The organism is Litoreibacter sp. GN1-5, from assembly GCF_055693805.1.
In genome coordinates this window covers 3,147,803-3,375,870 of record NZ_JBVFUP010000001.1, presented here as the reverse complement: position 1 = coordinate 3,375,870, position 228,068 = coordinate 3,147,803, and the positions used below count along the sequence as shown (strand labels likewise).

Below are 228,068 nucleotides of genomic sequence, written 5' to 3'. Positions count from 1 at the left end.
GGACGACCTTGGTCGTCAGGAAGAACCTCCACAGGCACTGATCAACCGTTGGATTGTTCCTATGGAAGCAGAATACGATATTCTGACTCTGCAATCGGGTGAGAAATTCGAAGTGCCATTTGACACGCTTGTTGTGTTCTCGACCAACTTCCACCCTAACGAGATGTTCGACGGCGCGGCCTTGCGGCGTATTTTCTTCAAAATCAAGATCGACGGTCCGACACAGGAAGAATTCCTAAAAGTCTTTGCCATGGTTGCGAAGAAGAAGAAGGTTCCACTGGACGAGAATACGTTGATTCACCTTTTGAAGGTGAAATACCCAACCATCGATAACCTTTACGCGAACTACCACGCCAACTTCCTGATTGATCAGATGATTGCCGTTTGCGAATATGAAGGCATTCCCTATCAGATGAACCCTGACTTGGTCGACCGCGCCTGGGCGAACATGTATGTCACGGACGAGGTCATCAAACACTAATGAAAATTGCACCGGTTGGCATCGCAGGATGTGGCCGTATGGGGGCGCCAATGTTGGGCGCCCTTTTGCATGGGGGCTTTGAGGCACGAGGTCTGGACATTCGGCCAGTCAGTGAGTTTGGCGAACTTGCCCCATCAATGACAAATGATCCTGCCACGTTCATACGCGGCCTAAAGACCCTGATCACAGTTGTACGTGATATTGATCAGACCGAAGATGTTTTGTTTGGTGCGCAAGACCTATTGGCACGGGCCGATAGCTTGCAAACGCTGATCATCAGCTCGACTCTTTCACCACGCTATGTGATTGATTTGCGTAGGCGTATCCCAGACCATATCAGCTTGATCGACGCGCCAATGTCCGGCGCACAGGTGGCCGCGGAAAATCGGGCCCTGTCTTTTATGCTGGGGGGTGACAGCGCTGCACTTGACGCGCACCAACCGCTATTTGCAGCTATGGGTCAGCATTTCCATCGCATGGGTCGGTACGGGGCAGGTATGCAAGCCAAGGTTCTGAACAACCTCTTAGCCGCATCCCATACGGTCATGACACGGCTGGTACTGGACTGGGCAGATATGGCCGGACTTGATGAGCAGCGCGTGTTGGACTTGATCCATACATCATCCGGTCAGAATTGGCTGGCGTCCGGTTTTAACCAGATCGAATTCGCACGGGACGGAATTTCGGACGACAACTCAATTGGTATTCTGTTCAAAGATGTCGCAAGCGCGTTAGATGCAGCGCCGGAGGATGCGGATACCAACCTGCCAGAGGCCATTCAGGCAGCAATATCAAAACTCAAACCACGCCCATAGCTTGATGAAATCAATCCAGCTTTGACCTATATCCCTTCGTATGAGCACGCTTCCCGCCCTCTTATCAAACTGGTTCACCACACGGGGCTGGTCTATCCATCCCCATCAGCAGGACATGCTGGATCACAGCAAGGCACCATCTGTGCTTTTGATTGCCCCCACCGGCGGCGGTAAAACAATGGCAGGGTTTCTGCCAACACTGGCTGAGTTGCATGAAACACCGCGAAAAGGGTCACACACGCTTTACATCTCGCCGCTCAAGGCGCTGGCGGCTGATATAAAACGCAACCTGCGCACCCCGGTCGAAGAGATAGGTTTACCGATCCGCATCGAGGACCGCACTGGCGACACAACCCAAACCCAGCGTCGCAAACAACGGGCAGACCCGCCTCATATCCTGTTAACGACACCTGAATCCCTTGCACTGTTGCTCAGCTATGAAGATGCGCCACGCATTTTTAATGGCCTGCAACGGGTGATCGTCGATGAGATTCATGCACTGGCTGAAAGCAAACGAGGCGATCAACTGATGTTGGGCCTGTCGCGGTTGCAAACCTTAGCACCTGATTTGCGTCGCGTTGGTTTGTCGGCAACTGTAGAAGACCCGAAAGCCATTGCTGATTTCCTATCTTGCCACCCTAAACCTGCAAAAATCCTTACCGCAGACCCAGGCCCTGACCCCGATATTTCTATGCTGGCAACGCAAGAGCCACCCCCTTGGTCCGGCGGCGGCGGAAAATATGCCATCCCTGCCGTATTGGATCAGGTCAGCCAACACAATACGACGCTAATCTTTCACAATACCCGCGCTCAGGCAGAGTTATTTTTCCACAACCTCTGGCTTGCTAACAAAGATCAACTTCCCATCGGCATTCATCATGGCTCTTTGGCCCGCGAACAGCGCACCAAGGTTGAACAGGCAATGGTCAATGGCGCGTTGAAGGCCATTGTTTGCACCGGCAGCCTTGATCTTGGCATCGATTGGGGGGACGTTGATCTGGTCATTCAAATCGGCGCCCCCAAAAACGTCAAACGGCTGGTCCAACGCATTGGCCGTGCAAATCATCGCTATAACGCCCCGTCCAAGGCCCTGCTCGTTCCGGCGAACAGGTTCGAAATTGTCGAATGCAAGGCTGCGCTTGATGCGGTTAAAGCGCATACGCTTGATGGTGATCCCCGCCCCCGCGGCCCCCGCGATGTACTCTGCCAACATATCCTGATCCGTGCCGCTTCCGGGCCATTTGACGCCAATCAGCTTTATACAGAGGTCAAGAGTGCAGGCCCCTATACCAATCTGACGCCAAAAGATTTTGAGACGTGCCTGGAATTCTGCACCACGGGCGGTTACGCTCTTCGCGCCTATGACCGCTATCAGCGCCTCATCCAAAGAGACGGATTATTGCAACTGCGCGACCCGCGCACCGCTTCGCAGATACGGATGAATATCGGCACCATCATCGATACGGAAACCCTCAAAGTGCGGCTGAAAGGCCGCATAGGCGGCACTCCACTGGGCGAGATCGAAGAAAGCTTTGCCGCCACCCTGACCCCTGGCGACACCTTTCTGATGGGGGGGCAGATCGTCCGCTATGAAGGGCTGAAAGAGATGATCGTCGAGGTCACCCGCAAAGCCTCTGACAGACCAAAGGTTGCTGCCTTCTTGGGCACGAAATTTGCCACATCCACTCAATTATCCGACCGGATTCTCGACATATTCCAGCAAGACAATTGGTCAAATCTGCCTGATCACACAGCGCAATGGCTGAGTTTGCAAAGAGAACGTTCTAAACTACCCCAGAAAGGTCGGTTGCTGATCGAAAGCTTTCCCCATGATGGACATGCGAACACTGTTGTCTATGGGTTTGCAGGCCATAATGCGCAACAAACCCTTGGCCTGCTTTTGACCCAACGGATGGAACAGCAAGGCCTCGACCCATTGGGCTTTGTTGCCACGGATTATGCGACACTGATCTGGGGACTAAAGCCGCTCACCGACCCTGCCCCATTGTTTCACCCAGAGAACCTACGCGAAGGGCTTGAGATCTGGCTGGCCGGGAACGCAGTTATGAAACGCACTTTCCGCGCATCTGCTATTATCAGTGGGCTAATTGACCGAATGACGGTTGGTAAGCGGAAATCCGGGCGACAAGCCACGTTCTCCAGCGATATTCTGTATGATACCTTGCGCAAATATGACCCGGATCACCTGATGCTCGACATCACGCAGGAGGAAGCCATGAAAGGCCTGATCGCTTTTGGCCGGATTGAGAAAATGGCCCGCCGGACAGCAGGATCAATCGACTTGCTTACACTCGACCGCATCACGCCCCTTGCAGCGCCCTTGTTTCTGGAGCCTAGCCGTGTCCCTGTCAAAGGCGCAGGCGAGGAGCGCCTTCTGGCGCAAGAGGCGCAACGCTTGATGGATATAGCAGGTCTTAAATAACTACTTGCGCTGGCTTGTAAAATCCGCAAGGAACAGATCATGAACGCCTATCAGTTTTCATTCTATAACGCTGAGCTGCACGCCCTGCCCTCCGGCGCGCTGTATTGGCCCGAGGCCGGGCTTCTGGTTGTCTCTGATCTGCATCTTGGTAAATCAGAACGCATCGCGCGCAGGTCTGGACAGATGCTGCCGCCTTATGAAGGGATCGACACGCTTAGCCGACTAGAGGATGACATTCGCACCACCAACCCACAGCGTGTGATCTGCCTTGGCGATAGTTTTGATGACCTGGCCGCAGCGAACAACCTACCACATGACCATTTATCCTGGCTGTCGCGCTTGATGGCAGGCAGGCAATGGATTTGGATCGAAGGCAATCATGATCCCGGACCCGTCGCACTTGGCGGCACCCATCTGGCAGAGTATCGCGAAGACCCGCTACAGTTTCGTCATATTGCAACGCCGGATGCCACAGGCGAAGTGTCAGGTCACTACCACCCGAAAATCCAGTTGCAGTTAAAGGGGCGTATGCTGTCCCGCCGCTGCTTTCTGATTGACGCTCATCGTATCATAATGCCTGCTTTTGGCACCTTCACCGGCGGGCTCTATTGCGACAAGCCACCGCTCAGCGACCTCATGGCACCCAAGGCGCAGGCAATCCTGATTGGGAAGGTGCCCCAACTGATCCCGATAGGGCGTTAGACTGTCAGCCCTTCCGGCTCATCCAGCCCATTGGCTCGGCTACAAGCGGTCAGCGTATTTGCCAGAAGGCACGCAATCGTCATCGGCCCAACACCGCCCGGAACGGGTGTAATTGCGCCAGCCACTTCAGTGCAAGAGTCGAAATGAACATCCCCCACCAGCCGTGTTTTCTCACCGTTTGGCACTCGATTGATACCCACATCAATCACCGTCGCACCCGGTTTGATCCAATCACCCGGCACCATTTCGGGGCGGCCAACAGCTGCAACAACAATATCCGCGCGCCGCACGACATCCGCCAAATCCTTTGTCCGGGAATGGGCAATCGTGACGGTGCAACTATCCCCAAGCAAAAGCTGAGCCATAGGTTTGCCGACAATATTCGAACGTCCAACCACGACCGCATCCAAGCCCGACAAAGACCCATGATGATCCCGAAGCATCATCAGGCAGCCCAGCGGCGTGCATGGCACCATGCTTTTCTGCCCGGTTCCCAAAAGTCCGACATTAGAGATATGAAAGCCATCCACATCCTTCGCCGGATCGATCGCATTGATGACTTCTTCCTCATCCAAATGATCAGGCAGCGGGAGTTGGCATAAAATACCATGTACAGCCGGGTCCGCATTCAGCGTCTCGACCACTTCCAGAAGCTCTGCCTGCGAACAGCCTGCATCCAGCTTGTGCTCAAAGGAATTCATCCCCGCAGCTAAGGTCTGCTTACCCTTGTTGCGCACATAGACCTCGCTGGCCGGATCCTCACCCACCAGAATAACAGCCAAACCCGGCACTATGCCATGATCCGCCTTCAAGCGTGTTACATGGGTGGCGACCTTCTCACGGACTTTGGCCGCAAAAGCTTTACCGTCAATAATTGTAGCGCTCACGTCAAACCCCCATCATCTCTTCAAAATATAGTCTGCAAGCAGTGCGTAGGTGTAACGCGGGCCAAGACGTTAGGCCCGCATCAGTTATCAGAACAAGCCTTCGATCTGCCCGGCATCATTCAACATAATTGCTTCAGCTGAAGGCACACGGGGTAGACCCGGCATTGTCATGATCTCACCGCAGACCACCACAACGAAACCCGCCCCAGCGGACAAGCGCACCTCACGGATTGGCAGCGAATGGCCTACCGGCGCGCCGCGTTCATTCGGGTCGATCGAAAAAGAATATTGCGTTTTAGCCATACAAACCGGCAAATTCCCGTATCCAGCCTCTTCCCACTGCGCCAGTTGATCCCGGATTTTCTTATCAGCAATCACAGCATCTGCGCGGTAGATTTTCGTGGCGATCGTCTCGATCTTCTCCATCAAACTCAGTTCATCACCATAAAGCGGGGCAAAATCAGATACGCCGCTATCGGCGATTTCGACAACACGCTCGGCCAGTTCCTTTGTTCCTTCCGAACCATGCGCCCAGTGCTTGCACAGGATCGCTTCCGATCCCTGCCCTTCCACATAAGCCTTCACAGCCGCCACTTCGGCATTCGTATCGCCCGAGAAATGGTTGATCGCAACGACCACCGGCACACCGAAACTTTTGACGTTTTCAATATGGCGTCCAAGGTTCGCGCAGCCTGCCTCGACGGCTGCTACGTTCTCTGCGCCCAAATCAGCCTTGGCTATACCGCCATTCATCTTCATCGCCCGCACAGTGGCCACCAGCACCACGCAATCTGGTGCCAGTCCGGCCTTGCGACATTTGATATTCATAAATTTTTCTGCGCCAAGATCGGCCCCAAACCCGGCTTCTGTCACGACATAATCGGCGAGTTTCAGAGCCGTTGTCGTTGCAACCACTGAGTTACACCCATGCGCAATATTCGCAAACGGCCCGCCATGTACAAAAGCGGGGTTGTTCTCAAGCGTCTGCACCAGATTGGGCTGAATAGCTTGTTGCAACAGGACCGTCATCGCGCCATCTGCTTTGATGTCACGCGCATAGATCGGCTTTCGGTCCCGTGTATAGGCAACGATAATATCGCCCAGACGCTTCTGAAGATCGTCCAGATCGTTCGCAAGGCACAGGATCGCCATAACTTCCGAAGCCACAGTGATGTCAAACCCGGTCTGGCGCGGAAAACCATTGGCCACGCCGCCCAGCGACGTCACACAATCCCTAAGGGCACGGTCATTCATATCCAGAACCCGCTTCCAGACCACCCGCCGTTGGTCGATCTCAAGCGCATTGCCCCAATAGATATGGTTGTCGATCATAGCACTTAGCAAATTATGCGCAGACGTGATTGCGTGGAAATCACCCGTGAAATGCAGGTTCATTTCTTCCATTGGCACGACCTGAGCGTAACCGCCGCCAGCAGCCCCGCCTTTCATCCCGAAACATGGACCAAGTGAAGCTTCTCGAATACAAATGGCCGCTTTTTTGCCAATCGCATTCAGCCCGTCACCAAGACCCACAGTCGTTGTAGTCTTGCCCTCACCCGCGGGCGTTGGATTAATTGCAGTAACAAGGATCAGCTTACCGTCCTTTTTGCCTTTCTGAGCTGCAATAAATTCAGCCGAGACTTTGGCTTTATCATGCCCGAAGGGCAGTAGGTCGTCAGACGGTATACCCAGCTTCGCGCCGATTTCCTGAATGGGGCGTTTCTTCGCCTCGCGGGCAATCTCGATATCGGTCTTGAAGCTCATAATAGTATCCATCCCTCATTTTGGCGCACGTAACACCGTGGTGTACCACCGCCTATATCGATCCAACCCTGCGCGGCAATGCGCGATTACGACATTTTCCGACCTAGAATCGCCGAAGCTGAACTCACATGTTTCAGATGGGAAACGAACAGCGCTTTAAAGCGACAGATTACAACGCATGCAGCCCCAAATCCGGCTGCCAGTTGCGTTGATCAGGGATGTGCAGTGTCACAGTATCGCCAACGCGCAGAACACCTTCACGTTCGACCCAAGCAGTCACGCCACGCCGATCCTTCGCTGCAGCCTTGAAGGCCCTGCCATGTCCTGGGGCGTCCGTATCAATGATGGCCGCAGGCAAATGGCAGGGACGGTTGACCATATCAACCGTCAGTGTTGTGCCATCTTGAGTCTGCAGCCGCGAGGAGGGCGGAATGTGCGTGAAATCAGGGATGCCTTCAATCACCATATTCGCACCGCACCACTCCGGGTCAAACTGATCTACATCGATTGCTGCGGCGACCTGCTTCATTTCATCGGCCGAGACAATGCAGATCTGGCGTGTATTACGGATCGTTGTGCCTTTTGGATATTGCGTCACAACGCGGGAACAAGAGGCCCGCGTCAACCCACCATGATCCTCGCTTTCTATCCCAGCAAAGTTTGCATAGGCTTCACCGATAGAGGTTGACCTTAATGCCGCATCACGATCAAGCACGCGACCCAGCCAGGAAATTGTTCCAACATAATCGGTCTTGATCAAAGCAGGCATACATGGGTCTCCGGAAACTACTTTGTCAAAATGATAAATAAAGGCACAAATATCCAATCAATATCTGTGTGTTAAAGTGTCAAAAAACAGAATGCCGCGACAAATAAAGCGCGGCATTCTCGATGTGTTTGCAGAAATCGCCTTTAGGCAGAAGGCTCAGGCTCCATCCCGCCATCAGATTTTGGCGGCTTGGCCTTTTTGGTCTTTGGTATAGATGCAACCGATGTTTTGCCACTATCAGGCTTATCGTCTTCGTCATCGTCCCGATTTAAAGGTTGACCTGCAACGACACGCGTAATCTCGCTGCCGGTCAGGGTCTCATATTCCAAAAGCCCTTGCGCCAGACGTTCCAGATCATCAGCCTTTTCGGTCAGGATACGCTTTGCAGTTTCATAACCCTCATCAACGATCATGCGGACTTTGTCATCAATCGTCTTCTGAGTAATACCCGAATGGTTCGAGCCACCACCATAGCTGCCAAGATAGCTTTGCTGCTCATTGGCGTAGTCAATATGACCAAGCTCATCATCAAAACCGAACTGCGTGACCATGGCACGCGCGATCTTGGTAACTTGCTGAATGTCAGAGGCAGCACCGGAGGTGACATTCTCTTTGCCAAAAATCAGCTCTTCCGCAACCTTGCCACCCATCGCCATAGCGATTTTCGATTTATACTTCGTAAAGCTGACCGAAAGCTGATCACGTTCCGGCAAGCTCATCACAAGCCCCAGCGCACGGCCCCGCGGAATGATCGTCGCCTTGTGGATCGGGTCATGCTGCGGAACATTCAGTCCCACAATCGCATGGCCCGCCTCATGATAGGCAGTCAGCTTTTTCTCATCCTCGGTCATCACCATGGACCGTCTCTCGGCCCCCATCATGACCTTGTCCTTGGCGTTCTCGAAATCTTCCATCGTCACAAAACGTCGCCCGAAGCGGGCGGCCATCAGGGCCGACTCATTGACCAGATCTCGCCAGATCAGCCCCAGAGAACCCCGGCGTACCACGGGCAATAATACGTAAGTCAACATCAGGTCCCAGTGGCACCTTGCGGGCATGGACGCGCAAGATTTTCTCACGTCCTTTGATATCGGGGTTTGGAACCTGCACCTGACGATCAAATCGACCAGGGCGCAGCAATGCAGGGTCCAGAACGTCAGGACGGTTGGTCGCCGCGACAATAATAATGCCTTCATTTGCTTCGAACCCGTCCATCTCAACCAGAAGCTGGTTCAGCGTCTGTTCCCGCTCATCATTGCCACCACCGTAACCGACGCCACGGGACCGGCCCACGGCATCAATCTCATCGATAAAGACAATGCATGGTGCATTCTTTTTGGCCTGTTCAAACATGTCGCGCACGCGGGATGCACCGACACCAACGAACATTTCTACGAAGTCAGAGCCGGAAATGGTGAAGAATGGCACACCAGCTTCACCCGCAATCGCACGCGCCAGAAGCGTCTTACCAGTCCCCGGAGGGCCTACCAACAAAGCGCCTTTAGGAATCTTTCCGCCGAGCCGCGAGAATTTCTGAGGATTTCGCAGGAATTCCACGATTTCTTCCAACTCATCCTTGGCTTCATCAATGCCGGCAACATCGTCAAATGTCACGCGACCATGTTTTTCCGTCAAGAGCTTTGCACGCGATTTGCCGAAGCCCATTGCACCGCCTTTGCCGCCACCTTGCATGCGATTCATGAAGAACAGCCAGATGCCAATAATGATAATAAAGGGCAGCAACGTGCCAAGATACGTCAGTAAACCACTTTGTTCCTGTGGCTTCGCCTCAACAGCGACTTTGTTGTCCAGAAGTATCGGCAGCAGAACTTCCTCAGCATTTCTTGGCTGAATCGTTACAACTTGCTCATCACCGACAGTGGCGGTGATCTTTTCACCATCCATAGTCACCTTAGACACATCGCCGCTCTGAACCTTTTCAACAAAGTCCGAATACGGAACTGTCCGTGATGCCATAGTGGCCTGACCACCATTGAACATATTGAACAGAGCGAGGATCAGCAGAAAAAGCACGACCCAGAAAGCGATAGTTCTCGCATTGCCCACGGGAATTCTCCTAAACAAGTTTGGCTGTAAAGCGTTTTACAGCCACTTCCCTAAAATAGAGAATAGTGCGCCAGTTTCAATGCGATAAAATAGACGAAAACAAGTGTTTTTCATCATTAACCAGTTCGGCATCCCACCCATTGGGTAAATTTGCCACCGGGGCGGCGACCAAATCAGGGCCATCCCATATGGAAGGTGACGCCAATAGGCTACATCTTGATAGATCCGACTCACGCCAGTCAGGGCATTTTAGCAAGCCTTTCTCGCCAAGAGCACGGACAAGAAAATCTGAGCCCCCCGGCCCTGAAATCTGCCAGCGGTTATCCCAGATTTCAGTTACTGGGACAGTGTGATCTTTCACAGCGTTATATTCGCGGGTAATGCGTATCGTCTTTTCACCGCCTTGCACCAGACACCCATGCAACGAACGCATTTTGCCTGAAAGGACATCGGCGCACAGGCCTAAAAGCGGGTCGCGGCGCGGTCCATATTCTGATGTGGATACCCATTTTAAGGAATGTGCCAAAATCCTGCGCTGGGTCTCATGACCTGCCAAGCAGAATTCTTGTCGGTCAATGACAACATCACCATGATCAACCCGAACGGATTTCCTTGCAAACGCATGGGCTACCCGAGACAATTCAATACTTGCAAAACGCAAGTTGCCGCTGACCGCTGAAAGTCTTTCGGCATCAAGGCCCAGCGGTTCCAAAGCCTTCAGAGCTTTGCGCGCCTTAACCCGATCATAGCGCTCATCCTCGTTGGATGGGTCGCTAATCCATTTGATATTGCGTTGTTTAAGAAAATCCTGAAGCGCAGCCCGTCTAATGCCCAATAAGGGGCGACCAAACGTGACGCTACCCTGCACAAAACTATCTTGCATTCTGGACAGACCATCAACACCTGCGCCGCGGATCAGGCGCATCAGAAATGTCTCGGCCACGTCGTCAATCGTGTGCCCAAGTACAATATGACAAATATCCTGCTGGTCAGCCCAGCCAGACATCAATTCGTACCGCGCCTTACGCGCATGGGCTTGCGTATTGCCTTGTCCGTCCCACCCTGACCATTGCAGCGTCTGGTGCGGAACGTCTAACCCTGCGCATACAGCCTTGACTTGCGCCGCCTCCAGCGCTGCTTCCGGGCGCAATCCATGATCAACCGTAACGGCAAAAACATTGCTAGCGCCCCAGTCTACCATAAGGTGCAGCAACGCCAGACTGTCGCTGCCACCTGAAACGGCGACTGCTATAGCAGATGGTGGATGTTCCCCAAAAAACCGATCAATTGCATCAATGAGTACGGCGCCGCCGTTCACGAGCATCCAAGCGTTTGTAAGGAATTTTGCGCTGCAGACACTTGATCCGACCCCGGATAGCGCGTGCCGACTTCCTGCAACATGATGCAAGCCTCTGAAGACTGGCCAAGCTCGTTCAAAGACAGACCCAGCTTGTATAGTGCTTTAGGTGCGCTGTCGCTTTCCGGTGAGCCTGAGAAGCTTTCCAGATAGGCGCGTGCCGCTGAATTCCAGTCCCCCAACTGAGACAATGCTTCGCCTCGCAGGAAATGGGCCTCTCCGCTCAGCGGTCCGCCGGGGTAATTCTGGGTAAAGGTCGCAAACTGGTCCGCGGCGCCGCGAAAGTCACTCTGCGCGAGCGCCTCCTGCGCTCGCTCAAAATCCTTTCGCTCCCCTATGGCAAGCTCTGCTTGCCCTGTATCCAAAGGCGCTACGCCATTTGGTTGAACGGCAGGTGCAACACCCGGCGTTACAGCGGCAGTGTCTGTACCGTTGCTACCCAGGGTAGAGGTTTCACCAAGCTTGCTGATATCGCCGCCTTCTAGTTCAACCAAACGAAACTCCAGATCACCAATCCGATTGGTGCCATCCGACACAATTCGGTTGATCCGGTTTTCCAGCTTTTCCGTCTTTGACGTAAGCTGGATTAACTGCTGCTCAATCGCATCAACTCGCTGAATCGTACCGCCTGCCACGGTGCCAGTCGTGCCGGAGGCGGCACCCGTGGTAGACAGTTCACGCCGCAGCCCCTGTATTTCCGCGTTCAACGCCGTCATTTCCTGCCGGATATCGGCAAGGGTCTGCTCACGGTCCTGTGCAAAGGCAGGCACCGCAAGGCATAGGCTGAAAGCGGTTGTATACAGAAGCTTACGCATGATCTTCACCTTCGGTTTTCTTAGCTACCAACACCGGCAGAAATAACTGTCACGGCGCGACGGTTCTTGGAATAGCAGGCTTCATTGGAGCAGACCTCAATCGGGCGTTCTTTCCCAAATGTAACTGTCCGCAAACGGGCATCCGCAACACCATTTGATACAAGGAAATCACGGGAGGCTGCCGCACGACGTGCGCCCAGCGCAAGGTTGTATTCCCGCGTACCCTGTTCATCCGCATGGCCTTCGATAATCGCTGTATAGCTTGGGTTTTGCTGCAACCATTGCGCCTGAGCCTGCAAAGTCGACTGCCCTTCAGCAGTCAATGTGCTTTGGTCAACGGCAAACAGGACCCGGTCACCGACTGTCTGGTTAAAGTAAGCAGGGCTTGTCGGGTCCAGAGCGCTGGACGAAATGCCATCGCCATTCAGACCGCCCGCGCCATCGCCATTCACCCCATCGGCGCCGTCAAAGTCATTCTGGGAACATGCGCTCAAGCCAATCACGGCAGAAAGCATGACAAGTGTAGAAGTGATTTTCATCGGTTTTATCCTTATTGATTATTATTGGCTCGATTGCATGGGAATGTAGCACCATTTTTGCGCGCATGGAATCCCGTCTTTACTTCAAAAGCGGTGACCAGGATGGGTCCGACGCGGAATTTTGCACAACTTTCAGGTTTCGTCCTGATATATCAACGGAATACATGGTCGACGACCCTTCGCCCCCTGCTGTTTCACGGGTGAACATAATAACGCGTCCATTTGGGGCCCATGTAGGACCCTCATCCAAGAAAGACGCTGTCAGCAGCCGCTCATCGGACCCATCTATGCGCATCACCCCGATATGGAACCGGCCCCGGTTTTGCTTGGTAAACGCGACCAGATCACCACGTGGCGACCACACTGGCGTACCATAGCGGCCCTGACCGAAGCTGATCCGCACGGGCTCGCCACCATTCGCGCTCATGACATAAAGCTGCTGCGTGCCGGACCTGTCCGATTCAAACACAATCTGTGATCCGTCCGGGGAAAAGCTAGGAGCTGTCTCAATCGCGGGGGAGTTTGTCAGCTGTTGTCGCTGACCTGTATTGATGTTGAGCTTGAATATATCGGTGTTGGACCCTTGCGTCAGGGAAAATACCACCTCCTGCCCATTGGGAGCAAAACGTGGTGCAAAGCTCATCGTGCCGGGTTGATCCTCTAGCGCGCGGCGGTTGACGGAGGCAATATCAAGCACGTTGATCCGGGGAAAGCCGCTTTCATAAGACGTGTAAAGCACCCGGTCTCCGCTAGGCGAAAAGCGTGGTGCCAAAACGATAGTGCTGGCATCCGTCAGGAATTGCTGATTTGCACCGTCATAATCCATAATACCGATGCGTTTTTGGCGCTGGTTCTTCGGCCCGGTCTCGGACACGAATACCACACGGCTGTCGAAATACCCGCCTTCGCCAGTGATCCGGGAATAAACCGCATCGGCCACCTTGTGAGCCATCCGCCGCCACCCGTTGGGCGAGCCGACAAATTGCAACCCTTCGCCCATCTCACTGTTTGAGAACACATCAAACAGGCGAAACTTCACCACAACCTGCCCGTCCCCGGCAGTTGTGACAGTCCCGGTGATCAACGCCTGAGCGTTGATGGCCTTCCAGTCGGCAAACTGCACCGGACTATCAAAACTGGTTACGCCGGAAATATAGGCTGATGCCGGAATTTCCCGGAAAAACCCGGTTCCCTGCAAATCTGCCGAAACTACCTGCGTAATATCCTTCGCAATCTGATCCGCCGCTGCGGTTTCTGCGATGAACTGGGGAATAGCATATGGAAGGGGTTCAATATTGGGGTCATCGATTCTTATGACCAAACGCTCCTGCGCAAAAGGAGCAGTGGTAGCACTCAATTGGACAACGCATGCCACCATTAAAGTACAGATATAGGTCATCAACTTGGTCATATCTTCATCCTTTCACGAACAAGGCGCATTGCAAGCGATGCATCTTGAAAAATATAGCGCTTTGGCATCTTTCAGCACATAATTCAGGTTCTGCGCAGGAAGTCATCTGATCCGGCCACTTGTTGCATCAAATACCACGGTAACATTTTTCCATTGCTCATATTTATCGGCTGGCAGGTCATACCCGTCTTTTTGGCATCTCAGAATGGCGCGCCGAGCCGCTTCAAACGCACGATCAACCGCAGCACCACTACCACCATCTGCTGACGCCATCCGCAAAGTATTACCTTGCACAGTTCCATCCGGCGCAAGTGAGAAATCAACTTCCAATACAACCTGCAACGCGTCTGTGCCCAGCGCACCCACATTCCAGCAATCCCGAATGGCCAGGCGGAAGCCGTCTTTCTCACCCCCGTGAGCGGTGGCCCGGAGGCTTGCGGGGCAGTCGCAGGGGCTGCGGCTGGCTCTTGCGGCTGCTCTTCCTCCAGACCAGCCAGCACGTCTGCGATTGCATCGCTATTATCGCTTGGAGTTTCTTCAACCGGGTCTTCGGTTGGCGCGGGGTCGTCTTCTGCCTCCGCCACTTGTGCTGGTTCCGGTTTTGGTCGGTTTGGACGGGCCGTCGGGCGCGAGGACTTTTCGGGGGCCGCAGTCACAACTTCTGCTTCTGTAATAATATCTGACGCAGACTGTTCCTGTTGGGTTTCTTCCTGTGCCTCTTCCACAACGTCCGCATCTGGATCAGGTGCGCTTTCCGCCTGATCAACGTCATCAATTTGTACGTCCGGATCAGGCGCAGGGGCCGGGTCATCACGAATGATATCCGCAGCCTCCGGCGTCGGCGTCGCGTTCTCGTCAATCGTTGGGGCTGCCGTCACCGTATCTTCTGGTGGCAAGGGCTGTTCCGGCTCTGGCGGTGGCGCAGGCTCAGGTGGTGTATCCGGTTCTGGCGGCTGCTCTGGTTGGGGCTGCGGCGGCGCAGGTTGCGCAAGGGCAGGCTCAGGTGCCTCGCTCGGTGGCTCCGGCACGGGTGGCGTTACCTCTTCTGCAATTTCCGGTTGCGGCAAAGCCTCTTGATCTTGTTGTACATCAGGCGAGGAAGGCTGCAGTGATGCGAACTCCTCCTCACTGATTGTTGTGACCTCTGCAACGGAAATACTGTCCAGCTCATCGCGAGACGCAAAAAGCCCTCCGATCACCAGCCAGAGAAACAGGGCCCCATGACCCGCCGCAGAGATATAAAAGCCAGTGCGCATCGCGTCGCGGACCTATCCGCCCTGACCGTCAAATTCAGGACCGTCCACATCTGTGACCAGACCAATGCTATTGAAGTTAGCACGGTTCAGTGCGCCCATGACCTGCACGACACGTTCATAGGAAATTGCCCCGTCGGCCCGCAGAAAGATTTTGTCATCCTCACGTTCCGCTGCAATCGCCTGCAAGCGCGGGATAAGGTCTGCGAATTCAACCTCGGTATTCATGATCGATATCTGGCCTTCCGCCGTGATCGTAATTGTCAGCGGCTCTTCCTGTTCGGTCGGTAATGCATTCGCCGCCGTTTTTGGCAGCTCTACCGGCACACCGACGGTCAGCAAGGGCGCTGCCACCATAAAGATGATCAACAGCACCAGCATAACATCCACAAAAGGCGTGACGTTGATTTCCGACATCGGCTTGGTGCTTGACTTACGCCGACGCCCTCGGCGTCCGCCACCTGAGCCGCCCTGCATGACACTTGCCCCCATGGCTCAAGCGTCCAGCTGGCGCGATAGGATGGTCGAGAATTCGTCTGCAAACGCTTCATACCCGCCCGAGATACGGTCCGCGTCCGATGACAACTTGTTGTAGAAGATCACCGCGGGGATCGCCGCCAGCAAACCTAGACCGGTTGCAACCAGCGCCTCGGCAATACCCGGAGCCACAACCGCAAGGTTGGTATTTTGCGCAATGGCAATTTCCTCAAAGGAATTCTTGATCCCCCAGACGGTTCCAAACAGACCAATAAAGGGGCAGTGGCCCCGACTGTCGCCAAAAACCCCAAACCATAGGTCAGCTTGCCATCTTCTTTTGCAATGGCGACATCCATAGATCGATCAATCCGTGCCGTGGCACCTGCAATCAATCGCCCATCCTCGCGATGAGACCTTCGCCATTCCGACATGCCCGCCGCAAATATCTTCTGCGCTGATCCTTTGGGGTCTGACCCAATGCGTTCATAAAGCTCATCCAACGGGTCGCCAGACCAGAATGCCCGGTCAAACGCCTCTGCCTCACGTCGCGCCACGCGATAGTTAATGAATTTCTGAATGATTATTGCCCAACCCCAGATCGACGCTGCGATCAGTATAAGCATAACCAATTTTACCGTGAATGTTGCACGCCAGAACAGCGCTGTGACCGAAAAATCGATCTCGCTGGCCAGCCCAATAGCCTCAGCTTCCATGTACCTGCTCGTCTTTTTACCGCCGATTTTTTCGACATTATTGGAATTATGTTAACGTGGTTCGTTTCAAAATGCCATCACAGTCATGCTTTGAGGCAAAATTATTTGGAAATACCCCCCATTAACTGGCAAATATCCGCCGGAACACGCGTTGGACGCCCCTGATCCGTCAGACAAACAAGCGTCACAAGGCTCGAAAACAACATATCGTGTCCCCGACTGACATCTTGCGTGAGCATGATACGTGCTGCTGTCAGACCTTTGAGGGCTGTGGAAACCGTCACGACATCGTCAAAACGCGCAGGTAACATGTAGTCCGCCTCTAATCGACGAACCGCAAATACAATCCCATGCTCCGCCTTGAGCACCGCTTGGTCCACGCCTATCGAACGCACCCACTCGCTGCGCGCCCGTTCGATGAATTTCAGGTAGTTCGCGTAATAAACAATGCCCGCAAGGTCGGTGTCTTCATAATAAACGCGGATATCAAAGCTATGCATGATGCGCCTCTTGTCGCTGAAGCTGTACGAAATCAGCCTTTCTGACGCGGCACAAGAGCCACCTCAGGATAGCCCGGCTTTTGCCTGCAATCGCGCAGCGAGGCGCAAGGCGTGCGATGCATCTGTGGCAGCTACCGGCATAACCGGATCATAAGCCACACGGATAATTTCGGCGATTTCAGGTTTCAGGATCATGCCCTCATTGCTTTGCGCTAAAGGCGAGCTTCCAAGAAACGCTTCATCCGACCACAATAAAATAGATTGCACGACCTGTCCCAGACATAGCGTATCGGCAGCGATATTGGTCATTACTGCATCCATCTTAAGGAAAACGAAAACAGCCTTGACCCCGCCATCTGGATCAAACCGAAATATCCTGTATTGATTGGCCTCGGCCTCTCTCAGCCGTCCAACAAGCCCTTCCAGTTCCGGGATCAGGCGATCCAGGTTGGGCGTATCAAGCAATTCCTGCCAGTTGCGCACAAAGAACACCATGAAGTTGACACCCAGCTCAGGGTCTGTCTCGGCCATCTGGTGCCCTGCCAGATGGAACACGGCCTCAACCGCGCCTTTTAGGACGCTGATCGTCTGGTCCTCGACCCCGAACACAACCGGCACAATTGGCCGGTTCCAACGTGCGAACAGATAGGTTCCATCAGAACGGGTAAAATACGGGGCGACCTCGGTGGTCTCCATCACTGTGTTTTCCTGTAAATTTGATCGCTGCCTATATGCTGCGCACAACACTCAATGTCAAAACCACAACGACATTATAGAGGCTTCTGCCGATCGGCCTTACCAACTATAGGAAACCTTTCAACCAAACCTGTTAGCACTAAGCCTGTGCAAAGAAACATTTGAGGGACGTTGCGCCAGCATATCAGCGATAAGTTCGCCTGTTTTCGGGGCCATCATGAGCCCATAGTGAGAATGACCGAAAGCAGCATATAGCCCCGTATGTCCATTTATCTGGCCCAGCGCTGGCAAGCTATCCGGAAAGGACGGGCGCCTTCCAAGCCAGAACTGCGTGTCATCCGTATTCAGGTCTGGCAACATCGCACGGGCCTGATGCGTCAGAAGCACTTTTTTGTGTGGATCAGGCGGGGCGTCGATCTCGCCAAACTCGGACGAGCCTGCAACGCGCAACCCATCGCTCATTGAACTTGCGACAATCTTAGCCTCTACATCCATCACGGAATTTGTCAGGCTTACGCCCGGCTGCGGAAAGACAACGTGATAGCCACGTTCAGCCACCAGCGGCACAGAGACCCCCAACGGTTTGAGCAACTCTGCCGACCATACGCCCGCAGCCAAAACGATGTGCTTTGCAGTTATTGCACCCGTAGCAGTCATCAGATGCCATGCCTCGTTTTCATGCCGTAGCGACTTGATCTCTTCCTGCAGGAATTCCGCCCCTTGGGCTCTGGCTTTCTCGGCAAGCACCTGACCAATGCGACCCGGTGATATTGCGCGCGCCTGTCCTTTGATCACGATGGCCGCTTTGAAATCGCGCGAAAGTGCCGGCTCCAATGATTGTAGCTCTGATGCATCAATCATCGTCAAGTCGGCTCCTTTTTCACGACGCATCTTATAGTCGAGATTGTCTAAACTGGGTCGATCCGCACGTCGAAACGCGTGAATATAATAGCTGTCTGCAACCAGATCTTCATGTCCTGTGCCAGCAAGATGCTTGCGATAAAGTTCGATACTTGGCGCGCAAAGAAGCTCCATAGTGTCTGACACATCCCGCGCCGTTTTCTCGCCGGACATTCCCAGAAAGCGCAGCCCCCACGGCACCATCTTTGGCCAAAAAGAGGGGCGTACACTCAGCGGCCCATTGCGGCTGAGCAGCATGCCAGGGATGTTTTTCCAGATACCCGGCATTGCTTGCGGGACGATTGACCAGGGCGAGATCACACCCGCATTGCCAAAAGACGTCTCTTGCCCCGGCGCACCGCGATCAATCAGCCGCACCGCAATGCCGCGCTCTTGCAAAGAGAGCGCACAACACAGGCCAACGATGCCAGCGCCAATGACCGTAACATCGTTTGGCGTGTCACCCATGTGTGGGCTCAGGATCACTACGAGTTCCGAAAACTTGTAGTGCGATGATCGGCAAACAGGCCAAAAGCGCCACAAGGTCAGCCGTCCAATTGGGCGAGATGAAGACCAAGCCAATCAGCGCGCACAGAATACGCTGGAACGCTCCCATAGGTTTTAGCAAATACCCTACCACAGCCGTGGATAACGCAAAGACGCCAAGGATAGCGGTACTGCCTGCAATGACAAAATCAAGCATATCGAAGCCTGTGGAGGACACGATCAGCAGGACTGGCGCATAGACAAAGGCCATTGGCGCGACAATCTTACCAAGCCCCAACGTGAAGGCCGATATGCCCGTTCGGAATGGGTTTGAGTTGGCAATCGCCGCCGCCGCATAGGCCGAAGTACACACAGGCGGCGTGATCTCGGCTACGACGCCGTAATAGAGCACGAACATGTGTGATGCGATGGGTGGCACGCCTAGCTGAGTCAATGCAGGCTGCGCGACCGAGACCAACAGGATATACAGCGCTGTTGTCGGGATACCCGCGCCCATCAGGATGCAGGCAATCGCAATCAGAACCAACGAGAAGAACAACGTGAGGTCCGGCAGCGTAAACAACTCCCAAAACGGCAGGTTGATCAGCGGATAGACGCCTTCAGCAATCGACGCGGCCCCGCTTGTCACCATAAAGCCGATGCGGAACCCGATACCCGTTGTGTTGATCACGCCGATCACAAGACCAACCGCAGCCCCTGCAGCCCCTACGGCCAGCGCATATTTCGCACCTGTCTCGATTGTCTCCATCAACGCGCGATAAGTGATGCGCTCATCCGGATTGAAAATTCCCACGGCAGCGCAAGTCGACAAAAGCAAGAGCATCGTTATGTCAAATCCGCCATTCATGTACTTCCATAGTGCAAAAGCAATGAACGCGACGGGGGCCAGCAGGCTGATCGGGTTGGATACACGTGTACAGCCAGTAATGACCGCCAGCGAAATTCCACAAAACGCGGCCATATAGGGTGTGTAACCCGAGAACAGCACATAAAGCAGCGCGATAAGGGGGATGATATTGGCCCACCCCTCGCTCCAGACCTTTTTGAAATGCGGCAGCGCGTCTTTGGAAAAGCCCACCAGACCCAGCTTCTTCGACGTCAGGTGAACGACTGTAAAAACGCCCACATAATGCAAAAGTGCTGGAAAAATCGCAGCTATGACAATTGTGGTGTAAGGCAGTTCCAGAAACTCGGCCATGATGAAGGCAGCTGCCCCCATGATCGGCGGGGTGATTTGTCCACCGGCAGAGGCTGCGGCTTCGACACCGCCTGCGAAATGCGATGGATAGCCCAGACGCTTCATATTGGGGATGGTCAGCGACCCTGTGGACACGGTGTTGGCCACCGAAGAGCCTGAGATCGTGCCAAAAAAGGCCGACGAAATAACCGACACTTTCGCAGGCCCACCTGTATAGCGACCGGCAAGTATCATCGCGTTATCAACGAAGAGTTTGCCAAGCCCCGTGCGCTGCGCGATCACGCCAAAAAGCACAAAGTGAAATACGGTTGTCGAGATAACCCAAAGCGTGACGCCAAAAATCCCTTCCGATGGGAAATACATATTGTTGACGAATTGCCGCCAATTGGTGCCCGGATGTTTCAGGATCTGTATCGGGATATGCGGTCCCAGAAGCGCATAGGCGATGAAGATCAATATAATTACCGGCAGAATCCAACCAAGAGTTCTGCGGGCGAGATCAAGCACAAGAACGATCAGCACCGTGCCAAAGAAAATGTCAAAATTGTTGGGATTGCCTTGCCGGAAGGTTTGTTCGGCAATGCCAAGCCATTCCACGCCACGCCAAGCAAAGCCGATATACATCGAGGCCATACAGCCGAGTATAATCGCGATCCAGTCAAAGATTGGAACATTGCCGATGCGCAGGAATGACGGTTTCATCTCCATCACAGAGCGGGTCTTGATGAAGGGAAAGAATGTATATGTCAGAATGAACAGACCACAGAGATGCAAGCCCATATGCACGTAGTCAACGGGCAAGCCAAACCCAGCCGTATAGTAGTGATAAATTGCAAAGGTCAGCGCGACCAGACGTAGAAAACTGTGCAGTAGCGGTGTGACAGGACGCATCCCACCAATGTCGTCATACTTGTCTTCGATGGCGGCAAGCTGCTCTTCGGACAGTTCAGCCTCGGTGGCGGGGACCTGTTGGCCCTCGGTCTCATTGGTGCTCATTGGCCCCATCCCCCTTATTGGAAAACGGCGGCCCAGACAGAGCCGCCGTTTGCTGTTTTACTTCAGAAGACCGGCTTCGCGGTAGAACTTCTCGGCACCCGGATGCAGCGGTACGCCAAGTGCATCGACACCAGCCAGTGCCGTATCTGGCGTGATCTGCTTGCCTTTGGCATGACCGTTATCAAGCAGCTTGCGAGTGTTATCATTCCACAACGCCTTGGTAATCTCGTAGATCAGTTCTTCCGGCTGATCGGCAGAGACAACAAACATCGCGCTAACTGCAGGGGTCGGCACGTCGTAGTCAATACCTTCATAAGCCCCAGACGGGATCATCGACGGGATGTAAGACGGCACGATTTCGTTGACCTTCTTCATCTCGTCATCGGTGAAACGGTAAAGCTCCATCCCTTTGGTCGTCGACAGTTGCACCATCGCCGCAACGGGCCAGCCAGCCGCGTAGAAATAAGCGTCTAGCTGACCGTCGGCAAGCTGTTCAGCGCTTTGGGAATTGTTCAGTTCCGCTTCTTCCATATTGTCGCGTGTGACACCGTAGGCTTCAAGGATTTGCAGCACAGCAACCTGCGTGCCTGACCCTGCTTGTGCAATCCCCACGCGCTTACCCGCCAGATCACCAAGGCCATCCAACGTGGCGCCTTTGGGCATAACAAGATGCAAATCTTCCGGGAAAAGGTTGGCGACAACACGCAGCTTCTCATGCGGCTGGCCGTCAAATTTGCCCTCGCCCAGATACATCGCGCGCAAACTTGCAGCCCCGGTCATCCCGGCTTCCAGCTCACCATTCTGCACAGCAGTGTTGTTTTGCACAGAAGCGTTTGTGGATTGCGCAATCGCAATCAGGCCGGGCACACCACATTGGCCGCCCTCGTCACAGGCGCGCGCGCCGGGAGGGGCGGAAATAGCGTTTGCAATCGCACCGCCGATGGGGAAATACGTGCCGCCTGCCCCACCAGTGCCAATGCGGAAAAATGTAGGTTCTTGCGCCATTGCCGGCATCGCAAGCGCGCCAGCCAGTGCAATACCCATCAAGGTCTTGGTGATCTTCATAATTGTCTCCCAGTTGATAAACACGAGATTCGGTTACGCCGAATTTCTGATCAGATTAGTTTAGAGAAAATTTACATAAATCCAAATTTAATATATTTCGCTAAACTAAATTTTTTCTTATGGTCAATTCATGAACCTAACCCAGCTCAGTGTTTTCAGGGAAATAATGGAGTCCGGCTCTGTTTCTCAGACCGCCAGAAAATTTGGCCGCACACAGCCCGCGATCAGCCTTGCCCTGAAAAATCTGGAACAGAGCCTTGGATTAAAACTTTTTGAGCGAACCGGCCATCAGCTTATCCCGGTTCCCGAGGCTCATTACCTGATGGTTGAGGCTACCGATATTCTGGAACGTCTGGCGACTGTGTCAGGGACAATGAAAAGCTTACGCAACGCACAGTCGGGCAATCTGAATATTGCAGCAATGCCGGGGCCGTCCACCTACCTTGTTCCGCGATTTGTCAGCGATGCAATCGGGGACAATTCTGAAATCCGAATTTCAATGTCATCACGCAGTTCACAGCAAATCCAAGAGCTCGCCGGCACGCAAAGCATTGATTTCGGCTTTGCCGACTTTGATCCACCAACCAACAAGCCACGCCAATACAGCTCGGAAATTATTAAGGCCGATTGCTTTTGCGCCCTGCACCGTGATCATCCGCTGGCAGAAAAGGAGGCTATCTCATTCAAGGATTTGGACAGTATCCCGATGGGCGTGCTCCAAAGCAATCATTCACTCTACAAACGCACGGCTGAGGCGTTTCGGCAGGCGGGTGCACAGTTCAACACAATGATCGACAGTCAAATTTTCCTGCCATTGATGCAATTTATCAGTGTCGGGCAATGTCTTGCCATTGTTGACCCGCTCACAGTGGTGACTGAGCGGGAAATGAACACAGCCGATGGGCGTGTGGTCTTCGTGCCATTGGCGACGCAGCTACAATATGATTACGCAATCCTTACGCCCAGCCACCGCCCACCTTCTCAATTGGCGCTTACGGTAAAAGCTGGTTGGACAGCAGAAGTTATCAGAATGCTGCAAAATATCGAAGCGAACCCGCAGGCCGAATTGACCGCGACCTGAACATTGGTTGCAGCGATAAATAAAAACGAACGAAGCTCTTGCCTGCCTACCCTTATGCGTGCAACATCTGTAAGTGATATTAAATCGATGTCGGGAGAACCAGATAAGCTGGTGCCGAAGGAGCAACCGCCCCGGAAACTCTCAGGCCAAAGGACCGACAAAGACATAGAACTCTGGAGAGAGGCTCGTAACGGGTCCGCCGAAGGGATAGCGATCTCAGGCAAAAGGACAGAGGGGGCATCACGCGCAAAGGTATAGCCTTTGTGTTTATGTGGTGCCGGAAGAGTCAACGATCTCATCGGCAGAAGACGAAAAGGACTGCCGATGTCTGAATTGCGACGCACACCCTTGCATGATCTGCACGTAAATTCTGGGGCGAAAATGGTGCCCTTCGCGGGCTACGAAATGCCGGTGCAGTATCCGCTTGGGGTGATGAAAGAGCATCTGCACACGCGGCAGAAAGCGGGGCTGTTTGACGTCAGCCATATGGGTCAGGTTCTGGTAAAGGGCCATAACTATGCCGAAGCCGCTGAAGCGTTAGAGCGCCTGATCCCGGTTGATATCCTTGATTTGGCCGAAAACCGACAACGCTACGGCTTTTTCACAAATGATGCAGGCGGCATACTGGATGACCTGATGCTGGCCAATCGCGGCGATCATATCTTCGTCGTGGTGAACGCGGCCTGCAAAGCGGCTGACATCGCCCATATGACAACCCATCTGAACGGTATGAATATTACCGAAGTGACCGACCGCGCTTTATTAGCCCTGCAAGGGCCTGCCGCCGAAGCTGTGTTGGCCACGCTAAACCCGGCAATTGCCGATATGGCATTCATGGATGTAGCCACGATCGACCTATTGGGGACCGAGTGCTGGGTCTCTCGGTCAGGATATACCGGCGAGGATGGGTTCGAGATTTCGGTGCCCGAAGATCACGCCATAACATTAGCAAAGGCATTGCTGGCACATGAAGATGTTGAAGCCATCGGTCTAGGCGCCCGAGACTCGCTGCGGCTAGAAGGCGGCCTGTGTCTCTATGGCCATGATATTGATACGACCACAACACCCGTAGAGGCCGGGCTATCATGGGCGGTGCAAAAGGTGCGTCGGTCTGGTGACGCGCGCGCTGGCGGGTTTCCAGGCGCGGATGTCATATTGGCAGAACTCAACAATGGCCCTCAACGCAAACGTGTGGGGCTGTTGCCCGATGGGCGCGCGCCCATGCGCGAAGGGGTGGCTCTATTCGCGCACCCCGATGATCCAAACGCCATCGGTCACATTACATCAGGCGGCTTCGGTCCGACCGTCGGTACCCCTGTCGCAATGGGCTATCTGCCAGCCGAACAGGCAATACCTAGCACACAGGTCTATGGCGAGTTGCGCGGAAAACGATTGCCACTGACCGTCACACCACTGCCCTTCACACCCGCCAATTTCAAACGCTAACCAAGGAAAAACGAATGAAATACACTGAAGAACATGAATGGCTCCGTAGCGAGGACGACTTAGTTATCATTGGCATCACCGAGCATGCCACGACACAACTTGGCGATATCGTCTTCGTAGAACTACCCGAGACGGGCATCACAGTGACAAAGGATGATGTAGTTGTCGTGATTGAAAGTGTCAAGGCTGCGTCTGATATCCTCGCGCCAATTGACGGTGAAATTGTCGAAGTCAACGACGCCTTAACTGACAACCCCGCACTCGCAAATGAGGATGCCATTGGGGATGGTTGGTTCTTCAAAATCAAACCATCCGATCCAGCCCAAATTGACGAGTATATGGACGAAGCCGCTTACAAAGCCCTGATCGCCTAAGTTCCGGAGACCATCATGACCTTCACCCCCACCGATTACCTACCTTATGATTTCGCCAATCGTCGCCATATCGGCCCATCACCTGCCGAAATGGAAGAGATGTTACAGGTCGTGGGGATCGAAAGTCTTGATGCGCTGATCGATGACACCCTTCCAGCTAAAATCCGGCAGGAGGCACCGCTCGATTTTGGTAAGCCCATGTCGGAGCGAGAATTGCTCCACTATATGAAAGTCACGGCGTCGAAGAATAAGGTGCTGACCTCGCTGATCGGTCAGGGCTATCACGGCAGTGTCACACCGCCCGCGATCCAGCGCAATATTCTTGAAAACCCTGCTTGGTACACGGCCTATACCCCCTATCAGCCCGAAATCTCGCAAGGCCGACTAGAAGCGTTACTGAATTTCCAGACAATGGTGTCAGATCTTACCGGACTTGAAATCGCCAATGCCTCCCTGCTGGATGAAGCCACAGCATGCGCCGAGGCAATGGCGATGGCCCAGCGTGTCGCCAAAACCAAAGCGACCGGCTTTTTCATCGATGAAAACTGTCACCCGCAAAACATAGCGGTGATGAAAACGCGCGCCGCACCTCTGGGGATCGAAATTACTGTTGGCAACCCCGACGATCTGGATGCCACAGCGGTCTTTGGCGCGATATTCCAGTTTCCCGGCACTCACGGCCATCTGCGTGACTTCACAGATGAGATCGCAAAACTGCATAAGACCAAAGCCATCGGTATTATCGCCGCCGATCCTCTATCGCTGACATTGCTAAAAGAACCCGGTGCCATGGGCAGCGATATTGCAGTGGGCAATACACAACGCTTCGGTGTTCCAATGGGTTATGGCGGTCCCCATGCGGCCTATATGGCGACCAAGAAGCAATATGCGCGGTCTATGCCCGGACGCATCGTCGGCGTGTCCATCGATAGCCACGGTAATCGCGCTTACCGGCTGTCCCTTCAAACTCGCGAACAACATATCCGACGCGAAAAAGCTACCTCCAATGTGTGTACAGCACAGGCCCTTCTGGCCGTGATGGCAGGTTTTTACGCCGTCTTCCACGGCCCCGAGGGACTAAAAGCCATCGCGCAGCGCATCCACCGCAAAACCGTGCGGCTGGTGCGTGGGTTGCAAGAGGCCGGGTTCACTGTCGAGCCAGAAGCTTTTTTCGACACAATCACCGTAGAAGTCGGCCCCTTACAGGAGGCCGTCCTGAAATCCGCAGTGGAAGAAGGCGTAAACCTGCGCCGTGTCGGCAAAACACTGGTCGGCATAACACTTGACGAACGCACCCGCCCTGAGACCTTGATCCAGATCTGGCGGGCTTTCGGCATCAATGACCGCAATCCCGGTTTGTCAGAAGAATATCGCATGCCTGACACGCTTCTGCGCAGGTCCGATTATCTGACCCATCAGGTATTCCACATGAATCGGGCCGAAACAGAGATGATGCGCTACATGCGCCGCCTTGCCGACCGCGATCTTGCGCTGGATCGCGCAATGATCCCGCTGGGATCCTGTACGATGAAGCTAAACTCTGCCGCCGAGATGATGCCCGTCAGCTGGGACGGTTTTTCGCTTCTGCATCCTTACGCCCCACGCGACCAAGCGACCGGTTATCTGGAAATGATAGACGATCTTTCGGCAAAACTCTGCACGATTACCGGCTATGACGCGATTTCCATGCAACCCAATTCCGGCGCGCAGGGCGAATATGCCGGGCTGTTGACCATTGCCGCCTATCACAGGGCCAATGGGCAAGGGCATCGCGATATCTGCCTGATCCCTATGTCCGCCCATGGCACCAACCCTGCGTCGGCCCAGATGGTTGGCTGGAAAGTCGTGGCGGTAGTGTCAGACGAAAATGGTGACATCGACTTAGATGATTTCCGCGCCAAAGCCAAAGAACACGCGGATAATCTGGCAGGCTGCATGATCACCTACCCCTCTACCCATGGGGTCTTTGAAGAAACCGTGATCGAGGTCTGCCAGATCGTTCATGACCACGGCGGGCAGGTCTATATCGACGGGGCGAATATGAACGCGATGGTTGGTCTATCGCGCCCCGGTGATCTGGGCGGTGATGTCAGCCACCTTAACCTGCACAAAACCTTCTGTATTCCGCATGGCGGCGGTGGTCCGGGCATGGGGCCTATTGGCGTCAAGGATCACCTGATCCCCCACCTGCCAAGTGACCCGACCTCGGGCGAGGCAGGTGCAGTTTCAGCTGCCGCTTTTGGTTCACCCTCTCTGCTACCAATCTCATGGGCTTATTGCCTGATGATGGGCGGCGACGGCCTGACGCAAGCCACACGCGTTGCGATCCTGAATGCGAATTACATTGCCAAACGGCTCGAAGGTGCGTTTGATGTACTCTACAAAGGTCCATCCGGTCGGGTGGCGCATGAATGCATCCTCGACACGCGTCCTTTTGCTGACAGCGCCCATATCACCGTTGATGACATCGCCAAGCGCCTGATGGATTGCGGCTTCCACGCCCCTACGATGAGCTGGCCGGTTGCCGGTACGCTGATGATTGAACCGACTGAATCCGAGACCAAAGCTGAGCTGGACCGCTTCTGCGATGCGATGCTCGCCATCCGAGGCGAAATTGCGCAGATCGAACGGGGCGAGATGGATGCGGAAAACAATCCTCTTAAAAATGCACCACATACGATGGAGGATTTGGTGAAGGGCTGGGACCGCCCTTATAGCCGTGAAACAGGTTGCTTCCCGCCGGGCGCTTTCCGTGTTGACAAATACTGGCCCCCCGTCAACCGGGTCGACAACGCCTGGGGCGATCGCAATCTGACATGTACCTGTCCACCGATGGAAAACTATGCGGAGGCGGCAGAATAGGTATCAGGTCTCGACATTGAGCTACTTTACTCGTGCGAAGCGCTGACGGCACAGTTGCTGACATAATCCATCCTCCCAAACAGGATAAAGCGCAATCAACGCCTAAAGCGTTTTGCATTTAATCTGAGGCGTATCCGGCGGCTTTGAGGAAGTTCCAGCATTCGTTTGGATTGAACATGTTGCAGATATCGCCAAGAGCCTCGAACAAGGCATCGAAAGTTCTTGCTCCGATGCGGCGAAGGTGCGCTTTGAGTTTGGAGAAGGCCATTTCGATCGGATTTAGGTCGGGGCTGTAGGCGGGCAGGAACAGGAACCAGCAGCCTCGCTTGCGCATGGCTTCGGCGGCGCGCGGGCTTTTGTGGGTGGACAGGTTGTCGAGGATGACGACTGTTCCGGGATCAAGCACTGGAGCCAGCTGTGTGTCGACGTAAGTGTCGAAGGTAGGTCCGTTCATCGGACCATTGATCACCCAAGGAGCGATCAGCCCGTCTTGCGTCAGACCGGCAATGAATGTCTGCGTCCCCCATCTGCCAAAGGGAGCGGTGCCGTAGAGCCTCTCCCCGACTGGAGCTCGCCCGCGCAGGCGTGTGAGGTTGGTCTTCACCGCCGTCTCGTCAATGAAGACCAGTCTGTGCGGCTCCTGGCGCATGCGGGGCTGACGGCGCGTGATCCAGTCACGGCGGGCTTGACGCACCACGGGCCGATCACGCTCTGCCGCGATCAGTCCTTTTTTATATGAAAGCCCGGCGCGATGGAGGGCGCGGTGCAACGACGATAGCTGAACGTCTACGCCATGTGTTTGCAGGAGGGCAGCAGCCAGTTCCTTGAGCGTGATATCCGGTTCGGCCTTCACGATCTCCAGCAGAAAATCCCGGTGCGGCGCAAGCTTGCCAAATTGACCAGACGGGCGGCCTTGAGGCTTGGGCGCTATCGCGCCGCGTTCACGATGCTCTGCCGCAAAACGGACCGCCGTCGCAGCGCTAACTCCAAAAGCCGCCCAGCCGAACGCGCTGAGTTTCCCTTGGCAATGTAAGCGCAAATCCGTTCCCGAAGGTCCAAAGAGTAGGGTTTGCCCATGATCCACCTCCCAGAGGAAGTGAAGCACACAAACAGCTCCGTGTGAATCCCCCTTCGATTCAGATCAAACGCAAACCGCTTTAATGGGAACCCTTGATTCAGGTTTCTCCCGAAACGCTTCAATTGTTACGCCATAGTTTGTAACAAGCACCTGTACCTTGCGGTCTACCCATCTGTGACACGATTTCGACACCGGTCGTTCGTAGTTAATGCCGCGGACTAACGGTTTGAGCCGATTATGTTGAAAAACTCCGATTTTCGTCAAAGTGGGTCAAATACTTGCCTATAGAAGTCCACTTCAAAAATTCGTTTAGGGGGTCGGCCTAAGATCAGCGTTGGCGACGTGCGAGGCTCTCAGAGCCTTCACTGGGCACTTGGTTTCAAGTTGGCCGCCGCAACGGAATCTGGCAGAAAAATGCAGCCGTCAGATTTTGGAGTTTTTCAACACAATCAGCCCTTTGTGACATATGCTGCGAAGCGTATGATTGACCGTCTGTGGATGGCTCCTGCATTGCAAGACATTTTTGACGTTTATTGCGGCGTTTAATCAGTACAGTCGTCTGTCCGGCCTGTTCATGTGGTGATCTGCCACTGGCCTTGATGATTTCCGCAAGCGAGGTTCCAATCGGCTTCACGGCCTTCGAGGGCCAACGTCATTCCCGGAGTGTCCTCGCTCTTGGTTGACTTAGTCCGCATCATCACGTCATGCGCCTTGCATCTCTGGCAGGTGTCCCGATCAGGTGACCGGCTGCCGGTAATTCTCCTGTCTCGTCAACATTGCCCAGATCACGCGCGCGGTTTTGTTTGCCATGGCAACTGTTGCAAGTCGAACCGGCTTTCCAGCGAGCATCCTCGCTGTCCAGATATCGACTTTCTCGGGATGGAGTTTTGCCATCAATGCGCGCGATGTCATGCCAACGATAAGAAGTTTCCTGAGGTAATGATCACCTTTCTTGGTAATCCGCCCAAGCCTCTCTTTGCCGCCACTGGACTTGTTGAGCGGGGTTAAGCCCAGCCAAGCGGCCAGATCTCGTCCGGTTTTGAACTGTTTGGCGTCGCCGACGGTCGCCACGATGGCCGACGCCGTAATTGGACCAATCCCAGGCACCTGCATCAGTCGGCGTGCGTTGGCATCTCGCCGAGCATGGCTCTCGATCAACTTGGAAAAGCCTTCAATTCGGGCGCTGAGCCCAAGGAGTTGATAACACAAGGTGCCGAGAACCCCGTTCGCCAGTTCGGGAATTTTAGGTTGATCACCGTCCAGGTGGCTTTTGGAAAAGCGGGCCACAGCCTCAACCCCGGTTGGGAGAACATAGCCAAACTCACGCAGCATCCCCCGTATCATGTTTGAGACCTGGGTTCTCTGGCGGACGATGAGTTCGCGCGTGCGGTGGGCGGTCAAAAGAGCTGGCTGGTCTTCGGTCTTGATCTCAACAAATCTCATCGTCGGGCGGCCAACCGCTTCGCAGATTGCCTCTGCATCCACTGCGTCGGTCTTTCCGCGTTTGACATATGGCTTGACGTAAGTTGCTGGCATCAAACGGACATCGTGCCCTAACTTGCGAAGTTCACGGCCCCAATGATGGGCCGAACCGCAGGCTTCCATACCGACCACACAAGGCGGTAGGCCCTCAAAGAACTCTAACAGTTTTGCGCGTTTGATCTTCTTGTTGAAGACCTTGTCGCCAGTCACAGAAACTCCGTGAACCTGAAAAACATTCTTGGCCAGATCCAGTCCTATGGTTTTTACTTGCATTGGGTGGCTCCTCTCAAAAGCAGATTTCGACACCTGCATTATGGCGCATTGCGACGCCGGGTGGAGCAGGAGCCATCCACTTCATCCGCTTCCTATCTCCGGTCAATACCCCAATGATAAATACGCTAAGCAGGATTTTTATCCCAAAGGCTACGTTCCTATTTCATCAGATGCCCCATCATTGTATCATATTGATATGCTGGATATCGTAAATCAAATTGCCACCGTTGCGGTCGTCGTATTGTTAATTGCAATCGTCGCCATTTTAGCCTTCGGGCTATTCAAAAGATTGCAGTCTCGCCAGCCACCGACTTTACCAAGCCCGCCGACAGACTTGGAACGAGAAGCAGCGGATTTCCTTGAAAAGCGGCTCACTGAAGCTTTCGCGAGGAAACTTAGCGATGTCCCCAAACCGCCCACGCGGACGTTAGTGCCTATCAAGGGATCTGACTTTGTGTTGCCATCGACGGCGTCAGAAATGCGGAAACTTATCAAAAAGTTCTCCAGAGACGTCATCTATTTCCCGCGTGTCTTTCCGCCTGTTCATCCGATGACATCCCTCAGCTTCTTTGGAGGATACCCAATAGGCCCTAAAGACTTTGATTGGCCCTGCGACAGCAAAACTGGTGAGCCAAGATTTTTTATGTGCCAGCTTGACCTCAGCACTTTGCCCCAAACAAATATATCTCAATGCCTGCCTAAAACAGGCGCATTATACTTTTTTAATCATGCTGGCGGAAATGCCGATGACAACCTAGTTGTCTTTCATGCTGGCCCAACTGATGACTGGGTTGAAATCAATCAACCTGATGGTATACCCTCAACATATTCGGCCAGCCATAGCTGGAACGATTACAAAGGTGGCCCCGGACCAACCTTTCCCAAATGGGAAGTCCGACCAACCAAGGCGCTTCACTATCCAACTTTTGATGATCTCTGCTGGGCTCACAATTTCGATGCCAGTGATGAAGTTAAGAACGCCCTCTACGAGGATGAACAGACGTATATGATGCGTCAACAAAGAGAACGGGTGTTTGGCCCTGCCACCATTTGGCCCGACGGAATACAGCAAGACTTCAAAGAGCGGGGCGCAAGGATGCTGGAAGCTTTACCACCAGTATGGCTGGGCGTCCAAATAGTTCTCGGGAGCAGACCTTACAACACGCGAGCAAGCAGAAATTCTGACGAAGAGAACGCCAAGCCGGAGGAAGTGCAAGCCCTTGAGGTTTATCAAAAACTCCGCGACCGGATGCGCATGCTTTCCAAACGCTTCAAACCAATGGAGATTATGTCGGCAGAATATCGAGCTGAATTTGCATCGTTCTTGGATCAATCATCGTTTCGTCAAACGCCGTGGAACGATGCTGTAGATTTCACAATTGAAAAATGTCTCAGCCATTCTGCTGAAACTGCTGCGCTGATCAGCCCGGATCAAATTGAACATGTGCGTCACCGGGTTAATCATGGGGCGCACCAATGCGGTGGTTTTCCGGGAAGCGTTCAGGGTCACAACATCGACAATGACTACAGCCATATGCTGCTGATGCAATCCTACCCAGACCGTGGTCAACATTGGGAGTTTGATCAGCTTTTTCAATACTGGGTGAAGGAGGATGATCTAAGAAATCAACGATGGGATATGGTATTCATTACCTGCGAAGGCAGTTAGACTCGTAATCCGGCCATTTTCGTAGACCTATCAACCCCAAATGAAACGAATTGCGGGGCAGAGCGGTCACGAGTACGGATAGCAGCCATTGGGAACCTGTGCAGCTAAGGACCGGTTTGTCCGCATCTTACCAGTTCGGGCACGGCGCAGTGAAGGGTCAATATACTATCAATCCGAGCTGAAAACCCTTACCGGCTGATATTGAACTCAGCTTGGGTCGACCCATACATGAGCCGTAGGCCGTGATCATATCATCTTCTGAGATCGGCAAAGAATCGCTGGTGGCCCTGACCGGTTTCTTGCATCGGAATAGTTTTACGGGCGACACTCCATGCCAACATAGTTACGAGAGGACTTTTTTATGCGTACACAACTAGTTTCCATGACAGCTTTGCTGTTTATGACTGCCACATCGGCCGTCGCTGACCTGACCATTTCGGCGGCATCTGACTGGAGCTATACGATTGATGGCGATATCTAGGAAATTGGTAGCATTGTCGGTGATAGCATCAACACAGCAACGAACTTTGGCCTTGCGATGGCAGAAGTTCATGGCGGGACAAGCGTTGATTTCAGTGAAGGCCATGTCATTAATCAATCAGTAACAATCAGCATTGCGCGCGTTGATGGTTCTGTTGCAGCATATGCTGCCAGCGGACCGGTCTTTGCCTATGACAGCCAGAATACATTTACAGAGACATCTCTCAATTTCAGCCTCACGGGCGTCATTGTGTTCAGAAATTCGGACGGTCGTCTTGTTTCGGATGCCGGAACGATTTCACTAGTGAAATAAATCAAAGGGCGCGAGCCTGAGCGTCATTCAATCACCCCCGTTGACCTGCTCTTACGGTTCTTATCGCTGGTTCTATATGTGCTCATCCTTAGTGATTTGAGAGGGTGAGCAACCTTGTTGCATTTCTCATCTGGGACATTTTAACATTGCGCTTACCACCAAAGTGCCAATGAATTGTGAGAAGCAGACCTTCGCGCAAGAGCGGCGAAAGCTCGGGTCACGATGCGCTGCGTGCGCAACGATCGCGGTGAGTAGAAACAGCGTGCCCCCTGCCAAGCCCACTCCCTCGCCATGTCGGGCATTACAGGCAGGGTCAGTATGGGGACAGCCAGCAGTTTTAAGCACCGCCAGTGGGAGGCGCAAATAGTCTGGCAACCCGAGAGCACGGACGCCTTGGATGGTTGGCTGATGAAACAGATAGCTCACAGCGCTCAATGCGAGGAAGATGCAAAGCACGCCTGTCGAGAGCCAAAAGATCATTTGTTATTCGACGACAGCAAAGGGCTCGATGGTCTCGACGCGGATCATTTCGACCCGTGCGAAGCGTTCGTTTGGCTCATCAGTCACAATCCATCTATGTTCCGTTTTGGCTGTCATGCGTTTGCCATCTGGTCGGATGCCTTGCCAGTCGAAGCCCACTTCAACCTCATATCGCCCCGGTTCTAGTGTGGTGTAGGATATTGGGCCAATCACATGGCGGGTCACGGGCAGGCTAGAGACGGGACCTGCGACCCAAGCAGCGATGCCGTCATAGCTTGTGATCGTATTTCCCTCGGCCGAGAACTTGATGTCCAACTCGGGGGCCAGGATCTCTTTGAACGGCTCGGGGTTTCGACCGGGATGCTCCACAAGGTGGATCCAATACGTGACCAGCGCAGATAGGCGGTTTTGGATATACGTGTCATCGAAGGCCTCTAGCTCGGAGGCACCTACTGGCGTAATCGTCATACTCGTGAACTTCGGCAGCGTATCGCCATCTTCATATTCCAGCGTCGCATCATACCCCATGCGCTGTGCGACAAGACTATCTGTCATCCCCAGGTTGGAATAGATGATTTCGGCGGTTAGGCTCAGTGTTCCGTCATCGTTGACGGTTACGGTCATAGTCTGAAGGTCATGCGCGTTTCGCCAGGTACTTGGGAATTGCGCGACAGCTGCTTGGTATTCTGCATGTCCGGTGGCTGTGCCCGACGGCGATGTGACGGAAAAGTTCTCGTCCAGAATATCAAGCTGATTGGCGATACCGATGTCAGCATTTTCATAGAACTGAAACCAGCGCAGGAGCTGGGTCAGTGCTGCTTTTTCATGGTAGGAGTTCTCGATCTCAAGGTCAGTCACCTCGGCTTGAACGATAGAGGCGGCCAAGACTGTTGCGCCAAAGGACAGGGTTTTCAGTGTGTAACGTATGTAAGTGTTCCCGCTGGACTGTCATGGAATTGCACGTTGTGAATTGGAAGCCGCCGCAGGTGGATTTCACCTGCGGCGATCTTGCCGAGCTTTGACCTAGTTCTGATGTGTCTCGGTTATGGCCTGATAGAGCGCCTGTTTTGAGATCATGCGCACGTCAGGATATTGTGGCTGGCCTGCAAATTGCTGAAGCATACCAACGAAGATGATGTCTTCGACCGGATCGATCCAGAACCAGGTTCCAGTGGCACCGCCCCAGTAGTATTCGCCTTTAGAATAGCCGCCTGCCGGATTGACGTTGGGATCTTCGACGATCCCCATGTTGATCCCAAAGTTAGCGCCCGGCTGTCCACCTAACTCAGCCTTGAGATTGTTCATCAGGTGATCGGGCAATTGATTTGTATGCATTAGGCGCACGGTCGTTGGCGACAAAATCCGAACGCCATCCAGGCTACCACCGTTCAGCAGCATCTGCGAGAACCGCATATAGTCCATTGCGGTCGAAACCATACCCCAGCCGCCAGCCTGTAAGGTCTGGTCCTCGGAATACCCGACGAGGCCGTCATAAAGCTCTTGCGCGATCAGCGCGCCGTTCTCGTCATAGTGGTACTGCTCGGCAAAACGATCGAGCTTGTCATCCGCCACAGAGAAACCCGTATCTTTCATACCTAGCGGTCCAAAGAGCCGCTCTTGCAGGAAGTCGCCAAAGCTCTGGCCGGAGAATTGCTCGACAAGGTAGCCCTGCACATCAACAGCAGCGCTGTAGCTGAATTCGGATCCAGGTTCGAACATCAGCGGAATCCCGGCCATCTTTGTGATCATGTCCTGCAGATTCGAGGACGGCTCCCAAACACCGGTTTCGTTGAACATCACATGGACCGGGTGTGGGCCCATCATCGTGCCGTAGCCAAGACCTGAGGTGTGCGTCAGCAAATGGCGCATGGTCATCTTGGCCTCAGCCGGTTCAGTGATCATGTTCCCGTCGTCATCGACGCCGACATAAACCTGCATGTCAGCAAATTCGGGGATGAACTTCGAAACGGGATCGTTCAGATGAAAGTGACCCTCTTCGTAAAGGATCATCAGCGCGACGCCCGTTATCGGCTTCGACATCGAAAACAGTCGGAAAATTGTGTCTTCTGCCATGGGTTCGCCGGTGGAGATATCCTGGACACCCAAGGTCTCGTAATGCACGATCTGCCCGTCCCGCGCGGCGATGGTGACCATGCCGGCCACGCGCTCTTCGTCTACCAGCGCCTGCAGCCCGTCGGTGACGCGCTCAATTCTAGCAGAATCCATGCCAACCTCTTCTGGCGCGGTTACCTGCAACTGGCCTTGGTCAGCGAAAGACGGGTTTGTCAGCAAGCCGAGTGAAAGCGCTGTAATTGACGCAAAGCTTAAACCTTTGATGGTTTGTAGTGATACCTTCATCATATTTTTCCTATTCCAACGGCCACAAAAGATGTTCGCCAATCACATGGTTGGGCGCAAAATGGCTGAAAACGCGCTAGGAAGCCCAACAGTCCATTATACCTCTAAATTAATGAGTAAAGACTCACTACCATCAAGCGACGGTTGCGTCAAATGACGAGCGCGCATGACTCGGGCGAGTTTCTACCCTTCGAACGATGTCTCAGTTTAAATTGTAAGATGTGAACCGAAACGCCAAAACACCGGGCCACAAAGACTACGAGACTTGCCCCTCAACCAAAATGCAAGGTGTCTCTCAACTCAGATAACGGATCGATCTCGGGCAATACCGCGCCAAATCAATCTAAAAACCTGCTCGACTTCTTCCTCACTTGTGCGTTTGCCGCTGATGTAAGCGTGGCGCGCAAGCGTAATCGTAGGGGAGGCGAGAACAGTTTCTATAGTTGACGCAGTTGTCTGAACAAACGTCCCATCGTCGATACCGCTCTGAATTTCGGTCGGAACAGCCGCGTTGATTATTCTCAACTCTTCGTTCTCAAGAAATGGAGGCTTCGTCTCGCTGCTCATCAACTCCACAAGGAGGAAATCCCCTGGCGCCTGAAATCCGTAGTCCACCAGTGCAAACCACATAGCCTTCAGCCGTGCCTCGGCACCTACCTTGTCGCCCGCCGCAGTCATCATGGTTGTGTGGAGGTCGCGTTTCACTTGCAGGAACACATCGAAGAGCAATTCATCTTTGGTTCGATAATACCGGTAAATCGTCCCAACACTGAAACCCGCGCGATCTGCAATCTTGTTGACCGACACGGCAGTGGAGCCGATGGCGCTGACCTCATCCACCGTCGCTTGCCGAATATCGCGTGGTTTGTCGCCTGTTTTCGGTCTCGCCATGATGCCTCCCGTGCCCCTTCTATAGAGCTTCTTGTCCGGCGGGAAGTTTCGATGCGCACAAGCGTTTTCGTGGACTACCACCGGGGCGAGCGCCTCTGACAACTGTCGAATGTGCGCACAGAGTCCCGTTTCCAATGCAGATAAGAGTATGGTGGAGAGCAAATCGGGTAAACGGTGTCATTCAATGACTATCCTCGTCATCGGCGGTTGGTTACAAGCAGTCATTGGTGCAACCGCAGCGAATTGGCGCTTTGTCCCGATTGTGTTGAAAAACTCCGATTTTCGTCAAAGTGGGTCAAATACTTGCCTATAGAAGTCCACTTCAAAAATTCGTTTAGGGGGTCGGCCTAAGATCAGCGTTGGCGACGTGCGAGGCTCTCAGAGCCTTCACTGGGCACTTGGCTTCAAGTTGGCCGCCGCAACGGAATCTGGCAGAAAAATGCAGCCGTCAGATTTTGGAGTTTTTCAACAAAATCTCCCGCGTCTTACCAGTTCGTGCATCACGCAGCGAACGGCGGTTAAACTTCATATTCAGTTAGTGTTCTTTAAGACGCCCAAATATACAGGCTTCGGGCCAGTTGGGCTTGATTGGTTAAAAAGAAACGCCCCGGCTTTCACCGGGGCGTCTGTTCTTCCTTAGGCCAATTTAAACCCGGCCTAAAGTTAATTTAACCACGCTCTTCGATAATTTCGACGAGGTGCGGGATGCTGTCGACCATACCGCGGACGGAAGGGGTATCTTCCAGCTCACGCGTGCGGTGCATCTTGTTTAAACCCAAGCCAATCAGCGTTGCGCGTTGCTTTTCTGGGCGGCGAATGGGAGAGCCGATTTGTTTTACGACGATGGTTTTCTTAGCCATTTGTCAGCTCCTTAAGCTTCAGCTGGTGCATCAGCGGCGGCTGGTGCATCTTGCTTGGGCAGGATATCAGCAACTTTCTTGCCACGACGTTGAGCGACCATACGCGGGCTTGCCTCTTTCGACAGGCCGTTCAGGGTCGCGCGGATCATGTTGTAAGGGTTTTGCGACCCGATAGACTTCGCAACAACGTCCTGCACGCCTAACATCTCGAACACGGCACGCATTGGACCACCAGCGATGATACCAGTACCCTGGGGGGCAGTGCGCATCACAACCTTGCCGGCACCGTGGCGCCCATTGACGTCATGGTGCAGCGTGCGACCTTCGCGCAGAGGCACACGAACCATCTGGCGCTTGGCTTGCTCGGTGGCTTTACGGATCGCCTCTGGCACCTCTTTTGCTTTGCCTTTGCCGAAACCGACACGGCCTTTTTGGTCGCCCACGACGACAAGCGCAGCGAAGCCGAAGCGCTTACCGCCTTTTACAGTTTTGGAGACGCGGTTGATTGCAACCAAGCGGTCTTGAAATTCGGGGGTCTCGTCGCGGTCGCGACGGCCTCTTCCTGGTTCTCTTGCCATGTGGCAGTCCTTTTTATCGTGGGCGCATGGCCCGTTAACTCAATCGCAGTGGGCATCAACATTTCAAGAAGCCCCCGATCATCGAAGGCGCGTGCCAGCACGCACCCTGCGCTTTAAATTTTCAAACCACCTTCACGGGCAGCTTCGGCCAGAGCCTTGACCTTTCCGTGAAAGAGGAAGCCACCCCGGTCAAAATAGGCCTCAGTCACACCGGCTTTCTTGGCGCGTTTAGCGATTTCGGCACCAACTTTTGCAGCGGCTTCGATGTTGTTCTTGCCAACGATCTTCAGCCCTTTTTCAAGCGAAGACGCCGACGCGAGCGTTTTGCCAGCAACATCATCGATCAGCTGCACGCTGATATTTTTGTTGGAGCGGTGAACCGACAGGCGTACGCGTCCGGCATTCACCTTGCGAAGTTTGTTCCGAACGCGCAGGCGGCGTTTGATGAACAGATCACGTTTGCTGTTAGCCATTATTTCTTCTTCCCTTCTTTGCGGAAGATATATTCGTCGACATATTTGATGCCTTTGCCTTTGTAAGGCTCTGGTTTACGCCAAGCACGAATATTTGCGGCGACTTGACCGACAAGTTGCTCGTCAATGCCTTCCACGATAACCGAAGTCTGCTTGGGTGCCGTTACCGTCACACCCTCTGGAACTTGGAAGATCACATCATGCGACAGCCCCAGGTTCAGCTTCAGGTTGTTGCCTTCCATTGCAGCACGGTAGCCAACGCCGTTGATCTCAAGTTCTTTCTTGAAGCCTTCGGTGACGCCGGTGACAAGGTTTGCGACCATCGTGCGGCTCATGCCCCACTGTTGACGGGCGCGTTTGGACTTGCCGCGTGGTTCGATGCTGACGGCACCGTCTGCGACTGTGATTGTCACATCATCCGTGGCTGTGAACTCACGCGTACCTTTTGGGCCTTTGACCGAAACGGTCTGCCCGGACACGGAAGCCTCAACACCGGAGGGAAGCGCGACTGGTTTTTTACCAATACGAGACATATGTCCCTCCTTAGAAGACTGTGCAGAGCACTTCGCCGCCGACATTGGCAGCGCGTGCATTTGCGTCCGACATCACACCTTTTGGTGTGCTGACAATCGACACGCCGAGGCCCTGACGGACAACGGGAATGTCTTTGGTGCCCATATAGACGCGGCGACCGGGCTTAGAGACCCGCTTCAGCTCACGAATAACAGGCGTACCTTCATAATACTTCAGCTCAATGCTCAAAGCGGGGTGGCCGTCTTTGCCCGTGGTTTTCTCATAGCCACGGATATAGCCTTCGTCTTTGAGCACATCGAGAACCCAAGCACGCAGTTTGGACGCTGGTGTTTCCACCGTGGCTTTGCCGCGCAATTGCGAGTTCCGGATACGGGTGAGCATATCTGCGATAGGATCGTTCATACTATACCCTCCTTACCAGCTTGACTTAACCATGCCGGGAATCTGGCCGTTCGAGCCAAGTTCCCGCAGCGCGATCCGGGACACCTTCAGCTTACGGTAGTAAGCGTGTGGGCGGCCGGTCAGCTGGCAGCGGTTGTGAAGACGGGTCGCGGATGAGTTCCGCGGCAGTTCAGCCAGTTTCAGACGCGCTTTGAAACGCTCTTCCATGGGCTTGTCCTTGTCATTCGCGATAGCCAACAGGGCAGCGCGTTTAGCAGCATATTTCTTTACGAGCCGCTGACGCTTCTTTTCGCGTTCGACCATTGCTTTTTTAGCCATGTCTGTATTCCTTTCCGCGGATCAGCTGTTGAAGGGCATGTTGAAAGCTTTCAACAGCGCCTTGGCTTCCGCGTCAGTCGGTGCGGTTGTGCAGATTACGATATCGAGGCCCCAGTTCTCATCGATTTTGTCGAAATCGATTTCAGGGAAAACCATATGTTCCTTCAGGCCCATGGCATAGTTGCCGCGACCATCAAAGCTTTTGCCGGACACGCCGCGGAAGTCACGGACGCGCGGCAATGCAATCGTGATCAGGCGGTCAAGGAATTCATACATACGGTCGCCGCGCAAGGTCACTTTGGCGCCAAGCGGCATGTCTTCACGTACCCGGAAACCCGCGATTGATTTCTTCGCACGTGTTACCATAGCCTTTTGACCCGCAATTGCGGTCAGATCGGCAGCAGCACCGGCAGCTTTCTTGCTGTCTTTGACGCTTTCAGCACCAGCACCGATGTTCAGAACAATTTTGTCCAGACCCGGGATCTGCATATCGTTTTTGTAACTGAACTCTTCCTTCATCGCCTTGCGGACAGATTCAGCATAAAGCGTTTTCAGGCGTGGGGTATAATTTGCATCGTCAAGCATCAGATCACATCCCCTGTTGTCTTGGCGTAACGAACCTTCTTGTCGCCATCCATTTTGAAACCAACGCGGGTGGCTTTGCCATTTGCATCCACCAGAGCCAGATTGCTCAGCTGGATCGGCATCGCCTTGGGTTGACGCCCACCCTGATCATTTTGGCTTTGTTTAACGTGGCGGATCGCAATGTTGATCCCGTCAACGACAGCTTTACCGGCCTGCGGCATGACTTGGGTGATTTCACCCTGCTTGCCTTTATCCTTGCCAGTCAGAACGACGACCTTGTCGCCTTTTTTCAGTTTAGCAGCCATCTTACAGCACCTCCGGGGCGAGCGAGATGATTTTCATGAAGCTCTTTGCGCGCAACTCACGAACCACTGGCCCAAAAATACGGGTGCCGATCGGCTCATTATTGTTGTTCAATATAACGGCAGCGTTGCGATCAAAGCGGATCGCTGTGCCGTCTTCGCGGCGAACTTCCTTAGCGGTGCGTACCACGACGGCTTTACGCACATCGCCTTTCTTTACGCGGCCGCGTGGGATGGCTTCTTTCACCGACACGACGATAACGTCGCCAACGGAAGCGTATTTACGCTTTGAACCACCCAAAACCTTGATGCACTGAACACGACGTGCGCCGCTATTGTCAGCTACATCCAGATTGGTCTGCATCTGGATCATGTGATGTCTCCCGACCTTTGGGGACGCCTTCGCGCCCCAGGGTTTCGTTAGACTGAGGGGTTATGCGTCTGCGACGATAACCTCCCAGCGTTTGGTTTTCGACTTGGGCGCGCATTCCTGAATGCGCACCTGATCGCCGACGTTAAATGTATTGTTCTCATCGTGAGCCCGGTATTTCTTGGACTTACGAACGGTTTTCTGAAGCAATGGATGCTTGAAGCGACGCTCGACAGAAACTGTCACAGTCTGGGCGTTCTGGTTGCTGGTAACGGTGCCTGTCAGGATACGTTTGGGCATCTATCAAGCCTCCGTTTTCGCGGCTTCAGCAGCCTTTTGGTTCAGAATGGTTTTCACACGTGCAGCATCCCGGCGGACCGAACGCATACGTGCAGTATTTTCAAGCTGGCCAGTAGCCTGCTGGAAGCGAAGGTTAAACGCCTCTTTTTTCAGGCTCGCCAGCTCTTCATTTAGCTGGTCCGCGGTCTTATCGCGCAGTTCGTTGGCATTCATAGCCAGTTCCTTTCAACATCATTGGAAGGCCGCCAGAAGCGTCACCCTGATTCCAGTGGAGTGTATGATAGAAGGGTCGTTTAGGCCCCTAGATAGTATAAAGCAAGAGGTTTCTTTCCCATTCCCATAGATACCATCCGAAGGACGCAATCCTCGTTGCATTGTCCACTCGCCCTTGCAGATTTGCTGCGTTATGATTGTAGCATGTCCAACATAAAATCGCTCTTCGTCACCCGCCTTTATCACGCCAAGCTCTCGGAGCATGGGCCGCTTGATCCGTCCGAACTTGACGCCGCCTGTCTGTCCATCGCTGAAGATGATGAAGCCGGGCAAATATGGTGTGAGAAAAACGGATACCCTGGCTATACCTCTTATGCGTCCCTCGCAGATTTGCCTTGGCGTTTCCCGATTTTTGCAGATCTGGTGAAGGTTCTGGACGCCCATGTGGCAAAGTTTGCTGAGGATTTGCAGTTTGATCTGGGCGAGAAGGCTTTGACGCTGGACAGTCTCTGGGTCAACATCCTGCCGGAAGGCGGCATCCATACCTCGCATATTCATCCGCACTCGGTGATCTCGGGGACAACTTATGTAGCAATGCCAGAGGGAGCGAGCGCAATCAAATTCGAAGATCCCCGTTCCGGGTTGATGATGGCCGCCCCGACCCGCCTACAGGACGCACGCGAGGAAATGCGGTCCTTTGTCTATGTAGCGCCTGAGGTTGGCGACGTGCTGCTTTGGGAAAGCTGGCTGCGGCATGAGGTGCCGATGAATATGAGTGAGGAGGAGAGAATTAGTGTCTCGTTTAACTACGGCTGGTCGTGAAATAATCAACCGCGAACTATCGCTTGGCAGTTCACACCAGGTTTTCATCAAACCAAACCCTCAGATCTTCAAAACCTAAGTCTCCTACTGCGACCTTCACAACAAGATCATCAATTGGCGCATTGTCAGGTACAGCCAATCTGTATCCACTACGTTCAATCAATAGTTCCACGAGAATCCATGCGGTGCGCTTATTTCCATCTACGAAACCATGGTTCCCAACCATACCGTGCAATAAAGCCGCCGATTTCGCAGCTATTCCGCGATGATAGCCGGAATACGGTCTAGCAATCGCAGATTGAATAAAGTGAGGCTGCTTGCCCACCAATAGCTAAAGCCGCGTCATGCGCCGTTATGGCATCAGCGAGCGCAAGCCTGTAATGTTTCTTACCGATCTGCCAGCCTCTTTAGGGCGTCGTTGCGTCGGGACGATACTTCCTTCACTATGGCAGCGGTTTGGGGACCACCCTTGTAAATTTTCTTGTTGGTCCCGACAGACACAAAACGCCCAGTTTTTGCACTGCGTGTGATCCAACCGCCTCTCACCGTTGTTTTCTTAGCCTGTGCCGACATTATTTACATCCCATTCGCCTGTGGAACGTCGCACAACTTTGACTCGATATAGAGGATTTTTGAATCCTATCGGTGGATCGCGTCATGCAATATTGACCTAAACGTCGAGCATTTTTGACCCAGACCGGACCTACATCGCGACCTAGGCCAATGTCGGCAGTGCGGGACTTTGCCGTCATTCGAATTCGAGCCTTCGCCAACGCAGCATAACTTCGCACTCGCAGCGCACATTCTATTGCGATGCAGCTCTTGTCGCCGTTGCGGATGAAGTGGATGGCTCCTGCTCCACCCGGCGTCGCAATGCGCCATAATGCAGGTGTCGAAATCTGCTTTTGAGAGGAGCCACCCAATGCAAGTAAAAACCATAGGACTGGATCTGGCCAAGAATGTTTTTCAGGTTCACGGAGTTTCTGTGACTGGCGACAAGGTCTTCAACAAGAAGATCAAACGCGCAAAACTGTTAGAGTTCTTTGAGGGCCTACCGCCTTGTGTGGTCGGTATGGAAGCCTGCGGTTCGGCCCATCATTGGGGCCGTGAACTTCGCAAGTTAGGGCACGATGTCCGTTTGATGCCAGCAACTTACGTCAAGCCATATGTCAAACGCGGAAAGACCGACGCAGTGGATGCAGAGGCAATCTGCGAAGCGGTTGGCCGCCCGACGATGAGATTTGTTGAGATCAAGACCGAAGACCAGCCAGCTCTTTTGACCGCCCACCGCACGCGCGAACTCATCGTCCGCCAGAGAACCCAGGTCTCAAACATGATACGGGGGATGCTGCGTGAGTTTGGCTATGTTCTCCCAACCGGGGTTGAGGCTGTGGCCCGCTTTTCCAAAAGCCACCTGGACGGTGATCAACCTAAAATTCCCGAACTGGCGAACGGGGTTCTCGGCACCTTGTGTTATCAACTCCTTGGGCTCAGCGCCCGAATTGAAGGCTTTTCCAAGTTGATCGAGAGCCATGCTCGGCGAGATGCCAACGCACGCCGACTGATGCAGGTGCCTGGGATTGGTCCAATTACGGCGTCGGCCATCGTGGCGACCGTCGGCGACGCCAAACAGTTCAAAACCGGACGAGATCTGGCCGCTTGGCTGGGCTTAACCCCGCTCAACAAGTCCAGTGGCGGCAAAGAGAGGCTTGGGCGGATTACCAAGAAAGGTGATCATTACCTCAGGAAACTTCTTATCGTTGGCATGACATCGCGCGCATTGATGGCAAAACTCCATCCCGAGAAAGTCGATATCTGGACAGCGAGGATGCTCGCTGGAAAGCCGGTTCGACTTGCAACAGTTGCCATGGCAAACAAAACCGCGCGCGTGATCTGGGCAATGTTGACGAGACAGGAGAATTACCGGCAGCCGGTCACCTGATCGGGACACCTGCCAGAGATGCAAGGCGCATGACGTGATGATGCGGACTAAGTCAACCAAGAGCGAGGACACTCCGGGAATGACGTTGGCCCTCGAAGGCCGTGAAGCCGATTGGAACCTCGCTTGCGGAAATCATCAAGGCCAGTGGCAGATCACCACATGAACAGGCCGGACAGACGACTGTACTGATTAAACGCCGCAATAAACGTCAAAAATGTCTTGCAATGCAGGAGCCATCCACAGAAGTCATTCACTGGGGGCGACTTGGCCCGAACCCAAACCGCGCTTTCAGGACAGCCAGTTTACCGGATAGGTCTGGATCATCACGCTGACCAACGCCGTAGTGCGTATCTCGATGGATGGACGGGGCCGACACTTGGACAACATCTTCACCGAACGTCTGTGTCGTAGCTTGGGCCACAGACTTAGGGTCAGGACCCATTGATTTCCGCTTGTCTGCGTGATTCACAGTTCGGAAAACGAGCGGTGAACATTTCTGATCTTTTCTGGCTGACGGATGCGCAGATGGCGCGTCTTGAGCTCTTCTTACCGAAGTCCCACGGCAAGCCTCGCGTCGATGATCGGCGTGTGTTGAGTGGGATTATCTTCATCAATCGCAATGGCTTACGCTGGCGCGATGCGCCCACTGCCTATGGGCCGCATAAGACGCTTTACAACCGTTGGAAGCGCTGGAGTGATAAAGGTATCTTTGCACAAATCATGGTGGGCCTAGCTGCTGACCACGGCGAGACGAAGACCGTGATGATTGACGCAACCTACCTAAAAGCACATCGGACAGCGACCAGCATGGGCGTGAAAAAGGGGGCGTGGACGTCTGATCGGTCGCACCAAGGGTGGCATGAACACCAAACTGCACGCCATCTGCGACAGTCAGGGCCGACCGCTGAACCTGTTCGTCACGGCTGGACAAGTCAGTGACTACATCGGCGCGCGGGCATTGCTGAGCAGTCTGCCGAAGGTCGATTGGCTGCTCGGCGACAGGGGCTATGACGCCGATTGGTTCAGAGAAGCGTTGCAAGACAAAGGGATACGGCCCTGCATCCCCGGTCGAAAGCAGCGCAAAACGACCGTGAGATACGATAGGCGGCGATACAAGCGACGTAACCGGATCGAGATCAGGTTCGGCAGACTGAAGGACTGGCGGCGCGTGGCAACGCGATACAACAGATGTCCAAGGGTCTTTCTGTCGGCCATCGGCCTCGCCGCCCTCGTCATCTACTGGCTATTGGTCCTGACCCTAGCGGTTTGATCCTGATACGATCAGTGACATTTAAAGAATGCTTTCCCGTTTGCACCGACTTTCTGTTTGTTAATCGGACAAAAGTAGAGCAGACGGGATATTCTGATAGCAGACCGGGCGCAGGAAGCGGCGGATGGACAGTGTTCCGACTGACGTTGCGCCAAAATTGGTTGAGGCCGGATAAGGGCCGCCGTGGACCATTGCATCGCTGACTTCTACGCCGGTGGGGAAGCCATTGGCCAGAAGGCGACCAGCCTTGCGTTCCAAAATGGGCAACAGCTCGGCGGCGATATCTTTATCCTCGTCACTCATATGCAAGGTGCAGGTCAGCTGTCCTTTCAGGTCTCTGGCAACGGCGACCATCTGGGCAAGGTCCGCAACCCGCACGATCAAGCCAAGCGGGCCAAAAACTTCTTCTGCCAGGTGCTCGTTGGCTAGAAACACATCGCCAGTTGTCTCTAACAAGGTAGCATTTGCGGCGCGTTCAGGGTTCGCCGTCGCATGGAGTTTCTTTACGCCTGATACATCGCCCATTGCGTTGCATCCTCGGGAGTAGGTGTCGGCAATTTGGCTGGTCAGCATCGTTTGGCTGTCCGTCGCCGCCAATGCTTTTCGGGTCGCATCAGTGAATATGTCTGCGTCTGCCCCGTCCAACATGACGACGATGCCGGGATTGGTGCAGAACTGCCCTGCCCCCATAGTAAGAGAGCCCGCCCACCCGGCGCCAATCTCTTTGGCACGGGCTGACATCGCATGGGGCAGCAAAAACATAGGATTAACCGAGCCTAGTTCACCAAAGAACGGGATTGGCTCGGGCCGTGCAGCACATAAATCGAACAGCGCGCGCCCACCGGCCAATGATCCGGTAAAGCCAACCGCCTTAATAAGCGGATGTTGAACCAATGCGGCGCCGGTTGCATTGGTGTTGCCGTGAATGATCGCGAAAATGCCGGACGGCATCGCCTTTTTGGTGATAGCGGTGTGAATGGCCTCACCCACAATCTCTGTCGTGCCGGGATGGGCCGCATGACCTTTGACAATAACCGGACACCCGGCGGCCAATGCGGCCGCGGTATCCCCGCCAGCGGTTGAAAACGCCAAAGGAAAGTTCGATGCGCCGAAGACGGCAACCGGACCTATAGGGCGTTGCACAAGCACAAGATCGGGCCGGGGTAGGGGCGCGCGGTCGGGTAGCGCTTCGTCATGCCGGCGGTCGAGGTAATCGCCCGCGCGAATATGATTCGCAAAGAGACGTAGCTGGCCTGTGGTGCGCGCCCGTTCGCCTTCAAGACGTGCCGCAGGTAGGCCGGTTTCAGAAACCCCGATCGAGGTAATCTGCGGGCCGCGTGCCTCGATTTCATCCGCAATGAGATCAAGGAGGTCTGCACGCGCCTCGCGGGTCGTGTATCCGAATTCGTCAAAAGCATCCTCGGCGGCGGCGCATGCCAAATCTACATGGTCATCTGATCCGACCGACACATCATGGGCGTCGCCCGTTGCTGGGTCAGAGCGGAACGTCTCTGTCCCGGCAATCCAGTCCCCTGCAATCAGATGCTTGCCATGCAGATCATATGCTGTATCGGTCATTGGTCTTTCCACTTCACACGTTTGATCTGAAGGATTTCGATCTTTTCCCATACGCCTTCGCGGGCGTAAATTTCGGTTTCAAGATAGGCGTCCAGTGCCTTTCGGTCTTCGAACTCGCACAGCACAACTGATCCGGTCATCGTGTCGTCGTCATCCAGTATCGCGCCACCGTCAATGATGCGCCCATCGGCCTTCATCACGTGGATGTTTGCCATGTGGGCGTCGCGGGTTGCCAGCCGTTTGGCCAATGCGTCGGGTGCGTCGCGGCAAATCAGGGCAAATTGCATCAGTCGCGCCCCGCAACCACAGGCGGCTTCATGTGAAAACCCCTGCTTTCGTAGTCAAAATCATGCAGCTTGTTGATAGGCGCTGACTTGTCGACCGGGCTGGCGTAATAGGCGCGAATTTCGCGGATACGGGTGATGTCGTCATTAAAGATATACCACTCGTCGCCCCGCAGAGCCTCATCAACCGCAGTTTTCCAGTGGGTCCACTCGATCACGCCCTCACGGCCATCAGCGGCACAAAGCACCTTCTCAATCGTCCATTTGGAACCCAAGTTCTCCACGCACCACACCCAGCCATCCGCAATCGCCTCTGCAGATCGCCAAGGTGCGCCCGGCAATCCCGGCGGGAAATAATGAACACCGTCTGGGGTGAAACAATCGATCAAGCCTTGTCGGTCAGCGGCATTGCACATGTCAAAATAGTGCCGGATCAACGCTTCGGCCTTTGCAGATGGGCTTGTCGTGGTGCTCATGCGCTTTTCCAGTCTTCGTATTCGGCTAATGTCGCTGCATCGGCAGGATAAGTGCCCCAAAGCGGTGCGCCGCCCTCGATTTTGGTGAGCAGGAAGGCTTCGCGCTGCTCTTGCTCCAATGCGTCATCGGCAACATCAGCGGCGATGGCGCGCGGGATCACTGTGACCCCATCTGCATCCCCCACAATGATGTCACCGGGGTAAACCGCGACCTCTGCACAGCCGATGGGTTCCTGCATCCCGATGGCGCGGTGATAGGCCGGGCGGGTCGAGGCGGTATTTGCGCGGGCATAGGCGGGAAACGGCATTTCGCCGATTTCGGTGCCGTCGCGCCACGCCCCATCCGTGATGGCCGCAACCACACCCTTTTTCATCATGCGGGTCATCAGCATGTTTCCCGCCGAGGCCGCGCGCGTATCGCCCCGGCTGTCAATCACCAGGACCTGCCCGGCGGCGATGGCTTCAACGGCTTCCCATTGCAGATTTTCTTCACCGCGTTTCTTCAGATCCCCAAGATCCCAGTCCTTATCTTCTCGCGATGGAATGAACCGCAAGGTGAAGGCCTCGCCCGCAAAACGGCCGGTTTCTTTGCTCATGGGGCTCAGGCCGACCAGAAATTGCTGGCGATAGCCACGCCGGAACAATTGCGTGGTCAACGTTCCCTGACCGCATCTTTTGAGCTTTTCCAGTGTCTCGGGGGTAATCTCGGTCATGTATTGTCCTCGGAAGTGTCAATCAAAGGGGTGTTTAGAGAGAGCCGCAGAATCCGGCCCGACAAAGGGGCCAGTGCGATTTCGGCGGCTGACAGGCCAATCCGGTCAGAGCCGACAAACAGCCCGTTATCAAAAGTGGCAAGTGCGGTGGGGTCAGGGACAGGCAGCAGGTGAGGTGTGATGTGTCCATCTTGCAAGATGTCCACGCGCCATGTGCCTGATCGCGCAACTGCCAGCGCACCGTTCGGAAGGGCGACTATTGCAGCAACAGGGCCGTGCAATTCGATCACCTTGCCGGACGCAATCAATGTCGTGCCCTTGATCCATGCAGGGGCGGCGTCATACAGGCATAATGGTGTTTCAGGTGACCTGTCTTCTGCCAGTGTCGTCCATTGCCCACCAATCAGATGAAAAACACTGGTGCCAGCACCGACAATGATGCTGCCATCAGGCAAGGCCAACAGCGCGTCTGCCCCATCAGGTAGGCCGGTTGCAACTGGCACAGGATCGCCGCCAGCCGTATCGGTGCGCAACAAGGTGCCGCCTGTCAGCAAGAATACTGTCCGCCCAGAGATTGCAGCTGCATCAATTGGGTCGACGAGCGTCAAAAGGGTTTGGGCATCACTGCCTTCGACACGCAAAATGCGGCCGCCGGGGCCATCAATGGCTGTGTAGCTGTGACCTGTGATGTCATCAGGAAATATCGCAGAGATTGCAAAAGCGCGCACCGGGTCCGCCTTGCCGTCCGTCGGCACATCGACGGTTTGGACAAATGAACTTGCGATATCGCGCGCGACACGGGCAATTTCGGCGGCAATTTCGGACCGGCGCGCTTGCGGCATGCGATGCGCAGGGCCAGAGACGGAAATGGCAGCAATCGCCATACCATCCGGACCGAGAACAGGCACGGAAACGCAAGCCACGTCGCCTATGATCTCTTCGTCATCAAGTGCAAAACCACGCATCGCACACAGATCGATATCGGCAACCAGCGTTTCTAACGTGGTGTGAGTCGCATCTGTAAAACGCTCCAGCGTAAGCCCGCGCAGAAGGTCGTCGCGGTCTTTGCTGGGCAACCCGGACAACAACGCTTTACCAAGCGCAGTGCAATGCAGCGGTTTCAATGCACCGACATTGCCTGTGATGGTGCCGTCATCGATGCCGGACCATCGGGCAATTGTTTGCTGGGCGGATCCAGAAAGAACACCTAGATTAACAACCTCACCAAAGATGTTTGCCACTTGGCGCAACGGGCGGTTTGCCACCGCGATCAGATCGGTATGACGCGCCACTGCTGCCGCCAGCTCAGTGAATCTTGGGCCAAGGGCGTAGGCGTGGTCCCGCGGGTCTTGCAAGATCATGCCGCGTGCCTGAAGTGCAGCCAAGATTCGATAAAGGGTTGGTCGTGGATACCCTGTGCCCTTCATGATGTCAGCGAATTTCGGGCGGCTGCGCCCGGCAGCAATGACATCAATGACATCCAACGCCTTTGTCAGAAGCGCCGTACCAGGAACGTTGCCGCTTTCCACTTCTTCCAGCTTAGATTTCAATGGAATACCCCTTCTGGCTGTGTCTCACAAAATGGACAATCTGCAATTTTGTCCACCCTCATTTCTCACATATTGAACTAACATACAAGATTTTGCTTGATAGACACAGAAAAATTCGAATTAATGGGCGTCACATGTTGATCAAGCGCTGCGTTGACAGTTTCTTGTATCATATTATGGACAGGGAGGAACACATGTCTATCATCTCATTTCTGCGCGGCGGTGCCATCGCGCTCGCACTGACAGCCGGGGCGGCACAGGCCGCCGACTACACACTTCGCATCGGATCGGTTCAGGCCGAAGGTGACCCCGTTATCCTTGGGTTCGAGAAATTTAAGGAACTGGTCGAGGCCGGAACAGGCGGCGTTGTTGAAGTACAAGTTTTCGCAAATGGGGCACTGGGCAACACGCAAGATCTGATGGATCAGGCGCAGGCGGGGGCCAATGTCGCCTCCTTTACCGATGCTGCGCGACTGGCCGCCTTCACCCCCCAAATGGGGATCATCGGCGCGCCTTACGTCTTTGCGGACTATGCCGAGGCCGACAAGTTCACCTCGTCCGAAGTCTTTGACGGTTGGGCCACACAGTTGCAGCAGGACAGCGGTTTTGTGACGCTGGCCTTTAACTGGTATCAAGGTCCACGCTACTTGCTGACCAAAAAGCCGATCAATTCGCGCGCTGACATGGAAGGGGTTCGTATCCGCACACCGGGCGCGCCTGCATGGGTCGCAGCGGGTGAAGCACTTGGTGGCACCGTAACGCCGCTTGCCTGGGCGGAAATATATTCATCGCTGCAACTGGGTGCCATTGACGCCGCAGAGGCGCATCCGGCAGGCATCGTAGGTATGAAATTCTATGAGGTCGTCGATCATCTGACAAAAACGGCTCATATCCAACTCATCACCGGCATCGTCGTAGGTGACAGCTGGTGGGCCGAAGTTCCCGAAGAGCATCAAGTAGTCTTGCGGGAAGCTGCGATAGAGGCAGGGCGTTACATGTCTGGTCTGGTGAATGATCAGATCGAGGCGGACCTGAAAGTGATCGCGGACGGGGGCGTCGAAATCCATGAGATCGACACAACTGAATTCCGCGCCGCCGCCGCCGAGAAGATGGAAGGTCTTGGTCTGACTGATGCTTACAAACAAGTTCAGGCTGTTCTGGCCAAGTAAAACGACGTGCTATCAATGGGGGCGGCTTTTCGCCCCCTTTTGGGTTTGAGGGCATCAACATGGCGCTATACAAGGCGTTTCGCGCGGCAGAAGTATGGATAACCCTGGCGGTACTTTGTGCCGTATTATTGCTGATTTGCTGGGCCACTATCACACGTTACCTGGGCGTTCCCAACGTGTGGTCTATTGAGGTGACGCAAGCATTGTTCGCATGGCTTTGCCTGCTGAGCGCATCGGTTGCCTTCCGCAGCAACAGCCATTTCTCGGTGGATGTAATGGCCGGTTGGGTTGGACCAGAATACGAACGGCACCTGAATGTGTTTCGCTATGCGATTATTCTGGTGCTCCTCGCAGGCTTGTTCTGGGTGGCGCTGGACTATGTCGAACTGGCCAACCGCCGAAAGCTTCCTTTATCTGGTATCCGGTTTAGCTGGGTTGCTGCATCCTTTCCTGCGGCCTGCTTTCTGATGGGGCTGACCTGTCTGGAACGCATCTCTTCGGCACTTGGCAGGGACCCCAACACATGATCTTGCTTGGTGTTGCCCTGTTTTGTGTTGCCCTTTTGATCGGGCTGCCAATTTCATTCGCGCTTCTTCTTGCCAGTGTGCCGACCTTTCTGACGGGTGAATACCTGCCGGCCTCCATTGCTGTGCAAAAGATGGTGGGGTCCACGCAATCCTTCCCGCTTATGGCGATCCCGTTTTTTGTCGTCGCGGGCAACGTGATGACGGCGTCCGGTATCGCCGGACGGTTGGTTGAGTTCAGCCGTGTGCTGGTCGGCTGGCTTGCTGGAGGGCTTGCGCAGATTTCCATTGTGCTGAGCCTTCTGATGGGCGGTATCTCTGGTTCTGCGGTGGCAGACACTGCGATGCAGTCACGCCTGCTGGGCGGGCCGATGATTGCGCGTGGCTATGCGCCGGGTTACGCAGCAGCAGTTATTGCCTATTCATCCATCATAACGGCCACCATCCCCCCGTCTATTGGGCTCATCGTGTTTGGTTTCATTGCCAATGTCTCAATCGGACGGCTCTTGCTGGCGGGCATCATCCCGGGCGTAATCCTGACAGTCGCGTTGATGGCATGGACAGGCTATTCTGCGCGCCGTCGTGGCTACGTTGCAGAAGGTGAGCATCCCCCGAAACTACGAGAGGTCCTGCACGCAGGGCGTAAGGCAATCTGGGCCTTGCTGTTTCCACTGATCCTTGTGATCGGGTTCCGTTTTGGCTTTTTCACGGCCACGGAAGCCGGGGCCTTTGTCATCTTCTATGCCATAGTGGTTGGGTTTGTTTTTCATAAGGATTTAACGCTCGACGGGCTGAGAAAGGCGCTGGAACAATCGCTGTCGGATATCGGGATGATCATGCTTATCATCATCATGGCCGCAGTGCTGGGCCATGTCATTGTGCTGGAACAGGCACCGACCGCCGTGGCAAACGCGCTGGCCCATCTTACCGAGAGTCCGACCGGAACACTGTTGCTGGTTCTGGGCTTTCTGGTCATCGCCGGGGCCGTGATGGAGGCGACGGTGAATGTTTTATTGCTGACGCCGCTTTTTCTTCCGGTGTTGGCTGGGCAGGGTCATGACCCGATCCATTTCGGCGTTCTGATGGTCACGATCATCACCATGGGCGGAAATACACCGCCGATTGGCGTGGGGATGTTCACCGTTTGCGGGATGTTGAACGTGCCGCTGCGCGATTACGTGCGCGAGAGCCTTCCATTTTTTCTTGTCATGCTGGCCGTGTTCTTTCTTCTGGCGTTGCTGCCGGAGGTGATCCTGTGGCTGCCTAATATGGTGATGGGCTGATGCGGATTGTTGTTACAGGCGCGAATGGCGAAGTCGGGACCGGTCTTCGGCCATATCTGCGCGGAAATCACGAACTGGTGTTGGTGGCCCGTCAAGATCCGTCAGACCCGGCGCCGGGTGAAACCTGGCTGCGCGCAGATATCAATGATGCCCACAGCATGGCCCAAGCGATGAAGGGGGCAGACGCAGTTCTGCATCTGGCTGCGGCACATGGCTATGACATCTCGTTTGAGGACACGATCCAAGCGAATTACCGAGGCACCATTGCGGTCTATGATGCGGCCATTGCGGCTGGCGCAAAGCATTTGATCTTCGCCAGTACAAACCATGGCTGGGGCTTTCGCAAAGCGGCGGAGGCCCCTCTGAATGAGGTCGCCCAACCGGCGGCTGACGGGTGGTACGGCATTTCAAAGCTGTGGGGCGAAGCTGTTACAGGTTACTACGCCGAAGCCTACGGCGTGCACGGAACCTCGCTTCGGATTGGTCATATGAATGATCACGTCCCCTCGGTTCGGCAGGGTCGGATGTGGGTATCGTTTCGCGATTTTGCCAGCCTTCTTGATCTGCTCTTGGCCAAGCCCGCGCACGGCCATAGGGTTTTGTGGACGACCGCCAGTTGCGATGACCCGCTATTCGACAATTCCGCGGCACTTGCATTGGGATGGCAGCCGCAGGATGCACCGGCAGACAATATGCCATCGGATATTGTCCAAAATAACCCCGGTCCGCGCGATGATCTGGGGGGGCCGTTTGCCTCGACCAACCGCAAGGCAGGATCATGAAGATTACATCTATCGAGACCATTTTGCTGTCGATTCCCTTTGATGACGGTGGCGCTGCAGGGACTGGCATCACACCAACGGCCTGGGACAAGCTGGAAATGGCGCTGATCCGCATCGACACTGATGTAGGTTTGACGGGCTGGGGCGAAGGCTTTGGCTACTTTGTGACACCCGCAACAAAGGCGGTCATCGACCGTCTGATCGCCCCGGTGCTGGTCGGCTCTGAATTGGATAATCCGCAGGCCACGTGCGATATGTTACAACGCAAGCTGGCGCTGTTCGGGCGGCACGGCATCACCATGTTCGCCATTTCCGGTGTAGACATTGCACTGTGGGATTTGCACGCCAAAGCAGTCGGCAAGCCACTTAGTGAAATGCTGGGCGGTGCGGGGCGGCAGGCAATTCCGGCCTACGCAAGCCTTGTTCGATATGGTGCGCCCGATCTTGCCGCGCGTATGGCGATCAAAGCCGCAAGTGAAGGCTGGGACATCCTGAAACTGCATGAAATCGACATGCCCGCGATTGAGACCTGCTGTGATGCTGTACCAAACGCCCGCCTCATCGTTGACGTGAACTGCGCATGGTCACTTGAACAGGCTCGCGTCAACCTGCACCGGCTGGCCGAACGTGATGTCATGTGGCTTGAAGAACCAATTTTCCCGCCAGAGGATGCGACTGCCCTTGCGACGTTGAAGGGAACAGTGCCGATTGCGGCTGGCGAAAACCTGTGTACGGCATTTGGATTTAGCCCGCATCTGGCCGCCGGATCGATTGACCATCCCCAACCCTCCGTTACCAAAGTTGGTGGCATCACCGAGTTTCTGCGTGTGGCCAAGGCAGCCCGCGCCAGTGGTCTGACTCTTATGCCCCATTCGCCCTATTTCGGACCGGGCTGGCATGCCACGCTACACCTCGCGGCAGCTGATCCCGGCATCGCGCTTGTGGAGCAGCTTTGGGTCAAGCCCGAGGCGCTACCGGACCCTGCAACACCTCTCGGAAAAGATGGCGTTATCAAAGTGCCAAACAGTCTAGGCTTGGGGTTTGAGCCAGATATGGACATCATAGCCCGATACCGGATCTGAGCGTCATTATAGCGCTACGCTTGAACGCTGGGCACGAAACGGCCTTTCCTCATCATCTATCGAAAGCGGGCGTTCAAGCAATGTGTCTAAAGGTCGGTTTTGTCCGCGACCTGTGAGTTGCCCTGACAAACCTCGCTACGCGATGTTCGAATGGCCGAGTTTGAAGCCGCGCTGCGGCACGCCAGACTGAGCACTTGCGGAAATTTCCGCGCTGCGAGCGCATGCAGCAAAGAATAAAGACTTCCGTTGTGGGCTCTTTTGAGTCCTTCGCAGCGATCTGCGCGAATGACCGATGTTTAGTTTTTTTGATTTTGGGTCACTCCAGTGACGTGAAGGTCAAAGTCATCTGACGTTCGACATCACCAAACGCAAAACCCCCGCCGATCTCTCCGCGGGGGTTCTTAATTCTTATGTGGGCACTGCTCTCGCCGCATACGCGTCGCGTTAAAGCGCGACGTTTACCAATCTTCCCGAACTACAACCCGTGTTTTCACAGGTAGTTTCATCGCAGCCAGACGCAGGGCCTCGCGGGCGACGCTATCGGCAACGCCATCGATCTCGAACATCATGCGGCCCGGCTTCACTTTGCAGGCCCAGAAATCGACGGAACCTTTACCTTTACCCATCCGAACTTCGACAGGTTTCGAGGTCACCGGGGTGTCTGGGAAAATCCGGATCCAAACCCGGCCCTGACGTTTCATGTGACGGGTCATGGCACGACGTGCAGCCTCGATCTGGCGTGCAGTGACGCGCTCAGGCTCTGTCGCTTTCAGACCGTAGGAGCCGAAGTTCAGGGTAGAGCCACCTTTGGCCTCGCCCTTGATACGACCCTTATGGATCTTGCGAAATTTTGTACGCTTTGGTTGAAGCATTTGTCTTCTCCCTTAACGACGGCCGCCAGCGCCGCGCGGCGTTGGTCCGTCCTGGAGTTCCTGCGCACGACGATCCCGCGCGGCTGGATCATGTTCCATGATCTCGCCCTTGAAGATCCACGTCTTGATGCCAATGATGCCATAGGCAGTCATCGCTTCTGCATGCGCGTAATCAATATCGGCCCGCAACGTGTGCAGCGGCACACGGCCTTCGCGATACCACTCTGTCCGTGCAATCTCGGCACCGCCCAGACGACCCGCAACATTCACACGAATGCCCAAGGCCCCCATGCGCATGGCGTTTTGCACAGCGCGCTTCATAGCACGGCGGAAGGACACACGACGTTCCAGCTGTTGCGCGATACTTTCCCCCACAAGGGCTGCATCAAGCTCTGGCTTGCGAACTTCAACGATGTTCAAGTGCAATTCACTATCGGTGAAGTTTGCAACTTTACGACGCAGAGTTTCGATATCAGCGCCTTTTTTGCCGATGATTACACCCGGACGTGCCGTGTGGATCGTAACGCGGCACTTCTTGTGTGGACGCTCGATAATAACGCGGCTGATGCCTGCTTGCTTGCACTCATCTTTGATGAATTCACGGATTTTGATATCTTCCAGAAGAAGATCGCCGAAATCTTTGCTATCTGCATACCAGCGGCTGTCCCAGGTGCGATTGACCTGCAGGCGCATGCCGATTGGATTAACCTTCTGACCCATTAGGCTTGCTCCTCAACTTGGCGGACTTTGATCGTCAGTTCCGAGAATGGCTTGACGATTTTGCCGAACCGTCCACGAGCCCGCGGGCGACCGCGTTTCATTGTCAGGTTCTTGCCGACATAGGCCTCAGCCACAATCAGCTCATCCACATCAAGGTTATGGTTGTTTTCTGCATTGGCAATTGCGGATTGAAGACATTTCTTCACATCATCCGAGATCCGTTTTTTCGAGAAGGTGAGGTCGGCCAAAGCCTTGTCCACTTTCTTTCCACGGATCAGTTGCGCAACCAGATTCAGTTTCTGCGGGGAAGTGCGAAGCATACGCAGTTTTGCCATAGCTTCGTTATCTGCCACGCGGCGGGGATTCTTGTCCTTGCCCATGACTTACTTCCTTTTCGCTTTTTTATCAGCCGCATGACCGTAATAAGTCCGCGTTGGGCTGTATTCACCGAATTTCTGACCGATCATATCTTCGGACACATTTACCGGGATATGTTTACGGCCATTGTAGACGCCAAAAGTAAGACCTACGAATTGCGGCAAGATTGTAGAGCGGCGCGACCAGATCTTGATAACCTCGTTACGTCCGGATTCCTTGGAGGCTTCGGCCTTCTTGAGCACATAGGCGTCAACGAACGGGCCTTTCCATACTGAGCGAGACATAATCTAGCGCCCCTTCTTCTTAGCGTGACGCGAGCGGATGATCAGCTTCTGCGACGCTTTGTTCTTGTTCCGGGTGCGGGCACCCTTGGTGGGCTTGCCCCAAGGCGAAACCGGGTGACGACCACCAGATGTCCGGCCTTCACCACCACCATGGGGGTGATCTACCGGGTTCATAACCACACCACGTACAGAGGGGCGGATGCCCTTGTGGCGGTTGCGACCGGCTTTCCCGAAATTCTGGTTCGAATTGTCTGGGTTCGACACGGCACCCACGGTGCACATGCATTCCTGACGGACCAGCCGCAGCTCGCCCGAGGACAGGCGGATCTGAGCGTAGCCACCGTCACGACCAACGAACTGGGCGTATGTGCCAGCGGCGCGTGCGATCTGACCGCCTTTGCCGGGCTTGAGTTCGATGTTGTGAACGATTGTCCCGATGGGCAGGCCCGAGAACGGCATCGCATTGCCTGGCTTCACGTCAGCCTTGGCAGATGCCACAACCTTGTCACCAACGCCAAGGCGTTGAGGCGCGAGGATATAGGCCTGCTCACCATCTTCATATTTCACCAGTGCGATAAACGCAGTCCGGTTCGGGTCATATTCAATACGCTCGACGGTCGCTGTGACGTCCATCTTGGTGCGCTTGAAATCAACGATACGGTAAAGACGCTTCGCGCCCCCACCTTTGCGACGCATCGTGATCCGTCCGGTGTTGTTCCGTCCGCCATTCTTCGTAAGACCTTCCGTGAGGGCCTTAACAGGGCGACCTTTCCAAAGCTCCGAACGGTCGATCAGAACCAACCCACGTTGGCCTGGCGTCGTCGGCTTATACGACTTGAGTGCCATGCTTTCTGTCTTCCGTTAGCTATGCGGCGAGACGTTGCCCGCCTATGTAGAGTATAGGGCCCCAAAGGTCCCCGGTTTGATGTTCCTGAGAACAACAGCGAAGCCCCGGACGAATCCGGGGCCTATACCGATGAGGGTGTTTAGGAGAGGTGGCGGTGAGGGTCAAGGGGGTGCCCCAAACTGAAAAGCCTACTTAACCTGAAAAATCGACAGACAGGCTGCCGATTGATATTATTCCAGTGGGGACAGCATATACCCCACAAATATTAATTAATTTTTTGAGAGGCACTTATGGGTTGGAGAGGGACAATGCGCTCCGTTGCAGCAGCGGCACGGCGCATGGAAAAAGAGGCCGAAAGGCGACATAAACAGACCGTGAAACAGCAGATCGCAGCAGACGCAGCAGACGCCGTCGCAAATTGGGAAAACTACATAGAAGAATTATTATCTGTGCACGTCAGTCAAACCGCCAGAATCGATTGGCATCAAATACTCGTGGAACAGAAACCAAAAAAACCAACGAAACAAAGTCATAACTATTACGCCGCCCTTGCTAAGTTAAGTGCGTTCAAGCCCAATCTGTTTGATAAACTGCTCGGCAACTCAGTGCAGAAAATGGCCCGGTTGGAGAACGAATTGGAGACAGCCAAAGCTAAGGACGAGCGAAAATATCAAAAGGCGTTAGACGCATATGATATCACGTTAACTGAATACGACTCAGATCGCGCGCTGGCAGAACGACTAATCGCCGGTGATCACAACGCGATTCAAGAAGTCGTCAAAGAGATGCAAACACTTTCCAAAACTGATCTAATCGGGTCGACAGTCGAATTCATGATTGCCGACAATTATGTTCATGCGCGTCCGATGGTGCACTCGGATGAAATCATCCCGAATTTCCGCCGGAAACAACTTGCAAGTGGGAAATTATCTGAGTCGAAGATGCCTGTAGGTCAGTTCAACAAGCTATATCAAGATTATGTGTCGAGCGTAGCGCTAAAAGTGGCTGGGGATCTTTTTCAAATCCTTCCAATGGATGAGGTTTATGTGACATGCATGTCCAAAATGCTTAATTCCGCAACAGGCCACAAAGAGGCTACTGCAATACTATCGACACAATTCGTCAGGAGTACGTTTTCCCATCTTAACTTGGCTAACGTCGATCCTTCAAACTCCCTAAAAAATTTCAATCATGCAATGAAGTTCAATCGCACAAAGGGTTTCTCGCCAATCGAACCACTAGGACGAGATGCTGAAATAGATACTCGAACTTGAATTAACAACGAAATGCAGCCAGACCCGGGGGGCGATCTAACGGGCATTCATATCTCCTTTATGCCCGCCATTCACATCTTGCATACAAGCAACTCACCAAACCCAACCTGATCGCCAACCCGTCAAACCGTAGGTTTGCCTCCGGCAAAACGGGCAGTCTGGCGATGCGCGGCGCCTGGCCTGCGGCTTGATTTCGCGCCGGGGCTTCAAAACCACCCGTTAACCTTTCCCCACCGCACGCACCGTTAACCCCGTCAATTGGCATACAGGTGTCATACGGAAGTCCGACAAATGTCCGACGCAAATCCGACCGCGATTTTCCCAGCAAAATAAGCGTTAACCCCTGAGCCGCAGCCGAATTGAGATTTCCCGCCTTTTGACACCGCACGCACCGTTAACCCTTCCAAAGAAAAACCCCGACCGCTTACGCCGCCGGGGTTTCCAAATGTTGTACCGTGCAGGTCTCCCCGCACCCGGGGGATCACAGACCAGTAGACACGTCGATCGTATTGCCCTCTTCGAGGGTCACATATGCCTTCTTAACATCCTTGCGCTTGCCGAGTTGACCCCGGAACCGCTTGGACTTGCCTTTGGTGATCGTCGTGTTGACCGCTTTCACCTTCACACCAAAGAGGTTCTCAACCGCCTCTTTGATCATCGGTTTATTCGCATCGATTGCCACCTCGAACACAACTGCATTGGCTTCAGACGCCATAGTTGCTTTCTCGGTAATGATCGGCTTGCGGATCACGTCGTAATGTTCAGCCTTCGTGCTCATTTCAGACGAGCCTCCAGTGCTTCGAGACCAGCTTTGGTGATTACCAAAGTGTCGCGTTTCAGGATGTCATAGACGTTCGCGCCCTGACTTGGCAGAATGTCCAGACCAGCGATATTGCGTGCGGCTTGAGCGAAGTCAGTATTCACCTCAACCCCATCAATGATCAAAGCGCGCTTCCAGCCCAATTCTTTGACCTGCGCGGCCAGAGCTTTGGTTTTCACGTCTTTGATCGCGATGTCGTCCAGAATGACCAACTCACCCGCTGTTGCTTTCGCAGAAAGCGCGTGCATCAGGCCCAGCTTGCGGACCTTCTTGGGCAGGTCATGGCCGTGGCTGCGCGGGGTCGGGCCTTTGTATACACCACCACCGCGGAAGATCGGCGCAGACCGTGCGCCGTGACGTGCGCCGCCGGTGCCCTTCTGACGATAGATCTTCTTGGTCGAATAGCTCACCTCAGAACGTGTCTTGACCTTGTGGGTGCCAGCTTGCGCGTTGTTACGCTGCCAGCGGACCACCCGGTGCAGAATGTCCGCACGTGGCTCCAGGCCGAAGATGGCGTCAGGCAGCTCAACCGAGCCAGCTTTCTTGCCATCAAGTTTGATTGCATCAGCTTTCATCGGACGCATCTCCTTCTGGGGCGGCATCTTCCGCCGGTGCCTCATTTGCAGCTTCAGCTTCTGCAGCTTCAAGCGCTGCTTGTTCTGCCTCGGCAGCAGCTTGTGCAGCGGCTTCGGCTTCCGCAGCGGCAGCAGCAGCAGCTTCTTCAGCGGCTTTCGCAGCTTCCTTGGCAGCAGACGCCAGACCAGCAGGGTAGATTACATTTTCGGACAATGGTTTTTTCACCGCGTCCTTCACCGTAACCCAACCACCTTTGGAACCGGGAACCGCGCCTTTGATCATGATCAAGCCGCGTTCCACATCAGTTTTCACAACCTGAAGGTTTTGCGTGGTAACACGGGCAGCGCCCATATGACCGGCCATCTTCTTGCCTTTAAACACCTTGCCCGGATCCTGACACTGGCCTGTGGAACCGTGCGAACGGTGGCTGATCGAGACACCATGCGTCGCGCGCAACCCGCCAAAGTTGTGCCGCTTCATGGCGCCGGCAAAACCTTTACCAATTGACGTGCCAGCAACATCCACGAACTGACCTTCAAAATAATGGGCCGCGATGATTTCTTCGCCAACAGGGATAAGATTTTCCTCAGCAACGCGGAATTCCGCAATCTTGCGTTTGGGTTCAACCTTTGCTGTCGCAAAATGACCGCGCATCGCTTTTGATGTGCGTTTCGCTTTCGCCGTGCCTGCGCCAAGCTGAACGGCGGTATAACCGTCCTTCTCTTGCGTGCGTTGAGCCACGACTTCAAGTTTATCCAGTTGAAGAACCGTCACAGGAACCTGCTTACCGTCTTCCATAAAAAGGCGGGTCATACCGACCTTTTTTGCAATTACACCAGAGCGCAACATTGTCAGCCGCCCTCCTTAAACAGAAATCTGGACGTCAACACCGGCCGCCAGGTCGAGCTTCATCAGCGCGTCCACAGTTTGGGGTGTTGGGTCGATGATGTCCAAAAGACGCTTATGTGTGCGAATCTCGAACTGATCACGGGATTTCTTGTCCACGTGGGGACCACGTAGAACAGTGAATTTCTCGATCTTGTTTGGCAGAGGGATCGGTCCACGCACATCAGCGCCTGTGCGCTTTGCGGTATTCACGATTTCCTGTGTGCTTGCATCCAAGACACGGTAATCAAACGCCTTGAGGCGAATGCGAATATTTTGGCTTTGTGCCATCTCAGTGTTCCCTTGTTTCGGGATTTGAACGGAGAGGAGGAGCGTCGCTTATCGACCCCCCTCATCGCGTCTATATTTGTTGTTTGGACGGGGACACGATTTTTCGCAGAAAAATCACCCATCCAAGGCAGTCCCAGGAACCACTAATGGTCCCTGAGTTTCGTAGGGCGTGTTTCAAATTACTCCGTAATCTTGGAAACAACCCCTGCGCCCACGGTGCGGCCGCCTTCACGGATCGCGAAGCGCAGGCCTTGCTCCATCGCAATCGGCGCGATCAGCTCGACATTGAACTTCAGGTTGTCGCCAGGCATCACCATCTCGGTGCCGCTTGGCAGCTCAACCGTGCCCGTCACATCCGTGGTCCGGAAGTAGAATTGAGGGCGGTAGTTGGCAAAGAACGGCGTATGACGGCCACCTTCTTCTTTCGTCAGGATGTAGGCCTCGGCCTCAAACTTCGTGTGCGGCTTCACAGAGCCCGGCTTACACAGAACCTGCCCACGCTCAACGCCCTCACGGTCAATACCACGAAGAAGCGCGCCGATATTATCGCCGGCTTCACCACGGTCCAACAGCTTGCGGAACATCTCAACACCTGTGCAGGTCGTCTTCGACGTGTCGCGGATACCCACGATCTCGATCTCGTCGCCCACATTGATCACGCCACGCTCGACGCGGCCCGTCACAACAGTCCCACGACCGGAAATCGAGAACACGTCCTCGATCGGCATCAGGAACGGCTGGTCCACAGCGCGCTCGGGCGTGTCGATATACTCATCCACAGCGGCCATCAGCTCTTTGATCTTCTCTTCACCAATCTCAGGCTTGTTGCCTTCCATCGCCGCCAAAGCGGAGCCCGCAATGATCGGGATATCGTCGCCTGGATAATCGTAGCTGGACAGCAGCTCGCGGATTTCCATTTCCACCAGCTCCAGAAGCTCTTCGTCGTCAACCTGGTCCACCTTGTTCATGAACACGACCATCTTCGGGATGCCAACCTGGCGGCCCAGCAAGATGTGCTCACGAGTCTGAGGCATCGGGCCATCAGCGGCATTCACCACGAGGATCGCGCCATCCATCTGAGCCGCACCGGTGATCATGTTTTTCACATAGTCGGCGTGGCCGGGGCAGTCCACATGCGCATAGTGACGCGCGTCGGTCTCGTATTCCACATGCGCCGTCGAGATCGTGATCCCGCGCGCTTTCTCTTCAGGCGCACCGTCAATCTGGTCATAGGCCTTGAAGTCGCCAAAATACTTCGTAATCGCAGCCGTCAGAGTCGTCTTGCCATGGTCAACATGACCAATCGTGCCAATGTTAACATGCGGTTTATTACGTTCAAACTTTTCCTTAGCCATGATGGCCTCCTTGCTATTGGGTGCCGGGCTGAAGTCCGGCTTACGGGTTGGGGCGGGCGGTGAAATCCGCCCCGCCGTTTATGCGAACTTTGCTTGGATCTCATCCGATATGTTGCTTGGTACCGGTTCGTAATGGTCGAACTGCATCGTAAAGTTTGCGCGACCAGATGACATGGACCGCAAAGTGTTGATGTAGCCGAACATATTGGCCAGAGGCACAAAGGCGTCGATGGCAATTGCATTGCCGCGCGAGTCCTGACCCTGAACCTGACCACGACGGGATGTCAGATCGCCAATGATACCGCCAGTATATTCATCCGGCGTAATGACCTCGACCTTCATGATCGGCTCAAGCAACTTGGCACCAGCTTTGCGCATACCTTCGCGCATCGCCATACGGGCCGCGATCTCAAACGCCAGAACGCTGGAGTCCACATCGTGGAACTTGCCGTCGATCAGAGCAACCTTGAAGTCAATCACCGGGAAGCCAGCCAGCGGGCCGCTGTCCATCACCGAATTGATACCCTTTTCAACACCAGGAATATATTCCTTCGGCACGGACCCACCGACAATGCGAGATTCAAACGAATACCCTTCGCCGGGTTCTGTTGGGCTGATGATCATCTTCACTTCAGCAAACTGACCAGAACCACCTGATTGCTTCTTATGCGTATAAGTGTGCTCGACCTCATGACCGATAGTTTCACGATAAGCCACTTGTGGCGCACCGATATTGGCTTCCACTTTAAACTCACGCTTCAGACGATCCACGAGGATGTCGAGGTGAAGTTCGCCCATACCCTTCATGATAGTCTGGCCGCTTTCTAGGTCAGTTTCCACACGGAAGGACGGGTCTTCGGCAGCCAAACGCTGCAAGCCTTGCGACATTTTCTCTTGGTCATTCTTTGTCTTTGGCTCTACCGCAATCTCGATCACAGGATCAGGGAAGGTCATCGTTTCAAGTACGACGGGGTCTTTCTCATCACACAGTGTATCACCAGTTGTGGTGTCTTTCAGACCTGCAAGCGCGATAATATCGCCCGCAAATGCCTCTTCGATTTCTTCGCGGTTGATGGAGTGCATCATCATCATCCGACCAACACGCTCTTTCTTGCCCTTGGTCGAGTTCAGCATGGAGCCGCCCTTGTTCAAGGTGCCAGAATAAATGCGCGTAAAGGTCAGAGACCCAACAAATGGGTCATTCATGATTTTGAACGCCAGACCAGAAAACGCCATATTGTCGTCGGCACGACGTGGAATATCGCGTGTTTCTGTCTCGTCGCCAGGCTTGAAGCCCATGTAGTCGACCACGTCCAGCGGGCTGGGCAGATAGTCGATCACGGCGTTGAGCAGTGGCTGAACACCTTTGTTCTTGAACGCGGAGCCTCCCAGAACGGGCACAAACGCCATCTCAAGTGTACCCTTGCGGAGCAATTTGCGCAGGGTTGCAACGTCAGGTTCATTACCTTCAAGATATTCCATCATTGCGTCGTCGTCCATTTCGACGGCCGCTTCGATCATCTTGCCGCGCCATTCTTCAGCCATATCTTTCAGGCTGTCGCGGATCGGCGCTTTGACCCAAGATGCGCCAAGGTCTTCACCCTGCCATAGCCATTCTTCCATGGTCACAAGGTCAATCAGACCTTCCAGCTCGGTCTCTGCGCCAATTGGAATACCCACAGGCACAGCAGTCGCACCGGTGCGATCTTCGATCATATTGACGCAGTTAAAGAAGTCCGCGCCGATCTTGTCCATTTTGTTGACGAAAACAATGCGTGGAACTTTGTAGCGGTCAGCCTGACGCCATACGGTTTCAGTTTGCGGCTCAACACCGGCATTGGCATCAAGAACACAAACAGCCCCATCAAGAACCGCCAGAGAACGCTCAACTTCAATGGTGAAGTCCACGTGGCCGGGGGTGTCGATGATGTTCAGGCGGTGCTTTGGCGTGTCAGCGGTCTGGCCATCTTCGGTGCGTTCCCAGAAGGTGGTGGTCGCAGCCGAGGTGATAGTGATCCCGCGTTCCTGTTCCTGCTCCATCCAGTCCATGGTGGCCGCGCCATCATGCACTTCGCCAATATTGTGGGATTTACCCGTGTAATACAGAATCCGCTCCGAGCAGGTTGTCTTGCCTGCGTCGATGTGAGCCATGATCCCAAAGTTGCGATACAGGTCGAGGGGATATTCGCGTGCCATTGGTCTGCTCTTTCCTCAGAATTACCAGCGGTAATGGCTGAACGCTTTGTTCGCGTCGGCCATTTTGTGAGTGTCTTCGCGCTTTTTGACGGCTGCGCCACGGGAATTAACCGCGTCCATCAGCTCACCAGCCAGGCGTTCTTCCATTGTATTTTCGTTGCGCGAACGGGCCGCTTTGATCAACCAGCGGATCGCCAGTGCTTCGCGACGCTCAGGGCGCACTTCAACAGGCACCTGGTAAGTCGCACCACCAACACGGCGCGAGCGCACTTCGACAGATGGTTTGATCAACTCAAGCGCTTCGTGGAACACCTCCACAGGTGCTTTCTTCAGCTTGTCTTCAACGCGATCAAAAGCGTTGTATACGATGCGTTCGGCGGCGGATTTCTTGCCATCGATCATAAGGTTGTTCATGAATTTTGTCAGGACCTTATCGCCAAATTTGGCGTCGGGCAGGACTTCGCGTTTTTCTGCGGCGTGACGACGTGACATCTATGCTTTCCCTTACTTCGGACGCTTCGCGCCGTATTTCGAACGACGCTGCTTACGGTCTTTGACGCCCTGCGTATCCAGGACACCGCGCAGGATATGATACCGCACACCGGGAAGGTCTTTTACGCGGCCGCCACGGATCAGAACAACAGAGTGTTCCTGAAGATTGTGGCTTTCACCGGGAATGTAGCTGATCACCTCAAAGCCATTGGTCAGCCGCACCTTGGCAACCTTCCGCATGGCCGAGTTCGGCTTCTTCGGTGTCGTTGTATAAACACGGGTGCATACGCCACGCTTTTGCGGGCACTGTTCCAAGTGCTGCGACTTGGAAACTTTACGTTTTGGCTGACGCGGTTTGCGTATCAGCTGTTGGATCGTCGGCATTGAGGACTTTCCCCTTCGTTGCAACTTCATATGGGGCGCGCGTCCCCGTTTCATTTTTCTTGCGTCTCACGCGTCCGCAAAACACAAAGACCCGCAACGGTTTACCCTACCTGGGATCCGCGCGGTGGAATTTCAGAGGATCGGGGCGATATTGGCCCGGATCGTGACCACTTCAAATTTTGAACATCAAGGTAAGATAACCTACCTGAGTGCGCGCGTAATAGGAGGAGTCGCAGGAGGTGTCAACAGCCGTTGCGGTCAAGACATCATTAGATTGAGATACAAACGTCGAAGGCGCTTCCTGCGATACATCTCGTTTGTATTACACCAGCCAAGGCAATGCTGTGAGTGGATTATCATAACGTCCTAGAAAACGGAGGCTGTTATGGTGAAGCACTATATGCTAAAAGCGCCTCCTAATCTCATGGATAAGACTGAACTTCGCAGCAGATGTTGATATGGTACTAAGAACTTTCCAGGCGCTGAGTAACAGTGCGTTTGAAATCGCGGCAGACTCACCCTCGGGCACGCCGGGCGGTCCAATACTTAACAACGCCAATAATGCCGACGGTACAATTTTTGTCTTTCAAGGCGGCGGGCGCCAAAACGTAACGCTTGATGATACAGCTGGTGATCCCGATATTTTCGAGGATGGCCAAGCTGCGGGGCATACTATCACCGATGGGGCTGGGTTAGTTGCAAATGGAAATTCTGTCGAATCCGAGTCTGTCATATTCATCCGCGAACTTGATGATGCTGGGAATGAAATCGGCGATCCAATCCGGCTTACGATATTTTCGCAAAATGGTGATTTCACCGATGTCTGGGGCTTTGCAGCGGATGATTTTCTAAAACCTGGTGTCAGATACGTAAAAACAAGTGGGTCGAATGCGGGCGGCTCGAGCTACGACGATTTCGTACCATGCTTTGCTGCGGGTACATCCATCCGAACGGTCGGTGGCTTCACTGTCGTTGAGGATATTAAAGTCGGTGATGAAATTTGGACGAGAGACGGCGGCATGGCTGTTGTCCGCTGGGTTGGATCAAAGTCTGTTGCCGCAGAGGGAAATCTTGCCCCGATTGAATTTGCTACAGGTATTCTAGGGAACTCCGCACCTTTGACGGTTTCGCCACAGCACCGAATGCTGGTTGGCGGCGCAGGGTCAGAGCTTTTGTTCTCTGCTGAAAGCGTTCTGATCCCAGCCAAACATCTTGTGGGGCTTGAAGGCGTTACACGCAAAACCGGCGGCAACGTCGAATATTACCATATTATGTTTGACCGGCATGAGATCATCGAAGCAAATGGAGCCCTAAGTGAAAGCTTCTTTGCAGGAGATATGGCGATCAGTGCGCTTGATGGTGCCACCCGCAAGGAACTTATGGAATTATTTCCCGATATCAGCACAACGGATCACCAGACAGCTCTGCCATGTTTAACGGCCTCAGATGCATCGGTCATGCGGGATTACATGGCGAAAACCAGTTAAGCAGATAGAATATCAATGGGGCTGGTCCGGCTTTGCCGCGCCAGCCCTTCGTTCGCGGTAGAGCGTGAATGCGCCGGTTCCCACAACGATTGCCGACCCAACTAAAGTCAAGGCTTCCGGCCATTCTTTGAAGATGGCCACCCCAAGGATCAGCGCAACCAACAAGCTGGAATAGCGAAACGGAGCGACAAACCCGATCTCGCCAACACGCATGGCTGCTACGCTGAAGATATACCCGCCAATTACGAAGACAGTTGCCCCGCCAAGTTGTAGCGCAGCTGGCAAGCTGATCGGCTGCCAGTCCACGATAAACAAGCCAATACCAGACAATAAAGTCACCCCAATTCCCGCTGACATAGCGACAAGGATCGTCGGCACATCCTGCGACATACGCCGCGCAGCAAGGTCGCGCACTGTCACACAGGCTACTGCGGCAAGCGCATAAAGCGAGTAAACCGTAAAACCCTCACCTCCCGGTCGTATGATCAACATAACACCCACAAAGCCGATGAAGATCGCTATAAGCCTACGCCAACCAACAATCTCACCTAGAAATAGGGCAGCAGCCAACGTAACGGTCAGAGGCAGTGCCTGAATAATGGCTGTTACATTCGCCAATGGCATATTGAACAAAGCTGTTATGAAAAAATACGCTGCGCCAACTTCAACCGCTGTACGCAACAGGACAAGTTTCTTGTCCCGGCTGGAAATGCGTATCCGGAACAACCCTTGTAACAAGGCCAACGCAAAAAGGAACAAAACAACCCCGACAGAGCGGATGAATAACGCCTGAAACAGCGGCAATTCGTCGGACAGAGCCTTCATACAGGCATCATTGACCGTAAAGGCCGTCATCGATCCCAACATGAAGATCGCGCCGCGTGCATTATCTGTCAAAAGCTTCATACGCCTTCGCAATATCAGCCAGTTTACAGACAAACCAGTGCCATAAAATTATCGGGCCCAGATCACAGTTCTGACGCTGTTTCGTGGAAACTTCAGATCATGGAATAAACGGATGGTGATGAGTATGCTGGACAAGTTGTCGATAGATCAAACCATGGATCAGGTGTCCGGTTTCGTTTCCGGAACGAAGGTTATCACCAATCACGGTCAGGTTGCAGTTGAAGACCTTCAACCGAATGACGCGATCCTAACTCGTGATCGCGGGTTTCAAGCTTTACGCGCCATCCGGAAAACGCAAGTTGCAGCAGAAGAATCTGCAAATGGATGCAAACAAAAGACCGGTCGTATTCCCGGCAGATAGCCTGACAAATTTTGCCCCTCTAACAGTCTCTCCCTTGCATGGGGTCATGTTGAAAAACCCAAAAGCAAGTGAGGTCGCTGGTAGAAATGAGGTTTTAGTGCCCGCCCAAAGCGCTGTAGGACACAAGGGGATACATCTTGGAACTAATGATCAGGATGTCACCTATATCGACCTGCTTTTCGATCATCATGAGATTATTCACGCTCAAGGGTGTTGGGTCGCCAGCATGTATAGTGAACATTACCTAACCAATGACACAGCGCAGTGGTTCATCACGGATGAGATGGAGCTTGACGATCTGCGCCACACCGGTCCGGTTCGGCCGATTTTGCCCGCCAGCGATGCCCATGCATTACTGGGCGGCTCTGCCATGTCCACGCGATATGTCGCGTGATCACACACCCATAAGATCATCGTAGGATTGCACAAACCCTTGTGACAGTGCGTCCGAGATCTCATTGTGATCCATACGGTGCGTTATACCCTGAATATAAGGCGTACTGTCATTGTCCGAATGAATGGTGCGAATATAGGTAGGGGATGTTGCATCCGAGAACGTATCGATGAACTGCGGTATTAAGCGATGATTTCTTCGGTAGATGTTCTGAGAACTTTCAATCGGCGTGACCAAAGCCGTCCCAACGCTTGGCGGTGTTCTTTCGCACGCATCGAATACTTCATTTCCCTCGGCTGATCTACGGAGGTAAAAACCCCTGTTAAATGAAAGTGCGACAGGTTTTCCCATGGAAAGATCATGGGTCTGCTCGGCGCGTATTCTAAGCCGTTCGATATAATAGCGGTCCACCGCATCATCATCCAACCGAAATGTTGTGCGGTGCGTCCAGCCATCTTTATCAACCTTGTTGAAAGCCGATCTCATGGCCGCATAATGCCGTTTTTGTGGTTGGGTCAGAAGGCGACCATCCTTAAGCTGGCCAAGATGATCCCGCAGCCTGTCTTTGGCCCACTTAGGAAGGGAATTGCCTGTCAGAATCAAGCAGGTGAAGTTCGGGTCTTTCTGCCCTTTCAAAGCAGGCATACACATAGTCTCGAACAGGTGAAACCGCCTCTCTAGCCGGTCTGTGTCACAGAGAAATTCTTCGGTCTCGGCAGCCGTAGCAAACGCCTTGGCGAACCCATCTTCCGAAGCGTAGGAAAACCGGATCAGTCCGGTTATTTGATTTCTAAAACCCTGCTGCATCTTCGCCTTCTACGTTGTGCGTCTGTTTGCAAGTAGACTACCCTGAAATGCAAAAAGCCCCACCTTTTCAGGCAGGGCTTTTAATTTTTGTTCAATCAAGTTTATTCGTCGTTGGATTCTGGCGTTTCGACCATCAGGTCAGCATCCATACCCGCCGGTTCTTCCGCCGGCGCGGCCAAGGCAAGGGCGGCTTCTGCCTCCGCCTTGCGTGCTTCAATAACGACATTATCCCGCTCAGCGGCAATGCGGCGCATTTTCTGCGTTGCCCCACCTGTACCAGCCGGGATCAGACGACCAACAATGACGTTCTCTTTCAGGCCAATCAGCTTGTCACGTTTGCCCATGGTAGAGGCTTCGGTAAGTACGCGGGTTGTTTCCTGGAAAGACGCAGCCGAAATAAACGAACGAGTTTGCAGCGAAGCCTTGGTGATGCCCAGTAGGATAGGCTCACCCGTTGCGGGATCACCACCTTTGGAAATCGCTTTCTCATTCGCGGCATCAAACTCGGCCTTATCTACATGTTCACCTTTGAGCAAAGTGGTCGTTCCAGAAGACTGGATTTCCCACTTTTGCAGCATCTGCCGCACGATCACTTCGATATGCTTATCGTTGATCTTCACACCTTGCAGACGGTAGACGTCCTGAACCTCGTCGATCATGTAATCGGCTAGGGCTTCAACACCCATAATGGCAAGAATATCATGGGGTGCAGGGTTGCCGTCCATGATGTAATCACCCTTCTGAACAAAGTCGCCTTCGGCCACGGGGATGTGTTTCCCCTTTGGCACCATATATTCGACCTTCTCCATCGACTCATCGGCAGGCTCAATCGCGATCCGACGCTTGTTCTTGTAGTCCTTGCCGAAGCGCACATAGCCATCGATTTCCGCAATGATTGCGTGATCTTTGGGACGACGTGCCTCAAAGAGTTCGGCCACACGCGGTAGACCCCCGGTAATGTCCTTTGTCTTCGCACCTTCCCGTGGGATACGTGCAACTACATCACCCGCTTTGATCTCTTGACCATCTTCGATCGACAAAATCGCGTCCACGGACATAGGATAAGTCGCAGGGTTGCCATTCTCCAAGCGCACCGGTTCGCCATCCGTACCCTCGATGATAATCTCGGGCTTAAGGTCATTGCCTTTCGGAGCTGCGCGCCAGTCGACCACGATCTTCTGGGTCATGCCGGTTGCATCATCCGTCTCGTCACGTACAGCAATCCCGCTGATCAGATCGACGAACTTCGCTTTACCGTCCTTCTCGGCGATGATCGGCAGAGTATAGGGGTCCCACTCAAACAGCTTATCGCCACGGGCGACTTTCGCCTTGTCCTTGACATGCAGCTTGGAGCCATAGCCGATCTTGTGCCGTGCCCGTTCCACACCGTTTTCGTCGGTGATGGTCAGTTGCATATTACGTCCCATGACGACCTGTTCGCCCATCTGGTTTTCCAGAATATTGGCGTTTTCGAAGATAACTTTACCTTCTTGGCTGGCTTCAAGGAACGATTGTTGGCCACCTTGCGCAACACCGCCGATGTGGAAGGTCCGCATCGTCAGCTGCGTGCCGGGTTCACCGATGGATTGTGCGGCAATGATACCGACCGCTTCACCGGTATTAACCAACGTACCACGGGCAAGATCGCGACCGTAACACATTGCGCAGACACCTTCTTCAGCCTCACAGGTCAGCGGACTACGCATCTTGGCGGTTGGAATATCTGCCTCATCAATGGCATCTGCAGTCCGCTCATCAATCAACTCACCACGGGCGACCAGAACCTCATCCGTGCCAGGGATCAGAATGTCCTCAGCCGCTGTGCGACCTAGAAGGCGTTCACCGATGGAAGCGACTACCTCACCATCATTCACCGCAGCCGAGGCGTTGATGAAATTGTCGGTCCCACAATCGTGCATCCGCACGATGCAATCCTGTGCAACATCAACAAGACGGCGAGTCAGATAACCGGAGTTTGCCGTTTTCAGCGCCGTATCCGACAGACCTTTGCGGGCCCCGTGGGTGGAGTTGAAGTATTCGAGAACGGTCAGACCTTCCTTGAAGTTTGAGATGATCGGCGTCTCGATGATCTCGCCGTTTGGCTTGGCCATCAGACCGCGCATGCCCCCCAACTGCTTCATCTGTGTGACCGAGCCACGCGCACCGGAATGGGCCATCATATAGACCGAGTTTGGTTCTTTCTCGGACCCGTCCTCATCGCGACCGGTTGACGAAATATTCGCCATCATCGCATCGGTGACTTGATCATTACATTTCGACCAGGCGTCGATGACCTTGTTATACTTCTCGCCCTGAGTGATCAGGCCATCCATATATTGCTGCTCGAACTCTTTAACCTGTTCGCGCGTGCCATCAACGATGGGCCATTTGGTGTCAGGGATCAGCATGTCATCCTTGCCAAAGCTGATGCCAGCCTTGAACGCTTCACGGAAACCCATGGTCATGATCTGGTCGCAGAAAATGACGGATTCTTTCTGACCACAATAACGGTAAACAGTATCAATGACCTGCTGCACTTCCTTTTTGCGCAGCAGTCGGTTGACCAGGCTAAACGGAGCTTTTGTATTCAGAGGCAAAAGTGCCCCAAGACGCACGCGACCTGGCGTGGTCTCGAAACGCTGATAAACTTCATTGCCTTCCTCATCAATCTGCTTCATCCGCGCAATGATTTTGGCGTGCAGATGCACTTCGCCTGCATCAAGCGCGTGCTGAACCTCTTCCTCGTTGGCGAAGATCATACCTTCGCCTTGCATGCCTTCGCGTTCGAGAGAGATATAGTAGAGGCCAAGGATCATATCCTGCGACGGCACGATAATTGGCGCGCCGTTCGCGGGCGAAAGCACGTTATTCGTGGACATCATCAGGACACGCGCTTCCAATTGCGCCTCAAGGCTCAGCGGAACGTGGACAGCCATCTGGTCGCCGTCAAAGTCAGCGTTAAAGGCCGAACAGACCAGTGGGTGCAGCTGGATGGCCTTGCCTTCGATCAGAACCGGCTCAAACGCCTGAATGCCAAGACGGTGCAGCGTCGGTGCACGGTTCAGCATAACAGGGTGTTCACGGATCACCTCATCAAGGATATCCCAAACCTCTGGACGCTCTTTTTCGACAAGCTTCTTCGCCTGCTTCACGGTAGAAGACAGCCCCTTCGCCTCAAGTCGCGAGTAGATGAACGGTTTGAACAGCTCCAACGCCATCTTTTTGGGCAGGCCACATTGATGTAGCTTCAACTCAGGACCCGTCACGATGACTGAACGGCCAGAGAAGTCGACGCGTTTCCCCAGAAGGTTCTGACGGAAGCGGCCTTGCTTACCTTTGAGCATGTCCGACAGGGATTTCAGAGGGCGCTTGTTGGCGCCAGTAATGGTCCGACCACGGCGACCGTTATCGAACAGCGCATCAACAGATTCCTGCAACATCCGTTTTTCGTTACGTACAATAATGTCGGGCGCACGCAGCTCAATCAGCCGTTTCAGGCGATTGTTCCGGTTGATTACACGGCGGTAGAGGTCGTTCAGGTCGGATGTCGCAAAGCGACCGCCATCCAGCGGCACCAGCGGGCGCAATTCTGGCGGGATCACAGGGATCACGGTCAGCACCATCCATTCCGGGCGGTTGCCGGACTCAAGGAAGTTCTCGACCAGTTTCAAGCGCTTGATGATCTTCTTGGGTTTAAGTTCACCCGTCGCTTCTTTCAGATCTTCACGGAGCTGGTCAGCCTCGGATTCCAGATCAATCGCCGCCAACATTTCGCGGATCGCTTCTGCACCGATATTGGCCGTGAACGCATCCATGCCGTAGGCGTCCTGCGCGTCGAGATATTCTTCTTCGCTCATCAACTGGCCGTAAACCAGATCAGTCAAGCCGGGCTCGATTACCACGTAATTCTCAAAGTAGAGAATGCGTTCGAGATCGCGCAACGTCATGTCCAGCATCAAGCCGATGCGGCTTGGCAACGACTTAAGGAACCAGATATGCGCCACGGGCGAGGCCAGTTCGATATGCCCCATACGCTCACGACGGACCTTTTGCAGCGTGACTTCGACACCGCATTTTTCGCAGACAACGCCGCGATATTTCATCCGCTTATATTTGCCGCACAGACATTCATAATCTTTGATCGGGCCAAAGATACGCGCGCAGAACAGACCGTCACGCTCGGGTTTGAAGGTCCGGTAGTTGATGGTCTCGGGCTTTTTGATTTCACCGTAAGACCACGAGAGAATCCGCTCCGGCGAGGCCAAGGAAACCTTGATCTCATCAAAGGTCTTTGGCGCTTGAAGCGGGTTAAATGGGTTTGTTGTTAGTTCCTGGTTCATTTTGCGTCCTTACATTTCAGGGGATGGGATGGGAGTGAGCCTGTAAGGCTCATTCACCCTCCTCCGCATCCAGGAGTTCCATGTTGAGGCCGAGACCCCGGACTTCTTTCACAAGCACGTTGAACGATTCTGGCACGCCAGCCTCGAAATTGTCCTCGCCTTTGACGATCGACTCGTAGACTTTCGTCCGGCCCGCAACATCGTCTGACTTTACAGTCAGCATCTCTTGCAGCGTGTAAGCCGCGCCGTAGGCTTCCAGTGCCCAGACCTCCATCTCGCCGAAACGCTGGCCGCCGAATTGGGCTTTACCACCCAGAGGTTGCTGCGTGACAAGGCTGTAAGGCCCGGTGGAACGTGCGTGGATTTTGTCGTCCACAAGGTGGTGCAGCTTCAGCAAGTACTTCACACCGACCGTCACAGGACGCGCGAATTGCTCACCTGTGCGGCCATCGTAAAGGGTCGACTGACCAGATGTGTCAAAGCCCGCTTTCTGAAGCGCCTCATTCACATCGGCTTCTTTCGCACCATCGAAGACAGGCGTTGCGATCGGCACACCGCGACGCACGGCCTCGGCGCTTTCGATCATGTCGTCCTCACGCATATTGGCGAAAGCTTCCTTATAAGTATCTGCACCGTAGGCATGTTCCAGTGCATCGCGCACTGGTTGACTGTCGCCAGAACGGCGGAACTCATCCAGAGCATCGTCGATTTTCAGACCAAGACCGCGCGCGGCCCAACCCATATGAGTTTCCAAGATCTGACCCACGTTCATGCGCGACGGCACACCAAGCGGGTTCAGACAGAAATCGACAGGCGTTCCGTCCTCAAGGAAGGGCATGTCCTCCATCGGAACAACTTTGGAGATAACCCCTTTGTTGCCGTGACGGCCCGCCATTTTGTCGCCCGGTTGCAGTTTGCGCTTCACCGCGACAAAGACTTTGACCATCTTCATCACGCCCGGGGGCAGGTCGTCGCCGCGGCGGACTTTTTCGACCTTATCCTCGAACCGCGCCTCAAGGACACGTTTCTGCGCCTCATATTGTGCGTTCAATGCTTCGACAGCAGCAGCTTCGGTTTCTTCAGCAAGGGCAAGTTGCCACCACTGACCTCGGCTGAGCGTTTCCAGAAGCTCTGGCGTGATCTCGGCATTGGAAGGGACGCCCTTTGGACCTTTGACCGCTTTCTTGCCAATGATCATGCCTTGCAGACGCGCATAGATGTTGCGGTCCAGAATGGCCATCTCATCATCACGGTCACGGGCCAGACGTTCAACTTCTTCGCGTTCGATTTGCAGCGAACGCTCGTCCTTCTCAACGCCATGCCGGTTGAAAAGGCGAACCTCAACGACTGTACCGAAATCACCCGGCTTCACCCGCAACGAGGTATCACGCACGTCAGACGCTTTCTCACCAAAGATGGCGCGCAGAAGCTTTTCCTCCGGTGTCATCGGGCTTTCGCCTTTTGGCGTGATCTTACCAACCAGAATGTCACCCGGTTCTACGTCTGCACCGATATAAACGATGCCCGCCTCATCAAGGTTGCGCAGCGCTTCTTCCCCGACATTCGGGATGTCACGGGTGATTTCCTCGGGCCCAAGCTTCGTATCACGGGCGGCGACTTCGAATTCCTCAATATGGATCGAGGTGAAGACGTCGTCACGTGCGATGCGTTCAGAAATCAGGATCGAGTCTTCATAGTTGTAGCCGTTCCAAGGCATGAACGCGACGAGCACGTTTTTACCCAATGCCAGTTCGCCCATATCCGTCGAAGGACCATCAGCGATCACCTGACCAGCCGTCACGACGTCACCTACTTTCACCAAAGGCTTCTGGTTAATACAGGTATTCTGGTTGGACCGCTGGAACTTGCGCAGGCCATAGATGTCCACGCCCGGATCGCCCGGCTCAAGATCATCTGTCACGCGCACAACGATACGGGTGGCATCAACCTGGTCGATGATACCACCGCGCGCGGCTTGGATTGCAGCACCAGAGTCGGTGGCAACGACACCCTCGATCCCTGTGCCCACATAAGGCGCGTCAGCTTGAAGAAGCGGCACAGCTTGACGTTGCATGTTAGAGCCCATCAATGCGCGGTTCGCATCGTCATTCTCAAGGAACGGAATAAGCGAGGCTGCAACCGAGACGAGCTGCTTGGGCGATACGTCGATTAGATCGACATTTGCGTTAGATTGCAGCATGTATTCGCCGGATTGACGTGTTGAGACGAGATCGTTCTTGAACCGCCCCTTGTCATCCAGTTGCGCGTTGGCCTGAGCTACCGTGTGACGCATCTCTTCCGTAGCGGACATATAGTGGACCTCATCAGTCACTTGGCCGTCAACCACTTTACGATATGGTGTCTCGATGAAGCCGTATTTGTTTACGCGGGCGAACGTGGCCAGCGAGTTTATCAGACCAATGTTTGGTCCTTCCGGTGTCTCAATCGGACACATGCGACCGTAATGGGTCGGATGCACGTCGCGCACTTCAAAGCCCGCACGCTCACGTGTAAGACCACCCGGTCCAAGCGCCGACAAACGGCGTTTATGCGTGACTTCCGACAGAGGGTTGGTCTGATCCATGAACTGCGACAACTGCGAGGAGCCGAAGAACTCACGAACAGCCGCAGCGGCCGGTTTCGCGTTGATCAGGTCTTGCGGCATCACTGTGTCGATCTCGACACTGGACATACGCTCCTTGATCGCACGTTCCATCCGAAGAAGACCAACACGGTATTGGTTTTCCATCAATTCACCAACGGAACGGACCCGGCGGTTGCCGAGGTGGTCGATATCGTCAATATCACCACGGCCATCGCGCAGTTCCACTAGCGCCTTGATGCAGGAAACTATATCTTCCTTACGCAGCGTGCGCACCGTGTCTTCGGCATCCAGGTCAAGACGCATATTCATCTTCACGCGACCGACCGCAGACAAGTCATAGCGTTCCGCGTCAAAGAAAAGCGTATCAAACAAGGCAGATGCACTTTCGACTGTGGGCGGCTCACCCGGACGCATGACCCGGTAGATATCCATCAGTGCGGTGTCGCGGCCAAAGTTCTTGTCAACTGCGACAGTGTTACGGATGTAAGGGCCGACATTAATATTATCGATGTCAAGCACCGGAATATCCGTCACACCATTGTCAAGAAGCGTCTTCAGAGTGCCGCCAACAACCTCTTCATTCTTATCCAGTTCCCAAGTCAGCTCATCCCCAGCTTCGACCCAGATTTCACCAGTTTCTTCGTTGATAATATCCTTAGCAACGAAGCGACCTATAATGCCGTCGAACGGCAAGAGAATTTCCTGGACTTTGCCTTCATCAATTAGTTTTTTGACAGCACGTGGCGTGACCTTCTTACCAGCCTCAGCAATTACTTTGCCGGTTTTGGCGTCGATTATATCCGCTACAGGCTTGGTACCTTTGATCCGCTCCGGGAAGAACTTTGTAGACCAACCGCCCTTTTTGACTTGCTTGAAATCAACAGTATCGTAATAGGCATCCATGATGCCTTCCTGATCAAGACCCAACGCATAAAGCAAAGTCGAGACAGGCAGTTTGCGACGGCGGTCAATGCGCGCGAATACAATATCCTTAGCGTCGAATTCAAAATCCAGCCAGCTCCCGCGATAGGGAATGATGCGGCAGGCAAAAAGAAGTTTGCCCGAAGAATGCGTTTTACCTTTGTCATGGTCAAAGAACACACCCGGGGAGCGGTGCATCTGGGATACGATCACGCGCTCGGTGCCGTTCACGATGAACGTCCCGTTCGGGGTCATCAGGGGCATATCACCCATGAAGACGTCTTGCTCTTTTATGTCTTTGACCGACTTTGCACCGGTATCTTCATCAATATCAAATACGATGAGTCGCAGCGTCACTTTCAGCGGCGCGCTGTAGGTCATGTCGCGTTGCTGACATTCCTCAACATCGTATTTTGGTTCCTCCAGCTCGTATTTCACGAACTCCAGAATGGCGGTTTCGTTGAAATCCTTAATCGGAAATACGGATTGGAACACGCCTTTGATGCCCTCTCCGTCCAACGGTTGCAGTTGGTCACCCGATTTCAGGAAAAGATCGTAAGAAGACTTCTGGACCTCAATAAGATTTGGCATCTCCAGCACTTCGCGGATTTTGCCGAAATATTTGCGAATGCGTTTCTGACCTACAAATGTCTGAGCCATGCTCGGTGTCGCCTTTCAGTTTCCTTGGACGCAGCACCCCGGGGCCGGGTGCCGCACCACTTGGATCAAAGGGTAGTTGGTTCAATACCTGCACACCGTCCCACGAGTATGCTCCCGAACCATTTACCACACCTTAGAGAACGCCCTATTCGGGAAGGCCCTCTCTGAGACGCGGAAGGCCGGACCCGAAATATCTCGGGTCCAGCCAGTTTGCGAGGGTCGCAGGCAAGCCTGCGCCCGAATTACTTGAGTTCGACTTCAGCGCCAGCTGCTTCCAGCTTGGCTTTCAGGTCTTCTGCTTCAGCCTTGTCGACGCCTTCTTTGACAGCTTTGCCGCCAGCTTCGACCAGATCTTTTGCTTCTTTGAGGCCCAGGCCAGTGATGCCGCGGACTTCTTTGATGACGTTGATTTTCTGAGCGCCAGCAGCAACCAGGATCACGTCAAATTCAGTTTTCTCTTCAGCAGCTTCGCCACCGTCGCCACCACCAGGACCAGCCATCATCACCGCGCCGCCAGCTGCGGGCTCGATGCCATACTCGTCTTTGAGGATGGTTTTCAGTTCTTGTGCTTCGAGAAGGGTCAGACCAACAATCTCTTCTGCAAGTTTTTTCAGATCAGCCATTATACTGTTTCCGTTCTATTAAGATGTGTTCCAACGCGAGGTTTTGTAACCCACGGAGGTCTCATAAGGTTTACGCTGCGCGCTCCTCGATGGTGCTAAGAATGCTTGCCACGTTCGAAGCAGGGGCGCCAATCGCGCCGGCGATGTTCGAAGCAGGGGCCCCAATACAACCCGCGATAGAAGCAATGAGCTCCTCGCGGCTTGGCATGGCAGCCACGGCTTTAACACCAGCGACGTCTAACGCGTTGTCGCCCATGGCCCCACCAAGGATCTGCAACTTGTCGTTGCCCTTGGCATAGTCGTTCACCACTTTCGCGGCGGCGACAGGGTCCTCGGAATAGGCGAGAACGGTCATACCCGAGAGGTAATCAGCGATGCTTGCGCAGGGCTTTCCCTCAAGAGCGATTTTGGCGAGCCTGTTCTTGGCGACGCGTACAGACCCGCCCGCTTCACGCATTTGCGCGCGCAGGTCCTGCATCTCAGCAACCGTGAGACCTTCGTAATGGCTTACAACCACAACGCCAGAGCTTTCAAAGATTTGACCGAGTTCCTCGACCACTTTCTCTTTCTGGGCTCTATCCACAGTTTCACTCCAATTATGGAGGGTTTCCCCTCCGGCTCAGTTTAACCCCGAATTTTCTGCGAAAATTCGAAGCATCGGGTCCAATTCAGGGTCCCGAGGCCAAAATCACCCGAAGAAAATCCTCGGAAGTCTGTCTCGTTTCCCATCTCAGGAAGGACTTAGCGGTGTTGCCACCTGCCCTCCGTCTCGGACAGAACGAGGCCTTGCAGCCTCGCTAGATGCACCGGATCGCTCCGACACAAATTCTTAATTGCCCGTGGCATTATCCACGGAGATTGAAATGCCAGGTCCCATTGTCGAACTGACAACGATCTTCTTCATGTAGCTGCCTTTCGAGCCGGATGGCTTCGCCTTGGACACAGCACCCACAAACGCACGCACATTCTCAACCAGCTTGGCTTCGTCAAAAGATGCTTTGCCAATGCCGGCATGAACAACGCCGGCTTTTTCGACCTTGAACTGCACTTCGCCACCTTTAGCCGCTTCAACAGCCGCTTTGACATCCATAGTCACCGTACCAACCTTCGGGTTCGGCATCAGGTTGCGCGGGCCAAGCACTTTACCCAGACGACCAACAATCGGCATCATGTCAGGTGTGGCAATGCAGCGGTCAAAGTCAATTTTGCCGCTTTGTACAATTTCCATCAGGTCTTCTGCACCTACAACATCTGCACCAGCAGCTTTGGCTTCTTCGGCTTTCGCGTCACGTGCAAAAACAGCCACACGCATGGTTTTACCCGTACCGTTAGGTAGTGCCACCACGCCCCGGACCATCTGATCCGCGTGCCGTGGGTCAACCCCAAGGTTCATCGCGATCTCGACCGTTTCGTCAAACTTGGCCTTTGCATTGTTTTTGACCAGCGCAACAGCTTCTTCAACTGTGACGTCTTTTTTGCCAGCGAATTGCTCACGCGCGGCGGTTGTGCGTTTTCCGTATTTAGCCATTACTTCACCTCGATGCCCATAGAGCGGGCAGAGCCCAAGATGATCTGCATTGCGCCTTCGATGTTATTTGCATTCAGATCCTTCATCTTCGCCTCAGCAATTTCACGGACTTGTGCTGCTGTCACGTGACCCACAACTTCGCGGGACGGCGTTTGTGCACCGGACTTCAGCTTGGCCGCTTTCTTCAAGAAGTAAGACGCAGGCGGCGTCTTGATATCCATCGAGAACGATTTGTCCTGATAGTAGGTGATCACCGTTGGGCAAGGGGCGCCGGGCTCCATGTCCGCAGTCTTGGCATTGAATGCCTTGCAGAATTCCATGATGTTTATCCCGCGCTGACCCAATGCAGGGCCGACTGGGGGCGATGGGTTGGCTTGACCTGCAGGAACCTGCAGCTTCATCGTACCAGCGATTTTCTTGGCCATGTGGCCTCTCCTTTTTTCAACTCCCCCGACAACGCGTCATCAGGGCTTTGGTTGTGTGGTCCGGTCCACCGCACGCGTGCGGCTTGCCTCCCACATGATCATCAGGTCTGTTTTGAAACCTGAGTGTATTCCAGTTCAACCGGGGTCGCCCGGCCAAAGATTGAGACCGTTACCTTCAGGCGCTGGTTCTCATCGTCCACTTCCTCAACCATGCCAGAGAAGCCCTCAAACGGCCCATCCGTCACAGAAACATTCTCGCCAATGTCGAAAATGATTGTCGAACGTGGCGCTTCCTGCCCTTCTTCGACGCGGTTCAAAATCGCATTCACTTCTGCATCGCGCATCGGCATTGGCTTGCCTTGCGGACCTAGAAAGCCGGTCACGCGGTTGATGGAATTGATCAAGTGATACCCCTGATCCGACATCTCCATCCGCACCAGAACATATCCAGGCATGAAGCGGCGTTCTGCAGTTACTTTCTTGTTTCGGCGCACCTCAATAACCTCTTCGGTCGGCACCAATACTTCCTCGATCTCATCCTCGAGACCATTTTCCACGACGGCTTGGCGAATCTGTTCCGCAATGCGTTTTTCGAAATTTGAAAGCACGCTGACCGAATACCACCGTTTTGCCATCTTATCTCGACCTTTGCCTTGCCCGACCCATGCGGTCGAAATTACCAATTATTCCAATGAGTTATAGAAAACCCACCGAAACGAAAACAGCGCGCACCCCGAATCGATACGCGCCATTTCATGTGTTGCTGCGTGCTTTACTCGCCAAACTCCATGAATTCAAGAGGTTCAGCGTAAAAATCACGCCCATCACGGAATAAATCAGAACAGCCCGAATATACCGTTCAGCCCGGACCTGATCCCTAAATCAACCATTGAGAAGAAGAACGCAGCAACAGCTGCCATGATGAAAACCATAATGGTTGTCAGCACAACTTCACGCCGGGTTGGCCAGACGACCTTACTCACCTCGGCACGAACCTGCTGAATAAACTGAACCGGGTTGGTTTTTGCCATGATCATAACCTTGGGTAGACGATTGCACTTTCAGATACGGATAGGGCAAGGGCTTTGCAAGGCTTTTGGTGTTTATTCTTCCTTCAGATATTCAAATTGCTCCAGAACCATGGCCCAATAAGTTCGTCCCTGCTCATCCGCACCATCCAAAACCGCATCGACCTGTGTCCCATGGCCGGGGATGCCTGTATCGACCAAACTAACTGGCGCTTTTTTGCGGGCAGCCCGTGCTAGTCCAATTTCTACAGAAACCCTATCAACAATATCATCTTTTGTTCCGTTAAACATCAAACAAGGAGGTGCATCAGAAGTAACCCGCCATGGCTGAACAATAGCAGACGCTATGGCAACAACAGCATCAGGGCGTGAAGTTTTCATATGCAAATTATACGGTGGAAAAGCTGATCCCAGAGCTGCAATACCCCCCGCAGACACCCCAATCATACCAACATTGCGTGTTAAAAGATTGAACCGATCACTTTCGACCCAAATATATTCGACAGCATTGCTTAGATCTTTAACAGCCGCTGCATACTCAAATCCATAAAGGCTTACAGGCAAATTCACCTTAAGATTTTTTGTGCGCAGAATATACTCGTTAATACATTGCTGATCCTCAGAACTAAACAGCTCTGGTCCCACACCTAGGCGATAACTGACAGATGCCATGGCAAAACCCGCATCAGTGAAACGCTGGGCAAATCGTACTGCATCCTCATCCGAGCGAGAACCGCTTTTGAAACCACCCGAATGCACATAGATGATACAAGCATAAGGTTGCTCTGCGTCAGGGAGATACATATCCAGCGCTAGGTCTTGCGCTTTATCGTACACAATATCAGGGATACATTTCATAGGTCTTAGATAGGACCTTAGGCTTAAGAAGCTGTCAATGGCAGGGGCTGAGGGACTCGAACCCACGACCCTCGGTTTTGGAGACCGATGCTCTACCAACTGAGCTAAGCCCCTGCAATTATCCAACGCTGCTTACGAAAGCCTTGGGCGCTTTGCAAGAGAACATATCGTCTTCAGTTCGAGATTGAGCCCCTCAACCAATCTTCATGGCTTTTATTGGCGCGGTAAACCCGATAGAATTGAACTTAGTGCATCAATTTGTTCATCAGACAATATTGAGGTATCAGCGCCAATGCCATTCGCACCTGTTTGCGCGTAAATTGGTGTGGCCAAAATCCCAAAAGAAATAGTCAGCGATACTATTATAGTTTTCATCTTACTTTCCTTAGTCATGACCTCGACACCTATGGGTCAGGGTCGGACGTGTTATGCAACAGAACTGTAATTGGCCCATCAACACAAAAGTTAAAGGCACGTTAACATCACTCTCGGTCACGTGAATTTGCGCTTCATAAACCAAGAAGCAACTAGCATATTATTTTGAAAATTTTTTGTAACAATAATAAAGGCATAGACACCATTATTTGACTTCACACCATCACTAGATATGTGAGGTCTAAAACTGCACAAGCGTTGTGCATATTTGTCAAAGAACCTTAAATTAAAGGGCTGCCAACAGGCAGCCCCTCATCGCGTCTATATTTGTTGTTTGGACGGGGACACGATTTTTCGCAGAAAAATCACCCATCCAAGGCAGTCCCAGGAACCACTAATGGTCCCTGAGTTTCGTAGGGCGTGTTTCAAATTACTCCGTAATCTTGGAAACAACCCCTGCGCCCACGGTGCGGCCGCCTTCACGGATCGCGAAGCGCAGGCCTTGCTCCATCGCAATCGGCGCGATCAGCTCGACATTGAACTTCAGGTTGTCGCCAGGCATCACCATCTCGGTGCCGCTTGGCAGCTCAACCGTGCCCGTCACATCCGTGGTCCGGAAGTAGAATTGAGGGCGGTAGTTGGCAAAGAACGGCGTATGACGGCCACCTTCTTCTTTCGTCAGGATGTAGGCCTCGGCCTCAAACTTCGTGTGCGGCTTCACAGAGCCCGGCTTACACAGAACCTGCCCACGCTCAACGCCCTCACGGTCAATACCACGAAGAAGCGCGCCGATATTATCGCCGGCTTCACCACGGTCCAACAGCTTGCGGAACATCTCAACACCTGTGCAGGTCGTCTTCGACGTGTCGCGGATACCCACGATCTCGATCTCGTCGCCCACATTGATCACGCCACGCTCGACGCGGCCCGTCACAACAGTCCCACGACCGGAAATCGAGAACACGTCCTCGATCGGCATCAGGAACGGCTGGTCCACAGCGCGCTCGGGCGTGTCGATATACTCATCCACAGCGGCCATCAGCTCTTTGATCTTCTCTTCACCAATCTCAGGCTTGTTGCCTTCCATCGCCGCCAAAGCGGAGCCCGCAATGATCGGGATATCGTCGCCTGGATAATCGTAGCTGGACAGCAGCTCGCGGATTTCCATTTCCACCAGCTCCAGAAGCTCTTCGTCGTCAACCTGGTCCACCTTGTTCATGAACACGACCATCTTCGGGATGCCAACCTGGCGGCCCAGCAAGATGTGCTCACGAGTCTGAGGCATCGGGCCATCAGCGGCATTCACCACGAGGATCGCGCCATCCATCTGAGCCGCACCGGTGATCATGTTTTTCACATAGTCGGCGTGGCCGGGGCAGTCCACATGCGCATAGTGACGCGCGTCGGTCTCGTATTCCACATGCGCCGTCGAGATCGTGATCCCGCGCGCTTTCTCTTCAGGCGCACCGTCAATCTGGTCATAGGCCTTGAAGTCGCCAAAATACTTCGTAATCGCAGCCGTCAGAGTCGTCTTGCCATGGTCAACATGACCAATCGTGCCAATGTTAACATGCGGTTTATTACGTTCAAACTTTTCCTTAGCCATTTCCTGGGCGCCTTATGATTATGGGGACATCACAGCCCCGATTTCACATCGCGGGCTTCCTATGCAGGAATGACAGGAAAATCAAGCGCCAGTTGGGGCTTGCACTGTCCAAAACGGGTTTCTTTGAATGTACGACTCTGGTTTTATGAATGCCTAGTCAAATCTGTTATTGCGCGGAAAACCATACGGAGGGCGTTTCCCAACGCCAGCTCGCTTGCCAAGCCAGTCAGACATATCGGGTTCATGACGCGTTTTTCCACCGCCCATCGACCAAGACAGCCCCTCATCCCAGCTGAATGTCGTAATATCTGACAACCCACCATCCAGTTCGAGCGCACCTTGTTTGCCTCGAGCTTTATTATATTTCTGAATACGTACACCTTTGCCACGGGTCATCTCGGGCAATTCCGCAGCTGGGAAGACAAGAAGTTTCCCGTTCTGACTAACAACAGCCACATGATCGCCTGTCACAGGGCGACATACTGCAGCGCGAACATCATCCTTTACATTCAGGACCTGCTTGCCACTGCGAGTCTGCGCAACGGTATCAGCTTCCGGAACGATAAACCCGTCACCAGCGGTCGAGGCGACCAGCAGCTTACGCTCTGGGTCATGCATGAACAGGTCGACGATTTCGGCTTCATTTGGCAAATCAACCATCAGACGCAGCGGTTCGCCCATACCGCGCCCACCCGGCAAGTTGGCAGCGGACAAAGTGTAGAATCGGCCATTTGAGCCAAAGACCAGAATACGATCGGTTGTCTCGGCATGGAAAATGAAACGACCTTCATCGCCGTCCTTGAATTTCAATGCGGAATCTAGTGCGATATGCCCCTTCATCGCCCGGATCCAACCCATTTTGGAACAGACAACCGTGATCGGTTCACGGTCAATCATGGCCTCCATCGGGACGTCTTCTATCTCGACCGCTTCAGCAAACATTGTACGTCGGGCGCCGCCTTCCGCATCTTTTCCAAAGATTTTGCGAACCTCGCGCAGCTGCTCGGCAATACGTTTCCATTGCAGGTCTTCATTTTCCAAAAGGTCTTCCAGCTCTGCCCGTTCAAGCATCAGATCATCGCGTTCACGGCGCAGTTCCATCTCTTCAAGGCGACGCAGAGACCGCAAGCGCATGTTAAGGATCGCATCAACCTGCACATCAGTCAAAGACGTATCATCCCCTGCTTTGGCGGGCGGAATGTAATCTGCCTCAGAAGTAGCGCGACGATGATCTTTCCCCCAATCCTCGAACATAAGTGCGGATTTTGGATCATCGTCGTACCGGATAATATCAATCACACGGTCAAGATTCAGGAATGCAATGATAAACCCTTCCAGAACCTCCAGCCGGTGATCAATCTTGTCGAGCCGGTATTTCGACCTGCGCTGTAAAACGTCCCGGCGATGATCAAGAAAAGCGCTCAAAACTTCTTTGAGCGAACAGACTTTCGGAGTCCGTCCGTCAATCAATACGTTCATATTAAGTGAGAACCGCACTTCCAGGTCAGAGCTGCGGAACATCATGCCCATCAAAACCTCTGGCGCAACATTGCGAGACCGAGGCTCCAGCACCACGCGCACATCATCAGCTGACTCGTCACGAATATCCGCAAGAATAGGGATTTTCTTGGTCTGGATAAGCTCTGCGATCTTCTCGATGAGCTTGGATTTCTGTACCTGGTACGGAATTTCGCTCACAACGATCTGCCATTGGCCCCGCCCCAGGTCTTCGACCTCGTATTTGGACCGTAGGCGGAAAGATCCACGTCCAGTGCGATACGCCTCGGCGATGTTTTCACGCGGCTCGACTATAATGCCGCCAGTGGGAAAATCCGGGCCGGGAACATGGTCAAGCAAAGTCTCGTCGCGGGCATTTGGCGCTTTGATCAGATGCAAACAAGCGTTGCAAAGTTCTTCAATATTATGAGGCGGGATGTTGGTCGCCATACCGACCGCGATGCCGGAAGCACCGTTAGCTAAGAGATTTGGGAAGGTCGCTGGAAGAACAACCGGTTCGGTTAGGCGGCCGTCGTAATTGTCACGGAAGTCGACCGCATTCTCATTGAGACCTTCCAAAAGCGCCTCAGCGGCAGCGGTCATACGCGCTTCGGTGTAGCGGCTGGCAGCGGGGTTGTCGCCATCGACATTCCCAAAGTTGCCCTGACCGTTCACAAGCGGATAGCGGACATTAAAATCCTGCGCCAGACGCGCCATCGCATCATAGATCGCGGCATCGCCATGGGGATGGAAATCCCCCATTGTGTCGCCAGAAATCTTAGCCGATTTCAGGAATTTACCATCAGCCGACAGGCCCAACCTACTCATCGCATAAAGGATACGCCGGTGTACCGGCTTCAACCCATCCCGCGCATCCGGCAAGGCCCTGTGCATGATCGTGCTAAGCGCATAGGTCAAATACCGCTCGCCAATTGCGCGGCGCAACGGTTCCGCCACATCAGCAGGCTTCATATTGGGGTCATCAGTCAAATCGGACATAGATCATGTGTAGCCAAGCTAGCTGACAGCGTAAAGCGCTCAACGGGGACAAGTTACGATTCTTTCCCCCTGAACCACCGGGTCGCGCACCCTAATTTATAGATGTGTGAAATCTTGGGGCAGATTATGAAGGAAAAACTAATCTTTGCGCTTTGTTCCATAGCGTATGTGCTATTTTTATTATTCAAGGTTGAAGAGGTGGGCCAGAAACCTGTGCCGCTCTCTCAAGTTATGAGCGCGGCCCCTGTAGAACTGGTTGAGGTGATCATAAAACCAATGCCTCCAATAGAACGCCCAACCGACCTTATTCCTGTAAATGCGAAACCCCCGAAAATGTCTCGGTTATGACATTGGATGGCGCGCCTATTGCATCTGTTGCGCCCAAGGTGACAGTTGCCCTGCATCCTGATGTTTCGGATCGCGTGGAAGTCTTTTGGAAGGTAACAGGTGCGCGTGTCAATCTGCGGGCGGGTGCGTCCACTTCGGATGAAGTCGTGGCGCAACTGGATGCGACTGATAGTGTGAAACTTTTGGAAAAAATGTCAGAAAGCTGGGCCTATGTTATGGTGCCGCAAACGGGAATCAAAGGCTACATCCACACAGATTTCATTGCCCCGCTTGATGATTGAACATCTTTGGCCAAGCTGTTTGCATCCAAACCATAGTTCCAATAGCCAGTGGGCATGGCTCAGAAATCAATCCTCATCACCGGATGTTCGTCCGGTATCGGTTATGACGCGGCACATGCGTTAAAAGCGCGTGGCTGGCGAGTATTTGCAACGTGCCGATCTGAAGCAGACTGCGAAAGACTGCGGGATGAGGGGCTGGAAAGCTTTGTTCTGGATTACGAGGACACCGCATCTATCACAACCGCTGTTCAGGAATGCTTGTTGCGCACTGGTGGCACGCTGCATGCGGTTTTCAATAATGGGGCCTACGGCATCCCCGGCGCGGTCGAAGATTTGCCCACAGATGCGTTGCGCGCCATTTTTGAAACGAACCTGTTCGGCTACCATGAACTGACCCGACAGGTAATCCCGGTCATGCGGGCGCAAGGGCATGGGCGTATCCTAAACTGCTCTTCCGTTCTTGGGCTGGCTGTCCTGCGGTGGCGCGGGGCCTATAACGCGACCAAATTCGCCATGGAAGGGCTGACCGACACGCTTAGGCTGGAGATGCGTGAAACGCCTATCAAAGTGATATTGATAGAACCCGGCCCCATTACCAGCAAAATTCGTGAGAACTCGATCCCGCATTTTGAGAAATGGATTGACTGGAAAGCTTCGCCCCGTGCCGCTGATTATAAAAAAAGTCTGTTGAAGCGTCTTTATGAAAGCGGTGGACCGGACAAATTTGAACTGCCGGCCAGTGCTGTTAGCAAGAAACTGATACACGCGTTGGAACATAATAATCCAAAGCCGCGCTATTATGTGACCACACCAACCTATATCATGGGGGCGCTACGCCGTATCCTGCCGACCCGCGCTATGGATTGGGTACTATCACGCATATAAAAGGTCGCATTTCGCTGCAATCCTTCTAGATGCAGTCCTGACAGTGGAAACAAGGATCAGACCATGGCCAACGACCCGCTCTTTATCGTCGCAGCACTTGCCTGTTTCGCGGTTCTGGTGATCTTGATGATCGGCATAGGTGGTTTCGCAAAAGGCGGCGATTTCAATCGCAAACATGCCAACAAGATCATGCGCTACCGCATTATTGGACAGGGAGTCGCCATCGCGCTGATTCTGATCTTCGTATTTTTCCGCCGTATGGGAGGGGCATAATATGGTTGTTCTAAGCAAAATCTATACCAAAACCGGCGATGCCGGCGAAACCGCGCTTGGCAATGGCGCGCGAATTGCAAAACATTCCATGCGTGTCACCGCATATGGAACTGTAGATGAGGCGAACGCAACTGTGGGCCTTGCCCGCCTGCATGCATCAGGGGGTATGGACGCCCGGCTTGCCAGTATTCAGAATGATCTTTTCGACCTTGGCGCTGACCTCTGCCGCCCCGAGATGGAAAAGGACGCTGAAGCCGAATATCCGCCTCTGCGAATGGCACCGTCTCAAGTTGAACGCCTTGAGGCTGAAATCGATGAGATGAATGATGCATTGGAGCCATTACGTTCATTTATCCTGCCGGGCGGATCTGCGCTGGCGGCCAATCTGCATCTGTGTCGCACTGTGTCACGGCGCGCTGAGCGGTTAACTGTTGAGCTGGCAACAATGGAAGAGGTCAACACATCAGCCGTAAAATATCTCAACCGCCTGTCCGACTGGTTCTTCGTGGCTGCGCGCATTGCGAATAACGATGGCAATGACGATGTTCTATGGGTGCCGGGGGCAAACCGTTAGAAACCACTTGATATGCTGAGATGTTTCGTACATCAAAACTTTAAAAATGAAAAAATGGGCGAAAATTTCAAGAACACGACGTCATAATGCAACCGGGTGTCGATTTTATCCTGTTTTCCATGTAAGGGCTCCGCTAAGTGGAAGGCCACTATATTCAGTGCGCTGGTATCAGCGCTAAAGAACAAGGGAGATACCGCCGATGAAGGTCCTCGTACCAGTCAAGCGCGTGATCGATTATAATGTGAAAGTTCGCGTCAAAGCGGATGGCAGCGGTGTCGATCTTGCAAATGTCAAAATGTCCATGAACCCTTTTGACGAAATTGCCGTGGAAGAGGCGATCCGCCTGAAAGAATCTGGTAAAGCAGAAGAAGTGGTTGCGGTTTCCATCGGCGTAAAGCAAGCGCAGGAAACCTTGCGCACAGCGTTGGCCATGGGCGCAGACAGAGCTATTCTTATTGTGGCAACAGAAGATGTTCACAATGATATCGAACCACTAACCGTTGCCAAACTGCTCAAAGCTGTGGTTGATGAAGAACAACCCGGTCTTGTTCTGTGCGGCAAGCAGGCGATCGACAATGACATGAACGCGACGGGTCAGATGCTGGCCGCCTTAATGGGGTGGAGCCAGGCAACCTTTGCCTCAGAGTTGGATATTGACGGCGACAAGGCAGTTGTGACGCGTGAGGTCGATGGTGGATTGCAGAAAATCAGTGTGGCCATGCCAACGGTTGTGACCGTTGATCTACGCCTGAATGAGCCACGCTATGCATCGCTTCCAAATATCATGAAAGCCAAGAAAAAGCCGTTGGATGAGAAAACACCGGCAGACTACGGCGTGGATGCGACTGCTCGGCTGCAAATTGTGAAGACAGAAGAGCCGGAGGCCCGCAAAGCTGGTATCAAAGTTGGCTCGGTAGAAGAACTTGTGACAAAACTCAAAGATGAAGCGGGGGTAATCTGATGGCTGTTCTTCTTCTGGCAGAAGTCACCGATGGTGAGCTGAATATGGATGCAACGGCCAAGGCGGTCACTGCGGCCAGAATTTTGGGCGATGTAACTGTCCTGTGTACGGGCGCATCCTGCAGCGCGGCAGCTCAGACGACGACCAAAATTGACGGCGTATCGAAGGTGCTATGCGCTGAAGACCCATTGTATGGGCATCGGCTGGCCGAGCCTGTGGCGGATCTGGTTGTATCTTTGGCAGGTGAATATTCGCATATTGTCGCTCCGGCGACGACTGACGCGAAAAACATTTTGCCCCGCATCGCCGCTCTTTTAGATGTTATGGTGATCTCTGATGTCTCCGGAATTGTTGATGCAGACACGTTTGAGCGACCGATCTATGCAGGCAACGCCATCCAGACGGTTAAATCATCTGACACCAAAAAAGTCGTCTCTGTCCGCACATCTACATTTGATGCGGCGGGGAACGGCGGCAGCGCTTCGGTTGAAAATATCGCTGCAGCAACCAACCCCGGCCTGAGCGAATGGGTCGAGGACAAAGTTGCGGAAAATGATCGGCCAGAGCTGACATCGGCAGGTATCGTCGTGTCAGGTGGGCGTGGTGTCGGATCGGAAGATGACTTCGCGATGATCGAGAAACTGGCTGACAAGCTAGGCGCGGCTGTAGGCGCGTCCCGTGCGGCGGTTGATTCAGGCTATGCACCGAATGATTGGCAAGTGGGCCAAACCGGCAAAGTGGTTGCACCGGATCTTTATATTGCTGTTGGGATTTCAGGAGCCATTCAGCACTTGGCCGGAATGAAAGACTCCAAGATCATCGTTGCAATCAACAAAGATGAAGAAGCACCTATCTTTCAGGTTGCCGATTACGGTCTTGTTGCAGACCTTTTTACAGCTGTACCGGAACTTATTGAAAAACTCTGACAAGAGCTGTTACGTTTAATTTTAAAGGCCCGCTATGATGCGGGCCTTTTTCATCTGCATGTTTTCGCAATTATATCCGAAACCTAGCTACTGCTTTTCGGCCTGCCCCTACAGAACGCTTTCCAGTTTTTCGGCAATCAACATATGAACATCCGGCCCATACAGCTCCTTGGCTGATCCGGCCTCAAGAGCTGGAAAAAGCATGCCATCTGTCCCCTGAACCAGCAATTCAGGCGGGACATTGACCTCCACCACTTCGGTTACGAGTGGGCGCATATACTCGATCATATCCCGTTCGATAAATAACGGGTTCGCCCCCGTAGATATATCATCTGTCTGATCCCCGTCATCCGTCACCCATAGCAGCGCGGTGCGCCCATCGATCTTTTTCAACATCTGCTCCATACGGCAGGCCCAAGCACATTTTAGCTCTGCCTCAACAACAGCAAACCGTTCCGGCGAGAGATCCTTCAAGGCCTTCAGCATATGCCGCGTGAAGGAAAACTCGGAAAAATCCACGTCTCGATATATTGTTTGCAATAGGCCGGAAGCTTTCAGAAACCTGTCATTGCGCCGTGGATGGACCGAGTAGAAACGGTTTGACATATTTTGCGCGCCTAAGACCTGAATAACCGTGGTTCTGGCTTTCCCACATAATTCCAGAATACTGGGTTCATTCATGAAAGCATCAACACCGGCATTCACAGCGCCAAAATTTGCACAAGGGATGCCCAAACGCGTTTCTAGTAAAAAAGGAAAAGGCGTCTCGACATATTTTCCATATGTTTCAGTCCCGCCAAGAAATGCGTGATAGTAGCCCTTCAGCGATCGCTTTGGTCCGCGGAACAGAAGTTTTGACGCGCCGTAGCGACACTGATGATAGTCAATTGGGCTTTCACCCGGTCTTTCATAGGCCATTATCCCACCTTTCTGCGACTTACCCGAAGCCACGATACCGGCAAGCCCTTGCCAAAAAGCTAAACGCGGTATTTGCATAAATTTTTATGGGTTTCGCCCCCTTGCGCCTTGCGTTTGGCGCGGCATATCCTCTGCATGATTTCAGCACAAAGGCAGAGATAATGGAGATCGCAAAAGTCGGCGTTGTTGGCGCAGGACAGATGGGAAACGGGATCGCTCATGTATTGGCTTTGGCCAAGTATGATGTAATTCTGAATGATGTCTCTCAGGACGCGCTTTCTGCAGCGCTCAGTCAGATTGAACAGAATCTCGACCGGCAATTATCGCGAGGCAAGATTTCAGAAGACGAAAAAGCGCAAGCGCTTGGAAAAATATCCACCACGTTGAAGTTGCCAGAGCTTGGGGCAACAGACCTTATCATTGAGGCGGCAACTGAACGTGAGACCGTGAAAACGGCAATTTTCGAGGATTTGCTGCCGCATCTTCAGCCCCACACGATCCTGACGTCGAACACATCTTCGATCTCTATAACGCGCTTGGCCTCGCGCACCGACAGACCGGAAAAATTCATGGGATTTCATTTTATGAACCCGGTGCCGATCATGCAGTTGGTCGAACTGATCCGGGGAATTGCAACAGATGAACCGACCTATAATAGCTGCCTTGGTGTGGTGGAAAAGTTAGGCAAAACCGCCGCCTCTGCCGAGGATTTTCCCGCTTTCATAGTAAACCGCATCCTCATGCCCATGATTAACGAGGCGGTTTATACGCTGTATGAAGGGGTCGGGTCGGTTGCCTCGATTGATAGCTCCATGAAACTTGGGGCAAATCACCCTATGGGGCCGCTTGAGTTGGCAGATTTTATCGGACTTGATACCTGTCTGGCGATCATGAATGTGCTGCATGACGGGCTGGCCGATACAAAATACCGCCCCTGCCCGCTGCTGACAAAATATGTTGAGGCTGGTTGGCTCGGACGTAAGACAGATCGCGGTTTCTATGACTACCGACAAGACCCCCCAGTACCAACGCGGTAAATAGCATTTTTGGGTGCAGGTTAAGCCTGATCTTTCAAGGCTAACGTCCGCTCGCGCAACCAAGCGACAAAGCCACGCGGATTGCTGGCCCATGATTTGATCTCTTCCGCCGTGAAAGGATGACCAACGATGGGTGCTTGCGGCTTATTGAGCGCATGGCGCACTTCGTAGATCAGCAGGCTTTGCCGTAAGGTGGGGGAAATCTGATTTGCCATCTGATACCAGCGTGAATTCTGGCCCTGAAAGAAGATGGGAACCACAGTCGCATCAGATCGTTGGATCATTTTCGCCGTAAACGGGTTCCAATCAGCCTCAATCGCAGACCCGAAATATGTTTCTGATGCAGCCACAACCCCGGATGGGAAAAGAACAATCACCCCATCATTTCCCAGATGTTCCATCGCCTTTCGGCGCATCTCAAGGTTTTGCTTTAAAGCGTCTTCTTCATGAAGAAACGGAACAGGTATCATAAATTGATCAATGGCGTTGACGCCGGTTAGCAGAGACCTGGTCAGGATCTTGTAATCCGTGCGCACGCGACCAATCAGTTCAGCCAGAACCATACCATCTACAAGCCCATGCGGATGGTTTGCGACTATAATCACAGGTCCAGTTTTCGGGATACGGTCCAGTTGTTCCTGTGGGGTCAGCAGGTCTATGCCCATAACCGTCAGAGCATCTTCCCAAAACCCCTGACCAAATCGCACGCCACCCTTTTCGAATTTGCGGATCAGGCGAAGCAATACATACTTACCGGTCAACCATTCAATCACCCGGATCGTGTTAGCTTTCCATGGATTGGTGAACGTGTTGGCATAGGACAAGTTGCGCTTGTCATAGGGTACATATTCCGGGTGCCCCTCTTCCACATCAGCGGCAGAGGTCATCTCGGCGGCTTTGACCGTATCGCGGCTCAAACCGGCTCACCAAAGCGGTCGGAGATCAGATCGTTCAAAGCTCTTATCAACGCGTCGGCATCATCACCATCAGTTGTGACCTTGATTGACGATCCACGCGATGCGGCAAGCATCAATAGACCCATAATACTGTCACCGGACACATCCATTCCATCTTTCGACACTGTTGCCTTAGCCTGGAACTGTTCAACCACTTCTACAAACTTCGCCGAGGCGCGGGCATGCAGCCCTTTTTCATTGATAATCTCGAATTGACCTTCAGCCATTTCCGGCCAATCCGTTAAAGCTATTTATGTATTTTCGACCGGCTTGCATGGCAGAGTCAACGGCTTGTCCAACCTCCAGGCTGCGACATTTGGCAAGTTTGATCAGCATCGGAAGGTTTGCTCCGTAAAGGATGCGGCGATTGTCCGGATTACAGGCGCGCAAGGACAGATTGGACGGAGATCCGCCAAACATATCCGTCACCACAACCACCCCCTGCCCTTCATCTACAGCATCAGCGGCGGCGCAAATCTCGTCCTGCTTGATTGTGCGGTCATGATCTTCTTCAATAGTGATCGCACGAATACCCGATTGCTTGCCAACCACATGTTCAATGGCGGCAAGGTATTCCTTTGCCAGCCCACCATGTGCCACGATTACAATCCCAATCACCGTTTATGCACCCTGCGTCACAGCGGTCTCACCCAATCCCCGCCGCTCAAGTTCCCGATGTCTTATAGATACCTGCCAGCCCTTGTTTGCAAGGGCCTTGCCCAACATTTCCGCAACGGCAACCGACCTGTGTTGCCCCCCAGTACAGCCAAACCCGATTGCAAGATAGGATTTGCCTTCCTCCTTATAGGCGGGCAGTAGAAATTCCGACAAATCCTGAACCCGAGCGAAAAAAGCGTCAAATCTTGAGTCAGAAGTCACGAAGTCCACAACTTCTGCCTTACGTCCATCAAAACCGCGTAAATCATGCTGCCAATGGGGATTATTCAGGAAGCGGCAGTCAAACACCATATCCACCCCACGAGGCATACCCCGTTTATAGGAAAACGACTGAACCGATACAGCCATTTGGACCGGCTGAGATTCCGAAAACCACGTTTCAAGCTCTGCTCTAAGATCATGAGGGCTTAGAGCAGACGTATCGATTAGAAAATCCGCCCGCGTGCGGATTGCAGCCAGCACGTCTTTCTCGCGCAAAATACCATCCAAAGGGGTATCATCGCGCGCCATAGGATGTTTGCGGCGTGTCTCGGAATACCGCCGGATCAGAACCTCATCGCGCGCGTCCAAATACAAAACCTGGCTCTGGACCATGTCATTTGCCACTAAGCTATCCAAAAGTTCAGTCAGGGCAGAGGTGCTGAAGTCCCTATTACGCACATCTACCCCTAGCGCCAAAGGGCTGCTGAGGGGTGGGCCATCCAGAACGCGCGGAATTAGGGATAGCGGCAGGTTATCAATCGTTTCAAACCCCATATCTTCCAAGGCATGAAACGCAGTGGACCGCCCTGCCCCGGACGGGCCACTTACCAACACCAGCCTGTGCAATGGATTTACTGGATGGACCAAAGCGCGTTCCTTCGATTTACTCACCACATGTTCCTTTAAGGTAGTGAAAAATTGCCGAAGGGAAATGCGAAGCCTCAACTTTGTGAAGTAGCGGTAACTTGTGCCCCGAAACATTACCATAGCGCTGCTGCGGCAAACGCTCTGTTTCGGTCTGCCCCATATCGATCAGTAGGACCAAAGGGGCCGGATCGCCCATTAGAACATTCAGCAACCCAATACCTCGCGCTTCAATTTGGGCTGGAAGCGTTTCAGGCCTTCGAGCCCAAAGAGCGCCGTTCTTGTCAAACAAGACAACCTGATCATCAGAAATCAACCTTGCGCCCAAGGCCATAACTTGCAGTGCTAGCGCAGACTTCCCGCTACCAGATGGCCCGGTAATCAGCGCAGCCCTTCCTTTAAAAGCTATGGCTGTCCCATGATATGCGGTTGCCACGGTAAAGTTACCTGTTAGGTGGGCAAGCCAACAACAAACCGTGCCCCCAAAGGTTCCGATGTGATATCCGCGTTGGTCGGACGGATGTTTTCGGCCCAGATCACACCATCATGGGCTTCGATAATCTGCTTTGAAATCGCAAGACCTAGCCCTGAATGGTTTCCAAACTGCTGCTCTGGTCGTTCAGAATAGAATCGGTTGAACACTTTACCCAATGCCTGATCCGGAATACCCGGCCCTGTATCTTCGACGACGACAAGAACGCGGTTGTTACGACGCCGCGCCCAGATTCGCACAGCATCTCCATCCTCACAAAAAGACGTCGCGTTGGTGATCAGATTGACAAAAACCTGCGCGAGACGGGCTTCTAGCCCATGTATGACAATAGGCTCATTCGGGATGTCCTTGACGAACTCCACACCTTTTTCTGAAGCCTGCTGCCCCAGATACTCACTTAGGTTATGGAGCATCTTCATAAGGTCGAAAGGTTCTTCTTCTTCCTTAACCAATTCACTATCAAGCCGGGAGGCATTCGAGATGTCGCTGACCAGACGGTCAAGACGTCGCACATCATGTTCTATCACCTCCAGAAGACGGCTCCGCTGCTCAGCTGTTTTGGCGACATGCATAGTACCCACCGCCGATCTGAGCGAGGCCAGCGGATTCTTGATCTCATGCGCAACATCCGCAGCAAATTGTTCGTTTGATTCAATCCGCTCATACAGAGCTGACACCATACCGCGCATAGCACCGGATAGACGTCCGATCTCATCCGGGCGCGCTGTCAGGTCCGGGATACGCACGCGGCCTGTACTGATACGTCCGGAATGCTTCTCGCGCCCAAGCTCAGCTGCTGCGGCCAAATCGGACAAGGGATTGGCAATCGTACTGGCCAGCACCAGTGATAACCCGATAGAAACCAGCATGGCGATTACGAACATCTGCAGAACCTGCTCACGCTCATAGCGTACAAGCTGGTCAATCTGCCCTGCGATGGTCGTCAACGCAATGACGCCAACGGTTGAGCCACTGTGTTGAATGGGCGTTACAACCGAGAAGATACTGCGCCCGGTTTCATCCAAGCCGGTCTGGACCCGGGTTTCGCCTGCAAGCGCTGCCTGTAAAAGTTTTCTGGCATCCTGCTCTCCCGAGGTCGCTGCATCTGGTAGGTCGCCAGACCCCACCGCGCCAGCCAGCGACTCCCAAACCGAGTTTAGAAAGCTGGTAATCAATGTCGTGCGGCCCTCGGGCTGCAACGCTTCAGCCCCTTCCAAAACGGGTCTTTCCTGACCTTCGGTGGTCGCAACAAGCGCTTCGGACGAGGAAAAAATATAAAGATCTATGCCGGGTGCTATATCCAGCTTTGACAAGGTTGTCGCCAGATCAATACTGAAACCGTTATTATCGAGATCAACAGGAACACCGTCTGGCAGCCTTGCCTCAAAAACGTCAGCTATCAATTCAGCTTCGGCAACAAGACCGGCTTCGCGCTGCGTAACCAGACTGTCCCGAAATGGATTTAAGAACAGAACACCTGCAACCAGAACAATCAGAGCCATCAGGTTGAATGTGATGATCTTGCGAGCCAAAGGAGAACTGTTCAGCGAAATATAACTTCGCTGTGCTCGCTTGGTCCTCAGCTCCGTTTCGACTGCATCTTCGGACGCGGTCCAGTCTTCGCCCATAACCAAGTCTGCAGTGTTTGCCGGTTTCCCGTCTGCCACGGCTATCCTCGACGCTATGGTCCTACGACCCAAATTTGTTTCAACTGATGTTGGCCAGTTACAGCGCTCAATTTACTCTTCGTTATATCTGTAGCCAATACCATATAGTGTCTCAATCGCCGAAAAGTTATCATCGGCTGTGCGCATCTTCTTCCGCAGACGCTTGATATGACTGTCGATAGTGCGATCATCCACATAAACCTGATCATCATAGGCTACATCCATCAGCTGATCGCGGCTTTTTACAAACCCCGGTCTCTGCGCAAGAGCCTGAAGCAGCAGAAACTCTGTTACGGTCAGCGATACATCCCTACCCTTCCAGACAACGGTGTGGCGCAGCGGATCCATTGTTAGATCACCCCGAACCATAACCTGACTGACATCAGGCTCTGCGCCTGCGTCATCCTTTGCGACAGCTTCCTTGCGCCGCAGAAGCGCGCGGATACGTTCCACAAGAAGGCGCTGCGAAAAAGGTTTACGCACGTAATCATCTGCACCCATACGAAGACCCAGAACTTCGTCAATCTCATCATCCTTTGAAGTCAGGAAAATGACAGGTATCTCACTTTTTTGACGCAAACGCTGTAACAGATCCATGCCGTCCATGCGTGGCATCTTGATATCCAGCACAGCCATATCGGGCATCTTGCGCGTAAAAGCATCAAGCGCGGATTGACCGTCATTATAGGTTTCCACTTCAAAACCTTCGGCTTCAAGTGTCATCTGAACCGAAGTCAAAATGTTTCTGTCGTCATCCACCAATGCAATTCTGGACATAGGTATTCCCTCATACTGCACGTTATTTATTTTACCCACACTCTCAGGCTTCGGATGCCGAGAATCAATGAAATTGTTCCGAATCGCCCCCTAATAACGGTTTATTTCAACACTTCACCATGAGAGTTTGACTAAATTGCCGCAGTTCGCGCCCATGATAACGCTAACTGCCTGTACTCTGCCGGTTCCCACTCAAATCTCACATTGGTATATATAGTGTAACTTCTCCGTCGGAGTAGTGCGCACGACCCAGATCTTTCGTGCGGTTCAGGACCAGCGGGATCAGACCACCGCACTGGAGCTTTGCAAATGACACACGGACGCGTAAATCCAACACATACGTTGGAAACTCAGGGGATTCATGGGTTGGGGGACGTGTTTTACAACTATCTGGAACCTGCTCTTATTGAACAGGCACTGATCCGCTCCGAGGGGACACTTGGAAAAGGTGGTACATTCCTTGTGACAACCGGAAAGCACACCGGGCGATCACCGAACGACAAATTCGTCGTGCGCACCCCCGATACTGAAGAAAACATCTGGTGGGAAAACAACGCCGCGATGGCCCCGGATGCGTTTGATCAGCTACACGACGATATGCTCGCCCATATGAAAGGCCGCGATTTCTTTGTGCAGGATTTATTCGGCGGTGCTGATCCGGCTCATCGCCTCAATGTGCGTGTTGTGACCGAACTTGCATGGCATGGCCTTTTTATCCGCCATCTTCTACGTCGTCCCGACGACAGTGAGCTGGCCACCTTCGTACCTGACTTCACGATTATCAACTGTCCCAGCTTCAAAGCCGATCCGAACCGTCACGGCTGCCGCTCAGACACTGTCGTTGCTCTGAACCTTCACAAGAAAATGGTTCTGATTGGTGGCACAGCTTATGCGGGCGAGAACAAGAAATCCGTCTTCACCCTGCTGAACTATCTGCTGCCCGAAAAAGGTATCATGCCGATGCACTGCTCTGCCAACCATGCGCCTGGCAATCCTGCGGATACAGCCATCTTCTTCGGCCTATCAGGAACAGGTAAAACGACTTTGTCGGCTGAGCCATCACGCACCCTGATCGGCGATGATGAGCATGGTTGGTCTGATCGAGGTGCATTCAATTTTGAAGGTGGCTGCTACGCGAAGACAATCAATCTGAGTGCCGAGGCAGAACCCGAAATCTACGCGACCACTGAAAAATTCGGTACAGTCATCGAAAACATGGTATTTGATCAGGACACCAAAGAGCTCGACTTCAAAGATGATAGCCTGACCGCTAATATGCGCTGCGCATATCCGCTACACTACATTTCAAATGCGTCTGACACAGCACTTGGTGGCCATCCGAAAAACATCATAATGTTGACCTGTGATGCGTTTGGCGTGCTGCCCCCCATTGCGCGACTGACGCCTGCGCAGGCGATGTATCATTTCCTATCAGGCTTCACGTCCAAAGTGGCTGGTACAGAACGTGGCGTGACCGAACCTGAGCCGACATTCTCGACCTGCTTCGGTGCGCCCTTCATGCCACGCAGACCCGAGGTCTACGGTAAGCTGTTGCAACAGAAGATTGCCAAGCATGGCTCAACCTGCTGGTTGGTCAATACAGGCTGGACCGGCGGGGCCTATGGCACCGGATCGCGGATGCCGATTAGGGCGACACGTGCATTGCTATCCGCAGCGCTTGACGGATCCCTGAAAGATGCTTCGTTCCGCAAAGACCCTAATTTCGGATTTGAAGTTCCAACATCCGTAGAAGGTGTCGCCGATATCCTGCTTGACCCGCGCCGCACATGGGAAGAGCCCCTGACCTATGATACGCAAGCCGCAAAACTGGTGCAGATGTTTGCGGACAACTTTGCACAATACGTGCCTTATATTGACAATGATGTGAAAGACGCAGCGATTGGCTAATCATCTGGTGCGGTTTTGGCCATTTGTCTTTCTTACAGCGGCTTGCGTCGTTGCGGGAACGCTTTGGGCAAAAACGTCGGAACCTTACTTCGATCCTGATGTAATGATAGATCTGGAGTACGGCCTGATATGTCCGGATAGTGCGCACCGCAAAGTCCCGGCACCGGATACGGTTCTGGGCTACATCAAACAACGGGATCAACCGCAGCACATCGTTGTAAACACCCAGATCGTTCCGATGATCCGGGGCATAGGGTTTGGCATTAGAATACGCACAACTGGACCCGTGTTCGAGGATGCAACCGTAATCATCCAACATCCCGCCTTTCCAGACAGCAATGCAACACGCGAAAGCTGGAACTCGGGTTTTGGGCCGGAAAACGCCTCGCTCAACTTCTTTACCTTCGAATTCCCATTCGAAGAAGTCACAGGCACGTGGACGCTTGAGGCAAAAGCAGAAGGCAAAACGCTCTATCGAGTGTCCTTTGAAGTTGTCGAACCTGCAACTGTGCCGCATCTGGCCAATATATGTGCGGGCACCGTGATCAGTTAGGTCCCGATCAAACCGCGCCGGATCAGATTTGCCCCAGCCAGCAACAACACAACCAAAGTCATACGTTTGAAGAGCTTCTGATCAATCCGGTCCTGCAATTTAAACCCAAGCCAGATGCCCAGAACAGCGGGCGGCAACATCGCAAATGATAGTGGCAATGTCTCCCACCGCAAAACACCCGATTGCAGATGTGCAAAGAAAAGCACGAGCGCGCCCAGCCCATAAATCGTCCCCTGCACCCGCATCTGATCCACTTTTGGCGTATTGATTGCTGTCAGATAGGTCACGGTCGGTGGGCCCCATACCCCTGATACGCCGCCAATACTTCCTGCGAAAGCACCAACCCCAGCCTCCAGCAGACGTGAGTTGTGATCGAATTTCGGCTGCCATCCACTCAGCAAGATAAATGAGAAGAAGATTACCGGCACCCCGATGATTAGGAACAGCGCATTAATCGAAACCAGCGGCACCAATTGCGCCGAGATCACCAAAAACACCGCGCCAACACCCAGAAACAAGCTAAATTTCTTGATTGAACCTATGGCTTCCCGCGGACCTTGCCGCAGCGCCTGCATTCCATTGGTAACAACAGTCGGGATGATCAACCCTGCCAAAGCCAACTCTGGCGACATGAATGTGCTAAGGCCTGAAATCAGGATCATAGGCATGGCAAAACCGACAAGCCCTTTCACAACACCAGCGAATACTGCAATCAGTATTGCGAACGCGAAGGTCAGAGGGGTCAGGATCGAGAATATAAACTCCATCTTTTCCTCTTATCTCGTACTGCGCCCGTCTGCATTTGGAAAATCGCTGCGACACTTTTGTTCAATTACATTATCTCAAAAGAATTATTATTGCGCTGCACTTGCGAAAGGATTATTTCCTAGGGAAACCTGTTATAGAGGAGAGGATTCGACCGATGGCCCATGACGGACAAGAAATGCCTTTTGAAACCGCTGACGCCCCGATCATTCCCGAGCTTTTGAATTTGACTGCGCAGGCAATTGCACCTGTCGAAGCTGTACTTGCACGTGCAACTGATATTTTACGCGAAAAAGTTATCCATAATGGCCGTGTTTCAGGTAATTTGATCGAAAAGCATCAAACCGCTGCCCATGGTCTTGCATGGCTTGCCACGTACACCGAGGCGCTGCGCCAGATGCAAAATTGGGCCGAAGGTCTGCAATCCAATGGCAAATTTGGTGAGATCGAACAGCTGCTCCATCAGATCGCTTTTGGTGAATATCTCTGGCAGCTTTATGGTGGTATCCCCATGTCCCAAGGCGAAATGCTGCGCTTGCAAGATATTGGGCTGACCCAAGACGACCAGCGCGGGATGATGAGCCCTGCCATCATGACGCTTACACAATCCGGTAATACCCAAGCCGCCCGCACACGCCTTGTCGCGCTGATGCAAGAGCAGTCGGCCAACATCACTGTCGGCGTCTCCGGCCTTGATGACGAGCTGGAGATGATCCGCGAACAATTCCGCCGGTTTGCGATCGAAAAAGTGGAACCTTACGCTCATGACTGGCACTTAAACGATGATTTGATCCCGATGGAGATCATCGAAGAGCTTGCAGAAATGGGTGTATTCGGCCTGACCATCCCCGAGGAATATGATGGCTTTGGTCTGTCCAAAGCATCAATGGTCGTTGTGTCAGAAGAGCTGTCGCGTGGTTATATTGGCGTGGGTTCCCTTGGCACGCGCTCGGAAATCGCTGCCGAACTGATCCTGTGCGGCGGCACCGATGCGCAAAAGGCAAAATGGCTGCCAAAGCTCGCATCTGCCGAAACTCTGCCCACTGCTGTCTTTACGGAACCCAATACTGGTTCTGACCTCGGGGCTTTGCGGACGCGCGCGGTAAAAGATGGCGACGATTACAAAGTGACTGGCAACAAAACCTGGATCACACACGCCGCGCGCACTCAGATCATGACCCTTCTGGCCCGCACCGACCCGTCGACAGACAACTACAAAGGTTTGTCCATGTTCATCGCCGAAAAGACCCCCGGTGACGACGCCAACCCTTTCCCCACTGACGGCATGACCGGCGGTGAGATTGAGGTACTGGGTTATCGCGGAATGAAAGAGTACGAGCTGGCCTTCGATAATTTTCACGTCAAGGGCGAGAACCTCTTGGGTGGCGCGGAAGGTCAGGGCTTCAAGCAACTGATGCAAACCTTCGAATCTGCCCGCATCCAAACCGCCGCGCGTGCAGTGGGTGTCGCCCAATCTGCGCTAGACATGGGTATGCAATACGCACAGGACCGCAAGCAGTTCGGCAAATCACTGATCAACTTCCCTCGCGTCTCGGGCAAACTGGCTATGATGGCAGTAGAAATCATGGTGGCCCGTCAGCTGACCTATTTCTCGGCCAATGAGAAAGACAATGACCGTCGCTGTGATCTGGAGGCTGGAATGGCCAAGCTATTGGGCGCACGTGTGGCATGGGCCTGTGCCGACAATGCGCTGCAAATTCATGGCGGCAACGGTTTTGCGCTGGAATATAAAATCAGCCGCGTCCTATGTGACGCACGCATCCTGAATATCTTCGAGGGGGCCGCCGAAATACAAGCCCAAGTGATAGCACGGCGGCTTTTGGGCTAAGGTTTTCATGTATTCAGGCGCGGGAAATGTGCCTTGTCTGTGCTTCTGGACCGCAGCTACGCTAAACGCGTTAATCCGGTACGGACAGCGCCAAGGTTCGGCTGATCTGAGCCTGCGTCTCGCCACTTTCCTCGACCCAAGTGTTAAAGGCTGCCTGCACCTTCTTTTGTACGGTTTTGGACGTTGCAGCGCCGTCAATCACGCCCGCCATATTTAGCGCCGCGACAACTGAGTTCGACAGAATGAATGTATCATAGCCAAGCATCCGTAGCCCATATTGCCCGGTCATCCCACCCAAACGCGCGCCTCTTCTCTTTAGAAGATCGAACAGGCCTACCGTATCGCTGACCGGCCAATTGCCAAGATATGTCGCAGCAGAACCATGTTCTCGCGCCAGATCACTCAGAAAAATCGCATTGTCACGCACGGACAATATCTTGGCGCCGTTGCGCACAATAGCTTTATTGGACAAGTGGCTATCAAGGTCTTCCTCGTTCATGAAAGCATTGCGTGCAATGTCGAAGCCATGAAAGGCCGCCTCGAAACCGGACCATTTATTCTCGATCACTGTCCAGTTGAAGCCGGCAGAAAACACGCGTTTGGTGAATTGCGACAGAATGCGATCATCGGTTTGTTCGGCCAGTTTGACAGCGAGCGTTTGCGGCAATTGCGCATCAAGATCACCATGGCGCGATAGGGCAATTTCCCGAATTTCTGCAAATGTCTTCATGTCGTCTTCCGTATTGCTTCGACCAGTCTTTGTCGCGCTGCAGGTAGGGGCCTGTCACCAAATTGAGAGGCCATCCGGTTTGCCAGAAAGAACCCGGTCGTTGTCAGCGCCTCATTCAAGCCATCCTGAGAGCCGTCTCCAACCCCGCGCAGACAACCCGGCAATGGCAGAAGCTTATCGGCCCATTCCCCGGCCCCTTGCCTTGAGACAGCCCGGCCCGATTTAGGCGAGACGTAAATCAGGTCCTGGGTGGCCCCAGTCACAGCGCAGGAGCTAAAATCCAGCCCGAACCCCATATCTTCCAGCAGCGCCAGTTCCCATTCCAGATACGAAAGCGGCCATGCAGGATCGGCCCCAAGGCGATCAAACAGATCCAGAGAGCGAATGTAAAGTTCCGGGTGTGGATCGCGTTCAGGCAAGGCAAAGCTAAGCAACCCACAGATCGCGTTCAGCCCGGCCAGCGCCGTGCGGTCATTCATCACTTGCGCAGCGCAGGATTTTAAAGGCTCCACCGTGAATGCACCCAGATGATCCTCCAGCCGCGCGCGCCAGGTTACGTCAAGCTGCGCGCCGGGCTGCAATATGGGCGCCAGTTTACGCGAAGCCCCGCCCCGCACCACACCCGCATGGCGACCACGGTCTTGCGTGAACACTTCGATGATCGCTGCATTTTCTCCATGGCGACGCACAGCCAGAAGAACGCCTTCAGATCGCCATTCCATTACGTCAGCCCCGGCTCATCCAACAGATGACGACCCGCCTTATCTTCAACCTCGATCACCCAGAGATCCGGATCAAAGGACCGCTGCCGTGCCAGGGCATCATCCACTTCAGCCTCCGGTCCATCTGCCAGAACGACCCAAGCCCGTTCCCCGGACATCAGGTCGAACGACCGCTGATAGGCCACGGCTTGCCCATCCAGAGTATTCACCTTGATCAAAACGGCGCCCGCGGTGACATCCCCTTTCGATACAACAAAAGCCGGAATTTCCAACAGCCGCAAGCGCGCCAGATAGGCCTGCGTCCAAAATTCTGATGTCAACCTTGGCATCATGGTCCCCTTTTTAAGGGGGAGGAATTTGAGAAAGGGGTAAGTCCCAAAACCCTCAATTCCCGTCCTTAAAATCGAGCCCCATCTCCGAATATCGCTCACTTTCCTCCAGCCAATTTGGCCGTACTTTCACCTGCAGGAACAAATGAACCTTTCGGCCGAGAAACTCGGTCAGCTCCTCGCGTGCAGCCTTGCCCACTGCTTTGATCGTCTCCCCCTTGTTGCCCAATACAATGCCTTTATGGCCGTCGCGCACCACATAGATAATTTGCTCAATCCGAGCCGAGCCATCAGATTTTTCCTCCCAGGTCTCGGTCTCGACGGTCATCTGGTAGGGCAGTTCCTGATGCAATCGCAACGTCAGTTTTTCCCGAGTCATTTCCCCAGCAATCATGCGCATTGGTAAGTCCGCAATCTGGTCCTCCGGGTAGAGCCACGGACCAAGGGGCATTTGCGAGGCGAGCCAAGCGCGTAATGTATCCACCCCGTACCCCTTTTCCGCCGAGATCATGAAGGTCTCGACAAAAGGAAACCGCTCGTTCAACTGCTCAGTAAGCCCGAGCAACACATCGGATTTCACGCGGTCAATCTTGTTGATCGCCAGTGCCACCTTGGCATTGCCAACCCGTTCGCTCAGCCCGTCAAGAATGGCTGCCACGCCATCGGTGATCCCGCGATGCGCCTCGACCAGCAACACAACCACATCCGCATCAGACGCCCCCGACCAAGCGGCCGCCACCATGGCACGGTCCAGGCGACGACGCGGTTTGAACAAACCCGGTGTATCCACAAACACCAGCTGTGCCTGCCCTTCCATTGCAACGCCACGAATGCGCGCGCGCGTGGTCTGCACCTTATGGGTTACGATGGATACTTTAGCGCCAACCATCCTGTTGAGAAGCGTTGACTTGCCCGCATTCGGCTCCCCAATCAGGGCGATGAACCCCGCGCGTTTTTGCTCTGTCATATCCCTAACCTTCGCAACAAAAGCTTCGCTGCCCCTTGTTCTGCCTGCCGTTTTGACCCCGCGCACGCCTCTGCGCTTTCGCCGGACTGCAACCGCACCACCACAGTGAATTGAGGGGCATGGTCAGGGCCTTCTCGGCTAATGATCTCGTATGTAGGCGGGTCTTGTCGTTTGGATTGAGCAAATTCCTGAAGCGATGTCTTGGAATCTCTTGCATCTGTTTCGACATCCCGGATGCGGTCCCCCCAAAGCCTAAGGATCAAGCCCCGCGCCTGATCAAACCCGCCGTCCATATAAACCGCCGCAATGACCGCCTCCATGGCATCGCCTAGCAAAGCTTCCTTTCGGCGCCCACCAGAAACCATTTCCGATTTTCCCAACCTCAGAACATCGCCCACACCAATAGTGCGAGCAATCTCGGCGCATGTTTCTTTCCGAACCAATGCGTTGAACCGCGGAGCCAGAACACCTTCGCTTGCGTCAGCGTCATGCGACAATAAAGCCTCTGCCATCACAAGGCCCAGTATCCTGTCACCCAGGAACTCCAGCCGTTGATTGTCGGGGCGTATGGCGGATGAAATGGACGCATGGGTGAGCGCCCGTATTAAAAGCTCGGTATCAGAAAAATCATAGCCTATACGCTTACAGAACGCCCTAAGCTCAGCGGATAGTTTCATCTGACCCACCGTAAAAACCGGCCTTTTTCGCCGACAAGGGATAGAACGATCAGATCAATCCTGCCGATAAGGTTTTCCATCGGGATCATACCGGGACCACCAACACCATGTGAGAAACGGCTGTCTAACGAATTGTCGCGATTATCACCAAGCACAAAGAAATATCCTTCCGGTATCTCAAAAACAGGGGTGTTATCACCCGCCTGCCCATCAAGGATATTCAGTACATGATAGGCCCGCGCATCAGGCAGGGTTTCAATCATACGAGGTTTTTCACAAATATCGCCAAGCCCCACCGGACCATTGGAACACGCCAGATAGCCGTTTTCCAGAATATAGGTTTCTGTAAAAAGACCATCGGGCGTTTGCACGACAGCCCTGTCATTGAGGTGTAGAGTGCCATCTTTCATTTGCACCCGGTCCCCTGGCAAACCGATCACCCGTTTGGCAAAGAAATGGAGTTCTTCGGGGGTGCGGAAAATCACGACATCACCACGTTGAGGCAAATCCCCAAAAGGGCCAGTATCCCCATCGCAAAACCCCAACCCGCACATCAACGCGGGGAAGCCATAAACCGCACGGTTGACGAACAGGTAGTCCCCAACCAGAAGGGTTGGCTTCATAGACCCGTCAGGAATCCAGAATGGCCTGTATATGACAATCGACAGAAAGGTCATCACCGCAATCGGGGCAAACAGCGCCAGTAACAACTTTTCACCAAGCGGCGTCATCGAAAACCTTATCTAATCGTCTTGAGAAAACGGTTATCACGCCATTTTCCGAATTGCAGCAGAGTTTTGCCCGCCGATGACATCAGGATGAGATCCACCCTGCCTAGAATACTTTCGGGCCTTACATATCCAATTCCGTCGACATTCCGGCGAAATCGGGAGTCCAATGCAACGTCACGGTTGTCGCCCATAACAAAGTAAAATCCGTTTGGCACTAAAAATTCGTCCGTATCATCACCTTCTGAACCCTCGATCAAATCCAGAGTAATATGCCCTCTGCGATCACCAAGACTCTCTATAAACTGAGTTTGTTCGCATCTTTCTTCAGCATTTACAGGCGCGTTTGAGCAAACAGGCAATATCTCATCAGGGCCCTGCGGTTCATATTTATCAAGCCGATAGGAAAACTCATTCTTTGGCTGAGCTGTGCCATTTATATGCAGGATACCATCCTTCATCTGTACCCGGTCGCCCGGCAAACCCACAATACGCATGGCGGAAAGCTGATCCGTAACAGGATGAGGAAACAGGACACTATCCCCCAGCGCCGGTGCCACGCCGAGCCAGCTTTTCAGCCCATCACAAAAACCAGATGTACAGGATGCCTCGTCTATGCTGTAGGCCAACCTGTTCACAATTGTCAGATCTCCGGGCATCAATGTCGGGGTCATTGCCGGTGATCGGATAACAACCGGCTTATAGATAAAAGCAAGCGCGGCGATTGCCAAAAGGCTTAGTGAAAATACTGTCGTTAGTATCGCCTTCAACAGCTTTTTCATTCAACTGCCTTAAAGAAGCGATCACCCCGCCAAGTCCAAAAATACAGCATACGTCGTCCAGCCGAGGAAAATACGATCCGATCTGCCCGACCCAGCAAGTTCTCAAAAGGAACAAAGCCAACGCCTCCCGCTGATTGCGCAAAGCGCGAGTCCGTAGAATTGTCACGGTTATCGCCCATAAAGAAGAAATTACCTTCGGGCACAGTGAAAATAGGGGTGTTATCCCCCGGTCCACTATTTCGAACATTCAGAATGGAATGCCCTTCGGCGCCTTCAAGTGCTTCAGTACGGCGTGTTTTCACACATTCCGCGCCAATGGCAACCGCGCCGTTGGAGCATTGTGGAAACCCACCAACGGGTCCCTGTGGTTCGTAAACCTCGATAAAATCAGAGACTTCTATCTGCTTTTGCGCCTCGCCATTCAGAAATAACACACCGTTCTTCATCTGCACTTTATCACCCGGCAGACCAATCAGACGTTTGATATAGTCCTGACCACTGGTCGGATGCCGAAAGACAATCACGTCACCGCGTTCAGGCTCAGTTCCCAAGATGCGGCCAGAGACCGGGCAGATGCCAAACGGACAGGAATATTTCGAATACCCATAAGCCATCTTGTTGACGAACAGGAAATCGCCCACCAGCAGCGTATCCTTCATTGATCCGGACGGTATCCAGAAAGGTTGGAAGAACAGCGTGCGAAAGACACCCGCGATCAGCAGCGCATAGACCACTGTTTTGACGGTTTCCATAATACTGTTCGGGCTTTCTTCGCTGCTGCTCGCCATTTTGGCCTCTTTTCTGAAATATGGATGCTAAATGCGGATTGGTATGGGCGGTGTCAAGCTGAGAGGTTACTCAATTGGTCGCGCTTCGATCACAACAAAGGCCTGCGCCCATGGGTGATCATCTGTCAGGGTAACATGGATAATGGCCTCATGGCCTTCGGGGGTCATCTCGACAAGGCGTTCTGCGGCCCAGCCTGTCACGGCCATAACAGGTTGGCCGCTGCGCAGGTTACTGACGGCCATGTCTTTCCATGAAATCCCCATGCGCAGGCCCGTTCCCAATGCCTTTGAGCACGCTTCCTTCGCCGCCCAGCGCTTGGCGTAGGTGCCTGCTGTATCTTTGCGACGTTCCGCTTTGCGCTGTTCGACCTCGGTGAACACCCTGTTGCGGAAACGATCACCAAAACGGTCGAGCGTGCCTTGGATACGCTCTATATTAGCGAGATCCGTGCCTATGCCGAGGATCAAGGGGGTAGCCTTGCTGTCAAAATCTTCAGCCCAGCGGCACCGAACAGACCCGCGAAGGTGATGCCAATCCAGCGATACCATCGACGATAGAACGCCATAGCGCGCGGCACTGAGAACAGTATCGCATATCCCGCATAGATCGCGACACCCAATGCGCCGCAAAGTGCGACAACCACCATAACCAGCGGGTCGGAAGCATCACCGGGAAGGCCGATGGAAATCACAGCAAGCCATGCAAAGACTGCTTTGGGGTTGGACAGGTTCAAAGCGATCCCGCGCAGAAATGAGCGGCGCATTGAAGAGCGCGCATGCGATTGCGATGCGCCCGTCGGACCAGAAAATGCACCACGCGCCGAGAGATAGGCAAGCCATAGCAGGTACAGCCCCCCAACGATTTTCAACGCAACCATTGCCGGGGCGAAGCCGATGATCAACATGCCGACCCCAAGCCCCGCCAATATGCCCCAAAAGATAAGCCAAGGCCAAAGGCCAAACCTGACCTGCGGCCCTTTGACAAAGACACATGCGCCACGCCAAGTGTCGCAGGGCCGGGCGACGCTGCCGCAATCAGGAATGCCACCAGCGAGGTGGCTATTGGCAAAACAAGCTCACTCATCCGCAGGCCTCATCCATCAGACGGCGCATCTCTGTGATGGCCGGGGTGAGGCCGCGGAAAATGGCCTCACCGATTAGAAAGTGACCGATATTCAATTCAATCACCTCGGGAAAAGCAGCAACTGGCTGAACGGTGTCATAGGTCAAACCGTGACCCGCATGAACTTCAAGTCCCAAAGAATGTGCGAAAACGGCCATATCGCGCAGCTTTTCAAGTTCGACATCGCGAACGTCAAAACGTCCTTCGGCATAGGCATCACAATACGCGCCTGTATGCAGTTCGACCACTTGCGCGCCGATACGGGCGGCGGCCTCAATCTGCTTTTGATCCGCTGCAATAAAAATGGACACCCGGCACCCGGCATCCCGCAAGGGCGCGATATAATGGGCAAGGCTGTTTTCCTCGCGTGCGACCTCAAGCCCGCCTTCGGTTGTCCTTTCCTCACGTCGTTCGGGCACGATGCACACAGCATGGGGTTTATGACGCAAAGCGATTTGCTGCATTTCAGGCGTTGCGGCCATCTCGAAATTCAGAGGTACAGACAGCGTCTGCATCAGCGCATCAATGTCTGTATCTGTAATATGGCGACGATCCTCGCGCAGGTGGGCCGTAATGCCATCGGCCCCTGCGTCTTCCGCCAGTTTTGCAGCACGCACCGGGTCCGGTACGGCCCCACCCCGCGCGTTCCGAACGGTGGCAACGTGGTCGATATTCACCCCAAGTCGCAGTTTCTGCACTTCAGACATTGCACCCTCTCTTTACTCATCCCGGTCAAGGGCATCGTTTCGTAACTGCGACGACACTGCAAGCTGTCTTCATTCGCTGGGTGTACTGCGATTGGCTTTTTTCAGAGCTTTCTTTTCTTTGATCTCAACCAGCTTGGCTTTCAGACGACCTTTGCGGCGTTTCTGATAAGCCGTAATCAGGGGTAGGCTAAGGTAATAACAAATAATGCCACAGATAATTCCGGGAATGATACCGCCAATCATATAGGGAAAGAAAATCTCGTCATAAAATCTGGACAGACGCATCCAATCTGACTTGTCGTCAGTAAACAAGGCCATGAAGTTATCGCGCAGGTCACGACCAGCACCAGAGAAACGATGGCCCAGAGAGGGGATGATGTCATCATCCAACTTGGTGCCCAGCATGAAATGTCCTGTTTTCAGGGACACGATACCGATCGGCAAATATGTCAATGGGTTGCCAAAAAACGTCGCCATTAATGAGGCAAGAATATTGCCACGTGTCAGTTTTGACAAAATCGCAGCAATAACAAAATGCATCCCGTAAAAGGGCGTGAACGTAGTAAATACACCGATGAATATGCCCCGGGCAATCCGTTCGGGACTGTCGGGCAAACGATTTAACCTATGTCCGACATAATACGCCGCACGCGTCCAACCGCCTTGCGGCCAGATCAAATGCCAAAGCCATAAAGCCCAAGATTTTGGTGTGCGGCGTTTAAACACCAATAGTCTTCCCTAATCCTTGTGGCCGTGAACACGCAGGCCATACTCATTACGGTTTACAGCTTATATCCCTATGCCGATCAATCGAGGCAACATCACTATCTGCTTCGATTGCTGTTGTCACAGCGTGAAGGTGTTCCGCGTCTCTTACATCCACATCAATCAAAATACGGAAATAGTCCGGTTTGCGATCAATGAAATGCATGTCCGAGATATTGGCCTTCTGCTCGCCGATCAATGTGCAAATGCGTCCGAGCACCCCAAAATTATTTCCGATGGTGACATTGAGTGTCACTGCGTTGTTCGCGGCATGTCTGCCTGCGTTCCAGTGCAGGTCAACCCAGCGATCAGGTTGATCGTCAAGTTCCACCAAAGCCTCGCAGGCAATCGCATGGACGAAAACACCTGCTCCTTTGTATTTGATGCCAACAATGCGTTCACCCGGCACGGGCTGACAACATGGCGCGCGTTTGACGCTGAACCCATCGGGAAGGCCAATCACGGATTTCTGCGCGTCAACCTCGTCCTCGTCATGGCGATCCGCCAAATCCGGGTAGAGCACGCCCACAACTTCGCGTGCCGACAGCTCGGTTGAGCCTACGAACTCCAGAAGCTGCGCAATATTTTCAAGGCGAAGTTCCTTGGCTGCTGTCTTCAGGGCCTTGTCGGTGGCCTTCTTGCCCACATGTTCAAAGGCCACGCGGGTCAGTTCGCGACCCAGCTTGATGAACCGGTCGCGGTCTTCTTCGCGCAGAGATTTGCGGATCGCGGACCTGGCACGGCCGGTAATGGCGATATCCATCCATGTAGGTTGTGGGCGCTGACCTTCGGCCGTGATGATTTCCACCGACTGCCCATTGCGCAACCGAGTCCACAGCGGAACGCGCATACCGTCCACCTTGGCCCCGACGCAGGAATGTCCGATGCGGGTGTGGATAATATAGGCAAAATCCAGAGGCGTTGCCCCGCGCGGCAACTTCACCACCTCACCCTTCGGGGTAAAGCAGAAGACCTGATCGGAATACATCTCAAGCTTCACGTGCTCTAGAAATTCATCATGATCCTCGGCCTGCTCAAAGCGTTCGGTCATGTTGGAAATCCACGTTGCCGGGTCCACAGCAAACGGGTTTTCAACCCGTACCCCGTCACGGTAAGACCAGTGAGCGGCGACACCGGCCTCGGCCACCTCGTTCATCTGGCGCGTTCTGATCTGCACCTCAACGCGCTTGCCATCACGACCCGAGACCGTTGTGTGGATCGAGCGATAGCCGTTTGATTTTGGCTGGCTGATATAATCCTTGAAACGCCCGGGAACAGATCGCCACCGCTGATGGATCGCCCCTAACACGCGGTAACAATCTTCCTCGGACTTCGTGATCACACGAAACCCGTAGATATCGGACAGGCGTGAAAAACCCTGCTTCTTTTCTTCCATTTTGCGCCAGATCGAATAGGGCTTCTTCGCACGCCCGAAAACATCAGCCTCAACAGCTGCCTGAGCGAGTTCGGCTTGAATATCCTCGGTAATTTTTGGAACCAGATTGCCTGTCTCTTTCTGCAGAGTGATGAACCGGCGAATAATCGACGCGCGCGCTTCGGGGTTCAGCACACGGAAGGACAAATCCTCCAGTTCTTCGCGCATCCAATGCATACCCATCCGGCCTGCCAGCGGAGCGTAGATATCCATCGTCTCGCGCGATTTCTGAACCTGCTTTTCCGGGCGCATGTGTTTGATCGTGCGCATATTGTGCAGACGGTCTGCAAGTTTGACCAGAATGACCCGCAAATCCTTTGACATGGCCATGAAAAGCTTGCGGAAATTCTCGGCCTGCTTGGTTTCAGTCGAGCTGAGTTGCAGGTTGGTCAGCTTGGTCACGCCATCTACCAGTTCGGCGATTTCCTTGCCAAAGCGCTTTTCGATCTCGGCATAGGTGGATTTGGTGTCTTCAATCGTGTCGTGCAAAAGCGCTGTGATGATCGTTGCATCATCCAACCGCTGTTCTGTCAAAAGCGCGGCCACTTCGGCCGGGTGCGTGAAATAGGGCTTCCCAGAATGGCGCTTTTGCCCCTTGTGCATAAGCGCGCCATAATCATAGGCCTTCCGGATCAGGTCTTCGTTGGTTTTCGGATTGTAGGTGCGGACCAGCGAAATCAGATCATCAACATCAATCATATTCGATGGTCCATCGCCGTGGCGGCTTTACCTCGGTTCTTGCGCTTCCATCAGCGCACGAAGGAGCTTTTCTTCCGACATATCATCGTCTGCAGGTTTGTCTTGCTCAACCCCCATAAGAAGCGCCATTGCGTCTTCTTCTGGCTCATCAACTTCAATCTGGGTCTGGTTGCTTTCAATCATCCGCTCACACAGATCATCAGCAGCTTGCGTTTCGTCCGCAATTTCACGCAAGGACACAACAGGGTTTTTGTCGTTATCGCGATCAACGGTCACGGCAGAGCCCGCAGAAATTTCGCGCGCGCGGTGCGCAGCGAGCATAACAAGCTCAAAACGGTTCGGAACTTTGTCAACGCAATCTTCAACCGTCACACGGGCCATCAGGAGACTCCAGTCATCATCAGGGAATATCAGACGCTTTACCTAAGACTTCGCAAAGCGCTTGACAACAGGAAAATGATACGAAAACGACGCTTACAAAGGCCGAATTTCACTTTTCTCGGCCTTTGGACGAGCATTCAACATGTCACGGACACTCAAACCCAAGATCGGGTGGCGCCAATCCGGGGCGATGTCATGCAACGGCACCAGAACAAAGGAACGATCCTGCAATCGTGGATGCGGCAGGATCAGCTGGTCCGGGGTCTCCTGCATCTGATCCTTAAGGGGCAGGTTCATCCAGTAAGACAGGCTGGCGTGATCCGGCAGAACCAGATCGTCATAGGCGATCAGATCAATATCTAATGTACGCGGCCCCCAACGCGTATCGCGCTTACGTTCGAATTGTTGTTCGATCTCGTGCAAAAATGACAACAAGCCTGTCGGTGACAGACAGGTTTCAACACGCAAAGCAGCGTTCACATAGTCGTGACCGCTGCCCGCTGGAAACGCAGGTGTCTTATAAAATAGACTAATTGAGGCGACATGAACCGAATCACTTGATATCGCCTTACATGTGCTTTGGATTATGTCATATGGCGTATAATTGCGTAACGTAGCGTTACTTCCAAGCGCAACATAGCCTATTGCGGACAGTTCGAGGCATTCTCTGGGTTGCGGCACCAGCGTTTTCCCTTATCTTCCCTATGTGGCCTTGCACCCCCCACTCACACTCACGGTACACTCGACGCAAGGCTCATACCGGAAGGAAATTTTATGTTCTATAAAGACGAACGGTTGGCGCTGTTCATTGATGGGTCAAACCTTTACGCCGCCGCCAAGTCTTTGGGGTTTGATATTGACTACAAGCTCCTCAGGCACGAATTTATGCGGCGTGGCAAGATGCTTCGCGCATTTTACTATACGGCACTTCTTGAAAATGACGACTATTCCCCAATTCGTCCGCTGGTTGATTGGTTGCATTATAACGGCTTCACCATGGTCACAAAGCCCGCCAAGGAATACACCGACCGCGATGGACGCCGGAAAGTGAAAGGCAATATGGATATCGAACTGACGGTTGACGCTATGGAACTTGCGCCATTCGTTGATCATATTGTCCTGTTTTCGGGCGATGGTGATTTCCGTCCTCTGATTGAGTCGATTCAACGAAAGGGCGTTCGGGTCTCAGTGGTTTCGACTATTAGGTCAAATCCACCGATGATTTCAGATGAATTACGCAGACAAGCAGATAATTTCATTGAACTTGATGAACTGCGTGATGTTATTGGCCGCCCCCCACGCGAAGGCGAGCCCGGACAAGCCGACATGGCCGAGCATGTCGACTGACACTAATTGCCCCGATGAGATAATCACCGGGGCACCCTAACCCTTACTCTACAGCCGCTCTGGACGTTGCCCGTTCAAATGATTACCTGTTGGGCAATCTCGGAGCGTTTCATGACCAAACCAGCCTTGACCATTTATCTTGCTGCCCCGCGTGGGTTTTGTGCAGGCGTAGACCGTGCGATCAAGATCGTTGAAATGGCATTGGAAAAATGGGGCGCGCCCGTCTATGTGCGTCATGAAATCGTTCATAACAAATTCGTCGTGGATTCCTTACGGGATAAAGGGGCTACCTTTGTCGAAGAACTGGAAGAATGCCCCGATGATCGTCCCGTCATTTTTTCGGCCCACGGTGTTCCAAAAGCTGTTCCGGCAGAGGCGGCAAAGCGCGAGATGATCTATGTCGATGCCACCTGCCCGCTTGTCTCCAAGGTGCATATCGAAGCTGAACGGCATCACCAGAACGGCTTGCAGATGGTGATGATCGGCCATGATGGCCATCCGGAAACCGTTGGGACGATGGGCCAGCTGCCAGAAGGCGAAGTGCTGTTGGTTGAAACCGTGGATGATGTTGCAAAGATCACCCCACGCGACCCTGCAAAACTGGCCTTCATTACACAGACGACCCTGTCGGTGGATGACACAGCAGATATCGTCGCAGCACTACAGGCACGGTTCCCTGCGATCATTGGGCCGCATAAGGAAGACATCTGTTACGCAACCACCAACCGTCAGGAAGCCGTGAAAGCCATGGCTGCGCGCACCTCGGCCATGTTGGTCATTGGTGCGCCTAATTCATCGAACTCCAAACGCCTGGTCGAAGTTGGGACCAAAGCGGGATGCAGCTATGCGCAACTGGTACAACGCGCAAAAGACATAGACTGGCGCGCGTTGGAAGGGATCGACAGTATTGGCATCACTGCTGGCGCCTCGGCCCCCGAAGTGCTGATCAACGAAGTCATCGATGCCTTCCGTGCCCGTTTTGAAACTACGGTTGAGATTGTGGAAACGGCTGTCGAGAACGTGGAATTCAAAGTTCCCCGCGTGCTGCGAGAGACTGCATGAGCGACCCCGAGACCATTGCCATCTATGACGCACGAAGCGAGGATTATCTCAAACTTGGTTCTGACACGCCTGATCAGGATATGTCCGCCTTTCTGAACGCCCTGCCGCAGCAGTCCCACGTTCTTGATCTTGGTTGCGGGCCGGGACGGTCCGCCGCGCAATTGGCTAAAGCAGGCCACAAAGTGGATGCATGGGACGCCTCTGGCGAAATGGTCACTCTGGCGGAGCGGCACCCAGGTGTAAAGGTGACGCAAGCGCAGTTTGATACTCTGACTGTCACCGGCTTTTATGATGGCATCTGGGCCAATTTCAGCCTGTTACATGCGCCGAAATCAGAATTCCCGCGCCACCTTGATGCAATCCACAATGCGCTGAAGACAGATGGTATTTTTCATATCGGTATGAAGACTGGCACTGACGAGGCGCGTGATAAAATTGGCCGCTTTTATGCGTATTACACGGAAGACGAGTTACGAACCTTGCTAAGCGCTGCAGGCTTTCGTGTTGCGACATCACGCACCGGAATTGATGCCGGTCTAAGCGGTGAGGACGCACCTTGGGTAACGATGTTAGCCTATGCCTGAGTTATTCGCCTATACGGATGGAGCGTGTTCAGGCAATCCGGGACCAGGCGGCTGGGGCGCGTTGCTGATTGCGTGGGACGGTGACACCGTGTTGAAAGAACGCGCGTTGAAAGGCGGCGCGGCAGAGACGACGAATAACCGTATGGAGCTTCTGGCCGCAATAAATGCGCTTGAAGCACTTGACCGTGCCTCACAACTGACTGTGGTTACAGACAGCGCCTATGTGAAGGACGGGATCACAAAATGGATTCACGGCTGGAAGGCCAAGGGTTGGAAGAAAAAGGGCGGGAAATCAAGAACCTCGACTTGTGGAAACGGCTTGATCAGGCCCGCGCACGTCATGATGTGACTTGGGAATGGGTCAAAGGTCACGCGGGCCATCCCGAAAATGAGCGGGCCGATGAATTGGCCCGCGCCGGGATGGCCCCATTTAAAGGATAGACCGTAACCCCTTATCTCAGATCAATGGCTGTAGCTCTTGATCTCACCACTTTCCAGACGCGCTTTGTAGGATAACATTTCTGCCTTCACGATCGGTGCAAGGAAATACAGACCCAAGATGTTCGGAACACAGATCAGGAAGACCAGCGCATCTGAAATGTCGAGGATCGGGCCAAGCTGAACCATGCAGCCGATAGCCACGAATGCGCAAAACACCAGCTTGTAGATCATCTGGCCTGTCTGACCCTCGCCGAACAGGTAAGTCCAGCCTTTGAGCCCATAATATGACCATGAGATCATCGTGGAGAATGCAAACAGCAATGCCCCCAATGCCAAAGGTATCGGGAACCAGCTGATTTGGCGCTCAAAAGCGGCAGAGGTCATCGCAACCCCTGTTGCCTCCCCAGCGAAAGTTGGGTCCGCGACCTGACTGGTACCAATCACAAGCGCAGTGATGGTACATATCACGATTGTATCAATGAACGGCTCCAGCAGGGACACGTAGCCTTCGGTCACGGGATGAGGCGTGCGAACCGCCGCATGCGCGATAGACGCAGAACCAATACCCGCCTCGTTTGAGAAAACTGCACGCTGGAAGCCAATAATCAACGCACCAATCGCGCCACCTTGAACACCTGCACCGGTAAAGGCACCTTCAAAAATATTCCCAATGGCTTGCGGGATAGACGCATAGTTCATCAGAATGACGATTATCGCAAACACGCAGTAGAAGATCGCCATGAAGGGCACGATTTTCTCGGTGACGCGAGCAATAGACTTAATTCCGCCAATGATGACGGCAAAGACAACCGCGGCCAGAATAAGGCCTACTAACCAACCCAAACCGTCCAAACCACCGCCTGCAACTGTATTAAGCTGCACATATGCCTGATTAGACTGGAACATATTACCAATACCTAATGCACCAATGAAGATACCGACGGCATAGAATGTCCCCATATATTTACCGAACGTCGCCATACCACGTTCTTCGAAGCCCTTTCGCATATAATACATGGGCCCACCAGAAACGGAGCTATCTGGGTTCTCATTGCGGTACTTCACGCCCAATGTGCATTCCACGAATTTTGTCGACATACCAAGAAATCCGGCCACGATGAGCCAGAAAGTGGCACCCGCACCGCCAATCGTGACAGCGACAGCCACACCACCGATATTCCCGATGCCAACTGTACCCGATACAGCCGTTGCCAGAGCCTGAAAATGGGACACCTCACCAGGGCTATCCGGATCTGCATAGTCACCTCGAACAAGTCGGATGGCATGTCCAAAACCAGTGATATTCACAAATTTCATGTAGAATGTGAAGAAGATCGCGCCGATTACCAGCCAGAGAACAACAAGGGGAAGCTGTGCCCCGAACACTGGTATCTTGAAGAAAACGATACTGCCAATCAGCGAGGCGACCGGCTCTGTTAAATCGTTGATCGTTTCATCAATATTTGCATATGCGGGTAAGCTAAGCGCAAAGAGCGACAAGATGGCTGTCAAAACGTGTTTCATATCTGGCCCCTACTGATGCTGTTTTATTGATCTTAGTTTTGAATTTATGGAACGACGACGACCGGCACTGGCGAGGTCTGGATCAGGCTTCCAGCTACGCTGCCAAAGATTAGAGTTTTGATTCCGGATTGGCCACGGCGCCCGATTACAATCTGTGCGACATCATGCTTCTTGGCGAGTTTTATCAGGATTTCCGCTGGCGGACCATGTTGAACGATGGTCTCACACTCTACTCCATCTGCTTTTAGCGCAGCTGAGGCAGGTTGCACGATACTGGACGTCGCTTTTTCAATCTCTTGCTCGCGGCGCATGTGCCGTTCTGCATTTTCTTCAGGCGTATTGAAAGAGTAAGGGGACCATTCGATAACATAGGCCACGATCAGCTTCGCCCCGCCTAATTTTGCCCGTTCTCTAGCGTAGTTCATGGCGCGTTCTCCGCCGGGGCTACCATCGATTGCGACCAGTACGGAATTTGACATCGGGTTCCTTTCTGTCTTTTACGACACTATGTGCGAACGGCATGGACTAGAAGAAAGCAAGTCTCTGATGAAGAGCTCACAAGCATTGTTGCTGTATTAGCCTGTTTCATTGCCTACATTTTACCACTTTGTCTATTTTAGCAACAAATTTAGAACAGGCATGCTTTGACATCCCTTGATCGTAGATTTGAAGTGCTGGCATATCAGTGTTTCAAAACGACCAGATACTTACGCGTAATTATCTATTTTCGATAATGAGTCAGGTAGAGTAATACGAACGCCAATCGCGTTAATAATCACATCTGCGCACGGTGAGCCAAAGCTGATACCCAGTATTGAACGAAGTATGAAGAACGCAACAATATCGCCGATATAAATGGTGATTAAAATAATATAACCGTTGTGAGTGAACACAGATTTTTCAGAAATTTACCCTACGACTTCGGCTATCCACGATGAGCCAAATAAGGCGAAAAGGCCATTCTCACCCCCCTATTACTGCGCCAACCGGCAGCGGTGTGCCTCGTATGAAGTCATCTGCATCCTGTGCCGATTTACCGGCCCGCTGCGCGCGCAGTATTTTCACACCACCTTCGCCGCAGGCAATCTGAAACCCGTCGATGACTTGCCCCGGAGTACCGGATACATCAACTACCTTACTGCTGAGCAGCTTGATCCGATCAGTCCCCAGCATGGTCCACGCGCCCGGAAAAGGCGACAACCCGCGGATCAGACGATCAACCTCAACCGCGGGGCGTGACCAGTCGATGCGTGCCTCAGCCTTGTCTATCTTTTCTGCGTATGTGACCCCTTCGTTCGGTTGAGGAACTGGCGTGAGAACATCCAGTTTCTGCAAAGCCTCAATGATCGCTTCTGCGCCAAGGCCTGACAGGCGATCATGCAAAACACCGGTTGTATCGCTGCTATGGATTGGGGTGCATTTTTCCAGCAAAACGGGGCCAGTATCTAACCCGGCTTCCATTTGCATAATGCAGATACCAGTTTGCGTATCCCCGGCCATGATTGCGCGGTGGATCGGCGCAGCACCCCGCCAGCGTGGCAGTAACGAAGCATGAATATTCAGGCACCCATACTTTGGTGCATCCAGAACTGCTTGTGGCAAAATCAGACCATAAGCCACGACCATCGCGATGTCTGCATCCAGAGCAGTGAACTCTGCTTGGGCCTCGGCAGTCTTGAGTGAAATCGGATAGCGTACCGGCAGACCTAACGCCTGGGCCCGCGCCTGCACCGGGGATGGACGATCCTTTTTGCCGCGACCCGCAGGACGCGGAGGTTGAGAATATACCGCCACGATCTCATGATGTTTAGCCAGTGCATCTAGTACGGGTACTGAAAATTCTGGCGTCCCCATGAAGACTACTCGCATCTATATGCCTCCGATATGTAGGTCATCGCGCAATCTTTCTTGCTTTTTTCAAAAGCATATCCCGCTTCACACGGCCCAAATGATCGAAATACATCTTGCCGGCCAAATGATCGATCTGATGCTGTACCGAGGTCGCCCAGAGGCCCACGAAGTCCCGTTCCTCGGTTTCGTCTTCCACGTTCAAAAACCGGACTGTCACCGCGCGCGGGCGTTCTATCTTCGCAGATACACCTGGCAAACAGGGCGAAGCTTCCTCATGGGCGCGCATGTGCGCCGAGGCATGTAGTATTTCAGGGTTTGCCATGCGTATGACTTGGCCACGCTCAGTGGAGGCATCAACCACAGCAAGGCGTTGCATCACACCAAGCTGTGTTGCGGCAAGGCCCACGCCGGGCATGGCTTCCATGACAGCGATCATGTTATCCCAAACGGCGTGTTCAACCTCGGTAATTGCGGTCACATTCGTTGCGGTCTGTCGCAGGCGCTTGTCAGGCCAAAGCAGAACCTTACGCATCAGTCTGCAACCGCGTGATCAAGGATCAAACGCCCGTCAAGGTGATCCATTTCATGACAGATACAGGCGGCGGCGAAGCCTTCGAACCGACCCGATTGTTTTGCGCCGCCAATGCCCTGCCACGCCACCTCGACCCATTCGGGTCGTGCAATACGACGCGACACATCGGCAATCGACAGGCATGCTTCGTCATTCGCCTGTTGGCCACCAGAGGATAAAATCACCGGGTTGAATATGACCTGTGGAGTCATCTGGCCTTCTTTCCATGTGGTATCCATCACGAAAAGCTGCTCCAACAGCCCAACTTGCGGTGCCGCCAATCCACGGCCCGGAGCCCCATACATCGTTTCGAACATTGCCTCGACGAAAGACCCAATACCGCTATGAAATTCAGTGAACGGAGCGCAAATCTCGCGCAGGCGCAGATCCGGGTGTTGGAGAATTTCCAGCGTCAAGACCGCGCCCGTTCCCGTTTCAACTTGACCATCTTGCGGGTGATCATTTGTCGTTTCAACGGACGCAGGTAATCGATGAACAGCTTACCGTTCAGGTGGTCGATCTCGTGCTGCACACAGGTCGCCCAAAGCCCGTCGAAATCCTGTTCCTTAAGATTGCCGTCCCTGTCCAGCCAGCGCACACTGACCTCGGCCGGGCGCTCAACATCGGCATATTGGTCGGGTATCGACAGACAGCCTTCTTCATAGGTGTTCGTCTCGTCTGACGCGGCAATAACTTCCGGGTTGAACATGATTGTAGGTTGAGGCGCGGCACCTTCTTCCTTGATGCAATCCAGAACAATCAACCGGTTCAGCACACCAATCTGAGGTGCGGCCAACCCAATGCCCGGCGCATCATACATTGTTGCCAGCATATCGTCAGCCAGCGCCCGCAGCTCGTCCGAGATGTCGGCAACGGGGTCTGCAACTTTTTTAAGGCGCGGGTCGGGATGGATCAGGATCGGACGTATCATGGGCTTTAGATAGCCTTTCTTGTATCGCCTCACAAGATTATCAAAAAGTAACCTTGGCGTTGTATTCTCGATCTGCCTAAGTGTTGGAGTGGTCCCAGTTATTCAGACAATTTTGCAGCGTCTCTAAGGTATATCCGGTTAAGGTTTCGTGCTGCGCATCGTTGCTCTAAGCCCGCTGAGTACGCGTCGTCTGACGTTAACTGATCAAGCGGTGAATCATGGCGTTTAGTTTTGTAGAAGGCAATCCATTCCTTGATGACACGGCGAGCTTCGAAGCCGTCGCTGATCTCCGAGTAGCGGCGTATGCTAGGTACGGGCCGCTTCGAACGCCGCCCAGGCAATTTCAAATGCTTCAAAATCGAACCCATCTTTGCGCGCTGGATTCAATATCAGCTTTTCAGTGGCAAGCAGGTGGTGAATAGCGGTTTCCAGATCTGGAATCACCTCGGGCGGAATAACTAGTGCGCCGTGGCGATCAGCATGCACCAGATCTCCGTTATCAATTTGCAGACCAAACACTGTTACCAGCGTGCCGATCTCTTTCACATGTACAAACCCGTGGCTGGGGCCGATGGAACCGGCCACAACCGCGAATCCATCCGGAAGATCACCAAGGTCGCGCATCACGCCGTTGGTCAGTGCGCCAGACAGGCCAAAGCCTTTGTGAACCGTTGTGTTTATCTCGCCCCAGTAGGCACCAATGCAATTGGGAAAGTCGATATCTTCCACCACTGCAAGGGCCGGACGTGGACCCTCGGCCATGTGGCGGTAGTAGTCCATACGTCGGGATTTGATCACCTCGGCTGACTCATCTGGTGGCAAGACAGCCGCAATCTTTGCCGTGCGGGCATACCCGACCATAGCGGGCGCATCAGGATGCGACGCAAGCATTGTGCCACGCGTAAAGGCATTGAAACCACGCTTGCCCTGCGCCACTTCAATGGCATTACAAACAGTTGGCGTGTCGACCTGTTTCAGCAGGGTCAGCAGAGTATCATTCATTTAAGTCTCCAACCGCTGGGCAAGCGTTGCGTTGATGATGCTGGGAATACGAGCCAGCGACGTCATTTGACCAGCGCCGCGCCTTCAGACAAGGCAGCAAGCTTGGCATAGGCGATATCAGGATCGATCGCGCCAAAACCCGCAAAGGTTCCAAAGCCGCAATCGGACCCAGCGATGACACGATCCGCACCGGCGATGCTGACAAAGCGTTCTATACGTTGGGCGACCAGTTCAGGGTGCTCTACGAAATTGGTTGTGGTATCGACCACGCCGGGCACCAGAACCTTGTCATCAGGGATGTCGTCTTTGCGGTCGCGGAAGGTGGCCCATTCGTGACCATGACGCGGGTTTGAGGTCTCAAACAGCACATAGCGCGCCTTGGTTGCCATCAGCGTGTCGAACATCTTGGACATAGGGATATCGCAGCAATGCGGCCCTTCGTAATTGCCCCAGCAAATATGCACCCGCACCTTATCAGCAGGCACATCTGACAGCGCGTGGTTCAGCGCTTCGACATGCATGTTTGCGACCTTCACAAACTCATCATCCGAGAGATCCGTAAAAAGCATGTGCCGCGACAGGGCAAGGTCGGGGCAGTCCAGTTGCAAATCCAGTCCCGAGGCGACGATGGTTTCATATTCCGCCTTCATCGCATCCGCTAAAGCGGCCAGATAAGCTGCGCGCGATTTGTAATAATCGTTCTGCAAGAAAAGAGAGATCACACCGGGGCTGGCTGCGTTCATAAAGCCACGTTTTGCCCCATGTTCAGCCATTGCCGCTTTGAGGTTAGCGATATCTTTTTCCAGCTCTCCCTGCCCTTTTGAGCGCACTTCGTCCACACACATAGGGCGCGCGTATTGCGGGGTTCCGCCATCATTGGCAAGACGCTGAAGAAACCCCGGAAACATCTTGAGGTCCGCGGGTGCATTACGTGGGCTATCGCCGCCAAACCCAGTGTATCGGTCTTTGACATAGGTGGCATAAGATATCTTGGACGTCTCGCCGTCCGAGACGATATCAACACCTGCCTCGATTTGTTTGCGCACAGCGTCCGATACTGCCGCAGTCATACAGGCATCAAATTCTGCCGGGTCGTAGGGGTTTCATTTTCGCGAGCAAAGATGAAATCCACCACGTCCTGACCGCGTGGTAAGGAGCCCGCATGGGTTGTTTTGATAAGCGCCATTAGGGGGATCCTTCCAAGATTTAATTGCCGGCCCAGGTCAGCCCTGCCGGATCGTTGGTTGTGGTGACACGGTACAGGCTTGCCTCACCGGTCATCGATGGCGCAAGCGCGTGGGCCTCACCGGGGTTGATCAGGCAGGTATCACCGGGATTTAATATGGTTTCGCCACCTTGCCAACGCAGTTTCCAATGGCCGCGCATGGGCATCAGAACTGTCGGCTTGTCGTGTGCATACATTTCGTCAGGGATTGAGCCACGGGTCAGCAGCTCGACCTCAAACCCCGGCTTGTCACGCAACAGGGCAGTCTCGCCGATTACTTTGGCAGGTTTGTTGCGCGCGAGCGCCATCAAATCCCAATAGCGGGCGACATAACCTCGAACCACGTTCTCGACCGGCACTTCGGGATATGCTTTCAATTCATCTTCGGACAAAGCTGGCATCGGGCCCACGCCATCCGGCAGGGTTTCGCCCTTCTTGTTGTCGTAAAGCGTGCCATTTTCACCAAGCACCAGCCCATGGTCCCGGGCTTCTTCGATGACCTGCGGCACCCATGTCACGCCGCCCCCTGCGTCATCGCCGCCCAGAATAGCCATGATCATCCCGTAATCGGTGCCGATATTCTCAAAGCCGCGGAAAATCCCTGTTGGGATGTTGAAAATATCGCCTTCCTCAGCGACGAATTCGCCCGCTGTTCCATAACGGCCCCAGAAAAACCTCCAGCGGCCTTTCAGAACAAAAAACACCTCTGCTGTAGTGTGGGAATGCAGCGAGTTGCGGCATTTCGGCGGTTGCCCCGCCGCCCCGATGTTAAACCCGATCTGGTCTGTGATATGCACATGCTGGTCAGGGCTTTCGCTGACACCGCCGCCAATGATAGTGAAGTTTTCCTTCTGGTCCGACCCCGGCGTATGGGCATCGATGAAAGCAGTTTTGCAGGGTTTTAGATCGCCATAGCGAACGATGCGGTCTTGGATATTGCTCATCTTGTGTCTCCTTTGAATTGGGTCTGTCTGGTTCAAACCCATCCACCCGGAGGACGGTTGTTTAGCCGCCGCGCACGCAAAGAGGCACGGTAGGCATGAAACATCCGCGTTGACTGACTTGCGTCAAGATATGTGGCCTGTGTCGTCACTAATCATTCACCTGTATGCATGAAGATCTGTTTCCAGATCGAAACATGATCAAACAGCGTCCATTCGCGGCGCAGCCCATAGGGGCCAAATTCGGCATGGGTAAAGCCCATCACATAGACATCGGCCCCGGTTGGCTGGCCAAACATACCCCAGCCATCATGCTTGCCGTGCAGGCTCCACCGGATCGCAGCGCGGGGCGACAGCATCGAATCTTCGCGGCCAATCTGGTGTTCGATGCTAAATTTCGCGTTGGGCAGAGATGCGCGCAGGCCCATCCACAATTTCTCTGTATCGGCCCAGGAATGTACAGTTGTGGACGCCGGGTGTTCGGTCTGGACCGCACGATCATATTCGGCGCGGATCACGGCGAAATCCTTGTCCATTATCCGGGTCAGAATATCGGCCAAATGGACACCCCAGTCATTGTCATTACCGTGGCCTTTATACGGGCCTTCCACATCAACCGCAGGGCTGAACGGTTTCACACAGGTACCCGGCCCACCTTCGCGGCGGATCAGGTCATGGGCAAATTCTTTCGGGTCCATCCCCAGCTGTTTCACAATCCCAGCCGTGTCGCGGATCAGCCATTCGTCATTGATCTGATCATTGATCACCGCGCAATCAGCAATCGCGCGAACTATAAACCGTTTGCCTGTCGGTGGGCCGAAATACCCCCCACCGGTATGCGTACCCATGGTCAGCAGGCGGTGCGACGACAAAAACCCGTCATTTTCATTGCCGGACCAGATCACATCCTCGCCGGTCAGCTCCCGATCCGGAAATTCGGCCAATGTTGCCAATGTACCATTTATGGTGCGCTGATTGCCGATCGAGACACCTTCGGGAAATCGCACCGGAATATCAGGCGCATAATAATGGTTCAGCGTAGCGACGCCACGATCTTCCCATATCTCGCGGGTTATTTTCAGAATATAATCCGGAATGTCGGTGAATTTTGGGTTGAAGCCCTTCATGTGTTCCATCCTTCTGGAATACGCGAGGATCCGCGTAGGATCAGTGGCCCATCAATAGCGATACGACGCGGCTGTGATTGGTTATCTTCGATCTGGTTCATTAAAATATCCACGGTCTCGGCCACCATGCGATTGGCCGGTTGTCGCACGGTCGTCAGATTATAGGCGGGCCAGCTTGCGGCCGGTACGTCATCAAAACCAACCACAGACACATCACCGGGAACATTTAGGCCAAGCTCAAAGCGCATCGTATCCATGACCGCCAAAGCCATGTGATCATTGGCGACAAACACCGCGTCAGGCGGGTCAGCAGCAAACATGACGCGTGTGGCCTCAGCGGCCTTTTCCATAATGAAATCCCCTTGGCCACGGGCATGCAATGTAACACCGGCCTCTGCTAGTGCCGCAATAAACCCCGCCTCGCGGTCGCGCTGTGTCGAAGCACCTTCCCACCCGGCAATATGCGCGATCTTGCGGTGCCCGGCGGCCAAAAGCAACTCAGCCACCTTGCGTCCGCCTGCATAATTGTCCGAGGTGACTGTAGACATGTTCGGATCGTCCTGACTCCGGTTGAATAGCACCATCCGCACACCTGCGGCACGGCAGCGTTCTGACAGGTTAGACGACATGGAAACCGAAGCTGCGATAATACCATCCACCTGATAATCAAGGATTTCCTCGACCACCACATCGATATTTTCGGCGTTCTGTTCAGCCAAGAAAATCAGCACATGATAGCCGCGTTTCTGCAATGCGTTTGACAACTTCTCCAGCGCTTCAGGATAGAACTGGTTTTCCAGATAACCTACAACCAACCCGATGATACGACTTTTGCCCGACACCATGGCTCGGGCCAAGACATTGGGCCGGTAGCCCAGCTCTTCTGCCGCTTCGCGCACTTTTTTGACAGTCTTTTTCGAGGCTGATGCCCCCGGCGTAAATACCCTGCTGACCGCCGATTGGCTGACACCGGCGCGCTCGGCGACTTGTTGGGATGTGACTTTGATTAAGTTCATTACCTGGCCCACACGCCATGAATTCGCGCGCGTTCCCCGTTCAACCGGCACGCATGGTTTGCAGGCAAGGTCATTCTGCGGCTCCTACAGGAAATGGAACGCGACCCGGAACGCGAGATTGGTTAGCCTCTCGCAATCGGGCAAACACATCTACGCCCAACTGTGCATAAACATGCAGCAGGTCAACCAAGACCCAGTTTTCACGGATACGCGGGCCCTCAACACGCCAAAAATCAAGACTGCGCATGGTGATCTTTTGTCCCGCAGGCGCAATGCCAAGCCAACCGTCACCGGTTACAGTCATCTGCATATTGGGCCAACCGGTCACGGCAACGTAATTCCCTTCTGCAAAGAAATGCGAGCTTGCTGTGCTGCTGGTGTCGTTTTTGCGATCCGGCAGTGCGTTCAAAAACGGAATTTGGTGCCAGGTGCGAAATCCTGCAATGCCGCGCGCAGTGCCGATGCCTGCCGGGCCATACCAGTTCATGCGCGGATGCCAGAAGCGCTCTGCCTGCATAATCTCGGGCCCGCCTTCCGATGGGTGGCGCGACAGATGCGTGAGCATATCGATCACGAGGTCATGACTGGCTTGACTGGTGGTCGTATCATGATCTGACAAACCATCCTGTGTCATAGGTCCTGGCACACAGAACTCGCGTCCAAGACTGGGCGACATAGGCCATGCTCCGGCCTGCATCATCAGCTCTGGCAAATCCCAGATCGCCTGCATGTCGACCACTTTATCGCCATCAAAATGGAAAAATTCGTGAAACCGGATATGCGCCAGATGCCCGGTTGGGGGGATGTCAAGAAAAGGGGCAACAAACGTGCCCATATAATGCCCCATGCAGCCGACCCATTGCGCACCTGTCCCATCATCGCCTGACAATATGATCAGATCGCGACGCTCCAGATCAGGCATCGCCTCAAAAAGCGGCGCATATGCACGGTCGTATAGGGCCGCACCCGGCATATCGCCGAACGGATGCCCAAGATGCACATTTGCGTCTTCAGACAAAAGTTCTGCCATTGCCCAGCGCACGCCGGCTTCGGAAAACTCCGCCATTGCGGCCCTCAGAGGGGCCAATTGTTGTTTCACTTGGGCGGACGCTGACATCACTCGGCAGCCTCGCCATAGGGGACGTTTTGTCTGCCATAACGACGCACGCGCAGATTACATTGTTCGGCATGACCTACGAACCCTTCAAGCAGGCAAAGGCGTGACCCGTAAGCGCCGACCTTTGCAGCGGCCTCATCCGTTGTGATCTTTTGGTAGCTGTGTGTTTTTAGATACTTGCCAACCCAAAGCCCGCCCGTATAGCGACCGGCCTTTTTCGTGGGCAACGTATGGTTGGTGCCAATCACTTTGTCACCGTTAGATACGTTGGTGCGGGGCCCAAGGAAAAGCGCGCCATAACAGGTCATGTTTTCAAGGAACCAATCATCGCGATCAGTCATCACCTGCACGTGTTCGGACGCGATGTCATCGGCCACGGCCAACATCTCTTCATATGTATCACATACGATAACCTCGCCATAATCTTCCCAACTCACACGGGCGGTGCCAGCGGTGGGCAAGATATCAAGAATACGGTCAACTTCCGTAAGTGTGTTCTCGGCCAGTTTGCGCGAATTGGTTACCAGCACAGCGGGTGAGTTATAGCCATGTTCGGCCTGTCCAAGCAGGTCGGTGGCACACATTTCGGCATCGACGGTTTCGTCTGCAATGACCATAGTTTCGGTGGGACCCGCAAAGAGATCAATGCCGACGCGGCCAAAGAGCTGCCGCTTGGCTTCGGCCACGAAGGCATTCCCGGGGCCAACCAGCAGGTGAACGGGTTTAATGGTATCTGTGCCTAATGCCATGGCTCCGACGGCCTGAATACCGCCAAGGACGTAAATCTCATGCGCACCACCCAGATGCATCGCGGCGATTACGGCAGGGTTGGGTTCGCCGTTAAAGGGTGGAGTGCAGGCGATGATGCGTGGCACACCCGCGACCTTAGCCGTAGCAACCGACATATGGGCCGAGGCGACCATGGGGAACTTGCCGCCAGGCACATAGCAACCAACGGATTGTACGGGGATATTCTTGTGACCAAGGATCACACCGGGCAAGGTCTCGACCTCGATATCCAGCATGCTGTCACGCTGGGCTTGCGCAAAATTGACCACCTGTTTCTGCGCAAACTTGATGTCTTCAAGGTCACGCGGACTAACCTTGGCAATCAGCGCGTCGATCTCACCTTGTGTGAGCCGATAGCTGTCGCGATCATAGCCGTCGAACTTGTTTGCCAGCTCTCGCACGGCGGCATCACCACGGGTTTCAATATCCTTGAGGGTCGCGGCCACAACCGATGCAGCTTTTTCATCGTCCTCGGCACGATCTGCGTCGGGTTTGCCACGTTTGAGGTGTGTGATTGCCATGTGCCTGTCCTCATTTATTGCGGTCGTAAGGTGTCGTCGTAAAGTGTCTCTGTCGCGCTGGTCATTGTTTCTCAGCCCATCTCGTCGAAAAGATGGGCACTAAGCTGAGGTGCTGCATATGCGCACATCTCCAACTCCCTTTGGGTCATCCTTTGACCGCACCGGCAGTCAGGCCGCCTACAATCTGGCGCTGAAAGAACATGACCAGAATGAACAGGGGCGCAGTGGCAGATACAACGGCTGCTACAGCGAACATCACATTGCCCTCGGTCTGGGTGGTGCCTAGGAAGCTGGCGATTTTGGGCACCATTGTGTGGTTCTCTTTCGTCAGAAGCATCGAGGTCACAGCAAAATCATTATAGGCCAGAAGGAAGCTGAAGAGCCCCGTAGTGATGACACCTGGCCACATCACCGGAATAATCACGTTGCGAAAAGCCTGAAACTGGGTGCAACCATCAACCTTTGCGCTTTCATCCAGCTCTTTCGGGATGTTTTGGAAAAACGAATGCAGCATCCAAAGCGTAAAGGGCTGGTTGATCGCCACCAGAACGATGATCGTGGTGGGAAGGATACCCCAGAGGTTCCATTCGAAGAAAGGCAGCAAATACCCTGCGACCAGTGTGATCGGCGGCATGGCGCGAAAGATCAACGCGATGATCAACAGCCAGAACGTATAGCGATACGCAGAGCGTGACAGGGCGTACCCTCCGAGTGTCCCGAAGGTCAGCGATATCGTCACAACAAAGAAGCAGACAATCATGGTGTTGATCGCAGCGCGCCAGAATTCTTCTTGTATCCACGCGCCCTCATATCCTGCATCGGTAAAGGGAGATCCATAAATGGCGTTGGTACGTTCGCCCGTCAGGGCATTGGTCCAATCGGCGATCGAGAAGAAGTCGATCTCGACCTTGAACGACCCCCAAAGCGTCCAAAGGAACGGGAACGCCGCCATGATCAGCCAGATCACCACAAAGGTTGTCGATGTTGCGCGCAGCCCAAAGGGCATCTTTTGTGCTTTGCTGGCCATGTCAGGTCTTTCCTTTGAAGTCATGCCAAGTGCGCACCAGAACCGGTGACAGCAGGATGGCCACGCCAATGATGGTCAAAACCGAGGTGGCAGAGGCCGCCGACAATTGCCGGGTCTCGCCACCGAGGTCGTTAAAGATGATCCAACTGAGCGAGGTCGCATGCGCCTCGGCGCTAAAGCCTACAACAGGTTCAAAGACACGGAAGTTATCCATCAACTGTATAAGCGCCACAAACGTCACCAATGGCATAAGATGCGGTACAACGACATATCGCACCTGCTGCCAACGGGCTGCACCGTCGATCTGAGCGCTCTCCAACTGATCTTTCGGCAAGGTTTGCAGACCTGCATAAAAGACGACAAAGGCAAACGGCGCGGAGTGCCAAACCCCGTAAACAATCAGCATGATCCATGTCAGCCCGGTAGACGCCTTAAGCGACAGGCCGGGGTCATTGGCCAGCCATTGCAAAGTGGACCCCAGAATGCCGCGACTGTCCACCATCCAAAAGAGGATAAGAGACCCGATAAGCGGCGTCACGATCATTGGCAGAAGGGAAAAGAAGATCACCAGCCCCTTGAGGTGACGGTGAAGCGAATTTACGGCTAGCGCGATCATCAGGCCAAGTATGATTAGAAGCGGAGTAACCGTGAACGTATAAGTCAGCGTGAACGCCATCGCCCGGTAAAAGGGCAGATTGCCAAGGCGATTGAAAAATGCCCCCAGACTGTCCGAATTACGCCATGCTTGCGCAACCTCCGTCACGGCCAGATGGCCGCGATCAAGATAGATATCAAGTCCCACAAATTTACCAACAGGCTTGGCTGAGCGCAGAGCCTCGGTCGCCTCCTGATCAACTGCCGTTTCTTCTGTGCAGCCAAAGGGGCCACAATTTTCAGTCACCACGAGCACCGCATCATGGGGTGTGTGCATGGATTGGGTAATCACTGACACAATCGGGAAGGCGATGAACAGCAGCATCGCCAACCCTGTGGGAAGAAAGAACCAGAAGAAAGTGCGATGTTTCATGGATCAAGTTCGCAATTCGTTGAAAGAAAAGGCATCTGGCCTTGGTTTAATCGACCAGACTGCGATGACTTACTGCAAAAAGCCCTTTTCTTTGGCTGCGGCAGTATAGGCCGCTTCGACGTCAGCCAGCGCTTGCTCGGCGCTTTCTTTGCCTTGCATGAAATCAACAATTTCCGCACCGAGAGCTGTGTGAAGCAACCCAATGTAGGGCAGCATCGGATAGGGCTTGGCTTTCATGGTTACGGCTTCGAATACACCAGCGGCCGCCGGGGTTGGTTCGTACCCCTCCACTAACCATACGGCGAGGCTAGCCTTTTCATCATCCAGCTCAGCAGGGGAAATACCATTCGACATGGCCAGGAAGGTCGCTGCCGCATCTTCATCCGAGATGTTCTTGGCCACGGTCCAGCCATCCCACCACAGCGTTGTGGCCGGAATACTGCCGCCGCCAACAGTCATTGGGCCAGCCAATGTTGTATTTTTCACCACTGCTTCGGTTGATTGCTCGGGGTCTGTCAATGGCCCCATCCGCGAACCCCACATGTTCATCATCGCGACATTGCCGGCTTTCCATTCTGCTGACGTCGCGTTGGAGTCATGGGTCAAATAATCCGGGTTCATATACTCCGAAAGCGCCTTCATCATTTCTAGTGCAGCAACACCGGCTTCATTATTAATCGAAACCTCCGCTGTACCTGATTTGAAAAACTCACCACCATAGCCCAGATACATGTTGTTGAATTCCTGAGCGAGGTTCCAGCCAGCTTGATATGCGCCGCCAAGCGGATATTCCAATATGCCCTTCTCACGGATCACTTCCGCCCCGGCCAACATATCTTCGTAGGTTTTCGGCGGTTCAAGCCCTGCCTCAGCCAACACATCGGCACGATAAACCAGATGCTGTGCATTCGCCATGAAAGCCACAGCCATCACTTTCCCGCCAACCGTGATTAGCTGATTGGCTTGCAAATCCGCACCATGTTCAGCGATAAGATCATCCAGAGGACGAATAACATCTTCGTTCATCAGCGCTGCGATCGAGCTGTTGGCAATAATCGCAGTGGTGTATTCTGCCGGATTGCCTGTCATACCGGCCACGTTGATCTTCTGGTGGTCGGCGGTCAGGTTGGCGCTCACTTCACCACCTGTACATTCTTTTGCACCATCTGCGACGGAATGGATTGCAGGAAACTCATTTCCCACAATGCTGACGCGGCCCGAGATCTGACAATCTGCCAGAGCCGATCCCGCCATCATAACCAGCCCACTGGCCAAAGCTACATGTTTTAGAAACATATCGTCTCTCTCCCTGTTTGGTTGGATGCGCCTTCGAAGCTTGCACCCTGTTGACCCGCAAGGCGGGAAATTGCAGAGGCGTCAGCCCCCAATGCGTGCCCCTGTTTCGGTATCGAAAAGGTGGCAATGATCTTTGTGAACGCGGATCGACACCGTCTCGTCGATCTCTGCGCGAAAAGTCTTGTCGGCTTTGACGCTGACCAATGCGCCACTAATACGGACCGACACCATGGTAGCATCACCCAATAATTCCATTGTGTAGATCGGAGCGTTGATTTCACCGCCGTCTCCCACCACGCTTACATCTTCTGCGCGAAACCCCAGTGTGGCCTTACCATCAGCGCCGTTGAGGCCAGAAATTTCAGTGTTCTTTGCCCGGAAAACCCCATCTTTCAGCTCACCATCGATAAGGTTCATCGCCGGGCTTCCGATAAAGCTTGCAACGAAGGCGTTGGCGGGCGTGTCGTAAATCTCGGTCGGGCTACCGACCTGTTGCACCACACCTTGTTTCATCACCACAACGCGGTCAGCCAGTGTCATCGCCTCGATCTGGTCATGGGTCACGTAGATTGTGGTCACAGCAAGCTCGTGGCTAAGGTTTTTGATCTGCGCACGGGTCGAGACACGAAGCTTGGCATCAAGGTTTGACAGCGGCTCATCCATCAAAAACACATTGGGCTCACGCACAATCGCACGCGCCAAAGCCACACGCTGACGCTGACCACCTGATAATTCAGCAGGCTTGCGATGCAGGAAGTCATCCAGTTCGACCATTGCACTGGCGCGCCGCACTTTTGCGTCATGGGTGCTTGGGTCAATGCCGCGCACTTTTAGAGGAAAGCGGATATTTTCATAGACATTCATGTTTGGGTAAAGAGCATAGCTTTGGAAGACCATGGCCACATCACGGTCTTTCGGCTCAAGGTCATTGACCCGCGCGCCATCCACCAGAATGTCCCCTTCGGTTGCGTCTTCAAGCCCCGCAATCATGCGCATCGTGGTTGTCTTGCCGCAGCCAGACGGCCCCAGAAGAACCAGAAATTCCTTGTCAGCAATGGTTAGATCGAAATTGTCGACGCCGACAAATGTTCCCCAGCGCTTTGAGAGATTGCGCAGTTGAATTTCGGCCATAGGTCCCCCAGACGCAATTACTTGCATACGCTTGCAAAATACTAGACGCGGCTCTGTCGTTTTGGCAAGGTAATTTTGCAAACTTATGCAAGGGCTTCCATAAGGTGGGCGAATAGATGAACAGGAACGAGCAGGATTTTCAGGCAGAAAAACAACTGGTTCGGGAGTATTTTAGCCAGCTTATCGCTTCACCTGCAAGTGAGTTGGAGCACGTACAAAACCGCTTCATAGCATCTGATTATCTGTGGCGTGGCTTTCATCCGTTTCATGAGATTCGCTGCGCCCATAAGGTGGCAACGCAGTTCTGGCAGCCGCTTAAAACCTCCCTTAGTCACCTACAGCGGCGTATGGATGTCTTTATGGCCGGGGCGAACACAATCGAGGATCAAGGGGGCATTTGGGTCGTGTCCATGGGGCATCTTATGGGCCTGTTTGATGAGCCTTGGTTGGGCATTCCACCCACCGGAAAGATCGCCATGCTGCCCTATTGTGACTTTCATCGGGTCGAGAACGGTAAAATCACCGAAACAGCGGTGTATTTCGATATCCCGCATCTGATGATGCAGGCAGGGCTACACCCCTTTCCGCCGCAAACTGCAGCGCATTTGGTACAACCCGGGCCAATGACGCATGGGGGCTTGATGTTTGACACTCAAGATCCTGCAGAGGGACGTAAAACATTGGCTGCAATTGACCACATGGTCGAGGACATCAAAACATGGCGCGGCGGGGTCAAGGAACCTCTGGTCGATGAGTTGCGACGCAGTTGGAACGAGGACATGATCTGGTGGGGACCTGCCGGGATCGGCGCAACCTACACAATCGAACGGTATGCCAAGCAACATTCAAGCCCGTTCCGCGCAGGTATGACCAACCGGACTTTCAATGGCCATATCTGCCGAATTGCCGAGGGGCATTTCGGCGGTTTCTTCGGCTGGCCCAACCTGACACTGACGCCTTCAGGCGGCTTCATGGGCATGCCCGCCACCAATACGCCTGGAGATATGCGGGTGATCGATATCTACCGCCGCGACGGTGGCAAGCTGTCCGAGAACTGGGTCTTCATCGACCTTTTGCATTTCTGGAATATGCAAGGCATCGATATCCTGTCCCGCATAACTGGCATAGCTGCGGGACAGGAAACCGGTGCGCAAGGGGCTGTCGTATGATCGATGCCCATTATCAACTTTGGGGTTTGTCGGCGGTAGCGCGTTGTAGGTGTTTGTATTTCCACCTTGCCGACCCACACTTAGCCAACCCTATCGTGAACCTCAGAGTTCGAAACGAACAAAGGCAACCTCTGACATCGAAAACTTGAATTTAGAAAACAAGCATTGACAGGTTAGAGAGCAAAATAGGCTGAAATCAGGCAACCAGCCGCTGTATCGCGATGAAATGCGTAATCTTGTCGTTTGTGTAGCGCACCGGGCGAAAATCGCATTCGTGTACGAACAGGGACCCATCTGTGCGGTAATTGGTGATCTGAATCAATCCCGCCTCACCATTGGCAATCAGTTGACGGAACTTTTCAACTGCTAGCGGTTCTGTCTCCGGGCCTTGCAGGAAAGACAGGTTTCTTCCGATAGCTTCATGCGGCGGATATCCGGTATGCGCTTCGAAGGCATCGGAAACGAACACCACTGGCGTACCGCTTTCTGCGGGGCACACGACCGATGACAGAAGCCTAGTTTCGTCCATGGCGTCCTGCCCAACAGCGTGTTCAAGAAAGCCGTCAATATGTGATGCTTCATAGCAAACATTGCTCGAAAGAGACCGGAACTAAACCGCGACAAGTCCAAATGACGTAAACTGGGAACCTTGATCGGTATTCATAATCTCCGACGGGCCGAGCCTCTGGATGGCTACATTCACCGCATCGACGCGAGACCCTGCCTCCAGCATGTCCGAGATGCGCCATGCTAGAACATTTCGCAAGTGCATTTCAGTGCGGGGGAATGCGCCACCGTCCTCAATTTCAGGGCTGGACAGGATAAACTCATCTTGCCCCATACTGCTCGTTGCAAGCATAGTGAAGACCGCAGTCGTTGTGCATATAGCCTAAACCTGTTTCATCGACAGAATTCGCCCGTCGCCAACACGCCGTTATTGGTGACGGTTTTCGTTGTGAACGCATAGCACCCAGCCTTATCAGTGGGTGCATAGCGGATATAATAGGCCTCGCCCTTGTAGGTGTAATCCATGCTACGCGACCCGTCGGGGGTTTGCGTGAACACTAGGCCTTCTACACCGCCACGCGGCGGGCGACCGGGTTCGGCACCGCCGCCACCAACCGCAGACAAGGGGCGCACACGGGGCAGAGCGTCAAAATCAGGCACTTCGCCCATCAAGCATTGCACGATGTAGGGCGCATCGGGGGAGGTGTGATAGCGGTAGCCAAAGGTCTGGTCCGGCTGGCCATTGCACAGGTCAAGATCACCGTCGGCAATCGCGGTACCGTCCGGGTTTGCATCGCCATAGATTGGGAAACCATCGAAGGCCCAACCGATGATCGCGGCATCGCCTGCATTTTCCATCTGTTCAATCATGCAGGTCGGTTTGGCATGGTAGTGGTAATCGTCGCCGCGTCCGGCATGTCCACCGCAGGTATCAAGCTGGCCGGTCTGGATCGTATCGTGATGGACCTGATGGTGGGCGAGATCGGCCTGGCTCATCTCGCCGCCGGCGGTGTAATCATAGATTGGCACGCCATTCACGGCGACGCCAAGGGCGGCATCCCGGGTCAAAGGCATAGTCCCGAGGGTTGGGTCCAGAATGATCGGTGCGCCATACTCCGCGGGGACTGGCACCTGTTCGTTCGTGCCGACAATCCCTGTCATCAATTCGTGGTCGGGATAGGTGTCCGATTGCAGCGTGGCATGGCTATCAGTGCAGGTCACAGTAACCTCCGCAGCGAAGCCCGCATCAGCGACAGACGCCGCAACCGCCGCACAATGGTCCTCGTGGGTAGTTGCGAATGTGGGCACGGTGATCAAGGCGAGCATTGTGATGGCAATCGGTTTGCATAGTGTCATAACGAGACGTCCTTACGCTATGTTATTCGACTATTAAGCGGCAAAGCACCGTGTTGCTTTGCTCAAGATCCGGGCCCCAAATCAATTCGGCCTCGTCCACCCAACTGATTTGTTCGTAACCGCCCTTTGGATCCACCTCGCGAGCGGAATAGACGTTTGCTTGCGGCCAGTCAGAGGCGTCATAACCCGCCAAATCCCAACCCTTGGGTTCGTCTGACGCCTCAAAAGTGCAGGCACCTTCGCCCGCAACCGGGTTTGCATCACCTTCGCAGGATTTATCGTGCGGAGCGGAATGAATGACGAGGCACCGCCAGTTGTCATCGCTCACCACGACCGTCTCGCCCGAAGCGTCCATGATCTGCAAGATTACGCCGCCGTCACCCATCTGCTGACGATTGCTTCCGATGTATTCAAGGCCGCTATCGTTTTCTTTGAAATCTTTGGCAACGAGACCGATCACAAAGGGGCGCTCTGCCTCGAACGTGAAGCTTTCCGCGTTGAAAGATCGCTCAGTGGTGATCGATACGCTGTCTTCGGCGACTTGCGTGCCGTCGATGCGCATTTCGAACCAGTTGTCGGCCCAGACGTCAGCGGAAAGGGTTTCGGCTGAGAGGGTCGTTGTGGTTATGACGAGGAAAGTAAGCATAGCGATAACACGTTTCATTGCGTGATCCTTTTGATTGACCTCAGGCCTTAAACGCACAGGCTTTGGCATTCCGTCGCGTACAAACGCAGCTATTGGAATTGCGGCTAAAGCGTGCTGGGGGAACAAGGCGTAAACCAGAAAGCGGTGGGCCGTGGGTTAATCGCTTTGCCCAACACTTCGCGAACTACATTCGTCGGCGCCCATCACCGCTGAATAACAAGGGGCACCTAGACGAAGTTGTCATCACGATCTGCAGCACCAAGCATTGGCTGTGAAGCGCAATCAGTACGGCTGGTGATGTTCTCGATATTCTCGTGCAAACACGCTGAAAGGCAAAGGCGGTTCACGTATCGCTCACACTCTGAGAAAAAGGTAGGATGCAGCGCGCTAACTGTACGCACTGCACTTCTGCTTAATTCGTGGCGAAGCAATAAAACAATCCGTCACCGCCTGTGCCGCGCAGGTCTTCCAGACCGCAGCCCCGCGATGGATGCGCTGCAATCCATGATGTAGGATCATCCCCGCCGCCGGTGCGGTCGTGATGCCCAACCATCGCGGAGCCATCGCTTGCGTTGCTGGTCCAATCCATACAGGCGTTCCCTTCAAGGACACCATCAGCGTTCGAGCCTGTCAGAATGTCATGCCTGTTCGGATCGTCGCCCCGCCCATTGATAACCGCGCCCGTTTCGCTCAGTGCTGTGTCCTTGTTAAGGTTGTTGGCCGCAGCATCCTGCAGCTCATCCACCGAATTAGCGACAACCACACCATTGGCGTTGACCCATGGGCCAGTACCGATGCGATCGCGCGCGTTCTCGGTGCTGGAGGACAGATAGGCAGCCCAGGTTTGGCCGCTGACACCCGCTGCGTCAGCCAAGGCGGCACAATGGGCGTCCGCGCCCGCCAGCCCGCCAAGGTTCGCACCATCGCCCGGATTTTCGCTCGTAATGAAAAAGCTCATCGCGTCTTGTGCCTGCGCAGATGTCGCTAAGCCCGTACAGCAAACTACTGCCATTAAAATTAGTCTTCGCATTGTTAGGTCTCCCTAGTGGTTGCCCGCCCTTTAGGACGGCTTGTAAATCCATGTGGCCAAAGTCGGGTCGGCATCAGCGCAAGCGGCCACAGTCAAGTCGCGTGACATGAATGGGCCAGCGGAACGACTTTGCGCCTGTACGACGCCAGCAAATGGCAGCGTCACGAGGGCAAGAACAAGTCCTGTCATGAATACGGCAGCGTAGGTCTTGAAACCTGACATTGGTTCTTCGTCTTCCATCTCGTCCCTCTCCAGATTGGCCGGGCTATATCTATCGCGTTTCGTCATAAAGCATCTCTTGTCTATTAAACGGGAACCGTTGCGCTTTCCGTCGAAAATTTCCAGGCGTTGCTAGCCCGTCCACCCCGGAACATGCTAAAGGTGACATTGTCGCTGGCAGCAACCAACGGTTGCTTCTGCCGGGGAATCTTATTCTCTCGAACAACTGAAATGCTTAAAGCAGCTCTTTCAGGACTGCGACGCGACCATTGAGACAGGCTGTGTTGTTTTGCTAAGCGAGCTTTTTTGGCTCATCGTTGTCCTTGAAAGGATACGAGATGAGAACGAATGTGAGGCAGACTTCACCGATTTCATAAAAACCCGGGCGAATGGCGACCTCAAGTTTGACTATCCAGACCATAATCGCGCAGAGAGTCTATTTTCGATATGGCATTTATTGAGTCTTCATATCAATATTCAAAGTTGCAAGCGGTCAGGATGTGATGCCTACGCAAGTTGCAATGTCCGTCGACGTTCGCAAAGCAAAGACCCGCGAAGGTCTTGGCGAGATTAGGTGTTAGACTGCTTCTGGGCTTTCAACGAACATTGCGTGGATCATGACGGAGGTGTTCGGACATGCCGTTGCCGTAGTGCGGCGCGGTGTTAAAATATCGGGCGCCTGCGTCTCAGACAGTCGATAGGACGTCATATCCTCGTTGATACTGACGGATTTGAACAATCAGGCGATGCGGGCGTATCCAAAGGACAATTTGTGTTTAGAGGTCAGCATAACTATCCCGCGCTATGGCAGCCCGGCTCGGGGCGCGTTTGGGTTTTGTAGGTCAGGACAAATTCGGTGTGGCCGAGGTCTTCGGACGCGGATGTCTCTCCCGCCGCTAACCCGACCAGCTTTTTGTAAATCTCGTCGCCCACCTCATCCAGCGTCGCCGCGCCGTGCAGGATGCGGCCCGCATTGACGTCCATATCGTCGGCCATCTTAGCGTAGGTGTCGGGATTGGCGCAGACCTTGATCACCGGAGAAATCGCGGATCCAACGACCGATCCGCGCCCTGTTACAAAGATAATGGCATGCGCCCCGCACGAGATCAGCTCAACAATCTCAGCGGTGTCATTGATGTTGGGAAAACCGAATTTCGGCTGCCCTTCTGGCACCACATCCAGCAAATATAACCCGCTTGTCTCAGCGGTTTGCGCCGGGCGGAGAATGCCGCTTATCTGGCTGTCGCCCGACTTGGCATAGGCACCGAGCGACTTTTCCTCAATCGTCGACAACCCACCCGTGGCGTTGCCTTGCGAGAACGACCCATAGCCCATGGCAGCATAAAAGCGCGCGGCCTTTTCGACCGTTTCGACCAGATCGGCTTTCAGCGCAGGCGGCGCGGCGCGGGTCGCCATGATATGCTCGCAGCCAATCAGTTCCCCCGTTTCCTCAAAGATGCAGGTGGCCCCTTCTGATACCAGTCGATCAAACGCGCGGCCCGCTGCCGGGTTGCCCGTCAGGCCCGAGGTTCCGTCCGATCCGCCGCAAATCGTGCCGATGACCAATTCTGAGGTGTCCATAGGAACCCGAGGCGTGGATGCAATATGTTCTAGCGTCTGACGCACCCACGCACGGCCCGCGTCAATTGCTTTGCGCGTGCCGCCCGTATCTTGGATAGTAATCAGGTTCACCGGCCGCCCCGAGGCCTCAATGGCGCGGAACAAATCAGCCTTGCGGAAATTCTCACAGCCAAGCGACACCAACTGCACCGCGCCCACATTGGGATGGGTACAAAGCGCCTCCATCATGTCCTGCCCGTAAATACTGGGAAAGCAGCCCGAAAAGCCGATGACCTGCACGTCTGCGTCCGAAAATGGCCGCGCGATTTTGGTGCAGACGTGATGCGCGCATTCGACCAAATAGGCCACCAGCACCTTGTTGCGGATGCCCTTGCGCCCATCTGCGCGTAGCCATCCTGTCATCTGCAGGGTCATGTTTGGCACCCTTCCATGTCTTCAATCACGGTGTAGCGGCTTTCGACATTGTGCAAATGTACATGCGCTCCGGGCGCGATATCGCATGACGCGATACCGATCGGCGCGCCATATTTGATAATATCAGATCCTTGCGAAATCGCGCAAATCGCCAGCTTGTGTCCCATACTTAGATCGCAAGGCAGCGACATAGATTCGCCGTCAAGCTGGGCCTGTGCACCTTTGGACCCGTCTTGGGCCAGCACCGCCACGTTGTCGTTCTTATGCAGGCGCAAAAGCCGCAGAGACGGATGATTTTCAATAGCGCTCATGCTGGTTTCAACCTCTAAATGTACAGTTTGCAAAAAAAACAATTGACGGCAAGGGAAAATATTTTTTACTCATAACGAACATTTCGTGGTGTGCATGAGGGGATGGCATGACCAATACGATGCAAAATCAGCCAGTTCTGGAAGCGCGCGGCATTTCCAAACATTACGGCGGCATTGTCGCGTTGGATAACGTCGACCTGACGCTCCACGAGGGCGAGGTTCTGGCTGTTGTCGGTGACAATGGGGCGGGCAAATCGACGCTGATCAAAGCGCTGACTGGGGCCATTCCTCGCACGTCAGGCGTTATTCGATTTGACGGCAAAGAAGCGCATATCGAGACCCCATCAGACGCTAAAGCTGCTGGGATCGAGACCGTGTATCAGGACCTCGCTCTGGTCAACGAGCTGTCTATTACCAAAAACGTCTTTCTGGGCCGCGAAATTTTGCGCGATGATTGGCTGGGCCGGGTCTTTGGCGTGCTCGATTTCAAAAAAATGGATGCAGAAATTCGCGCGCTGCTTGCCAAGCTGGACGTGCGCATCGCGGATATCTACCGCGAGGCGGAAGCATTCTCCGGCGGACAACGGCAGGCCGTAGCGCTGTCGAAAACCGTAATGTTTGGCAAACGCGTTGCCATTCTGGACGAGCCGACAGCAGCACTTGGGGTACGCGAAAGCAAGATGGCGATGAACCTTGTCCGCTCACTTAAAGATCACGGGCTGTCAGTGATCATGATTACACATAACATGCAACATGTGCTGAATTATTGCGACCGCGTGATGGTGTTGCGGCTCGGCAAACTGGTTGCGGAGCGGGATGTGAAGGACGTCGATGGCGACACTCTGGTCGGCCTGATTACCGGGGCCACAGGCGCGCAGGTGACAGCTTGAGCCAGAACAGCCAAACCGCCATGTCGAACCCTGGTGTCTCTGCGGGCAGCTTTGAGGTGCTCAAACATAACTTTATGCAGATCTGGCAAGTGCTGGCGGCGCTGGCAATCATCTATCTGTTCTTCATCATCATGTCCCCGCCTTTCCGCAGCTTTGAAACTCTGCTGTCGATCTTCGCGCAGGCTTCAATTCTGGCCATTCTCGCCTGCGGGACCACGATTGTGCTTATCTCTGGCGGGTTAGACCTATCGGTGGGCTCAATTTTTGCGGTGGTTGGTGTGTCAGTTGGGATTTTCATGGCCGAATGGGGGCTGCACCCTGCGGTCGCGGTCTTGCTGGGACTTGGTATCGGCGCAGCCCTAGGCGCGCTTAATGGCACCATTCAGGTCATTACCAAAGTGCCAGCCTTCATCGTCACGTTAGGTGGCTTGACCGCTTATAAAGGGCTTGCCGAAATTTTGGCCAGCGGCCGGGACCTGTCACGCTTCCCCGAAGCGTTCAAGTTCCTTGGCACGGGCAACACCGTCCCGGTTCTGATCATGTTCGCCGCTGCACTTCTGACCGGCTTGTTTCTGACCAAAACCCGGCTTGGCAACCGTGCCTTTGCCATTGGCGGCAACGAAGAGGTCGCAAGGCTTGCCGGTGTTCCCATCGCAAAAAGCCGCATCTATTACTACATGCTGGGCGGGTTGCTGGCGGGGCTGGCGGCGATTATTGAGGTGTCAAAGCTGAATTTTGCCATGCCCGCGCGCGGCCAAAGCTACGAGCTTTACGCAATTGCCGCCGTCGTCATCGGCGGCACCAGCCTGTTTGGCGGGCGCGGCGGGGTCGGCAAAACGCTTTTGGGCATGTTGATCATGCAAACCATCCTTGTCGGGCTGTCCTATATGGGCGTCGGCACATCATACCAACGCATCGCAATCGGAGCCATTATCATCATGGCCGTCTATTGGGATGTCTGGCGAAAATCCACGCGGTGAAAAACACCCGTGCTTGACCGCCCGAGACCCGGGCAAAAATTGAAAAACTGGGAGGACTATATGACTTTTAACCTGAAAACCGCAGTGGCTACAGCCGCTCTTGCCGTAGGCCTTGGCACTGCCGCAATCGCCGAAGATATGCGCATCGCCTACACGGGTTATTCTACTGACAACACATTCTGGATCGGGGTCGCCACAGCCGCCGCTGCAGAAGCCGAAGAGCAAGGCGTTGAGTTTATTGATATGACAGCTTCGTCGCCTGATGCGGCAGCCCAAAAGGACGCCGTAGACCGCGCCATTGATATGGGTGTGGACGGCATTATCATTGGATCAGTAGACAACCGCGCCTTTGACGCCTCGCTTGACAATGCCGCAGCCAAAGGCATCCCGGTTGTGGCCGTGGATACCGCGATCGACCACAGCCATGTCTCCAGCCTTGTGCAAACGGACAACTTGGCTGCTGCAGGGATTGCGGGTGAATATATAGTCGGTCAACTCGGTGGCGAAGGCTCCGTGCTGATCCTTGGCGGGTCCGCCGGGCACCAGACCGGCAATGCACGGCGCGATGGCGTTCTGACCGCGGCTGAAGCTGCCGGACACGAGGTGATTTTCCAGATTTGCGATTGGCAAGACGCTTGTGCGTTTGAGACGACGACCAACTTCCTGCAATCCAACCCTGATATCAAGGCGGTGTTCTCCGCATGGGATCCCGGTGCGCTCGCTGCGGTGTCAGCGTCCAAGGCGCTTGGCAAGCTGGACGGGCTAGTGGTCGTGGGATTTGACGGCAACCCCGCCAATCTTGTGGCCATTGAAGAAGGCGAACAATCGGCCACCATCAAACAAGATAATACCCGGATGGGGATCGAGTCGGTGCAAAACCTGCTCAACATCATCAAGGGCGAAAGCGCCCCAGCCGTAGTCCCAATCGACGGCATCTTAATCACCGCCGATAACGTCGCTGAATTCAAGTAAACCAACATCCCTGCGGGCGATAATAGTTACCGCCCGCAGGATCTTTCGCTAAAGGTCTTCTATGCAATCGCTTGTCATCGACCAAATCGGACATACCGAATTTCGAGACATCGAGGCTCCTGTGCCCGGTCCTGGCGAAGTGTTGCTTGATGTGCATAATGTCGGGCTTTGCGGCAGTGATCTGAACACATTCAATGGCCTCAACCCGCTGGTCGAGCTGCCGCGTATACCTGGTCATGAGATCGGCGGCGTAATCGCGGCCGTTGGGCCAGATGTGCCCGCAGAATTCACCATAGGCCAAAGCGCCATCGTGATCCCCTACACCACCTGCGGCACCTGTCCGTCTTGCAGGCAGGGGCGTGTCAACGCCTGCCAGTTCAACAAAACGCTTGGCGTCCAGCAGGATGGCGGGCTGTGTCGGCAGATCGTGCTGAAGACAGATCAGCTGATCCTCAACAACACTCTGCCGCCTACGCATATGGCACTGGTCGAGCCACTATCCGTCGGCTTTCACGCCGTATCGCGCGGGCGAGTTGGAGCTACAGATACGGTTCTGGTTTTAGGCGGCGGGATGATTGGCGTCGGGGCTATTCTTGGTGCGCTTGCGCAGGGTGCAAAGGTAATTGTCAGCGAGGTCTCGCACCTCAAAGCAGACACCCTCGCAACCCTTGGCGTCGATGCCGTTATCAATCCGACCCGCACCGATCTGACGTCCGAAATTGATCGCCTGACCAATGGCGCCGGAGCGGATGTCATCATCGAGGCCGTAGGTCTCCCCGCCACATTCCGCGTTGCCATCGACCTCGCCCCGTTTTCGGGCCGTGTGGTCTATGTCGGCTACGCCAAAGCCGAAGTCAGCTATGACACCAAGTTCTTCAACCTCAAGGAGCTTGATATCATGGGTTCTCGCAACGCCACACGCACCGACTTTGAAGCGGTTATCGCCTATCTTGCGCAGCATACCCCAATTGGCGAGCGACTTATTTCCAAGACCTTCACTTGGGCGGATGCGGATCAGGCGCTTAGGTATTGGACCGATCACCGAGACGAGATTTTCAAGATCATGATTGATATGAGGGTCACTGCATGAGCTTGCAGGACATTTATGGACTGGACGGAAAGCGCGCCTTGGTCACAGGCGGCGGCACAGGGTTGGGCCGCGCGATTGCGTCTTGTTTGGTGCGAAGCGGCGCACAGGTTATAATTGCCGGGCGTCGCGCCGATGTGCTTGATCGCGCCGCCGCAGAGATCGGACATGGCTGTCAGACAGCGTCTCTTGATCTGGCCAATACCGACAGCATTAAAACTTTCGAAGACCGGCTCGGTCCCATCGACATTCTTGTCAACAACGCTGGCAACACGCTCAAAAAACCTTTTGAAGAACAGTCTTTAGAAGAGTTCGATCAGGTATTTGACGTGCATGTGCGCGGCGCGTTGGAGCTGAGCCGCCATGTGATCCGCCGGATGCTGGCCGAAGATCGCAGCGGCACCGTGCAGTTCCTGTCCTCTATGACCGCGTTTATCGGCCAGCCGATGGTTGCGGGCTATACGATCTCAAAGACCGCGATCAATGGCGTCGTGCGCGGCTTGTCGGCCGAATTTGCAGCCCGTGGTATCCGGGTCAACGGCGTGGCTCCCGGCTGGATCGACACCGATATTTACCGCAACGCCACCAAAGACGATCCGGTGCGGCAGCAAAAGATCATGAGCCGTATCCCAATGGGCCACCTAGGTCAGCCCGACGATATTGGCTGGTGCTGCGCCTACCTCGCCTCGCCTGCTGCGAAATACATCAATGGGCAGGTCGTGCTGGTCGATGGTGGCGGCGCAACTGGATTTTGAACAAGGATCCTTCTCACATGAACGAAATAGATTTTGAGCAAATTCGCACCGAGCTTTTCACCGCTGTTATCGGTGACGTGTTGGATGCAATGGGGTATCGACATCAATTCCTACCGGCGGGTCTTGCGCCTTTGACGCCGGGCACGCGATTGGTGGGCCGTGCCATGCCGGTTCTGGAAATCAAAGCCTCCGCGGGGCCTGGGCGGGGCCCGCTATCTGACAAAGCGTTTGGAATCATGTTCGAGGCCCTTGATGACATGCAACCGGGAGAGATCTACATCACCTCAGGGCAACATCTTAACTGCGCGCTCTGGGGTGGCTTGATGTCCACGCGGGCGCAGCATCTCAATGCTGCCGGGGCTATTCTTGATGGCTATGTGCGCGATACCGCCGAGATCCGAAACCTCGGCTTCCCGGTGTTTTCACGCGGGGCCTATGCGCAGGATCAGGGCGTTCGGGGCAAAGTCGTCGACTACCGCATGCCGTTGCAAATCGGTCAGGTCATGATCGCCAATGGCGATTTGATCGTCGCAGATGATGAGGGCGTCTTGATCGTGCCAAACGCGGTCGAACATGAAGTGATCCAAGCCGCCCATGAAAAGGTACATACAGAAAATAAGGTCGCCACAGCCATTCGCGCCGGGATGAGCACAAGAGAGGCGTTTGACACATTTGGCGTCATGTAGCGCCGCATGTTATTGGTACAGCGCCAACAGAACACCGACTGAAAGCGATGGACCATGTCCCGAAGCAGCAGCATCTATAAGGAAAGTTACAACCGGGCGCTTGATCTGATTTGCGAAACAGATGCGCAAGGCGACCTTCCAACTGAGGTGGCTTTGTCACAGAAATGGAACATTAGCCGAACCACCGTGCGCAGCATTCTGAGCGGCCTTCAAGACACCGGCCTTATCCAGTGGTCAGGCCGGTCAAAAAAGATTTTGCGCAAACCTCGCCGCAACGAATACTTCCCGAAGGACGAAACTGCGTCCAATGCTGACAGACTGTCCTCGTTGTTCATGGAATATATTTTCGCAGGCGAACTCGCCCCCGGCGCCACGTTGAACGAAAGCGAATTAGCAAAATATTTCGGTGTCAGCTCAACCGTCGTTCGCGAATTTCTGATCCGCTTCTCGCGCTTTGGTCTTATTGAGAAAAACCTAACCGGCATTGGGTCCTGAATGGCTTCACCCGGGACTTCGCCGATGAGCTGTTTGCCGTGCGGGAAATGTTTGAACGGAAGGCTTTCAGAACCTTCCTCGCAGCCGGGAGTGCCGCGCATCAAGAGGCGATTGCTCTCAAATACGAGCACTTAACCATATTGGACAACATTGAGCAGGATTACTTGCTGTTTCCTCGGTTAGATGAAAAGTTACACCGGATCTGGATCGACGGATATGGCAACCGTTTCGTTCGCGACTTCTTTGAGCTGATCTCGCTGGTCTTTCACTACCATTACCGCTGGAACAAACTGGACGAGATGGAGCGCAATCGCGATGCAGCCCACCAACATCTGAAAATTATCACTGCCCTCGAAACCGATCAATTGTCGGAAGCAGAGCTCTTGTTTCTTGAACACTTGTCCCATGCGAAAGAAACACTGATCGCTTCTGTTTCGTGGGTGCCCACAAAATAACGCCAAACCCGGATTGTGGGTCTGGGTGTTTAGTCCCGGCACTTGGTAGATCAGATTTATGATGAATCGCTCTGGTTCTTATGTCCATATTTTGTAGATGTATTCGTAAGGCGTTAACCTGCTGAGTGTCTTCAAGCGACGTGCAAAATTATAGGCATCCAAGAAATCGCTGAGATGGCTGCAAAGCTGATCGTGGGTGTCTTAGTAATACCGTTTCACCGTGGCATTCTTGATTGTCCGGCTCATCCGCTCGACCTGAACTGAACTGGTCCCAGAAAATCAGACAGTCATCTAAGGTATATCCTGGACCTTTGAAGGGATACGAAGACAGCAAAGCGCCGGAAGTTTACAGATCAGTTTAAGGCTAAAGTGGCATTGGAAGCGCTGCGTGGTGACAAGACCGTGCAGGAGATCGCTGTATTACCGCTCTGACAGCGTGCATGGTCGTGGCGCTGCCATGATAAACTTGGCCCATAATGCTTCCTTCCAGTCCAACGAACGGATCACACCATCAAAACCTGGGATCAAAACACCTAGGGTGTGGTTCTGATGTTGCAACCGCCTAATGACGGACCGGCTTCGTCAGAACATGGACATACCCTCGACCATTCTAGAAACCCTGTTCAAAAGTTGCACATAGAAATGGGGCCAGACAAAGAAATAAACAGGACACTTGAGTGATTTAAAGGCTCTCGGCAAGGCGTAGTACAGATCATAGACCTGTGTTTAACCTGCTAATGTCATACTAAGTATCTTACGTATATCTGACAATCCTTTGCCTCAAAATCTTGCTATAAATTAACTCAGGAGGTGCAGTATGGACAATTCAGTATCCGAGCGTACACGATCGCTCAATCAGCCAGTAAAACAAAATGAAACACAAACGCTGAGCGATAGCGACCCTGATGGCAAGATTTCGTTGGATTCTGTCAGTTCGCGGCCTACCAAGAAACAAGGCACTGTTCTGAACGAAGCTACGACAAGTTCTGACGAAACGGACGATCAAGAGGCTGAAGAAGCTGGGGACATCGTCGTAGAAGCAGTCAAGGATGATATTCGGGATCCCAAGTCCCGCAATGAAATCGCCACATCTCTAGATGGAAAACGCGCGCATGAGCGTAGCCCTGACCAAGTAGAGGCGGTGGAAGACACCTTTGAAGAGATTGAGGACCAGAAATTACTTGATGTCGATGTCGTTGCGACCAAGCCTGAAAAGGAAACAACAATCGTTAGCGAAAATAACCGTAAGCGCTCTATTAGTCTCGAAGCAAATGAGAAATCACGCTTGGTTGAAATGGATGATGGTAAAAAGGTTTTGGTAATTAACAGTAATATATCGAAGAGCGAAATCCTAGACGAAACCGTTGATACTCTTTCGGGAATAATTGCTGAGACGGCACAAGAACAAGGCGTTAATATTCTGGCAGAGTTCTGGGCAGCTTTCCGAACTACACGACTAAGACGCGTGCGCCGCCATCTGGTAACTTTTGCAAAAGGATACGGATCCTACCTGTTGCTCAACACCTCTACACTGAATGTTAGTGCACACGATCCAGAAGATGAAAAGAAGATCAGGTCAGAATTGTAGCGCGGGCAGCCTGGATATGGCCGAGCCGCGCTAAAGATCGTCCTTTGAGAAGTTGAAACTCACGCGAAAGGGGACGATTTTCGAGCAATTCCACTGTAATCAACAAATCAACAACTCGTTCTGAATTTCTCTTACGAAACATAGCCTTTGACAAAAGTTTGATCGTTTCAGGAAACTCTGGACGTATATAATCGGATAACTCAAGCATATGGATTGCTAGATCAATACGTCCATAAAGCAAATGGACCGAGGCGATCTGGTTGAGTAAATTTGCGTCTTCAGTAGCTTCTTGCTTTTTATCTTGTATCGAAGTTTGGAGTTTCATCCGACGGCTCCAACAGTCTTGAGCAAATGCACATGTTCAAACATTCTTGCCAATTGAGCTAACTCTGCAAAACCCTGGCGAGCTGCAATGTTGTTAGATTGATTAACCTCACTTTCACGCCGGATCACCAATGATGCAATACGGTAGCCAAGTTCCGATGTAGAAGAACGCGATAGTTCATCTATTGTTTTCCGTGACACTTCATCAAGAGCAGTGCTGTTAAGTGACAAAATATCACCAAGCGCCATTTCCGGCGGCTTACGCACAACAGACATCAGTGTGATTAATTGTTCCTGGGCGAATATATCAAGAGGAACGGCAACATTGGCGCTCCGGTCAATTCGATCACTGATATTGGATCTGTCGACGTGCTGTGGTGCACTACTGCTTTGAATTCGAGATTTGTCGTTTATGCGATCCATGAGGTTTCTCAATACTTTATTTCGATTTTTTCACCATCGCGTTCGACAGTGATCAGATTGGCTTCGATGCGCTCAAGGCGCCAACCCACGGCAATCTCTTCACCGATGCGGACCTCGCGTCCATTCATCTGGCGCACATAGCTCGGTTCAGCGATTCGTACCAACGAGATTGGTGGCATCTCGTCTAATCCAGGTTTAAATGAGATTTGGGCTACAACCCTTGCGGGAATTGGTTGACTGTCGATCCATTTTTGAACCGAACGCCATTCCTGAGTTTTCACGGCTGGAAGTGTGCCCACCACAAAAACGGATTTTTGATCTTCGACATATTCCACAGTCACGTAACCCGCCAGTTTCTCCTCAATGAGCTGCGCATCCAGAGCTTTCAGTGCCAAAGAAATCTCTGGCGTTTCTTTTTTTGAATGGCCTGCAACTAATGGTCGTGAGGGGTCGGAAACACGTTCCAGCCGATAGGAGGGAGTCTTGGGCAATAGAATACCCCATGGTACAGCGAAGAGGCCCAAAGCAATAGCGGAAATAACTCCTATCCGTTTAATTCTTTGAGCGACTTTTCGTACAGCGGAGGGCGCGCTTCGATTTGTTGATACAGGCACCGTATTGGCACCTAGCGCGAGTTCAATTCCGCCGATTTCCATTTTGATAGGGAGTCTGTAGGATCTACTTTGGGAACCCTTGGGAATCTCCGTTCCATCAATGACGACCGCGCCTTCTATTGCTTCAGCAATCGCAACATCGCCAAAGACTGATCGTGCGAAGTGTAAGCGAGCGTGATTTGGCATGACATCGGGGTCAATGATCAAAACGTTATCGTCGGCACCGCTTCCTACCAGAACGTCGTTGTCTTTCACCATCCTAGAAACAGGGGTGCTGCCTGGGTAAGTGACTGACATATTGATTTCAGGGGCAGATACGCTAGGCAATAGCCTATTGCCCATAGTACGCACGCGATCAGCGAGAATGTCTTTGTGTACTTCGATTGGTGCGAGCATGTAACCTCGCTTATCCGCGCAAAAGCTGAGTTATGTCTTGCTGCAATCTCTGCGCGATCTTCCAAGCGACCTGATAATTTGTCAAATCCAGATACAGCGCTTTCACTCGTTCCTCGACGTGCTGCGTTTGGGCCTCAAAGCTCTGCTGCTCTGTTGTGCGATTCTGCACGCCGGGTCGGTCAACATCAGATACGATATCTGCCTTGACTTCGCCAACCAAGCCAGCGCTCTGATCGGAAACTGCTTTGCGGGCGATGCTCATGGGTTTTTCTGCATGGGGTGCATCCACCATACGCTGCATCGCCCGTTCAGCTAGGCTCTCAAGGTTTATATTCTGGTTTTGCTCTTGCGAGGCTGTTCCGGTCATATTGTAAAGATCGTGCGACGGTTTCCCGCTGCTCTCAACCGATCCAATCGCGTCAACAGCCGCAATAACTTCTGACATTGATAAACCCTCTTTGATAGTTCTTCGCAAAAAAGAAATACGCGTCTATTTCTCGCGCTCTTGTAGTTCTTCGATGGCTTGTTCGGTCAGAAACATTCCCATCACCACCTCTAGTTCGAGATTACCATTTCCTTCGGCTTCTGCGGCGTCCGCAGCTATTGGGTCCGTTGTCGCCACACCTTCTGTTGCGGCGCCGGTTGCTGATACTGCCATTTTCATACTCCTTTTCAAATGGTGCGATAATGTCCATTAAAGTTGGTTAAGATTTAGAGTGCACTGACAGCGGGCCCCACACCTGCCTCCTTTGGTACGTAAAAGATTACGTAGAGCGTGACGAATCACGTAGCTTTTGCGGACTTAACTCCGCAATATTTCCAGTGCTTCGGGGTGTAATCGATACGACCATTTCAGGGCGTCACCCGGGAGAGCTGAATGCAAAATAATTCACAATATATAATGGCGGCGTTTCGTGGACTTTCTTCAGGTCTAATTTGTAATCTTATTCTTGGCGGAGCCGTTGTATACGCTCAATCTAACATAGACCTAGCTACCATATCCGGGACCGAAGCAAAGCAATCGATTTTTGATGCTGCCTCTGGAGATGTCGATGTTTTTCAGAAGAACCATGAATATAAGGTAATCTCGCAACGCATTCGAGATTTTCTAGAAACCTTTTCTAAAGATGCAAATTTTAGCGTCAGAATATCTGATCACGTGAATGGTGTCCTTCATCGTTTCTTGGTGTCTGGAAAAATAGATAATGTCCTGGATGCGGTGTCGCAACACGCCTCACTGAACTGGTTTCGCTTTAACGGCGTTATTTATGTTGCTGATCAAACAGAGGTCATAACGCGATTAGTACGATTGGGTGATTTGCCACCCCATTTAGCAATGAAAGCACTTGAGCAGTCCGGGCTGGTGCTTGAGAAACATCCAATTTCAGTTACAGCGGACGGCGTAGCGCTTGTCCTTACGGGACCCCCTACATTTCTGGCATTCGCAGAAGCAGTCATAGAATCAGTGCCGTCTCCAAGGAAAGCAACTGAGCGCAAAGTAATCGTCCGTCGTGCTGGAGTCGTTTCAGAATGAGGTGGACTATCAGATTACGTAAGAATTTACGTATCACACGTGAAGTTAGATCATGAATTGCGCAGGAGACTAACAAAACACAAACAGCCATAGTTCAATTTAGGAAAGGATCAAACTTAATGATTAACTTTAATCACCTAGCTCGCCGACTTGCAGACGTCTCCCAACGTCAGCAGCAAGCGTTAGAAAGTCTTGAAACACGTCAGTTTTCTCAATCAGTAGAAACGGCATTAGAGAGGCTTGATAAAAAGCTGAGCGCTATGGAAAGCAAATTAAGTAAATCCGTCCCATCCTTGATGATGTCGAAAGACTTCAAAGGGATATCAATGAACGCGTTTCGATCACCGCAACAGACATTGCAATCATTAGATACGCGTTTTCAACCTGCCGAAACGATCCGGCAATCACCATTGGCGAAAGCCAATACCATAGAAGAGAGGACTAATACTATGGCAGAAACCCAGCTAGCATCAGGCGCGAGCTCCACATCCACTGCGGATGCGGCGGCAAACGACGACGCGATCAAAGGTCGCGCCAATGCATTGTATGTAGCAATGGCCGAAAAGCAAATGGACTTTAAAGAGTCCACTGAGCCAAATAAGGTCACACAACAGCTGGCAGGTAAGGTCTAAACCCAGCTGATTTCAATATCAGGAGGCGCCTCTTGGCGCCTCCTTTTTTGCTTTGGGAGAAAACAGTGTTTAGAAAAGATCTCATTCTTGTAGCGTTGCTCGTTATGATACTTGCACTAATGATTGTGCCGCTCTCCCAACAAATTATTGATGTCCTTCTAGCCATCAATATGTCCCTAGCGGTTGTTTTGCTAGTAGTATCAATATATCTGAAACATCCCTCAGATTTTTCTACGTTCCCATCTGTTATTCTCATCGGAACAGCGTTTCGGTTAGCTCTGTCCATCGGCACTACCCGTTTGATACTGTCTGAAGCTGATGCAGGACAAATCATCGAAACATTTGGTGATTTTGTAGTAGCCGGAAGTGTCGCAATTGGGCTCGTTATCTTTTTGATCATTACTGTTGTGCAATTTCTCGTTGTAACCAAAGGGGCGGAACGTGTTGCTGAAGTTGGTGCAAGATTTGCGCTTGATGCGCTGCCCGGCAAGCAAATGAGCATTGATGCTGATATTCGCGCCGGCACCATTAGTCAGGAAGAGGGTGCCAGTAGACGCAGACGACTTGACAAAGACAGCCAGTTCTTTGGCGCAATGGATGGCGCGATGAAATTTGTTAAGGGCGATGCGATCGCAGGATTGATCATTATTGTGATCAACCTTGTTGGCGGTGTTGCTGTAGGACTGAGCTTACACAACTATAGTTTCGGGGAAGCCGTTTCAGTCTATTCGCTGCTTACAATTGGAGACGGGTTAGTCGCGCAGATACCGGCTTTGATGATGTCTCTTTGCGCGGGTGTCATAGTCACTCGCGTTGCCAATGTAGAGAATTCCGATTTGGGTTCTGATATTGCTTCTGAGCTGGCAGCAGACGCAAGGGTGCCTGGTGTTGCCGCTTTAATCGTTTTCGGGATGGGTCTGGTGCCCGGATTTCCGTTGATTATTTTCGCGTCTGCGTCGGTTGTACTTGTCATCGTTTGGATGCTATTGCGCAGGCTTTCTGTAAAGGACGATCAGAAAAGCGATACCGAGGAAGGTGCTGAAGCTTCTGATGACGCGACATCAACACCTGCAATTGACGGCGAGGCAATTGCCGATGTCAGTACTGATATTGAGCGATCCAAGCGGTTCAAGTTTCTTTTGGGGTCAGATGTTGACAGTGAAGTCGGAGCCGACCTTTTGCAGCAGGCCATGGACAAATTGTTTGATCGGTTGAGAGAGATGCGAGGGGTGGCCTTTCCGTCAATCTCTGTGGAAATATCAAATATCGTTGACCCCCGCGATTGTATAGTCGTGCTGGATGAGGTTCCGCTACGCAGTATCACGCTGTTTGAAAATTTTGTCCTCGCGAAATGCGGGGTAGAATATGTTGATCTTATTGGCTGTCCAGAAACCGACAGTATAGAAGTTCACTGGCCACTTTTCGAGGCCAGATGGTTCCCCACAGAATATCGGAACGAGTTGCTCGACCTTGGTGCTGAACTACCCGATATGCTGACATGTCTCGCTGAAATGGCCTTCAGGCTCTACGAACAAAATCTTGGCTCACTCTTCTCAAATCGGGAGTTCGATATATTTATTGAGGAGTCCCGCGCAATTAATTCCGAAGGGATCGACAAACTTGAAGCCGACCTTGAACGATCCGGTCTCTTTCAAGTTATTCGCTACCTCGTCGAAGACGGGATCCCACTGCGTCCTCGTAACCTGTTGATTGACTCGATGATCTATTGGTCACAAGTCAACGAAGGGGGAAGTGCAGTTTTGATTTCGGAATGTCTGCGTGGCTCTATGAAACGCCAGCTTTGTCATATGATCGCAGGACCATCAAACACTATGGGTGTCGCGATTGTAGACCCGGCCCTCGAAGCTATGGCACGTCAATCAGTCGCCGACGCGAAAAGGTCAGGCAATCTTGCGTCACTTGACGGTTTAATGTTCGATGTCGAATTAGCAGATGCGATTGTCAACCAATTTCGTGATCTAATCAATCGTGACGAATTTGAAAGTCAACAGATGGTAATTCTGACTGCGACCGATATTCGTCGGCGTCTGCGCAATTTCCTCGCTGCAAATGACATACACTTGCCGGTTTTGGCCGCACATGAGATATCTGCGGATGTAATAACATGTCCTGTCGATCTTATTAAATTGCCAAGTAGCGCAATCGATCAGGCCTTAGCTGAAGATCAATTTGAAACAGCTTAACAGCGGGATGGAATCGCGCCTTACCTGGCCATTAACCCACTGGTCCTGATTGGGACCATTAGTCGTAGAGTCTGTGTTGTTTGTTGCGTTGCGGTAAAAACCGGCTGTGCGGAACCTTTGTCGAGCTTAAGCAAGGCCGGTCGGATGGAGTGCAGCCTGTTGACCCAGCCCCGTTAAATCAAGCCACTTGGGTGTTAGTAATCCGTAAGCGGAGGCCTGATCCCACGATGATCAGTGGATCGCTTTTTTCGGCTTCCACCGTTTAGCGAGCTTGAGCACTTCGAAGCGCAGTTCATCTGCTGGTGGCGTGCTTGGGTCGAACGAACCGCCATACCATTCCTTGAGACCTTCGTGTTCGGGATGTTTGGCATCAGTCATCGCCCCGAGGAATTCTTCGTATCCGGGGAAGCCGCCGACGTCTTCTGGCGGGCATCGGCCTGAGATGTCTGTCAGGCGCGGATAGAGATCGCCTGGTTTGGGATCGGTGAACTCCCCGATTTGCAGCCTGTGTTCCCAGCTATCGCCGAAGTCGTAGATGTAGCGGATGCTGCGCGCACCGGTGTCTGTCAGTACTTCGGCCAGGGTGGTTTTGTTGGCAGGCAGGTCATCACCGCCAAAGTCCGGATCGGGTAGCCCCCAAGTCGCGCCCTCTGCCTCGAACATATACAGATGCGAGTTTGTCCAACCCATAGCGGCCTGCAGCGTCAGGTGCAGGCGGTCGAGGCGGATGTCGACGGGTACCTGCAGGGTGCGGGTGACGGCGGGTTCGATGTATTCAAGGATGACCTTGATTTCGATGATGCTCATGACTGCTCCTCTGCCGACATGCCCGATTGTAATTCCATGGCAGCAGCGCGTCGATATCGGATTGTTTATGTCCGTTCACAATGGCTGAGAGCGTGTCGGTCAGATAGGCATACGGATCGACGTCGTTGAGCTTGCAAGTCTCGATCAGGGAGGCGATGACGCCCCAGTTTGCTGCTCCGGCGTCATGGCCAGCGAAGAGTGCGTTTTTGCGGTTCAAGGCAATGGGCCGGATCGTCCGCTCCACGGCGTTGCTATCCATTTCGACACGCCCATCATCAAGGAACAGCACCAAGCCGCTCCAGTATTTTGCAATGTATTTGAGTGCCTCGCCCAAAGGTGCTTTGGAGGAGACGCGGGCGCGGTAGGCCGTCACCCAAGCTTCAAATGCAGCTATCAATGGTGCTGATCGCTCTTGCCGTGCCACCATTCGGGCCTCGGCGGCCAAGCCCCGAATATCCTTTTCGATGCGGTAGAGGGTGGCGATCTGCTTCAGCCCCTCTTCTGCGATGGGCGCGATGCCGGATTGTGCAACCTCATGCAGTTTGCGCCGTGCGTGGGCCCAGCAGTAGGCCAATGCGACATTGTCATCCATGCGTTTGAGCAAGCGGTTATAGCCTGCATAGCCGTCTACTTGGAGGATGCCCGAGAAGCCTTTCAGAATGTCATCTGCATATTGCCCGGACCGCCCCGGCGCATAAGTAAAGGCAACACCGGGCGGGGCCGCGCCACCCCACGGTCGATCATCGCGGGCCAGCGCCCAAAAATATCCAGTCTTCGTTTTGCGTCTGCCAGGCTCAAGCACCGGGGCGCGGGTCTCGTCCATGAACAGCTTCGATGATCCTTTGAGATCGGCGATCAGCGCATCGAACACAGGCCGCAACTCGTAGGCCACCTTCCCAATCCATCCCGCAAGGGTAGACCGGTCCAGATCAATGCCTTGGCGGCTATAGATCTGGGCCTGACGATACAGGGGCAGATGATCTGCATATTTGCTGACCAGCACATGCGCTACCGTGGCCTCTGTCGGCATACCGCCGGGAATGAGGCGAGTCGGTGCCGGTGCTTGGACGACGCCGTTCGTGCAGGACCGGCAGGCATACTTTGGGCGGCGAGTAACAATGACCCGGAACTGCGCAGGAATGATGTCGAGGCGTTCGGACACGTCCTCACCAATCACATGGCGCTCGGCCCCGCAGCCGCAGATTGTGCTGTCGGGCGCAATCACCTCTTCGATGCGTGGCAGATGTTTGGGGAGCGACCCGCGATTGGTCTTACGCGGCTTTGCCGTGGACGGCGCAGGCGGATCGGGTCCGTATACCGTCCTGGGTTCTGGAGCGCGTAGCCATACACTGAAGCCCCATCGACCAACCCCAGCGGATCTGCTTGGATATACCTTCCCGTGGTTGGGTCATAATCCCGCATCCAGTTTTGGTGCAGACCGGATTCCAGTTGGAACCACTGCCCCGGGAAGCGCAGGTTGATGGCCTCGCCGAACGACGTCTGCACGCCTCCGAATGGCAAATAGCTGGCGGTCCAGACCTGAACTCCCGCGTCATTGGTCGCAAACACGGGCCGCCCGATGTGATCGGTGCGGACGTAATAAACCCGCCCATCCAGATGTATTCCCAGATCAGGGTCGTGCTTAGCTTTTGCATCGACACAATCTACTGACTTAAAAGAAACACTTTTTGGTTAGTTCAATTGGGACGCCATAGATTTTACAAGTTTGGTAAGCTCACCATCCTCAAATCCACTATGAACCCAGCTTGGAAGATCGCAGGTCAACCCCCAGTCATCGTCCAAGAATAGAGCATCTGTTATATACCTCCATAGGTCTAATAGCATGGTGTGGTATTTGAAACTGCGACTTAGGTTATTCTTAGTATGGTACGTAAACTTGCGATTGGTAATCCCCACGTTCCAATCAATTTTGCTGATATCGTCTACTGGTACTAATCTATCTGACCAACCCAAAAAAACGCGATCATCAGGGGTTGAAAAAACTACGAATATACCTTCGGGATATTTGGCATAAACGCCAGCAGCCTCCAAGAGACATTCATTTTTGCTTGATATGTGGAAGGAAAGATTTTCCACATCAATATAACAGCCAATCGCATGTCCACCAATACTCACACTCTCGTCAAAGGGAATAAGGCAGACCGTATTATTGGGTTCCACAATCACATCCATCCTCGTCATTCCAAAGTCCACCTAGCAAGCCACCCAACAATCCGCCTCCGTATGGTGTTGAGGGATGCCTGAAAGGTTGAAGACCATTCAAAAATCGATTTGTATCCGTAAGCGACTTAGTTGGATCTGCGTGCTTAATTGGATCAAACTTCGGCCCAAGCTTGTCCCCGTATTTTCCCAAGTTCCGGCGATAAATGGCATCTCGGAACGGCCGTGGAGTTGCCTCTTTCAAACGAGCTCCAAGACGCCTTCTTAGAGCATGCGCGGCTCTTGGTGATAATCCTTTTTCAAGCCCTCTCCTCAAGGCACTATTGTATGCATGCCTTATGGCGCCTGCCCCTTTCAACAAGCCACCAGCTCCTCCGCCCAAAGCGCCTGTTACTGTCGAGAACCCTATTTCATATGGATTGTAGCATCTAAAATCCAACCCGTGTTGCAAATATTGGTCGAGTAACGCCAAACCGAGCCCGATACCCAGGCCGATACATACCCCACCACATGCAAACTCCCCTCTCGGATCTGTATACCGTCCTGGGTTCTGCAGCGCATAGCCATACACTGAAGCCCCATCGACCAACCCCAGCGGATCTGCTTGGATATACCTTCCCGTGGTTGGGTCATAATCCCGCATCCAGTTTTGGTGGAGGCCGGATTCCAGTTGGAACCACTGCCACGGGAAGCGGAGGTTTAGGGCGTCTCCGAAGGACGTCTGCACGCCTCCGAATGGCAAATAGCTCGCTGTCCAGACCTGCACGCCCGCGTCATTGGTTGCGAAGACAGGCCGCCCAATATGATCGGTGCGGACAAAGTACACCTCTCCGCCCTCAACCACGGCGACAGCACGCCCATCCATCCAGATATATTCGCGGATCAGGGTGCTGGTGCCTGCCACCGGATCATAGAGATACTCCGCGATCCGATTGCCGTCCGGGTCGTAGATGTTGTGGATCGTCTGGCCCCTTGCGTCAAGCGATGGATATAAACGCATGCGTGAGTCGCTACCGATCAAAAATTTCTAACGCAGAATGGAAATAACGTCTTAAATGCGGATTAACCGCCCAAAGATCTTTTCTTGCTCTAAAAGATGGATCATTCCATACTCCTTCAAGAAAGTGAGTTACCAGCTGATCGATGTACGGAGTGTCTGCTTTACTAAGAAAATCTTCAATTTCTTGCCAAAAAAATACTTGTAGCTCGCTGGATTCAGCACCCAAATCCTCCATAAGTGCTAACGGGACAGACAGTTCAAAAAGCGCTTCCCCCAAAGAATGATAACCGGAATCCATTTTTATTGGTTGGTCCGCCTCTATACAACTTAAGAGATACGAAAGACACCATCTGGCATGGCCTATGTTTAGCGTAAGTCCATTGACATAGGTTACAAGCTGACTTGTTGTTAATATATCGTATACATCGCAGCGTAGTGCCAATGCATTCGAATTCATACATTTATTAAGAAGATCCAGCGACACATTTTTGCGACTGATCTGACGTTCCAATTCCACTTGTAAGTTTTCTAGCATTCTGAAGCCTCACTAGCCTTGAAGGTCAGGATTGTAGCCCGGCATATACCAAGATGGATCGCCAAATAATAAGGGGAAACTGGGTAACCTCGGTTTTAGTGACGCGCCGCATTTCCTGCACGCTTTATTGACTCTTGCAGCACAACGAGCCCAAGCTCCCTGCAAATCTCTTATTTCTGCGGCATGTCTATTGGTTCCCTTAAATTTGTCGAATGCAACATGGGATCCAATCATTCTACTCAAAACCCAGAGCTTCCCGGAAGCAGCGGCGCAACTATCATTTGCATTGCATCGCGTCTTTGTTCCTTTCGGAGGATGATAAGGTCCACCTCTTTGATGACCAGTTTTTGGGTTAATTGACTGCTCGCCTCTCGGATCAATATACCGCCCCGGGTTTTGCATCGCATAGCCATACACGCTGGCCCCATCAACCAGACCTAGCGGGTCCGCCTGAATGTACCTCCCAGTCGTTGGGTCATAATCCCGCATCCAGTTTTGGTGGAGGCCGCTTTCGAGTTGGAACCATTGGCCGGGGAAGCGAAGGTTGATAGCATCTCCAAAGGACGTCTGAACACCACCGAAGGGCAGATAGCTGGCGCTCCAGACTTGGACGCCATCCCCATCGGTCGCAAACACCGGGCGGCCTATGTGGTCGGTGCGCACGAAGAACACCTCACCGTCCTCGACCACCGCCATCGCAATCCCGTCCATCCAGATATATTCGCGCAGCAATGTAGAACTTTGCGCCACCGAGTCATAGAGATACTCCGCAATCCGATTGCCATCGAGGTCGTAGATATTGTGGATCGTCTGGCCCTCTTGCGTCAGGCGACGGATTACCTGCTGGCCGAGGGAGTTGTAGATATATTCCGCCTGCACCACCCCATCAATCGAGAAAGCCGACATCCGACCCGCGGCGTTATAAGCGTAGCCATAGCCACCGCCGCTGCGGTTGTCATAGGTGACATTGCTCAGCTAATATAAACTTAACTTTAGCTCTTAGAGTATTTTTGTAATAGAATATTTACTATTACTGAAACCGTAGCAGGTATCCAGAACGTAGTCAGAATGGCAAATGGAATTGTAAATAAATACTCAATTGGAATAAGACCACCGCTATTACGCTAAGCCATCATCTACTTGATAATAATAAGAAAATATAATATGTAATCAGTACTGAACCAGTACTGATTATGGAAAGAAAGTCTATACGAATTCTTTGTAAATACAAATTCATTACATACATCCAAACAAGGTGTGCAACTAAAAAAACACCAAGAAAGGCAAATCTATTAAAATATTTTCGATGCAAAAAAAGGTTCTTCCAATTCAACGCCCTCCTTGTGGAATATTTCTAGGGTCAGGACCCATTGATCCAACCCTATACAGGCACCTAACGAAGATCTATTATTTTAGAGCTTTTCCCTTCCCTTTTAAGTTCGGCATAGTCGTCTTCATACTCAGAGTACCACCCTAAGTTTTCTATAATTTCCCTATACGAATTTGCGGATAAAAAAAACTGGCGAGTCTCATCCTCTTGCCAAACACTATCACCGTTGATCCACCAATCTGGGTGCTCCTCTAGATAACAAAAAAGCCTCTCTTTGAGCTCCTCGACAGATCGCTTCGCCTCTTCCTTCAATTCCATATCCAAAAGAAATTTCTGTTGATAAAAGAGCCTTCTCCACCAAGTCGTCTTATGTAGCTCAATCTTTAAAACGCTATATTCAAATCCATCTATGTCCAAAATACGAATGTCATCAACGTAACCCTTATTAACGTTCAAAACGCTCAATCCATTAAACAGGGAATAGTCACTACAACTGCCCACGAACTGTCGATGCATAACGACAAAAGGTAGTTTCAGTTTTCGCAATCGCATCCCAACAACCATCCTGCTGCGGCTCCACCATACAAAGCACCTTCTGCCCCCAGAAGCCATGTGGGAGTTCCATGGAGCCAGCGACCGAAGGGGCCGAATCTGTTGGCCCTCCCCTCGAATTGGCCGTGTACTCTGTTGTGCGTCGTGCGATCTAGAGTTTTCAAATTCCACCAACCATTTTTCCAACTACGGGGGTGCCCCTTGTCTGCACGGACAATACCATGATGCGAAATGTTTGAAGAAGGCTTATTCTGAGATTGCTTAAAAGCTTTACTTACATCGCTCCACTTTAGCTTACCGACGCCTCGAAATCCATATTTCGCAGCATTCAGGTATCCTCCGCCAAACGCTCCGGCTGCGCCGGCCAAACCAACCCCCGCCCAATTGATACACTTCCACTCCCCGCCAGTCCGCCAGTGTTCTTCCGCAAGTGCGAGCCCCACAGACAGCGCTATACCTCCAGCAATAGCAAGAGGAACCGCCTCCCCCGTGGGATCAGTATACCGTCCCGGGTTCTGCAACGCATAGCCATAAACACTCGCTCCATCGACTAGCCCCAAAGGATCGGCTTGGATGTACCTCCCTGCCGTTGGATCATAGTCTCTCATCCAATTCTGGTGGAGGCCGGACTCCAGTTGGAACCACTGGCCGGGAAATCTCAGGTTGATGGTGTCTCCAAACGAGGTCTGCACACCGCCAAATGGTAAATAACTGGCGCTCCACACCTGCACGCCATCCCCGTCCGTCGCAAACACGGGTCGTCCGATGTGGTCGGTGCGCACGAAGAACACCTGCCCGCCCTCAACCACGGCGACAGCACGACCGTCCATCCAGATATATTCGCGCAGCAATGTAGAACTCTGCGCCACCGGATCATAGAGATACTCCGCAATCCGATTGCCATCGAGGTCGTAGATATTGTGGATCGTCTGGCCCTCTTGCGTCAGGCGCCGGATCACCTGCTGGCCGAGGGAGTTGTAGACATATTCCGCCTGCACCACCCCATCAATCGAGAAAGCCGACATCCGACCCGCGGCGTTATAGGCGTAGCCATAGCCACCACCGCTGCGGTTGTCATAGGTAACATTGCCCGCCGCGTCATGAGTGAAGGTGCGCGTGTGGCCGCCTGCCTCGGCAATGCTGGCCAGCCGGTTATCCGTCGGCCCGTAGCTGTAAAGGTCCGTGTCGAACTGCATCGGGTCAAGCTCCTGAGCGTAGGACAGACTGACCGCATAATAGGTCGCGGGGCCGTTAAGGTTAACGACCAGCGGCTCGGACAGGTTGTTCTGCGTGGCAAACGTGTTGCTTGCAGTTTCGATGTGGCCGTGCCAGAGCGTTGATCCTCGGTATTCCAGCTGAACTGAACCTTTGGCGTGAAGCCGTCGCGTTCGCTATCGGAATAGGCCCGCGACAGGGTCCCGCCGATCACAAAGCCATTTTGCGGCACGGACATGCCTGCGATGGCGTTGCCCCCGCCCACCGGCGTGGCGGACAGCGCCATGCCAGGCACCGCCCCATCGAGCGGCGCGGTATAGGCCGTGATGTGGCGATGGATGACCGGGGCCGTCCAGGTGACTGTCACATCGGCAGAGGTTCCGAATTGCAGCGGGACGGCCCAGAGCTCTGCATTTTCCAGTGCCAGCCCGCTCAGCCTGTGCAGCCGCGTGGCCGCAACCCCGCCAATGGTAACGCCTGAGATTTCGCTATCGGTTTCCCCTGCCCAGGCAACATTCATCAGGACATGGCGGGTCAGTCCGCCATCATCACCCAGCCACATTGTGGCAGTCTCGCTGGTCACGCCGGTCTGCTCGGCCGCCGGAACATGCTGCGATCGGACGCGTACCTTGGTGACAGCGTCGTTATTTTGCTGGTTGTTCTGGAATTTCGGGTAGCTCTCAGTGGGGATGGTGATCGGGGCATCGTTGTTATAGCGCCCAACCCCTTTGGTGATGCGAAGCCCGTCGATGTAGCCGCGCCAAGGCTTGGTGTCGCCTATAGCCAAAGCACCTGCGTTGGTTCCTACCTTGAAATCTGCCCAGCCGGTTTCTTTGCCTTCCATCACCCCATTCACGAAGAGGCGGATGACATCCCCATTTCGGGAAATTGCAAAATGGAATGGTTCTGCGCCAAGGTTCGTGGTGCCCTCAACATATCTGTATTGTCGGTTAAATCCAACCACGGGGCCAGCGAGCGTAAACTTGACGTGGCTTCTCATCCACCCCAATCCGGGACGATTGCCCGAATATCCCATTGTTACAAACCAATTTCCTTCTTCGCCTTCGGAGGTCCCTAGTATTCTGGGATTACTATAATTGCCGCTAGTATAGAATGGCCTTTGAGCAAACCCTTCGATGGTGAAGTCGCCGGTGCCAAAGTCAGCTTCCTCCTGCACGCCATAATCAAGATATCCGGCACCACCGTCCATATTCAGGGCCAGTGTTTGCCCCCCATCTGGGCTCCGTCGGTTGACAAAGTGATGGCAGGCTCACTCCATATCGCTGTTGGCGTCCCCATTTGCGCCGGACTTTCATCGTCAAAATCCGTTTCAAAACCTGCAAGATAACTTACCGATGCCCAATGGGGATCAGTCGCATCCCGTGGATGTGGCTCGGTTGGGACGGCGATCGGATCACTGCTGTCATAACGTCCGACCCCCTTCGTGATGCGAAGCTCGTCGATATGACCACGCCAGCGGTCCACTCCAACCCCTGCACCGCTCCAACCCACGTAAAATGGTCCCGACCTCCAGAAATCGAAATCAGTCCAACCCGTTGTCTCAGCTTCCATCACCCCATTGACGAACAGGCGGACCACGTCACCATTCCGAGACACAGCGAAGTGGAAAGGGTCATTGCCCAAATCGCTTGTGCCATAGACAACAGGCCGGCCAGCAACCTCAAAATAGACGCGGTTATTAGGATCTTGTGTGAGCCCAATGCGCCAGGTTCCGTTATTGAACCCGTAGTAGTCGCTTCCCAGTATGGAGTGCCAATCGTATCTGGTGTTCGGCAGTACTTGCGCAAAGCCTTCAATCGTGAAGTCATTCATACCGAAAACAATTCCAGCTTGGAAACCGTAGTCCAGATAGCCTCGATTGCCATTCGTGTTAACGGATAGGCCAAACGCACCAGTTCGTGCCGCCGCTGCCGTGCGTTGTGTCAAGGCGTCTGCGTTTTTCAATGTCGGCGCGCCCAGGCCAGAGAGGCTTTCATCAGCGTAGTCTTGCTCGAAATCAGCGAGGTATCCAACCTTGTTCCAATAGGGGTCACCTGTATTCGGGCCAGAATTACCGGGCTGTTCCACGACAGGGGCAGGCCGTATCGCGCTGGTCGCATAGCGTGTCCGGTTGCCCACACCGTCATATGCAAATGTTTTTGTGCCCTAGGGGCCCGCCGCCAAACCTAACTTATTGTCTGAGGAATAGCTAAAGGATTGGCTGTTCACCTCTGCCAGGTAGTCAACCACATCCAACAGGTTATCCCGAACACTCCAAGTATACCCCATATCTCGCAATGTGAGGCTACCGTTCAAATCTGTCTGACGCGTCAGACGATAGGAGCGGTCGTAAGTCTCGGACAGCGTTGTCCCATCACCATAGTTGAGTGACGTCACCGGCCCGTTGGAAAGGTAGGTCGCATTCGCAATGATCGGCACCGACGCGTCGGGCTGCCCAGTTTCCGGATTCAAAGTGCCAAGGTCTACAGAGAGGTCGGAAATTCTGTCATCACTATCTCTGGCAATCAGAAGTTTATGACCCGACGGATATGTCAACTCAGACAAATTACCTTCGGTATCATAGGTATACTGGGTCGTGTATTGTGCGCCTTCCACGGTGCGTGTCTCAGCTGTCGCATAGCCAAGCTCTGATCCGTATGTCAGAGAAGTCGTGCCGCTTTCGTCACTTACGTTGGCGACCTTGCCGGTTGCCAACGCATCAGCAGAACCCGGCTGGCCGTATGTGAACACCTGATCCTCTGTTGGTGATGCTGGGAAACGTTTGGCGACGAGGCGACCGCCATCATCATATTCATAGCTCGACACAAAACCGCGCCCATCGGTCATCGATGTCACCAAACCACGCAAATTGTAGGTGTAATACATCGTACCGCGGTCGATACTCACCTCGGATAGAAGCTCACCAAAGCCGTTATAGACAAAGCTTGTTTCAATCGCACGGGGGTCTGTATAACGAACAGTCTGGTCGTTTTCATTATGCCCCAACAATGTGGCGAAGCCGCGTTCATCCACTTGGCTCACAACACGGTTCAACGCATCGTAGATTTGAGAGGTGGTGCTCCCGAGACTATCTGTGGTTATCGTTAGGTTGTCTTCGACATCATAGTCGAAATCCGCCGTTTGTCCGCTGGCTCCAAGGGTGCGCATCACACGACCAAGCTCATCGAATTCTGCCTTTGCGAAGAAGCTCTCAATACCGGTGCTATCAGAATATTCGGTTCGGGTGATATTGCCCAAACCATCATATTCGAAGGACGCGACATCCCCGGATGGCGTTGTGGCCTTGCTCATCCGGCGTGCGCCGTCATAGGCGAAAGTCCAAACATTGCCGCGTGTGTTAGTGAAGGATGTCAACAAGCCTGCTTCGTCATAGGTATAGCTGCTAACCCTTGGCGATGCCCCGTCAGGGTCTTGCGCCATCTCCACCATGCGTCCTTCGACATCATAGCTGAAGCTCCAGACAATACCGTCAGGGTTCTGCACGCGCGTCGGCTGGCCCAAGGCGTTATAGGCTGTGTAGCGCGTAACCAACCCGTTTGGATCGGTCATCTCGGCCAATGTTCCGTCGTTATTATAGCTGTACGTGGTCACATCATAGACGCCGGCGGCAGGATCACCGGGGCCATCCATGCTGGTCATAACTTTCAGGCCTGATAGCAGCGTGGTATATGTATAAGTCCAATTACGAACAGCACCGTTTGTTGGGCTTGTCGCCAGAACATCCGTCTGGGAATATGTTTGTACCAGGCCATTTGCATCATAGGTGAAGGTCTCACGCAGATGCGTGGTCTCCCGCGTCAAAGGCAAACGCAGAACAGGATCCCAGGTTGTATTGCGCATCCTGGGCTCTACTCCGTTCACGTCTTCGGTTCGGCTGGTGACAAAACCACGGCTGTCACGTGTATAGGCCGTGACCGCACCATTACGCTCTGTACGTTCCGATACGAGCCCATCTGCATCATAATCCCAGCTCCGATTGCTGCCCAGACAGTTAGAACTGACAACTCCTTCGACCGAGGTAATGCGCCGGTCAGCCCCCACGCCCGTGAAGCTGTACAGCGTCTCTTTGCCCAAAGGATTGATCGTTTGAACGCGACCGTCTTCCAAGCGGTTGAATTCATAACGATCGGCATCCTCCGCATGACCTGTCGCAGCAACCTCACTGATCAAGCCATCCGCAAATCGATATTCAAACAAAGCATAGGGAAAATTTTCTCCGGCTTCATCGAGACGTCCATCCTCAATGGTCAACAGTTTTGGAGGGTACGCCACCCGGTCGTTACCGTAGGTATAGCTGGCCTGAACCTCTTGCGTGCTGGCCACAACATCCTCGATGGTAACAGTGCCGACCGTTGCCCGATATGGCATGTAGGGGTTTTCCTGGTAGGCGTAGCCAAGTCGGACTTCCGCGGGGTCAGGGCTGCGCCGTCATAGTTGGCATCAATCTCCACGCCGGAAATAAGTGACCCGCCGAAGTTTGCAGTAGCCGTTGTCGTCCACTGAAACGCTGCGCGTTGGGTCTTGTTGTCGCTCATCGATAGCAAGCGTCCATCAGCCCCGTATTCAAAAGCGATACTGTAACCATCGGACCAAATGATTTCATCCAGCAAATACATGCCCGTCGCGTCCGGTGTGAAGAATTTCTTCAAACCGCTGCTATTGCCTATCTCAAGCCGGGGCGCTCCTGCCTGCCCGGCATCAGCCATGGTCACCGAATGACCTTTCCTGGTTGGCGCGAAGGAGGCTTTATCGAAGAACAACCGCGTGCCAACACCGTCGGTGTAGATATATTTACCAGCGGAAAGCCCTAGCGTTCCTTCAGTAATCATCTCGCTGTAGTGGAAGCGCCAAATACCTGCAAAACCGTCTTTGGGATCAGCCGTGAGGAAATTTTCTACAAACCGTGAGTCTGATCGGTAATGCCGTGCAATGTGAAACCGGCGGTCCCGAGGCGAGACCCAATCCCAGGCCGTCTCTTCCTTAACAAGTTCAGGGACGCGGGTCGGATTGCTAACCTGAGCAGTATTGTTAGCCCCTACATTGGAACTAGACCTCTCTTGGGCGTCCTTTCTGGAACAGGTTGGCAATTCTTCGGGAAGGCATTTGCCAAGTGTCCGGCTGATTTCATTGCCTTCTTCATCACTAACAACGCAGACAGCTGAAATCGGAACTATGTTGGCATTATCATCCTTACAGTCGCCAGTGCTATCGCTTCTGGGAAGGAAATCATCGTACCAATAACCTTTATAGTAAAGGAATGCGGCTGGACCATCCGTACCGATACGTATTTTCAAGCAAGATTCTTCAGGCGTTGGCGCCTTTGAATCCGCAATAACATTGGTGCCCCACAATGTTTGCTGAGTGTCAGCAGTAGCAAATGATGCTTGAAGTAGAAAAATGATTCCAACGAAAATCTTAATCAAATTACGCACAGCGCATTCCCTTATGAAAATACTTGTAGATTAAAGTAGCGTGCTCACAAAATGAACACACAAAACCGTGATCATAAGAATGCTCAAGTGCAAAATGTAAAAGTACGGTTTCTGCTACTTGACGCAAATTGACCCACCATCTCTAATCTTGCTTCCTGCGAAAAGCGGCGGTTCATTCCGCCCATTCCAAAGGCTGGATTTATAGTTATTATCACGTTTACCGAGGGTCGATTCCGGGGCTCTGATGCATACATCGCCCATGAGCTACAAGCGCCACCGATACCCACCTGAAAATTATCACTCACACAGTCTTGCTTTATGGTCGCTTCAATCTCAGTCTGTGCAGATTGAGGAGATGCTATTGGAGCGCCACGACTTTCTTCCCAAATAGATCATAACGGGCAAGTTACGCTCCTACAGTACCGCGAAACGCGAGGCAGCACCCAGTTTAGATCATTGGTCACAAAAGGGGTTTAATAATGGAACCGAGAACAGCCACTTGCCATTCCAAAAGCGCGAAAGGGCAATGCAGGGCTTTAGATCACTAGGTGGGCTGCAACAATTCGTCACGGCTCATTACTTTCCTACTCCAATCAACTGTCATTCAGCCATCACGGTCCGATACCGCCAACTTGGCAATACCAGATTTACATCTGAAAGAATTGCTTTTCTTATGTAAAGAGCTTTTGAGGAGGAGGGACCTATGCCGAAATTCGATGCAACCTTTGTTGGCTTCATCACCTTGGACATATCCGGCAGACATGTGGAGGCGCTCCCTGATGGTGGCGGGATCGCGTTTCTGGATGAAATCCGCATCAACCCTGCCGGAACCATTGGTGGCTCTGTGATGAATTGCGCCAAACTTGGTACGCGCACCACGGCCGTGTATTGCGTCGGCGAAGATGAAAAGGGCGACTTCATCCATGACGTTTTTGGGCGCATGGGGATCGACACCTCTTTGGCAATGCGCAGTCCGGATGTGGGGACATCCTCGACGATCCTACCAATCCGGCCCAATGGCGACAGGCCTTGCCTGCATTGTCGCGGTGCGTCTGAAGAGCTGTTCGTGCCGGAAGAGATGTTCGACGATGTTTGCGACACGAAGTTCCTGCATCACGGTGGCACTGGCTTTATCCGGGCCATGGAAAGTGGCCAAAGTGTCAAACTGTTGGCGCACGCCAAGAAGAAAGGTGTGGTCACGACGTTTGACCTGATCGGCCCGCATGAAGGCACCCTTGATCAGCTTAAACCGATGCTCCCGAATATCGACTATTTCATGCCCTCTATCGAAGAGGCGGAGTTCATTTCGGGCCTGACCAATCGCACCGATATTGCACAGTTCTTTATGGATCTTGGTGCCGGGACCTGCATCATCAAAACGGGCGCTGAGGGGTCGTTTATCAAGACCCCCGATACCGAGTTTCAGATGCCCGCTTTCAAGGTGCCGGTATCTGACACAACGGGCTGCGGTGACAGTTATTGCGGTGGTTTCATCGCGGGTCTGAACATGGGGTATGATCTGGAAGCGGCGTGTCGTCTGGGCACAGCAACCTCTGGATTGGTGGCGACGGGCTTGGGCTCTGATGCGGGTGTGGTCGATCTGGAAACGACGCTCGCGTTCATGGAAACTGCCGAAACGCTAATCTAACGCCAGAATTGCTTCGGCAAGGGCATCATCCAGCACCAGCTGAGACACCTGCGCGCCTTTGAGGACAGCACGGGTGGCCTGCGCTTTTTCCGGACCAGAAACCACCATGAAGCCCTGCATCCGCCGGAAATCTTCCCATTCGACGGCAAAAAGCCGGTCATCAAGCGGGCCTTTGATCTGCGCACCTTCCGCATCAAGGAAACGACCTACGACATTACACAAAGCGCCATGCGATTGGTAGTAGGCGACGTCTTCGGGCGTTGCGACTTTGAATTGCACAACATGGGCATCCGTGTTGCACGGGCTGGTAGAGAACACGGTCTTGGTGCAGCTTTTCAATTGCGCCAGCTGCTCTGCGATGATAGTCTCGGACCGCAGACTATCTGCCACCGCTTTGGTGGAGCACACCGCCGGCGCGTTCATATTGATGCAGATGCCGTCAAGGCGGCGGGCAATCTCGGATGTGCAGCGCTCTGAGCTCATGATCAAAGGGTTGGCCATCGAGCCCAGAAGCTGGATCACCTTTAGATGACCTTTGGGCCAATAGGGCACAACCTCGGCCAGAAGTGAGATGGTTTCCCCCCAGGACACGCCCACTATATCTTCAGCCTCAACAAAGTTGAGCAAGAGATGCGCACCGACTTCGCTGACCGCTTTGGTCAGGTCTTTCCCCTGAAGACCGTTTGCCGGCAACACATGAACTTCATCAACGGCAAAGCGGTCTTTCAGAGAATAGCAAAGCTCATTTATGCGCAGGTGATGCGGGTCGAGTTTTATCGCGATCAATCCTCGCTCCTTGGCGGCCCGCAAATAAGCAGCAACAGTGGGGCGCGATATATTCTGCGCGCGCGCCACTTCCCCTTGTGTGAGGCCACGCACGTAGTAAAGCCAGGCCGTTTCAGCGACGATCTCATCTGAAGGCTGCGCGCTGCGGCCTGCCTGTTTCGGCAGAGGGTGCGATGAGGTGAATTTCATTTTGCCATCATAGCTTCGTCGCCCTTTGTCGCAAGCGAGACACCAGGACCATATCTGATGGCCGGAAAAGCAGATACGGGCTGAATTTCCCGGTTGGCCCACTGACCATTTTGACCAAGCTCGCGTGCCATAAGGTCCACCAATTTGCGCGCCTCTTCAAGCCGGGCAATTGCTTCTTGTCGATGTTGCAAATGAACTCTCATAAGACTTTTTACAAAAGCAAAATAGGTTTGACAAAAAGAAAATCATTTGCTGATGTCTTTTTCAAAATTGTGATTGCGAGGATGGTTGATCGCCGATGGCCGACTTCTGGGGAACATACGAATTCAAGGCCGAAAACACGGCCGAGGCTGATGATTGGGCCAAAAGCATTGCGCGTGAGCAAACCATCGAATGTATCGATGAAGCTGTGCCACACGCCTTTATTCTTGATGAAGTGTTGGCCGACGTTGAGATGGTTGAGGATCAAGGGGGTGACATTTACCGCGTCCGCATTCGCTACAACTCCGACATTACGGGGGGCGAGCTGCCCCAGATGATGAATGTGCTTTACGGAAATTCGTCCATCCACGTGGCCGTGCGGCTGGTTGGGGTCGCGTTCTCGCCTGAAGTTGAGGCGATGTTTCCCGGGCCGCAATTCGGGGCTGCGGGGGTGCGTGACATCGTGGGCGGGTCCGGGCCGATGGTCTGCGCCGTGCTCAAGCCAATGGGGCTGACGCCCGAAGAATTGGCTGAACGGGCTTACCAATGCGTGCTGGGCGGGATCGATATGATCAAGGACGATCACAGCCTGGCCATGCAGCACTGGGCACCATTTGAACCCCGTGTCGAGGCCATTGCACAGGCCGTGGCAAAAGCGAATGCAGAGACAGGCAACAAAACGATCTACGCACCGTCGATGCTCTGTCCGGTCGACAAGCTCGAAGAGCGTGCCCGCTTTGCTGTCGACGCCGGTGCAGGGGGTATTTGCTGATGCCGGGGCTGACGGGCTACGATTCCGTTCGGTTTCTGGCTGGCACGCCGGAACTTTCGCGCCCGATCATGTATCACCCGTCAGGCATGGGTTCTTTTACCAATGCTGGCCTCAACGGCCTAAGCCATTCTGTGATGTATGCGATCTATCCGCGCCTGATGGGGGCCGACATTTCGATCTACCCAAGTTTCGGCGGGCGCTACGGTTTTTCCAAAGAACTTTGCATTCAGGTGGCCGAAGATTGCCGCGATCCGAATGGCCCCTTCAAACCCATTCTGCCGTCGCCCGGAGGTGGCATGAAGCTCGAACTCGCGCCCTTGCTTCGCGAGATGTACGGGCCCGACGCGGTGTTCCTTTTTGGAGGCGGAGCGATGCGCTATAAAGACCAGATCGCCAGCGGCATCCGAGAACTTAAAACCGCTCTGACAAGCGGATAAGAAATTCGCTGGCGATCTGGGCCGGATCATGTCGTCAGGTCCGTTTCCGGATGATCTGCAGCGGTTCGTATCAATCCATTTCGCCATCATCGCAAGGTTATTGTTGACTCTAATCAGAGTTTCGAATGTATCTGACTTCCTGAGGGGTTTTTATATTAGTTTATTGAAGGCGTGACTTATGAGTTTTGTTATTCGTGCTGCAGTTGCTGCGCATTTGATACTTCCCATTTTGCTGACCTCCATGGCATCTGCTGAAACCACTGAGCAAGGGCTTGCTCAGATGGACGCGGGTAATGTGTCTGAGGCTGCGGACAGTTTTGCCAAGGCTTATGATGCTGGCGACGCAGACGGTGCGTTTTATCTGGCGCGTTTGTTTGAGCTGGGTCTGGGAACCGAGCAAGACGAAGCGCGGGCAGCGAATTTATATGCGGCGGCGGCCGAGAAGGGCTCGGCCAAGGCGAAGGCCCGTTTGGGCCTGATGTACCACGAGGGGCGGGTGCTGCTGCGCGACTACGCAGAAGGCACGCGGCTGATCTGTGAAGCGGCAGAAGCAGGCGATCCGGATGGGCAGCTGAATTGCGGCTTGGCCTATCGCAGTGGGCGTGGGATTGAGAAAGATGAAGAACTGGGTTTGAAATTCATCCAGACTGCGGCCCTTCAGAACAGTGTTTTAGCGTTGAATGTGCTAGGACAATATTACCTTGGTGAAGGCGACAAGGTAAAGGCAGCAGAGTATCTGCTGAAAGCGGCGGATCAGGGCAATGCACTGGCGATGTACGAATATGCGCGGATCGTCAGCACAAATGAAACTCCGGACAATGCCAAGGCTTACACCTATGCCAGTCTTGCGGCGGTGCGCGGGCTTCCAGCCGCTAGCCAGCTGCTGAACGAGCTTGAGACGCGCATGGCGCCGGAAGATGTTCTGGCAGCGCAGAAAGCAGCGCGCGAATGGACAGAGACCCGTTTGGCCGAGGCACAGTAAATGACCCCGCGCGGTGCTGTGCTGGCATTTGCTTGCACGGCCTTGATGACCGGAACTGCCCAAGCGCAGGCGGCCTGCCTGCCGATCGACCGGATCGAGCTGACCGGCGTGTCGTTGCTGACAGCGGCCGAAGCGCAAACGGCTGTGGCCCCGTATAAAGGGCGCTGCATCGGCATTGAGGATATCAACAAGGCGTTGGAAGCGGTGACGTTGAGCTATGTCGAAAAGGGCTATGTGACAGCGCGGGCTTATCTGCCAGAACAGGATATCTCGGACCGGGTTCTAGATATTACCGTGGTCGAAGGCCGTCTGGCGGGTATTCGTTTTGATGGCGAGGAGAAACCGATTTGGGAAAAGATCGTATTTCCCAAGCAGGTCGGCAAGCCGGTGCAGCTGCGCGAGGTAGAGCAGGGGCTGGATCTGATCCGCTCCATGCCCGCCTATGATGCCCGGATGGAGATCGCTGCTGGCGAGGCCGAGGGAGAGTCGATTATCGATGTCGAGACGGTTGCGCCCAAGAAATGGACCTTGCGGGTTGGGACGAACAACTTTGGTTCACGGATCGATAATCGCAATCCGAGTGACCCCTCGACCCTATCTACTTATAGCGGCACGGTCGATCTGACCTTTGATCATTTGCTGGGTCTGAACGAAAGCTGGCGGCTGGGTCTGTCCCGCGGGACCGAGACCTTTCCATTCGATACATCTGATGGTGATTTTGCCACCCGCCGGACAGAGTTCGGCGTGAAATTCCCTTATGGTCCTTGGGAGTTGAACGCGCGCTATACCTGGTCGAGCTATTTTCTGTCGAGCTTCGGGACAATCAGTTTCATACCCTCTGATGGGGAAACTCAGGAAGCTGCAATCGGACTGTCCCGTGTGATCCATCGCAATCAGGACAGCAAGACGACTTTGGGCGGCACGCTTGAGTGGCGCGAGAATGAAGACCGCGTTGCAGATATTGTGATCGGGGCGTCGAGCCGCACGCTCAGCTCATTCCGGTTTGATCTGGAACATGAGCGGCTTTTCGATAATGCAACGCTGACAGCCCGTGTCGGGCTGGAGCGCGGGTTAAAGCTTTTCGGTGCGGAAGAGATCGAGAATGAGGCCCCCGGCCAGCCCGAAGCGCAGTTTACCCTGATCGATGCCGGGCTGGACTATCGGCGCAACTTCAAACTTGGGGAGCAGGTGCTGAGTTATAACGGCACCCTGCGCGGGCAATGGTCCTTTGACCAGCTTCATGGCAATTACCAGATGAATCTAGGTGGTGTGTCATCGGTGCGCGGCGTGTCGCGCGCACTTTTGTTCGGCGGGCGGGGCGTGTTGTCACGTAATGAGCTTGTCTGGTCTCCGAAGATCAACACCCCGAACTGGCTGGGCCAGATGCAGGTCTATGGCGCGCTTGATGTGGGCCGGATATTTGATGATTTTGCGGCCGTTCCGGGTACATTGTCCGGTGCCGCGTTTGGAGTACGCAGTTTCAGCAATAATCTATCGCTGGATTTGGGTTGGCACCAGGTGCTAAGCTTGCCGGATAACGTTGATGATCCGGGCGGGGAGCTTTTATTTTCAGTCAGCATGCGATTCTGAGGGGAAGTGCAGTGCAGATTAAGTCTATTTTGAATAATATAATTAGCTCGGCCATGATTGCGGCTCTGCTGATCCAGCCGGGTTTTGCACAGACGGTGGTAACGACCCCGGACGGGGTGGATGCGAATGCGACCTCGGCCAATGATGTGCCGATGGTGGTGATACAGACCCCGAACGGTCAGGGCGTTTCCCACAATGTTTTCGGTCAGTTTGATGTCGGCCCCGAAGGGTTGATCCTGAACAACAACGCCACGGGCGGCTTGGTGCAGACCGATCTGGGTGGCCTGATCGTGTCGAACCCGAACCTGAATGGTGGTGCGGCCTCGGTAATCCTGAACGAGGTGACGTCGCCCAACCCCTCGACCCTTGACGGATTTGTCGAGGTCGGTGGTGCGCAGGCGGATGTCATCATCGCCAACCCCTACGGGCTAAGCTGCAATGGTTGCGGTTTCCTTAACACCGGACAACTGACATTGACGACCGGGACGCCGACCTTTCAGGACGACAGCTTCACCGGCGTGTCCGTTGATGACGGTACGATTAGCGTGGGTGATCGTGGCCTTGATGCCAGCAGAGTCACAGCGTTCAACCTGATTTCCCGCCAACTTGTCGTGGATGGGCCGGTGACGGCGGGGGGCCGCATCCGGGTGATCGCGGGCCGCAACGACGTGATCTATGCGACCGGCGAAGTGATAGAGAAGGCCGATGACGGAAGTGCCAAACCGACGCTGGCGATTGACAGTTCGGTTCTGGGCGGGATGTATGCCGGGTCCATCGCCATCACCTCGACCGAGGATGGTGTGGGCGTGCGCGCGCCGCGCAACATGGCTGCAAGCGCTGGCGGTATGACGATCACCGCGGATGGTCGTCTGGTCCTTGGCAGGACGTCTTCATCGGGCAATACAGCTGTGCGGGCACGTGGTCCGGTTATCGTTGAAGAACAGGTCGCGTCACGCGGCGATGTGGCTATCACCAGTCTGGATCGTATTTTTCTGAACACGGGCAGCGTTGTTATTGCTGATCAGGCTCTGGCGCTTGAGGCCGGAGGCGACGTCGGCCTTGGAGCAGGCGCCGAGGCGTCGGGCAGTAGCATTGTTGTGACCACCTCGAACCGGCTTGAGCTGGGCGTGGGTAGCCGTCTGGCCTCGGCCGGATCGGTGAATGTAACCGCTGATTGGCTTGAGAATGAAGGTAATCTGGCTGCCAGCGGTGGCGATTTGCGGCTGGATATAGCCTCTGGGCTGGTGAATACCGGCGTGATTTATGGCGATGGCACAACGGCGATCCGCTCGGACGGGTCAGTGATCAACCGGAACGGGACAATCCTGTCACGCGGCACACTTAGCTTTGGCGGGCTGACCGGCACGGCCTTGGCCAGCCTTGAGAACCGCGACGGTGGCGTAATCGAGACGATCAACGGTGATTTGAATATAGCGGCGGCGACGATCCTGAACACTCGGCCCGATCCGGTAATTGACGGGCTGACAACAAACGGCCCCGATGGGACTGGCAACACTTGCCCGCTCGCGATCTGCGACACGACCAGCTACGACCCGGACGCGGATCTGCCATCGGGAGTGACCGAGGTTGGCGAAGCTTCCCAGATCATCTCGGGCGGGAACATTACCTTGACCGGCACCCGCGCCGAAAACCGCTATTCGCTGATTTCGGCGGCGGGGAACATAATCCTGAACCTGACCGAGCTGGAAAATATCGGTCTTGGTCTGTACGAGCCCGGTGCTGACCCTACGATGCTGACGCAGGTAGGCGCTGTCTTCGGCACGATTGAGGCCGGTGGTGGCATTGCAGGCAATGTCTCGGGTTATATCCGCAATGGTGCAGTCGAGGCCAATCTTGCGACGGCAGGCGGGGCCAGCGGCTCAGTTGACCCGTCTGATCTGGCCTCGGACCTGACCTCAAACGACTTGCTGCTTGTGACCACGGACCCGGATGCGGATTTCCTGATCGAAACCCGCGAAGAGTTCGTGAACCCGGAACTGTTTGTGTCGTCCGACTATTTCCTGCTGGCGGTGGGTCTTGATCCGGAAGAGGCGCAGAAACGTCTGGGTGATGCCTATGCCGAACTGTTGTATATTCGCAAACAGCTGCTGGCGCTTCTGGGCCTGCTGCGATTGGAGCCCGGCATTGATGAGGTCGCGCAAATCAAGGCGATGTATGACAATGCAGTCAATGCCTCGGTTGATCTTGATCTAACGCCGGGTGTGGCCCTGACCCCGCAACAACAAGCTGCGCTGAAAACTGACATCATCTGGCTGGAAGAGGTTCAAGTGGCCGGGCAGACCGTGCTGGCTCCGCGGGTCTATCTGGCGGATACCACCCGCTTTGCTTTGGCCGGTGGTGCCATTCTGCGCGGTGCGGATGTGAACCTGAGCACAGGCACGTTTGACAATGCCGGGACGGTTTTTGCCAGCGGCAATATCTCGATCCGAACGCAGGGCAATTTGACCAGCTCGGGCAGGATCGAAGGCGCGCAAGTGGCGCTGAGCGGCAGCAACGTCCAAATCGCCACTGCTCTGATCCGACGGGGAACAGGCGAACAAGTCTTTGCCGATGGCGCATTCGGGCAGGCCGAAGTGGTGTCGGGTGGTGATCTTGTGATCGCTGCTGCGCAGGATCTGACAATCGCCGGTACAAAGATTGACGCAGGAAACAACGCACAGCTTTTGGCAGGTGGTGATTTGAACATCACAGCCCCTGTTCTAGAGGCGAAGCGCGGCCGATCCTCAGGCAGTAACTACACCAGACGCGAGCAGGTCAGCGCGCTGACATCGTCCATCCGGGCAGGCGGGGATATCGCCTTGATCGCAGAAGGGGCCGCCGGGGTGCTGCTACAGGGCACGGATGTGGGCGCCGGTCGAAGCCTGATGGTCATCGCGCGGCAGGGTGATTTAACGATGGAGGCTGTCGCCAATCTTGCTTTCACCGACAAGGCGCGTAAATCCGGTGGGTTTTTCCGTAAGAAGATCCGCCGCGATCAGGTGTTTGATCTCAGCCATACGCCCGTGCAACTGGAAGCGCAGCAAATCGGGGTCATTGCGTCAGGCGATATTCTGGGACAAGCAACGTCCTTCAACATCCCCGGCACGGCTGAAGCTGCGGCGGGTGATCTGGCTATCCTGTCCGTCAATGCGGGTGTTGCGTTCAGCCATGTGGACAATATTCGGGCCGAACAACGCTACCGCAAGAAGGCATATCTTGGTGGGTTGTTCAAAACCTCAAGCGACCTGAGAACGCTGGTCAGCGATGTGCGCGGCTCCTCCGCTGACATTGCGGGCGATCTGGCGCTGAACTCCGCCGCTGATCTGACCCTGACAGCCGTGAATTATAACATCGGCGGTGCCTTCCGGACCGAGGTAGCTGGCACCACCTTTGTGCTGTCTGCCGTTGAGCTGGCCTATCGATCCATTGTGTCCCATTCCGACAATGGGTTGATTGTAACCGACAAACGCTCGGAAGAGTTCAAAGAAACGGTACAGCACAGCTGGATCAACGCGGCGGGCGGCGTGAATTTCGACCCGACCTCGCAGGTGGTCTTTGCAGGTGTGCGCAACCCGCTTTTGAACAGCGCCCACCCAGGGGCCTGGGTGCAAGACGCCGATGGCCGTCTGGCGATTGCCACAACCTATCTGCGCGATACCGATCCGACTATCAGCCAGACGGACGAAGCCACCACACCCGAAGTCTCCTGGCGCGAGGATACGGCCTGGGCCGAAGGCACGCTGACGCGCACCATGATGGAGCTGCCCGGCGCACAAGACGGTGCTGGCTATGCCTATATCCCCGGATTGGTGGCGCGCGATACGACCACCGTGGTTCCGCTTGAACTGGTCGAGTACCACTTCTCGGAAACCAAACGCTCGGTCTCGCCAGTTGCGATGGCTGTGTTCTCGATTGCGGTCGGTCAATGGGTCGGGCCGTGGCTGCAATCGGCGGGGCTGGTTACGGGCTCGCCTGCATTTGTCACGGGCTTCCTGGAAGGGTCTGCCGCGTCGGTGATCACACAAAGCGTCGCCGGGATTGTTTCTGGAGAGCTCGACCTGGAAGAGCTGCTCAAAAACGCGGCCTTCGCGGGCGTCAGTAAAGGCCTGACCGCGTCTGTGGACTTTGGTAAAATCAGTGGGGCTGGAAAGAACAGCCTGATCAAAAGCATCAAGCGGCTGCCGAATGATCCTGCGTCGATCCTGTCGCCTTATGTGTTGGTGGATGGCGTTGGGGACGCGGTGCTTAAGGCCGGGCTGACCTCGGCGGTCTATGACACATCGTTCAAGGATGCGTTCCGGGACTCGGCCAAGAGCTTCGCGTTGGAGCAAGCCCTTGCAGGCTTTCAGTTCGGCATCGGTGAGCAAGGACTGTCCGAGGGCAGCGCAGAACACGCCATCCTGCACGGCCTGGCAGGCTGTGCCTTCGCCGAAGCCACAGGCGCAGACTGCGCCGCCGGGGCGGCTGCCGCTGTGGCGCAGTCGCTTTATGCGGGGTCTGTACCGGGCACTGGGCCGATTGATGACATAGCAATCCAGAACCGTGCCGAGCTGATCGGCGCGTTTGTTGGTGCGGCGCTCTCGGGTGGCGATGCGGCAAACGTCACCGCTGGTGCCACAACGGCGAAGTCGGGAGTGGTTAACAACTACCTAACGCACCGCGAGGCTTACGCGCGTGAAGCTGCGCGTAAGGCTTTACGTGAGTGTCAGGAAAGCAATTGTAGCGCGGAAGAGCGCCGTATTCTCGAAAGCCAAATTGCAGAACTGAACGCACTTGATAATATGCGTGACCAGCATTTGCGTAATGTTTGTGAGGTGAACTCCACTGGTCCTGCTTGTACGGCTGCAGTTACCGAACTGGCGTATGCCCTTGAATTATACAAAGATCGCGCTGACCCGTTTGGCATTGGTGCTATCTCGGGTAATTTAGAACTTGACTACATTAATGCGCAAATACTGGCGCGTGATCTGGGCTACGGGTCCGAGACGATCCCCGGCGGCATGGTTACGGAGTGGGAGCAAAGCTTCGCATTTCTGGCCGAAAACCCAGAGGCATGGGCGGTTGTTCAGGCGCAGCGTGGTCAAGAGCATGCGCTTATCCTGACCTTGGATACAATGGGGCTTTTGGCTGCCGGGGCGACAGGCTTGCGTGTGTCCCCTGGTCAGCCGCGCGGTGCTCAGGCCGGGACAGCGCTTGGGACAGAGGCAGTAGTTGTTGGTCGATCGCAGTTTGTGCAAAGTGGGCGTATCCAACCTGGAACGACGGTACAGCTGAACCGGAATGTGATTACCCGCAGCGGCGATATTATCCCGGCGGGGTCCATTGTCACCGAGGCCGGGGGTGCCATCAAGATTGTATCGCCGAATGGCACTACGTTTACGGGACGTACTGCAAATGTGGTGTCCAGAACGCAAGTGGCGTTGCCAGCTCCAAATAGAGGAGTTCCAAAACCTGGTGAATACCTAAACGACTTCCAGCCCTCGCCGACACCGTTAGAACTCGTTCAAAATGCGGGGACTCAAGGGAGCAAGACTGCGACTATTAGATATGACCATATCATGGACGGGAACATAAACGGCAGAGGACAAGGAAGCGGTGGGCATTACCTTCGCTCTGATAACATTCGAGTTACAGAGTATACTACTGCGGCAGATGCAAACGGCGTGCGCTCTGGTATGATACAAGTGCGAGACCCCAATACAGGTGGGTGGGTGAATAAGTCTTCTGAGACAACATTTTATCCCGAAACTTGGACGAGACGACAAACCGTTCAGGAAATCGAAGGGGCTTTTGCCAACTCCACACCTATACAAAGCCCTACAGGCGGAGCAGCAAGTCAGTGGCAGGGTGTTTCGCCAAGTGGCGTCCCAATTCGGGGCTACTACACACGACCTGATGGTGGTGCAGCGACAGCATGGCCTGTACAAGGAGGTGGCTGATGATTTCAGGGACGATTGAACCATTTGAGCATGATGGGCAGATACACTTCACTAGTCACAGGCGAGATTTAGGTGGTCGCGTCTTAGCAGAGTGGTTTGACAATGATTTGGTGTCGAAGACGCAATTGATGCGCATAATGGAAACTGTAAATACTGCTTCTAAAGCACCTACCTCGGGAGGGTGGGTTTGGGGTGGGAATGCACATAATGTGTTTGTGTCTAACCAAAACATTTATGTAGAAAATGAGCACGTGGAAACTGATCGGGTCTTTATGACAAAAACTCAATTGTTAACCGCATTGGAAAAATTTCGAGGTTTCTTTGTCAATGAACGCCGTGATGAGTATTTTACGCCCGAAGTCATTGAAGTTGAGTTTGAAGCCGAAGGCGAAGTGGCCGAGAACAAATACCACGAACTCATGGAGTCACAAAACTCATGATGCCACATGCCAAAGGCTGGTTTGTCCGATTAGGTTTGTGATACCCCTTCCTCATAGACCAGCCTCTGCAACGCCTCGGTCACCACCTCCCCCATAGTTTGTTTTGTCTGTGCTGCGTAGATTTTGGCGTCCCAGAGGGTATCTGGGTCGATATTACGGATTGATGTTTTGGTCATGGAGCTGGTCATATCGGTGGGCGTGGGTTAGGTTAAAGCATGAATTTCCTGTGTCAGATCTTACGCTTATGCCTCATCATGTTGCTCTCGGCATTTGGCGCAAACATGGCTCTGGCAGTGCCGTTGGCGGCATCTGACATCACATATTTCCAAGCGGAAACCACACCCCCTACACAAGCCGATGATGTTCACTTTGCCGCACGTGCGCCGCCGTTGGAAGGGCAAGATGTTGCGATCACAGGCGGTGTTACTGTCATGCATGGGCAAGAATCGGCGGGGCTTATGACCCAAGCAACCCCGGCATTCGTTACCGGCTTCCTGGAAGGGTCTGCTGCATCAGTGATCACACAAAGCGTCGCCGGGATTGTTTCTGGAGAGCTCGACCTGGAAGAGCTGCTCAAAAACGCGGCCTTCGCGGGCGTCAGTAAAGGCCTGACCGCGTCTGTGGACTTTGGTAAAATCAGTGGGGCTGGAAAGAACAGCCTGATCAAAAGCATCAAGCGGCTGCCGAATGATCCTGCGTCGATCCTGTCGCCTTATGTGTTGGTGGATGGCGTTGGGGACGCGGTGCTTAAGGCCGGGCTGACCTCGGCGGTCTATGACACATCGTTCAAGGATGCGTTCCGGGACTCGGCCAAGAGCTTCGCGTTGGAGCAAGCCCTTGCAGGCTTTCAGTTCGGCATCGGTGAGCAAGGACTGTCCGAGGGCAGCGCAGAACACGCCATCCTGCACGGCCTGGCAGGCTGTGCCTTCGCCGAAGCCACAGGCGCAGACTGCGCCGCCGGGGCGGCTGCCGCTGTGGCGCAGTCGCTTTATGCGGGGACGTTGGAGGGGGAAGGGCCAGTCAACAGGCAGAAGGCGTTGAATCAAGCCGAGCTGATCGGGGCTTTCGCTGGCGCGTTTGCCTCGGGTGGTAACGCGGAAAACGTCACAGTGGGAGCGACCGCAGCGAAATCGGGTCTAAAAAATAACTACCTCAGCCATTCCGAAAACATTCATGTAGGTTTTTTGAGAGAGCATTGCCTTGGTGGTGATCCTGAGTCCTGTGTTCAGTTAGATGCATTTCGGGAGATCAGTGAGAAGCGTGATCAACAGCTTGAAGATTGTGTTGGTTCAACAAGTTCTACCTGTCGAATGGCACGGGCAGAGGTAAGGCGCGTTGCAGCTGAGCATTTTGAACATATTGCACTTGGAGGTCAGCCTCTCGACCCGCTTTCTCTTGCAATTATGAACTCAGCGATTCAGCAATCCTATCAATACCATGTCGATGGTGACCCAGAGCTTGAGTCCTACACATCTTCTATTGATTCAGGGCTTCTGGATGATCGTCAACGGGAACTACTGAGAGTCGCGAACGCCATGCGTATAGGTAATCGCGATGGTATGGCGGTTGGCGCTGCTGCTATGGCTGGCGGGACTACAACAATAGCACTCTTTCTCGCGCAAGATTTCAGGACGCCTTCTAAGGCTGCCTCTATACGTTCTGCGTCAAGATATGCACCAACCACACCTAGAACATCGACACGATTGCTATGGGGGCGTTGGGGTGATTATCCGAAGCAGATTGTTTTGGGTCCGAATGGCCCACAGGAGTTTGCGGTAATCGGGAATAGGTTATATTCGCAACATGCTGTTGCTCGGATGCAACCGAGTGGGCAAAGGTATTCGTCTGGTCCTCCGGTTGAGGGCATCCGAGCGCCATTAACGGGGCAACCATCTAGATATGTTAACCGACCTGGTATTCAGACTTTTGACGGAAACAGTACAATTCGGGGCCGCTCTATCCCTCCAGCTTATGTTGATAATATCATAGACACTATTATACCAACTCAACCTGTAGCGGGTGGTAATCTATATTATAGATCAGGTAACCTGAATGTGGTTGTGAGTCCTAACGGCCGACGCGTCATCAGTATCTTGGATCAGCACTGATGGCCCTTCCTGGTTACAAGGACGTTTTGGAAATTATCAATCGTTTCCGAAATAGGGAAATAGATTTTACCGAATTTTCTCAGTGGATGCGAGGTGTTTCAACGATCGGGTATGAGCTTGGTTATGAAGGGGATTTTTATGTTGATATGGATAATTGGCTTGAATATATCGAGTATTATTACCCAGACGAAGATCGGTATGATCTTGGCTGTTCGCTTGGCGTATTCATCGAAGATGCGATAATAAACGAGCCACGCCCGCTAAAGTTACCACAAAATAATCGAGTAATTCGAGAGCAATTCCAAAGGAAATAAGTAACGGTGCCACGCCTAATAAATACCGTCCTCGCTGTCTTATTATGCGTGGCATTTTGGGCTAACGCTGCATTTTCCATTCCAAAACATCCGCCCTTGCGCACGGACGCCGCACAAGCCGAGACTTTGCTCAAGAACGCGGCTTTCGCGGGCGTCAGTAAAGGCCTGACCGCGTCTGTGGATTTTGGCAAAATCACCGGGGCTGGGAAGAACAGCCTGATCAAAAGCATCGAGCGCCTGCCAAATGCGCCTCCTGCGATCCTGTCGCCTTATGTATTGGTGGATGGCGTTGGGGACGCGGTGCTTAAGGCCGGGCTGACCTCGGCGGTCTATGACACATCGTTCAAGGATGCGTTCCGGGACTCGGCCAAGAGCTTCGCGTTGGAGCAAGCCCTTGCGGGCGTTCAGTTCGGCATCGGTGAGCAAGGACTGTCCGAGGGCAGCGCAGAACACGCCATCCTGCACGGCCTCGCCGGCTGCGCTTTCGCCGAAGCCTCGGGTGCAGATTGTGCCGCCGGGGCTGCCGCCGCTGTGGCGCAATCGATCTATGCGGGCGGTCTGGACGGTACCAACCTGTCCAACACCCAACAAGCCAACCGCGCCGAACTGATCGGAGCATTTGTCGGCGCCGCGCTCTCAGGTGGCGATGCGGCCAACGTCACAGCGGGTGCCACGACAGCGAAGTCAGGCATACAAAACAATCGCCAGTTGCACGTGACCGAAGTGCAAATGATCCGCGAGAACGCGCAGGCCTATGCCGACCTGCTTGGGATATCGCTGGAAGAGGCAATCGCCCGCCTGACCGCAGAAACCTTGCGCGGTGTTTCAGATGATTTCGACTATCTGGAGGAAGACACTGAAGCTCGCGCTTTCTTGAACTCTCTGCGTGGTGACGGCCCCACCCTCAATGGCCAGACCCTGTTCGGGGTCCTCGACCGCGACGGGGCAGAGTACCGCAACTCTACCATTAATATGTTTGACCTTGGGCAAACCTATGCCGCGTATGATCTGCTGGATCGGGAATCGTTGTCGCAAGGCTCGGCGGTTTATACGGCAGCTGAAGGTGTCGCGTATGATCTGCTGCCATTTGAAGGCACTTATAGCCGCACCGAACTGATCGGATATCTCTGGGCGAACAAGGTTTGGGGGGATGCCTATTCGTCCGAAAGCCATCGAATGTTGCGGGATTATGACTATCAGGACCAGTTGCTTGAGGAGGGGGCCTACGGCTCATTAGCGGAACTTCAGGACGCAGCAATACGGTTTGAAGGTATTGCTGCTGGATTGGGTGTGCGAAGCGGAGCAGCGGTTGTCCATGGCCATCAGGCAGGGCTCGTGTCGTTCGGGGATCTCTGGGGGGATGGGATCAACGACGACGGCACGCTGAACATCATCACTGTCCTTCACGGCCGAAATCTGCAGGCATTGGGCGCAGCTGGGGCCGCAGGCGCGCTGGCGACGAGGGTGAGAGCGGGACAGCCGAGGGTTGGTGGGTCAAATGATGGGCTTGTCATTCCTTCCATTCGGGAGATTCCTACTTGGCGCGGAAGTGGCCCTCGTGATGGTGTCCTTGGTTTGAATAGCAAATCGAAATCCAATTCTGCTCTTCGTAACTTTAATCCAAACGAAGCGGTAGAGTTTGTATTTGACCCAACTACTTCAACTTTCTTGGTCAGGGCTCCTTCAAGTCCAGTTAAGCATTCAATTCTAGCGGATTCGATAGGAGCGCCACGCGATCAAGTAGTTGGCGGGCTTCTCAGTAGAGGACCAAATGGCAAGCTTTCAACGAATGAAGCTTCAGGTCACTTCCATCAAAATTGGACACCCGAACTTCGAACTCAATTTACCGAGACTATGAGGCGTTATGGTTTGGAAATTAACCACAGAGCTGGTCTATGATGGATAAAATAATTGACTCCCAAACTTCTGATCGCACTCTTGGTTTCGATCCTGAAACTCAGTCATGGATAGTAGTCGTAAATGAGGAAAAATATTCAGTTGGCGACGAAAATGATCAGGCAACCCTTGCTGTATTGCCTTTTTTGGAAACACCAATCGCTGAGTTTGAACAAGTTATATCTATTTTTTTACAGGAGAACCCAATGTTAACTTTTCCCTATGCAACCTTTGTTCATGCGGGTTTCAAGCATGGTTCACCCCATTGGACAGAGTGTTCTCTTCATTGGCTTGCTGGATTAAAAAATCTAACTACTTCTGATTTTTCAAAGGAATTGCAAACAGTTATCCGAGAGAAGAAGAGATACAGCCAAAAGATGCGCCATTTAGCAATGAAGCTATTGCATAGGACGTAATCCTATTCAATTTTGGGGAAAGCCCTGCCTGAATATAGAACTGTTTTGGGCAGCAAAATTTGAGAAAGGTGAAAGTTTCAAAGCTTCTTCTACGAACCAAACCTTTTGATTGACCTCATCGGGGGTGCGACCCTAATGGCTTTGTTTATTGACCTTATTGCGCAGGGGTATCCTTATGACCCAAAAATAGTTTCTGGATACTCAGATGTTGAGCTACAACAGATTGAGAAACTTTATGATATTTCTCTGACGGGAGTTTTTGGGCAGTTCTTATCCGAAATGGGAAGGTCAGACGGCGGTCTCATAGGTGATGATCCAATTATTCTATATCGTTCAGCATGGAACGTCAGAGCGCAAATCTTGCACCAAGTTACATTCTTTGGTGACATGCAAAATGCTGGGCATTTTGGCTACCTTAGTGGACAGCCGTTCACCTTTTCTTGCGAAAGTGAAACGCAGCATTTTTTCTTACGGACTTCTTCCGATCTGCCAGATCATGTTTATCGCTATGACGAAAACAACGGGGTTGTAAGCGACACCGGCCTCAGTTTTCTGGAATACATGAAGCAAACAGTGCAGGTGTGGGGCTTAAAAAATACCGTAATATGTCGTGGTGAACTACTGATTATTTGACGTTCACTTTCATTGCTACAAAGTATAGTTTTTTCTCTTTATGGTTGAGTTATGACATTACGCATTCGTATTCTTCTGATGGGCATCTTGCTTCTGGGGCTCACGCCTATGTATGCAAAACCCACCCATGAATATACCGACACCGAAGCCCGCGCCTTCTTGGACAATCTGCGCGGTGACGGGATATCGCTTGATAACCAAAACCTGTTCGCGATATTGGATCGGGGCGGGATCGAATACCAAAACTCTACCATCAATATGTTTGATCTTGGCGAGACCTATGCGGCGTATGATTTGCTGGATCGGGAATCGTTGTCGCAAGGCTCGGCGGTTTATACGGCAGCTGAAGGTGTCGCGTATGATCTGCTGCCATTTGAAGGCACTTATAGCCGCACCGAACTGATCGGAGCTTTCGTTGGGGCCGGACTCTCAAGCGGCAACGCTGACAATGTCACCGCCGGTGCCACAACGGCTAAGTCGGGAGTGATTAACAACTATCTAACTCACCGCGAGGCTTACGCACGTGAAGCTGCGCGCAAGGCATTACGTGAGTGTCAGGAAAGCAATTGTAGCGCGGACGAGCGTCGCATTCTCGAAAGCCAAATTGCTGAGTTGGATGCGCTTGATAGTGTGCGTGACCAGCATTTGCGTAATGTATGCGAGGCGAACTCAACTGGTTCTGCTTGCACCGCAGCGGTTACTGAATTGGCGTATGCCCTTGAATTATACAAGGATCGCGCTGACCCGTTTGGTATTGGTGCCATCGCGGGCAATTTGGAGCTTGATTACATCAATGCGCAAATACTGGCGCGTGATCTGGGCTACGGGTCCGAGACGATCCCCGGCGGTATGGTTGTGGAGTGGGAACAAAGCTTCGCATTTCTGGCCGAAAACCCAGAGGCATGGGCGGTTGTTCAGGCGCAGCGTGGTCAAGAGCATGCGCTTATCCTGACCTTGGATACAATGGGGCTTTTGGCTGCCGGGGCGACAGGCTTGCGTGTGTCCCCTGGTCAGCCGCGCGGTGCTCAGGCCGGGACAGCGCTTGGGACAGAGGCCGCGATTGTTGGCCGGTCGCAATTTGTTCAAAGCGGGCGTATGCAGCCTGGAACGACGGTACAGCTGAACCAGAATGTGATTACCCGTAGCGGTGATATTATACCGGCGGGGTCCATTGTCACCGAGGCCGGGGGTGCCATCAAGATTGTATCGCCGAATGGCACTACGTTTACGGGACGTACTGCAAATGTGGTGTCCAGAACGCAAGTGGCGTTGCCAGCGCCGAATAACGTACCAATCAGAAATAGAGCCGCTGAAAGAGTTACGTGGACGGATGAAGGCGCTAGGTGTTTAGTCCCGGCATGTGGTGGGTCGGATCGACATTGAAGCGTTCCGGTTCGGTTGTCCAGATTTTGCAGATGTATTCGAATGGTGTGAGGCCTTGCAGCGTCTTCAATCGGCGTGCGTAATTGTAGGCTGCAATGAAGTCGGTGACGTGCGTTTCAAGCTGTGAATGTGTGTCATAGTGATATCGCTTGACCGTCGCCTCTTTGATTGTCCGGTTCATGCGTTCAACCTGGCCGTTCGTCCACGGATGGTTCACCTTTGTCAGGCGGTGGTCGATCTCGTGCTCGCGACAAACGCGATCAAAGATGTGCTCGAATGCGGATGTGTCCTGTTTGCGATTGGTGAACTGGATGCCGTTATCCGTCAGGATCGTGTGGATCCTGTATGGCACGGCGGCAATTAGATTGCGCAGGAATTGGGCGGCAATCATCTTGCCCGCCTTCTCATGCAGCTCGACATAGGCAAACTTGGAGGTTCGGTCGATGGCCACGAACAAACGGATCTTCCCCTCTCCAGTGCGTACTTCTGCGATGTCAATGTGGAAATAGCCAATCGGGTAACGTTTGAACTTCTTCTTCGGCTTGTCGCCCTCTTCTTCGGCTTGTCGCCCTCGACATCTGGAAGACGGCTGATCCCATGCCGCTGCAAGCACCGATGCAATGATGATCGGGTGAGATGCGGAATGCTGGGCTGCAGCGCATAGAGACAATCATCCAGAGGCAGCAGCGTGTGCCGCCGGAACGCGACGATGACGGCTTCCTCTTCGATGCTGAGAACCGTGGAATGGGCTTCCTTCGGCCCCATAGCAGCGTCTTGAACGCTGTCACGCTTGCGCCACTTTGCGACGGTCTTGACGTTGATGCCCAGTTCCCGACTCAGCGCCGCGTTCGAAGCTTGCGATCGCTGTATGAGAGCTCGGACGGCGTGCGTGGTCTTGGCGCTCCCGTGAAGAATTTGTCCCATAGTTCACCCTTCTGATGGTCACAAATCAGTAGACCACCACATGCCGGGACTAAACAGCTAGCCAGCTTGTCCGCGTCTTCCTCATTGTGATGCGCCAAGCCCTTCACATATTGCTGCATGACGGTGAGGCGCCTGGTGATGTGGAACCAGTCGAGGATGTGTTCCGAGGCCGGGGCCATATACATAGCCATGTTGATGACGGTGTCACCGCCATCGGTCATTAACGTCACCGGCTGGTTCTCTTGCCATCCCTGATCTTTCAAGACCTTATGCAGTCGACGTTTTGGCTTGGCATCATGGCTTTGCACGAGGCCAAGATACCGGCTCGGCCGATCCGTCGGAATCGATTTTCCCACTGTCACTTCGAAATGTGACTGTCCGCGCTCTCTTGATTTCACATAGCCGCCGTCGATGCCGACCGTGATTGGCCCTTCGGGGTTGGGAAGCTGCGCCCGTTGGAGCGCGCTGGTTTCGATGAAACTGAACCGCTCATCGGCCAGTTCAGCTTCCATACGTGTGGCGGTACGCCCAAGGTGCCTGCGGATCGTATCCGGGCTCAATCGGGCGCTAATCGGCAGAACGTCCTTTATTTGCAGCATCTCTAATATTCTCAGCACCTGGAACAAGCGCTCCCCATACAATAACCAATACTCTGGTAGTTTCCAAAGAGTACTTAATTATTTTATCAAGAGTTTGTTTGAGTTTACTACGATCATCATTTGGGCCACCGCAGTTTCCGTTTCCACCACCAGAACCAGTTCCTTCGGTTGGTGCTGCTTCCCCGTCTGATCCGCTTACATTGAAATTATAAAGAGCGGCCGTAATTGCTGCTGTGAGACCCAAAACGCCTTGATTGACATTATTTTGAGCAAAGGCACCAGCGGCGGCGGAGGCTGCGCCATTTCGAGCAAGACCCAAAGAAGAAAGTCCAGAAGGATCAACAAACGTATAGGGATCATTTTCGACATACGAATATAGATTGAGGTCTCCTGCAATAAATCCAGTTAGATCTCTCGCAATAAACTGGCCCAGCACGGGATCGTAATAGCCGTAGGGCTGCACCAGCGTTCCCTGCGTCTGACCGGTGTCCGCCAGGAACGCGGTCTCGCAGGGTGCGGGGATGTCGCCCAGCAGCGTCTGAAGAACGTCCCGTGGGTCGACGAAGACCTCTTCGCCATTGCCAAGCTCGCTCACCCGGTTCAGTAGCTCAAAGGTTAACGGGTCTGTGGACGAAGCAACCCCTCCGTAGAGAAACTCCACATCGGGCAGCGGCAGCGCTTCAACATCGCCCACCGTCAGGCCAGCGGCGGCCAGCACCACATCACAGGCCCCGAACACCGCATCGGGGTCTTCCTCGGCCACCTCAAACGCCAGCACGATGTCATCATGAGCCAAACGCCAGCATCTGTCATCGGCGAGCTAAAGCTACAGATTAATAACAAAATTAGAGCTGTCAGTATCTCTTAGCAGCTCTATATTCCTCAAAACACGCTCTGAAGAGAATTCAAAGCTAGATTCAGGGTCGTTTCTTGGCGAAATAGATCTTAATACTTCAAAAACTTGACAAACAAAATCTGGTTCTATTTCTTTCCAAAAATCTATCAAACTGGTATCTAGTTTTTGCCAATTCCTGCCTGAAATATTAACAGAGTCCAGCTCCGAAAATATTCGATCAAACGCCATGCTATGTTTGAAAGGCGCTTCTTTATAACTCTTCATTATGTGGTCGAGGACAACCTTTCGGCCAGTTCTTGAAAGTACCGGCCAACAACTCCAAACTAATACATCATGCTTGTGAAAATCAAAACCGTACTGTTCGATAAGCAATATATCAGAGTAATCACCTAGATCATCATCTGAAGCAAGGCTTGAAAAGAACTCCGTATTTTTCTTTAATATCATTTGTTTTTCAGCTTATTCATTAAGGAGAGGGGGAGAGTAAACCAAAACTGCAATTCCCGGCTTGTTGAAACGCATCTTTGATCTGTGTCATATGTCCTGCATCAGAACCACCATGACAAGCAATATCTCGCGCATTACGTGCAAAGCCGAGCTCCCGCCATGCAGCGTAACGAAGGACTCTACCTGCAAGGCCAGTAGATGGAACACATTTCCCCAATGAATTCACTATCGATTGCGCCCTTTCTTTTCGAACTCTAGCTCGGAGACAAGCATCGTTATCATTCGGCCATCTGTTGATTACATCTGTTGTTACGTCCTTATTAGTCACCTCAGGAATGAGTTCAAATCCAGAAATAGCTTGTGAGATTTGCACTAAAAGAAACGAGATACCCGCGCCAACCATTATTTCGGGTCGACGAAGACCTCTTCGCCATTGCCAAGCTCGCTCACCCGGTTCAGTAGCTCAAAGGTTAACGGGTCTGTGGACGAAGCAACCCCTCCGTAGAGAAACTCCACATCGGGCAGCGGCAGCGCTTCAACATCGCCCACCGTCAGGCCAGCGGCGACCAGCACCACATCACAGGCCCCGAACACCGCATCGGGGTCTTCCTCGGCCACCTCAAACGCCAGCACGATGTCATCATGAGCCAGCGGAGTGCGCATCGACGTGTCGTAGATATAGGCCGTCGCCGCCCCACCCCGGACCTTCGCAATCCGGCGGTCCAGTGCATCGTATTGATACTGCGTCACCGCACCATCCGCCGCAGTGTAGCTGATCAGACGGTTCTGGCTGTCATAGGCGTAGGTGTCGTACTTAGTTAGTCGCTAAAACTCTTCATTCGTCTCAACAGAAAATTCCAATTTAGTCTTAGAATCAATATATAACCTTGATCCGCCCGTAAGACTTATAAACAACTCATTTGAGTTATTCTGAGTGACTTTATCGATTTCTTGACCTTGCAGAAACTTTGCAAGCCTTGAGAAAATCTTATCAGAAACAGTCTTTTGGTCGCCCGTCATCCTGTAAATCCTATTCTGATTTTATTTGAATAACAATCATCTGAAGCATTTATACTTGTTTGCAAAAGCTTAGCTCCGGTAGACTAGACTGTCTGAAATTCTGCTTTAGTTACGACAGTGGCATCTTTTTCAAAGGCCTTTACACTTGAAAGTGTTATTGTTTTCGGAAGCTTAGAATTTGATTTTCGCAAACACTGCTCCAGAAAATATTCCGCATATATTTTTAAATAACGGCGATCACCCTCATGTTCAACTTTTTGCAACTCATATCTAAGGAACTTAGCATAGGATTTTTCAGCTTTTCCAAGTAGATTCATTCGATGGAATATATCAGCTTTAAACAAAACAATCTTTGCATCATAAGTCGCGCCAGCATCTATTTTATCTAAAACTTTTAGTGCTTCATCGTATTGGTGCTTATTATAAAGCTTGGACGCTTTTGTGAATCTATACGACATCAGGGCAGCTTTGAAGATGTTCATGGTTTCTAGGCCAGCCCCAAAAGTCGAAGTATCAAAATCTTAAACGCGGTTGCACGGTCAGCAGGTGTTGTTGTATCAGGCTTCCCAATAAATTCATCACTTGGATTAGTTGTTGATGCCGTTGTGTCATTAAGATCGTTAGGATCTTTATCATAACCTAAAAGTATCCACCATGGAACAGGCGGTAACTTGGGAGGCATAGGATCTTCTGGCTCTTCAGGGGGCCCATTGTGCCCAGCTGGTGGAGGATCACCATTTTCCCGCCATTCTTCCTTATCAGAATTGAGAATACTTCCTAGGCCGCTAAGTATCGCACCAATTTGTTGAGCAAGGCCTAACGCACCATTCCCGATCGCTACGATTGGGCCTTCAACAACATTTCCCCCGCTATCTCTACAACCTGGTGATGAAATACACGCAACGCCTAACCCAGTTGTAACGACGCCTGCGTTTAAAGTCCTGTATTCAAGAAAACTTAATCCTGTTGGATCAAGTTTATTGTATGGGTCATTAAAAACATAAGCATAAATGTTTTTATCACCCCCACCAAACCCGATGGGGTCGCGTTGGATGAACTGGCCTAGGGCTGGATCGTAGTGCCGCGCACGGTAGTAAAGTAAGTCGCTCTCGTCATCGACTTCTCGCCCGTGTACCCGTAATGCTGGAACAGGGTGCCCGCAAACTGGGTGCGCGTGCCGAAGGCGTCGTAGTCGTACTCCGCCACAGCAGAGCCCGTCGAGACGTCAACAACCTTGCTGATCGAGCCTTGACGGTCCGAATACATCTCGTAAACGGTCCCGCTGGCGGGCTGATCGCTCCCGGAATATGCCTCAAACCCCAGCGGTTCATCCACGCTGTCGGAATGCACCCAGCGGTGGGTCAGGGTCGTTGTAGCATCAGCCTCACAGCTATCAATCTCAGCACAGAGCAGAGCACCCAGATGTCATCAACTGGAGCGGAGATACGAAAAATACTATTTATAAATATTTATAGATGATGCGCTTTCCAACCGAGGATCTCGGCGATCTTTTATAACTATCAGTATTACCTTAGGAAGTAGGTACATGGCTTGAAAGAAACAAAAGATCGATTTAAATCTTCCTAGAGGCTTGAGCTTTCTATCAAAAAGGTACCTTCTAGTCGGAACGTGATCAGCTTTCCTAAGCCCCTCAAGCACATCGTCCATTCTTGATTCATTATCATCGCCACTACTATCGACATATGCTTGGGCAACTTGCAGCGCAGCGTGAAAGCTGTTTCCCTCAATGAAATCAAAAGCAAAGGCTTTTGCTTCCTTTTCCATTCCCGCCTTGGAAGCGAGCATCCCTAGATTTTGAAGTGTCCCGATATCACGGGAAAAATTTCCTTTCATGATAAAAGTAAAAACATTTTTTAATTGGTTTGGCAAAATATCTTTCCGCCTCAAAGCTTCTGTAGTAATGTTAAATAACTCAGCCGCGCTCAGGAATTTAGGAGCCTCCATATCATTATCTAGTATAGAGTTAAGGTGATTACTAGCAGTCGTCATCGCCGTCTCCTTGCCCATTGTTTTCCTCTTTTGTCTCAAGGTCACGCTTTATTTGCTCTATCCGAGACCTGGTTTCAAAATGCGTATTTGCAGCATCTCTAATATTCTCAGCACCTGGAACAAGCGCTCCCCATACAATAACCAATACTCTGGTAGTTTCCAAAGAGTACTTAATTATTTTATCAAGAGTTTGTTTGAGTTTACTACGATCATCATTTGGGCCACCGCAGTTTCCGTTTCCACCACCAGAACCAGTTCCTTCGGTTGGTGCTGCTTCCCCGTCTGATCCGCTTACATTGAAATTATAAAGAGCGGCCGTAATTGCTGCTGTGAGACCCAAAACGCCTTGATTGACATTATTTTGAGCAAAGGCACCAGCGGCGGCGGAGGCTGCGCCATTTCGAGCAAGACCCAAAGAAGAAAGTCCAGAAGGATCAACAAACGTATAGGGATCATTTTCGACATACGAATATAGATTGAGGTCTCCTGCAATAAATCCAGTTAGATCTCTCGCAATAAACTGGCCTAGGGCTGGATCGTAATACCGCGCACGGTAGTAAAGTAAGTCGCTCTCGTCATCGACCTCCCGGCCCGTGTACCCGTAATGCTGGAACAGGGTGCCCGCAAATTGCGTGCGGCTGCCGAAGGCGTCGTAGTCGTACTCCGCCACAGCAGAGCCCGTCGAGACGTCAACAACCTTGCTGATCGAGCCTTGACGGTCCGAATACATCTCGTAAACGGTCCCGCTGGCGGGCTGATCGCTCCCGGAATACGCCTCAAACCCCAGCGGTTCATCCACGCTGTCGGAATGCACCCAGCGGTGGGTCAGGGTGACTTCGCCAAAGGGTTGACCGGTATCCGCCAGGAACGCGGTCTCGCAGGGTGCGGGGATGTCGCCCAGCAACGTCTGAAGAACGTCCCGTGGGTCGACGAAGACCTCTTCGCCATTGCCAAGCTTGCTCACCCGGTTCAGTAGCTCAAAGGTTAACGGGTCTGTGGACGAAGCAACCCCTCCGTAAAGAAACTCCACATCGGGCAGCGGCAGCGCTTCAACATCGCCCACCGTCAGGCCAGCGGCGGCCAGCACCACATCACAAGCCCCGAACACCGCATCGGGGTCTTCCTCGGCCACCTCAAACGCCAGCACGATGTCATCATGAGCCAGCGGAGTGCGCATCGACGTGTCGTAGATATAGGCCGTCGCCGCCCCGCCCCGGACCTTCGCAATCCGGCGGTCCAGTGCATCGTATTGATACTGCGTCACCGCACCATCCGCCGCAGTGTAGCTGATCAGACGGTTCTGGCTGTTAAGTCATTATGAAAAAAGACCGCCTTGTAACTATTGTTCGTCGCGAAGATTGGCCAGAAACTCGGAAAAACTGCCAAAACATTTTTGGTAGGCGTCCATATTCCCTCTGTTGCCCCACGATAATCTATTATCTCTCACCCATACGGCACCGTAATCATCGTCATTCAGCGAAATACTGATCAAATCTCCAAAGTTGCCACTAGCTATGGGCAGGTGACCGGGCAGATTATTGTCTCTTTGATCCTCAATATTTTCGAGAATATCACATGCTTTTATTGGGTCGTTTAAACAAAAAAATCTGATACATCAAATTCTTCGCCTTTTGGTGTATCAAAAACTAGCGTAATCCAGCGAGCGCCGTTGTATTTCTTTAGAAACTCTATGTATTCGGAAGGAAGGTCTCGCCTCATGGCTTCCCTGATTTTGTCGATATCTTCGTCACCAACAGGGACCGGCTGATCAACCATCTCGAACTTTTTCAATATGTCTAACATCCTTTATCCCTATGATTCTTGACGCCACCATCATGACCTGTTTTTTCATGAGTTTCTCTATCGACAAGCTGCATCGTCTTTCCGTCTTGATGATGATGCCATATAGTATTATTAGGCCTAACTTTAAAGCCCGCCGCTTTATTTGCCCTACGAGCGTCGATGCCACGATTACCAGTCACTGCAATCTCAACCGAGACAATCGCTTCAAAGATAGGATAACCCTTGGCATCAAACGGAACTTTGGTTACTGGATGTTCACCTCCGGCCAACCCGCGGTTTCGGATGGCCTCGGGCAAATCCTCATTATCTACGCATTCATCATCATCTTCCTCACTACCCGACTCAACGGATTGCACAATGTTAAACAATATCAGCGCGGCTCTGATTTGTGCCGCGAGGCCAAGCGTTGGGATGCCTACTGTGCCGGCCGTTTTGGCTGTTTGCTTTGCACTTCCAGCAGAACCGATCAGCCCATCAGCCGTCGCAGCCAAACCACTTGGGTCTGTCCAATTATAGGGGTCGTTCCAAACATAGGCGTAGGTGTTCAGATCACCGGCGGCGAACCCGATGGGGTCGCGTTGGATGAACTGGCCTAGGGCTGGATCATAGTGCTGCGCGCGGCATTAGAGGAAGCGAGGTTAATCGCTAAAATTCTTCTTCCGTTTCAACAGAAAATTCCAATACAGCTTTGGAATCTACATACAATCTTGAGTCATCCAAAAAACTAATACATAATTCATTTGCGTTACTTTGAGAAACTTTATTGATTTCTTTGCCTTTTAAAAATTTTGCTAGCCTTAAAAAAGCCTTGTCAGAAGCAATCTTTTGGTCGCCCGTCATCCCAAACACTCCTACTCCGTTTTCTTTTATCAAACATTTTGCGATTCTTATAAACCTCATAGTGGTCTTTGTGAAGTCGGTCAAAAACCCAGATTTCACCCGTCTTTGGATTAACTTTAGCAGGTGTGCCGCGCACATTTTTAAAGTCAGTTGGATCTGTTTTTGGTGTCGGCTCTCGATTATCATCTGGCTTACAATCCGGATCAGGATTACCAGCCCTACTATCCGTCTTCGCATCATCCTTCTCACCACTACCTGCTTCAACGGATTGCACAATATTAAACAATATCAGCGCAGTTCTGATCTGTGCCGCAAGGCCAAGCGTTGGGGCGCCGACTGTGCCAACCGTTTTGGCTGTTTGCTTTGCACTTTTAGCAGAGCCAGCCCCACCGAGCGCTGCGGTGGTCAAGCCACTGGGGTCTGTCCAATTATAAGGGTCATTCCAGACATAGGCGTAGGTGTTCAGATCACCTGCGGCGAACCCAATCGGGTCGCGTTGGATGAACTGGCCCAGCACGGGATCGTAGTGCCGCGCACGGTAGTAAAGTAAGTCGCTCTCGTCATCGACCTCCCGGCCCGTGTACCCGTAATGCTGGAACAGGGTGCCCGCAAACTGGGTGCGCGTGCCGAAGGCGTCGTAGTCGTACTCCGCCACAGCAGAGCCCGTCGAGACGTCAACAACCTTGCTGATCGAGCCTTGACGGTCCGAATACATCTCGTAAACGGTCCCGCTGGCGGGCTGATCGCTCCCGGAATACGCCTCAAACCCCAGCGGTTCATCCACGCTGTCGGAATGCACCCAGCGGTGGGTCAGGGTGACTTCGCCAAAGGGTTGACCGGTATCCGCCAGGAACGCGGTCTCGCAGGGTGCGGGGATGTCGCCCAGCAACGTCTGAAGAACGTCCCGTGGGTCGACGAAGACCTCTTCGCCATTGCCAAGCTCGCTCACCCGGTTCAGCAGCTCAAAGGTTAACGGGTCTGTGGACGAAGCAACCCCTCCGTAAAGAAACTCCACATCGGGCAGCGGCAGCGCTTCAACATCGCCCACCGTCAGGCCAGCGGCGGCCAGCACCACATCACAGGCCCCGAACACCGCATCGGGGTCTTCCTCGGCCACCTCAAACGCCAGCACGATGTCATCATGAGCCAGCGGAGTGCGCATCGACGTGTCGTAGATATAGGCCGTCGCCGCCCCGCCCCGGACCTTCGCAATCCGGCGGTCCAGTGCATCGTATTGATACTGCGTCACCGCACCATCCGCCGCAGTGTAGCTGATCAGACGGTTCTGGCTGTCATAGGCGTAGCTCTCACCCGCACCGTCCGCCTTTGCGGTCCGGCTGATCCTGTTCCCGCGCGCGTCATAGGCATAGGTGTATGTGTCGTCCTCGGTCAGCTGGTTGTCAGAGTTGCTGTTATAGACGTTTGACAGATGCGCGACGGTGCGGTTGCCCTCCTCGTCGTAGGCATAGTCCTCAACCGGGGTCTGCGTGCCGCCATCGGCCACGGGAATGCCCTCGGCCACCTGCAACAAGCGGTTCAGGTCATCATACGAGATCCCCTTCGACTTCGACGGGTCCAACTGGTCATCAATGCCGGTCAGTTGACCGTCCACATCGTAGCGGTACACCAGATCCGTCAGCGCGATACCGTTCTGCGCATGGCTCAGCGCCGACAACAACCCGTTGGTGTATTCCATCGAGGACGCACGGCCCGAGGTAGAGGTCAGTGACGTCCGACGCCCATACCCGTCATAACCGAAGTCATACTCCGTCCCCCATGGGGCGGTGAGTTTGGTCAGCCGGTCCTCGGGATCATAGGTGTATTGCGTCACGCCGCCCAGGCTGTCGGTCATCGATACCCGACGGTCCAGCGCATCATACGTATAGCGCAACGTCACATCCGGCTGTAGCTCAATGCGGGATGTGGATGCTCTGCTAAGCCGATTGCGACTGTCGTAGTTGAACGACACCCGGCTGTCGTCGTCCAAGGCAGATGTAAGATTACTACGGCGGTCATAAGTGTAACGCAGTATGTTATCGGGCGTTTGCACCCGCTCGCGCCGCGAGAGGCGGTCGTAAAAGGCCCGCTCAACCAGACCATCCTCGCGGGTCAGTCTGATGAGGTTGTCACGCGGGTCATATTCACGCCGCATGGTCTGGCCCAGCGGATTGGTTCGAACCGTCATCCGGTCCAGTCCATCATATTCGAACGCAGTCACACCGCCCCGCCCGTCTGTGACCTGAGCGATATTGTCCCGCAGATCATAGCCAAAGGTTTTGATATAGCCTTCCGGGTCCGTTGTCTGTGTCAGGCGACTGACCGCATCATAGGCATAGAGGTGACGCTCGCTATCCCCGTTGATATGTTCAACGACTTCGCCAGCTTGGTTGTAGAGGCGACGGATTAGTCCCTCGGCAGGGTCGTTCACCGCCGTGAGCCGTTCCACATCGTCATATGTCATCAAAGTGACCAACCCGGTTTCATCCGTGATCGACGTCACATTGCCAACCCCGTCATAGGCATAGCTGGTCAGCCCATCGATTTGAGCGCCGTCAGCGGCTGTCACTTCGACCGTAAGGACGCGGTTGTCGCTGTCATAGCTTCGCTGGATCTGGCGTTCTTCCGGTGTTCCGGCAGCCTCAGCGATGGTCGTTGTATTGCCCCGATCGTCATAGGTCATCTGAGAAATCGACCCGTCGGCATAGGTGATCTGTGACAGGTTCTGTGTCCCGTCATAGGCAAAACGCGTGAAATTAAAGTTCTCATCCCGGCGTGCCAAGATTTTGCCACGGCTGGTATAGCTAAAGGTTCTCTGCCCCCCTTCTGGGTCGGTAATCAGAGTGACCTCTCCAAACGGATCGTATTCATACGTTGTCACGAAGCCCTGAGCATCAGTCATTCGCGTGACTTTATTGAACTGAGGCTCATAAACGTAGCTCATGACACGTTGATCCGGCGACCCAAACGCCTCCACCATCTGGGTAACATTGGCATTACGGTCATAGAGCAGCGTGTCTGTCCGCACCCCGCCTTGCAGTGAGGAACTGGGGCGTTCCAGCAGCTCAACGAGATCGTTCTGATCCCGCTCCATCCGTGTTATGCGCCCAAGCGGATCGGTGACCTGAACCGTCGAGCCGAAGCTGTTCACAATGATCTCGGTCACTTCTCCTTTGCGGTCCGTAACGGTCGTCACGCGATCTTCTGGTGCCACATATGGACGTGGGTTGCTGATAGCACCCCCAAGGCCGTCAACCAGCCCGAGAGATGTCGCAACCTGACTGCGAATGCTCGAACCGTCAGGAAGTGTTGCGCCAAACATTCGGCCTGTTGCGTCATATGAATAAAGAGTTTGATTGCCGTTCAGGTTAATGGTCGATAACAATCGCCCATATTCGTCATATCCGAACATGGCTGTATCACCATCAGGTTCCGTGACACCAGTAAGCTTGCCGTCATCCTGTTCAAAGACTGTTTCCCGACCATCAGGGTAAGTGATCATCGACAGGCGACCGGCTTCTTCATAGGCGAAAGTTGTCACGCCACCAACCTGGTCTGTTATTGTCGCCAAGCGCCCATTTACGTCATATGCAAACTCCCGGCGATTACCCTGCGTATCAACCTCTGCTGTCTGCAGGCCGTTCGCGTCGAAAATGACCTTGTTGCCGTCCTTGTAGCGTCGTTCCCAACCACCGTCATCCAATCGGGTCAGGGTCGAGAATTCGCCGCGACCCGCTGAAAAGTTGTTCCCGGAGGACGGTTTCGAGAAATCGACCGTAACCGAAAATCTTTGGGCCGAGACCAGATCAAGACCGCCATCTCCGTCCACATCAACGGCAATCTGTTCGTCAATAGCGTAGTCAAATAATCCGATCTGTGGCGGCAAGAACTCACCGTTACCCTGACCCTGATAAATCGCTACTTCCGATCCATCTGGTGTTCCGTAGGATATCAGGATGTCATCCAGACCATCACCATTGGCATCTAGCAAGAAAACTGACGAATTCTGTCCAAGCGCCGCAGTCGGTAGCGAATATACAATGGGGTCAGCGAAAAAAGTGTCCGGAAGACGAAGAAACACCTGAATCCCTGCTGATGGCGTGTTCGTGACCACATCATCCAGAGTGTCGCCGTTCAAATCTCCGGTGGCAAAAGCAGACCCCAACCCATTCGGACTTGGACCACCAATGTTCAAACCAAAGAATGCAAAACCACGGTCTCCAGTGTTTTGCAGCGCCTGAACGCCGATCGCCTGCCGGAACATGATATCCACATCGTCATCACCCGTAAGATCCAATGTTTCGACCTGTAAAACATTACCGCCACTGCCACCTGAACGGATGCGCGAGAAAAGCCGGGTTGGATCGCCACCAAAATCAACCCAGACTTGAGGGAACGAACCGAAAAAGCTCTGGGTGTTGCCGCCAACTATCGCGTCTTCGAAGCCGTCCCCATCGACATCCGCGACGTTCAAAGTAGTAAGATTTGCAGGGAAGCCATCTGCACGAACCACATTTTCAAATTCGCCGAACCCTTGATTTACGAGATAGCCCACAATGTTGCTACGCTGCGTACCATAGACAATATCAGGCCATTCATCGCCGTTGTAGTCTATCTCCTTAGCTGAGAACAGGATCGGAGCATAAGTCCCGGTCGTTGGGACAGTCGTAGGCGCTGCCACCTGAACGGATTTGTCTGCTTCTAGGTTGCGGTCACCATAATTGAGAATTGTCCTGACAGAGCCCGTACCACTGTCCCCAAAGATGATATCAAGGTTACCATCTTGATCGACATCCGCGGTGCTGAGCCCCTGTACCCCAACAGCAGGGAAGACGAGCCTTGCGTCTTCGTCGAACTCTGTGAAGCTTTTCTCCGGGTCGAAGGTCGTCACGCTGTCATCGTTGATGATTGCGACCGAACCATCATCATTCTGGACCAGTTTCTGCAACCCGTCGATGGACCAGCCCTGGCCGTAAGGGCTATCAGTCTCGTTCTGGACATAAAGCTCGCCGGTATAGTCACTGGCAACCGTCGAACAGGCATAGCTTGCAGCCGAGTAATAGGTAAACTCATAGCGCCCGGACGACAGCTCGCTTGCATCTACTGACATGGACTGGCGCAGGGTGACCTCTTCGCCGATCAGCGCAGGCGTTGTGCCGCTGGCGGCATTGCGCGGCGTCCAGCTTTTGTCATCCCGCAGGTCAAGCCCACCGATGTCAATCCGGGTTTGCAACGTCTCAGGCAGGCCGGCTGTGTCGGAAATGGACACGTCTCCGGCCACGATCACCGTCGGGTCCGCAGCCGCCGAGTGGTAGGACAAGGCGACCTGTTGCGTGCGGTTGAACGCGCGGTAGCCGGGCAAAACATAGGTTTCGGACAGATCACCCTCAAGCGGGGTCAGGTAGCGGTTCCCCGTTGGCATATCCGCCGACGCCGTCAGGCGCGGGGATTGTGGCAGGAAGGTAAACAGGGTTGAGCTTGGCAAGCTGGCAATTATCCCGCTGACGGTCGTGCCACCCGTGTCCACATTTGCCCGCGCAGTGCGGCCAAAATTGCCTGTCGTTGCATTGGTGCGCCACAGGTTCAGTTGGGCAGGCTCAGGCAGGTTGTCGACATTTGGCGCGCTGATCTGCACGCCTTGTGTGAACACTGCGCCGGGGGCATCCAGAGCGTAGATGTTGCAGGCCTGGGTGTGGACCGGCAGGCCGGGATGTTCAAAGAGCTGTGGCAGTGAGCCGAGGCAGACCTCACCGGTATAAGCACCACCCGCGATGCTCTCGATCGTATCCGCAGCGATGGTGACCCTAACCCCCGATGTAGCCCCGGTCAGCACCGTTTGCACACCTGCCACAACTGGTGCGCAGCTGTCATTGAGGGCCGTCAGCAGGAAGGCTGGCTCCAGATCACGGGTTTGGTTTGCGGTGATGCGGATATCACGCGCGTCCGAGCTGTAACCGCCCGGGCCACCATCGGCGGATGGCTCTATCAGCACAACGTCGCGTGTGCCACTCAGCCCTTCAAAGCTGAAGCTGCCATCAGCTTCGGTGAGTGTCGTCAAGGCCGCATCGCGCAGGCGGACCGGGATATTTGCCAAGGGCGTCTCGACTCCATTGGCAAAATCAGTCGCATCCAGCACGCGGCCCGTGATTGCCGTGTCCCCAAGTGTAGCCGGGATCACTTCGATGGTGATGGTTTGTTCATCCGTTAACACAGTGTCCGAGGCACCAAGGGTCAGGACATAGCTGCCCTCCTGACCTTCCTGAGGCCGGAAGCGCAGCACACCCGTCTCGGCATTTAGCGTCATGCCAGCGGGCAGTGGCAAAGGCCGAGCATAAAAGCTGGGGATATCGCCGCCTGTATCCGTGGCGTCCAGATCCAATGTCAGTTCCAGGCCCACCTCGACGGTGTAAGTGTCCTGCAGCGCGGCCAGTACGGGGGGCGTATTCGACCCGCCGACCGTGATCTCAAGCGTGGCTATGCCCTGCGTCAGCCCGTCAGAGACGGTGACTTGCACGGTGTATTGCCCCGCAGCATCGGGGGTGAAGTTTGCATCGCCGGTGGTGTTCAGGGCGGTAATGTTGGCAGTGCTGCCTGTCGGGGCACTGGCCATGGCGAAGATGTAGCTCAGCGTGTCGCCATCGGGGTCGGTTGACCCGGCAGCGCTCAGGGCAAGCTCGGTGCCGACCGCTGCTGTCGTGGCGCCGCTCAGGGCTGCGACTGGCGCGCGGTTGGGCACCTCCAGCGTCACATTTGTGGGTGGGCTGCTGACCAGGCCGTCAGTAACCGTTAACTCGAACGTATAGCTGCCTTGGCTATCCGGCGTGAAGCTGGCCGTCGGGCCGAACGGGTCGGGGATAGTCGCCGTGGACCCGGTCGGACGCGCCGTGATGACCCAGTTATAGCTCAGCGCATCGCTGTCAGGATCGAACGAGCCGGTGCCGTCCAGCGCCGCAACCGCGCCGACAAAGACCGGGCTGGTGATTGTCGCCACTGCTGTGGGTGCAGAGTTCGTGACCTCAAGCACGATCACCACGGGCTCAGCCGCTAATGTCGCATCCTGTGCGGCCAGTTGGATCAGATAAAACCCTGGGCGATCCGGCACAAAGCTGAGCGTGTCCCCTGCCCGCACCTGCACATCCGGATTTGCCGGATCAATCACCGCAGCACTGTCGTCGGGCCGGGCAATCAGCGCCCAGCCATAGCTCAGCGTATCGCCATTCAGATCAGACGCATAATCAGCGGCATCAAGCGCAACCGCCTGCCCGCCAGAGCTGTTCAGCGCAGCCCCTCGCAGCATGACAGGGCGCAGGTTGCCTGTGCCAACAAATACCGTATCGGGCAAGGATACGCCGCCCGCATCAGACACTACAAGCTGCGAGACGGTGGATAGGAAAGCACCCTGATCCTCTGCCAACGTCAGCTCTGGCAAAGCCAGCGCGGCATCATTCAAAACACCCGGTGCGGCGCCCGTCAGACCCGTCACACCCCAAGTATAGCCGGGCGCCATAGCTTGCGATAGTGTGCCATCCAGTTGCGCCACACCCGCAGCGTTTGCCAAGGCGTCACGCCCGACCTCGGCCACTGGCAGCGGACTACCAGTCTTGATCACATAGGTCGCAGGAACCGAGGCCGTCTGGTCGTCGCGTGCGATCAGCTGCACCACATAAAGCCCCTCGACATCCGGCGTCAGCGCCACGCTTGGGCCCGTCCCCGCGATGGTTGCCAGGCTACCCGCCGGGGCCGAAATCAGCGCCCAGTCATGACTAATCAGATCGCCATCTAGATCATAACTTTGCGTCCCGTCCAGCGCCTGCGCGCTGCCCACGGCAAACGCACCGCTGCTGTCAATCCGCGCCACAGGACGCAGGTTCGCCGCAGGATCCGTGCTGATCAGCACCTGATCCGCACCACTGCGCGACCCATCCGACACAGACAGCGCCACAAGATATTCGCCCACCGTATCCGGGGTCACGGCGCTCAGGCCATCGGCTGTACCCGCATCAATCACAGCCGCACCACCCGCAGGCGCAACAGCTACCCGCAGCACAGGCGTCAGCACATCCACATCCACATCCGTGCTCTGGTGCCCGTCCAGCACCAGCGCCGTCCCAACAGCCCCGCGCAACTGGTCAAACCGGGCTGACGCCACAGGCCCGACAGAGCGTTCAACCGCGCCGCCCTCATCAGCCGTAGGCAATTGCCCCAGCCAGGACCGCTGGTGCAGCTCACCATTGGTCAACTGTACATCGCGCGCAATTACAGAGCCCTCAGACGACCCGGAGAACCCCGTCATCCGCGCATAGGGTGCCAGAATATGACCCATGATCACAGAATTGACGTCGATTGAGGTCGCCTCGTAGAAGTTCCAGATCACGTTCTCGGCCGAACCTGTGCCCCCCAACGGGTTCATCTGGAACCGCCCGGATATGCCCGAGACATTGATGATCACCGTCTCGGACTGGCTGACATCAATGGAATAGCCACCGGTCTGCAAATCCTGCATCCGTGCCTCAACAATGCGGGTGTTCGGACCAAACACAGCCTCAGACGCTACTGCATTCGGGGCACCGCCAAAGCGCTTGTGGTTCTGATCCTGAAGCTGCGCCCGCTCTCCCGTCAGGCTCGCCAGAAACGCTGATTGCGCCTTGAACAGATCAAAATCGAACACTGGCAGATCCGTCGCATTCTCGACGAGAACCCCGTTATTGACGTTGGACTGAACCCGCACCCCAGAGATCTTCGCCACATCGCCCGGCGTCAGATTGATGTTGGAGTTCTGCAGATCGCCGTCGATATACAACTCGTCAAATGCCAGACCATCGGTCTGTGGGCGGAAGCCAAACTGGCCATTGGTCTGTGTGACGGTCGAGCCAATATAGGTCCGCCCTTCCACTTCCTGACGGCCAAAAAACTGCTCTGACACAAGGTTGAACGTGCCCAGCGTCGCCTGCACATCAAGGGTATCAGACGGGTCTTCGCCCGTGACATCAAACTCAAATATCGCAGGCACCGAGACAGCACCATTCGCATCCGTGACGTTTAGCGCCAGCTCAAAGAACCCCGTGCCCTCATAGCTTACCTCCGAGATCGGGGCTGCAGGATCGGCAAAGGACACGTTCGACCCATCCGGGGCCGAGATAACCGACCACGCATAGCTCAGTGCATCGCCATCCACATCGTAGGACGCGGCACCATCCAGCACCAGTTCCAGCGCGTCGGGCAAGCCACGGCCCCGCACCCGGGCCACAGGGGCCGTATTGTCGGTGCTGATCTGAAGCTCGGTCGTGTGCAGAGGGGTCGCAGCGCTGGCATCCGTTGCATCAAACAGCTCAAGCCGGGCCACATAGGTCCCCACCACATCAATCGTCACACGCGGGCGCAAAGCATCCGCTGCGCTGAACTCCGCCACGCTGAGCGCCGGCCGCGAGACCCAGCTCCAAACCGGGCGCAGCGTCGTTACACCATTGGTCACAAACCCATCCGTTGGGTCCAGAACAACCGTCTGCCCAATCACCGTGGCAATCGGCGTCGAAACACCAACAAAACCAGAATCAAGAGCTTGAGAATTTGCAGAGAATGAACAAAGCGAAAAAACCACCGCCAACGACAGGCGGGACATAAATGAAGACACGAAATTCCCCTCAGAAATACACTATAACAAAACCGTGATGCATAATCATCGCATCAAACCAAAGAGCCAGGCAACTCATTAATTAACCCAAAACACGAAACAATCCGTTTCTAAAAATAGTTAACAGCAGAAAAACAAAACAATAGAACCGTTTAATGGAACTGGAAAGCCGGTGGCATTCAACCGGCCAAACCTCATCCTTCGACAAGCTCCGGCTCCATCTCTTCCCAAAGCGCAAAAATTTCCCGTGCGTTCATAGCCTGCGGCATGTCGTAGATTAAGCCTACAACACAGGTATATGCTTTGAACGAATACCATACAGAGGCAATGCCGCAATTCGGTAATCCTACCATACACGACGTATCATGCTGATTGTGTCGAAGACTGTATCAGCCGACACCAGAATATCCCCGGTAAGCTCTGCAGTGGCGCCAATCAATCGGTCGAATGGGTCGCGATGGTGCCATTCCATCAGGCTGGCTCGCAGGCAGATCTCGGCACTCATTGGCGCGATCAGCCCACCTTGTTGACGAAGGTCAGCGGGCAAGCCACCCACGTAAGGTTCCATCTCGGGCCACTTGCCGATCCGTACCTTTTGACCAATTTCGAAAAAGCTAATCGGACTGACCCGAACAATCTCTGCAGCACCAATTGCGTCGCGGGCCGCAGCCGTCAGGCGCGTGTCATCGGTCAGCGTCCAGACCCATGCATGTGTGTCCAGCAGGACGGCAGTCATTACCGCCCTTCCCAGGCATCCAGTTCGGCATCATCCATTGGTTTCAGAAAATCGGGCCCCTGCCCTATCGCAGCGCCATCCAACAGCCCTAGTTTGAAGCCGGACTGTGGTAATGGTACCAGCCGCACAACGGGCTTGGAGCCTTTGGCAATCACGACCTCTTCGCCCGACAGCGCCGCGTCAATAAGCTTGGATAACTGGCTTTTGGCAGTGTGAACGGTGAACTGCATTTACGTTACTCCTTCATTAGCTAACTTAGCTATTTTAGCTCAAGATGTCAATGATGTCTTCTTTTGACTCCTGTTGCATTAATCGGGCTCACCAAGGCTGCTGCTGCCGCTTGACCTAGCCCCCAGAGAGTCCGCCGCATAGGCATAGCCCGAGCACACCAAGGCCAACGACACTAGCCAGTAAAGTACTGGTGTCATCGCAAGGGTTTTTCCGCTAAGGAGCGTTTCGAAAACTTGACTTTTTCATTGTCATGTCCACTTTCTCGCCTTGCTGAGGTGCAACGGGAGCTCGTTTGAGCACTCAGCGGCTCCAGAGCTACAGACGTAATCGCCTGTTGAGGTTGATATGCATCCAGCCCAAGGGGAAACGTGCTTTAGCAAGCCTTGATCGTGCAGTTTTCCAACCCGCCGCAAATGATAAACGGCCTTGTCTATATAAATAGTATTCCAGTAGATGATGGCAGCAATGACAAGGTTGAGCGCCATTGCGCATTTTTGCTGCACATCTGAATGACCGATCATGTATGCGCCCCTGAGAATGGGCAAAATAGCCTTGGCCAGCGTGTGCTCCGCCTCACCTTTACTCAGGCCCGCCTGACATTCCTGCCGGAGCTGTGGGTTTTCCGTCCAATCCATCATGAACAAGGTGCGTTCGATGCGGCCAATTTCGCCAAGAGCTAGGTAAAGGCGATTTTGCTGACGGTAGATCCCCAGTTTTCGCAATAATGCGGAAGGTTTTACGGACCCGTTTTTCACGCTGGCGACCAAACGGACAACATCATCCCAATGACTTAGAATAACTTCCTCGTTTATCAGTTTGCCCATGATAGGCGTTAACCCTTTCCACATACTTGGCTTTCCAAAGCAAGCCAGCCGTCGATCAGGGAAATCCCGCAACCGTGGGGCTAATTTGAGCCCAAGTAGATGGAACAAGGCAAACACGTGGTCCGATACGCCACCGGTATCAACATAATGAGTCAGCGAACTGACCATACCGGCCCGTGGCTGTATCAACCGCCGCAACAAGAGGCCTGACACACGACCACATCCGCCGTGCACTCGGTGAGATCTCCGACAGCAACAAGTATGCGTTTGGTGATATCTTCATTGATATGCTGCGCGACATGCGTGACGAATTGGCGGAACTGGACAGCCGGCTTGTGGGTTACAATCGTCGGATCAAAACCCTCTTCCGCTCGAATGAGATGTGCCAACGCATTAGCCGAATTGAAGGTGTTGGTCCAATCACGGCAACAGCCCTGGTCGCCGCAATCGGTGATAAGTCCTGCTTCAAGAACGGCCGTCAATTTGCGGCTTGGTTGGGATTAGTTCCCAAGCAGCACTCAAGCGGCGGAAAAGCTCGATTGTTCGGTATCAGCAAACGCGGCGACCGGTACTTACGAACATTGCTCATTCATGGTGCGCGAGCTGTGCTCAGCCGCGCTGCCGGGAAAACCGATGCGCGCAGTCAATGGATAGGGCGTATGCGGGAACGACGGCATCCAAACGTGGTGGCTGTTGCGCTAGCTAACAAGAACGCCAGAATTATATGGTCGCCTCTATCAAAAGATCAGGAGTACCGCCCGGCTCATGAGGTGTCATTCAGCTGAAAACCATATCGATAGGCTGACATAAGGAGGGCTATCTGAGGAATATTGCAACATCTGCCAGGAGATGGAAAAGGGTCACACCCGTTGCTTCTCGAACCTGATGTGTGGATCGGCAAGGTCAACATCAATGCCTTAGGGGCGATGAGGGGGAAGCAAGCGGAAATCCATCGGGGCTCGCGGCTACGATATATCGGGCCGCCCTAAGAAGCCGGATATACATCAGCAATCGCGACCTCGAAACCAGAACCAAACAGACCGTTGCAATTAGGCGGGGTCCATATACATCCACACATGAATCAGCGATAGACCCGCCGATCAAAAAAGAGTTTTTCAACAAAATACGCCCCGAGGCACTATCATTGCCGTTCAGATTCTAGACGATGCCAGCAGTTAACAGAAACACAATAGGCAGGTGCCAAAGGCACCGACTTCAACGTTACAAAACCACTAAGCAGGTCAAAGAAATCCGCATCGTCCAAAAACGCTTCGATATTTGAGGTCTACGCGCTTCTGGACGATGCTATGTTGCGAACGATTACGGCGGGACCAAAAGTTTATCTGGGCAGTATTGGTAAGACTGCGCGGCAATGCTAGTGATAATGCTGCGGCAACTCTCCGAAAATACGCATTTGCGCCGCATGGACCGCGTAATCGGAGGCGTCCTAGGCCCAAAATGCGTTTGAGTTGGGTAATACGCCGAAGGTACCAATTCTTTGGTACCAACTGCTAACGACCGCTTCCTACCGGCGCATCGGGCTTTTAAGAAGCGCGGCCTCCTCCGATCCAAAAAATTGGTTCGTCGGGTTAAGGACCAAAGGTCTCAAATCAACAACTTGGACATCTTGAGCGCGTGTAGAGGACAAATTGGCATCCACTGGGACAAGTTGCCCGCAACTCTACAATTCGACAAAATTTGTGGGGCGACACATAGTTTTACCTTTTTAGGGAATAGGTTGCTCTGATTTTAAAGGAAATTTTGAAACCACGACGCACAGGCTTTGCCTTTTGCGACTCGAAGGTTTTCCTTTCGCCCAAAGGCGGTACTGCTCGAAAACTTAGTCTCTGGCATTCAGTCAGCCGCCATCGGGCCCGCAGATTGCATCAAGTTGTTTCAAGACCTCAGCTACTTCGCCTCTGGCGTGGCTGAGACGTCGAGCTATCCGTTCCTCGTGACGACCTGCCAAAACTAGAACAACGTCAAGGACGGTGTCTGAATGCCGCATCAGCTCAATCAGGTTTTCACCAGTTGGACCGTAGGTTTCCGACATCCAGTTTTTAGCTGTTCGTTCGCTTTTTCCTGTCCACCGAGCTGTTACTTTCGCCGCGCGACCAGCGCCGCCCAATTCTTGAGACAGCGCTGAACTGATCGCCTTTCGGTATTCTGAAGCAGAAACCAATCCCTCGCATTCACGATGAAACAAGCTGCCCTTTTTATGAAACATGCTTCCGACCCTCTCCCGTTAAGATTGAGAAAGGAATCGCAGAGTTCCCGTACAGGTTTGCGAATTTGAATAGTGGAGGGCCGCAACATTGAATTGGCCGGAAGACAACAATGAGCAAGGCAGCCCTCGAAAGGCTGCGCAATATGTCCGCATGTCGACTGAGCATCAGCGGTACTCGACCGAAAATCAGGCGGACGCGATTAAGCGATACGCCGATGAGCGCGGCTACCAGATCATTCGAACCTATTCCGATGCCGGAAAGAGCGGTCTACGTATTCAAGGCCGGGCTGGTCTCACCCAATTGATCGAAGACATCGAGGCCGGGCAAACTGCGTTTAAAACAGTTCTGGTCTACGACGTAAGCCGCTGGGGTCGTTTCCAGGACGCCGACGAGAGCGCCTACTACGAGTACGCCTGTAAGCGTGCGGGCATTTCAGTCGAGTATTGCGCCGAGCAATTTGAAAACGATGGCAGTACAATGTCCACCGTCGTCAAGGGCCTAAAGCGGGCGATGGCTGGAGAATACAGTCGAGAACTGTCGCAAAAGGTATTCGCAGGTCAGTCACGCCTGATTGAACTGGGCTACCGCCAAGGTGGTGCGCCGGGTTTTGGCCTGAGACGGATGCTGATTGACGAAGCCGGAAATATGAAAGGCATTCTCTCACGTGGCGAACACAAAAGCATTCAGACGGATCGCGTAACGCTTGTGCCCGGACCTGACGATGAAATCGCTGTTGTGAACCAGATTTTCCGTTGTTTCGTTCGTGATGGTCAATCTGAGGCTGAGATCGCTGCCAATCTGAACGCAAAAGGCCTCAAAACTGATCTAGACCGGGATTGGACACCGTCCGTCGTGCGCCAGCTTCTCTCAAACGAAAAGTACATCGGCAACAACATCTGGAACCGCCATTCCTTCAAACTGAAGAAACGCCATGTCCGCAATGACCCGAACAATTGGGTGCGTGCGGTAGGCGCTTTTGAAGCCATTGTCAGCACTGATCTCTTTGAGGCGGCGCGTGCTATTATCAGCTCAAGGTCTCAACGGCTGTCTGACGAAGCAATGCTTGAAGGCCTCAAAGAGACGCTGGAACAACATGGTTTTCTCTCCGGCTTTGTCATCAATGAAGCGGCGACTTTGCCGTCGAGCGGTGCTTATCAAAGTCGGTTTGGCAGCCTGCTGCGGGCCTACAGCCTTGTCGGTTTCAAACCGGACCGGGATTACCGATACATAGAGATCAACAAACGTCTGCGCGGTATGCACTCAGATCTGATCCGCGACACGGTGTCCGGCGTCGAAGCCGTTGGTGGACAGGTTGATCGAGATCTTCAATCAGACATTCTGACCATCAACGGCGAGTTCACTGTTTCCATTGTCATCGCCCGGTGCATGCAAACCGGCGCAGGTGCGTTTCGATGGAACATTCGTCTCGATACTGGGCGTCTGCCCGACATGACCATCGTCGTCCGGATGGGACAGATGAATGAGTTACCGCTGGACTATTATTTGCTGCCGACCTTTGACATGACCCGACCCAAGCTGCGTCTGGCGGAAAACAACGGCCTGTCGCTCGATGCATACCGCTTCGACGATCTTTCACACTTTTTCGAGATGGCGGCCCGAGCGCCACTTCTGGAGGTCGCGTGATGAACAGCGTCTCTCTCGAACACACGGTGTTGGTTCCGATCGATGCGATCACGGTGGTCAATCCGAGGGTTCGCAACAAGAAGGTTTTCGATGAGATTACCGCCAATATCGCGGAACTGGGCCTGAAACGGCCCATCACCGTCGCGGCGCGCGCGACGGAGCGTGATGGTGAACTGACCTATGAGCTGGTGTGCGGTCAGGGACGTCTGGAAGCTTTCAAAGCCCTTGGTCAGTCGGAAATTCCCGCGATCGTCGTCGATGCCAGCAGTGAAGACTGCCTTGTGATGAGCCTAGTCGAAAACCTGGCTCGCCGTCAGCACCGCTCGCTTGATTTGCTGAGGGATATTCAACGGCTTAAGGACAACGGATATTCTGAGCGAGAGATCGCAGCCAAAACACAGCTGTCCGCCAAATACGTGCAGGGCGTAATCAAGCTCTTGGTAAGCCATGAACATCGCCTATTGCGCGCGGTGGAAAGCGGGAAGATTCCAGTGAGCGTCGCCGTTGATATCGCTGATGCAGATGACGTTGGTGTGCAGACTGTTCTCAGGCAAGCCTATGAGAAGAAGCTCCTGCGTGGCGGGAGACTTTTGCGGGCGAAACGGCTTGTTGAAGCCCGCCAAAAGCATGGTAAGGGCCAGGCCTCGGCAGACCGGGGTTCACGAAAGAGTCTTTCGGTCGAAAGCCTGCTCAAAACCTATGAGAACGATGTCGAACAGAAGAAGGTTCTCCTGCGCAAGGCGCATGCGACGCGCAGCGAGATGCTCTTTCTCACACAATCGTTCAAGACGCTGATGGCCGACGAGAATTTTGTCACGCTCTTGCGGGCAGAAGGGTTGGCAACTCTGCCCAAGACGATTGCTGATCGATTGACACACATGGAGGACGCCTGAAGATGACAACGACAGATGAAGAAAAAATCGTTGCAGCAGCCTTTGAACAGGGACTGCTGACCGTACTGTTTGACCAAATCGCACCCCTCTATGTTGTGACACCGCAAAAGAAGGCCAGCATCAAGTTCAAGCAGATCGCTGCATCAATCCATGACATCGGTCTTGTCGAGCCGATGGTTGTTGCGCGCGATCCAAACAGTTCGGACCAATTCACTTTGCTGGATGGCCATCTGCGCCTTGAGGTTCTTAAGGATGAGGGCAGAACAGATGCACGGTGTCTGGTCTCAACCGACGATGAGGCCTTCACCTACAACAAGCGGATCAATCGTCTTGCAACCATTCAGGAACACAAGATGATCCTGCGTGCATTGTCGTTAGGTGTTCCAGAAGCACGTCTGGCGAGTGCGCTAAACATCAACATCAGGACGCTGAAACAGAAACGTCAGCTTCTCGATGGCATATGTGATGAGGCCGCCGAATTGCTCAAAGACAAGCAGGTTGCCCTGACCGGGTTTCAGATCCTTAAGAAGATGAAACCCCTACGCCAAATTGAAGCGGCACAGTTGATGGTCGCAATGAACAAATACACGATCAACTACGCACGGTCTCTTTTGGCCGCGACACCGGAAAGCCTGCTGCTTTCAGTTGCGACGCCCAAAAAGATCAAAGGCATTTCCCGCGATCAACTCGACTTGATGGAACGTGAATCCGCCAACTTGGAACGCGAAGTGCGCCTCGTTGAAGACAGCTACGGGGTCGACCATCTCGATCTGGTGTTGGCACGCGGATACATCTCGAAACTGATGAGTAACGACCGCGTTACGCGGTATCTGTCCCTACATCACGACGGGTTCTTGCCCGCCTTTGAGAAGATCACTGAGACGGAGGCGTTTGCGTCCTAAGCGGCTTGGTTTGCGAGATAGAACTTGGGGACCCGGACCCATGAAGCGCGGGGACCACAGGAGACGCCGCACTGTGGGGCGGATCAAGTGTGGTGGTGGGAATGGCGGCGACCCCGTCGGGGCCCATCGGGCCGGACCATATGTCTGGCAACTTGTGTCAAACTGTCTGCGCGTGATCTCATATTTTGGGAGCATGCGCAGACAACCCATGGCTGAAATCGTGCGTCATAATGTGAATTCACGCTGAAGTGCAGTTCCTGATATGTCGTTCTATTCCAATCGGTTCTGAATTTCCATCAGCTTGGTCTCGAAGACTTCCGCCGGTGTCCGGTAATTCAAACACTTGCGCGGCGTTGAATTGAGGCGATGGCAAATCGACCTCAAATATCGATTTGTCAGCGCCGTCGGTTCGGTCGATCTGGGGAGATACTTCCGCAACCTGTTGTTCGTGTTCTCGACAGTGCCTTTCTGGTAGGGCGCTTGCGGGTCACAGAACCAAGCATCTGCACCGATCCCAGCTTTGAGGTGCTTCCAGGCCGAAAACTCGGTGCCTCGGTCGAAGGTGATTGATTGATGCGCATCGGCGGGCAGGGGAGCCAAGCCTTGGATCAGGGCTTCCATGATCGGTTTGGACTGGCGATCTTCATTGCGCATCACGACCGCGTATCGGCTGACGCGCTCGACCAGAGAGGTCACGTTCACCTTTCCATGCTCTTTGCGGAACATCATTAAATCGCACTCCCAGTGGCCGAACTCAGCGCGCGCTGCGATGCTCTTGGGCCTGTGTGAAAGGCTTTGCACATCGAAGATATGCGTTCGGTTGTGCCTGCGGTAACCCCGTGGCCTGCGGCGACGGCGATGTTCAGGCAGGTGGCGATAGAACTGCTCATCGCGACCGTCTTTGGAATAGGCGAACCGATAGATCGTCTCGTGGCTAACGCGGATCGGGTGGCGTTCAAGACGCATCCGTCCCGCGATCTGTTCTGGCGACCAGCCGGCCTTGAGCCGATCCTCAATGGCTGCCTTCAGTTCTGGATGGACGATCATTTTACGATGAACTGCACGACGGCGCTCATACATGTCCTGAGCGTTCAAAGCGTAGTAACCGTTTAGCTGTGGCAGTTCCCGGTCATCATAGTGGTTGCGTCGAACGTCTCGGTAGATCGTTGAGACATCGCGGCCCAGACGATCCGCAATCTCAGACATGGACATTTTGGCTTCACGCCACTTTGCGATCTTACGTCGTTCTTCTAAGCTCAGGTGAGAGTAGTGGGTTCCCATTCAATATCCTCCATGCAACATTCTGTTTTGATACAGAATTTGCACTTCGTTTGTGAATCCACCTAACGAAGCGTGAACATCTGCTAAGGAGTGTTATGTTAACCGCCCCTAGGTTGAGCTGAGGCGTAGTGATTTGTGTATTCAAAGACAGTGCAATTGAAGTATTTGGCTCTAGCCAATGGGATTGTGGTTTGGGTTAAGCGCGGCGGCAAGAAGAGCGATAAGGTGGGTATCGTCACCGGCACAGTGAGACATGAATGCTGCGAGAGAAAGTAGTCTGTGGCCCGGCGATCCTCCAACCTCAATAAAACCTTCGCTGTATCGACTGTCTGAAAAGCGTTTTATTATTTGGCGCTCTTGTACAGGCCCATCAGACTCGGCGAGGCCAGTTGATATTCCCTCCTCAAAACCCATGGCAAAGTTGTCGTGATCGCTAGAAAAGTATGAAAAATGATCCGGACAAATCAAAGCATCCAGATCTATGCAGTTTTCTTCGGCCCGTTGAACTAAGGTGTCGACGCCCAACCAATCTCCCTTTTCCTCCCCAACAGTGAACCCGAATAATACAAATCCAGGCGGATCCAGGCCTTCTTGAATTGCAAAACCACGCAATTCAGCTGCCTTTCTCTCCGTATCGTCAAGCGTTTCTTGGTCAATTGTAGATTTCACCTCAAGGATTAATCTGATTCCTTCGAAAGTACACACTGAGTTCAGCCCAAGCTTATCAAGCGCCCAAAACCCACCGATGGATGGATCGTGAAGCACAATATCTAGTTCTCTGCTGTATTCTTTACCCTTAAGTGAAACGGCAAACACGCTAGACGCTAGATTGAAGTTTTTAGGAGCAAATGCTTCTAAAAAGCTTACGACAGCATCCTCCCTTATCTTGCCTTTTGATCCGGGCAACTTGTGACTTGCAGAGAACAGGTAGTCTGCTTTCATCAGGGCTGCGTACCCATCCAGCGCTTTAAAAAGTCTTTTGACCAAGAAACATCCTTTCAACAATTTATGCATCAAGCAGGTCGATGTCATTGCGTAAGTTTTAGCCCATACACCGCAAAACCATGGTAAATCGAAGCGCTCAGATCCTTGGTTAAGAACAAACGTCGAAACATCAACCCAATTAATCGCACGATTTTGCACCCCATGATTATCGCACTCAGGGTGTCATGTTAACCATTTCAGGGACGAATCTCCATGTTAGGCAATGACCGTAGTTGGTCTTCCAATGCCACTAAAATCAGGTCCTCCACTTCTGCAAGACACATGCCGCGCACAAGCGTCAGCTCACTGACCAATTCTTCGATCCGGCCATTGTGAGGACCATGAAGAAACCAGTCGTCGATCTTTCGTATGTCCGGATGATTACGCAGCCCATCCGTTTCACTCTCAAAGTCCAGCGACACCAACCGCCTAAGTAGCGCCGTCCTTCGAATATGATTCCAGCATATCGGCTATCCCGTTTGACTTCATGCGGCGCGCTTCTGCGACCTTAATGACAGCTGCCTCAATCGCATCAGCAGCTCCGGTTGCATAAGCCTCATTCAACATTCTGAACTGCGCCGCCACATCGTTGGCCAACTGCACTGCGCCAATTTCAGGCCCCGATTCATCTTCAAATACAACATCACTTGGTTTGAGGAGATTCCGCTGCGCTAAAAGGACGTTCACGATGACGTCTTCGACCAAACTGAGCCGTAGCCCAAGCCCAAGTGTCAACTCTCTCACAAGTTCTTCGATGCGGCCGTTCCTCGGGCCATTCAGCATCCAATCATCAATTGCGTGACGATCCGGGTGATGAGGCAGTTCGTTCTTGTCGTTTTCAATGTCGTCCATGATGTTCACACCTCTTCCAATGGTGGGGTGATACCCGCCCTCCGCAAACGCCCTTCAAGCCCCTTGCGTTCATAATACAAACTTATCCCATCAGGGGTTTCGATCGGGCAGATACCTTTAGCTTCCAGATGTGAACTAAACGGACCCGATGCCCTACGATAGCGTTTTGAAAGTTGACCCAGTGTCTCAAACTCCGCCTCGAATGCAATCAAGCTCTCACTGCAAATTGCATCCAAGAACTGTCGAGAGCGCGGGTTTCGCAATCGACGCTTTATCAACACGCCGTCGGCAATCAAGAAATTTATTGTTGGGTAGTTCACCCGAAGGCGTCTGGATGCATCCCCTTTTGTGATCCCTGGCATCTCAAATTGAGGAAGCGCCGCCCGCAATTCTGGGAGGTTTATGCGGAGTGCAGCGAGGCCGCGCGTTTCAGCGTCACGGTTTATGTGCGTCAGTTTCCCATCAAGTATCAGCTTAACAATTTGGACAAGGGGACATCTAACGCGCTGGGTAGCGTCGATAAGGGATACCAAATTTTCTCCATCAATTGGCGTTTCCGTGACCCGGGCATTCAGATTTGCCAGCAGCTGTTCCAACTCTTCACGGTCAAACTTTGGAATTTGATCGAGAGCGTCTACGGTGGACGCGATGAAGCCATGATCGCGCAGTTGGTTGAGCACCTCTAAACCCACTCCCAATACCGCTTGAGCCTCAATCGCGTTCAGCCGGGACGCGATCCGGCACCTAAGATCATCGATAGCCTCGGACTTCAGCCCCTCGTGAAGTCGCACTGAATTGTCCGCCATATCCGTGTGTGCCAACCCTTCAGCTAGCAGAATCCGGTTCATTCTATGGCGTTGAATACCCAGTGATTGCCACGCTCCAGAAATTGTGAACACAGCTGGACTTGGGCAGGTTTTACCAAGGACAGTATCCCCTTCCCGAAAAGGATAGGTGCGGAAGATGAAGTCCCGCACCTTGTCGCGTAACATCTCAAAGTCATCACCCATTGACGACGATCGCAGCCATTCAAAGAACGCTCCAAAGTCCGACTGATGCCGCACCGTACGTAGAGCAATTGGACTCACCATCGCCTCCAAAGCTGCATACAATCCGTTCTCCCCGCTTTGCAAAGCCTCAAAGCCAGTTTGACCACCCACGCGCAGATCATCTTCGGTCGCTTCAGATATTCTGCGCTTAGGGCCGTTCTGGATCACAAATCCTAAAACCTCACACAGCCGGGTTGCGACATGCATCGGCAGGCTATCAAGGAATGGGTTGGATGCTGATCCGTCAAGCCGACCCGAAACATAGCCCTCAAACTCGGTAGGTTTATGACTGGCGCAATTGTCCGCCTGAGAATTGATAAACGCCCAGTTTTTGAAGACCTGTCCGAAAAAGTCATAGTTGTGGAGCGTGTGCAGTTCAGGCGGAACGACAACGAGCGCTACGTTGTGCACCGGACACGTCCGGATCGACCAAAAGTGCCATACGACCCGACGGAAAACACCATGTCTGCCGCCATTCTTATGATCTTCTATCAGGCATCGCGGACAGACACGTAGGCGCGAACGAACCAATGACGATCTAGTCGCGTTTTGGCCGCAAACCTCGAACCGGTTTTTATCAACTGTTCGAACGGCCCAACGTTTCATATCCCGTGGGCATGCACCGCCGATCGATGCAATTTTTTCAAAGAGGTCATCGTCACCGCGCACAAAGTCCTGCCAACGAAAACCAAAGTCCAAACAAAGAACGCGAGGCTCCTGCAACCCGCAATATCGCGTCAAACGCGAGACATAGGAGGTTGCCGTTTCAAAGCGCTTAAGTGGGAAAATGAGACGGAAATTTTCTGCCATTTATTCCACTCCAAATTTGGAAAAGTGATCCCAAAACACTTTGCGCGCATCGATGCTCAGATAGTCCGCAGCGACAAAGATGTTGAGAGCTGGCACACAGCCAGCCTTTCGACGAAACGCTTCTGAGAAGTGACGCAATTTCAATACGTCGGCCCGCTCCAGCAGTGCATCTTCCAGAGCAAAGCCAAGCATGGCTATCGTGTTCCCAAACTCATTCGCACCAGCATGGATGAGCCTTGGCACCAGATCATCGAAATCCAAGTCTTCGCTGAGCGAAATTTTAGCCTTTGCGGCATACGCAAACATTATCGCCCGAACTTCCTTAGCGTGCGAAACCCGGCTGATAGCCGGTAGTTTCACCAGATCTACGCGACGTCCGAGTTGCGGGTCAGAGTTTAGCATCTCGAGCAGTTTCGGCGTGCCCGAAAGGATCAGCCCAACGGGCCACGCGTCGTTGTTCAACAGAGTTTTCAGTCTGTCTACGACACCTGCACGAACATTTTCATTTGGACTGGCAATCAAATGCTGCGCTTCATCCAAGTGAATGTAGAAGGTTCTTCGGTTTCTCAGCAGGACGTGAACTTGCCGCCAAATGTCAGATGCATTGTCCCCTTTGCGTACGGACGTATAACCTAGTTTCTCCCGCAGAAGGATTGCCAAACTCTTCATAGTTTCGGAGGCCGGAACGAGAATGCTCAAATAGTCGATTAGTTCATCCCCATCCTTAGCGTGCCTCAAATCTTGGTTTTGCTTAAGGGCGCGCTTAACTAGCCTGGTCTTGCCGCTCCCAGCCGCACCGATGACGGCGATCGCTCTCGCTTCCTCAATGAGATCCAAAGATTGAGCTGCGAGCCGTCTCTGAAGCTGACGATCAAACTGATCAGAGAAGCTGTTATACGGCTCATTGCGAACGAAATCGTGGCGCAATAGAGCAAGACGACGGTGGATGTTCTCGCGATCATTCATCATCCAGTCTCCAGTTCAAAGGCTCGTCTTCGTCGTCGGCATCGCTATCGGTTGTGGGTTCGATTGCGACGGTTGCGCTGCCGCCCCCATTGTCATTTTTGGGCACCGGAACCACGTGGCCAAACAAGTCGTCATCAGGAGGTAAATCGAGGTTTCCAGGTTCTTCAGGATCAATTGACAACCCAAGAAAAAGATCCTCCTCACCACGTGCCAGGCCCGCGGGAGTGACATTGCGCAACAGCGTTGCAAACGTCTTCTGTTCTGCAGCATTGACTTCAGCAATTTTGGCAAGTGCCTCGGCGACAATTGGTTCCCGCAACATGGCTTCGTCGCGGTACTTAAGTCTCAACTCCTTGGCGGCGGCTTGCCATTCATCGTAGGAGACCCCTTCAAAGCATGTCTGAAGTGCCATCGCATGAAACCATTCATCACCAATGCGCACCATCACCCAGCCCAAGTCAGTGAGATCGACCTTTAGATCGACGTGCGTTTGATGGTTATGCAAGTGGAACTGACGAAGCGCTTTGCAGGTGTAATCTATACCGAAGACGCGCACGCCTCGACCTGTCACTTTTCGGTTTAGATGCTTACCAAAGGCGCGACGTCTGGTACGCTCAGGAACATCTGGAACGACGCCTTTTTCTTGCGCAAGCCGTTTCCAGCAATTGTTAGGTGTCTCGCCGCCAAGACCACGATGCGGACGATTGTGGTAGACGTCCACCACGTATAGTGTGAGCATCTGCATCAATGCATCGTCAGTAATGGATGCCATTTCTTCCGATGGGTAATCACCGCGCTCCTTAGGATTGGAAAAGGTACGCCCCGCCAAACCCGGCATAAGATTTGTTCCAAATGTCCCAAAGATCCTTTCCACGTGCGCACGTAATTGCGGCAATCCGCCTGTCGGTGTCTCAGGTGAACCGAGCGCATCAAAAATGGCTGTCCGAAAGTTGTCGTCAACGAATGCTGCCCCTAGATCTGTTGCTATAGTCTTCAGGCCACCGAAATGAGACCAATCAGATGCGCAACCAGCAGCCTTTGCGAGATCGGTCTTGTCGCGCGTGACATCAGCCAACAGCGCGATTGCGTCTTGTGAGTTTGGGGTAACTGCCAGCCGCATGGCGACAACGCAGCGGGTTCCACAATCAATTGCCAAGTAAAGCCAACGACGCCCGCGTGGAAGCGCCGCAAGCTCTTCGGCAGAGAGTTCATCTAACGCACCGCGTTCAGCTAAGATCGAGATGAGATCGACGCACCACTCGTCAATTTCAATACGTTCCATCGGATAGCTCGCATCGATACCTTGTTCGTAAAGCATAAACTCACGGTTTGCAGCTTCGACCCCATATCGCTGAGCATGGGTTGTGTAGGGATCGAGTTTCGAAAGCTCCCGCTCGACTTTTCGTTTGGATGGTACGCGAAGTGGCGGCAAACCCTGGTCTGCCCTTTGGACATTTTCAGCGTCGAATCGCGTTTTAGTATCGTCCGCCACTTGTCGTTTAGATCGTCGGTCGCGTGTTAAATACCTACTGATACAGCTTCCCAAAAGGCGTAGTTCTTCAAGGCTGAAACGGTCCTTCCAGTTGCCCGAGCGAAATGTTCTAGGAACAAGCCCTAAGGGAGAATACCCCGCTTTTTCGTAACGTCGCACCCACTCCAAGAGGGTTCGTGGACAGGGAGGCACCCTAAGTTCTTGCTTCCGACCCGCGCGTTTGGGCACCCAACCGCTCTGAACAGAAACCGCTTGTTTGTTCACGCATTTCTCGATTTCCGACAGCAGTAGCTGGGTCGAAAATTCCGTTCTGGTTAGATGACCCGCCTTCTCCAATTGCAGAAAGATTTCGACGTATGCATAGCGCCATACGACCTCTGATTTCACCTTGTCAGGCAGCATTCCAACCGCGGCGGCAACACCGGTTTTTCGCAGTGCTTGGCGTTCAACGATAAAGAAGTCAGGCTCGAGCGTATTTTCAGGTTTGGCCAACAGTTCGCGGATTTTTTCAAATGTGAAGAATATCCGTGAGTTCGGACGATCTGTACGGGCAAATGAGACGCCACCATCCTTTATGATGGCATCTCGGTAGGTGTGTGGGCTTACAGTCAGCCGCGCAAAGGGAGATATCTGCATCGGGTTTGTCATTGAACAACTCCCCCATTAACAATCGTTTCCATGTCGATTGGCATTGTCCGATCAGCGGACAACAAGCCCTCGTAGATTGCGATGAAAATAGTTCTGAAACTCTGGTCTCCCGCATCTAGAGATTTAGCCAACGCTCCCACAGATGTTGGGAATGACATGGATCGAAGGACGTCTCTGAGCCGTTCGAACGCCATTTCATTCCTGGACCTTGAGAATTCATGGTATCTCTCCGCGTTCAGCGCTTCTCCCTTTGTGAAATCCTGATCCGTTATCAGAACCAAATCATCTGCGAAGTCTCTGGTTATAGCTGCGCGAATGCACTGAAGGTCCCAGACAAAGCCAATGCGTGAAGCGCGCTTTGCGGGCTTCACCGCAATCGCGATGCGTCGACCTGATGACAGGCGGATCAAGAAGTCGCAGAAATGGGTGCGTCGGCGACCTTCTTTGTCCCAGAAAGTTATTGCAGGAGGTTGCTCCCACAGATCGATAAGATCACCGCGAGCCAGCAGCAGGAACAAGACACGCTGTTCCAGCTTGCTTTCAAAGAAAACGACCCTTGGACGCGCCCACCCTGGGAGTTGGACAACAATGCCACCTCGCGAACTGTACTTTGATCGTTTGGCAATCCGTCGCGTTGCGCGGCTGGGGAGCGGCGGCTGGTCACCAGTGCCGTTAAAGATATCATCTTTCATGATGTGTTTTGGACCTTACATGCCATTCAGCCACACAAGGATTCCACCTTCTGCTGAAGTGAAAGTCAGACAAAGGCGTGCAGGGCCGACGCCCGAAAGGACGACGGAACTGTTGACTTTGCATGTGGATCAGGGGAGAAAGGTGGCGTCGGAGATGCTTCGACACCGAAGATTACGGGCCTCGATTGGTTGCAGCCATCGAGGCCTAACTTTTTCCGGAAAGAGCTTTGCTAGTTCATTTTGAGCCCTCCTTTTTCGGATAACGCCGCGGCCATATTTGCTGAGGCTCCTTCCCAACCCTACAATCGATCTCACGGAAATCGATTGGGACGATGAAATCGGTGAAGCTGTCCGCTTCTCGGATTTACAATCGTATTTGGTGGTAAGCTTACCGGCATTGCGCGATGTCGAAAATGAGCTGCGTAACTTCAGAACGTCCCCATTGGTCCGGTTGATTGAAGCATGCGAGATTGACCAAGTAGAGCAGGATGCGTTGATTGCAATTCTTGACACCGCTAACCAACAAATAGAGGGATCAGCTGCAGTAGCAGACATTGCAAACTCTATCGACGCATCCTTCAAGGATGTGTCAGGGCCAGCATTTGAGATGGATGCGACGCTCGGACTTTCCGCCGCAACATTTCAGGCAATCGTTCGCAACCTCAAAATACTGCTTTCCGACTTGGCTATGACGTCTTTTGAACCTGGCCGAAATGGTCTGGGTATGAACAACATTCTGTATATTGCCATTTTGATGGAGTACCTGGAAAGACGGCGTGCTCGCGGGAACTCAGCAGGACAACTCGTACTTGTCGAGGAACCGGAGGCGCACTTGCACCCTCAACTTCAAGCTTCCTTGCTTGTTGCACTGCGATCAAAGGACGTACAAACTCTTCTCACGAGCCACAGTACACAGATAACCTCGCTTGCACCCTTCAACACGCTTATTTCTCTTACCAAACGCGCTGACGCTTCTGTCGTATCGTGCACATTGGCCGCTAACGATCAATTGGATGCAAATGCCATCGCCGATCTTGAGCGGTATCTGGACTCCACAAAAAGCGATTTGCTGTTTGCACGAAAAGTAATGCTTGTTGAAGGGGCCGCTGAGCTTTTTCTTCTCCCGGCGCTTTATGAGGCCGTACATGGCGGGAACCTTGAGCGGGAAGGAATTTCTGTTGTTGCTATTCACGGGGTGCACTTCGATGTATTCACTCGTTTGTTCCGCACAGGAAACCTGGAGAAAAAATGCGCCGTTGTGACTGACGCGGACTTAAGGCCGTCCGACGCAAGCGATGAATTTGATTTGGTTGTAGAAAAGCCGAACCTTGCTGCCCTCCAAGGAGAATTCGTCCGGGTATTTGCTGGCGCAACGACATTCGAGCGTGAGTTGGTGACAGTTGAAACACTGCCAATGCTCATCGAAGCTTGTAGGCAGCTTGGAGCGCCTCAGATCACAGTGCAACTTGAGACCGGTCTCGCTTCTCTTCAAAACGACAATCTGGGACCAGAGATTGAAAGTCAGGTTATTGAGGAGTTAGGAACATCCGTCCTCAATACTGCCAAACGATTTGGTAAAGGTCGGTTCGCGCAGGTCGCAGCGCGCCATGCGCACCTGTGTTCAGGCTTGCCTTCGTACATTCAACAAGCGATTGATTGGCTTCAAGAATGACTGCTTTGACACCGCAACAACGGCAAGCAGTTGAGCACAATGGAAACTTACTCCTCACAGCATGTCCCGGCAGCGGAAAAACGCGGGTCATTATGGCGAAGTTACTATTGCTCGCCGAACAATTGGAAGACACTCCACGCTCGGTTGGTTGTATCACCTATACCAATGCCGCCGTAGAGGAGATTGAAAGTAGGATAAAGCAAAACGGCTCTCAATCGCTACTGGAGCGCTGCGAGATCGCAACGATCCATGCATTCTGCCTACGATTTATCTTAAAGCCCTACTGCTGGCTCATTCCCGAACTGCCCGATGGTTTCAAGGTTTTGACACGTGAAATGAGCCTCTTCGACCGCCTTGTTAGAACGGTCGAAGATGAGATTGGTAGGGCAATACAGTTTCGAACCTTTGAGGACTATGCGTCTTTGCGGGTGGACACAGAGGGCCGAGCCGCAGGCGTTGGTATTGATGGGGGAATTGTCAGCGAGGCCAATGCCGAAAGATATTGGGAGTTGATGCGTCGCAATGGCTACATCGACTTTGCAATGATCCTTTTCTACTCGCTTCGAATTCTACGCGAGCACTCCTTTGTTGGACGTGGTCTTTCAAGCAAGTTTGCTTGGCTCCTTGTAGATGAGTTTCAAGACACAACCGATGTTCAGATTGCAATTCTGGGCGAGTTAGAGCGGCATCTTCGAAGCAGGTTCTTTCTCGTTGGCGACGAAAACCAATCGATCAATGGGTTCGCGGGCGCTCGTCCAGACTTGGGGCAAGCGTTCGCAATCGATGTACAAGCTGAGCAAAACTTGGCTCTCACTGGCAATTTCCGTTGCGCACCTCAGATTGTTAGTCCCGCTGAAGCACTTACACCGCGCATGCCTGCGATGCACTCGGCAGGCGCGGCTGCAAATGTTGCTGGAACCGTCGAATACCGCCACGTCCAGTCTCCCATTGTGGGGATTACTGACTACTTCTTGCCGTTGCTCGAAGCACAAGGAATCCCACTTGGTAAGGCGGCTATCGTCGCTCCTTGGTGGAGGCATTTGATCCCTGTCGCGAGGAGGCTGCGCGAGTTCGATGTGCCGGTCTTTGGACCGGGTGCCCGCCCGTATCAAAGGAGACGACTTTACGCTGTACTAGCCGAGCAACTAGGAGCTGCCGTCGAAGCACAAAATCTGTCACAGCTACCGGGTGTGGAAAAAGCTATCTTTCGGTTAGTTAGCGAAGCAATGGGGCAAACTCGTTTCGATATCTTTTCGTATTCCGGTCGGTGTTCGGCGTTGTCGTTGGTATACGCAGCGCAGCAAAGTGCCATTGATAACCCCGGCGGATTGAGCTGGCTTCGCGCTTCTGCACTGATCGTAGGTGATATCCTTGTGCGCGATGAATGGATCGATCGCGTAACAGCAACCGCGCTTACACACTCGGTTGAAGAAATTGCTGCGGACATGGCGAGGAACGATGTCGATGTTGAAAACTTACAGATCGCCGACCTCGGTCTGTTTGCCAATCCTGACGACGCCTTGAAATTGATTACGCTCCATAACTCTAAAGGACGTGA

226 protein-coding genes, 1 tRNA gene, 12 pseudogenes and 1 riboswitch (2 of these 240 running past the window's edge) are annotated in these 228,068 nt (G+C 53.4%); of the genes and pseudogenes, 70 read left to right on the top strand and 169 right to left on the bottom strand.

The features are described 5' to 3' along the window. The 4 genes in view from ACZ1HF_RS16935 to pdeM are tightly spaced (at most 40 nt apart) and all read left to right on the top strand, a layout consistent with a single transcriptional unit that may run on beyond the window. Nucleotides 1-481 carry the end of an ATPase gene (locus ACZ1HF_RS16935; protein WP_472658607.1) on the top strand. It extends 836 nt beyond the left edge of the window, so the window shows 481 of its 1,317 coding nt (coding positions 837-1,317); its start codon lies off the left edge, out of view; its stop codon occupies nt 479-481. Then, on the top strand, nt 481-1,296 hold the full coding sequence (locus tag ACZ1HF_RS16930) for an NAD(P)-dependent oxidoreductase (protein ID WP_472658606.1): 816 nt from the start codon (nt 481-483) through the stop codon (nt 1,294-1,296). Before ACZ1HF_RS16935 ends, ACZ1HF_RS16930 begins: the two co-directional genes overlap by 1 nt. A 40-nt stretch (nt 1,297-1,336) precedes the next feature. Continuing rightward, on the top strand, nt 1,337-3,739 hold the full coding sequence (locus ACZ1HF_RS16925; protein ID WP_472658605.1) for a ligase-associated DNA damage response DEXH box helicase: 2,403 nt from the start codon (nt 1,337-1,339) through the stop codon (nt 3,737-3,739). Between the two features lie 39 nt (nt 3,740-3,778). Further along, entirely contained in the window at nt 3,779-4,441 is a 663-nt protein-coding gene (gene pdeM, locus ACZ1HF_RS16920) for a ligase-associated DNA damage response endonuclease PdeM (protein WP_472658604.1), read from the top strand. On the opposite strand, the gene folD is transcribed toward pdeM, so the two are convergent. From folD to ACZ1HF_RS16840, 16 genes and pseudogenes are all read right to left on the bottom strand, one after another. Then, on the bottom strand, nt 4,438-5,328 hold the full coding sequence (gene folD, locus ACZ1HF_RS16915) for a bifunctional methylenetetrahydrofolate dehydrogenase/methenyltetrahydrofolate cyclohydrolase FolD (RefSeq protein ID WP_472658603.1): 891 nt from the start codon (nt 5,326-5,328) through the stop codon (nt 4,438-4,440). The two genes, pdeM and folD, sit on opposite strands and share 4 nt — an antisense overlap. Nucleotides 5,329-5,415: 87 nt before the next feature. Beyond that, nucleotides 5,416-7,092 carry a formate--tetrahydrofolate ligase gene (locus tag ACZ1HF_RS16910; protein ID WP_472658602.1) on the bottom strand — a complete coding sequence of 559 codons (1,677 nt, stop codon included), beginning with the start codon at nt 7,090-7,092 and terminating at the stop codon, nt 5,416-5,418. Nucleotides 7,093-7,261: 169 nt separating this feature from the next. Further along, nucleotides 7,262-7,861 (bottom strand): MOSC domain-containing protein, encoded by a 600-nt coding sequence (locus ACZ1HF_RS16905; RefSeq protein ID WP_472658601.1) that lies wholly within the window; start codon nt 7,859-7,861, stop codon nt 7,262-7,264. Nucleotides 7,862-8,004: 143 nt separating this feature from the next. Next, a pseudogene (ftsH, locus tag ACZ1HF_RS16900) lies at nt 8,005-9,928 on the bottom strand (ATP-dependent zinc metalloprotease FtsH). 76 nt (nt 9,929-10,004) lie between these two features. After that, on the bottom strand, nt 10,005-11,246 hold the full coding sequence (tilS, locus tag ACZ1HF_RS16895; protein WP_472658600.1) for a tRNA lysidine(34) synthetase TilS: 1,242 nt from the start codon (nt 11,244-11,246) through the stop codon (nt 10,005-10,007). Beyond that, nucleotides 11,243-12,100: a tol-pal system protein YbgF gene (gene ybgF, locus ACZ1HF_RS16890; protein ID WP_472658599.1), complete on the bottom strand. Its 858-nt coding sequence runs from the start codon at nt 12,098-12,100 to the stop codon at nt 11,243-11,245. The genes tilS and ybgF overlap by 4 nt, the downstream gene beginning before the upstream one ends. A gap of 20 nt (nt 12,101-12,120) precedes the next feature. Further along, nucleotides 12,121-12,639 (bottom strand): peptidoglycan-associated lipoprotein Pal, encoded by a 519-nt coding sequence (gene pal, locus ACZ1HF_RS16885; protein WP_472658598.1) that lies wholly within the window; start codon nt 12,637-12,639, stop codon nt 12,121-12,123. A 79-nt stretch (nt 12,640-12,718) separates the two neighbouring features. Then, on the bottom strand, nt 12,719-14,038 hold the full coding sequence (tolB, locus tag ACZ1HF_RS16880) for a Tol-Pal system beta propeller repeat protein TolB (RefSeq protein WP_472659079.1): 1,320 nt from the start codon (nt 14,036-14,038) through the stop codon (nt 12,719-12,721). A 212-nt stretch (nt 14,039-14,250) separates the two neighbouring features. Continuing rightward, on the bottom strand, nt 14,251-15,306 hold the full coding sequence (locus tag ACZ1HF_RS16875) for a hypothetical protein (protein ID WP_472658597.1): 1,056 nt from the start codon (nt 15,304-15,306) through the stop codon (nt 14,251-14,253). Nucleotides 15,307-15,318: 12 nt separating this feature from the next. Next, on the bottom strand, nt 15,319-15,795 hold the full coding sequence (gene tolR / locus ACZ1HF_RS16870) for a protein TolR (RefSeq protein ID WP_472658596.1): 477 nt from the start codon (nt 15,793-15,795) through the stop codon (nt 15,319-15,321). A 3-nt stretch (nt 15,796-15,798) separates the two neighbouring features. Then, nucleotides 15,799-16,493, bottom strand: a pseudogene (gene tolQ, locus ACZ1HF_RS16865) (protein TolQ). A gap of 101 nt (nt 16,494-16,594) precedes the next feature. After that, on the bottom strand, nt 16,595-16,996 hold the full coding sequence (ybgC, locus tag ACZ1HF_RS16860; protein ID WP_472659078.1) for a tol-pal system-associated acyl-CoA thioesterase: 402 nt from the start codon (nt 16,994-16,996) through the stop codon (nt 16,595-16,597). Nucleotides 16,997-17,056: 60 nt separating this feature from the next. Further along, nucleotides 17,057-17,689: a hypothetical protein gene (locus ACZ1HF_RS16855; RefSeq protein ID WP_472659077.1), complete on the bottom strand. Its 633-nt coding sequence runs from the start codon at nt 17,687-17,689 to the stop codon at nt 17,057-17,059. Between the two features lie 120 nt (nt 17,690-17,809). Further along, nucleotides 17,810-19,057 (bottom strand): NAD(P)/FAD-dependent oxidoreductase, encoded by a 1,248-nt coding sequence (locus ACZ1HF_RS16850; RefSeq protein ID WP_472658595.1) that lies wholly within the window; start codon nt 19,055-19,057, stop codon nt 17,810-17,812. Next, nucleotides 19,050-21,290, bottom strand: coding sequence for a TRAP transporter permease (locus tag ACZ1HF_RS16845; protein ID WP_472658594.1), 2,241 nt, complete (start codon nt 21,288-21,290; stop codon nt 19,050-19,052). The genes ACZ1HF_RS16850 and ACZ1HF_RS16845 overlap by 8 nt, the downstream gene beginning before the upstream one ends. Before the next feature lie 57 nt (nt 21,291-21,347). Next, entirely contained in the window at nt 21,348-22,355 is a 1,008-nt protein-coding gene (locus ACZ1HF_RS16840; protein WP_472658593.1) for a TAXI family TRAP transporter solute-binding subunit, read from the bottom strand. 130 nt (nt 22,356-22,485) lie between these two features. On the opposite strand from ACZ1HF_RS16840, the gene ACZ1HF_RS16835 reads away from it, so the two are divergent. The 4 genes from ACZ1HF_RS16835 to gcvP all read left to right on the top strand — a co-directional run bounded on the left by ACZ1HF_RS16835 (nt 22,486) and on the right by gcvP (nt 28,118). Beyond that, complete coding sequence (locus ACZ1HF_RS16835) at nt 22,486-23,436, top strand: LysR family transcriptional regulator (RefSeq protein ID WP_472658592.1); 951 nt, start codon at nt 22,486-22,488, stop codon at nt 23,434-23,436. An 81-nt stretch (nt 23,437-23,517) separates the two neighbouring features. Continuing rightward, a riboswitch (glycine riboswitch) is annotated at nt 23,518-23,603 on the top strand. Between the two features lie 157 nt (nt 23,604-23,760). Further along, nucleotides 23,761-24,882 carry a glycine cleavage system aminomethyltransferase GcvT gene (gcvT, locus tag ACZ1HF_RS16830; RefSeq protein ID WP_472658591.1) on the top strand — a complete coding sequence of 374 codons (1,122 nt, stop codon included), beginning with the start codon at nt 23,761-23,763 and terminating at the stop codon, nt 24,880-24,882. A 14-nt stretch (nt 24,883-24,896) separates the two neighbouring features. Next, nucleotides 24,897-25,256: a glycine cleavage system protein GcvH gene (gcvH, locus tag ACZ1HF_RS16825; RefSeq protein ID WP_472658590.1), complete on the top strand. Its 360-nt coding sequence runs from the start codon at nt 24,897-24,899 to the stop codon at nt 25,254-25,256. Nucleotides 25,257-25,271: 15 nt separating this feature from the next. After that, on the top strand, nt 25,272-28,118 hold the full coding sequence (gene gcvP / locus ACZ1HF_RS16820) for an aminomethyl-transferring glycine dehydrogenase (protein ID WP_472658589.1): 2,847 nt from the start codon (nt 25,272-25,274) through the stop codon (nt 28,116-28,118). 118 nt (nt 28,119-28,236) lie between these two features. On the opposite strand, the gene ACZ1HF_RS16815 is transcribed toward gcvP, so the two are convergent. Together ACZ1HF_RS16815 and ACZ1HF_RS16810 are read right to left on the bottom strand one after the other, a co-directional pair. Continuing rightward, nucleotides 28,237-29,195 (bottom strand): IS630 family transposase gene (locus ACZ1HF_RS16815; protein ID WP_472658588.1). Its coding sequence is split into 2 segments (ribosomal slippage): nt 28,237-29,105 and nt 29,105-29,195, totalling 960 coding nucleotides; the frame shifts between segments, so codons are not numbered across the junction. A 736-nt stretch (nt 29,196-29,931) separates the two neighbouring features. Continuing rightward, on the bottom strand, nt 29,932-30,951 hold the full coding sequence (locus tag ACZ1HF_RS16810) for an IS110 family RNA-guided transposase (RefSeq protein ID WP_472655593.1): 1,020 nt from the start codon (nt 30,949-30,951) through the stop codon (nt 29,932-29,934). Between the two features lie 40 nt (nt 30,952-30,991). Between ACZ1HF_RS16810 and ACZ1HF_RS16805 the strand changes: the two genes are divergently transcribed. Together ACZ1HF_RS16805 and ACZ1HF_RS16800 are read left to right on the top strand one after the other, a co-directional pair. Continuing rightward, the gene (locus ACZ1HF_RS16805; RefSeq protein WP_472658587.1) at nt 30,992-32,620 is read left to right on the top strand and encodes a DUF1963 domain-containing protein; all 1,629 of its coding nucleotides are present in this window, start codon (nt 30,992-30,994) and stop codon (nt 32,618-32,620) included. Nucleotides 32,621-33,158: 538 nt separating this feature from the next. Continuing rightward, complete coding sequence (locus tag ACZ1HF_RS16800; RefSeq protein ID WP_472658586.1) at nt 33,159-33,413, top strand: hypothetical protein; 255 nt, start codon at nt 33,159-33,161, stop codon at nt 33,411-33,413. Between the two features lie 126 nt (nt 33,414-33,539). Here the strand turns inward: ACZ1HF_RS16800 and ACZ1HF_RS16795 are convergent, their stop codons facing one another. The 15 genes from ACZ1HF_RS16795 to rpmC form a co-directional block, all read right to left on the bottom strand. Beyond that, nucleotides 33,540-33,893, bottom strand: a complete 354-nt coding sequence (locus ACZ1HF_RS16795) for a DoxX family protein (protein ID WP_472658585.1) — start codon at nt 33,891-33,893, stop codon at nt 33,540-33,542. A 3-nt stretch (nt 33,894-33,896) separates the two neighbouring features. Beyond that, complete coding sequence (locus ACZ1HF_RS16790; RefSeq protein WP_472658584.1) at nt 33,897-34,778, bottom strand: hypothetical protein; 882 nt, start codon at nt 34,776-34,778, stop codon at nt 33,897-33,899. 138 nt (nt 34,779-34,916) lie between these two features. Further along, entirely contained in the window at nt 34,917-36,254 is a 1,338-nt protein-coding gene (locus tag ACZ1HF_RS16785) for a serine hydrolase domain-containing protein (protein ID WP_472658583.1), read from the bottom strand. Between the two features lie 297 nt (nt 36,255-36,551). Further along, nucleotides 36,552-37,142, bottom strand: coding sequence for a TetR/AcrR family transcriptional regulator (locus tag ACZ1HF_RS16780; RefSeq protein WP_472658582.1), 591 nt, complete (start codon nt 37,140-37,142; stop codon nt 36,552-36,554). Nucleotides 37,143-37,810: 668 nt separating this feature from the next. Further along, the gene (gene rpmD, locus ACZ1HF_RS16775; protein ID WP_472658581.1) at nt 37,811-38,002 is read right to left on the bottom strand and encodes a 50S ribosomal protein L30; all 192 of its coding nucleotides are present in this window, start codon (nt 38,000-38,002) and stop codon (nt 37,811-37,813) included. Between the two features lie 11 nt (nt 38,003-38,013). Further along, the gene (rpsE, locus tag ACZ1HF_RS16770; protein ID WP_472658580.1) at nt 38,014-38,580 is read right to left on the bottom strand and encodes a 30S ribosomal protein S5; all 567 of its coding nucleotides are present in this window, start codon (nt 38,578-38,580) and stop codon (nt 38,014-38,016) included. 113 nt (nt 38,581-38,693) lie between these two features. Beyond that, complete coding sequence (gene rplR / locus ACZ1HF_RS16765) at nt 38,694-39,053, bottom strand: 50S ribosomal protein L18 (protein ID WP_472658579.1); 360 nt, start codon at nt 39,051-39,053, stop codon at nt 38,694-38,696. After that, a complete protein-coding gene (gene rplF, locus ACZ1HF_RS16760; protein ID WP_472658578.1) occupies nt 39,053-39,586 on the bottom strand; it encodes a 50S ribosomal protein L6 in 534 nt (177 codons plus the stop codon). Before rplF ends, rplR begins: the two co-directional genes overlap by 1 nt. A 10-nt stretch (nt 39,587-39,596) precedes the next feature. Beyond that, nucleotides 39,597-39,989: a 30S ribosomal protein S8 gene (rpsH, locus tag ACZ1HF_RS16755; protein ID WP_472658577.1), complete on the bottom strand. Its 393-nt coding sequence runs from the start codon at nt 39,987-39,989 to the stop codon at nt 39,597-39,599. Between the two features lie 12 nt (nt 39,990-40,001). Beyond that, on the bottom strand, nt 40,002-40,307 hold the full coding sequence (gene rpsN, locus ACZ1HF_RS16750; RefSeq protein WP_472658576.1) for a 30S ribosomal protein S14: 306 nt from the start codon (nt 40,305-40,307) through the stop codon (nt 40,002-40,004). Between the two features lie 21 nt (nt 40,308-40,328). Next, nucleotides 40,329-40,892, bottom strand: coding sequence for a 50S ribosomal protein L5 (gene rplE / locus ACZ1HF_RS16745; protein ID WP_472658575.1), 564 nt, complete (start codon nt 40,890-40,892; stop codon nt 40,329-40,331). Next, complete coding sequence (gene rplX, locus ACZ1HF_RS16740) at nt 40,892-41,197, bottom strand: 50S ribosomal protein L24 (RefSeq protein ID WP_472658574.1); 306 nt, start codon at nt 41,195-41,197, stop codon at nt 40,892-40,894. Before rplX ends, rplE begins: the two co-directional genes overlap by 1 nt. 1 nt (nt 41,198) lies before the next feature. After that, a complete protein-coding gene (gene rplN, locus ACZ1HF_RS16735; protein ID WP_472658573.1) occupies nt 41,199-41,567 on the bottom strand; it encodes a 50S ribosomal protein L14 in 369 nt (122 codons plus the stop codon). 60 nt (nt 41,568-41,627) lie between these two features. Continuing rightward, nucleotides 41,628-41,864, bottom strand: coding sequence for a 30S ribosomal protein S17 (gene rpsQ, locus ACZ1HF_RS16730; protein WP_472658572.1), 237 nt, complete (start codon nt 41,862-41,864; stop codon nt 41,628-41,630). Between the two features lie 3 nt (nt 41,865-41,867). Further along, on the bottom strand, nt 41,868-42,077 hold the full coding sequence (gene rpmC / locus ACZ1HF_RS16725; protein ID WP_472658571.1) for a 50S ribosomal protein L29: 210 nt from the start codon (nt 42,075-42,077) through the stop codon (nt 41,868-41,870). 204 nt (nt 42,078-42,281) lie between these two features. Between rpmC and ACZ1HF_RS16720 the strand changes: the two genes are divergently transcribed. Beyond that, nucleotides 42,282-42,899, top strand: a complete 618-nt coding sequence (locus ACZ1HF_RS16720) for a 2OG-Fe(II) oxygenase family protein (protein ID WP_472658570.1) — start codon at nt 42,282-42,284, stop codon at nt 42,897-42,899. A gap of 31 nt (nt 42,900-42,930) precedes the next feature. On the opposite strand, the gene ACZ1HF_RS16715 is transcribed toward ACZ1HF_RS16720, so the two are convergent. Next, complete coding sequence (locus ACZ1HF_RS16715; RefSeq protein WP_472658569.1) at nt 42,931-43,224, bottom strand: type II toxin-antitoxin system death-on-curing family toxin; 294 nt, start codon at nt 43,222-43,224, stop codon at nt 42,931-42,933. Nucleotides 43,225-43,821: 597 nt separating this feature from the next. On the opposite strand from ACZ1HF_RS16715, the gene ACZ1HF_RS16710 reads away from it, so the two are divergent. Further along, nucleotides 43,822-44,841, top strand: coding sequence for an IS110 family RNA-guided transposase (locus ACZ1HF_RS16710; protein WP_472655593.1), 1,020 nt, complete (start codon nt 43,822-43,824; stop codon nt 44,839-44,841). A gap of 250 nt (nt 44,842-45,091) precedes the next feature. On the opposite strand, the gene ACZ1HF_RS16705 is transcribed toward ACZ1HF_RS16710, so the two are convergent. Beyond that, nucleotides 45,092-45,283 carry a hypothetical protein gene (locus ACZ1HF_RS16705; RefSeq protein WP_472658568.1) on the bottom strand — a complete coding sequence of 64 codons (192 nt, stop codon included), beginning with the start codon at nt 45,281-45,283 and terminating at the stop codon, nt 45,092-45,094. 50 nt (nt 45,284-45,333) lie between these two features. Here ACZ1HF_RS16705 and ACZ1HF_RS16700 point away from each other — a divergent pair. Next, nucleotides 45,334-46,111 (top strand): IS5 family transposase gene (locus tag ACZ1HF_RS16700; protein ID WP_472659076.1). Its coding sequence is split into 2 segments (ribosomal slippage): nt 45,334-45,665 and nt 45,664-46,111, totalling 780 coding nucleotides; the frame shifts between segments, so codons are not numbered across the junction. A 60-nt stretch (nt 46,112-46,171) separates the two neighbouring features. Here ACZ1HF_RS16700 and ACZ1HF_RS16695 read toward each other — a convergent pair. The 5 genes from ACZ1HF_RS16695 to ACZ1HF_RS16675 are packed head-to-tail and all read right to left on the bottom strand — an operon-like array spanning nt 46,172 to nt 50,712. Continuing rightward, nucleotides 46,172-47,689 carry an aldehyde dehydrogenase (NADP(+)) gene (locus ACZ1HF_RS16695; RefSeq protein WP_472658567.1) on the bottom strand — a complete coding sequence of 506 codons (1,518 nt, stop codon included), beginning with the start codon at nt 47,687-47,689 and terminating at the stop codon, nt 46,172-46,174. Next, entirely contained in the window at nt 47,686-47,976 is a 291-nt protein-coding gene (locus ACZ1HF_RS16690; RefSeq protein WP_472658566.1) for a YciI family protein, read from the bottom strand. The genes ACZ1HF_RS16695 and ACZ1HF_RS16690 overlap by 4 nt, the downstream gene beginning before the upstream one ends. Beyond that, a complete protein-coding gene (locus ACZ1HF_RS16685) occupies nt 47,976-48,449 on the bottom strand; it encodes a nuclear transport factor 2 family protein (protein WP_472658565.1) in 474 nt (157 codons plus the stop codon). Before ACZ1HF_RS16685 ends, ACZ1HF_RS16690 begins: the two co-directional genes overlap by 1 nt. Further along, a complete protein-coding gene (locus ACZ1HF_RS16680) occupies nt 48,446-49,162 on the bottom strand; it encodes an RraA family protein (protein ID WP_472658564.1) in 717 nt (238 codons plus the stop codon). The genes ACZ1HF_RS16685 and ACZ1HF_RS16680 overlap by 4 nt, the downstream gene beginning before the upstream one ends. Next, entirely contained in the window at nt 49,159-50,712 is a 1,554-nt protein-coding gene (locus ACZ1HF_RS16675) for an IclR family transcriptional regulator (RefSeq protein WP_472658563.1), read from the bottom strand. Before ACZ1HF_RS16675 ends, ACZ1HF_RS16680 begins: the two co-directional genes overlap by 4 nt. A 194-nt stretch (nt 50,713-50,906) precedes the next feature. On the opposite strand from ACZ1HF_RS16675, the gene ACZ1HF_RS16670 reads away from it, so the two are divergent. The 5 genes from ACZ1HF_RS16670 to ACZ1HF_RS16650 are packed head-to-tail and all read left to right on the top strand — an operon-like array spanning nt 50,907 to nt 55,552. Beyond that, the gene (locus ACZ1HF_RS16670) at nt 50,907-51,881 is read left to right on the top strand and encodes a C4-dicarboxylate TRAP transporter substrate-binding protein (RefSeq protein ID WP_472658562.1); all 975 of its coding nucleotides are present in this window, start codon (nt 50,907-50,909) and stop codon (nt 51,879-51,881) included. A 59-nt stretch (nt 51,882-51,940) separates the two neighbouring features. Continuing rightward, complete coding sequence (locus tag ACZ1HF_RS16665) at nt 51,941-52,408, top strand: TRAP transporter small permease (RefSeq protein WP_472658561.1); 468 nt, start codon at nt 51,941-51,943, stop codon at nt 52,406-52,408. Beyond that, complete coding sequence (locus ACZ1HF_RS16660; RefSeq protein ID WP_472658560.1) at nt 52,405-53,688, top strand: TRAP transporter large permease; 1,284 nt, start codon at nt 52,405-52,407, stop codon at nt 53,686-53,688. Before ACZ1HF_RS16665 ends, ACZ1HF_RS16660 begins: the two co-directional genes overlap by 4 nt. Continuing rightward, entirely contained in the window at nt 53,688-54,470 is a 783-nt protein-coding gene (locus tag ACZ1HF_RS16655) for an NAD-dependent epimerase/dehydratase family protein (RefSeq protein ID WP_472658559.1), read from the top strand. The genes ACZ1HF_RS16660 and ACZ1HF_RS16655 overlap by 1 nt, the downstream gene beginning before the upstream one ends. Next, entirely contained in the window at nt 54,467-55,552 is a 1,086-nt protein-coding gene (locus ACZ1HF_RS16650; protein ID WP_472658558.1) for a mandelate racemase/muconate lactonizing enzyme family protein, read from the top strand. Before ACZ1HF_RS16655 ends, ACZ1HF_RS16650 begins: the two co-directional genes overlap by 4 nt. A 458-nt stretch (nt 55,553-56,010) precedes the next feature. On the opposite strand, the gene rplP is transcribed toward ACZ1HF_RS16650, so the two are convergent. Genes rplP through rplB form a run of 5 tightly spaced genes read right to left on the bottom strand, consistent with a single transcriptional unit; the run spans nt 56,011 to nt 58,652 of the window. Further along, a complete protein-coding gene (gene rplP, locus ACZ1HF_RS16645) occupies nt 56,011-56,424 on the bottom strand; it encodes a 50S ribosomal protein L16 (RefSeq protein ID WP_472658557.1) in 414 nt (137 codons plus the stop codon). 12 nt (nt 56,425-56,436) lie between these two features. Next, on the bottom strand, nt 56,437-57,144 hold the full coding sequence (rpsC, locus tag ACZ1HF_RS16640; RefSeq protein ID WP_472658556.1) for a 30S ribosomal protein S3: 708 nt from the start codon (nt 57,142-57,144) through the stop codon (nt 56,437-56,439). Further along, nucleotides 57,144-57,524, bottom strand: a complete 381-nt coding sequence (gene rplV, locus ACZ1HF_RS16635; protein ID WP_472658555.1) for a 50S ribosomal protein L22 — start codon at nt 57,522-57,524, stop codon at nt 57,144-57,146. The genes rpsC and rplV overlap by 1 nt, the downstream gene beginning before the upstream one ends. Nucleotides 57,525-57,527: 3 nt before the next feature. Further along, entirely contained in the window at nt 57,528-57,806 is a 279-nt protein-coding gene (gene rpsS, locus ACZ1HF_RS16630) for a 30S ribosomal protein S19 (protein ID WP_472658554.1), read from the bottom strand. 3 nt (nt 57,807-57,809) lie between these two features. Beyond that, a complete protein-coding gene (gene rplB, locus ACZ1HF_RS16625; protein ID WP_472658553.1) occupies nt 57,810-58,652 on the bottom strand; it encodes a 50S ribosomal protein L2 in 843 nt (280 codons plus the stop codon). A gap of 309 nt (nt 58,653-58,961) precedes the next feature. On the opposite strand from rplB, the gene ACZ1HF_RS16620 reads away from it, so the two are divergent. After that, complete coding sequence (locus tag ACZ1HF_RS16620) at nt 58,962-59,927, top strand: hypothetical protein (RefSeq protein ID WP_472658552.1); 966 nt, start codon at nt 58,962-58,964, stop codon at nt 59,925-59,927. Between the two features lie 481 nt (nt 59,928-60,408). On the opposite strand, the gene ACZ1HF_RS16615 is transcribed toward ACZ1HF_RS16620, so the two are convergent. The 8 genes from ACZ1HF_RS16615 to rpsL all read right to left on the bottom strand — a co-directional run bounded on the left by ACZ1HF_RS16615 (nt 60,409) and on the right by rpsL (nt 66,926). Further along, on the bottom strand, nt 60,409-60,705 hold the full coding sequence (locus ACZ1HF_RS16615; RefSeq protein ID WP_472658551.1) for a 50S ribosomal protein L23: 297 nt from the start codon (nt 60,703-60,705) through the stop codon (nt 60,409-60,411). Continuing rightward, nucleotides 60,702-61,322 (bottom strand): 50S ribosomal protein L4, encoded by a 621-nt coding sequence (gene rplD / locus ACZ1HF_RS16610; protein WP_472658550.1) that lies wholly within the window; start codon nt 61,320-61,322, stop codon nt 60,702-60,704. Before rplD ends, ACZ1HF_RS16615 begins: the two co-directional genes overlap by 4 nt. Beyond that, entirely contained in the window at nt 61,312-62,172 is an 861-nt protein-coding gene (gene rplC, locus ACZ1HF_RS16605) for a 50S ribosomal protein L3 (protein ID WP_472658549.1), read from the bottom strand. Before rplC ends, rplD begins: the two co-directional genes overlap by 11 nt. A 15-nt stretch (nt 62,173-62,187) precedes the next feature. After that, nucleotides 62,188-62,499 (bottom strand): 30S ribosomal protein S10, encoded by a 312-nt coding sequence (gene rpsJ, locus ACZ1HF_RS16600; RefSeq protein ID WP_472658548.1) that lies wholly within the window; start codon nt 62,497-62,499, stop codon nt 62,188-62,190. Nucleotides 62,500-62,678: 179 nt separating this feature from the next. Further along, entirely contained in the window at nt 62,679-63,854 is a 1,176-nt protein-coding gene (gene tuf / locus ACZ1HF_RS16595; protein WP_472658530.1) for an elongation factor Tu, read from the bottom strand. A 78-nt stretch (nt 63,855-63,932) separates the two neighbouring features. Continuing rightward, complete coding sequence (fusA, locus tag ACZ1HF_RS16590) at nt 63,933-66,050, bottom strand: elongation factor G (RefSeq protein WP_472658547.1); 2,118 nt, start codon at nt 66,048-66,050, stop codon at nt 63,933-63,935. A gap of 21 nt (nt 66,051-66,071) precedes the next feature. Continuing rightward, nucleotides 66,072-66,542, bottom strand: a complete 471-nt coding sequence (rpsG, locus tag ACZ1HF_RS16585; RefSeq protein WP_472658546.1) for a 30S ribosomal protein S7 — start codon at nt 66,540-66,542, stop codon at nt 66,072-66,074. A 12-nt stretch (nt 66,543-66,554) separates the two neighbouring features. Continuing rightward, nucleotides 66,555-66,926 (bottom strand): 30S ribosomal protein S12, encoded by a 372-nt coding sequence (gene rpsL / locus ACZ1HF_RS16580; RefSeq protein ID WP_008204009.1) that lies wholly within the window; start codon nt 66,924-66,926, stop codon nt 66,555-66,557. A gap of 458 nt (nt 66,927-67,384) precedes the next feature. On the opposite strand from rpsL, the gene ACZ1HF_RS16575 reads away from it, so the two are divergent. Further along, on the top strand, nt 67,385-68,413 hold the full coding sequence (locus ACZ1HF_RS16575; protein WP_472658545.1) for a Hint domain-containing protein: 1,029 nt from the start codon (nt 67,385-67,387) through the stop codon (nt 68,411-68,413). 12 nt (nt 68,414-68,425) lie between these two features. Here the strand turns inward: ACZ1HF_RS16575 and ACZ1HF_RS16570 are convergent, their stop codons facing one another. Then, nucleotides 68,426-69,319 (bottom strand): DMT family transporter, encoded by an 894-nt coding sequence (locus ACZ1HF_RS16570; protein ID WP_472658544.1) that lies wholly within the window; start codon nt 69,317-69,319, stop codon nt 68,426-68,428. A gap of 124 nt (nt 69,320-69,443) precedes the next feature. Between ACZ1HF_RS16570 and ACZ1HF_RS16565 the strand changes: the two genes are divergently transcribed. Continuing rightward, nucleotides 69,444-69,680, top strand: coding sequence for a Hint domain-containing protein (locus tag ACZ1HF_RS16565; RefSeq protein WP_472658543.1), 237 nt, complete (start codon nt 69,444-69,446; stop codon nt 69,678-69,680). Next, the gene (locus tag ACZ1HF_RS16560; RefSeq protein ID WP_472658542.1) at nt 69,640-70,074 is read left to right on the top strand and encodes a Hint domain-containing protein; all 435 of its coding nucleotides are present in this window, start codon (nt 69,640-69,642) and stop codon (nt 70,072-70,074) included. Before ACZ1HF_RS16565 ends, ACZ1HF_RS16560 begins: the two co-directional genes overlap by 41 nt. Here ACZ1HF_RS16560 and ACZ1HF_RS16555 read toward each other — a convergent pair whose 3' ends face one another. The 14 genes from ACZ1HF_RS16555 to ACZ1HF_RS16490 form a co-directional block, all read right to left on the bottom strand. After that, a complete protein-coding gene (locus tag ACZ1HF_RS16555) occupies nt 70,075-70,881 on the bottom strand; it encodes a glycosyltransferase (RefSeq protein WP_472658541.1) in 807 nt (268 codons plus the stop codon). A gap of 101 nt (nt 70,882-70,982) precedes the next feature. Then, a complete protein-coding gene (gene rpoC / locus ACZ1HF_RS16550; protein ID WP_472658540.1) occupies nt 70,983-75,221 on the bottom strand; it encodes a DNA-directed RNA polymerase subunit beta' in 4,239 nt (1,412 codons plus the stop codon). Nucleotides 75,222-75,270: 49 nt separating this feature from the next. Further along, the gene (gene rpoB / locus ACZ1HF_RS16545) at nt 75,271-79,407 is read right to left on the bottom strand and encodes a DNA-directed RNA polymerase subunit beta (RefSeq protein ID WP_472658539.1); all 4,137 of its coding nucleotides are present in this window, start codon (nt 79,405-79,407) and stop codon (nt 75,271-75,273) included. 242 nt (nt 79,408-79,649) lie between these two features. Continuing rightward, nucleotides 79,650-80,030 (bottom strand): 50S ribosomal protein L7/L12, encoded by a 381-nt coding sequence (gene rplL, locus ACZ1HF_RS16540; RefSeq protein ID WP_472658538.1) that lies wholly within the window; start codon nt 80,028-80,030, stop codon nt 79,650-79,652. 70 nt (nt 80,031-80,100) lie between these two features. Continuing rightward, nucleotides 80,101-80,613: a 50S ribosomal protein L10 gene (gene rplJ / locus ACZ1HF_RS16535; RefSeq protein WP_472658537.1), complete on the bottom strand. Its 513-nt coding sequence runs from the start codon at nt 80,611-80,613 to the stop codon at nt 80,101-80,103. Between the two features lie 246 nt (nt 80,614-80,859). Beyond that, entirely contained in the window at nt 80,860-81,558 is a 699-nt protein-coding gene (gene rplA / locus ACZ1HF_RS16530) for a 50S ribosomal protein L1 (protein ID WP_472658536.1), read from the bottom strand. Next, nucleotides 81,558-81,983, bottom strand: coding sequence for a 50S ribosomal protein L11 (rplK, locus tag ACZ1HF_RS16525; RefSeq protein WP_472658535.1), 426 nt, complete (start codon nt 81,981-81,983; stop codon nt 81,558-81,560). Before rplK ends, rplA begins: the two co-directional genes overlap by 1 nt. A 101-nt stretch (nt 81,984-82,084) precedes the next feature. After that, a complete protein-coding gene (nusG, locus tag ACZ1HF_RS16520) occupies nt 82,085-82,618 on the bottom strand; it encodes a transcription termination/antitermination protein NusG (RefSeq protein WP_472658534.1) in 534 nt (177 codons plus the stop codon). Between the two features lie 201 nt (nt 82,619-82,819). Next, complete coding sequence (secE, locus tag ACZ1HF_RS16515; protein ID WP_472658533.1) at nt 82,820-83,014, bottom strand: preprotein translocase subunit SecE; 195 nt, start codon at nt 83,012-83,014, stop codon at nt 82,820-82,822. A gap of 72 nt (nt 83,015-83,086) precedes the next feature. Next, nucleotides 83,087-83,869, bottom strand: a complete 783-nt coding sequence (locus tag ACZ1HF_RS16510) for an alpha/beta hydrolase (RefSeq protein ID WP_472658532.1) — start codon at nt 83,867-83,869, stop codon at nt 83,087-83,089. A gap of 38 nt (nt 83,870-83,907) precedes the next feature. Next, nucleotides 83,908-83,983 (bottom strand) — tRNA-Trp (locus ACZ1HF_RS16505). 99 nt (nt 83,984-84,082) lie between these two features. Next, entirely contained in the window at nt 84,083-84,244 is a 162-nt protein-coding gene (locus ACZ1HF_RS16500) for a hypothetical protein (RefSeq protein WP_472658531.1), read from the bottom strand. Between the two features lie 430 nt (nt 84,245-84,674). Beyond that, nucleotides 84,675-85,850, bottom strand: coding sequence for an elongation factor Tu (tuf, locus tag ACZ1HF_RS16495; RefSeq protein ID WP_472658530.1), 1,176 nt, complete (start codon nt 85,848-85,850; stop codon nt 84,675-84,677). A 153-nt stretch (nt 85,851-86,003) separates the two neighbouring features. Continuing rightward, nucleotides 86,004-88,346 carry a DNA topoisomerase IV subunit A gene (locus ACZ1HF_RS16490; RefSeq protein WP_472658529.1) on the bottom strand — a complete coding sequence of 781 codons (2,343 nt, stop codon included), beginning with the start codon at nt 88,344-88,346 and terminating at the stop codon, nt 86,004-86,006. Nucleotides 88,347-88,690: 344 nt separating this feature from the next. On the opposite strand from ACZ1HF_RS16490, the gene ACZ1HF_RS16485 reads away from it, so the two are divergent. The 6 genes from ACZ1HF_RS16485 (at nt 88,691) to ACZ1HF_RS16460 (ending at nt 92,594) form a co-directional block, all read left to right on the top strand. Further along, nucleotides 88,691-88,975, top strand: coding sequence for an SH3 domain-containing protein (locus ACZ1HF_RS16485; protein ID WP_472658528.1), 285 nt, complete (start codon nt 88,691-88,693; stop codon nt 88,973-88,975). Nucleotides 88,976-89,029: 54 nt separating this feature from the next. After that, on the top strand, nt 89,030-89,860 hold the full coding sequence (locus tag ACZ1HF_RS16480) for an SDR family oxidoreductase (protein WP_472658527.1): 831 nt from the start codon (nt 89,030-89,032) through the stop codon (nt 89,858-89,860). 63 nt (nt 89,861-89,923) lie between these two features. Further along, nucleotides 89,924-90,133 carry a twin transmembrane helix small protein gene (locus tag ACZ1HF_RS16475; RefSeq protein ID WP_472658526.1) on the top strand — a complete coding sequence of 70 codons (210 nt, stop codon included), beginning with the start codon at nt 89,924-89,926 and terminating at the stop codon, nt 90,131-90,133. Between the two features lies 1 nt (nt 90,134). Further along, the gene (locus ACZ1HF_RS16470) at nt 90,135-90,707 is read left to right on the top strand and encodes a cob(I)yrinic acid a,c-diamide adenosyltransferase (RefSeq protein ID WP_472658525.1); all 573 of its coding nucleotides are present in this window, start codon (nt 90,135-90,137) and stop codon (nt 90,705-90,707) included. Between the two features lie 199 nt (nt 90,708-90,906). Next, the gene (locus ACZ1HF_RS16465; protein WP_472658524.1) at nt 90,907-91,668 is read left to right on the top strand and encodes an electron transfer flavoprotein subunit beta/FixA family protein; all 762 of its coding nucleotides are present in this window, start codon (nt 90,907-90,909) and stop codon (nt 91,666-91,668) included. After that, nucleotides 91,668-92,594, top strand: coding sequence for an electron transfer flavoprotein subunit alpha/FixB family protein (locus tag ACZ1HF_RS16460; protein WP_472658523.1), 927 nt, complete (start codon nt 91,668-91,670; stop codon nt 92,592-92,594). Before ACZ1HF_RS16465 ends, ACZ1HF_RS16460 begins: the two co-directional genes overlap by 1 nt. Nucleotides 92,595-92,702: 108 nt before the next feature. Here the strand turns inward: ACZ1HF_RS16460 and ACZ1HF_RS16455 are convergent, their stop codons facing one another. After that, nucleotides 92,703-93,512, bottom strand: a complete 810-nt coding sequence (locus ACZ1HF_RS16455) for a DUF6473 family protein (protein WP_472658522.1) — start codon at nt 93,510-93,512, stop codon at nt 92,703-92,705. A gap of 161 nt (nt 93,513-93,673) precedes the next feature. On the opposite strand from ACZ1HF_RS16455, the gene ACZ1HF_RS16450 reads away from it, so the two are divergent. After that, complete coding sequence (locus ACZ1HF_RS16450; RefSeq protein ID WP_472659075.1) at nt 93,674-94,549, top strand: 3-hydroxybutyryl-CoA dehydrogenase; 876 nt, start codon at nt 93,674-93,676, stop codon at nt 94,547-94,549. A 20-nt stretch (nt 94,550-94,569) separates the two neighbouring features. On the opposite strand, the gene ACZ1HF_RS16445 is transcribed toward ACZ1HF_RS16450, so the two are convergent. The 7 genes from ACZ1HF_RS16445 to ACZ1HF_RS16415 form a co-directional block, all read right to left on the bottom strand. After that, complete coding sequence (locus ACZ1HF_RS16445; RefSeq protein WP_472659074.1) at nt 94,570-95,436, bottom strand: lysophospholipid acyltransferase family protein; 867 nt, start codon at nt 95,434-95,436, stop codon at nt 94,570-94,572. A gap of 26 nt (nt 95,437-95,462) precedes the next feature. Further along, nucleotides 95,463-95,732: an HPr family phosphocarrier protein gene (locus tag ACZ1HF_RS16440; RefSeq protein WP_472658521.1), complete on the bottom strand. Its 270-nt coding sequence runs from the start codon at nt 95,730-95,732 to the stop codon at nt 95,463-95,465. Continuing rightward, nucleotides 95,725-96,123 (bottom strand): PTS sugar transporter subunit IIA, encoded by a 399-nt coding sequence (locus ACZ1HF_RS16435; protein ID WP_472658520.1) that lies wholly within the window; start codon nt 96,121-96,123, stop codon nt 95,725-95,727. Before ACZ1HF_RS16435 ends, ACZ1HF_RS16440 begins: the two co-directional genes overlap by 8 nt. Before the next feature lie 3 nt (nt 96,124-96,126). Beyond that, complete coding sequence (gene rapZ, locus ACZ1HF_RS16430; RefSeq protein WP_472659073.1) at nt 96,127-97,032, bottom strand: RNase adapter RapZ; 906 nt, start codon at nt 97,030-97,032, stop codon at nt 96,127-96,129. Between the two features lie 16 nt (nt 97,033-97,048). Then, a complete protein-coding gene (locus tag ACZ1HF_RS16425; RefSeq protein WP_472658519.1) occupies nt 97,049-97,465 on the bottom strand; it encodes an HPr kinase/phosphorylase in 417 nt (138 codons plus the stop codon). Nucleotides 97,466-97,479: 14 nt separating this feature from the next. After that, entirely contained in the window at nt 97,480-99,150 is a 1,671-nt protein-coding gene (locus ACZ1HF_RS16420; RefSeq protein WP_472659072.1) for a sensor N-terminal transmembrane domain-containing protein, read from the bottom strand. Between the two features lie 111 nt (nt 99,151-99,261). After that, the gene (locus tag ACZ1HF_RS16415; protein WP_472658518.1) at nt 99,262-99,966 is read right to left on the bottom strand and encodes a response regulator transcription factor; all 705 of its coding nucleotides are present in this window, start codon (nt 99,964-99,966) and stop codon (nt 99,262-99,264) included. A 309-nt stretch (nt 99,967-100,275) separates the two neighbouring features. On the opposite strand from ACZ1HF_RS16415, the gene ACZ1HF_RS16410 reads away from it, so the two are divergent. Next, nucleotides 100,276-101,874 (top strand): phosphoenolpyruvate carboxykinase, encoded by a 1,599-nt coding sequence (locus tag ACZ1HF_RS16410; RefSeq protein WP_472658517.1) that lies wholly within the window; start codon nt 100,276-100,278, stop codon nt 101,872-101,874. Continuing rightward, complete coding sequence (locus ACZ1HF_RS16405; protein ID WP_472658516.1) at nt 101,867-102,427, top strand: DUF3859 domain-containing protein; 561 nt, start codon at nt 101,867-101,869, stop codon at nt 102,425-102,427. Before ACZ1HF_RS16410 ends, ACZ1HF_RS16405 begins: the two co-directional genes overlap by 8 nt. Here ACZ1HF_RS16405 and ACZ1HF_RS16400 read toward each other — a convergent pair. Further along, entirely contained in the window at nt 102,424-103,194 is a 771-nt protein-coding gene (locus ACZ1HF_RS16400; protein ID WP_472658515.1) for a sulfite exporter TauE/SafE family protein, read from the bottom strand. The genes ACZ1HF_RS16405 and ACZ1HF_RS16400 overlap by 4 nt on opposite strands. A gap of 155 nt (nt 103,195-103,349) precedes the next feature. On the opposite strand from ACZ1HF_RS16400, the gene ACZ1HF_RS16395 reads away from it, so the two are divergent. Continuing rightward, nucleotides 103,350-105,041, top strand: coding sequence for an acyl-CoA dehydrogenase family protein (locus ACZ1HF_RS16395; RefSeq protein ID WP_472658514.1), 1,692 nt, complete (start codon nt 103,350-103,352; stop codon nt 105,039-105,041). Nucleotides 105,042-105,111: 70 nt separating this feature from the next. On the opposite strand, the gene ACZ1HF_RS16390 is transcribed toward ACZ1HF_RS16395, so the two are convergent. The 16 genes from ACZ1HF_RS16390 to folK form a co-directional block, all read right to left on the bottom strand. After that, on the bottom strand, nt 105,112-105,771 hold the full coding sequence (locus ACZ1HF_RS16390) for a DNA-3-methyladenine glycosylase I (RefSeq protein WP_472658513.1): 660 nt from the start codon (nt 105,769-105,771) through the stop codon (nt 105,112-105,114). Further along, on the bottom strand, nt 105,768-106,493 hold the full coding sequence (gene recO / locus ACZ1HF_RS16385; protein ID WP_472658512.1) for a DNA repair protein RecO: 726 nt from the start codon (nt 106,491-106,493) through the stop codon (nt 105,768-105,770). Before recO ends, ACZ1HF_RS16390 begins: the two co-directional genes overlap by 4 nt. Continuing rightward, nucleotides 106,493-106,825, bottom strand: coding sequence for a DUF1491 family protein (locus ACZ1HF_RS16380; RefSeq protein ID WP_472658511.1), 333 nt, complete (start codon nt 106,823-106,825; stop codon nt 106,493-106,495). Before ACZ1HF_RS16380 ends, recO begins: the two co-directional genes overlap by 1 nt. Nucleotides 106,826-106,877: 52 nt before the next feature. After that, nucleotides 106,878-107,789 (bottom strand): GTPase Era, encoded by a 912-nt coding sequence (gene era / locus ACZ1HF_RS16375; RefSeq protein ID WP_472658510.1) that lies wholly within the window; start codon nt 107,787-107,789, stop codon nt 106,878-106,880. Next, a complete protein-coding gene (gene rnc / locus ACZ1HF_RS16370) occupies nt 107,786-108,466 on the bottom strand; it encodes a ribonuclease III (protein ID WP_472658509.1) in 681 nt (226 codons plus the stop codon). The genes era and rnc overlap by 4 nt, the downstream gene beginning before the upstream one ends. Further along, nucleotides 108,463-109,197, bottom strand: a complete 735-nt coding sequence (gene lepB / locus ACZ1HF_RS16365; RefSeq protein WP_472658508.1) for a signal peptidase I — start codon at nt 109,195-109,197, stop codon at nt 108,463-108,465. Before lepB (ACZ1HF_RS16365) ends, rnc begins: the two co-directional genes overlap by 4 nt. An 8-nt stretch (nt 109,198-109,205) precedes the next feature. Next, nucleotides 109,206-109,976 carry a signal peptidase I gene (gene lepB, locus ACZ1HF_RS16360; protein WP_472658507.1) on the bottom strand — a complete coding sequence of 257 codons (771 nt, stop codon included), beginning with the start codon at nt 109,974-109,976 and terminating at the stop codon, nt 109,206-109,208. Beyond that, nucleotides 109,973-110,764: a signal peptidase I gene (gene lepB / locus ACZ1HF_RS16355; protein ID WP_472658506.1), complete on the bottom strand. Its 792-nt coding sequence runs from the start codon at nt 110,762-110,764 to the stop codon at nt 109,973-109,975. The genes lepB (ACZ1HF_RS16360) and lepB (ACZ1HF_RS16355) overlap by 4 nt, the downstream gene beginning before the upstream one ends. A gap of 66 nt (nt 110,765-110,830) precedes the next feature. After that, nucleotides 110,831-111,232, bottom strand: a complete 402-nt coding sequence (gene acpS, locus ACZ1HF_RS16350; protein ID WP_472658505.1) for a holo-ACP synthase — start codon at nt 111,230-111,232, stop codon at nt 110,831-110,833. Next, nucleotides 111,229-111,669: a LysE family translocator gene (locus ACZ1HF_RS16345; RefSeq protein WP_472658504.1), complete on the bottom strand. Its 441-nt coding sequence runs from the start codon at nt 111,667-111,669 to the stop codon at nt 111,229-111,231. The genes acpS and ACZ1HF_RS16345 overlap by 4 nt, the downstream gene beginning before the upstream one ends. Continuing rightward, on the bottom strand, nt 111,663-111,848 hold the full coding sequence (locus tag ACZ1HF_RS16340; RefSeq protein ID WP_472658503.1) for a hypothetical protein: 186 nt from the start codon (nt 111,846-111,848) through the stop codon (nt 111,663-111,665). Before ACZ1HF_RS16340 ends, ACZ1HF_RS16345 begins: the two co-directional genes overlap by 7 nt. Next, nucleotides 111,845-112,594, bottom strand: coding sequence for a pyridoxine 5'-phosphate synthase (locus ACZ1HF_RS16335; RefSeq protein WP_472658502.1), 750 nt, complete (start codon nt 112,592-112,594; stop codon nt 111,845-111,847). The genes ACZ1HF_RS16340 and ACZ1HF_RS16335 overlap by 4 nt, the downstream gene beginning before the upstream one ends. Nucleotides 112,595-112,663: 69 nt before the next feature. Then, nucleotides 112,664-113,323, bottom strand: coding sequence for a DUF2062 domain-containing protein (locus ACZ1HF_RS16330; RefSeq protein ID WP_472658501.1), 660 nt, complete (start codon nt 113,321-113,323; stop codon nt 112,664-112,666). Nucleotides 113,324-113,369: 46 nt separating this feature from the next. Then, nucleotides 113,370-115,493 (bottom strand): RelA/SpoT family protein, encoded by a 2,124-nt coding sequence (locus tag ACZ1HF_RS16325; protein WP_472658500.1) that lies wholly within the window; start codon nt 115,491-115,493, stop codon nt 113,370-113,372. Nucleotides 115,494-115,520: 27 nt separating this feature from the next. After that, complete coding sequence (rpoZ, locus tag ACZ1HF_RS16320; RefSeq protein ID WP_472658499.1) at nt 115,521-115,874, bottom strand: DNA-directed RNA polymerase subunit omega; 354 nt, start codon at nt 115,872-115,874, stop codon at nt 115,521-115,523. Nucleotides 115,875-115,967: 93 nt separating this feature from the next. After that, nucleotides 115,968-116,555 (bottom strand): 2-amino-4-hydroxy-6-hydroxymethyldihydropteridine diphosphokinase, encoded by a 588-nt coding sequence (folK, locus tag ACZ1HF_RS16315; RefSeq protein ID WP_472658498.1) that lies wholly within the window; start codon nt 116,553-116,555, stop codon nt 115,968-115,970. 93 nt (nt 116,556-116,648) lie between these two features. Here folK and ACZ1HF_RS16310 point away from each other — a divergent pair, with 93 nt between their 5' ends. The 4 genes and pseudogenes from ACZ1HF_RS16310 to rnhA all read left to right on the top strand — a co-directional run bounded on the left by ACZ1HF_RS16310 (nt 116,649) and on the right by rnhA (nt 119,308). Next, complete coding sequence (locus ACZ1HF_RS16310; protein ID WP_472658497.1) at nt 116,649-117,221, top strand: LabA-like NYN domain-containing protein; 573 nt, start codon at nt 116,649-116,651, stop codon at nt 117,219-117,221. 111 nt (nt 117,222-117,332) lie between these two features. Continuing rightward, a complete protein-coding gene (ispH, locus tag ACZ1HF_RS16305; protein ID WP_472658496.1) occupies nt 117,333-118,283 on the top strand; it encodes a 4-hydroxy-3-methylbut-2-enyl diphosphate reductase in 951 nt (316 codons plus the stop codon). Beyond that, the gene (locus ACZ1HF_RS16300) at nt 118,280-118,867 is read left to right on the top strand and encodes a class I SAM-dependent DNA methyltransferase (RefSeq protein ID WP_472658495.1); all 588 of its coding nucleotides are present in this window, start codon (nt 118,280-118,282) and stop codon (nt 118,865-118,867) included. Before ispH ends, ACZ1HF_RS16300 begins: the two co-directional genes overlap by 4 nt. After that, nucleotides 118,860-119,308: pseudogene (gene rnhA / locus ACZ1HF_RS16295) on the top strand (ribonuclease HI). The gene ACZ1HF_RS16300 and the pseudogene rnhA overlap by 8 nt, the downstream one beginning before the upstream one ends. Before the next feature lie 21 nt (nt 119,309-119,329). On the opposite strand, the gene ACZ1HF_RS16290 reads toward rnhA, so the two are convergent. From ACZ1HF_RS16290 to ACZ1HF_RS16210, 17 genes and pseudogenes are all read right to left on the bottom strand, one after another. Next, a complete protein-coding gene (locus ACZ1HF_RS16290; RefSeq protein WP_472658494.1) occupies nt 119,330-120,832 on the bottom strand; it encodes an alanine/glycine:cation symporter family protein in 1,503 nt (500 codons plus the stop codon). Between the two features lie 44 nt (nt 120,833-120,876). Beyond that, nucleotides 120,877-121,311 (bottom strand): universal stress protein, encoded by a 435-nt coding sequence (locus ACZ1HF_RS16285; protein ID WP_472658493.1) that lies wholly within the window; start codon nt 121,309-121,311, stop codon nt 120,877-120,879. 484 nt (nt 121,312-121,795) lie between these two features. Next, entirely contained in the window at nt 121,796-122,701 is a 906-nt protein-coding gene (gene fmt, locus ACZ1HF_RS16280; RefSeq protein ID WP_472658492.1) for a methionyl-tRNA formyltransferase, read from the bottom strand. 22 nt (nt 122,702-122,723) lie between these two features. After that, nucleotides 122,724-123,215 carry a peptide deformylase gene (def, locus tag ACZ1HF_RS16275; RefSeq protein WP_472658491.1) on the bottom strand — a complete coding sequence of 164 codons (492 nt, stop codon included), beginning with the start codon at nt 123,213-123,215 and terminating at the stop codon, nt 122,724-122,726. Further along, the gene (def, locus tag ACZ1HF_RS16270; protein ID WP_472658490.1) at nt 123,215-123,670 is read right to left on the bottom strand and encodes a peptide deformylase; all 456 of its coding nucleotides are present in this window, start codon (nt 123,668-123,670) and stop codon (nt 123,215-123,217) included. Before def (ACZ1HF_RS16270) ends, def (ACZ1HF_RS16275) begins: the two co-directional genes overlap by 1 nt. Then, on the bottom strand, nt 123,667-124,185 hold the full coding sequence (gene def, locus ACZ1HF_RS16265) for a peptide deformylase (protein ID WP_472658489.1): 519 nt from the start codon (nt 124,183-124,185) through the stop codon (nt 123,667-123,669). The genes def (ACZ1HF_RS16270) and def (ACZ1HF_RS16265) overlap by 4 nt, the downstream gene beginning before the upstream one ends. Before the next feature lie 306 nt (nt 124,186-124,491). Further along, a complete protein-coding gene (locus tag ACZ1HF_RS16260; RefSeq protein ID WP_472658488.1) occupies nt 124,492-125,187 on the bottom strand; it encodes an RraA family protein in 696 nt (231 codons plus the stop codon). A gap of 62 nt (nt 125,188-125,249) precedes the next feature. After that, nucleotides 125,250-126,373 (bottom strand): annotated as a pseudogene (locus tag ACZ1HF_RS16255) (cobalamin-independent methionine synthase II family protein). Nucleotides 126,374-126,393: 20 nt separating this feature from the next. After that, on the bottom strand, nt 126,394-127,356 hold the full coding sequence (locus ACZ1HF_RS16250) for a cupin domain-containing protein (protein WP_472658487.1): 963 nt from the start codon (nt 127,354-127,356) through the stop codon (nt 126,394-126,396). Nucleotides 127,357-127,508: 152 nt separating this feature from the next. Further along, entirely contained in the window at nt 127,509-128,480 is a 972-nt protein-coding gene (locus ACZ1HF_RS16245) for a nuclear transport factor 2 family protein (protein ID WP_472658486.1), read from the bottom strand. Beyond that, nucleotides 128,477-129,496: a LacI family DNA-binding transcriptional regulator gene (locus ACZ1HF_RS16240; protein ID WP_472658485.1), complete on the bottom strand. Its 1,020-nt coding sequence runs from the start codon at nt 129,494-129,496 to the stop codon at nt 128,477-128,479. Before ACZ1HF_RS16240 ends, ACZ1HF_RS16245 begins: the two co-directional genes overlap by 4 nt. Before the next feature lie 70 nt (nt 129,497-129,566). Next, nucleotides 129,567-130,562 (bottom strand): ester cyclase, encoded by a 996-nt coding sequence (locus ACZ1HF_RS16235; protein WP_472658484.1) that lies wholly within the window; start codon nt 130,560-130,562, stop codon nt 129,567-129,569. Nucleotides 130,563-130,612: 50 nt separating this feature from the next. After that, nucleotides 130,613-131,923 (bottom strand): histidinol dehydrogenase, encoded by a 1,311-nt coding sequence (gene hisD, locus ACZ1HF_RS16230; RefSeq protein WP_472658483.1) that lies wholly within the window; start codon nt 131,921-131,923, stop codon nt 130,613-130,615. A 145-nt stretch (nt 131,924-132,068) separates the two neighbouring features. Further along, entirely contained in the window at nt 132,069-132,929 is an 861-nt protein-coding gene (locus tag ACZ1HF_RS16225; RefSeq protein WP_472659071.1) for a carbohydrate ABC transporter permease, read from the bottom strand. A 22-nt stretch (nt 132,930-132,951) separates the two neighbouring features. Next, a complete protein-coding gene (locus ACZ1HF_RS16220) occupies nt 132,952-133,977 on the bottom strand; it encodes a carbohydrate ABC transporter permease (protein WP_472658482.1) in 1,026 nt (341 codons plus the stop codon). Between the two features lie 69 nt (nt 133,978-134,046). Continuing rightward, nucleotides 134,047-135,273, bottom strand: a complete 1,227-nt coding sequence (locus tag ACZ1HF_RS16215; protein WP_472658481.1) for an ABC transporter substrate-binding protein — start codon at nt 135,271-135,273, stop codon at nt 134,047-134,049. An 81-nt stretch (nt 135,274-135,354) separates the two neighbouring features. Next, on the bottom strand, nt 135,355-136,404 hold the full coding sequence (locus ACZ1HF_RS16210; RefSeq protein ID WP_472658480.1) for an ABC transporter ATP-binding protein: 1,050 nt from the start codon (nt 136,402-136,404) through the stop codon (nt 135,355-135,357). 116 nt (nt 136,405-136,520) lie between these two features. On the opposite strand from ACZ1HF_RS16210, the gene ACZ1HF_RS16205 reads away from it, so the two are divergent. Continuing rightward, nucleotides 136,521-137,573 (top strand): nuclear transport factor 2 family protein, encoded by a 1,053-nt coding sequence (locus tag ACZ1HF_RS16205; RefSeq protein WP_472658479.1) that lies wholly within the window; start codon nt 136,521-136,523, stop codon nt 137,571-137,573. A 196-nt stretch (nt 137,574-137,769) separates the two neighbouring features. Here the strand turns inward: ACZ1HF_RS16205 and ACZ1HF_RS16200 are convergent, their stop codons facing one another. The 8 genes from ACZ1HF_RS16200 to ACZ1HF_RS16165 form a co-directional block, all read right to left on the bottom strand. Beyond that, nucleotides 137,770-138,102 (bottom strand): PAS domain-containing protein, encoded by a 333-nt coding sequence (locus ACZ1HF_RS16200; protein WP_472658478.1) that lies wholly within the window; start codon nt 138,100-138,102, stop codon nt 137,770-137,772. An 81-nt stretch (nt 138,103-138,183) separates the two neighbouring features. After that, the gene (locus ACZ1HF_RS16195) at nt 138,184-138,432 is read right to left on the bottom strand and encodes a hypothetical protein (protein WP_472658477.1); all 249 of its coding nucleotides are present in this window, start codon (nt 138,430-138,432) and stop codon (nt 138,184-138,186) included. 41 nt (nt 138,433-138,473) lie between these two features. Next, entirely contained in the window at nt 138,474-139,436 is a 963-nt protein-coding gene (locus ACZ1HF_RS16190) for a YHYH protein (RefSeq protein WP_472658476.1), read from the bottom strand. A gap of 22 nt (nt 139,437-139,458) precedes the next feature. Next, nucleotides 139,459-140,100, bottom strand: coding sequence for a PEBP family protein (locus ACZ1HF_RS16185; RefSeq protein ID WP_472658475.1), 642 nt, complete (start codon nt 140,098-140,100; stop codon nt 139,459-139,461). Between the two features lie 394 nt (nt 140,101-140,494). Continuing rightward, nucleotides 140,495-141,112: a hypothetical protein gene (locus ACZ1HF_RS16180; RefSeq protein ID WP_472658474.1), complete on the bottom strand. Its 618-nt coding sequence runs from the start codon at nt 141,110-141,112 to the stop codon at nt 140,495-140,497. Between the two features lie 30 nt (nt 141,113-141,142). Then, nucleotides 141,143-141,400, bottom strand: a complete 258-nt coding sequence (locus ACZ1HF_RS16175; protein ID WP_472658473.1) for a hypothetical protein — start codon at nt 141,398-141,400, stop codon at nt 141,143-141,145. A 723-nt stretch (nt 141,401-142,123) separates the two neighbouring features. Continuing rightward, on the bottom strand, nt 142,124-143,326 hold the full coding sequence (locus tag ACZ1HF_RS16170) for a UxaA family hydrolase (RefSeq protein ID WP_472658472.1): 1,203 nt from the start codon (nt 143,324-143,326) through the stop codon (nt 142,124-142,126). Further along, nucleotides 143,323-143,637: a UxaA family hydrolase gene (locus tag ACZ1HF_RS16165; protein WP_472658471.1), complete on the bottom strand. Its 315-nt coding sequence runs from the start codon at nt 143,635-143,637 to the stop codon at nt 143,323-143,325. The genes ACZ1HF_RS16170 and ACZ1HF_RS16165 overlap by 4 nt, the downstream gene beginning before the upstream one ends. Nucleotides 143,638-143,744: 107 nt before the next feature. Between ACZ1HF_RS16165 and ACZ1HF_RS16160 the strand changes: the two genes are divergently transcribed. From ACZ1HF_RS16160 to ACZ1HF_RS16125, 8 genes are all read left to right on the top strand, one after another. Beyond that, nucleotides 143,745-144,527 (top strand): ATP-binding cassette domain-containing protein, encoded by a 783-nt coding sequence (locus ACZ1HF_RS16160; RefSeq protein ID WP_472658470.1) that lies wholly within the window; start codon nt 143,745-143,747, stop codon nt 144,525-144,527. Beyond that, nucleotides 144,524-145,507, top strand: a complete 984-nt coding sequence (locus ACZ1HF_RS16155; protein ID WP_472658469.1) for an ABC transporter permease — start codon at nt 144,524-144,526, stop codon at nt 145,505-145,507. The genes ACZ1HF_RS16160 and ACZ1HF_RS16155 overlap by 4 nt, the downstream gene beginning before the upstream one ends. Nucleotides 145,508-145,567: 60 nt before the next feature. After that, nucleotides 145,568-146,479: a sugar ABC transporter substrate-binding protein gene (locus tag ACZ1HF_RS16150; protein WP_472658468.1), complete on the top strand. Its 912-nt coding sequence runs from the start codon at nt 145,568-145,570 to the stop codon at nt 146,477-146,479. 61 nt (nt 146,480-146,540) lie between these two features. Then, nucleotides 146,541-147,569, top strand: a complete 1,029-nt coding sequence (locus ACZ1HF_RS16145) for a zinc-binding alcohol dehydrogenase family protein (protein ID WP_472658467.1) — start codon at nt 146,541-146,543, stop codon at nt 147,567-147,569. After that, nucleotides 147,566-148,321 (top strand): SDR family NAD(P)-dependent oxidoreductase, encoded by a 756-nt coding sequence (locus tag ACZ1HF_RS16140; RefSeq protein ID WP_472658466.1) that lies wholly within the window; start codon nt 147,566-147,568, stop codon nt 148,319-148,321. Before ACZ1HF_RS16145 ends, ACZ1HF_RS16140 begins: the two co-directional genes overlap by 4 nt. A 17-nt stretch (nt 148,322-148,338) precedes the next feature. Next, entirely contained in the window at nt 148,339-149,007 is a 669-nt protein-coding gene (locus tag ACZ1HF_RS16135) for an RraA family protein (protein ID WP_472658465.1), read from the top strand. Nucleotides 149,008-149,061: 54 nt separating this feature from the next. Next, nucleotides 149,062-149,502 (top strand): GntR family transcriptional regulator, encoded by a 441-nt coding sequence (locus ACZ1HF_RS16130; RefSeq protein ID WP_472658464.1) that lies wholly within the window; start codon nt 149,062-149,064, stop codon nt 149,500-149,502. A 38-nt stretch (nt 149,503-149,540) separates the two neighbouring features. Beyond that, nucleotides 149,541-149,957, top strand: coding sequence for an FCD domain-containing protein (locus ACZ1HF_RS16125; RefSeq protein WP_472658463.1), 417 nt, complete (start codon nt 149,541-149,543; stop codon nt 149,955-149,957). Nucleotides 149,958-150,038: 81 nt separating this feature from the next. On the opposite strand, the pseudogene ACZ1HF_RS16120 reads toward ACZ1HF_RS16125, so the two are convergent. Beyond that, nucleotides 150,039-150,215 (bottom strand): annotated as a pseudogene (locus tag ACZ1HF_RS16120) (IS481 family transposase); the annotation flags it as partial. A 559-nt stretch (nt 150,216-150,774) separates the two neighbouring features. Between ACZ1HF_RS16120 and ACZ1HF_RS16115 the strand changes: the two are divergent. Then, complete coding sequence (locus tag ACZ1HF_RS16115) at nt 150,775-151,545, top strand: hypothetical protein (RefSeq protein ID WP_472658462.1); 771 nt, start codon at nt 150,775-150,777, stop codon at nt 151,543-151,545. Here ACZ1HF_RS16115 and ACZ1HF_RS16110 read toward each other — a convergent pair. The 5 genes from ACZ1HF_RS16110 to ACZ1HF_RS16090 are packed head-to-tail and all read right to left on the bottom strand — an operon-like array spanning nt 151,529 to nt 153,960. Then, entirely contained in the window at nt 151,529-151,870 is a 342-nt protein-coding gene (locus ACZ1HF_RS16110; protein WP_472658461.1) for a hypothetical protein, read from the bottom strand. The two genes, ACZ1HF_RS16115 and ACZ1HF_RS16110, sit on opposite strands and share 17 nt — an antisense overlap. Continuing rightward, a complete protein-coding gene (locus tag ACZ1HF_RS16105; protein ID WP_472658460.1) occupies nt 151,867-152,292 on the bottom strand; it encodes a hypothetical protein in 426 nt (141 codons plus the stop codon). Before ACZ1HF_RS16105 ends, ACZ1HF_RS16110 begins: the two co-directional genes overlap by 4 nt. A gap of 8 nt (nt 152,293-152,300) precedes the next feature. Further along, on the bottom strand, nt 152,301-153,302 hold the full coding sequence (locus ACZ1HF_RS16100; protein WP_472658459.1) for a hypothetical protein: 1,002 nt from the start codon (nt 153,300-153,302) through the stop codon (nt 152,301-152,303). A 10-nt stretch (nt 153,303-153,312) separates the two neighbouring features. Further along, complete coding sequence (locus tag ACZ1HF_RS16095) at nt 153,313-153,747, bottom strand: hypothetical protein (protein ID WP_472658458.1); 435 nt, start codon at nt 153,745-153,747, stop codon at nt 153,313-153,315. Nucleotides 153,748-153,792: 45 nt separating this feature from the next. Continuing rightward, complete coding sequence (locus ACZ1HF_RS16090; protein ID WP_472658457.1) at nt 153,793-153,960, bottom strand: hypothetical protein; 168 nt, start codon at nt 153,958-153,960, stop codon at nt 153,793-153,795. Between the two features lie 219 nt (nt 153,961-154,179). Between ACZ1HF_RS16090 and ACZ1HF_RS16085 the strand changes: the two genes are divergently transcribed. The 3 genes from ACZ1HF_RS16085 to ACZ1HF_RS16075 all read left to right on the top strand — a co-directional run bounded on the left by ACZ1HF_RS16085 (nt 154,180) and on the right by ACZ1HF_RS16075 (nt 157,672). Further along, nucleotides 154,180-154,836 carry a hypothetical protein gene (locus tag ACZ1HF_RS16085; protein ID WP_472658456.1) on the top strand — a complete coding sequence of 219 codons (657 nt, stop codon included), beginning with the start codon at nt 154,180-154,182 and terminating at the stop codon, nt 154,834-154,836. Between the two features lie 119 nt (nt 154,837-154,955). After that, nucleotides 154,956-155,468: a hypothetical protein gene (locus tag ACZ1HF_RS16080; RefSeq protein WP_472658455.1), complete on the top strand. Its 513-nt coding sequence runs from the start codon at nt 154,956-154,958 to the stop codon at nt 155,466-155,468. A 32-nt stretch (nt 155,469-155,500) separates the two neighbouring features. Then, nucleotides 155,501-157,672, top strand: a complete 2,172-nt coding sequence (locus ACZ1HF_RS16075; protein ID WP_472658454.1) for an FHIPEP family type III secretion protein — start codon at nt 155,501-155,503, stop codon at nt 157,670-157,672. Between the two features lie 231 nt (nt 157,673-157,903). On the opposite strand, the gene ACZ1HF_RS16070 is transcribed toward ACZ1HF_RS16075, so the two are convergent. The 12 genes and pseudogenes from ACZ1HF_RS16070 to ACZ1HF_RS16015 form a co-directional block, all read right to left on the bottom strand. Next, entirely contained in the window at nt 157,904-158,479 is a 576-nt protein-coding gene (locus ACZ1HF_RS16070; RefSeq protein ID WP_472658453.1) for a plasmid pRiA4b ORF-3 family protein, read from the bottom strand. Next, nucleotides 158,448-159,764: pseudogene (gene tnpC, locus ACZ1HF_RS16065) on the bottom strand (IS66 family transposase); the annotation flags it as partial. The gene ACZ1HF_RS16070 and the pseudogene tnpC, both read right to left, overlap by 32 nt. Beyond that, complete coding sequence (locus ACZ1HF_RS16060) at nt 159,701-160,048, bottom strand: RHS repeat-associated core domain-containing protein (RefSeq protein WP_472658452.1); 348 nt, start codon at nt 160,046-160,048, stop codon at nt 159,701-159,703. The pseudogene tnpC and the gene ACZ1HF_RS16060, both read right to left, overlap by 64 nt. Nucleotides 160,049-160,171: 123 nt before the next feature. Continuing rightward, a complete protein-coding gene (locus ACZ1HF_RS16055; RefSeq protein WP_472658451.1) occupies nt 160,172-160,672 on the bottom strand; it encodes a hypothetical protein in 501 nt (166 codons plus the stop codon). Continuing rightward, nucleotides 160,647-161,660 (bottom strand): RHS repeat domain-containing protein, encoded by a 1,014-nt coding sequence (locus tag ACZ1HF_RS16050; protein WP_472658450.1) that lies wholly within the window; start codon nt 161,658-161,660, stop codon nt 160,647-160,649. Before ACZ1HF_RS16050 ends, ACZ1HF_RS16055 begins: the two co-directional genes overlap by 26 nt. A gap of 10 nt (nt 161,661-161,670) precedes the next feature. After that, the gene (locus tag ACZ1HF_RS16045; protein ID WP_472658449.1) at nt 161,671-162,195 is read right to left on the bottom strand and encodes a hypothetical protein; all 525 of its coding nucleotides are present in this window, start codon (nt 162,193-162,195) and stop codon (nt 161,671-161,673) included. A gap of 12 nt (nt 162,196-162,207) precedes the next feature. Next, a complete protein-coding gene (locus ACZ1HF_RS16040; RefSeq protein WP_472659070.1) occupies nt 162,208-163,170 on the bottom strand; it encodes an RHS repeat domain-containing protein in 963 nt (320 codons plus the stop codon). A gap of 418 nt (nt 163,171-163,588) precedes the next feature. Then, entirely contained in the window at nt 163,589-163,981 is a 393-nt protein-coding gene (locus tag ACZ1HF_RS16035) for a hypothetical protein (protein ID WP_472658448.1), read from the bottom strand. A gap of 77 nt (nt 163,982-164,058) precedes the next feature. After that, nucleotides 164,059-165,273 (bottom strand): RHS repeat domain-containing protein, encoded by a 1,215-nt coding sequence (locus ACZ1HF_RS16030; RefSeq protein WP_472658447.1) that lies wholly within the window; start codon nt 165,271-165,273, stop codon nt 164,059-164,061. A 1,231-nt stretch (nt 165,274-166,504) separates the two neighbouring features. Beyond that, on the bottom strand, nt 166,505-167,431 hold the full coding sequence (locus ACZ1HF_RS16025; protein ID WP_472658446.1) for a LamG-like jellyroll fold domain-containing protein: 927 nt from the start codon (nt 167,429-167,431) through the stop codon (nt 166,505-166,507). Nucleotides 167,432-167,458: 27 nt separating this feature from the next. Then, nucleotides 167,459-168,604 (bottom strand): hypothetical protein, encoded by a 1,146-nt coding sequence (locus tag ACZ1HF_RS16020; protein ID WP_472659069.1) that lies wholly within the window; start codon nt 168,602-168,604, stop codon nt 167,459-167,461. A gap of 956 nt (nt 168,605-169,560) precedes the next feature. Then, nucleotides 169,561-170,607 (bottom strand): hypothetical protein, encoded by a 1,047-nt coding sequence (locus tag ACZ1HF_RS16015; protein ID WP_472658445.1) that lies wholly within the window; start codon nt 170,605-170,607, stop codon nt 169,561-169,563. Nucleotides 170,608-171,136: 529 nt separating this feature from the next. On the opposite strand from ACZ1HF_RS16015, the pseudogene ACZ1HF_RS16010 reads away from it, so the two are divergent. Both ACZ1HF_RS16010 and ACZ1HF_RS16005 read left to right on the top strand, forming a co-directional pair. After that, a pseudogene (locus tag ACZ1HF_RS16010) lies at nt 171,137-171,424 on the top strand (DDE-type integrase/transposase/recombinase); the annotation flags it as partial. A gap of 24 nt (nt 171,425-171,448) precedes the next feature. Further along, nucleotides 171,449-172,393 carry a carbohydrate kinase family protein gene (locus ACZ1HF_RS16005; RefSeq protein ID WP_472658444.1) on the top strand — a complete coding sequence of 315 codons (945 nt, stop codon included), beginning with the start codon at nt 171,449-171,451 and terminating at the stop codon, nt 172,391-172,393. Here the strand turns inward: ACZ1HF_RS16005 and ACZ1HF_RS16000 are convergent. Together ACZ1HF_RS16000 and ACZ1HF_RS15995 are read right to left on the bottom strand one after the other, a co-directional pair. Continuing rightward, nucleotides 172,385-173,368: a sugar-binding transcriptional regulator gene (locus ACZ1HF_RS16000; protein WP_472658443.1), complete on the bottom strand. Its 984-nt coding sequence runs from the start codon at nt 173,366-173,368 to the stop codon at nt 172,385-172,387. The genes ACZ1HF_RS16005 and ACZ1HF_RS16000 overlap by 9 nt on opposite strands. Then, the gene (locus ACZ1HF_RS15995) at nt 173,365-173,559 is read right to left on the bottom strand and encodes a hypothetical protein (protein ID WP_472658442.1); all 195 of its coding nucleotides are present in this window, start codon (nt 173,557-173,559) and stop codon (nt 173,365-173,367) included. The genes ACZ1HF_RS16000 and ACZ1HF_RS15995 overlap by 4 nt, the downstream gene beginning before the upstream one ends. A gap of 107 nt (nt 173,560-173,666) precedes the next feature. Between ACZ1HF_RS15995 and ACZ1HF_RS15990 the strand changes: the two genes are divergently transcribed. The 6 genes from ACZ1HF_RS15990 (at nt 173,667) to ACZ1HF_RS15965 (ending at nt 183,729) form a co-directional block, all read left to right on the top strand. Next, nucleotides 173,667-174,341, top strand: a complete 675-nt coding sequence (locus ACZ1HF_RS15990; protein ID WP_472658441.1) for a RuBisCO large subunit C-terminal-like domain-containing protein — start codon at nt 173,667-173,669, stop codon at nt 174,339-174,341. Further along, nucleotides 174,341-174,778 carry a hypothetical protein gene (locus tag ACZ1HF_RS15985; RefSeq protein ID WP_472658440.1) on the top strand — a complete coding sequence of 146 codons (438 nt, stop codon included), beginning with the start codon at nt 174,341-174,343 and terminating at the stop codon, nt 174,776-174,778. Before ACZ1HF_RS15990 ends, ACZ1HF_RS15985 begins: the two co-directional genes overlap by 1 nt. Nucleotides 174,779-174,956: 178 nt before the next feature. Then, nucleotides 174,957-175,760: a tetratricopeptide repeat protein gene (locus ACZ1HF_RS15980; RefSeq protein ID WP_472658439.1), complete on the top strand. Its 804-nt coding sequence runs from the start codon at nt 174,957-174,959 to the stop codon at nt 175,758-175,760. Further along, nucleotides 175,761-177,350, top strand: coding sequence for a ShlB/FhaC/HecB family hemolysin secretion/activation protein (locus tag ACZ1HF_RS15975; protein WP_472658438.1), 1,590 nt, complete (start codon nt 175,761-175,763; stop codon nt 177,348-177,350). Between the two features lie 11 nt (nt 177,351-177,361). After that, nucleotides 177,362-183,289 (top strand): two-partner secretion domain-containing protein, encoded by a 5,928-nt coding sequence (locus tag ACZ1HF_RS15970; RefSeq protein ID WP_472658437.1) that lies wholly within the window; start codon nt 177,362-177,364, stop codon nt 183,287-183,289. Continuing rightward, nucleotides 183,289-183,729 carry a hypothetical protein gene (locus tag ACZ1HF_RS15965; RefSeq protein WP_472658436.1) on the top strand — a complete coding sequence of 147 codons (441 nt, stop codon included), beginning with the start codon at nt 183,289-183,291 and terminating at the stop codon, nt 183,727-183,729. The genes ACZ1HF_RS15970 and ACZ1HF_RS15965 overlap by 1 nt, the downstream gene beginning before the upstream one ends. A 29-nt stretch (nt 183,730-183,758) precedes the next feature. Here the strand turns inward: ACZ1HF_RS15965 and ACZ1HF_RS15960 are convergent, their stop codons facing one another. Next, nucleotides 183,759-183,905 (bottom strand): hypothetical protein, encoded by a 147-nt coding sequence (locus ACZ1HF_RS15960; RefSeq protein ID WP_472658435.1) that lies wholly within the window; start codon nt 183,903-183,905, stop codon nt 183,759-183,761. Nucleotides 183,906-184,010: 105 nt separating this feature from the next. Between ACZ1HF_RS15960 and ACZ1HF_RS15955 the strand changes: the two genes are divergently transcribed. The 6 genes from ACZ1HF_RS15955 to ACZ1HF_RS15930 all read left to right on the top strand — a co-directional run bounded on the left by ACZ1HF_RS15955 (nt 184,011) and on the right by ACZ1HF_RS15930 (nt 190,479). Continuing rightward, entirely contained in the window at nt 184,011-185,837 is a 1,827-nt protein-coding gene (locus ACZ1HF_RS15955) for a DUF637 domain-containing protein (RefSeq protein WP_472658434.1), read from the top strand. Beyond that, the gene (locus tag ACZ1HF_RS15950) at nt 185,837-186,151 is read left to right on the top strand and encodes a hypothetical protein (RefSeq protein ID WP_472658433.1); all 315 of its coding nucleotides are present in this window, start codon (nt 185,837-185,839) and stop codon (nt 186,149-186,151) included. Before ACZ1HF_RS15955 ends, ACZ1HF_RS15950 begins: the two co-directional genes overlap by 1 nt. A 96-nt stretch (nt 186,152-186,247) precedes the next feature. After that, the gene (locus ACZ1HF_RS15945; protein ID WP_472658432.1) at nt 186,248-188,050 is read left to right on the top strand and encodes a polymorphic toxin type 43 domain-containing protein; all 1,803 of its coding nucleotides are present in this window, start codon (nt 186,248-186,250) and stop codon (nt 188,048-188,050) included. Next, on the top strand, nt 188,047-188,463 hold the full coding sequence (locus ACZ1HF_RS15940; protein WP_472658431.1) for a hypothetical protein: 417 nt from the start codon (nt 188,047-188,049) through the stop codon (nt 188,461-188,463). The genes ACZ1HF_RS15945 and ACZ1HF_RS15940 overlap by 4 nt, the downstream gene beginning before the upstream one ends. A 135-nt stretch (nt 188,464-188,598) precedes the next feature. Further along, a complete protein-coding gene (locus tag ACZ1HF_RS15935) occupies nt 188,599-189,096 on the top strand; it encodes a hypothetical protein (RefSeq protein ID WP_472658430.1) in 498 nt (165 codons plus the stop codon). 51 nt (nt 189,097-189,147) lie between these two features. Then, entirely contained in the window at nt 189,148-190,479 is a 1,332-nt protein-coding gene (locus ACZ1HF_RS15930; protein WP_472658429.1) for a DUF6862 domain-containing protein, read from the top strand. Here ACZ1HF_RS15930 and ACZ1HF_RS15925 read toward each other — a convergent pair. From ACZ1HF_RS15925 to ACZ1HF_RS15830, 20 genes and pseudogenes are all read right to left on the bottom strand, one after another. Then, a pseudogene (locus ACZ1HF_RS15925) lies at nt 190,436-191,403 on the bottom strand (IS481 family transposase). The gene ACZ1HF_RS15930 and the pseudogene ACZ1HF_RS15925 sit on opposite strands and share 44 nt — an antisense overlap. A 59-nt stretch (nt 191,404-191,462) precedes the next feature. Further along, nucleotides 191,463-191,993 (bottom strand): annotated as a pseudogene (locus ACZ1HF_RS15920) (ISKra4 family transposase); the annotation flags it as partial. Beyond that, nucleotides 191,971-192,465, bottom strand: a complete 495-nt coding sequence (locus tag ACZ1HF_RS15915; protein WP_472659068.1) for an RHS repeat-associated core domain-containing protein — start codon at nt 192,463-192,465, stop codon at nt 191,971-191,973. The pseudogene ACZ1HF_RS15920 and the gene ACZ1HF_RS15915, both read right to left, overlap by 23 nt. Before the next feature lie 363 nt (nt 192,466-192,828). Then, nucleotides 192,829-193,305 (bottom strand): hypothetical protein, encoded by a 477-nt coding sequence (locus ACZ1HF_RS15910; protein WP_472658428.1) that lies wholly within the window; start codon nt 193,303-193,305, stop codon nt 192,829-192,831. Nucleotides 193,306-193,707: 402 nt separating this feature from the next. Further along, on the bottom strand, nt 193,708-194,055 hold the full coding sequence (locus ACZ1HF_RS15905; protein WP_472658427.1) for a hypothetical protein: 348 nt from the start codon (nt 194,053-194,055) through the stop codon (nt 193,708-193,710). A 353-nt stretch (nt 194,056-194,408) separates the two neighbouring features. Then, the gene (locus ACZ1HF_RS15900; RefSeq protein ID WP_472658426.1) at nt 194,409-194,807 is read right to left on the bottom strand and encodes a hypothetical protein; all 399 of its coding nucleotides are present in this window, start codon (nt 194,805-194,807) and stop codon (nt 194,409-194,411) included. Between the two features lie 5 nt (nt 194,808-194,812). Beyond that, nucleotides 194,813-195,406: pseudogene (locus tag ACZ1HF_RS15895) on the bottom strand (RHS repeat-associated core domain-containing protein); the annotation flags it as partial. Further along, nucleotides 195,388-195,660: a hypothetical protein gene (locus tag ACZ1HF_RS15890; RefSeq protein ID WP_472658425.1), complete on the bottom strand. Its 273-nt coding sequence runs from the start codon at nt 195,658-195,660 to the stop codon at nt 195,388-195,390. The pseudogene ACZ1HF_RS15895 and the gene ACZ1HF_RS15890, both read right to left, overlap by 19 nt. 120 nt (nt 195,661-195,780) lie before the next feature. Then, on the bottom strand, nt 195,781-196,353 hold the full coding sequence (locus tag ACZ1HF_RS15885) for a hypothetical protein (RefSeq protein ID WP_472658424.1): 573 nt from the start codon (nt 196,351-196,353) through the stop codon (nt 195,781-195,783). Beyond that, nucleotides 196,322-197,599: an RHS repeat-associated core domain-containing protein gene (locus ACZ1HF_RS15880; protein ID WP_472658423.1), complete on the bottom strand. Its 1,278-nt coding sequence runs from the start codon at nt 197,597-197,599 to the stop codon at nt 196,322-196,324. The genes ACZ1HF_RS15885 and ACZ1HF_RS15880 overlap by 32 nt, the downstream gene beginning before the upstream one ends. Nucleotides 197,600-197,674: 75 nt before the next feature. Next, complete coding sequence (locus tag ACZ1HF_RS15875; protein WP_472659067.1) at nt 197,675-197,893, bottom strand: hypothetical protein; 219 nt, start codon at nt 197,891-197,893, stop codon at nt 197,675-197,677. Nucleotides 197,894-197,928: 35 nt separating this feature from the next. Continuing rightward, nucleotides 197,929-198,126, bottom strand: a complete 198-nt coding sequence (locus ACZ1HF_RS15870; protein ID WP_472658422.1) for an SMI1/KNR4 family protein — start codon at nt 198,124-198,126, stop codon at nt 197,929-197,931. A 5-nt stretch (nt 198,127-198,131) separates the two neighbouring features. Beyond that, on the bottom strand, nt 198,132-198,629 hold the full coding sequence (locus ACZ1HF_RS15865) for an HNH endonuclease (protein WP_472658421.1): 498 nt from the start codon (nt 198,627-198,629) through the stop codon (nt 198,132-198,134). A gap of 9 nt (nt 198,630-198,638) precedes the next feature. Next, nucleotides 198,639-198,746, bottom strand: a pseudogene (locus tag ACZ1HF_RS15860) (RHS repeat-associated core domain-containing protein); the annotation flags it as partial. A gap of 37 nt (nt 198,747-198,783) precedes the next feature. Next, on the bottom strand, nt 198,784-198,978 hold the full coding sequence (locus ACZ1HF_RS15855; RefSeq protein ID WP_472658420.1) for a hypothetical protein: 195 nt from the start codon (nt 198,976-198,978) through the stop codon (nt 198,784-198,786). Beyond that, nucleotides 198,950-208,606, bottom strand: a complete 9,657-nt coding sequence (locus ACZ1HF_RS15850) for a collagen-binding domain-containing protein (protein ID WP_472658419.1) — start codon at nt 208,604-208,606, stop codon at nt 198,950-198,952. Before ACZ1HF_RS15850 ends, ACZ1HF_RS15855 begins: the two co-directional genes overlap by 29 nt. Before the next feature lie 194 nt (nt 208,607-208,800). Beyond that, complete coding sequence (locus tag ACZ1HF_RS15845; protein WP_472658418.1) at nt 208,801-208,959, bottom strand: hypothetical protein; 159 nt, start codon at nt 208,957-208,959, stop codon at nt 208,801-208,803. Continuing rightward, nucleotides 208,953-209,342, bottom strand: a complete 390-nt coding sequence (locus tag ACZ1HF_RS15840; RefSeq protein ID WP_472658417.1) for a type II toxin-antitoxin system VapC family toxin — start codon at nt 209,340-209,342, stop codon at nt 208,953-208,955. The genes ACZ1HF_RS15845 and ACZ1HF_RS15840 overlap by 7 nt, the downstream gene beginning before the upstream one ends. After that, complete coding sequence (locus ACZ1HF_RS15835) at nt 209,342-209,572, bottom strand: type II toxin-antitoxin system Phd/YefM family antitoxin (protein WP_472658416.1); 231 nt, start codon at nt 209,570-209,572, stop codon at nt 209,342-209,344. The genes ACZ1HF_RS15840 and ACZ1HF_RS15835 overlap by 1 nt, the downstream gene beginning before the upstream one ends. A gap of 249 nt (nt 209,573-209,821) precedes the next feature. Next, entirely contained in the window at nt 209,822-210,565 is a 744-nt protein-coding gene (locus ACZ1HF_RS15830; RefSeq protein ID WP_472658415.1) for a Tn3 family transposase, read from the bottom strand. Between the two features lie 8 nt (nt 210,566-210,573). On the opposite strand from ACZ1HF_RS15830, the gene ACZ1HF_RS15825 reads away from it, so the two are divergent. Then, a complete protein-coding gene (locus tag ACZ1HF_RS15825; RefSeq protein ID WP_472658414.1) occupies nt 210,574-211,182 on the top strand; it encodes an IS110 family RNA-guided transposase in 609 nt (202 codons plus the stop codon). A gap of 1,073 nt (nt 211,183-212,255) precedes the next feature. Here the strand turns inward: ACZ1HF_RS15825 and ACZ1HF_RS15820 are convergent. Continuing rightward, nucleotides 212,256-212,624 (bottom strand): XRE family transcriptional regulator, encoded by a 369-nt coding sequence (locus tag ACZ1HF_RS15820; protein WP_472658413.1) that lies wholly within the window; start codon nt 212,622-212,624, stop codon nt 212,256-212,258. A gap of 88 nt (nt 212,625-212,712) precedes the next feature. Here ACZ1HF_RS15820 and ACZ1HF_RS15815 point away from each other — a divergent pair, with 88 nt between their 5' ends. The 3 genes from ACZ1HF_RS15815 to ACZ1HF_RS15805 are packed head-to-tail and all read left to right on the top strand — an operon-like array spanning nt 212,713 to nt 216,064. Beyond that, a complete protein-coding gene (locus ACZ1HF_RS15815; protein ID WP_472658412.1) occupies nt 212,713-214,269 on the top strand; it encodes a recombinase family protein in 1,557 nt (518 codons plus the stop codon). Next, nucleotides 214,269-215,162 carry a plasmid partitioning protein RepB C-terminal domain-containing protein gene (locus tag ACZ1HF_RS15810; RefSeq protein WP_472659066.1) on the top strand — a complete coding sequence of 298 codons (894 nt, stop codon included), beginning with the start codon at nt 214,269-214,271 and terminating at the stop codon, nt 215,160-215,162. Before ACZ1HF_RS15815 ends, ACZ1HF_RS15810 begins: the two co-directional genes overlap by 1 nt. A 2-nt stretch (nt 215,163-215,164) precedes the next feature. Next, nucleotides 215,165-216,064, top strand: a complete 900-nt coding sequence (locus tag ACZ1HF_RS15805) for a plasmid partitioning protein RepB C-terminal domain-containing protein (RefSeq protein ID WP_472658411.1) — start codon at nt 215,165-215,167, stop codon at nt 216,062-216,064. Nucleotides 216,065-216,334: 270 nt separating this feature from the next. Here the strand turns inward: ACZ1HF_RS15805 and ACZ1HF_RS15800 are convergent, their stop codons facing one another. The 5 genes from ACZ1HF_RS15800 to ACZ1HF_RS15780 all read right to left on the bottom strand — a co-directional run bounded on the left by ACZ1HF_RS15800 (nt 216,335) and on the right by ACZ1HF_RS15780 (nt 220,398). Then, a complete protein-coding gene (locus tag ACZ1HF_RS15800; protein WP_472658410.1) occupies nt 216,335-217,345 on the bottom strand; it encodes an IS30 family transposase in 1,011 nt (336 codons plus the stop codon). 171 nt (nt 217,346-217,516) lie between these two features. Beyond that, nucleotides 217,517-218,488, bottom strand: a complete 972-nt coding sequence (locus tag ACZ1HF_RS15795; RefSeq protein WP_472658409.1) for a DUF6602 domain-containing protein — start codon at nt 218,486-218,488, stop codon at nt 217,517-217,519. 38 nt (nt 218,489-218,526) lie between these two features. Next, entirely contained in the window at nt 218,527-218,751 is a 225-nt protein-coding gene (locus ACZ1HF_RS15790) for a hypothetical protein (protein WP_472658408.1), read from the bottom strand. A gap of 7 nt (nt 218,752-218,758) precedes the next feature. After that, nucleotides 218,759-219,181 carry a hypothetical protein gene (locus ACZ1HF_RS15785; protein WP_472658407.1) on the bottom strand — a complete coding sequence of 141 codons (423 nt, stop codon included), beginning with the start codon at nt 219,179-219,181 and terminating at the stop codon, nt 218,759-218,761. A gap of 5 nt (nt 219,182-219,186) precedes the next feature. Next, nucleotides 219,187-220,398 carry a hypothetical protein gene (locus ACZ1HF_RS15780; protein WP_472659096.1) on the bottom strand — a complete coding sequence of 404 codons (1,212 nt, stop codon included), beginning with the start codon at nt 220,396-220,398 and terminating at the stop codon, nt 219,187-219,189. 117 nt (nt 220,399-220,515) lie between these two features. Between ACZ1HF_RS15780 and ACZ1HF_RS15775 the strand changes: the two genes are divergently transcribed. Continuing rightward, the gene (locus tag ACZ1HF_RS15775; protein ID WP_472659095.1) at nt 220,516-220,746 is read left to right on the top strand and encodes a hypothetical protein; all 231 of its coding nucleotides are present in this window, start codon (nt 220,516-220,518) and stop codon (nt 220,744-220,746) included. On the opposite strand, the pseudogene ACZ1HF_RS15770 reads toward ACZ1HF_RS15775, so the two are convergent. From ACZ1HF_RS15770 to ACZ1HF_RS15755, 4 genes and pseudogenes are all read right to left on the bottom strand, one after another. Further along, nucleotides 220,684-221,040, bottom strand: a pseudogene (locus tag ACZ1HF_RS15770) (TniQ family protein); the annotation flags it as partial. The gene ACZ1HF_RS15775 and the pseudogene ACZ1HF_RS15770 overlap by 63 nt on opposite strands. Continuing rightward, nucleotides 221,041-222,009, bottom strand: a complete 969-nt coding sequence (locus tag ACZ1HF_RS15765) for an ATP-binding protein (protein ID WP_472658406.1) — start codon at nt 222,007-222,009, stop codon at nt 221,041-221,043. It abuts the pseudogene before it with no gap. Beyond that, the gene (locus ACZ1HF_RS15760; protein WP_472658405.1) at nt 221,999-224,146 is read right to left on the bottom strand and encodes a Mu transposase C-terminal domain-containing protein; all 2,148 of its coding nucleotides are present in this window, start codon (nt 224,144-224,146) and stop codon (nt 221,999-222,001) included. Before ACZ1HF_RS15760 ends, ACZ1HF_RS15765 begins: the two co-directional genes overlap by 11 nt. Beyond that, on the bottom strand, nt 224,143-224,838 hold the full coding sequence (locus ACZ1HF_RS15755; RefSeq protein ID WP_472658404.1) for a PDDEXK family nuclease: 696 nt from the start codon (nt 224,836-224,838) through the stop codon (nt 224,143-224,145). The genes ACZ1HF_RS15760 and ACZ1HF_RS15755 overlap by 4 nt, the downstream gene beginning before the upstream one ends. 277 nt (nt 224,839-225,115) lie before the next feature. Here ACZ1HF_RS15755 and ACZ1HF_RS15750 point away from each other — a divergent pair, with 277 nt between their 5' ends. Next, the gene (locus tag ACZ1HF_RS15750; RefSeq protein WP_472658403.1) at nt 225,116-226,510 is read left to right on the top strand and encodes an ATP-dependent nuclease; all 1,395 of its coding nucleotides are present in this window, start codon (nt 225,116-225,118) and stop codon (nt 226,508-226,510) included. Then, nucleotides 226,507-228,068: the 5' portion of a UvrD-helicase domain-containing protein gene (locus ACZ1HF_RS15745; protein ID WP_472658402.1), read on the top strand. Its footprint extends 202 nt past the window's final position; the window shows 1,562 of its 1,764 coding nt (coding positions 1-1,562); it begins with the start codon at nt 226,507-226,509; its stop codon lies beyond the right edge, outside the window. The genes ACZ1HF_RS15750 and ACZ1HF_RS15745 overlap by 4 nt, the downstream gene beginning before the upstream one ends.

Excerpts from the sequence above, each read along its gene's own strand:
- ACZ1HF_RS16930 (WP_472658606.1), top strand. The coding sequence starts at position 481 with ATGAAAATTGCACCGGTTGGCATCGCAGGATGTGGCCGTATGGGGGCG.
- ACZ1HF_RS16925 (WP_472658605.1), top strand. The coding sequence starts at position 1,337 with ATGAGCACGCTTCCCGCCCTCTTATCAAACTGGTTCACCACACGGGGC.
- pdeM (WP_472658604.1), top strand. The coding sequence starts at position 3,779 with ATGAACGCCTATCAGTTTTCATTCTATAACGCTGAGCTGCACGCCCTG.
- ACZ1HF_RS16910 (WP_472658602.1), bottom strand. The coding sequence starts at position 7,092 with ATGAGCTTCAAGACCGATATCGAGATTGCCCGCGAGGCGAAGAAACGC.
- ACZ1HF_RS16905 (WP_472658601.1), bottom strand. The coding sequence starts at position 7,861 with ATGCCTGCTTTGATCAAGACCGATTATGTTGGAACAATTTCCTGGCTG.
- ybgF (WP_472658599.1), bottom strand. The coding sequence starts at position 12,100 with ATGCGTAAGCTTCTGTATACAACCGCTTTCAGCCTATGCCTTGCGGTG.
- pal (WP_472658598.1), bottom strand. The coding sequence starts at position 12,639 with ATGAAAATCACTTCTACACTTGTCATGCTTTCTGCCGTGATTGGCTTG.
- tolB (WP_472659079.1), bottom strand. The coding sequence starts at position 14,038 with ATGACCTATATCTGTACTTTAATGGTGGCATGCGTTGTCCAATTGAGT.
- ACZ1HF_RS16875 (WP_472658597.1), bottom strand. The coding sequence starts at position 15,306 with ATGCGCACTGGCTTTTATATCTCTGCGGCGGGTCATGGGGCCCTGTTT.
- tolR (WP_472658596.1), bottom strand. The coding sequence starts at position 15,795 with ATGGGGGCAAGTGTCATGCAGGGCGGCTCAGGTGGCGGACGCCGAGGG.
- ACZ1HF_RS16855 (WP_472659077.1), bottom strand. The coding sequence starts at position 17,689 with ATGGAGACCACCGAGGTCGCCCCGTATTTTACCCGTTCTGATGGAACC.
- ACZ1HF_RS16850 (WP_472658595.1), bottom strand. The coding sequence starts at position 19,057 with ATGGGTGACACGCCAAACGATGTTACGGTCATTGGCGCTGGCATCGTT.
- ACZ1HF_RS16845 (WP_472658594.1), bottom strand. The coding sequence starts at position 21,290 with ATGAGCACCAATGAGACCGAGGGCCAACAGGTCCCCGCCACCGAGGCT.
- ACZ1HF_RS16840 (WP_472658593.1), bottom strand. The coding sequence starts at position 22,355 with ATGAAGATCACCAAGACCTTGATGGGTATTGCACTGGCTGGCGCGCTT.
- ACZ1HF_RS16835 (WP_472658592.1), top strand. The coding sequence starts at position 22,486 with ATGAACCTAACCCAGCTCAGTGTTTTCAGGGAAATAATGGAGTCCGGC.
- gcvT (WP_472658591.1), top strand. The coding sequence starts at position 23,761 with ATGTCTGAATTGCGACGCACACCCTTGCATGATCTGCACGTAAATTCT.
- gcvH (WP_472658590.1), top strand. The coding sequence starts at position 24,897 with ATGAAATACACTGAAGAACATGAATGGCTCCGTAGCGAGGACGACTTA.
- gcvP (WP_472658589.1), top strand. The coding sequence starts at position 25,272 with ATGACCTTCACCCCCACCGATTACCTACCTTATGATTTCGCCAATCGT.
- ACZ1HF_RS16810 (WP_472655593.1), bottom strand. The coding sequence starts at position 30,951 with ATGCAAGTAAAAACCATAGGACTGGATCTGGCCAAGAATGTTTTTCAG.
- ACZ1HF_RS16805 (WP_472658587.1), top strand. The coding sequence starts at position 30,992 with ATGGCGCATTGCGACGCCGGGTGGAGCAGGAGCCATCCACTTCATCCG.
- ACZ1HF_RS16800 (WP_472658586.1), top strand. The coding sequence starts at position 33,159 with ATGGCAGAAGTTCATGGCGGGACAAGCGTTGATTTCAGTGAAGGCCAT.
- ACZ1HF_RS16795 (WP_472658585.1), bottom strand. The coding sequence starts at position 33,893 with ATGATCTTTTGGCTCTCGACAGGCGTGCTTTGCATCTTCCTCGCATTG.
- ACZ1HF_RS16785 (WP_472658583.1), bottom strand. The coding sequence starts at position 36,254 with ATGATGAAGGTATCACTACAAACCATCAAAGGTTTAAGCTTTGCGTCA.
- ACZ1HF_RS16780 (WP_472658582.1), bottom strand. The coding sequence starts at position 37,142 with ATGGCGAGACCGAAAACAGGCGACAAACCACGCGATATTCGGCAAGCG.
- rpmD (WP_472658581.1), bottom strand. The coding sequence starts at position 38,002 with ATGGCTAAGAAAACCATCGTCGTAAAACAAATCGGCTCTCCCATTCGC.
- rpsE (WP_472658580.1), bottom strand. The coding sequence starts at position 38,580 with ATGGCAAGAGAACCAGGAAGAGGCCGTCGCGACCGCGACGAGACCCCC.
- rplR (WP_472658579.1), bottom strand. The coding sequence starts at position 39,053 with ATGGCTAACAGCAAACGTGATCTGTTCATCAAACGCCGCCTGCGCGTT.
- rplF (WP_472658578.1), bottom strand. The coding sequence starts at position 39,586 with ATGTCTCGTATTGGTAAAAAACCAGTCGCGCTTCCCTCCGGTGTTGAG.
- rpsH (WP_472658577.1), bottom strand. The coding sequence starts at position 39,989 with ATGAACGATCCTATCGCAGATATGCTCACCCGTATCCGGAACTCGCAA.
- rpsN (WP_472658576.1), bottom strand. The coding sequence starts at position 40,307 with ATGGCTAAAAAAGCAATGGTCGAACGCGAAAAGAAGCGTCAGCGGCTC.
- rplE (WP_472658575.1), bottom strand. The coding sequence starts at position 40,892 with ATGCTTGACGATGCAAATTATACCCCACGCCTGAAAACGCTTTATGCT.
- rplX (WP_472658574.1), bottom strand. The coding sequence starts at position 41,197 with ATGGCTGCTAAACTGAAAAAAGGCGACAAGGTCGTCGTTCTGACTGGC.
- rplN (WP_472658573.1), bottom strand. The coding sequence starts at position 41,567 with ATGATCCAGATGCAGACCAATCTGGATGTAGCTGACAATAGCGGCGCA.
- rpsQ (WP_472658572.1), bottom strand. The coding sequence starts at position 41,864 with ATGCCCAAACGTATCCTGACAGGCACCGTTACCAGCAACCAGAACGCC.
- rpmC (WP_472658571.1), bottom strand. The coding sequence starts at position 42,077 with ATGAATGCCAACGAACTGCGCGATAAGACCGCGGACCAGCTAAATGAA.
- ACZ1HF_RS16720 (WP_472658570.1), top strand. The coding sequence starts at position 42,282 with ATGTCCAACATAAAATCGCTCTTCGTCACCCGCCTTTATCACGCCAAG.
- ACZ1HF_RS16710 (WP_472655593.1), top strand. The coding sequence starts at position 43,822 with ATGCAAGTAAAAACCATAGGACTGGATCTGGCCAAGAATGTTTTTCAG.
- ACZ1HF_RS16705 (WP_472658568.1), bottom strand. The coding sequence starts at position 45,283 with ATGGGTCCTGACCCTAAGTCTGTGGCCCAAGCTACGACACAGACGTTC.
- ACZ1HF_RS16695 (WP_472658567.1), bottom strand. The coding sequence starts at position 47,689 with ATGACCGATACAGCATATGATCTGCATGGCAAGCATCTGATTGCAGGG.
- ACZ1HF_RS16690 (WP_472658566.1), bottom strand. The coding sequence starts at position 47,976 with ATGCAATTTGCCCTGATTTGCCGCGACGCACCCGACGCATTGGCCAAA.
- ACZ1HF_RS16685 (WP_472658565.1), bottom strand. The coding sequence starts at position 48,449 with ATGAGCACCACGACAAGCCCATCTGCAAAGGCCGAAGCGTTGATCCGG.
- ACZ1HF_RS16680 (WP_472658564.1), bottom strand. The coding sequence starts at position 49,162 with ATGACCGAGATTACCCCCGAGACACTGGAAAAGCTCAAAAGATGCGGT.
- ACZ1HF_RS16670 (WP_472658562.1), top strand. The coding sequence starts at position 50,907 with ATGTCTATCATCTCATTTCTGCGCGGCGGTGCCATCGCGCTCGCACTG.
- ACZ1HF_RS16665 (WP_472658561.1), top strand. The coding sequence starts at position 51,941 with ATGGCGCTATACAAGGCGTTTCGCGCGGCAGAAGTATGGATAACCCTG.
- ACZ1HF_RS16660 (WP_472658560.1), top strand. The coding sequence starts at position 52,405 with ATGATCTTGCTTGGTGTTGCCCTGTTTTGTGTTGCCCTTTTGATCGGG.
- ACZ1HF_RS16655 (WP_472658559.1), top strand. The coding sequence starts at position 53,688 with ATGCGGATTGTTGTTACAGGCGCGAATGGCGAAGTCGGGACCGGTCTT.
- ACZ1HF_RS16650 (WP_472658558.1), top strand. The coding sequence starts at position 54,467 with ATGAAGATTACATCTATCGAGACCATTTTGCTGTCGATTCCCTTTGAT.
- rplP (WP_472658557.1), bottom strand. The coding sequence starts at position 56,424 with ATGCTTCAACCAAAGCGTACAAAATTTCGCAAGATCCATAAGGGTCGT.
- rpsC (WP_472658556.1), bottom strand. The coding sequence starts at position 57,144 with ATGGGTCAGAAGGTTAATCCAATCGGCATGCGCCTGCAGGTCAATCGC.
- rplV (WP_472658555.1), bottom strand. The coding sequence starts at position 57,524 with ATGGGCAAGGACAAGAATCCCCGCCGCGTGGCAGATAACGAAGCTATG.
- rpsS (WP_472658554.1), bottom strand. The coding sequence starts at position 57,806 with ATGTCTCGCTCAGTATGGAAAGGCCCGTTCGTTGACGCCTATGTGCTC.
- rplB (WP_472658553.1), bottom strand. The coding sequence starts at position 58,652 with ATGGCACTCAAGTCGTATAAGCCGACGACGCCAGGCCAACGTGGGTTG.
- ACZ1HF_RS16620 (WP_472658552.1), top strand. The coding sequence starts at position 58,962 with ATGCGCTCCGTTGCAGCAGCGGCACGGCGCATGGAAAAAGAGGCCGAA.
- ACZ1HF_RS16615 (WP_472658551.1), bottom strand. The coding sequence starts at position 60,705 with ATGAGCACGAAGGCTGAACATTACGACGTGATCCGCAAGCCGATCATT.
- rplD (WP_472658550.1), bottom strand. The coding sequence starts at position 61,322 with ATGAAAGCTGATGCAATCAAACTTGATGGCAAGAAAGCTGGCTCGGTT.
- rplC (WP_472658549.1), bottom strand. The coding sequence starts at position 62,172 with ATGTTGCGCTCTGGTGTAATTGCAAAAAAGGTCGGTATGACCCGCCTT.
- rpsJ (WP_472658548.1), bottom strand. The coding sequence starts at position 62,499 with ATGGCACAAAGCCAAAATATTCGCATTCGCCTCAAGGCGTTTGATTAC.
- tuf (WP_472658530.1), bottom strand. The coding sequence starts at position 63,854 with ATGGCTAAGGAAAAGTTTGAACGTAATAAACCGCATGTTAACATTGGC.
- fusA (WP_472658547.1), bottom strand. The coding sequence starts at position 66,050 with ATGGCACGCGAATATCCCCTCGACCTGTATCGCAACTTTGGGATCATG.
- rpsG (WP_472658546.1), bottom strand. The coding sequence starts at position 66,542 with ATGTCACGTCGTCACGCCGCAGAAAAACGCGAAGTCCTGCCCGACGCC.
- rpsL (WP_008204009.1), bottom strand. The coding sequence starts at position 66,926 with ATGCCGACGATCCAACAGCTGATACGCAAACCGCGTCAGCCAAAACGT.
- ACZ1HF_RS16575 (WP_472658545.1), top strand. The coding sequence starts at position 67,385 with ATGGTACTAAGAACTTTCCAGGCGCTGAGTAACAGTGCGTTTGAAATC.
- ACZ1HF_RS16570 (WP_472658544.1), bottom strand. The coding sequence starts at position 69,319 with ATGAAGCTTTTGACAGATAATGCACGCGGCGCGATCTTCATGTTGGGA.
- ACZ1HF_RS16565 (WP_472658543.1), top strand. The coding sequence starts at position 69,444 with ATGCTGGACAAGTTGTCGATAGATCAAACCATGGATCAGGTGTCCGGT.
- ACZ1HF_RS16560 (WP_472658542.1), top strand. The coding sequence starts at position 69,640 with ATGGATGCAAACAAAAGACCGGTCGTATTCCCGGCAGATAGCCTGACA.
- ACZ1HF_RS16555 (WP_472658541.1), bottom strand. The coding sequence starts at position 70,881 with ATGCAGCAGGGTTTTAGAAATCAAATAACCGGACTGATCCGGTTTTCC.
- rpoC (WP_472658540.1), bottom strand. The coding sequence starts at position 75,221 with ATGAACCAGGAACTAACAACAAACCCATTTAACCCGCTTCAAGCGCCA.
- rpoB (WP_472658539.1), bottom strand. The coding sequence starts at position 79,407 with ATGGCTCAGACATTTGTAGGTCAGAAACGCATTCGCAAATATTTCGGC.
- rplL (WP_472658538.1), bottom strand. The coding sequence starts at position 80,030 with ATGGCTGATCTGAAAAAACTTGCAGAAGAGATTGTTGGTCTGACCCTT.
- rplA (WP_472658536.1), bottom strand. The coding sequence starts at position 81,558 with ATGGCTAAATACGGAAAACGCACAACCGCCGCGCGTGAGCAATTCGCT.
- rplK (WP_472658535.1), bottom strand. The coding sequence starts at position 81,983 with ATGGCCAAGAAAATCGCTGGTACGATGAAGCTGCAGGTTCCTGCAGGT.
- nusG (WP_472658534.1), bottom strand. The coding sequence starts at position 82,618 with ATGGCAAAACGGTGGTATTCGGTCAGCGTGCTTTCAAATTTCGAAAAA.
- secE (WP_472658533.1), bottom strand. The coding sequence starts at position 83,014 with ATGGCAAAAACCAACCCGGTTCAGTTTATTCAGCAGGTTCGTGCCGAG.
- ACZ1HF_RS16510 (WP_472658532.1), bottom strand. The coding sequence starts at position 83,869 with ATGAAATGTATCCCTGATATTGTGTACGATAAAGCGCAAGACCTAGCG.
- ACZ1HF_RS16500 (WP_472658531.1), bottom strand. The coding sequence starts at position 84,244 with ATGAAAACTATAATAGTATCGCTGACTATTTCTTTTGGGATTTTGGCC.
- tuf (WP_472658530.1), bottom strand. The coding sequence starts at position 85,850 with ATGGCTAAGGAAAAGTTTGAACGTAATAAACCGCATGTTAACATTGGC.
- ACZ1HF_RS16490 (WP_472658529.1), bottom strand. The coding sequence starts at position 88,346 with ATGTCCGATTTGACTGATGACCCCAATATGAAGCCTGCTGATGTGGCG.
- ACZ1HF_RS16485 (WP_472658528.1), top strand. The coding sequence starts at position 88,691 with ATGACATTGGATGGCGCGCCTATTGCATCTGTTGCGCCCAAGGTGACA.
- ACZ1HF_RS16480 (WP_472658527.1), top strand. The coding sequence starts at position 89,030 with ATGGCTCAGAAATCAATCCTCATCACCGGATGTTCGTCCGGTATCGGT.
- ACZ1HF_RS16475 (WP_472658526.1), top strand. The coding sequence starts at position 89,924 with ATGGCCAACGACCCGCTCTTTATCGTCGCAGCACTTGCCTGTTTCGCG.
- ACZ1HF_RS16470 (WP_472658525.1), top strand. The coding sequence starts at position 90,135 with ATGGTTGTTCTAAGCAAAATCTATACCAAAACCGGCGATGCCGGCGAA.
- ACZ1HF_RS16465 (WP_472658524.1), top strand. The coding sequence starts at position 90,907 with ATGAAGGTCCTCGTACCAGTCAAGCGCGTGATCGATTATAATGTGAAA.
- ACZ1HF_RS16460 (WP_472658523.1), top strand. The coding sequence starts at position 91,668 with ATGGCTGTTCTTCTTCTGGCAGAAGTCACCGATGGTGAGCTGAATATG.
- ACZ1HF_RS16455 (WP_472658522.1), bottom strand. The coding sequence starts at position 93,512 with ATGGCCTATGAAAGACCGGGTGAAAGCCCAATTGACTATCATCAGTGT.
- ACZ1HF_RS16450 (WP_472659075.1), top strand. The coding sequence starts at position 93,674 with ATGGAGATCGCAAAAGTCGGCGTTGTTGGCGCAGGACAGATGGGAAAC.
- ACZ1HF_RS16445 (WP_472659074.1), bottom strand. The coding sequence starts at position 95,436 with ATGACCTCTGCCGCTGATGTGGAAGAGGGGCACCCGGAATATGTACCC.
- ACZ1HF_RS16440 (WP_472658521.1), bottom strand. The coding sequence starts at position 95,732 with ATGGCTGAAGGTCAATTCGAGATTATCAATGAAAAAGGGCTGCATGCC.
- ACZ1HF_RS16420 (WP_472659072.1), bottom strand. The coding sequence starts at position 99,150 with ATGGGCGAAGACTGGACCGCGTCCGAAGATGCAGTCGAAACGGAGCTG.
- ACZ1HF_RS16415 (WP_472658518.1), bottom strand. The coding sequence starts at position 99,966 with ATGTCCAGAATTGCATTGGTGGATGACGACAGAAACATTTTGACTTCG.
- ACZ1HF_RS16410 (WP_472658517.1), top strand. The coding sequence starts at position 100,276 with ATGACACACGGACGCGTAAATCCAACACATACGTTGGAAACTCAGGGG.
- ACZ1HF_RS16400 (WP_472658515.1), bottom strand. The coding sequence starts at position 103,194 with ATGGAGTTTATATTCTCGATCCTGACCCCTCTGACCTTCGCGTTCGCA.
- ACZ1HF_RS16395 (WP_472658514.1), top strand. The coding sequence starts at position 103,350 with ATGGCCCATGACGGACAAGAAATGCCTTTTGAAACCGCTGACGCCCCG.
- ACZ1HF_RS16390 (WP_472658513.1), bottom strand. The coding sequence starts at position 105,771 with ATGAAGACATTTGCAGAAATTCGGGAAATTGCCCTATCGCGCCATGGT.
- recO (WP_472658512.1), bottom strand. The coding sequence starts at position 106,493 with ATGGAATGGCGATCTGAAGGCGTTCTTCTGGCTGTGCGTCGCCATGGA.
- ACZ1HF_RS16380 (WP_472658511.1), bottom strand. The coding sequence starts at position 106,825 with ATGATGCCAAGGTTGACATCAGAATTTTGGACGCAGGCCTATCTGGCG.
- era (WP_472658510.1), bottom strand. The coding sequence starts at position 107,789 with ATGACAGAGCAAAAACGCGCGGGGTTCATCGCCCTGATTGGGGAGCCG.
- rnc (WP_472658509.1), bottom strand. The coding sequence starts at position 108,466 with ATGAAACTATCCGCTGAGCTTAGGGCGTTCTGTAAGCGTATAGGCTAT.
- lepB (WP_472658508.1), bottom strand. The coding sequence starts at position 109,197 with ATGACGCCGCTTGGTGAAAAGTTGTTACTGGCGCTGTTTGCCCCGATT.
- lepB (WP_472658507.1), bottom strand. The coding sequence starts at position 109,976 with ATGAAAAAGCTGTTGAAGGCGATACTAACGACAGTATTTTCACTAAGC.
- lepB (WP_472658506.1), bottom strand. The coding sequence starts at position 110,764 with ATGGCGAGCAGCAGCGAAGAAAGCCCGAACAGTATTATGGAAACCGTC.
- ACZ1HF_RS16345 (WP_472658504.1), bottom strand. The coding sequence starts at position 111,669 with ATGTTGATCATCGGCTTCGCCCCGGCAATGGTTGCGTTGAAAATCGTT.
- ACZ1HF_RS16340 (WP_472658503.1), bottom strand. The coding sequence starts at position 111,848 with ATGAGTGAGCTTGTTTTGCCAATAGCCACCTCGCTGGTGGCATTCCTG.
- ACZ1HF_RS16335 (WP_472658502.1), bottom strand. The coding sequence starts at position 112,594 with ATGTCTGAAGTGCAGAAACTGCGACTTGGGGTGAATATCGACCACGTT.
- ACZ1HF_RS16325 (WP_472658500.1), bottom strand. The coding sequence starts at position 115,493 with ATGATTGATGTTGATGATCTGATTTCGCTGGTCCGCACCTACAATCCG.
- rpoZ (WP_472658499.1), bottom strand. The coding sequence starts at position 115,874 with ATGGCCCGTGTGACGGTTGAAGATTGCGTTGACAAAGTTCCGAACCGT.
- ACZ1HF_RS16310 (WP_472658497.1), top strand. The coding sequence starts at position 116,649 with ATGTTCTATAAAGACGAACGGTTGGCGCTGTTCATTGATGGGTCAAAC.
- ispH (WP_472658496.1), top strand. The coding sequence starts at position 117,333 with ATGACCAAACCAGCCTTGACCATTTATCTTGCTGCCCCGCGTGGGTTT.
- ACZ1HF_RS16300 (WP_472658495.1), top strand. The coding sequence starts at position 118,280 with ATGAGCGACCCCGAGACCATTGCCATCTATGACGCACGAAGCGAGGAT.
- ACZ1HF_RS16290 (WP_472658494.1), bottom strand. The coding sequence starts at position 120,832 with ATGAAACACGTTTTGACAGCCATCTTGTCGCTCTTTGCGCTTAGCTTA.
- ACZ1HF_RS16285 (WP_472658493.1), bottom strand. The coding sequence starts at position 121,311 with ATGTCAAATTCCGTACTGGTCGCAATCGATGGTAGCCCCGGCGGAGAA.
- fmt (WP_472658492.1), bottom strand. The coding sequence starts at position 122,701 with ATGCGAGTAGTCTTCATGGGGACGCCAGAATTTTCAGTACCCGTACTA.
- def (WP_472658491.1), bottom strand. The coding sequence starts at position 123,215 with ATGCGTAAGGTTCTGCTTTGGCCTGACAAGCGCCTGCGACAGACCGCA.
- def (WP_472658489.1), bottom strand. The coding sequence starts at position 124,185 with ATGATACGTCCGATCCTGATCCATCCCGACCCGCGCCTTAAAAAAGTT.
- ACZ1HF_RS16260 (WP_472658488.1), bottom strand. The coding sequence starts at position 125,187 with ATGAATGATACTCTGCTGACCCTGCTGAAACAGGTCGACACGCCAACT.
- ACZ1HF_RS16250 (WP_472658487.1), bottom strand. The coding sequence starts at position 127,356 with ATGAGCAATATCCAAGACCGCATCGTTCGCTATGGCGATCTAAAACCC.
- ACZ1HF_RS16245 (WP_472658486.1), bottom strand. The coding sequence starts at position 128,480 with ATGAAGGGCTTCAACCCAAAATTCACCGACATTCCGGATTATATTCTG.
- ACZ1HF_RS16240 (WP_472658485.1), bottom strand. The coding sequence starts at position 129,496 with ATGAACTTAATCAAAGTCACATCCCAACAAGTCGCCGAGCGCGCCGGT.
- ACZ1HF_RS16235 (WP_472658484.1), bottom strand. The coding sequence starts at position 130,562 with ATGGCGGAGTTTTCCGAAGCCGGCGTGCGCTGGGCAATGGCAGAACTT.
- hisD (WP_472658483.1), bottom strand. The coding sequence starts at position 131,923 with ATGGCAATCACACACCTCAAACGTGGCAAACCCGACGCAGATCGTGCC.
- ACZ1HF_RS16225 (WP_472659071.1), bottom strand. The coding sequence starts at position 132,929 with ATGCCCTTTGGGCTGCGCGCAACATCGACAACCTTTGTGGTGATCTGG.
- ACZ1HF_RS16220 (WP_472658482.1), bottom strand. The coding sequence starts at position 133,977 with ATGAAACATCGCACTTTCTTCTGGTTCTTTCTTCCCACAGGGTTGGCG.
- ACZ1HF_RS16215 (WP_472658481.1), bottom strand. The coding sequence starts at position 135,273 with ATGTTTCTAAAACATGTAGCTTTGGCCAGTGGGCTGGTTATGATGGCG.
- ACZ1HF_RS16210 (WP_472658480.1), bottom strand. The coding sequence starts at position 136,404 with ATGGCCGAAATTCAACTGCGCAATCTCTCAAAGCGCTGGGGAACATTT.
- ACZ1HF_RS16205 (WP_472658479.1), top strand. The coding sequence starts at position 136,521 with ATGAACAGGAACGAGCAGGATTTTCAGGCAGAAAAACAACTGGTTCGG.
- ACZ1HF_RS16200 (WP_472658478.1), bottom strand. The coding sequence starts at position 138,102 with ATGGACGAAACTAGGCTTCTGTCATCGGTCGTGTGCCCCGCAGAAAGC.
- ACZ1HF_RS16195 (WP_472658477.1), bottom strand. The coding sequence starts at position 138,432 with ATGCTTGCAACGAGCAGTATGGGGCAAGATGAGTTTATCCTGTCCAGC.
- ACZ1HF_RS16190 (WP_472658476.1), bottom strand. The coding sequence starts at position 139,436 with ATGACACTATGCAAACCGATTGCCATCACAATGCTCGCCTTGATCACC.
- ACZ1HF_RS16185 (WP_472658475.1), bottom strand. The coding sequence starts at position 140,100 with ATGAAACGTGTTATCGCTATGCTTACTTTCCTCGTCATAACCACAACG.
- ACZ1HF_RS16180 (WP_472658474.1), bottom strand. The coding sequence starts at position 141,112 with ATGCGAAGACTAATTTTAATGGCAGTAGTTTGCTGTACGGGCTTAGCG.
- ACZ1HF_RS16175 (WP_472658473.1), bottom strand. The coding sequence starts at position 141,400 with ATGACGAAACGCGATAGATATAGCCCGGCCAATCTGGAGAGGGACGAG.
- ACZ1HF_RS16170 (WP_472658472.1), bottom strand. The coding sequence starts at position 143,326 with ATGACCCTGCAGATGACAGGATGGCTACGCGCAGATGGGCGCAAGGGC.
- ACZ1HF_RS16165 (WP_472658471.1), bottom strand. The coding sequence starts at position 143,637 with ATGAGCGCTATTGAAAATCATCCGTCTCTGCGGCTTTTGCGCCTGCAT.
- ACZ1HF_RS16160 (WP_472658470.1), top strand. The coding sequence starts at position 143,745 with ATGACCAATACGATGCAAAATCAGCCAGTTCTGGAAGCGCGCGGCATT.
- ACZ1HF_RS16150 (WP_472658468.1), top strand. The coding sequence starts at position 145,568 with ATGACTTTTAACCTGAAAACCGCAGTGGCTACAGCCGCTCTTGCCGTA.
- ACZ1HF_RS16145 (WP_472658467.1), top strand. The coding sequence starts at position 146,541 with ATGCAATCGCTTGTCATCGACCAAATCGGACATACCGAATTTCGAGAC.
- ACZ1HF_RS16140 (WP_472658466.1), top strand. The coding sequence starts at position 147,566 with ATGAGCTTGCAGGACATTTATGGACTGGACGGAAAGCGCGCCTTGGTC.
- ACZ1HF_RS16135 (WP_472658465.1), top strand. The coding sequence starts at position 148,339 with ATGAACGAAATAGATTTTGAGCAAATTCGCACCGAGCTTTTCACCGCT.
- ACZ1HF_RS16130 (WP_472658464.1), top strand. The coding sequence starts at position 149,062 with ATGTCCCGAAGCAGCAGCATCTATAAGGAAAGTTACAACCGGGCGCTT.
- ACZ1HF_RS16115 (WP_472658462.1), top strand. The coding sequence starts at position 150,775 with ATGGACAATTCAGTATCCGAGCGTACACGATCGCTCAATCAGCCAGTA.
- ACZ1HF_RS16110 (WP_472658461.1), bottom strand. The coding sequence starts at position 151,870 with ATGAAACTCCAAACTTCGATACAAGATAAAAAGCAAGAAGCTACTGAA.
- ACZ1HF_RS16105 (WP_472658460.1), bottom strand. The coding sequence starts at position 152,292 with ATGGATCGCATAAACGACAAATCTCGAATTCAAAGCAGTAGTGCACCA.
- ACZ1HF_RS16100 (WP_472658459.1), bottom strand. The coding sequence starts at position 153,302 with ATGCTCGCACCAATCGAAGTACACAAAGACATTCTCGCTGATCGCGTG.
- ACZ1HF_RS16095 (WP_472658458.1), bottom strand. The coding sequence starts at position 153,747 with ATGTCAGAAGTTATTGCGGCTGTTGACGCGATTGGATCGGTTGAGAGC.
- ACZ1HF_RS16090 (WP_472658457.1), bottom strand. The coding sequence starts at position 153,960 with ATGGCAGTATCAGCAACCGGCGCCGCAACAGAAGGTGTGGCGACAACG.
- ACZ1HF_RS16085 (WP_472658456.1), top strand. The coding sequence starts at position 154,180 with ATGCAAAATAATTCACAATATATAATGGCGGCGTTTCGTGGACTTTCT.
- ACZ1HF_RS16080 (WP_472658455.1), top strand. The coding sequence starts at position 154,956 with ATGATTAACTTTAATCACCTAGCTCGCCGACTTGCAGACGTCTCCCAA.
- ACZ1HF_RS16070 (WP_472658453.1), bottom strand. The coding sequence starts at position 158,479 with ATGAGCATCATCGAAATCAAGGTCATCCTTGAATACATCGAACCCGCC.
- ACZ1HF_RS16055 (WP_472658451.1), bottom strand. The coding sequence starts at position 160,672 with ATGGATGTGATTGTGGAACCCAATAATACGGTCTGCCTTATTCCCTTT.
- ACZ1HF_RS16050 (WP_472658450.1), bottom strand. The coding sequence starts at position 161,660 with ATGCGTTTATATCCATCGCTTGACGCAAGGGGCCAGACGATCCACAAC.
- ACZ1HF_RS16045 (WP_472658449.1), bottom strand. The coding sequence starts at position 162,195 with ATGCTAGAAAACTTACAAGTGGAATTGGAACGTCAGATCAGTCGCAAA.
- ACZ1HF_RS16030 (WP_472658447.1), bottom strand. The coding sequence starts at position 165,273 with ATGCAGTTCGACACGGACCTTTACAGCTACGGGCCGACGGATAACCGG.
- ACZ1HF_RS16020 (WP_472659069.1), bottom strand. The coding sequence starts at position 168,604 with ATGAGCAAGGCCACAACGCCATCCGGGGATGTCGCGTCCTTCGAATAT.
- ACZ1HF_RS16005 (WP_472658444.1), top strand. The coding sequence starts at position 171,449 with ATGCCGAAATTCGATGCAACCTTTGTTGGCTTCATCACCTTGGACATA.
- ACZ1HF_RS16000 (WP_472658443.1), bottom strand. The coding sequence starts at position 173,368 with ATGAAATTCACCTCATCGCACCCTCTGCCGAAACAGGCAGGCCGCAGC.
- ACZ1HF_RS15990 (WP_472658441.1), top strand. The coding sequence starts at position 173,667 with ATGGCCGACTTCTGGGGAACATACGAATTCAAGGCCGAAAACACGGCC.
- ACZ1HF_RS15985 (WP_472658440.1), top strand. The coding sequence starts at position 174,341 with ATGCCGGGGCTGACGGGCTACGATTCCGTTCGGTTTCTGGCTGGCACG.
- ACZ1HF_RS15980 (WP_472658439.1), top strand. The coding sequence starts at position 174,957 with ATGAGTTTTGTTATTCGTGCTGCAGTTGCTGCGCATTTGATACTTCCC.
- ACZ1HF_RS15975 (WP_472658438.1), top strand. The coding sequence starts at position 175,761 with ATGACCCCGCGCGGTGCTGTGCTGGCATTTGCTTGCACGGCCTTGATG.
- ACZ1HF_RS15965 (WP_472658436.1), top strand. The coding sequence starts at position 183,289 with ATGATTTCAGGGACGATTGAACCATTTGAGCATGATGGGCAGATACAC.
- ACZ1HF_RS15960 (WP_472658435.1), bottom strand. The coding sequence starts at position 183,905 with ATGACCAAAACATCAATCCGTAATATCGACCCAGATACCCTCTGGGAC.
- ACZ1HF_RS15955 (WP_472658434.1), top strand. The coding sequence starts at position 184,011 with ATGGCTCTGGCAGTGCCGTTGGCGGCATCTGACATCACATATTTCCAA.
- ACZ1HF_RS15950 (WP_472658433.1), top strand. The coding sequence starts at position 185,837 with ATGGCCCTTCCTGGTTACAAGGACGTTTTGGAAATTATCAATCGTTTC.
- ACZ1HF_RS15940 (WP_472658431.1), top strand. The coding sequence starts at position 188,047 with ATGATGGATAAAATAATTGACTCCCAAACTTCTGATCGCACTCTTGGT.
- ACZ1HF_RS15935 (WP_472658430.1), top strand. The coding sequence starts at position 188,599 with ATGGCTTTGTTTATTGACCTTATTGCGCAGGGGTATCCTTATGACCCA.
- ACZ1HF_RS15930 (WP_472658429.1), top strand. The coding sequence starts at position 189,148 with ATGACATTACGCATTCGTATTCTTCTGATGGGCATCTTGCTTCTGGGG.
- ACZ1HF_RS15910 (WP_472658428.1), bottom strand. The coding sequence starts at position 193,305 with ATGATATTAAAGAAAAATACGGAGTTCTTTTCAAGCCTTGCTTCAGAT.
- ACZ1HF_RS15900 (WP_472658426.1), bottom strand. The coding sequence starts at position 194,807 with ATGAACATCTTCAAAGCTGCCCTGATGTCGTATAGATTCACAAAAGCG.
- ACZ1HF_RS15885 (WP_472658424.1), bottom strand. The coding sequence starts at position 196,353 with ATGGGCAAGGAGACGGCGATGACGACTGCTAGTAATCACCTTAACTCT.
- ACZ1HF_RS15855 (WP_472658420.1), bottom strand. The coding sequence starts at position 198,978 with ATGACGGGCGACCAAAAGATTGCTTCTGACAAGGCTTTTTTAAGGCTA.
- ACZ1HF_RS15845 (WP_472658418.1), bottom strand. The coding sequence starts at position 208,959 with ATGGTAGGATTACCGAATTGCGGCATTGCCTCTGTATGGTATTCGTTC.
- ACZ1HF_RS15840 (WP_472658417.1), bottom strand. The coding sequence starts at position 209,342 with ATGACTGCCGTCCTGCTGGACACACATGCATGGGTCTGGACGCTGACC.
- ACZ1HF_RS15835 (WP_472658416.1), bottom strand. The coding sequence starts at position 209,572 with ATGCAGTTCACCGTTCACACTGCCAAAAGCCAGTTATCCAAGCTTATT.
- ACZ1HF_RS15830 (WP_472658415.1), bottom strand. The coding sequence starts at position 210,565 with ATGGTCAGTTCGCTGACTCATTATGTTGATACCGGTGGCGTATCGGAC.
- ACZ1HF_RS15820 (WP_472658413.1), bottom strand. The coding sequence starts at position 212,624 with ATGTTTCATAAAAAGGGCAGCTTGTTTCATCGTGAATGCGAGGGATTG.
- ACZ1HF_RS15810 (WP_472659066.1), top strand. The coding sequence starts at position 214,269 with ATGAACAGCGTCTCTCTCGAACACACGGTGTTGGTTCCGATCGATGCG.
- ACZ1HF_RS15805 (WP_472658411.1), top strand. The coding sequence starts at position 215,165 with ATGACAACGACAGATGAAGAAAAAATCGTTGCAGCAGCCTTTGAACAG.
- ACZ1HF_RS15800 (WP_472658410.1), bottom strand. The coding sequence starts at position 217,345 with ATGGGAACCCACTACTCTCACCTGAGCTTAGAAGAACGACGTAAGATC.
- ACZ1HF_RS15785 (WP_472658407.1), bottom strand. The coding sequence starts at position 219,181 with ATGGACGACATTGAAAACGACAAGAACGAACTGCCTCATCACCCGGAT.
- ACZ1HF_RS15775 (WP_472659095.1), top strand. The coding sequence starts at position 220,516 with ATGACTGGCGCAATTGTCCGCCTGAGAATTGATAAACGCCCAGTTTTT.
- ACZ1HF_RS15765 (WP_472658406.1), bottom strand. The coding sequence starts at position 222,009 with ATGATGAATGATCGCGAGAACATCCACCGTCGTCTTGCTCTATTGCGC.
- ACZ1HF_RS15760 (WP_472658405.1), bottom strand. The coding sequence starts at position 224,146 with ATGACAAACCCGATGCAGATATCTCCCTTTGCGCGGCTGACTGTAAGC.
- ACZ1HF_RS15755 (WP_472658404.1), bottom strand. The coding sequence starts at position 224,838 with ATGAAAGATGATATCTTTAACGGCACTGGTGACCAGCCGCCGCTCCCC.